The organism is uncultured Sulfitobacter sp. (genome assembly GCF_947497275.1).
Classification (GTDB): Bacteria; Pseudomonadota; Alphaproteobacteria; order Rhodobacterales; family Rhodobacteraceae; genus Sulfitobacter.
Genome location: NZ_CANMFS010000003.1, coordinates 57,411 through 284,510 on the forward strand (window position 1 = coordinate 57,411; position 227,100 = coordinate 284,510).

General features: G+C 60.9%; 217 protein-coding genes, 1 tRNA gene, 1 other RNA gene, 6 pseudogenes, 1 riboswitch and 1 other annotated feature (1 of these 227 cut by a window edge). Of the genes and pseudogenes, 102 read left to right on the forward strand and 123 right to left on the reverse strand.

The window, feature by feature from the left end; translation table 11 throughout:
• The 6 genes from Q1A06_RS07045 to Q1A06_RS07070 all read right to left on the reverse strand — a co-directional run.
• Positions 1-203: the 5' portion of an antifreeze protein gene (locus Q1A06_RS07045; protein ID WP_299560741.1), read on the reverse strand. Its footprint begins 112 nt before the window's first position; only the first 203 of its 315 coding nucleotides appear in the window; the start codon lies at positions 201-203; the stop codon falls past the left edge of the window.
• A 1-nt stretch (position 204) separates the two neighbouring features.
• A complete protein-coding gene (locus Q1A06_RS07050; protein ID WP_299560744.1) occupies positions 205-510 on the reverse strand; it encodes an urease subunit beta in 306 nt (101 codons plus the stop codon).
• 13 nt (positions 511-523) lie between these two features.
• Entirely contained in the window at positions 524-826 is a 303-nt protein-coding gene (locus Q1A06_RS07055) for an urease subunit gamma (protein WP_299560746.1), read from the reverse strand.
• A gap of 3 nt (positions 827-829) precedes the next feature.
• Complete coding sequence (locus Q1A06_RS07060) at positions 830-1,687, reverse strand: urease accessory protein UreD (RefSeq protein ID WP_299560748.1); 858 nt, start codon at positions 1,685-1,687, stop codon at positions 830-832.
• 93 nt (positions 1,688-1,780) lie between these two features.
• Positions 1,781-4,420: an AAA family ATPase gene (locus tag Q1A06_RS07065; RefSeq protein WP_299560750.1), complete on the reverse strand. Its 2,640-nt coding sequence runs from the start codon at positions 4,418-4,420 to the stop codon at positions 1,781-1,783.
• Positions 4,417-5,556 (reverse strand): DNA repair exonuclease, encoded by a 1,140-nt coding sequence (locus Q1A06_RS07070; protein WP_299560752.1) that lies wholly within the window; start codon positions 5,554-5,556, stop codon positions 4,417-4,419. Before Q1A06_RS07070 ends, Q1A06_RS07065 begins: the two co-directional genes overlap by 4 nt.
• Positions 5,557-5,727: 171 nt before the next feature.
• Here Q1A06_RS07070 and Q1A06_RS07075 point away from each other — a divergent pair, with 171 nt between their 5' ends.
• Positions 5,728-6,825, forward strand: coding sequence for an AI-2E family transporter (locus Q1A06_RS07075; RefSeq protein ID WP_299560755.1), 1,098 nt, complete (start codon positions 5,728-5,730; stop codon positions 6,823-6,825).
• 18 nt (positions 6,826-6,843) lie between these two features.
• Here Q1A06_RS07075 and Q1A06_RS07080 read toward each other — a convergent pair whose 3' ends face one another.
• The 3 genes from Q1A06_RS07080 to Q1A06_RS07090 form a co-directional block, all read right to left on the reverse strand.
• Positions 6,844-8,244, reverse strand: a complete 1,401-nt coding sequence (locus Q1A06_RS07080; RefSeq protein WP_299560758.1) for a TRAP transporter large permease — start codon at positions 8,242-8,244, stop codon at positions 6,844-6,846.
• A complete protein-coding gene (locus Q1A06_RS07085; RefSeq protein WP_299560761.1) occupies positions 8,244-8,873 on the reverse strand; it encodes a TRAP transporter small permease in 630 nt (209 codons plus the stop codon). Before Q1A06_RS07085 ends, Q1A06_RS07080 begins: the two co-directional genes overlap by 1 nt.
• A 104-nt stretch (positions 8,874-8,977) precedes the next feature.
• Entirely contained in the window at positions 8,978-9,994 is a 1,017-nt protein-coding gene (locus tag Q1A06_RS07090; RefSeq protein ID WP_299560764.1) for a C4-dicarboxylate TRAP transporter substrate-binding protein, read from the reverse strand.
• A 651-nt stretch (positions 9,995-10,645) separates the two neighbouring features.
• Here Q1A06_RS07090 and acs point away from each other — a divergent pair.
• Together acs and Q1A06_RS07100 are read left to right on the forward strand one after the other, a co-directional pair.
• Positions 10,646-12,598: an acetate--CoA ligase gene (acs, locus tag Q1A06_RS07095; RefSeq protein WP_299560767.1), complete on the forward strand. Its 1,953-nt coding sequence runs from the start codon at positions 10,646-10,648 to the stop codon at positions 12,596-12,598.
• 311 nt (positions 12,599-12,909) lie between these two features.
• On the forward strand, positions 12,910-13,440 hold the full coding sequence (locus Q1A06_RS07100; RefSeq protein WP_299560770.1) for a flavin reductase family protein: 531 nt from the start codon (positions 12,910-12,912) through the stop codon (positions 13,438-13,440).
• On the opposite strand, the gene Q1A06_RS07105 is transcribed toward Q1A06_RS07100, so the two are convergent.
• The 3 genes from Q1A06_RS07105 to hemN form a co-directional block, all read right to left on the reverse strand.
• On the reverse strand, positions 13,434-17,582 hold the full coding sequence (locus Q1A06_RS07105; protein WP_299560773.1) for a translocation/assembly module TamB domain-containing protein: 4,149 nt from the start codon (positions 17,580-17,582) through the stop codon (positions 13,434-13,436). The two genes, Q1A06_RS07100 and Q1A06_RS07105, sit on opposite strands and share 7 nt — an antisense overlap.
• Positions 17,582-19,387: an autotransporter assembly complex family protein gene (locus Q1A06_RS07110; RefSeq protein WP_299560776.1), complete on the reverse strand. Its 1,806-nt coding sequence runs from the start codon at positions 19,385-19,387 to the stop codon at positions 17,582-17,584. Before Q1A06_RS07110 ends, Q1A06_RS07105 begins: the two co-directional genes overlap by 1 nt.
• Positions 19,388-19,652: 265 nt before the next feature.
• Positions 19,653-21,008 (reverse strand): oxygen-independent coproporphyrinogen III oxidase, encoded by a 1,356-nt coding sequence (hemN, locus tag Q1A06_RS07115; RefSeq protein ID WP_299560779.1) that lies wholly within the window; start codon positions 21,006-21,008, stop codon positions 19,653-19,655.
• Positions 21,009-21,060: 52 nt separating this feature from the next.
• On the opposite strand from hemN, the gene fnrL reads away from it, so the two are divergent.
• The 11 genes and pseudogenes from fnrL to Q1A06_RS07170 form a co-directional block, all read left to right on the forward strand.
• Positions 21,061-21,792 (forward strand): transcriptional regulator FnrL, encoded by a 732-nt coding sequence (gene fnrL / locus Q1A06_RS07120; protein WP_299560782.1) that lies wholly within the window; start codon positions 21,061-21,063, stop codon positions 21,790-21,792.
• Between the two features lie 121 nt (positions 21,793-21,913).
• Positions 21,914-23,539 (forward strand): cytochrome-c oxidase, cbb3-type subunit I, encoded by a 1,626-nt coding sequence (gene ccoN / locus Q1A06_RS07125; RefSeq protein WP_299560785.1) that lies wholly within the window; start codon positions 21,914-21,916, stop codon positions 23,537-23,539.
• 10 nt (positions 23,540-23,549) lie between these two features.
• On the forward strand, positions 23,550-24,374 hold the full coding sequence (gene ccoO / locus Q1A06_RS07130) for a cytochrome-c oxidase, cbb3-type subunit II (RefSeq protein ID WP_299560788.1): 825 nt from the start codon (positions 23,550-23,552) through the stop codon (positions 24,372-24,374).
• 9 nt (positions 24,375-24,383) lie between these two features.
• Positions 24,384-24,629 (forward strand): cbb3-type cytochrome c oxidase subunit 3, encoded by a 246-nt coding sequence (locus Q1A06_RS07135; RefSeq protein WP_299560791.1) that lies wholly within the window; start codon positions 24,384-24,386, stop codon positions 24,627-24,629.
• Entirely contained in the window at positions 24,622-25,485 is an 864-nt protein-coding gene (gene ccoP / locus Q1A06_RS07140) for a cytochrome-c oxidase, cbb3-type subunit III (RefSeq protein WP_299560794.1), read from the forward strand. Before Q1A06_RS07135 ends, ccoP begins: the two co-directional genes overlap by 8 nt.
• A gap of 156 nt (positions 25,486-25,641) precedes the next feature.
• The gene (gene ccoG / locus Q1A06_RS07145; protein WP_299560797.1) at positions 25,642-27,186 is read left to right on the forward strand and encodes a cytochrome c oxidase accessory protein CcoG; all 1,545 of its coding nucleotides are present in this window, start codon (positions 25,642-25,644) and stop codon (positions 27,184-27,186) included.
• Entirely contained in the window at positions 27,183-27,638 is a 456-nt protein-coding gene (locus Q1A06_RS07150) for a FixH family protein (RefSeq protein WP_299560800.1), read from the forward strand. Before ccoG ends, Q1A06_RS07150 begins: the two co-directional genes overlap by 4 nt.
• Complete coding sequence (locus Q1A06_RS07155) at positions 27,635-29,752, forward strand: heavy metal translocating P-type ATPase (protein WP_299560803.1); 2,118 nt, start codon at positions 27,635-27,637, stop codon at positions 29,750-29,752. Before Q1A06_RS07150 ends, Q1A06_RS07155 begins: the two co-directional genes overlap by 4 nt.
• The gene (ccoS, locus tag Q1A06_RS07160; protein ID WP_299560806.1) at positions 29,749-29,898 is read left to right on the forward strand and encodes a cbb3-type cytochrome oxidase assembly protein CcoS; all 150 of its coding nucleotides are present in this window, start codon (positions 29,749-29,751) and stop codon (positions 29,896-29,898) included. The genes Q1A06_RS07155 and ccoS overlap by 4 nt, the downstream gene beginning before the upstream one ends.
• Positions 29,899-30,199: 301 nt before the next feature.
• Positions 30,200-30,394, forward strand: coding sequence for a hypothetical protein (locus tag Q1A06_RS07165; protein WP_299560809.1), 195 nt, complete (start codon positions 30,200-30,202; stop codon positions 30,392-30,394).
• A gap of 521 nt (positions 30,395-30,915) precedes the next feature.
• Positions 30,916-31,061, forward strand: a pseudogene (locus Q1A06_RS07170) (IS3 family transposase); the annotation flags it as partial.
• A gap of 16 nt (positions 31,062-31,077) precedes the next feature.
• Here the strand turns inward: Q1A06_RS07170 and Q1A06_RS07175 are convergent.
• Positions 31,078-31,163 (reverse strand) — tRNA-Leu (locus Q1A06_RS07175).
• A gap of 259 nt (positions 31,164-31,422) precedes the next feature.
• Here Q1A06_RS07175 and Q1A06_RS07180 point away from each other — a divergent pair.
• Together Q1A06_RS07180 and lipB are read left to right on the forward strand one after the other, a co-directional pair.
• Positions 31,423-32,100 (forward strand): DsbA family oxidoreductase, encoded by a 678-nt coding sequence (locus Q1A06_RS07180; RefSeq protein WP_299562019.1) that lies wholly within the window; start codon positions 31,423-31,425, stop codon positions 32,098-32,100.
• A 42-nt stretch (positions 32,101-32,142) separates the two neighbouring features.
• A complete protein-coding gene (lipB, locus tag Q1A06_RS07185; RefSeq protein ID WP_299560812.1) occupies positions 32,143-32,808 on the forward strand; it encodes a lipoyl(octanoyl) transferase LipB in 666 nt (221 codons plus the stop codon).
• A gap of 28 nt (positions 32,809-32,836) precedes the next feature.
• On the opposite strand, the gene Q1A06_RS07190 is transcribed toward lipB, so the two are convergent.
• Complete coding sequence (locus Q1A06_RS07190) at positions 32,837-33,265, reverse strand: response regulator (protein ID WP_299560815.1); 429 nt, start codon at positions 33,263-33,265, stop codon at positions 32,837-32,839.
• Positions 33,252-34,532 (reverse strand): PAS domain-containing sensor histidine kinase, encoded by a 1,281-nt coding sequence (locus Q1A06_RS07195; RefSeq protein WP_299560818.1) that lies wholly within the window; start codon positions 34,530-34,532, stop codon positions 33,252-33,254. The genes Q1A06_RS07190 and Q1A06_RS07195 overlap by 14 nt, the downstream gene beginning before the upstream one ends.
• A 300-nt stretch (positions 34,533-34,832) precedes the next feature.
• Between Q1A06_RS07195 and ctaD the strand changes: the two genes are divergently transcribed.
• Both ctaD and Q1A06_RS07205 read left to right on the forward strand, forming a co-directional pair.
• On the forward strand, positions 34,833-36,506 hold the full coding sequence (gene ctaD / locus Q1A06_RS07200) for a cytochrome c oxidase subunit I (protein WP_299560821.1): 1,674 nt from the start codon (positions 34,833-34,835) through the stop codon (positions 36,504-36,506).
• A gap of 324 nt (positions 36,507-36,830) precedes the next feature.
• Positions 36,831-37,313 carry a DUF2244 domain-containing protein gene (locus Q1A06_RS07205; RefSeq protein ID WP_299560824.1) on the forward strand — a complete coding sequence of 161 codons (483 nt, stop codon included), beginning with the start codon at positions 36,831-36,833 and terminating at the stop codon, positions 37,311-37,313.
• A gap of 8 nt (positions 37,314-37,321) precedes the next feature.
• Here Q1A06_RS07205 and Q1A06_RS07210 read toward each other — a convergent pair whose 3' ends face one another.
• Complete coding sequence (locus tag Q1A06_RS07210) at positions 37,322-37,783, reverse strand: GatB/YqeY domain-containing protein (protein WP_299560826.1); 462 nt, start codon at positions 37,781-37,783, stop codon at positions 37,322-37,324.
• A gap of 203 nt (positions 37,784-37,986) precedes the next feature.
• Here Q1A06_RS07210 and carA point away from each other — a divergent pair, with 203 nt between their 5' ends.
• Both carA and Q1A06_RS07220 read left to right on the forward strand, forming a co-directional pair.
• Positions 37,987-39,144, forward strand: a complete 1,158-nt coding sequence (gene carA / locus Q1A06_RS07215; RefSeq protein ID WP_299560829.1) for a glutamine-hydrolyzing carbamoyl-phosphate synthase small subunit — start codon at positions 37,987-37,989, stop codon at positions 39,142-39,144.
• A 122-nt stretch (positions 39,145-39,266) separates the two neighbouring features.
• A complete protein-coding gene (locus Q1A06_RS07220) occupies positions 39,267-41,144 on the forward strand; it encodes a glycosyltransferase family 2 protein (protein WP_299560832.1) in 1,878 nt (625 codons plus the stop codon).
• On the opposite strand, the gene Q1A06_RS07225 is transcribed toward Q1A06_RS07220, so the two are convergent.
• Positions 41,141-41,755: a GntR family transcriptional regulator gene (locus Q1A06_RS07225; RefSeq protein WP_299562022.1), complete on the reverse strand. Its 615-nt coding sequence runs from the start codon at positions 41,753-41,755 to the stop codon at positions 41,141-41,143. The genes Q1A06_RS07220 and Q1A06_RS07225 overlap by 4 nt on opposite strands.
• Positions 41,756-41,916: 161 nt before the next feature.
• Here Q1A06_RS07225 and Q1A06_RS07230 point away from each other — a divergent pair, with 161 nt between their 5' ends.
• Both Q1A06_RS07230 and Q1A06_RS07235 read left to right on the forward strand, forming a co-directional pair.
• Positions 41,917-42,567, forward strand: a complete 651-nt coding sequence (locus tag Q1A06_RS07230) for a pyrimidine 5'-nucleotidase (protein WP_299560835.1) — start codon at positions 41,917-41,919, stop codon at positions 42,565-42,567.
• Positions 42,568-42,577: 10 nt separating this feature from the next.
• Positions 42,578-43,774 (forward strand): UbiH/UbiF family hydroxylase, encoded by a 1,197-nt coding sequence (locus Q1A06_RS07235; RefSeq protein WP_299560838.1) that lies wholly within the window; start codon positions 42,578-42,580, stop codon positions 43,772-43,774.
• Here the strand turns inward: Q1A06_RS07235 and ispG are convergent.
• The 3 genes from ispG to hemA form a co-directional block, all read right to left on the reverse strand.
• Positions 43,771-44,892 (reverse strand): flavodoxin-dependent (E)-4-hydroxy-3-methylbut-2-enyl-diphosphate synthase, encoded by a 1,122-nt coding sequence (gene ispG, locus Q1A06_RS07240; protein ID WP_299560841.1) that lies wholly within the window; start codon positions 44,890-44,892, stop codon positions 43,771-43,773. The genes Q1A06_RS07235 and ispG overlap by 4 nt on opposite strands.
• Before the next feature lie 101 nt (positions 44,893-44,993).
• Positions 44,994-46,274: a helix-turn-helix domain-containing protein gene (locus tag Q1A06_RS07245; protein ID WP_299560844.1), complete on the reverse strand. Its 1,281-nt coding sequence runs from the start codon at positions 46,272-46,274 to the stop codon at positions 44,994-44,996.
• Positions 46,275-46,395: 121 nt separating this feature from the next.
• Positions 46,396-47,619, reverse strand: coding sequence for a 5-aminolevulinate synthase (hemA, locus tag Q1A06_RS07250; protein WP_299560847.1), 1,224 nt, complete (start codon positions 47,617-47,619; stop codon positions 46,396-46,398).
• A gap of 204 nt (positions 47,620-47,823) precedes the next feature.
• Here hemA and Q1A06_RS07255 point away from each other — a divergent pair, with 204 nt between their 5' ends.
• The gene (locus Q1A06_RS07255) at positions 47,824-49,200 is read left to right on the forward strand and encodes a M20/M25/M40 family metallo-hydrolase (protein WP_299560850.1); all 1,377 of its coding nucleotides are present in this window, start codon (positions 47,824-47,826) and stop codon (positions 49,198-49,200) included.
• Positions 49,201-49,265: 65 nt separating this feature from the next.
• Here Q1A06_RS07255 and Q1A06_RS07260 read toward each other — a convergent pair whose 3' ends face one another.
• The 3 genes from Q1A06_RS07260 to Q1A06_RS07270 form a co-directional block, all read right to left on the reverse strand.
• Positions 49,266-50,390: an aminotransferase class V-fold PLP-dependent enzyme gene (locus tag Q1A06_RS07260; protein ID WP_299560853.1), complete on the reverse strand. Its 1,125-nt coding sequence runs from the start codon at positions 50,388-50,390 to the stop codon at positions 49,266-49,268.
• Positions 50,391-50,646: 256 nt separating this feature from the next.
• On the reverse strand, positions 50,647-51,102 hold the full coding sequence (locus Q1A06_RS07265) for an Lrp/AsnC family transcriptional regulator (protein WP_299560856.1): 456 nt from the start codon (positions 51,100-51,102) through the stop codon (positions 50,647-50,649).
• Positions 51,099-51,554 carry an Lrp/AsnC family transcriptional regulator gene (locus Q1A06_RS07270; RefSeq protein ID WP_299560859.1) on the reverse strand — a complete coding sequence of 152 codons (456 nt, stop codon included), beginning with the start codon at positions 51,552-51,554 and terminating at the stop codon, positions 51,099-51,101. The genes Q1A06_RS07265 and Q1A06_RS07270 overlap by 4 nt, the downstream gene beginning before the upstream one ends.
• A gap of 134 nt (positions 51,555-51,688) precedes the next feature.
• Between Q1A06_RS07270 and ilvC the strand changes: the two genes are divergently transcribed.
• The 3 genes from ilvC (at position 51,689) to Q1A06_RS07285 (ending at position 53,971) form a co-directional block, all read left to right on the forward strand.
• The gene (gene ilvC, locus Q1A06_RS07275; RefSeq protein WP_299560862.1) at positions 51,689-52,711 is read left to right on the forward strand and encodes a ketol-acid reductoisomerase; all 1,023 of its coding nucleotides are present in this window, start codon (positions 51,689-51,691) and stop codon (positions 52,709-52,711) included.
• 82 nt (positions 52,712-52,793) lie between these two features.
• The gene (locus tag Q1A06_RS07280) at positions 52,794-53,057 is read left to right on the forward strand and encodes a hypothetical protein (RefSeq protein WP_299560865.1); all 264 of its coding nucleotides are present in this window, start codon (positions 52,794-52,796) and stop codon (positions 53,055-53,057) included.
• Positions 53,054-53,971: a DMT family transporter gene (locus tag Q1A06_RS07285; RefSeq protein WP_299560868.1), complete on the forward strand. Its 918-nt coding sequence runs from the start codon at positions 53,054-53,056 to the stop codon at positions 53,969-53,971. Before Q1A06_RS07280 ends, Q1A06_RS07285 begins: the two co-directional genes overlap by 4 nt.
• Here the strand turns inward: Q1A06_RS07285 and folP are convergent.
• The 8 genes from folP to Q1A06_RS07325 all read right to left on the reverse strand — a co-directional run bounded on the left by folP (position 53,961) and on the right by Q1A06_RS07325 (position 64,200).
• Positions 53,961-54,989 carry a dihydropteroate synthase gene (gene folP, locus Q1A06_RS07290; RefSeq protein WP_299560871.1) on the reverse strand — a complete coding sequence of 343 codons (1,029 nt, stop codon included), beginning with the start codon at positions 54,987-54,989 and terminating at the stop codon, positions 53,961-53,963. The genes Q1A06_RS07285 and folP overlap by 11 nt on opposite strands.
• Positions 54,990-54,991: 2 nt before the next feature.
• Positions 54,992-55,915 carry a dihydroneopterin aldolase gene (locus Q1A06_RS07295; protein WP_299560874.1) on the reverse strand — a complete coding sequence of 308 codons (924 nt, stop codon included), beginning with the start codon at positions 55,913-55,915 and terminating at the stop codon, positions 54,992-54,994.
• A gap of 102 nt (positions 55,916-56,017) precedes the next feature.
• On the reverse strand, positions 56,018-56,656 hold the full coding sequence (locus tag Q1A06_RS07300) for a cell wall hydrolase (RefSeq protein WP_299560877.1): 639 nt from the start codon (positions 56,654-56,656) through the stop codon (positions 56,018-56,020).
• Between the two features lie 131 nt (positions 56,657-56,787).
• Entirely contained in the window at positions 56,788-59,355 is a 2,568-nt protein-coding gene (locus tag Q1A06_RS07305) for a putative PEP-binding protein (RefSeq protein WP_299560880.1), read from the reverse strand.
• A gap of 51 nt (positions 59,356-59,406) precedes the next feature.
• Complete coding sequence (gene glyS / locus Q1A06_RS07310; protein WP_299560883.1) at positions 59,407-61,722, reverse strand: glycine--tRNA ligase subunit beta; 2,316 nt, start codon at positions 61,720-61,722, stop codon at positions 59,407-59,409.
• Positions 61,723-61,809: 87 nt separating this feature from the next.
• Positions 61,810-62,631, reverse strand: coding sequence for a DUF1206 domain-containing protein (locus tag Q1A06_RS07315; protein WP_299560886.1), 822 nt, complete (start codon positions 62,629-62,631; stop codon positions 61,810-61,812).
• A gap of 77 nt (positions 62,632-62,708) precedes the next feature.
• Positions 62,709-63,230 carry a DUF6446 family protein gene (locus Q1A06_RS07320; RefSeq protein ID WP_299560889.1) on the reverse strand — a complete coding sequence of 174 codons (522 nt, stop codon included), beginning with the start codon at positions 63,228-63,230 and terminating at the stop codon, positions 62,709-62,711.
• 40 nt (positions 63,231-63,270) lie between these two features.
• Positions 63,271-64,200, reverse strand: a complete 930-nt coding sequence (locus tag Q1A06_RS07325) for a glycine--tRNA ligase subunit alpha (protein ID WP_299560892.1) — start codon at positions 64,198-64,200, stop codon at positions 63,271-63,273.
• Positions 64,201-64,409: 209 nt separating this feature from the next.
• Between Q1A06_RS07325 and Q1A06_RS07330 the strand changes: the two genes are divergently transcribed.
• Positions 64,410-66,200: a serine protease gene (locus tag Q1A06_RS07330; protein WP_299560895.1), complete on the forward strand. Its 1,791-nt coding sequence runs from the start codon at positions 64,410-64,412 to the stop codon at positions 66,198-66,200.
• Between the two features lie 37 nt (positions 66,201-66,237).
• Here Q1A06_RS07330 and Q1A06_RS07335 read toward each other — a convergent pair whose 3' ends face one another.
• From Q1A06_RS07335 to metZ, 5 genes are all read right to left on the reverse strand, one after another.
• A complete protein-coding gene (locus Q1A06_RS07335; RefSeq protein WP_299560898.1) occupies positions 66,238-67,833 on the reverse strand; it encodes a thiamine pyrophosphate-binding protein in 1,596 nt (531 codons plus the stop codon).
• Complete coding sequence (locus Q1A06_RS07340; RefSeq protein WP_299560901.1) at positions 67,833-69,278, reverse strand: TrkH family potassium uptake protein; 1,446 nt, start codon at positions 69,276-69,278, stop codon at positions 67,833-67,835. Before Q1A06_RS07340 ends, Q1A06_RS07335 begins: the two co-directional genes overlap by 1 nt.
• A gap of 165 nt (positions 69,279-69,443) precedes the next feature.
• Entirely contained in the window at positions 69,444-69,725 is a 282-nt protein-coding gene (locus Q1A06_RS07345) for a hypothetical protein (RefSeq protein WP_299560904.1), read from the reverse strand.
• A gap of 224 nt (positions 69,726-69,949) precedes the next feature.
• Positions 69,950-71,044 (reverse strand): GTP cyclohydrolase FolE2, encoded by a 1,095-nt coding sequence (gene folE2, locus Q1A06_RS07350; protein WP_299560907.1) that lies wholly within the window; start codon positions 71,042-71,044, stop codon positions 69,950-69,952.
• 99 nt (positions 71,045-71,143) lie between these two features.
• Complete coding sequence (metZ, locus tag Q1A06_RS07355) at positions 71,144-72,328, reverse strand: O-succinylhomoserine sulfhydrylase (protein ID WP_299560910.1); 1,185 nt, start codon at positions 72,326-72,328, stop codon at positions 71,144-71,146.
• A 77-nt stretch (positions 72,329-72,405) separates the two neighbouring features.
• Positions 72,406-72,482: riboswitch (SAM riboswitch) on the reverse strand.
• A 101-nt stretch (positions 72,483-72,583) separates the two neighbouring features.
• Between metZ and Q1A06_RS07360 the strand changes: the two genes are divergently transcribed.
• A complete protein-coding gene (locus tag Q1A06_RS07360) occupies positions 72,584-73,279 on the forward strand; it encodes a glutathione S-transferase N-terminal domain-containing protein (protein ID WP_299560913.1) in 696 nt (231 codons plus the stop codon).
• A gap of 9 nt (positions 73,280-73,288) precedes the next feature.
• Here Q1A06_RS07360 and Q1A06_RS07365 read toward each other — a convergent pair whose 3' ends face one another.
• From Q1A06_RS07365 to ftsY, 3 genes are read right to left on the reverse strand one after another with little or no spacing between them, the layout of a single operon-like run.
• Positions 73,289-73,897, reverse strand: a complete 609-nt coding sequence (locus Q1A06_RS07365; protein ID WP_299560916.1) for an inner membrane-spanning protein YciB — start codon at positions 73,895-73,897, stop codon at positions 73,289-73,291.
• Positions 73,898-73,902: 5 nt separating this feature from the next.
• A complete protein-coding gene (locus tag Q1A06_RS07370) occupies positions 73,903-74,805 on the reverse strand; it encodes an EamA family transporter (protein ID WP_299560919.1) in 903 nt (300 codons plus the stop codon).
• A 22-nt stretch (positions 74,806-74,827) separates the two neighbouring features.
• A complete protein-coding gene (ftsY, locus tag Q1A06_RS07375; RefSeq protein ID WP_299560922.1) occupies positions 74,828-76,105 on the reverse strand; it encodes a signal recognition particle-docking protein FtsY in 1,278 nt (425 codons plus the stop codon).
• A gap of 110 nt (positions 76,106-76,215) precedes the next feature.
• On the opposite strand from ftsY, the gene Q1A06_RS07380 reads away from it, so the two are divergent.
• Together Q1A06_RS07380 and Q1A06_RS07385 are read left to right on the forward strand one after the other, a co-directional pair.
• Complete coding sequence (locus tag Q1A06_RS07380) at positions 76,216-77,106, forward strand: lytic transglycosylase domain-containing protein (protein ID WP_299560925.1); 891 nt, start codon at positions 76,216-76,218, stop codon at positions 77,104-77,106.
• Between the two features lie 60 nt (positions 77,107-77,166).
• Positions 77,167-77,754, forward strand: a complete 588-nt coding sequence (locus tag Q1A06_RS07385) for a rhodanese-like domain-containing protein (protein WP_299560928.1) — start codon at positions 77,167-77,169, stop codon at positions 77,752-77,754.
• Positions 77,755-77,797: 43 nt separating this feature from the next.
• Here the strand turns inward: Q1A06_RS07385 and Q1A06_RS07390 are convergent, their stop codons facing one another.
• A complete protein-coding gene (locus tag Q1A06_RS07390) occupies positions 77,798-79,486 on the reverse strand; it encodes an NAD(P)H-dependent oxidoreductase subunit E (protein ID WP_299560931.1) in 1,689 nt (562 codons plus the stop codon).
• Positions 79,487-79,667: 181 nt separating this feature from the next.
• On the opposite strand from Q1A06_RS07390, the gene Q1A06_RS07395 reads away from it, so the two are divergent.
• Positions 79,668-80,063 carry a hypothetical protein gene (locus tag Q1A06_RS07395; RefSeq protein ID WP_299560933.1) on the forward strand — a complete coding sequence of 132 codons (396 nt, stop codon included), beginning with the start codon at positions 79,668-79,670 and terminating at the stop codon, positions 80,061-80,063.
• Between the two features lie 34 nt (positions 80,064-80,097).
• Here Q1A06_RS07395 and xseA read toward each other — a convergent pair whose 3' ends face one another.
• Positions 80,098-81,645 (reverse strand): exodeoxyribonuclease VII large subunit, encoded by a 1,548-nt coding sequence (gene xseA / locus Q1A06_RS07400; RefSeq protein ID WP_299560936.1) that lies wholly within the window; start codon positions 81,643-81,645, stop codon positions 80,098-80,100.
• A 73-nt stretch (positions 81,646-81,718) separates the two neighbouring features.
• On the opposite strand from xseA, the gene purD reads away from it, so the two are divergent.
• Positions 81,719-82,984: a phosphoribosylamine--glycine ligase gene (purD, locus tag Q1A06_RS07405; protein ID WP_299560939.1), complete on the forward strand. Its 1,266-nt coding sequence runs from the start codon at positions 81,719-81,721 to the stop codon at positions 82,982-82,984.
• Between the two features lie 89 nt (positions 82,985-83,073).
• Here purD and Q1A06_RS07410 read toward each other — a convergent pair whose 3' ends face one another.
• Both Q1A06_RS07410 and Q1A06_RS07415 read right to left on the reverse strand, forming a co-directional pair.
• A complete protein-coding gene (locus tag Q1A06_RS07410; RefSeq protein ID WP_299560942.1) occupies positions 83,074-83,850 on the reverse strand; it encodes a VCBS repeat-containing protein in 777 nt (258 codons plus the stop codon).
• A complete protein-coding gene (locus tag Q1A06_RS07415; RefSeq protein WP_299560944.1) occupies positions 83,850-84,173 on the reverse strand; it encodes a 2Fe-2S iron-sulfur cluster-binding protein in 324 nt (107 codons plus the stop codon). The genes Q1A06_RS07410 and Q1A06_RS07415 overlap by 1 nt, the downstream gene beginning before the upstream one ends.
• A 154-nt stretch (positions 84,174-84,327) precedes the next feature.
• On the opposite strand from Q1A06_RS07415, the gene Q1A06_RS07420 reads away from it, so the two are divergent.
• Complete coding sequence (locus Q1A06_RS07420; protein WP_299560947.1) at positions 84,328-84,867, forward strand: peptidoglycan-binding domain-containing protein; 540 nt, start codon at positions 84,328-84,330, stop codon at positions 84,865-84,867.
• 59 nt (positions 84,868-84,926) lie between these two features.
• Here Q1A06_RS07420 and Q1A06_RS07425 read toward each other — a convergent pair whose 3' ends face one another.
• Entirely contained in the window at positions 84,927-86,411 is a 1,485-nt protein-coding gene (locus Q1A06_RS07425) for a DegQ family serine endoprotease (protein ID WP_299560950.1), read from the reverse strand.
• A 223-nt stretch (positions 86,412-86,634) separates the two neighbouring features.
• Between Q1A06_RS07425 and Q1A06_RS07430 the strand changes: the two genes are divergently transcribed.
• Positions 86,635-87,963 (forward strand): aspartate aminotransferase family protein, encoded by a 1,329-nt coding sequence (locus tag Q1A06_RS07430; RefSeq protein ID WP_299560953.1) that lies wholly within the window; start codon positions 86,635-86,637, stop codon positions 87,961-87,963.
• 114 nt (positions 87,964-88,077) lie between these two features.
• Here the strand turns inward: Q1A06_RS07430 and hflC are convergent, their stop codons facing one another.
• From hflC to rpiA, 4 genes are all read right to left on the reverse strand, one after another.
• Positions 88,078-88,977, reverse strand: a complete 900-nt coding sequence (gene hflC, locus Q1A06_RS07435; protein WP_299560956.1) for a protease modulator HflC — start codon at positions 88,975-88,977, stop codon at positions 88,078-88,080.
• Positions 88,974-90,197 (reverse strand): FtsH protease activity modulator HflK, encoded by a 1,224-nt coding sequence (gene hflK / locus Q1A06_RS07440; protein ID WP_299560959.1) that lies wholly within the window; start codon positions 90,195-90,197, stop codon positions 88,974-88,976. The genes hflC and hflK overlap by 4 nt, the downstream gene beginning before the upstream one ends.
• A 79-nt stretch (positions 90,198-90,276) precedes the next feature.
• On the reverse strand, positions 90,277-91,644 hold the full coding sequence (gorA, locus tag Q1A06_RS07445) for a glutathione-disulfide reductase (RefSeq protein ID WP_299560961.1): 1,368 nt from the start codon (positions 91,642-91,644) through the stop codon (positions 90,277-90,279).
• 14 nt (positions 91,645-91,658) lie between these two features.
• Entirely contained in the window at positions 91,659-92,447 is a 789-nt protein-coding gene (rpiA, locus tag Q1A06_RS07450; protein WP_299560964.1) for a ribose-5-phosphate isomerase RpiA, read from the reverse strand.
• Between the two features lie 188 nt (positions 92,448-92,635).
• On the opposite strand from rpiA, the gene Q1A06_RS07455 reads away from it, so the two are divergent.
• The 3 genes from Q1A06_RS07455 (at position 92,636) to Q1A06_RS07465 (ending at position 95,481) form a co-directional block, all read left to right on the forward strand.
• Positions 92,636-93,349: a glutathione S-transferase family protein gene (locus Q1A06_RS07455; RefSeq protein WP_299560967.1), complete on the forward strand. Its 714-nt coding sequence runs from the start codon at positions 92,636-92,638 to the stop codon at positions 93,347-93,349.
• The gene (locus tag Q1A06_RS07460; protein ID WP_299560969.1) at positions 93,349-94,722 is read left to right on the forward strand and encodes an L-serine ammonia-lyase; all 1,374 of its coding nucleotides are present in this window, start codon (positions 93,349-93,351) and stop codon (positions 94,720-94,722) included. The genes Q1A06_RS07455 and Q1A06_RS07460 overlap by 1 nt, the downstream gene beginning before the upstream one ends.
• An 84-nt stretch (positions 94,723-94,806) precedes the next feature.
• On the forward strand, positions 94,807-95,481 hold the full coding sequence (locus tag Q1A06_RS07465) for a type 1 glutamine amidotransferase domain-containing protein (protein WP_299560972.1): 675 nt from the start codon (positions 94,807-94,809) through the stop codon (positions 95,479-95,481).
• Positions 95,482-95,531: 50 nt separating this feature from the next.
• On the opposite strand, the gene Q1A06_RS07470 is transcribed toward Q1A06_RS07465, so the two are convergent.
• Entirely contained in the window at positions 95,532-96,563 is a 1,032-nt protein-coding gene (locus tag Q1A06_RS07470) for a thiamine diphosphokinase (RefSeq protein ID WP_366523505.1), read from the reverse strand.
• Between Q1A06_RS07470 and Q1A06_RS07475 the strand changes: the two genes are divergently transcribed.
• Positions 96,525-98,756: a hypothetical protein gene (locus Q1A06_RS07475; RefSeq protein WP_299560975.1), complete on the forward strand. Its 2,232-nt coding sequence runs from the start codon at positions 96,525-96,527 to the stop codon at positions 98,754-98,756. The two genes, Q1A06_RS07470 and Q1A06_RS07475, sit on opposite strands and share 39 nt — an antisense overlap.
• Before the next feature lie 74 nt (positions 98,757-98,830).
• Here the strand turns inward: Q1A06_RS07475 and Q1A06_RS07480 are convergent, their stop codons facing one another.
• From Q1A06_RS07480 to nthA, 6 genes and pseudogenes are all read right to left on the reverse strand, one after another.
• Positions 98,831-99,064 (reverse strand): DUF2842 domain-containing protein, encoded by a 234-nt coding sequence (locus tag Q1A06_RS07480; protein WP_299560978.1) that lies wholly within the window; start codon positions 99,062-99,064, stop codon positions 98,831-98,833.
• 70 nt (positions 99,065-99,134) lie between these two features.
• Positions 99,135-100,427, reverse strand: coding sequence for an adenylosuccinate synthase (locus Q1A06_RS07485; RefSeq protein ID WP_299560981.1), 1,293 nt, complete (start codon positions 100,425-100,427; stop codon positions 99,135-99,137).
• Between the two features lie 1,868 nt (positions 100,428-102,295).
• A pseudogene (locus Q1A06_RS07490) lies at positions 102,296-103,550 on the reverse strand (IS3 family transposase).
• Positions 103,551-103,777: 227 nt separating this feature from the next.
• Positions 103,778-104,107: a nitrile hydratase accessory protein gene (locus tag Q1A06_RS07495; protein WP_299560984.1), complete on the reverse strand. Its 330-nt coding sequence runs from the start codon at positions 104,105-104,107 to the stop codon at positions 103,778-103,780.
• Positions 104,104-104,778 (reverse strand): nitrile hydratase subunit beta, encoded by a 675-nt coding sequence (nthB, locus tag Q1A06_RS07500; RefSeq protein WP_299560987.1) that lies wholly within the window; start codon positions 104,776-104,778, stop codon positions 104,104-104,106. Before nthB ends, Q1A06_RS07495 begins: the two co-directional genes overlap by 4 nt.
• Complete coding sequence (gene nthA, locus Q1A06_RS07505) at positions 104,775-105,395, reverse strand: nitrile hydratase subunit alpha (RefSeq protein WP_299560990.1); 621 nt, start codon at positions 105,393-105,395, stop codon at positions 104,775-104,777. Before nthA ends, nthB begins: the two co-directional genes overlap by 4 nt.
• A gap of 147 nt (positions 105,396-105,542) precedes the next feature.
• Here nthA and secG point away from each other — a divergent pair, with 147 nt between their 5' ends.
• From secG to Q1A06_RS07580, 15 genes are all read left to right on the forward strand, one after another.
• Entirely contained in the window at positions 105,543-105,905 is a 363-nt protein-coding gene (secG, locus tag Q1A06_RS07510) for a preprotein translocase subunit SecG (RefSeq protein WP_299560994.1), read from the forward strand.
• 189 nt (positions 105,906-106,094) lie between these two features.
• Positions 106,095-107,741, forward strand: a complete 1,647-nt coding sequence (locus tag Q1A06_RS07515) for a CTP synthase (RefSeq protein ID WP_299560998.1) — start codon at positions 106,095-106,097, stop codon at positions 107,739-107,741.
• A 40-nt stretch (positions 107,742-107,781) separates the two neighbouring features.
• Complete coding sequence (gene rlmJ / locus Q1A06_RS07520; RefSeq protein WP_299561001.1) at positions 107,782-108,561, forward strand: 23S rRNA (adenine(2030)-N(6))-methyltransferase RlmJ; 780 nt, start codon at positions 107,782-107,784, stop codon at positions 108,559-108,561.
• A 37-nt stretch (positions 108,562-108,598) separates the two neighbouring features.
• A complete protein-coding gene (locus Q1A06_RS07525; RefSeq protein ID WP_299561004.1) occupies positions 108,599-108,895 on the forward strand; it encodes a DUF1330 domain-containing protein in 297 nt (98 codons plus the stop codon).
• Between the two features lie 19 nt (positions 108,896-108,914).
• Positions 108,915-109,565, forward strand: a complete 651-nt coding sequence (locus tag Q1A06_RS07530) for a hypothetical protein (protein WP_299561010.1) — start codon at positions 108,915-108,917, stop codon at positions 109,563-109,565.
• 9 nt (positions 109,566-109,574) lie between these two features.
• Positions 109,575-110,012: a TerB family tellurite resistance protein gene (locus Q1A06_RS07535; protein ID WP_299561013.1), complete on the forward strand. Its 438-nt coding sequence runs from the start codon at positions 109,575-109,577 to the stop codon at positions 110,010-110,012.
• A 29-nt stretch (positions 110,013-110,041) separates the two neighbouring features.
• Positions 110,042-110,476, forward strand: coding sequence for a TerB family tellurite resistance protein (locus tag Q1A06_RS07540; RefSeq protein WP_299561017.1), 435 nt, complete (start codon positions 110,042-110,044; stop codon positions 110,474-110,476).
• 107 nt (positions 110,477-110,583) lie between these two features.
• Positions 110,584-111,360, forward strand: coding sequence for an amino acid ABC transporter ATP-binding protein (locus tag Q1A06_RS07545; RefSeq protein ID WP_299561023.1), 777 nt, complete (start codon positions 110,584-110,586; stop codon positions 111,358-111,360).
• A 30-nt stretch (positions 111,361-111,390) separates the two neighbouring features.
• Positions 111,391-112,128, forward strand: coding sequence for a transporter substrate-binding domain-containing protein (locus tag Q1A06_RS07550; protein WP_299561028.1), 738 nt, complete (start codon positions 111,391-111,393; stop codon positions 112,126-112,128).
• A gap of 83 nt (positions 112,129-112,211) precedes the next feature.
• Positions 112,212-113,093 carry an ABC transporter permease subunit gene (locus tag Q1A06_RS07555; protein ID WP_299562028.1) on the forward strand — a complete coding sequence of 294 codons (882 nt, stop codon included), beginning with the start codon at positions 112,212-112,214 and terminating at the stop codon, positions 113,091-113,093.
• Complete coding sequence (locus Q1A06_RS07560) at positions 113,090-113,896, forward strand: ABC transporter permease subunit (RefSeq protein WP_299561033.1); 807 nt, start codon at positions 113,090-113,092, stop codon at positions 113,894-113,896. Before Q1A06_RS07555 ends, Q1A06_RS07560 begins: the two co-directional genes overlap by 4 nt.
• 98 nt (positions 113,897-113,994) lie before the next feature.
• Complete coding sequence (locus Q1A06_RS07565) at positions 113,995-115,329, forward strand: glutamine synthetase family protein (RefSeq protein ID WP_299561038.1); 1,335 nt, start codon at positions 113,995-113,997, stop codon at positions 115,327-115,329.
• A 4-nt stretch (positions 115,330-115,333) separates the two neighbouring features.
• Positions 115,334-116,017, forward strand: coding sequence for a type 1 glutamine amidotransferase (locus Q1A06_RS07570; RefSeq protein WP_299561043.1), 684 nt, complete (start codon positions 115,334-115,336; stop codon positions 116,015-116,017).
• The gene (locus Q1A06_RS07575) at positions 116,017-117,375 is read left to right on the forward strand and encodes a glutamine synthetase family protein (RefSeq protein ID WP_299561048.1); all 1,359 of its coding nucleotides are present in this window, start codon (positions 116,017-116,019) and stop codon (positions 117,373-117,375) included. Before Q1A06_RS07570 ends, Q1A06_RS07575 begins: the two co-directional genes overlap by 1 nt.
• A gap of 24 nt (positions 117,376-117,399) precedes the next feature.
• Positions 117,400-118,704 (forward strand): FAD-binding oxidoreductase, encoded by a 1,305-nt coding sequence (locus Q1A06_RS07580; RefSeq protein ID WP_299561052.1) that lies wholly within the window; start codon positions 117,400-117,402, stop codon positions 118,702-118,704.
• A gap of 70 nt (positions 118,705-118,774) precedes the next feature.
• Here the strand turns inward: Q1A06_RS07580 and phaR are convergent, their stop codons facing one another.
• From phaR to phaC, 3 genes are all read right to left on the reverse strand, one after another.
• On the reverse strand, positions 118,775-119,338 hold the full coding sequence (phaR, locus tag Q1A06_RS07585; RefSeq protein ID WP_299561057.1) for a polyhydroxyalkanoate synthesis repressor PhaR: 564 nt from the start codon (positions 119,336-119,338) through the stop codon (positions 118,775-118,777).
• A 131-nt stretch (positions 119,339-119,469) separates the two neighbouring features.
• The gene (locus tag Q1A06_RS07590; protein WP_299561060.1) at positions 119,470-119,916 is read right to left on the reverse strand and encodes a phasin family protein; all 447 of its coding nucleotides are present in this window, start codon (positions 119,914-119,916) and stop codon (positions 119,470-119,472) included.
• A gap of 174 nt (positions 119,917-120,090) precedes the next feature.
• Positions 120,091-121,896 carry a class I poly(R)-hydroxyalkanoic acid synthase gene (gene phaC / locus Q1A06_RS07595; protein ID WP_299561065.1) on the reverse strand — a complete coding sequence of 602 codons (1,806 nt, stop codon included), beginning with the start codon at positions 121,894-121,896 and terminating at the stop codon, positions 120,091-120,093.
• A gap of 117 nt (positions 121,897-122,013) precedes the next feature.
• Here phaC and phaZ point away from each other — a divergent pair, with 117 nt between their 5' ends.
• Together phaZ and Q1A06_RS07605 are read left to right on the forward strand one after the other, a co-directional pair.
• Positions 122,014-123,300 (forward strand): polyhydroxyalkanoate depolymerase, encoded by a 1,287-nt coding sequence (gene phaZ, locus Q1A06_RS07600; protein ID WP_299561068.1) that lies wholly within the window; start codon positions 122,014-122,016, stop codon positions 123,298-123,300.
• Positions 123,301-123,303: 3 nt separating this feature from the next.
• A complete protein-coding gene (locus Q1A06_RS07605) occupies positions 123,304-123,873 on the forward strand; it encodes a DUF6151 family protein (protein ID WP_299561071.1) in 570 nt (189 codons plus the stop codon).
• A 3-nt stretch (positions 123,874-123,876) separates the two neighbouring features.
• Here the strand turns inward: Q1A06_RS07605 and Q1A06_RS07610 are convergent, their stop codons facing one another.
• From Q1A06_RS07610 to Q1A06_RS07635, 6 genes are all read right to left on the reverse strand, one after another.
• Positions 123,877-124,587 carry an alpha/beta hydrolase gene (locus Q1A06_RS07610; protein WP_299561074.1) on the reverse strand — a complete coding sequence of 237 codons (711 nt, stop codon included), beginning with the start codon at positions 124,585-124,587 and terminating at the stop codon, positions 123,877-123,879.
• 82 nt (positions 124,588-124,669) lie between these two features.
• Positions 124,670-125,281 (reverse strand): hypothetical protein, encoded by a 612-nt coding sequence (locus tag Q1A06_RS07615; protein ID WP_299561077.1) that lies wholly within the window; start codon positions 125,279-125,281, stop codon positions 124,670-124,672.
• Positions 125,282-125,298: 17 nt separating this feature from the next.
• Positions 125,299-125,727: a VOC family protein gene (locus Q1A06_RS07620; RefSeq protein WP_299561080.1), complete on the reverse strand. Its 429-nt coding sequence runs from the start codon at positions 125,725-125,727 to the stop codon at positions 125,299-125,301.
• A gap of 2 nt (positions 125,728-125,729) precedes the next feature.
• On the reverse strand, positions 125,730-126,485 hold the full coding sequence (locus Q1A06_RS07625; protein ID WP_299561083.1) for an alpha/beta hydrolase: 756 nt from the start codon (positions 126,483-126,485) through the stop codon (positions 125,730-125,732).
• A gap of 6 nt (positions 126,486-126,491) precedes the next feature.
• Positions 126,492-126,722: a hypothetical protein gene (locus Q1A06_RS07630; protein WP_299561089.1), complete on the reverse strand. Its 231-nt coding sequence runs from the start codon at positions 126,720-126,722 to the stop codon at positions 126,492-126,494.
• 52 nt (positions 126,723-126,774) lie between these two features.
• On the reverse strand, positions 126,775-128,064 hold the full coding sequence (locus Q1A06_RS07635) for an MFS transporter (protein WP_299561095.1): 1,290 nt from the start codon (positions 128,062-128,064) through the stop codon (positions 126,775-126,777).
• 101 nt (positions 128,065-128,165) lie between these two features.
• Between Q1A06_RS07635 and Q1A06_RS07640 the strand changes: the two genes are divergently transcribed.
• From Q1A06_RS07640 to Q1A06_RS07665, 6 genes are all read left to right on the forward strand, one after another.
• Positions 128,166-129,341 carry an MFS transporter gene (locus Q1A06_RS07640; RefSeq protein WP_299561100.1) on the forward strand — a complete coding sequence of 392 codons (1,176 nt, stop codon included), beginning with the start codon at positions 128,166-128,168 and terminating at the stop codon, positions 129,339-129,341.
• 86 nt (positions 129,342-129,427) lie between these two features.
• A complete protein-coding gene (thrS, locus tag Q1A06_RS07645) occupies positions 129,428-131,374 on the forward strand; it encodes a threonine--tRNA ligase (protein ID WP_299561104.1) in 1,947 nt (648 codons plus the stop codon).
• A gap of 202 nt (positions 131,375-131,576) precedes the next feature.
• Positions 131,577-131,879, forward strand: a complete 303-nt coding sequence (locus Q1A06_RS07650; RefSeq protein WP_299561107.1) for a DUF2282 domain-containing protein — start codon at positions 131,577-131,579, stop codon at positions 131,877-131,879.
• A gap of 68 nt (positions 131,880-131,947) precedes the next feature.
• Entirely contained in the window at positions 131,948-132,808 is an 861-nt protein-coding gene (locus tag Q1A06_RS07655) for a DUF692 domain-containing protein (protein WP_299561110.1), read from the forward strand.
• Positions 132,808-133,563: a DNA-binding domain-containing protein gene (locus Q1A06_RS07660; RefSeq protein ID WP_299561113.1), complete on the forward strand. Its 756-nt coding sequence runs from the start codon at positions 132,808-132,810 to the stop codon at positions 133,561-133,563. The genes Q1A06_RS07655 and Q1A06_RS07660 overlap by 1 nt, the downstream gene beginning before the upstream one ends.
• Complete coding sequence (locus tag Q1A06_RS07665) at positions 133,560-134,108, forward strand: DoxX family protein (protein WP_299561119.1); 549 nt, start codon at positions 133,560-133,562, stop codon at positions 134,106-134,108. The genes Q1A06_RS07660 and Q1A06_RS07665 overlap by 4 nt, the downstream gene beginning before the upstream one ends.
• Here the strand turns inward: Q1A06_RS07665 and Q1A06_RS07670 are convergent.
• Complete coding sequence (locus tag Q1A06_RS07670) at positions 134,105-134,425, reverse strand: ArsC/Spx/MgsR family protein (RefSeq protein ID WP_299562031.1); 321 nt, start codon at positions 134,423-134,425, stop codon at positions 134,105-134,107. The two genes, Q1A06_RS07665 and Q1A06_RS07670, sit on opposite strands and share 4 nt — an antisense overlap.
• 178 nt (positions 134,426-134,603) lie before the next feature.
• Between Q1A06_RS07670 and Q1A06_RS07675 the strand changes: the two genes are divergently transcribed.
• Positions 134,604-134,810, forward strand: a complete 207-nt coding sequence (locus Q1A06_RS07675; RefSeq protein ID WP_299561123.1) for a cold-shock protein — start codon at positions 134,604-134,606, stop codon at positions 134,808-134,810.
• Positions 134,811-134,846: 36 nt separating this feature from the next.
• Here the strand turns inward: Q1A06_RS07675 and Q1A06_RS07680 are convergent, their stop codons facing one another.
• From Q1A06_RS07680 to thyX, 3 genes are all read right to left on the reverse strand, one after another.
• Positions 134,847-135,143, reverse strand: a complete 297-nt coding sequence (locus tag Q1A06_RS07680; RefSeq protein ID WP_299561128.1) for a hypothetical protein — start codon at positions 135,141-135,143, stop codon at positions 134,847-134,849.
• Between the two features lie 209 nt (positions 135,144-135,352).
• Complete coding sequence (locus tag Q1A06_RS21015; RefSeq protein WP_366523506.1) at positions 135,353-135,937, reverse strand: super-infection exclusion protein B; 585 nt, start codon at positions 135,935-135,937, stop codon at positions 135,353-135,355.
• 99 nt (positions 135,938-136,036) lie between these two features.
• Positions 136,037-136,966 (reverse strand): FAD-dependent thymidylate synthase, encoded by a 930-nt coding sequence (gene thyX, locus Q1A06_RS07685; RefSeq protein WP_299561131.1) that lies wholly within the window; start codon positions 136,964-136,966, stop codon positions 136,037-136,039.
• A gap of 205 nt (positions 136,967-137,171) precedes the next feature.
• Here thyX and Q1A06_RS07690 point away from each other — a divergent pair, with 205 nt between their 5' ends.
• From Q1A06_RS07690 to Q1A06_RS07715, 6 genes and pseudogenes are all read left to right on the forward strand, one after another.
• Complete coding sequence (locus Q1A06_RS07690; RefSeq protein ID WP_299561135.1) at positions 137,172-138,272, forward strand: hypothetical protein; 1,101 nt, start codon at positions 137,172-137,174, stop codon at positions 138,270-138,272.
• 50 nt (positions 138,273-138,322) lie between these two features.
• Positions 138,323-139,708: a surface lipoprotein assembly modifier gene (locus Q1A06_RS07695; RefSeq protein WP_299561138.1), complete on the forward strand. Its 1,386-nt coding sequence runs from the start codon at positions 138,323-138,325 to the stop codon at positions 139,706-139,708.
• Between the two features lie 72 nt (positions 139,709-139,780).
• On the forward strand, positions 139,781-140,215 hold the full coding sequence (locus tag Q1A06_RS07700; RefSeq protein WP_299561141.1) for a VOC family protein: 435 nt from the start codon (positions 139,781-139,783) through the stop codon (positions 140,213-140,215).
• 43 nt (positions 140,216-140,258) lie between these two features.
• Positions 140,259-140,936, forward strand: a complete 678-nt coding sequence (locus Q1A06_RS07705) for a DUF1194 domain-containing protein (protein ID WP_299562033.1) — start codon at positions 140,259-140,261, stop codon at positions 140,934-140,936.
• On the forward strand, positions 140,933-141,646 hold the full coding sequence (locus tag Q1A06_RS07710; RefSeq protein ID WP_299561144.1) for a DUF1194 domain-containing protein: 714 nt from the start codon (positions 140,933-140,935) through the stop codon (positions 141,644-141,646). Before Q1A06_RS07705 ends, Q1A06_RS07710 begins: the two co-directional genes overlap by 4 nt.
• Positions 141,647-141,943: 297 nt before the next feature.
• Positions 141,944-142,156 (forward strand): annotated as a pseudogene (locus Q1A06_RS07715) (IS1595 family transposase); the annotation flags it as partial.
• 40 nt (positions 142,157-142,196) lie between these two features.
• On the opposite strand, the pseudogene Q1A06_RS07720 reads toward Q1A06_RS07715, so the two are convergent.
• A pseudogene (locus Q1A06_RS07720) lies at positions 142,197-143,111 on the reverse strand (integrase core domain-containing protein).
• Positions 142,731-142,824: a sequence feature (AL1L pseudoknot), on the reverse strand. (Overlaps the previous pseudogene by 94 nt.)
• A gap of 57 nt (positions 143,112-143,168) precedes the next feature.
• On the opposite strand from Q1A06_RS07720, the pseudogene Q1A06_RS07725 reads away from it, so the two are divergent.
• Both Q1A06_RS07725 and Q1A06_RS07730 read left to right on the forward strand, forming a co-directional pair.
• Positions 143,169-143,516, forward strand: a pseudogene (locus Q1A06_RS07725) (transposase); the annotation flags it as partial.
• Positions 143,517-143,588: 72 nt separating this feature from the next.
• Positions 143,589-144,082, forward strand: a pseudogene (locus tag Q1A06_RS07730) (transposase); the annotation flags it as partial.
• Positions 144,083-144,524: 442 nt separating this feature from the next.
• On the opposite strand, the gene Q1A06_RS07735 reads toward Q1A06_RS07730, so the two are convergent.
• From Q1A06_RS07735 to Q1A06_RS07750, 4 genes are all read right to left on the reverse strand, one after another.
• Positions 144,525-145,214 carry a class II aldolase/adducin family protein gene (locus Q1A06_RS07735; protein ID WP_299561147.1) on the reverse strand — a complete coding sequence of 230 codons (690 nt, stop codon included), beginning with the start codon at positions 145,212-145,214 and terminating at the stop codon, positions 144,525-144,527.
• 107 nt (positions 145,215-145,321) lie between these two features.
• Positions 145,322-145,822 carry a winged helix DNA-binding protein gene (locus Q1A06_RS07740; RefSeq protein WP_299561150.1) on the reverse strand — a complete coding sequence of 167 codons (501 nt, stop codon included), beginning with the start codon at positions 145,820-145,822 and terminating at the stop codon, positions 145,322-145,324.
• A gap of 86 nt (positions 145,823-145,908) precedes the next feature.
• The gene (locus tag Q1A06_RS07745) at positions 145,909-146,199 is read right to left on the reverse strand and encodes a succinate dehydrogenase assembly factor 2 (RefSeq protein WP_299561153.1); all 291 of its coding nucleotides are present in this window, start codon (positions 146,197-146,199) and stop codon (positions 145,909-145,911) included.
• The gene (locus Q1A06_RS07750) at positions 146,192-146,599 is read right to left on the reverse strand and encodes a helix-turn-helix domain-containing protein (protein WP_299561156.1); all 408 of its coding nucleotides are present in this window, start codon (positions 146,597-146,599) and stop codon (positions 146,192-146,194) included. Before Q1A06_RS07750 ends, Q1A06_RS07745 begins: the two co-directional genes overlap by 8 nt.
• Before the next feature lie 94 nt (positions 146,600-146,693).
• Between Q1A06_RS07750 and Q1A06_RS07755 the strand changes: the two genes are divergently transcribed.
• Positions 146,694-147,896 (forward strand): pyridoxal phosphate-dependent aminotransferase, encoded by a 1,203-nt coding sequence (locus tag Q1A06_RS07755; protein WP_299561159.1) that lies wholly within the window; start codon positions 146,694-146,696, stop codon positions 147,894-147,896.
• Between the two features lie 130 nt (positions 147,897-148,026).
• Entirely contained in the window at positions 148,027-148,428 is a 402-nt protein-coding gene (locus Q1A06_RS07760) for a hypothetical protein (RefSeq protein WP_299561161.1), read from the forward strand.
• 21 nt (positions 148,429-148,449) lie between these two features.
• Here the strand turns inward: Q1A06_RS07760 and Q1A06_RS07765 are convergent, their stop codons facing one another.
• Positions 148,450-149,817 carry an MATE family efflux transporter gene (locus tag Q1A06_RS07765; RefSeq protein WP_299561164.1) on the reverse strand — a complete coding sequence of 456 codons (1,368 nt, stop codon included), beginning with the start codon at positions 149,815-149,817 and terminating at the stop codon, positions 148,450-148,452.
• A 408-nt stretch (positions 149,818-150,225) separates the two neighbouring features.
• On the opposite strand from Q1A06_RS07765, the gene Q1A06_RS07770 reads away from it, so the two are divergent.
• The 3 genes from Q1A06_RS07770 to Q1A06_RS07780 are packed head-to-tail and all read left to right on the forward strand — an operon-like array spanning position 150,226 to position 152,916.
• The gene (locus tag Q1A06_RS07770) at positions 150,226-150,870 is read left to right on the forward strand and encodes a hypothetical protein (RefSeq protein ID WP_299561165.1); all 645 of its coding nucleotides are present in this window, start codon (positions 150,226-150,228) and stop codon (positions 150,868-150,870) included.
• The gene (locus tag Q1A06_RS07775; RefSeq protein WP_299561167.1) at positions 150,867-152,021 is read left to right on the forward strand and encodes an alpha/beta fold hydrolase; all 1,155 of its coding nucleotides are present in this window, start codon (positions 150,867-150,869) and stop codon (positions 152,019-152,021) included. The genes Q1A06_RS07770 and Q1A06_RS07775 overlap by 4 nt, the downstream gene beginning before the upstream one ends.
• 22 nt (positions 152,022-152,043) lie before the next feature.
• Positions 152,044-152,916: an alpha/beta fold hydrolase gene (locus Q1A06_RS07780; RefSeq protein ID WP_299561169.1), complete on the forward strand. Its 873-nt coding sequence runs from the start codon at positions 152,044-152,046 to the stop codon at positions 152,914-152,916.
• A 9-nt stretch (positions 152,917-152,925) separates the two neighbouring features.
• Here Q1A06_RS07780 and Q1A06_RS07785 read toward each other — a convergent pair whose 3' ends face one another.
• Both Q1A06_RS07785 and Q1A06_RS07790 read right to left on the reverse strand, forming a co-directional pair.
• Positions 152,926-153,249 carry a dimethylsulfonioproprionate lyase family protein gene (locus Q1A06_RS07785; RefSeq protein WP_299561171.1) on the reverse strand — a complete coding sequence of 108 codons (324 nt, stop codon included), beginning with the start codon at positions 153,247-153,249 and terminating at the stop codon, positions 152,926-152,928.
• Positions 153,200-153,598, reverse strand: a complete 399-nt coding sequence (locus Q1A06_RS07790; protein WP_299561173.1) for a dimethylsulfonioproprionate lyase family protein — start codon at positions 153,596-153,598, stop codon at positions 153,200-153,202. The genes Q1A06_RS07785 and Q1A06_RS07790 overlap by 50 nt, the downstream gene beginning before the upstream one ends.
• 150 nt (positions 153,599-153,748) lie before the next feature.
• On the opposite strand from Q1A06_RS07790, the gene Q1A06_RS07795 reads away from it, so the two are divergent.
• Both Q1A06_RS07795 and Q1A06_RS07800 read left to right on the forward strand, forming a co-directional pair.
• A complete protein-coding gene (locus Q1A06_RS07795; protein ID WP_299561176.1) occupies positions 153,749-155,710 on the forward strand; it encodes a DNA topoisomerase IV subunit B in 1,962 nt (653 codons plus the stop codon).
• Positions 155,710-156,495 carry a HEPN domain-containing protein gene (locus Q1A06_RS07800; RefSeq protein ID WP_299561178.1) on the forward strand — a complete coding sequence of 262 codons (786 nt, stop codon included), beginning with the start codon at positions 155,710-155,712 and terminating at the stop codon, positions 156,493-156,495. Before Q1A06_RS07795 ends, Q1A06_RS07800 begins: the two co-directional genes overlap by 1 nt.
• Positions 156,496-156,555: 60 nt before the next feature.
• Here the strand turns inward: Q1A06_RS07800 and Q1A06_RS07805 are convergent, their stop codons facing one another.
• Positions 156,556-156,951, reverse strand: a complete 396-nt coding sequence (locus Q1A06_RS07805; RefSeq protein ID WP_299561181.1) for a c-type cytochrome — start codon at positions 156,949-156,951, stop codon at positions 156,556-156,558.
• Between the two features lie 184 nt (positions 156,952-157,135).
• On the opposite strand from Q1A06_RS07805, the gene Q1A06_RS07810 reads away from it, so the two are divergent.
• Positions 157,136-157,816, forward strand: coding sequence for a hypothetical protein (locus tag Q1A06_RS07810; protein ID WP_299561183.1), 681 nt, complete (start codon positions 157,136-157,138; stop codon positions 157,814-157,816).
• An 8-nt stretch (positions 157,817-157,824) separates the two neighbouring features.
• Positions 157,825-158,259 (forward strand): DMT family transporter, encoded by a 435-nt coding sequence (locus tag Q1A06_RS07815; RefSeq protein WP_299561185.1) that lies wholly within the window; start codon positions 157,825-157,827, stop codon positions 158,257-158,259.
• 406 nt (positions 158,260-158,665) lie between these two features.
• On the opposite strand, the gene Q1A06_RS07820 is transcribed toward Q1A06_RS07815, so the two are convergent.
• The 6 genes from Q1A06_RS07820 to pepT form a co-directional block, all read right to left on the reverse strand.
• Positions 158,666-159,355, reverse strand: a complete 690-nt coding sequence (locus tag Q1A06_RS07820; protein WP_299561188.1) for an ABC transporter ATP-binding protein — start codon at positions 159,353-159,355, stop codon at positions 158,666-158,668.
• On the reverse strand, positions 159,348-160,634 hold the full coding sequence (locus tag Q1A06_RS07825) for a lipoprotein-releasing ABC transporter permease subunit (RefSeq protein WP_299561191.1): 1,287 nt from the start codon (positions 160,632-160,634) through the stop codon (positions 159,348-159,350). Before Q1A06_RS07825 ends, Q1A06_RS07820 begins: the two co-directional genes overlap by 8 nt.
• 51 nt (positions 160,635-160,685) lie before the next feature.
• Positions 160,686-161,180, reverse strand: coding sequence for a DUF2937 family protein (locus Q1A06_RS07830; RefSeq protein WP_299561194.1), 495 nt, complete (start codon positions 161,178-161,180; stop codon positions 160,686-160,688).
• Between the two features lie 181 nt (positions 161,181-161,361).
• Positions 161,362-162,525 carry a PQQ-dependent sugar dehydrogenase gene (locus tag Q1A06_RS07835; protein WP_299561198.1) on the reverse strand — a complete coding sequence of 388 codons (1,164 nt, stop codon included), beginning with the start codon at positions 162,523-162,525 and terminating at the stop codon, positions 161,362-161,364.
• Between the two features lie 82 nt (positions 162,526-162,607).
• Positions 162,608-163,960 (reverse strand): proline--tRNA ligase, encoded by a 1,353-nt coding sequence (gene proS, locus Q1A06_RS07840; RefSeq protein ID WP_299561201.1) that lies wholly within the window; start codon positions 163,958-163,960, stop codon positions 162,608-162,610.
• 158 nt (positions 163,961-164,118) lie between these two features.
• On the reverse strand, positions 164,119-165,363 hold the full coding sequence (gene pepT, locus Q1A06_RS07845; RefSeq protein WP_299561204.1) for a peptidase T: 1,245 nt from the start codon (positions 165,361-165,363) through the stop codon (positions 164,119-164,121).
• Positions 165,364-165,906: 543 nt separating this feature from the next.
• On the opposite strand from pepT, the gene Q1A06_RS07850 reads away from it, so the two are divergent.
• The 6 genes from Q1A06_RS07850 to Q1A06_RS07875 all read left to right on the forward strand — a co-directional run bounded on the left by Q1A06_RS07850 (position 165,907) and on the right by Q1A06_RS07875 (position 172,738).
• A complete protein-coding gene (locus Q1A06_RS07850; protein WP_299561207.1) occupies positions 165,907-166,401 on the forward strand; it encodes a twin-arginine translocation pathway signal in 495 nt (164 codons plus the stop codon).
• Between the two features lie 9 nt (positions 166,402-166,410).
• The gene (locus Q1A06_RS07855; protein ID WP_299561209.1) at positions 166,411-167,016 is read left to right on the forward strand and encodes a ferric reductase-like transmembrane domain-containing protein; all 606 of its coding nucleotides are present in this window, start codon (positions 166,411-166,413) and stop codon (positions 167,014-167,016) included.
• Positions 167,017-167,065: 49 nt separating this feature from the next.
• Positions 167,066-168,151, forward strand: coding sequence for an AI-2E family transporter (locus tag Q1A06_RS07860; RefSeq protein ID WP_299561212.1), 1,086 nt, complete (start codon positions 167,066-167,068; stop codon positions 168,149-168,151).
• A complete protein-coding gene (locus tag Q1A06_RS07865) occupies positions 168,151-168,834 on the forward strand; it encodes a DnaA/Hda family protein (RefSeq protein WP_299561215.1) in 684 nt (227 codons plus the stop codon). The genes Q1A06_RS07860 and Q1A06_RS07865 overlap by 1 nt, the downstream gene beginning before the upstream one ends.
• Before the next feature lie 63 nt (positions 168,835-168,897).
• Positions 168,898-171,072 (forward strand): RNA degradosome polyphosphate kinase, encoded by a 2,175-nt coding sequence (locus Q1A06_RS07870; RefSeq protein ID WP_299561218.1) that lies wholly within the window; start codon positions 168,898-168,900, stop codon positions 171,070-171,072.
• 97 nt (positions 171,073-171,169) lie between these two features.
• Positions 171,170-172,738, forward strand: coding sequence for a Ppx/GppA family phosphatase (locus Q1A06_RS07875; protein ID WP_299561221.1), 1,569 nt, complete (start codon positions 171,170-171,172; stop codon positions 172,736-172,738).
• Here the strand turns inward: Q1A06_RS07875 and Q1A06_RS07880 are convergent.
• The 7 genes from Q1A06_RS07880 to Q1A06_RS07910 all read right to left on the reverse strand — a co-directional run bounded on the left by Q1A06_RS07880 (position 172,735) and on the right by Q1A06_RS07910 (position 179,096).
• On the reverse strand, positions 172,735-173,070 hold the full coding sequence (locus Q1A06_RS07880) for a hypothetical protein (RefSeq protein ID WP_366523507.1): 336 nt from the start codon (positions 173,068-173,070) through the stop codon (positions 172,735-172,737). The genes Q1A06_RS07875 and Q1A06_RS07880 overlap by 4 nt on opposite strands.
• A gap of 72 nt (positions 173,071-173,142) precedes the next feature.
• The gene (locus tag Q1A06_RS07885; protein ID WP_299561227.1) at positions 173,143-174,168 is read right to left on the reverse strand and encodes an endonuclease/exonuclease/phosphatase family protein; all 1,026 of its coding nucleotides are present in this window, start codon (positions 174,166-174,168) and stop codon (positions 173,143-173,145) included.
• Positions 174,168-174,848: a molecular chaperone DjiA gene (locus tag Q1A06_RS07890; protein WP_299561230.1), complete on the reverse strand. Its 681-nt coding sequence runs from the start codon at positions 174,846-174,848 to the stop codon at positions 174,168-174,170. Before Q1A06_RS07890 ends, Q1A06_RS07885 begins: the two co-directional genes overlap by 1 nt.
• Before the next feature lie 31 nt (positions 174,849-174,879).
• On the reverse strand, positions 174,880-175,362 hold the full coding sequence (locus Q1A06_RS07895; RefSeq protein ID WP_299561233.1) for a GNAT family N-acetyltransferase: 483 nt from the start codon (positions 175,360-175,362) through the stop codon (positions 174,880-174,882).
• On the reverse strand, positions 175,359-175,970 hold the full coding sequence (locus Q1A06_RS07900; RefSeq protein WP_299561236.1) for a VOC family protein: 612 nt from the start codon (positions 175,968-175,970) through the stop codon (positions 175,359-175,361). The genes Q1A06_RS07895 and Q1A06_RS07900 overlap by 4 nt, the downstream gene beginning before the upstream one ends.
• On the reverse strand, positions 175,967-178,111 hold the full coding sequence (scpA, locus tag Q1A06_RS07905; RefSeq protein WP_299561239.1) for a methylmalonyl-CoA mutase: 2,145 nt from the start codon (positions 178,109-178,111) through the stop codon (positions 175,967-175,969). The genes Q1A06_RS07900 and scpA overlap by 4 nt, the downstream gene beginning before the upstream one ends.
• Positions 178,068-179,096, reverse strand: a complete 1,029-nt coding sequence (locus Q1A06_RS07910) for a hypothetical protein (protein WP_299561242.1) — start codon at positions 179,094-179,096, stop codon at positions 178,068-178,070. Before Q1A06_RS07910 ends, scpA begins: the two co-directional genes overlap by 44 nt.
• Before the next feature lie 99 nt (positions 179,097-179,195).
• On the opposite strand from Q1A06_RS07910, the gene Q1A06_RS07915 reads away from it, so the two are divergent.
• Positions 179,196-179,648 carry a DUF4174 domain-containing protein gene (locus Q1A06_RS07915; RefSeq protein ID WP_299561245.1) on the forward strand — a complete coding sequence of 151 codons (453 nt, stop codon included), beginning with the start codon at positions 179,196-179,198 and terminating at the stop codon, positions 179,646-179,648.
• 203 nt (positions 179,649-179,851) lie between these two features.
• Here the strand turns inward: Q1A06_RS07915 and Q1A06_RS07920 are convergent, their stop codons facing one another.
• From Q1A06_RS07920 to Q1A06_RS07950, 7 genes are all read right to left on the reverse strand, one after another.
• Positions 179,852-181,897, reverse strand: a complete 2,046-nt coding sequence (locus Q1A06_RS07920; RefSeq protein WP_299561248.1) for an acetyl/propionyl/methylcrotonyl-CoA carboxylase subunit alpha — start codon at positions 181,895-181,897, stop codon at positions 179,852-179,854.
• 113 nt (positions 181,898-182,010) lie between these two features.
• Entirely contained in the window at positions 182,011-182,217 is a 207-nt protein-coding gene (locus tag Q1A06_RS07925; RefSeq protein WP_299561252.1) for a hypothetical protein, read from the reverse strand.
• Positions 182,218-182,518: 301 nt separating this feature from the next.
• The gene (locus Q1A06_RS07930) at positions 182,519-182,875 is read right to left on the reverse strand and encodes a hypothetical protein (RefSeq protein ID WP_299562036.1); all 357 of its coding nucleotides are present in this window, start codon (positions 182,873-182,875) and stop codon (positions 182,519-182,521) included.
• A 78-nt stretch (positions 182,876-182,953) separates the two neighbouring features.
• A complete protein-coding gene (locus tag Q1A06_RS07935; RefSeq protein WP_299561255.1) occupies positions 182,954-183,100 on the reverse strand; it encodes a hypothetical protein in 147 nt (48 codons plus the stop codon).
• A gap of 214 nt (positions 183,101-183,314) precedes the next feature.
• The gene (locus Q1A06_RS07940; protein ID WP_299561258.1) at positions 183,315-183,707 is read right to left on the reverse strand and encodes a DUF6497 family protein; all 393 of its coding nucleotides are present in this window, start codon (positions 183,705-183,707) and stop codon (positions 183,315-183,317) included.
• 316 nt (positions 183,708-184,023) lie between these two features.
• Complete coding sequence (locus Q1A06_RS07945; RefSeq protein ID WP_299561261.1) at positions 184,024-184,287, reverse strand: Rho termination factor; 264 nt, start codon at positions 184,285-184,287, stop codon at positions 184,024-184,026.
• 129 nt (positions 184,288-184,416) lie between these two features.
• A complete protein-coding gene (locus Q1A06_RS07950; RefSeq protein WP_299561263.1) occupies positions 184,417-185,949 on the reverse strand; it encodes an acyl-CoA carboxylase subunit beta in 1,533 nt (510 codons plus the stop codon).
• Between the two features lie 498 nt (positions 185,950-186,447).
• Here Q1A06_RS07950 and Q1A06_RS07955 point away from each other — a divergent pair, with 498 nt between their 5' ends.
• A complete protein-coding gene (locus tag Q1A06_RS07955; RefSeq protein ID WP_299561266.1) occupies positions 186,448-187,848 on the forward strand; it encodes a helix-turn-helix transcriptional regulator in 1,401 nt (466 codons plus the stop codon).
• Here the strand turns inward: Q1A06_RS07955 and Q1A06_RS07960 are convergent.
• From Q1A06_RS07960 to Q1A06_RS08000, 9 genes are all read right to left on the reverse strand, one after another.
• Positions 187,845-188,495, reverse strand: a complete 651-nt coding sequence (locus tag Q1A06_RS07960; protein WP_299561269.1) for a thermonuclease family protein — start codon at positions 188,493-188,495, stop codon at positions 187,845-187,847. The genes Q1A06_RS07955 and Q1A06_RS07960 overlap by 4 nt on opposite strands.
• Before the next feature lie 153 nt (positions 188,496-188,648).
• Positions 188,649-190,307 carry a choline dehydrogenase gene (gene betA, locus Q1A06_RS07965; RefSeq protein WP_299561272.1) on the reverse strand — a complete coding sequence of 553 codons (1,659 nt, stop codon included), beginning with the start codon at positions 190,305-190,307 and terminating at the stop codon, positions 188,649-188,651.
• Positions 190,307-190,558, reverse strand: coding sequence for a DUF6552 family protein (locus tag Q1A06_RS07970; protein ID WP_299561275.1), 252 nt, complete (start codon positions 190,556-190,558; stop codon positions 190,307-190,309). The genes betA and Q1A06_RS07970 overlap by 1 nt, the downstream gene beginning before the upstream one ends.
• Positions 190,558-192,009 carry a betaine-aldehyde dehydrogenase gene (gene betB / locus Q1A06_RS07975; RefSeq protein WP_299561278.1) on the reverse strand — a complete coding sequence of 484 codons (1,452 nt, stop codon included), beginning with the start codon at positions 192,007-192,009 and terminating at the stop codon, positions 190,558-190,560. The genes Q1A06_RS07970 and betB overlap by 1 nt, the downstream gene beginning before the upstream one ends.
• A gap of 66 nt (positions 192,010-192,075) precedes the next feature.
• Positions 192,076-193,257, reverse strand: coding sequence for a BCCT family transporter (locus tag Q1A06_RS07980; RefSeq protein ID WP_299561281.1), 1,182 nt, complete (start codon positions 193,255-193,257; stop codon positions 192,076-192,078).
• Positions 193,258-193,332: 75 nt separating this feature from the next.
• Positions 193,333-194,841, reverse strand: coding sequence for a choline-sulfatase (betC, locus tag Q1A06_RS07985; protein WP_299561284.1), 1,509 nt, complete (start codon positions 194,839-194,841; stop codon positions 193,333-193,335).
• Complete coding sequence (gene betI, locus Q1A06_RS07990; protein WP_299562039.1) at positions 194,838-195,413, reverse strand: transcriptional regulator BetI; 576 nt, start codon at positions 195,411-195,413, stop codon at positions 194,838-194,840. The genes betC and betI overlap by 4 nt, the downstream gene beginning before the upstream one ends.
• Before the next feature lie 70 nt (positions 195,414-195,483).
• Positions 195,484-196,386 carry a DMT family transporter gene (locus Q1A06_RS07995; protein ID WP_299561287.1) on the reverse strand — a complete coding sequence of 301 codons (903 nt, stop codon included), beginning with the start codon at positions 196,384-196,386 and terminating at the stop codon, positions 195,484-195,486.
• Positions 196,387-196,425: 39 nt separating this feature from the next.
• The gene (locus Q1A06_RS08000) at positions 196,426-197,025 is read right to left on the reverse strand and encodes a LysE/ArgO family amino acid transporter (protein WP_299561290.1); all 600 of its coding nucleotides are present in this window, start codon (positions 197,023-197,025) and stop codon (positions 196,426-196,428) included.
• A gap of 298 nt (positions 197,026-197,323) precedes the next feature.
• On the opposite strand from Q1A06_RS08000, the gene Q1A06_RS08005 reads away from it, so the two are divergent.
• Complete coding sequence (locus tag Q1A06_RS08005; RefSeq protein WP_299561293.1) at positions 197,324-197,635, forward strand: hypothetical protein; 312 nt, start codon at positions 197,324-197,326, stop codon at positions 197,633-197,635.
• A 212-nt stretch (positions 197,636-197,847) separates the two neighbouring features.
• Here Q1A06_RS08005 and Q1A06_RS08010 read toward each other — a convergent pair whose 3' ends face one another.
• On the reverse strand, positions 197,848-198,579 hold the full coding sequence (locus tag Q1A06_RS08010) for a phosphatase PAP2 family protein (protein ID WP_299561296.1): 732 nt from the start codon (positions 198,577-198,579) through the stop codon (positions 197,848-197,850).
• Positions 198,580-198,767: 188 nt separating this feature from the next.
• Positions 198,768-199,511 carry a YebC/PmpR family DNA-binding transcriptional regulator gene (locus tag Q1A06_RS08015; RefSeq protein WP_299561299.1) on the reverse strand — a complete coding sequence of 248 codons (744 nt, stop codon included), beginning with the start codon at positions 199,509-199,511 and terminating at the stop codon, positions 198,768-198,770.
• A gap of 121 nt (positions 199,512-199,632) precedes the next feature.
• Here Q1A06_RS08015 and Q1A06_RS08020 point away from each other — a divergent pair, with 121 nt between their 5' ends.
• Positions 199,633-201,405, forward strand: a complete 1,773-nt coding sequence (locus Q1A06_RS08020; RefSeq protein WP_299562042.1) for an SLC13 family permease — start codon at positions 199,633-199,635, stop codon at positions 201,403-201,405.
• Between the two features lie 4 nt (positions 201,406-201,409).
• Here the strand turns inward: Q1A06_RS08020 and Q1A06_RS08025 are convergent, their stop codons facing one another.
• The 4 genes from Q1A06_RS08025 to mgtE all read right to left on the reverse strand — a co-directional run bounded on the left by Q1A06_RS08025 (position 201,410) and on the right by mgtE (position 206,360).
• Positions 201,410-203,182: an SLC13 family permease gene (locus Q1A06_RS08025; RefSeq protein WP_299561302.1), complete on the reverse strand. Its 1,773-nt coding sequence runs from the start codon at positions 203,180-203,182 to the stop codon at positions 201,410-201,412.
• Between the two features lie 329 nt (positions 203,183-203,511).
• On the reverse strand, positions 203,512-204,324 hold the full coding sequence (locus Q1A06_RS08030; protein WP_299561305.1) for a TIGR00282 family metallophosphoesterase: 813 nt from the start codon (positions 204,322-204,324) through the stop codon (positions 203,512-203,514).
• Between the two features lie 72 nt (positions 204,325-204,396).
• Positions 204,397-204,963, reverse strand: a complete 567-nt coding sequence (locus Q1A06_RS08035; RefSeq protein ID WP_299561308.1) for a 5-formyltetrahydrofolate cyclo-ligase — start codon at positions 204,961-204,963, stop codon at positions 204,397-204,399.
• Entirely contained in the window at positions 204,960-206,360 is a 1,401-nt protein-coding gene (gene mgtE / locus Q1A06_RS08040) for a magnesium transporter (RefSeq protein ID WP_299562045.1), read from the reverse strand. The genes Q1A06_RS08035 and mgtE overlap by 4 nt, the downstream gene beginning before the upstream one ends.
• A 106-nt stretch (positions 206,361-206,466) precedes the next feature.
• Here mgtE and guaD point away from each other — a divergent pair, with 106 nt between their 5' ends.
• Entirely contained in the window at positions 206,467-207,762 is a 1,296-nt protein-coding gene (gene guaD / locus Q1A06_RS08045; protein WP_299561311.1) for a guanine deaminase, read from the forward strand.
• Between the two features lie 29 nt (positions 207,763-207,791).
• On the opposite strand, the gene Q1A06_RS08050 is transcribed toward guaD, so the two are convergent.
• From Q1A06_RS08050 to Q1A06_RS08065, 4 genes are read right to left on the reverse strand one after another with little or no spacing between them, the layout of a single operon-like run.
• Positions 207,792-208,280, reverse strand: coding sequence for a CAP domain-containing protein (locus tag Q1A06_RS08050; RefSeq protein ID WP_299561314.1), 489 nt, complete (start codon positions 208,278-208,280; stop codon positions 207,792-207,794).
• Entirely contained in the window at positions 208,277-209,623 is a 1,347-nt protein-coding gene (locus Q1A06_RS08055; protein ID WP_299561317.1) for an 8-oxoguanine deaminase, read from the reverse strand. The genes Q1A06_RS08050 and Q1A06_RS08055 overlap by 4 nt, the downstream gene beginning before the upstream one ends.
• Positions 209,620-210,435 carry an inositol monophosphatase family protein gene (locus Q1A06_RS08060; RefSeq protein ID WP_299561320.1) on the reverse strand — a complete coding sequence of 272 codons (816 nt, stop codon included), beginning with the start codon at positions 210,433-210,435 and terminating at the stop codon, positions 209,620-209,622. The genes Q1A06_RS08055 and Q1A06_RS08060 overlap by 4 nt, the downstream gene beginning before the upstream one ends.
• Before the next feature lie 60 nt (positions 210,436-210,495).
• Positions 210,496-210,870 carry a helix-turn-helix transcriptional regulator gene (locus tag Q1A06_RS08065; RefSeq protein ID WP_299561323.1) on the reverse strand — a complete coding sequence of 125 codons (375 nt, stop codon included), beginning with the start codon at positions 210,868-210,870 and terminating at the stop codon, positions 210,496-210,498.
• A 420-nt stretch (positions 210,871-211,290) separates the two neighbouring features.
• Here Q1A06_RS08065 and Q1A06_RS08070 point away from each other — a divergent pair, with 420 nt between their 5' ends.
• The gene (locus tag Q1A06_RS08070; protein ID WP_299561325.1) at positions 211,291-212,067 is read left to right on the forward strand and encodes a Bax inhibitor-1/YccA family protein; all 777 of its coding nucleotides are present in this window, start codon (positions 211,291-211,293) and stop codon (positions 212,065-212,067) included.
• A 163-nt stretch (positions 212,068-212,230) separates the two neighbouring features.
• Here the strand turns inward: Q1A06_RS08070 and rpmG are convergent, their stop codons facing one another.
• The 6 genes from rpmG to gatC form a co-directional block, all read right to left on the reverse strand.
• On the reverse strand, positions 212,231-212,398 hold the full coding sequence (gene rpmG, locus Q1A06_RS08075) for a 50S ribosomal protein L33 (protein ID WP_007119221.1): 168 nt from the start codon (positions 212,396-212,398) through the stop codon (positions 212,231-212,233).
• Positions 212,399-212,578: 180 nt separating this feature from the next.
• Positions 212,579-212,986, reverse strand: an RNA gene (gene rnpB, locus Q1A06_RS08080) — RNase P RNA component class A.
• Positions 212,987-213,077: 91 nt separating this feature from the next.
• Positions 213,078-213,764: an N-acetylmuramoyl-L-alanine amidase gene (locus tag Q1A06_RS08085; RefSeq protein ID WP_299561330.1), complete on the reverse strand. Its 687-nt coding sequence runs from the start codon at positions 213,762-213,764 to the stop codon at positions 213,078-213,080.
• Complete coding sequence (locus tag Q1A06_RS08090) at positions 213,718-214,479, reverse strand: hypothetical protein (RefSeq protein WP_366523508.1); 762 nt, start codon at positions 214,477-214,479, stop codon at positions 213,718-213,720. The genes Q1A06_RS08085 and Q1A06_RS08090 overlap by 47 nt, the downstream gene beginning before the upstream one ends.
• A gap of 37 nt (positions 214,480-214,516) precedes the next feature.
• A complete protein-coding gene (gatA, locus tag Q1A06_RS08095) occupies positions 214,517-216,004 on the reverse strand; it encodes an Asp-tRNA(Asn)/Glu-tRNA(Gln) amidotransferase subunit GatA (RefSeq protein ID WP_299561333.1) in 1,488 nt (495 codons plus the stop codon).
• Entirely contained in the window at positions 216,004-216,291 is a 288-nt protein-coding gene (gene gatC, locus Q1A06_RS08100; RefSeq protein ID WP_299561336.1) for an Asp-tRNA(Asn)/Glu-tRNA(Gln) amidotransferase subunit GatC, read from the reverse strand. Before gatC ends, gatA begins: the two co-directional genes overlap by 1 nt.
• A 168-nt stretch (positions 216,292-216,459) precedes the next feature.
• On the opposite strand from gatC, the gene Q1A06_RS08105 reads away from it, so the two are divergent.
• Both Q1A06_RS08105 and Q1A06_RS08110 read left to right on the forward strand, forming a co-directional pair.
• Positions 216,460-217,158 (forward strand): metal-dependent hydrolase, encoded by a 699-nt coding sequence (locus tag Q1A06_RS08105; protein WP_299561339.1) that lies wholly within the window; start codon positions 216,460-216,462, stop codon positions 217,156-217,158.
• 49 nt (positions 217,159-217,207) lie between these two features.
• Entirely contained in the window at positions 217,208-217,924 is a 717-nt protein-coding gene (locus Q1A06_RS08110) for an NAD(P)H-binding protein (RefSeq protein WP_299561342.1), read from the forward strand.
• Here the strand turns inward: Q1A06_RS08110 and Q1A06_RS08115 are convergent.
• Positions 217,921-218,376, reverse strand: coding sequence for a nucleoside deaminase (locus Q1A06_RS08115; RefSeq protein WP_299561345.1), 456 nt, complete (start codon positions 218,374-218,376; stop codon positions 217,921-217,923). The genes Q1A06_RS08110 and Q1A06_RS08115 overlap by 4 nt on opposite strands.
• 62 nt (positions 218,377-218,438) lie before the next feature.
• Between Q1A06_RS08115 and Q1A06_RS08120 the strand changes: the two genes are divergently transcribed.
• The 9 genes from Q1A06_RS08120 to dtd all read left to right on the forward strand — a co-directional run bounded on the left by Q1A06_RS08120 (position 218,439) and on the right by dtd (position 227,029).
• Entirely contained in the window at positions 218,439-219,434 is a 996-nt protein-coding gene (locus Q1A06_RS08120) for a pseudouridine synthase (protein WP_299561348.1), read from the forward strand.
• A 333-nt stretch (positions 219,435-219,767) separates the two neighbouring features.
• Positions 219,768-220,658, forward strand: coding sequence for a 5-bromo-4-chloroindolyl phosphate hydrolysis family protein (locus Q1A06_RS08125; RefSeq protein WP_299561351.1), 891 nt, complete (start codon positions 219,768-219,770; stop codon positions 220,656-220,658).
• Positions 220,659-220,701: 43 nt separating this feature from the next.
• Positions 220,702-221,898 carry a toxic anion resistance protein gene (locus tag Q1A06_RS08130; RefSeq protein WP_299561354.1) on the forward strand — a complete coding sequence of 399 codons (1,197 nt, stop codon included), beginning with the start codon at positions 220,702-220,704 and terminating at the stop codon, positions 221,896-221,898.
• A gap of 8 nt (positions 221,899-221,906) precedes the next feature.
• The gene (locus tag Q1A06_RS08135; RefSeq protein ID WP_299561357.1) at positions 221,907-222,863 is read left to right on the forward strand and encodes a DUF2927 domain-containing protein; all 957 of its coding nucleotides are present in this window, start codon (positions 221,907-221,909) and stop codon (positions 222,861-222,863) included.
• A gap of 86 nt (positions 222,864-222,949) precedes the next feature.
• Positions 222,950-224,062 carry an SPFH domain-containing protein gene (locus Q1A06_RS08140; protein ID WP_299561360.1) on the forward strand — a complete coding sequence of 371 codons (1,113 nt, stop codon included), beginning with the start codon at positions 222,950-222,952 and terminating at the stop codon, positions 224,060-224,062.
• Complete coding sequence (locus tag Q1A06_RS08145; protein WP_299561363.1) at positions 224,063-224,455, forward strand: Rid family hydrolase; 393 nt, start codon at positions 224,063-224,065, stop codon at positions 224,453-224,455.
• 343 nt (positions 224,456-224,798) lie between these two features.
• On the forward strand, positions 224,799-225,908 hold the full coding sequence (locus Q1A06_RS08150) for a TFIIB-type zinc finger domain-containing protein (protein ID WP_299561366.1): 1,110 nt from the start codon (positions 224,799-224,801) through the stop codon (positions 225,906-225,908).
• 3 nt (positions 225,909-225,911) lie between these two features.
• Entirely contained in the window at positions 225,912-226,589 is a 678-nt protein-coding gene (locus tag Q1A06_RS08155) for a nitroreductase (protein WP_299561369.1), read from the forward strand.
• Entirely contained in the window at positions 226,586-227,029 is a 444-nt protein-coding gene (dtd, locus tag Q1A06_RS08160) for a D-aminoacyl-tRNA deacylase (protein ID WP_299561372.1), read from the forward strand. Before Q1A06_RS08155 ends, dtd begins: the two co-directional genes overlap by 4 nt.
• Positions 227,030-227,100: the final 71 nt, after the last annotated feature.

Genomic DNA, 227,100 nt, shown 5'->3' on the forward strand with positions numbered 1-227,100 from the left:
ATCATCACCCGTGCCGCCTCCGCGCCCGCGCGGTTCATCGCCTGAGTTTTCTCTGAGACCATCCGGCTGTCTTCGGCGGGAGTGACAGACCAGATGCCGGCCATCCCCATCAGCCGCATGGAAATAACAGCCTGCGCTTCGGACATCATGTACGTCATTTCCAGCGCGTTCGACCAATACGAAAACGGATCGAATTTACCCATATCACAGATCTCCCATCACTTGGCCATTAAACCCGAAAACCCGGCGCGCGCCGCCGATCGGGATCAGTTGTATCTCGCGCCGCTGGCCCGGCTCGAACCGGACAGCGGTGCCCGCCGCGATGTCCAGCCTGTGCCCGTGCGCCGCGCTGCGGTCGAAGTCGAGCGCCGGATTGGTTTCGGCGAAATGATAATGGCTGCCCACCTGAATCGGCCTGTCGCCGGTATTGGCCACGATCATGGCAAGCGCCGCGCCATCCGCGTTCAGCGTCAGTGTGCCCTCTGCTGGCATGATTTCTCCGGGGATCATCTCGCGGTCCTTTCTATCGGATTGGATTGTGAACAGTGACCAGTTTGGTCCCGTCGGGAAAGGTCGCTTCGACCTGAACGTCATGGATCATTTCGGCTACTCCTTCCATGCATTGATCGCGGGTCACCACATGTCCCCCTGCCTCCATCATGTCGGCGACAGAGCGTCCGTCGCGCGCGCCTTCCACGACGGCGTCCGTGATCAACGCGATCGCCTCGGGATGGTTCAGCTTGACGCCACGTGCAAGCCGCTTGCGCGCGACTTCGGCGGCCATCGCGATAAGCAGCTTGTCCTTTTCACGGGGGGTAAGTTGCATGGATCAGAGTCTCCAGACTGTCGGTAATAGATTGCCGGACAAACGGTCCAGCACCGGGATGAGAAAGCGCCGCATCGCAAGACTGTCGGGCGCGAGGGCGCGCAGCACGAGAAGATCGCCGGCACGCAACGAAGCGCCCGCACTGTCGGGCAACATCGCGCGGATATGCGCAAGCTGCGTAGCGGCATCCAGCGCGGCATAGACTAGCGTCGATACGACGCCCGCGCCTTCTCCGGTCGCGGCGCGTGCCATCTGTGCCGTGGCATCGCCCGACAGACGCACGCCATCGAGGTATAGCGGAGCGCCATCACGGCTGATCCTGATCCGGTCTTCCAGATGCAGGGCGCGTACCTGCTCTCCCATAGCCGCGCGGCCCAGAACGAGCGTTTCCACCAGCAGCAGCGTGGCACCTGCGGCCAGCGCGATATCCAGCCGCCTTTCCAATCTTGCCTCGTCGAACAGGATCGTTTCCTGTGGCAACCAGAACAATTGTGCGTTCCTTTCGACGGTGATCCGGGTGTCGATCCGACCCGTCGTGCCATCGCTCGTGCGGTAGATCCGTTCAGCCGCCTGCGTCGTGACTGTCAGCGCGGTCTGCGGTGCGAGACGGGCGCGCACGCACAAAAGATCGCCCCCGGTGATGCCCCCCGACGTGTTGACCAGCACCGCCTCCGCTTGCGGGCGAAAAACGCGGGGGAACACGCATTTCAAACACCCCGACTGCCGCAGATTCGCGATTCGAGTCGCGCCATGCGACTGCCGCACGTCCAGATCGACCGCCCCGCGCGCGCGGGGTTGGCCGGACGAGACCGCCGGTTGCGAGGGTGTCAGCTGTTGAATGGCGGGGCTTTCGAAAGTCATCGGTTCTGATTTCACCACAGCGCACAGGGCGGCGGTAGCGTTTTCGCGCGCCTTGCGGATCTTCCGCTACGGCACGCTTAATTTACGGGCAGTTCAGGACATCGGCGTGATCTCGACCGTTGGCCGGGTTCCGCCCAGCCCGCTGAACGCCATCTGGCGGCAGGAGAAAACGATCACCTGCTGGTCCAGTGCCACACGGTGCAACGCGGTGAACATCTTGATGATGCGGTCATCGTCGGAATAGACAAGCGCATCGTCGAGCACGATCGGCATCGGCTTTCCCTGCTTGGCGAAGAGGCGCGCAAAGGCGAGGCGCGTGAGGATGGCGATCTGCTCCTGCGTGCCGCCGCTCAACACCTCCAGTTTCTCTTGAGTGCCGTCGCGCGCCAGACCGTCGGGCAACAGCGATGCAGGATCAAAGCTGAGTGCTGCATCTGCATGCAGGATGGCAAGCAAGGGGGCGAGTTCGTGCTGGACCGGTCCGAAATACGTCTCTTGCGCAGCCCCGCGTTTCGCCGTCAGTGTCTCGACCAGCAGTGCAAGGCTTTCGGCTTCATGGGCAAAACGGTCCGCGCGGTCCTGCGCGATCGCGTAACGCCCGGTCACTTCGGCCAATGCCTCTTCGACGCCGTCTTCGGCGCGCGCGCGGATGGTCGCATTCAGATCCGCCTGCTCGGCGGTAAGACGGGCAATATCGCGCTGCGCATTGTCGACGGCGCTGCGTGCACGCGCCAGACCAGCGGTGACCGTCGCCCTATCCGGCGCATCCTTTCCCAGGACTTCAACGGCATCGGTGGCTTGCGCCAAAGCGGCCTCCGCCACCGTCTCCGTCTGCGCGGCGCCGGCCTTGCGTGCGGGATAGGTCTGCGGATCGCCGTGAGCGTCTTTCGAGGTCTCGAACGTCGCGGTGGCGGCAGCCTGTTGCGCCTGTGCCCGCGCCAGAGCCGTCTGGGCGCCGGCGGCCTCCGCGACAGCTGCGTCGTAGGTGGCGCGCGCCTGTGCCTCCCGCGCTTCCGACGCTTCCAGATCCCGGATCAGCGTTTCGGGATCCGCACCGCTTTGTTCGGTTGGTACATGTGCTTGGATTACCGCTGCGGCCTCGGCCAGCGCGGTCTGGATTGCTCCGATGCCATCAGGTGCAAGCGTATGCAGCACCGATTTCAAAACCTTCACTTCGCCCTGCACCTCCTGTCTGCGCCGGGTCGCCGCGCGCGCGGATGACAGATCGGCAACACCGGCTTTTTCAAGCAGCCCGTTCAGTTCCGTCAGCGCCCCGTCCACCTTGTCGATATCTGCCGCGGCGGATCCGGGATCGAGGGTCATCCGGCCGATACCGGGCAGATCGAACATGTCGGGGGCCAGAATGGTATGTGTTTCGGCCTCCAGCGGCTGGCCATTGCGCAGGACACGGGTGCTGCCTTCATAGCTCAGTTGCATCCGTACACCGCCGGACACAGCTTCCGCTTGCAGTTTCCTGTACCGTTCGTGGGCGGCTTCGATCCGGTCCAGGGTCGCGAGATCCATCCGCAAGGCAGCAAGTGTTGCATCGGTCTGCTCCAGTTCAGCACGTTTGGCGAGCGCATCTTTCAACCGCTTGGCTAGGGCGTCGTGCTTTTCCTGTGCGTTGCGGCGCAGCGCGCCTTGCTGCGCCGCTTCGCGCGCGCGGCGATGGGTGGTTACGGCCAGTGTCGCCGCACGCAGCTCTGCTTCGGCAACTCGGACGCGTTGGGCGACGGTGTCCGCTTTTGTCCGGCAGCTTTCAAGATGCGCGCGCGTCTTTTCCAGCGTTTCACCTGCCTGCGTATAGGCGTCGGCCTGCTTCAACAGCCGTTCCAGTGCTTCGTGCGATCTGTCGTACTCCAGCTGCGCCAGACGTTGCTGCGCGCGCATTTCGCTCAATCGGTCAGCGTGCGCCGCCGCAGCGCGGTCTGCGCGCTCGGCTTCGTCCAGAGCGGTCTGACGGGCCTTGCGGGCCTCGGGCTGGTCCAGCGTGACGAGCATTCCCGCGACCTGCCGCCTCTTGGCCAACGACGCGGTCAGGGTGCTGCACGCGGCTTCGAGTTCGGCTTTGCGGGTCTGAAGTGCTTCGGCCTCCTGCACCGCGTCTTTCCACGGACCGTTCGTCTTTGGTTGTCCCGTTGCCGTGGCGAGCTGTGCGAGCGCTGCGCGCGCCGCCTCGATCACCCGGTCCATGCGGCGACCACCCGTCACCATGTCGATCTCACCCGCCACGGATGACAGAAGATCGCGCCGCGCGCCCAGCAGCTTCTCCTTCTCGGTCTTTTCGGCCCCGGTGCTACCCGAAGGTTCCAGCGCGGTGACACCCTGCCGGACCCACAGCAGACCCGCCGGCCCCTCCAATCCCTTGTCCATCAATGCCGCGATCCAACGTTCCGCCTCGTCGTCCTGGGCCACGAGTGTGCCGCCAGCATCGCGCACGGAGGCGCGTTTTTGCGCCAGAAACGATTTCTCCAGCGTGAAGCGACCAGCGGGCAATTCGACCTCGGCAGCGATACGGACCGGCCCCCCGGTTTGCGGCTGCAACGATTTCACCTCGCGCGTGGCCGCACCGTATTTCAGAAAGAACAAGGCATAAAGGGCATCGAAGAATGTCGATTTGCCAAACTCGTTTGCCTCGGACACCACCGATACGCCATCGCCGATGCCGCTCAGTGTCGCGGTCTGACCAGCGAACTTGCGCACGTTCGATAGGGTGAGGCTGCGCAGCTTCATGTCGCGTCCTCTACGGCGACAAACGAGAACAGATGCGAAAGCGCCGACAGCGCGATGCGCCTGTCATGGACCGACAGATCGGGATCTTGGGTGCGTGCCGTCAGCGTTTCGGCTGCTTGCCGCAACGCGCCCCCCGACGGGTCGATACCGTCAAGATCAGCATCCTGCTGCGCAAGCTGAACCTGCGTCAGATCGCTGGCAAAGCTCAGGAAATCGGGGGCGGTGCAGTCCAGCGACGCTTGCAGGCGGTGCCGTTCGCGCAGTCCGAGACGCCCGCGCCCGACCAGTTCGACCAGCGTATCGCGGCGCAGGGCCATGGCAGGCAGCACATCGCCAAGCAGCGCCTCGATGGCTTCGCCGGGGGTCAGGTCAAGCGTCACCCGCTGCCATGCAAGCGCGCCCACCGATACCGGGGTGACAAGGGGTGGCGCCCTGCGCGCCACGATCTCGACAAGCAGCGCCCGTCCGGTCTGCGGGTGCTTGAAGCTGTCCGGTTCGGGTGTGCCGCTGTACCAGGTGTTGGCGGTGACACGGATCTGGCCGTGCCAGTCGCCCAAACCCAGATAATCAAGATCCGCCTGCGCCGCACGATCCGGCGCGATGATCCCCGATGGCCCATCGGGTGCGGCGCTGCCCGCAGCAGCGAAATCATGAATGCCGCCGTGTCCCAACCCGATACGGACCAGCCCTTCGGGCGTCGGCTGATCCATGTCTGCGGTAAGGTCGCGACCGGGATTGCGGGCCGTGCACGGCGCGGCAAGGATCGCGGCCCCCGCGACGATAACCGGCACAGGCTCGAGCAAGAGGAGCACGTTGTCGGGTTTATCGCGCGCAACCGTCTGCCAAAGCTCGGTCACGGCAAGGCTATCGTGATTGCCGGGCATAATCATCCACTTCAGATCCGGTGCCTGTGCCATCGCATTGAGCGCCTGACGCGTCACGGTCGGCGCAGGGGTTTCCTGATCGAAGGTGTCACCGGCGAGCAGAATCGTCTCCGCCCCGCCCTCGCGCGCCGCCTGCGCCAGTCGCTGCAACGCGCCATGACGTGCCTGCCGCAAGCGCCCCCGCACATCCTCTGCGTGACGGCCGAAGGGTTTGCCCAGATGGAGGTCCGAGGCATGAAGGAAACGGAACATGAACACGCTCGCTCTGCGGATGTGGAAGAACGCAGTCTGCTGGTCGCATAACGGAGGGTCAAGCGGCGAATGCGCACCCGGTCGAAGATAAAAAGAATGCGACGATGAACCAATCAGCGCCCCGCGGCGTTATGTCCCAACGTCATTTCCTTCCTGGATCGGAGCTTACACTTGGAAGACATCAAATCGATCCGCCGCTCGCTGCAGCTACTTTGTGTCATCGCCTGTTTTGTAACCGCTTATTTCGCCAAGGACCTCATCCTGCCTGTTCTGCTCGGGGTGCTTCTGGCGCTCACGCTCAGCCCGGTCAGCCGGAGCCTCGGCCGCATGGGTATTCCAAGCGGCGTATCGGCAGTCATTCTCGTTGGACTGTCAGGTATTGTGGCCCTGCTGCTCCTGGGCGTCTCCGCAGGCACCGTTGCGATGTGGTCGGACGAGTTGCCAGGCATGGGCGCGGAAATACAGCGGAAGCTGAGCACGATGTCCGACACCGTCGAGACGATGCGCCGCGCGACAGAAGAAGTCGAGAAGATCGGCGAAGGCAACAACGCACCGCCGGAGGTGATCGTCAAGCAACCCGGCCTTCTCGACAGTGCGATGAGCAGTGGCATGCGGCTGGGCGGAACGTTGGCTGTGACCTTGGTGCTGGCCCTTTTTCTTCTGGCGTCGGGAAATCTGTTCTATGTCAAGCTTGTACAGTCGTTCCAGACGATCACCGGCAAAAAGCGCGCACTTTCGGCAGTATATGACGTAGAAAAGAGAGTGTCGCGGTATCTGCTGACAATCACTTTGATCAACGCGTGTCTGGGTTTGTGCGTCGGCGGTTTCTTATGGGCCCTCGGTCTGCCCGGCGCACATATCATTGGTGTGGCGGCGTTCTTGCTTAATTTCCTGCCCTATATCGGGGCCGTTGTCGGGGCGGTCATTGCCGGTGCCTATGCGCTGATCACGTTCGATGCGGTCGGTTTCGCATTGTTGGCACCCGCAGGTTACATGACACTGAGCGCGATTGAGGGACAGTTCATCACCCCCTGGCTCGTGGGCCGACGGCTGGAGCTCAACACCGTGGCCGTTTTCCTTACGGTGGTGTTCTGGGGTTGGCTCTGGGGCATCCCCGGCGCGCTGATCGCGGTTCCGTTTCTCGTGGTATTCAAGGTCGTGTGTGAAAACGTCGAAGCGTTGCAGATCTTTGGTCACTTCCTCGGCAGCTCTTCCGACGAAACCCAAACGAACGGTGAGAATGGCGGTGCGGAAAAGGGCGCGGCCTGATCACCGCGCCCCAATGGGTCAACTCGCCAGGGATGGCAGCCAAAGCACGATTGACGGGAACGCCACAAGAAGCGCTATTGTCACCGCGTCAGCGACAAAAAAGGGCGTGACGCCTTTGAAAACGTCCTGAACGCTCAGGTCGTCGCGCACACCGGCGACAACGAAGCAGTTCAAACCGATCGGTGGTGTGATCAGGCAAAATTCTGCCATCTTCACGACAAGGATACCGAACCAGATGGCACACATCTGTCCCGACATACCGAAGGCCGAATCCGCCGCTGCGACTGTTTCACCGCCGTTCAATGCCATGACTGCCGGGTACACCACCGGCAGGGTCAGCAGCAGCATACCGATGGCGTCCATGAACATGCCCAGCACCGCGTAAGCCAGAAGAATGCAGATCAGGATGATCATCGGCGATGTTTCGAGCGAAGTGATCCAGTCCGCGAAAGCCGCCGGCAATTCGGCAAAACCGAGAAACCGGACATAGATCAGCACACCCCAGATGATCGTGAAGATCATCACCGTCAGCTTGGCGGTCTCCAGCAATGCGTCCCTGAGCTGGCTCAGTCCCATGCCGCGCCACAGCGCCATCAGGAAGACGATGAACGCACCGATGGCACCGCCCTCCGTCGGGGTGCCCCACGCATCGCCGAACGGGTTGTAGACGAAGAAGATGATAATCACGACCACGGCGAGAATGGGCAATGCGGGGGGAAGGCTCGCGAACCGCTCCTTCCAGCTGAAACCGGTCACCGGCGGACCGACGTTTTTCCAGATCACCGCGATACCGATGATCAGACCGGCGTAGACAATGGCCGAGAACATGCCCGGAATGAACCCGGCGAGCAGCAGCATACCCACGTCCTGCTCCACGATAATCGCATAGATCACGAGGATCGCAGACGGCGGGATCAGGGAAGCGAGCGTGCCGCCAGCGGCCACGACGCCTGCGGCGAATTGCTTGTTATAGCCGACTTTCAACATTTCGGGGATTGCGATGCGGGCGAATACGGCCGCCGTGGCAACGGATGCCCCCGACACGGCGGCAAACCCGGCGGTGGCGAACACCGTCGCCACGGCAAGACCGCCTGGCACCCATGCGATCCAGCGTTTGGCCGCTTCGAACAGTGCCGTCGTCAGCTTTGCGTAGTAGGCGAGATAGCCAATCAGGATAAACACGGGGATCAGGCTCAGCACTTGTGCGCTGACCTTTGAATGGGGGGTCAGCCCTGCGATCTTGGTCGAGATTTCGACTGCTTTCCAGAACCGCGCGGGATCATAGTCGAACCCGTTCCAACGCAGCCAAATCAACCCGACATAGCCCGCCAGTCCGGCGGCAAAGGCCACCCGCATCCCCAGCACCACCATCACGAGCATGCCGCCGGAGACGTAGATACCGATTTCGATAGGTTCCATCAGTCAGCCCCTTCCAGTGCCTTGGCCTCGGCCATCGCCTGCTCGGCCACGCTCAGTGTGAGCGGCACGGCAACCGGGTTTTCAAGACCGAGCACCAGCGCGCGCGCATAGCCCCACGATTGCAGGATCAGACGCAGCACCAGCACTGCAAAGGCGATCGGCACCACCAGTTTCGATGGCCAGATCGGCAAATTGATGTCGATGGAGCTGTCGCGCGAACAATAAGGCCGCGCGCAATCGAACGAGCGGTCGAAATGGTCCCAGGCACCGGACGTCAGCGCCACGATAAGCACCAGCATCAGCAGAACCGAGATCAGTTCGAACAACCACAGGACCCGACCAGACAGCTTGCTGACCACCATGTCCATGCGGATATGAGTGCCGTCGCGCTGGACGTAGGAGATGCCCATGATCGCGATGATCGGCATCGCAGCTTCGATATAGTCGATGTATCCCATCAGGGGGCTGCCAAAGAACTTGCGTCCGATGACCGAGTAGGCCGCCAGAAACATCAGTGAAAAAATCGCAAGCCCGCTGAGCAGCGCACAAAAGCGCTCCACCGGGAGAAGTGCGCGGTCGAGCTTGCTCAGGATGCTGGAATCTTCCAGTACCGCTGCCGATCCTGCCATGACGGCTGTCCCCTCTTTTTATGTGTGTGAAAAGGTGCGTGGGCCTCCACGCACCTCTCTTTGGATCCGCGTCTGGCAGGGAGTGTCCCCCGCCGCACCCGGGATCAGCTGCCGCTTTTCGCGTCGGCGAGCGTCTTGACCATCAGGTCATACAACTCCTGACCCGGAATCCCTTGCGCTTCCATGTCCGCGATCCACTTTTTCTGGATCGGCTCACCTGCCGTCACGCGGAATTCCTCGATGACTTCGGGAGAGATCGTAACCTTCTCGACGCCCTTCTCTTCGAGCACGGTATCCCAGCGCTTTAGCAATTCGCCATAGTTTGCGAGATAATGATCGATCGCTTCATCGACGGACCCGTCGAGCGCTTCACGCTCGGAATCCGACAGGCTTTCGTAGGCGTCGAGGTTCACGACAATGGGGCAATTCACCGTGCCGGGGTTCAGGTTGGCGGTCCACCAGTCGGCCTCGTTGATGGTGCCGAACGAAAGGTGCGCGTGTTGCGCGAAGGCGACTGTATCGACGACTCCCGACTCCATCGCCTGGAACGCTTCGGAAGATGTCACGGAGGTTGGCACCGCGCCCACCGATTCGAACGCATTGCCGATGCCACCTGTGGCCCGTACCCGCATGCCCTCGAATTCAGCAAGCTCGTCACGCGGTTCGCCGGTGCCTACGATGTTGTACTGTGGCATGGGCGACGTCATCAGCAGCTTGGCATTCCACTGGGCCATTTCCTCGGCGGCAGCGGGGTGCGCATAGATCGCGCGAGATACCGCGACTTCCTGTTCGAGGTTCTCAACGCCCATGAACGGCAGTTCAAGAACGGTGATCACTCGGTTCTTGTCGGCGTGGTAGCCCGCACAGAATTGCGCCATCTCGAAGGCACCGATTGAAATACCATCGAGATTTTCGGTGTTCTTGGACAGACCACCGTAGCTGACGTTAATGGTGAATTCGCCGTCGGTTTTTTCCGACACCAATTCTGCGATTTTTTCGACATGCTCTGTAAAGGCGCGGCGTTTGCCCCAGACGGACGCATTCCATTCGGTCGCGGCGGCCTCGGTTACAAATGCAAGGCTCAGGGCGCAGACAGCTGCACCGCTCAGGTATTTGGACATTGATTTCTCCCGTTATGCGCGCCATCCTCCGGGCGCTTGCCGATAACGCTAACGCGCAGGTATCGGGGTGCCAAGCTTTTTTGCCCCGAACCGCTATACAAGAGGTCAACCTTGCGACGCTTGATCTCCATCATGCCGAATTGTATCCCGGTGTCCGCCACATTCACCACGTTGTAACGCAGGACGTTTTTGCGGTTATGGGTGGTCTGGGGGCGATCTCAGCGCGCTTTATCACGCCATTGGAATGTTCAATCAGCATGACGGAGGGTTTCAGCCTCGTGACGGCGTAATTTATCGCATGCCTGTGCCATCCGGCCTAATGCCGGGTGCAACGTCAAAGCGGGTCACGCACAGGTGCGCATCGTTGGCGCTCTTTGCGGCGGTGGCGGCGGGTCGCGCATCGCTGCACTGCGTACAGGCAAATGCGGGGCAGATGGTGGGATTCTGACCCACTCGACCCGCCCCGCAATAAGACCGGCGCGGTCATAATTTACAAATATCACAGGTTTGCGGGAAATATCTTTACAGAAGGCGGGGCCAGAACGGGCGTTGAATGTTCCCTTCCGTAGCGGAAATTCGTAAACTGCCGTGAATTCCGGTCAAGTCGCGCAATTTTAAGACGCTAGACCGCTCATGGAGGAGACCCACCCGATGTCAGACACCGCCAAAACCTATCCGCCCAGTGACGAGACGGTCGCACGCGCCCATGTGGACGCCGCCCGATATGACGCGATGTATGACGCGTCGATCAAGGATCCGGTGGCGTTCTGGAAAGAGCAAGGCGCACGCGTCGACTGGATGAAGCCGTTCAGCCAGGTCAAGGACGTCGATTTCACCTTGGGCAACGTCAACATCAACTGGTACGCCGACGGAGAATTGAACGTATCGGCCAATTGTATCGACCGGCACCTTGAGGCGCGCGGCGACCAGACAGCGATTATCTGGGAACCCGACAATCCCGATGAGGCCGCGCAGCACATCACATACAAGGATCTGCACGCCGGTACCTGCAAGATGGCAAACATCCTCAAGGATCTCGGTGTCGGCAAGGGCGACCGCGTCATTATCTATATGCCGATGATCCCCGAAGCGGCCTTTGCGATGCTGGCCTGTGCGCGGATCGGTGCGATTCATTCGATCGTTTTCGCGGGCTTCTCCCCCGATGCGTTGGCAGCGCGGGTTAACGGTTGTGATGCGAAGGTCGTAATCACCGCCGACCACGCGCCGCGCGGGGGGAGGGCGACACCTCTCAAGACGAACGCCGATCAGGCCCTTCTGCATTGCAGCGACAAGGTAAAATGCCTTGTGGTAAAGCGGACCGGCGGCCAGACCACATGGACCGAAGGCCGCGATTACGACTATAACGCGCTGGCAAAAGAGGCGTCGGGCGACTGCGCGCCCGAAGCGATGAATGCCGAAGATCCGTTGTTCATTCTCTATACTTCAGGCTCCACCGGACAACCCAAGGGCGTCGTTCACAGCACCGGCGGCTACCTCGTCTTCGCGGCGATGACCCATGAAATCACCTTTGATTATCACGAAGGCGATATCTACTGGTGCACGGCGGACGTCGGTTGGGTCACAGGCCACAGCTATATTGTCTACGGCCCACTTGCGAATGGGGCGACGACGCTGATGTTCGAAGGCGTGCCGACCTATCCCGACGCCTCGCGCTTCTGGCAGGTTTGCGAAAAACACAAGGTGACGCAGTTCTACACTGCGCCAACGGCGATCCGTGCCCTCATGGGTCAGGGCAATGATTTCGTAACGGGATGCGATTTGTCTTCGGTGCGTCTTTTGGGCACGGTCGGCGAGCCGATCAATCCCGAAGCGTGGAACTGGTATAACGACGTTGTCGGTGGCGGCCGCTGCCCGATCGTGGATACCTGGTGGCAGACGGAAACCGGCGGGCACCTGATGACCCCCCTGCCCGGCGCGCATGCGACCAAACCGGGATCGGCGATGAAGCCGTTCTTTGGCATCGAGCCTGTCGTGCTGGAACCAACCAGCGCCGAAGTGCTGGAGGGTAACCCCGTCGAAGGCGTGCTGTGCATTGCCGACAGCTGGCCCGGACAGATGCGCACCGTCTGGGGCGATCACGAGCGGTTCGAAAAAACCTATTTTTCCGATTATCCCGGCTATTACTTCACCGGCGACGGCTGCAAACGCGATGCGGACGGCGACTACTGGATCACGGGACGCGTGGACGATGTGATCAACGTATCGGGCCACCGCATGGGCACTGCCGAGGTCGAAAGCGCGCTGGTCGCGCATGCAAAGGTCGCCGAAGCGGCTGTGGTCGGATACCCGCACGAGATCAAGGGACAGGGCATCTATTGCTATGTCACGCTGATGAGCGGTGAGGAGCCGACCGAAGAGCTGCGCAAGGAGCTGCGCGACTGGGTGCGTACTGAAATCGGACCGATCGCCTCTCCCGATCTGATCCAGTGGTCACCCGGCCTGCCCAAGACGCGCTCTGGCAAGATCATGCGCCGTATTCTGCGCAAAATTGCGGAGAACGATTACGGCACACTCGGGGATACTTCGACACTTGCGGAACCTGCCGTCGTGGATGATCTGATCGACAACCGCATGAACCGCTGAAGCAGTCAAATTATGGCAACAAAGGGCGCTCCGTCTGGAGCGCCCTTTGTTGCTTGGCGACACCCTTTTCCGGTTTCGCGCGCACTCCGGCGCCATTCTATCTGCGCCATGCAGACCTATCGCTCAACCACGCAGAGGCGAATACTCCGCGATAGCGCCGCCGGGTAGGGGTTGCCCGCGCGTCGTCGGTCTCTCCTTTCGGATAGCCACTTTCTTTTTGCGCGTGCGCGCTATCTCACGTCACGCGCGTGGCGACCACGGCACAAGCCTCCGTTTATGGCCTGCGGCGCTCTGGACAAACACCGCGGTGCATGGCACCGCTCGGCCTCATGGAGACAGAATTGCCAAGCTTTATCCCAGACACCGACAACACGGACGACCTGCGCCGGGCGTTCGGCCAGTTCGGCACCGGTGTCACGCTTGTGACGACCCAGACTGCGGTCGGCCCGCTGGGCATGACGGCGAACTCGTTCTCGTCCGTTTCGCTTGATCCCGCGCTTGTGCTGTGGTCGGCGGCATGCAGTTCAAAGCGCCACGACATCTTCGCAGAAGCCACGCAGTTTTGCATCCACATCCTTGGATCCGACCAGATTGATATTGCCAACCATTTTGCCCTGCGCGGTGATGGATTTGATGAACATGATTGGGTCGCCGGACCAAACGGTGCTCCGACGATGCGCGGCTGCCTCGCGACATTCCACTGTGACACGCATGCCATTTATCCTGCCGGCGATCATTCGATCATCGTTGGAAAAGTCACCCAAGCCGCCGTGCACAGCACACAGCGGGATGGATTGATGTTCGACCGAGGTCGGTTTGGCCGGTTTCGCGCGGATCAATAGTCCTTTTCGAAGAAGACCCCCAAGCCCGAATTACCGTCCGACCCCAGCGTCGCCTTGCCTTTCAGGTTTGGTGTGATGTCAAGGTTCAGGGACACTTCTCCGGTGCCGTCAGAGGCGGCGGTCACGTCGGTGTAGATGTTCTCGCTGAGATATTTGCCGATCCGCAACGCCGTCTCGCCGCTGTCCGTGGTCGTCACGTCCAGATCGTCGAGACCGAACTGGTTGCGCAGGTTGCCCACCAGGCCGGTACCTCCGCGTCCTGCAAGCGTGGCAACGGCATTGGCCAGTTGCAGCGCCTGAAACGCCGAGATTTCCGAGATGTTGCGACCAAAGAGCAACTGCGCCAGCACTTCGTCCTGCGGCGCGGACGGTGTGCTTTCGAAAGTCACCTCAGGTGCATCGGCGGGACCGGAAACAATCACGCTGACCTCCCCGGTGGATGTAGAGGTGGTCGAGACGAACCGGATGTAGGGGACGAAATCCCCCTGGAATGTCGCGGAACCTTCGACAAGATTGAACCGCTTGCCGAGAATGTCTAGGCGTCCGCGCAAAAGCTCGAACCGGCCCGCCGAGATGATATCATTGGTCGTGCCGGTCAGGCGCAGGGTGCCACCCAATTCCGCATCCAGACCGCGGCCACGCACGAATATGCGACCCGGCGCATTGACCGTAACGTCGATGCCAAAGCCCGAACCGCTGGATCCACGCTCAACCGGGTCGGTACCGTCCTGCGCACCGATCAACCCCGCCTTGCGGCGCGTGGCGACTGCATCGCTTGGCGGACGAATATGTTGGATCGGAGGAATGTCACCGATGCTCGTCAGTCCGGTTGAGGGGACGTTGACCGTCGTTTCGCCGACGTTTACCTCACCGGTGATACGCGCCCCGCCCGTAAGCGGACCCACGACCTGAAGGGCCGCGTCGACCGTCGTGGTGTAGAGACGCGGATCCGTTAATTCGACCTGTTGCAAGCGGATGTCTATATCGGCGGGAAACGCACCGGTCAGACCGACCCCGCCCTGAATTGAAACCTGCCCGCCACCCGAAGCGTTGCCGGTGATATCCAGGGTCGCGCGGCTGTCGGCCAGACGCACGTTTGCTGCAATGCCCTCGATGCCGACACGCAGGTTCGGCGCGCTCAGCGTGGCGTTGGTCGTTTGGATCGTGCCGGTGACGGAGCCGAGGGACGCAGGCCCATTCACGCTCAGATCAAAGGACGCCTGCCCCTGCAGACTGCGCGGGGCGATGAACGGGCCCGCCAGCCCCAGTGGTGCATTGCCATTGACGTCGATGTCCAGATTGCCGTCATTGCCGACAAGACCGGCAACTGTGGCCTGTGTGCCGGATGGCCCGCGCGCAGTGGTATCCAGACGCCATCCCTGCTGTGTCTTGTTGGCGGATCCATCGACGTTCAACGGGCCGTTCAGGCCCGGCACGACGGCACCGAGGTTGGGCATGGCTACCGTGAAATCGACGGCGGCGTCCGGCCCGGTCACCACCCCGCGCGCGGAGGCGCGCGTGCTGTAGGGACCGGTGGCATTCGTGTCGACCGAAATGCCCTGCGGGGTTTGTTGAACCGTTCCCGTCGCGGCAAGCGGTCCGCTGACACCCGAAACCAGTGGCGCGACGTTCGGCACCGATACGTCAAAGGTCAACGACATATCCGGCCCGGTTGCCAGCCCTTCGACAAGCGCGCGTGCGCCGTACGGGCCGCTGGCCTCGGTAACGATGAAGAACCCTTTGTCGGTCTGGCGCAGCTGCCCCGTCGCGCGCAACGCGCCGTTGACCTGCGGCACAATGGGTTGCAAATTCGGCACCGACACGTCGAAATTCACGTCCAGTGCGGGGGTAAGCGCCCCCTGGACCGTGGCCGTCGCGTTGTAGGGTCCGCTGGCGTCGGTATCGATCTCGAAACCGCTTTCGGTCTGGCGCAACCGCCCGGAAAGATCCAGAGGCCCGGAAACCTGCGGTGTTACCACACTGAGTTCGGGAATATTCAGATCAAAACGCACGTCGACCTGTGGCGTCACGAGCCCGTTGATGTCCGCTGTGGCCTCGAACGGACCCAGGGCATCGGTTTGCAAGAGCCACCCCTGCGGGGTCTGGCGCAACGTGCCCTGCGCGTTCAACGATCCTTCGACCTGCTCTGCGAAAGGCTCCAGATCCGGCACCCGCGCGGAGAAGCTGATTTCGGCGTCCGGACCGGTGGCAAGGCCCTCCACCGATATCGTCGATGCGTAGGGGCCGTTCGCGTCGACATCAACGCGCCATCCTGCTGCATCCTGCACGGCACGGCCCGAAACGGTGACTTCTCCCTCATACTGCGGTACGATCTGCGAGATATCACGCAGGATCACGTCCGCCGTGACGCTGCTGTTCTCACTCATCAACTCAGCCGCACCGGTAAAGCGCAGGCTTGCATTGTTCAGCTCCAGGTCGCGCAGGAAGGTGCCATTGGTGTTGCGCACCGCCATCAGCGACAGATCCGTGCGGCCCTCGAGCAGCGTGTCGGCCTGTGCGATACCTGTCTTGATATCGGTCGCCGTACCGCTGGCCTGCAGATCGAACGCGCCGCTCAACGGTGTAGCCTTGCCTTTGAGCGCCAGAGACGCCTCTCCATCAAGCTCGCGCCCTGCCAGCGCGGAAAATCGGCCAAGATCGGATGCCGTCAGGGTTGCGTCAAGGTCGGTTTCCAGACCCGCGCCAACGCCGCTGATCGCGACTGAGCCGCGCAACCCGTATTCCGTCCCCGCAAGATCGAGATTGGAAATGCGAAAAGGCTGACCTTCCACGAAGTTGATTTCGGTACTTCCTTCGATGTTCTGCCCCACCGCTTCGGCAAGCGCCGGATCGCTCACCGCGAGGCCCTGAAGCGCAAAGTTCACCGTGCCGCGCAACTGGCCGATGCTACCTTGGGCACCGGTGATCGTTCCCGTCGAGCGCAAGGTCGCCTCCGCGATGTCCGCTTCGGTGGTCTTCAGACCGGCGATGTCGAACACGGCTTCGTAGGTGTCGCCCTGCGCCGCATCAAAATCGACATTCAGAACAACCCGATCAACGGTGGTTTCGCCACCTGCGCCGGGCACGAGGACCGGTGCACCGTCGGCACTGGCCACCGTTCCTTCGATGTCGATGAACGCCGGCCATTTTTCTTCGGACAACCGCAGACGCCCGGACAGATCGACCGCCGCCGCGCTGAGCGACAGGTCATTGACCTCCACCGCGCCGCCCGCTTCGATCAGCGCATCTGCCTTCAACGTAACGGATGGTCCGAAGAAATCACGATATTCCGGCAAGATCACGGCGGTGATGTCGCCACCGATATCGGCGACGATCCGGCGATCCGGGTCGTTCTCGTCGCCTTGGGTAATTAGCGTCACCTGCCCAGCCAGACGTTCATCTCCGTCGGTGTCGATCTCGATATCGGTGACAAGATTGTTCAGAGGACCGTCTGCGGCAATCGTCAGATCGATCGAAGGATTGCCGGGAATGTTGAGCAGGACAGAAGCGATACCCGCTTCCTCCTCGCTCAGGCTGATCATAGCGTCAAGCGTTTCGGCGTCCCGGTCCAGCGTTGCGGTGATATCAAAACTGCCGCGTTTCCCGTCAGTGCGGCTAGCCTCGAAATCAAGATCGAGGCCATCGTCGTTCAGCAATGCCCGAGCGGTCAACTGCAACTGAACCGCTTCGCCCGTCAAAGCCGCGCCAAGGTCGGCCTGCGCGATGTTGATCCGTTGGATGTCGATGGATACCGGCAGCTCGGGCAATTGAGGAAGGGTGAAGGGTTCGGCTTCGGGGTCGGGCAGCGCCGCCTCCTCGCTCTTGGGGAGTCGCGGAATGTCGATGCGGGCCGCGCTCAACTCTTCCACCTCAAGGCGGCCACGCAACAATGCGGACCGGTTCCAGTCGAGTACTACGTCCTCGAGTGTGAGCCAGATGCCCTCGGCATCGGCAATCGTCATTCGATCGAATGAGGCCTGCGACGAAAGCGCACCGCGAAATCCCTCCAGGTTCACGTCCCGCCCTGCTCCGCTGAGCAGTTCCTGGATCTTGCGGGTCAGAAAGCCCTTGTCGTCTTCCTGGGCGAAAGCGGGGGTGGAGATCAGCGCGAGCGCCAGAAGAAAGAACCGCAAGATACGCATTAGAATGACTGCCCGATACCGATATAAACTTGGAAATCCTCGCCCGTTTCCGGGCCCGATGTCGGCACCGCTACATCAAGGCGGATGGGGCCGATCCCGGTGTTGTAGCGCAGGCCCAGACCGGCCCCCGAATGCCACGTGCCGTCGCCGTTATAGAACTCTTCTTCGCCAACATATCCTGCGTCGGCAAAGGCCACCAGACCGATGCTGTCGGTAACGCCGACGCGCACCTCGGCCGAAAGCCCGACAAAGGACCGCCCGCCGATGGTTTCATCGCCAATCGGCACCCCGAGCGTCTGGTAAGGCTGGCCGCGCACGGTACCCCCGCCGCCAGAGTAGAACAGGTAGTCCGCCGGTGCCTCGTCGAGGCTGGGTCCGTAGACCGAGCCGAGCTGACCGCGCAGTGCGAATGTGACCGGCCGTTCGGTACCGAGTGTCTTGTAACCGCGCGCATCCACATAGGACCGCACACCGTTGTCCGCGCCCGAAATCGCCACGAACGGCGTCACGTCGGCATTGAGATAGTAACCATTGAGTGCATTCAGCCTGTTGTCACGGTAATCGAACTGGGCGCTGAGCGGCAGGGTCAGCAAGGTATAGCGGTTCTCGCCGAACACGTCCCGCGTCAAGCCGCGGCGGAAGCCGACCCCAAGGGTGTATGTCCGTTCCGTCGATGCGATCCGCTTGATACCGGCTTCGAGATCCAATTGGCGAGAGAAATAGGACACTTCGTTAAGTTCCTCGATCTCTGCGAGGGCATAGAAATCGGTGTCTTCGTTAAAGGTGGCGGGTCGTTCAAAGCGGACGGCAAGGCGATAATCGGTGCCTCCCGTATCGCCACCGATCCCGCTCACCTCGGCATCAAACCGCAGGCGTTCGGCACCGCCCAGCAAATTGCGATGCAACCAGTACGCGCTTACGGTTAAACCCTCCTGCGTCGACAATTCCGCACCGAAACCAAGACGCCGCTTCGGTGCATCCACGACCTGAGCTGTGATGGGCAGGGTGTCATTCGGTCCGATCACGTCCGCTTCGCTGAGCGAGACGGCGCTGAACGCGCCGGTGCGTCGCAAACGCTCCGTTGCCAGCCGAATTTCCTCCGGTGAAAAAACCTCCTCCACGGGCAGTCCCGCAATGTCGAGTATGCGCTGCCGGCGCACGTCGCTTTCGCCCTCGATAGAAAGGGTTCCGAACCTCAGACGCGGGCCGGGCGCCAATACCAGATCGGCGCGGATTTCCCGGTCAGGGTGGTCGGCGACCAGATCTTGCGCAGCCAAAGCGGCCTTGGCATGGCCCTGACCGCGCCAACCGTCCACACCCGCCGAAACCGTCGTCTTCAAAACGCCCAGACTGGCGGTTTCACCGACGGCAAACCCATCGGGAAGCTCGGTCCCCTGTGCGAGCGGGCCGATTTGCGCACGCCCAAACCGGAATTTCGGACCCTCTTCGACCGTGATGCGGACCGTGCCGATTGTGCCGGGGGGTTGCACGGGAGGTATATCCGCTGCCTCGCGTCCATCTACGCGAATGCTGATTGCGCCGCTGAAATAGCCGTTGTCGTAAAGCACGGCGAGCAGGCGTTTATAGTCGGCCTGTGCTGCCGCGAGAACTTCTGCCGTAGAGGGTGGATTGTCTTCAAGCAGGGTCTGTTCGATCAACAGAGAGCCGCCGCGCAGTTCGGATTCTAGATCTTCGTCCGACACTCCTGTCAAACTGACGTCTGCCGCATGAGCCGAAAACGCGGCAAAACAAACCAAAGCCGTCGCTGCAATCCACTGCTTCGACCCGAACTGCGCTATACGCATTATACCCATACCCTCAAATACCGCCACCGGGTCCGGTCCGCTTGCGCGCGCACTCTTCAAACCTGCGACTTCGACACCCAATTTTTGCGTAGTATCGACTAATTCCACAACTTCGCAAACCACATTCTGAGGTACCTAGTGTGAAACGTGCCTTTGGCACACCAAAATGCCACCGCGCGGAAAATTATTTCGCGCTGGTCCTGGCTGGTGGTCTGACATGCGCGTCCAGAGGCGCTGGATGGGCAAGCCGACCCGGGTACGGTTCTCAAATCGCAGAGGAGTGGCTTGACCCTGCCTGCGCGAAGCCGTCGATAAAGCTGGCCACGATGCGGACCAGCTGGCGAAACTCAGGCTGCATCTTCAGCCCGCCTCTGGAGATGAAAAAGACATCCGGGAACCGCGACATCAGCGAAACCGCCGTCCGTCTGATCAATGCTTCGCTTTTCGGGAATTTCTCGCGCAGCGCATCCTCGCGAAAGGCGAAACGACACATCAGATCCTCGATCATCATCGCGACGAGTTGATCGTGATCCGTCATTACATAGCCCCTGCGCCCCGCCAAGCCGGTTGTTTCGATCCGCCGTAGATAGGTGGATGTCGCCGGTTGGTTCTGGACGTAGCCGTGCGGGAACCGCGAAATCGACGACGCGCCCAGCCCAATGAGGGCAGCGCAGCGGTCGTCGGTATATCCCTGGAAATTCCGCCGCAGCCGCCCTTCACGTGCGGCGATGGCGAGCGGATCGTCTGGCATTGCAAAATGATCGATGCCGATCGCCTCGTAGCCGCGATCGCACAGCACGTCGCGCGTCATCTCGGCAAGGCCCAGCCGGGCCTCGTTGTCCGGCAGATCCTCGGTGCGGATCAGCATTTGACGTTTTGATATCCACGGCACATGGGCATAGCCGTAGATCGCCAGCCGGTCGGGGCGCAGATCGCCGACGTGCCGAAGCGTTTGCGCAAAGCTCTCGGTGGTTTGATGCGGCAACCCGTAGAGCAGATCAAAGTTCACGCCCCCGATCCCGGCGCCGCGCACGATGTCGACGACCCGCCGCGTCTGTTCAAGCGATTGCGCGCGCCCGATCGCAGCCTGAACCTTTTGGGTGAAGTCCTGCACGCCGATGCTGGCACGGTTCATGCCGAACGCAAGCAGCGTCTTCAGTACGCTGTCCGAAGCGTCCGTCGGGTCGATCTCGACGGAGAATTCAAGTGTCTCCGCTGGTTTGAAATTGGCAAAGAGGGTTTCGAGCAGGCGCTGCATCGTCCGCGCAGACAGGATCGTCGGAGTGCCGCCACCCAAATGCAGACGCCCCATCCTGATGCCTGCAGGCAGCGTGGCGCGGACGCTTGCAATTTCCTTGCGCAACACATCGACGTAATCATCCACGGGCCTGCGTGTCTTGGTGCCTTGCGTCCGGCAGGCACAGAACCAGCACAGCCGCCGGCAGAACGGAATATGGATGTAGATCGACACCACGGCGGCGCCCGGGACAGCGCGCAACCAGTTCAGTTGCTGCACCTGCCCCGCGTCCGGCGCGAAGTGGTTCGCGGGCGGATAACTGGTGTAGCGCGGCACCTGTGCGTCAAATAGGCCGTAATGGCGAAGTCGGTCGATCTTTTCCATGTTAGACGGTATGGTCGAATCAAACGCCCCCAACTTTGACCCAGATCAACGTATGCCAAATACCGCCCTTGCCCCCGTGGGTTGCCAGAATTGTCCGATCCGCCATCGCGCGGTCTGCTCACGGTGTGATGAACACGAGCTGTCGCGCCTGGATGCGATGAAGACCTATCGCAGCTACGCGGCGGGTGACACGATCCTGTGGCGCGGCGAGCCGTTGGAATTCGTGGCATCGGTCGTCAGCGGCGTTGCCGCCCTGTCGAAAACGCTCGAAGACGGACGCACTCAGATGGTCGGCCTTTTGCTGCCGTCGGATTTTATCGGGCGGCCCGGTCGGCGCCAGATCGAATTCGACGTGACGGCCACGTCGGAGGTGACCCTGTGCTGTTTTGAACGCCGCCCGTTCGAGCGGCTGGTCGAGGAAACCCCGAATGTGGCCCAGCGTTTGATGGAGCTAGCATTGGACGAATTGGACGCGGCACGCGACTGGATGCTGCTGTTGGGCCGCAAGACCGCGCGCGAGAAAATCGCCACATTCATCGAAATGCTGGCACGACGATCCAACCCGGACGGTACGGCTGATCCGTCCAGGTTGGCCCTGCCGATGACCCGCGACCAGATCGCCAACTACCTCGGTCTCACGCTGGAAACCGTCAGCCGCCAGTTCAGCGCGCTGAAGAAGGACGGCATCATCGATTTCACCGACCGCCGCAGTTTTACAGTCACCGATCTGGCCGCGCTACACGACGAGACCGGTGATGATGCGGATGGCGGTATCGTTCCGTAAAGTTTCACTCTTTTGCCTCTAGCTTGATCCAGATCAAAGAGGGGTCGAACGGAGGATGAATAGAAGACCCCCGGGGACTGCCGCGACATTTGCGGTAATTCGGAATTCGAGGGCTTTATTCATGGACTACGTCAAACTCATAATACTAGGGCTCGTCACCCTGCTTGCCGCGATCGCGAGCAGTTGGGCGCACGATCTGGCCTACCAGGTGCATGCGGTGCTCATCATGCTCATCGCAGGCGCCATGTTCATCTGGGTGCTGCGCAATACCGACGAGCCGGTGGTCGCGACGCCCGATCAGGGCATATACGTCGACGGAGTGATCCGCGCAGGCGTGATTGCTACGGCTTTCTGGGGGCTTGCTGGTTTTCTGGTGGGGACATTCATCGCCTTTCAGCTGGCCTTCCCCGAGCTGAATTTCGACTGGGGACAGCCGTTCACGAACTTTGGCCGTCTGCGCCCGCTGCACACCAGCGCTGTGATTTTCGCATTCGGCGGCAACGCCCTGATCGCGACATCGTTCTACGTGGTGCAGCGCACCAGCGGGGTGAAGCTCTGGGGGGGCAACACCGCCTGGTTCGTATTCTGGGGCTACCAGCTTTTCATCGTTCTGGCCGCGACGGGCTATTTGCTGGGTGCGACACAGTCCAAGGAATACGCAGAGCCCGAATGGTACGTCGACATCTGGCTGACGGTGATTTGGCTCGCTTATTTGGCGGTGTTCATGGGCACCATCATCCACCGGCGTGAAAAGCACATCTATGTGGCCAACTGGTTCTACCTCGCGTTCATCATCACGGTGGCGATGCTGCATGTGGTCAACAACCTGTCCATTCCGGTCAGCATCTGGGGTTCCAAGTCCGTGCAGGTGTTCTCCGGCGTACAGGATGCGATGACCCAGTGGTGGTACGGTCACAACGCGGTGGGCTTTTTCCTGACGGCGGGTTTCCTTGGCATGATGTACTATTTCGTGCCCAAGCAAGCGGGTCGCCCGATCTACAGCTACAAGTTGTCGATCATCCACTTCTGGGCACTGATCTTCCTGTACATCTGGGCGGGTCCGCACCACCTGCACTATACCGCCCTGCCCGACTGGGCCGCGACGCTTGGCATGGTGTTCTCGATCGTTTTGTGGATGCCCTCGTGGGGCGGCATGATCAACGGCCTGATGACGTTGCAAGGCGCTTGGGACAAGCTGCGCACCGACCCGATCCTGCGGATGTTCGTGCTGTCGCTTGGTTTCTACGGCATGTCCACTTTCGAGGGGCCGATGATGTCGATCCGCGCGGTGAACTCGCTGTCGCACTACACCGACTGGACCATCGGACATGTCCACTCCGGCGCGCTGGGATGGAACGGCATGATCACCTTCGCTTGCCTCTATTTCCTTACACCCAAACTTTGGGGTCGCAAGCAGATGCATTCCATGGCCGCGATCAACTGGCACTTCTGGCTCGCGACGCTTGGCATCGTTCTGTACGCCTCGTCGATGTGGGTGACAGGTATCATGGAAGGCCTGATGTGGCGTGAAGTGGATGATCAGGGCTTCCTCGTGAACTCGTTCGCCGACACCGTCAGCGCCAAGTTCCCGATGTATGTGGTGCGCGGTCTGGGTGGTGTGATGTTCCTGTCGGGGGCGATCATCATGTGCTGGAACATGTGGATGACCATCCGTGCCGGCAAACCCGCGACAGCGGCATTGCCTGAAACACAAGCTGCGGCGCCTGTGGCGACTCCTGCGGAATAAGGAAAGAGTAATGGCTGATAACGAAAAAATCACTCCGGCCGAGCAGGATCCAAAGGTTTCGACCCTGTCCGATTTTCCGGAGGAAATCCCCAACGAGCTGCCGCATCAGACCGGATTCCTGAACCGCCACGCGGTTCTGGAGAAAAGCCCGATGCTGTTGCTCACCGTCTCGCTGGTGGTGGTTGCCGTCGGCGGGATCGTAGAAATCGCGCCGCTGTTCTGGCTGGAAAACACCATCGAGAAAGTGGAGGGCGTGCGCCCCTACTCCCCACTGGAGCTGACTGGGCGCGATATCTATGTGCGCGAGGGCTGCTATGTCTGTCACAGCCAGATGATCCGACCCATGCGCGACGAAGTCGAGCGATACGGCCACTACTCGCTCGCGGCGGAATCGATGTACGATCACCCGTTCCAATGGGGATCGAAACGGACCGGCCCCGATCTGGCGCGTGTCGGCGGGCGGTATTCCGACGCGTGGCACGTCGATCACCTGCGCGATCCGCAATCGGTGGTGCCCGAAAGCATCATGCCGAAATACGCCTTCCTGTCTGACACCCGCATCGACGGCGAACATGTCGAGGACCTGTTGTCGACGCACCGTTTCGTCGGCGTGCCCTATTCCGACGCGCAGATCGAGGCGGCCTATGCCGACTTCAACGTGCAGGCCGACCCCGATGGCGACTACGATGGCCTGCTCGAACGCTATCCCGGCGCGGTCGTGTCGAATTTCGACAGCCGGCCGGAACTGACCGAGATGGACGCGCTGATCGCCTATCTTCAGGTTATGGGCACAATGGTCGACTTTTCGACCTTCACCCCCGATGCCAGCCGATAGGAGCGCGTGATGGACACCTATTCACTCCTGCGCGAGATCGCCGACAGCTGGGGCCTGCTCGCCATGTTCCTATTCTTTCTGGCCGTCGCCTTCTGGGCCTTTATGCCCAGCCAGAGCAACGCCCGCAAAGAAGCCAGCATGATCCCGTTCAAAGACTACGAAACCGACGCCAAGAAAAGCAGTTGCGCGGGGACCTGCGACGCTTGCAAAGGCAAGAACGCCGCACAGAAAAAGGAAGGGTTGAGCGATGAATAAGGGCCGCATCGACGAGGAAACCGGGGTCGAGACGACCGGCCACAGCTGGGACGGCATCGAAGAGCTGAACAACCCGCTGCCGCGCTGGTGGCTCTGGACGCTCTACGCCACAATCGTCTGGGCCATCGGTTATACGATCGCCTATCCCGCCTGGCCGATGATTTCGGGCGCCACAACCGGGCTTCTGGGCTTTTCCACCCGTGCTCAGGTGGCCGAACAGATCACCGAACACGAGGCGAAGAACGCACAACTTGTCACCGATCTGCTCAATGCCGATCTGGCCGCAATCTCGCCCACGGATGATCTGCACCGCTATGCGGTGGCACGCGGTGGTTCGGTTTTCGCCGCCCAGTGCAGCCAATGCCACGGCTCGGGCGCGGCGGGTGCCACGGGCTATCCGAACCTGCTCGATGACGACTGGCTTTGGGGCGGCGACGTGGAAAGCATCTCCTACACCGTCAACCACGGTATCCGGAACGAGACCGACGGCGACACGCGGTGGTCCGAAATGCCCGCCTACGGCGAGATCTTCACCAGTGCGGAAATCGATGCAGTGGTCGAGCATGTCGTCAGCCTGTCGTCCGACGACTACGACAGCGCGCTGGCAGAGGAAGGAAGCGTCCTGTTTGCGGACAACTGTGCCGCGTGCCACGGGGATGAGGGCCTCGGCGACCGCGACGTGGGCGCACCTAACATCGCCGATGCCGTCTGGCTATACGGAGGCGACCGCGACGCGCTGCATGAGACGGTCCATAACGCACGGTTCGGCGTGATGCCGGCGATGGGCCAGCGTCTTGCAGATGAAGACGTCCGGGCCGTGGCGCTCTACGTGCACGGACTGGGCGGCGGCGAATAGCCGCGGGCGGTGGCCTTGGCCATGGATACAGGCGGCGGCGTGCCTTCGGGCAGGCCGCCGCCACGCGTTCTTGACCCAGATCAAAGTACCGGCAGCCCCGACCAACTAGCCAGTGTGCAACTGAAAACCGACGACAGCGCTTAGGAATTTCTCCACATGTCAGAACCCGCTCTTTACGCTGCCCGCGAGCCGATCTTTCCACGCCGTGTAACCGGCGTGTTCCGGCGGCTCAAATGGTGGATACTCGGCGTCACGCTTACCATCTATTATCTGACGCCCTGGTTGCGCTGGGACCGTGGTCCTAACCTGCCCGATCAGGCCGTATTGGTGGACATGGCGAACCGGCGTTTCTACTTCTTCTGGATCGAGATTTGGCCACATGAATTCTATTTCGTCGCGGGTCTGCTGATCATGGCAGGGCTGGGCCTGTTCCTTTTTACCTCTGCGCTGGGGCGGGTCTGGTGCGGCTATACCTGTCCGCAAACGGTGTGGACCGATCTGTTCATCCTCGTCGAACGCTGGATCGAGGGGGACCGCAACGCGCGGGTGCGCCTGCACCGCGCGAAATGGGATTTCAAGAAATGGCGGCTGCGGATCACCAAATGGGTGGTCTGGCTTTTGATCGCGGTGGCAACGGGCGGTGCATGGGTGTTCTACTTCACCGACGCGCCAACGCTGCTCGTCGATCTGTTCCTGTTCCAGGCACATCCGGCGGCCTATATCACCATCGCCATTCTCACCGCGACCACCTTTGTTTTCGGCGGCTTCATGCGCGAACAGATCTGTATCTACATGTGTCCCTGGCCCCGAATCCAGGCCGCGATGATGGACCCCGATACGATCACCGTCGCCTACCGCGAATGGCGTGGAGAACCGCGCGGCAAGGGAAACGTCCGCAAACGTGACCGCGCCGCCGCCGAAAAGGCCGCCGCTCAGGCGCAGGCCGCGGGACCGGGTCAAGCGCGCTATGCCGCGACCCCCTACCCCAACAAAGCGCTACAGGTGGGCGGTGCGCCCAAACTGGCCGCAGCGGAACACGAACACGGCGACTGCATCGACTGCATGGCCTGCGTCAACGTCTGTCCGATGGGCATCGACATTCGCGACGGCCAGCAGATGGAGTGCATCACCTGCGCGCTGTGCATCGACGCCTGCGACGACGTGATGGCCAAGATCGGCAAGCCGCGCGGTCTGATTGATTATATGGCGCTGTCTGACGAAGCGGCGGAGCGCGCCGGCGGGGCGCCGAAATCGATCTGGCGACACATCCTGCGTCCGCGCACGATCCTTTATACCGCAATGTGGGGGCTGCTGGGGCTTGGTCTTGTCTATGCCCTGTTCATCCGCAGCGATATCGAGCTGACCGTGAGCCCCGAACGCAACCCGACATATGTCGTGCAATCGGATGGTGCCGTGCGCAATATCTACGACGTGCGCCTGCGCAACAAGTCCGGCGACGATCGCCTGTTCCACATCAGCCTGACAAGCGACGCGACCCTGCGCATCGACCTTGAGGGCAACGATGACGATCTGGCTGTGACGGTGCCTGCCGACACCACCATCCTGCAACGGGTCTATGTTACCGCCCGCCCGCAGGATCCTGCGGCAACCGAGCGCGAGACGCCTCTGCGGATCTGGGTCGAAGATCTGGAAACCGGTGCGCGCGCCAGCCGTGACACCACATTCAACGGGAGAAGATGATGAAAACCGAAATCACAGGATGGCATGTGCTTGCCGTGTTCGGACTGGCATTTGGCGTGATCATATCCGTAAACGTGATTCTCGCGGTCAACGCCGTGAAGACGTTTCCCGGCCTGGAGGTGAAGAACTCCTACGTCGCAAGCCAGACTTTCGACGACGAACGCGACGCGCAGGTCGCGCTGGGGTGGGATGTGTCCGCCTCGCTGGAGGGAAATGATCTGGCTCTGCGGATCGTTCAGGATGGTGCCCCCATCGCACCGATCATCGAAGAGGCCACGTTTGGCCGCGCCACCAATGTCCAGCAGGACCAGACGCCCGAGTTTCGGTTCGTCGACGGTGCATTGCGTGCCGAAGTCGAAGGCGGTTCGGGCAACTGGAACCTGCGCTTGCGCGCGCGCGCGCCCGATGGCACCCTGTTCCAGCAGCGCGTGATCGTGAGTACGCGGCCATGACAGCCGCCTGCCCCGCCTGCGTCGCCGTTGCCCCTTCGTCCGAACCTTCGGGCGCGGATGCCGCACAGTTTTCGCTTCCGACGATTCACTGCGCGGCCTGCATCGGAAAGATCGAACGGGAACTCGCCGGCGTGATCGGCGTACAGTCGGTGCGGGTCAATCTATCGCTCAAGAGGTTGGCGGTCACGGGCACAGTTGCGCCCGAGCGGGTCCTTTCCGCGCTCGAAAACCTCGGCTTCGAGGCCTATCCACTGGACGCCGCCGCATTGAGCCGGACGCGCGACGATCAGGGCCGCGCCCTTCTGACACGATTGGCCGTGGCGGGTTTCGCCATGATGAACGTGATGCTCCTGTCTGTCGCGGTCTGGTCGGGGGCGACGGATGCGACCCGCGACATGTTTCATCTGATCTCGGCACTCATCGCCCTTCCCGTGGTCGCCTATTCGGCGCAGCCCTTCTTTACCAACGCGTGGTCGGCGCTTCGGGTAAACCGGTTGAACATGGATGTTCCAATCTCCCTGGCGATCATTCTGGCGGCGGGCATGTCGCTTTACGAGACATTGCAAAGCGGCGCGCACGCCTATTTCGACGCCGCATTGTCATTGACGTTCTTCCTGCTGATTGGTCGGTACATGGATCACCGCACCCGCAGCGCCGCACGTTCCGCCGCCCGTGAACTTACCGCGCTCGAGGTGCACACGGCCGAGCGTTTGGTGGGCACGCGGACGCAGACTGTCGCCGTTTCCGATCTGGCGGTAGGCGATACAGTCGTCGTGCCCACAGGTGCCCGTGTTCCCGCGGACGGCACGCTTTTGTCGAGCGAAGCGTTGATGGACCGATCGTTGCTGACCGGTGAAAGTGCTGCCGTGCACCTCAAGGCCGGTGACAGCGTACAGGCCGGAGAGATCAACATCGCGGCGCCGATGCATCTGCGCGCCAGCGCCGTGGGGCAGGATACTTCGCTGCGGCGCATGACCGCCTTGGTGGAAACGGCGGAGAACGCCCGCAACAGCTATACCGCTTTGGCCGACAGGGCGGCGCGAATCTACGCGCCTGCGGTACACCTTCTTGCGCTCGTCGCCTTTGCGGGTTGGGCGGTCGCCACCGGCGACATACGGCACGCCCTCAATATTGCGATCGCGGTTCTGATCATCACCTGCCCCTGTGCCTTGGGGCTTGCGGTGCCTGCTGTATCTACGGCGGCCATCAGTCGCCTCTTCTCGGAAGGCTTCTTGGTGAAACACGGCACCGCACTGGAACGGTTGGCCGAAGTCACCCATATTGTCTTTGACAAGACCGGGACCCTGACCCGGCCCGCCATTCGAGTGCCCGACACGATGACGGACGCCGAAAAAGCGGTTGCGAAATCGCTTGCGCAGGTATCACATCACCCCCTTTCACGCGCTCTGACGGCCGCGCTGAGCTCCACCACGCCCGCGCAGGTGACGCAGATCCGCGAAGTTGCGGGACAGGGGATCGAAGGCACATGGCATGACCAGACCGCACGCCTTGGCCGCGGCCCCTGGCTTGACGCTGATTTCACCGGACTCGGTGTGCGGATCGGCAGCAACGCTCCGATACAGATCGAAACGCCCGAAACACTGCGCGAGGGCGCACGGGAGGCGATTGATGCGCTGGACCTGCCTTGCGAAGTGCTGACAGGAGATGCCCCTGCCCCCGCCGCGCGGCTGGCGGATCAACTGGGTATTCCCGTCACGGCAGAGGCGCGACCCGAAGACAAACTGCACCGCCTGGAAACACTGGCCGCGTCCGGCGAACGCGTGCTGATGATCGGTGATGGACTTAACGATACCGCCGCACTCGCCGCGGCACACGCCGCACTCGCGCCCGCGACCGCGCTGGAGGCATCCAGAAGCGCGGCGGATGTCGTCGTGCTTAAGGAAAGCTTTGCCGACTTGCCGCTGGTTCTGCGCGTGGCACGCGCCACCCGCACCCTGTCCCAGCAGAATTTCACAATCGCGGCAGTGTATAACCTGATCGCGGTGCCGATTGCTTTGGCCGGATACGCGACGCCGCTTGCCGCCGCGCTGGCCATGTCGGTATCATCGCTTACCGTCCTGGTGAACTCGCAACGAATGAGGCTGATAAAATGAATGTCCTTGTGATCCTTATTCCCGTATCGCTGATTTTGGGGGCTATCGGTCTGGTCGCGTTCCTGTGGACCGTGCGGTCGGATCAATACGACGATGATCAGGGAAACGCTGCACGCATCCTGTTGGACGACGATCAACAGGATTGATGAACCCAAAGCGCACGCAACGTCCCTAACGACCAGCCGCCCCCTGCTTTTGCCGGTCCCGATCAAATATCCGCATCACCCTGCATCAGGCAGGCAACCGCGCTATATTTGTTGTCTGGCGGTCAAACCCGATCGCGCCTTCGGCTATGTTCGCTTGCCATCTGTACGGGCGACCGATCAGATCTAGTGATAGAAGCAATGGTACGATCGGCGGGACGAACCAGTCATCGATCCCGCCAAGGACAGATAGGAGACGTGGCCGGATTTGCGGGAAGATGATGAATGGCATTGGATGTTTCTTATGCGCATGTATCACGATGCGGCGTATGGCGATTACCTCGCGCAGTCCTATTTGCTCTACGCCGCATATCATCTTGTCGAAGAACTCGGCGGGGACGGCCGGGCCTTTCGACGCCGCGTGCGCGAGGCACACGAAGCTGGATGGCCAAAGCCCCGTCACGGATGGCCTTTCCCGTTCGAGATCGAGATGCGTTAGATCATCGTCTTGTTGTGGACCCGGTGCGGTTTGATGTCGCCTCTTTGACAGAATTTACTGCACCAAAGGGTATGAATTATGGGACTGAAGCGGTCGGACGAATTTTGGCAAAGTGCGGTGCAAATTGCATAGATCACCAGGCTGACCACTGCCCGGCAATCGGTACGCAGTTCCGACGAGAGGCGCGCAAGCAAGTCGCTGGTGACCCGCGACACTGAACACACCGGTCGCAGAACAGCGAGACACGGGGTGTGGTATCGCAAGTCCATCTGAGCGTCACTTGAGAATGACCCGCCTCGGCGCGAGAACCGGCTCAGGGAGAAGCGGGAAATCTTGAAATAGAGACGTTTGGCAGATGATCCAGCGATTCATTTGCAGTCGATACTGCCAACGTAAACTTCGTCCGCCAAAGCTGTATAGTTCAGGTGTAGCCACTTACCGGTAGTGTGTTGAAAATGCGCGAGAGGGAATGACACTGATCTACGTTTTCAGTCGATCGCATGGGCCGGGTCAAGGATGCCAGTGCGCGCGGCTTGCGAGCCCTTCGCAGCCGTCCTGCCAGCCGCCGGCAGCGATCCGATTTGATGATCCGCTGCCATTCACGCCTCAAGGTATGTATGTAACACCAAGAATCGTCATAAACATCAAGGTGTTAGGCGGGTTATCTGCAAAAGAGTGTGAGATGGTGCGGTCGGAGAGACTCGAACTCTCACGGGTGTTACCCCACAGCGACCTCAACGCTGCGCGTCTACCATTCCGCCACGACCGCACGCCATGGATGGTGTTGACGCAATAGCGCGTGCTTCTTGGGACCTCAAGAGGCAATTTGCAGCAATACCGAATGATCGCAGGTATCGCGGGGCGTTGGATCCTTTGCGTATTTCAGAGATCAAGCTGTCATGGGCTGAAGCAAATCAGACGCGGCGGTGGTGCCGCGCAACGCCATCAATATTGTTTTTTGCTATCCGCTGTTGAAAAACAATCACCGGGACCTGATTCTAACACCATCACATGCGAGAGGAACTACCATGAGCGACAAAGGATCTTCTGCCCCATCGGTGCAAATCGATATTGTTTCCGATATCATGTGCCCATGGTGCATTATCGGATTCCGGCAACTTGAACAGGCGTTGAAGGCAACCGGCATTGGCGCATTCATCCGGTGGCATCCGTTCGAACTGAACCCCACGATGCCTTCGGAAGGACAGAACCTGCGCGAGCATATTGTCGAAAAATACGGTGCTACAGCCGAACAAAGCGCAGAAAACCGAGCCCAGTTGCGCAAGATCGGCGAGGATCTGGGCATAGACTTCAAGCTTGGCGATGACAGCCGCATCTTCAATACGTTTCAGGCGCACCAGCTTCTGGACTGGGCGCAGAAGTACGACAAGCAGCATCCACTGGAGCTCGCGCTTTTCGCAGCCCATTTCAGCGACGGTCGGGATGTTTCGCGCCAGGAGGTGCTTGTGGATGTGGCAGATTCCGTAGGACTGGATAGGGATTTGGCACAGGAGGTGCTGGAAAGTCGCAGCCATGCTGCCGATACCCGCGCGCGCCAGGAATACTGGACATCACGAGGTATCTCCGGCGTACCGGCAATGGTTTTTGACGGGAAATATCTGCTGACCGGCGCACAGGGCGCACAGAATTATGCGCAAATGCTGCAAAAAGTCGTCACAGATCAGCGTGCCGAGCAAAGCGCATGATGTCCGGCTTCACGCAGTGTCTTCGATCTTCGGGTCACTGCAATGATTGAATGGATCGTGTCGCCGGGGCTGACCGACTTTCGTAGCGCCGAGGCTTGGATGGAAGCGCGGGTAGATGCGATACTGTCCGGTGTGGCGCACGAATGTATCTGGCTGGTCGAACATCCGCCCCTCTATACTGCGGGCACCTCCGCACGCGAGGCGGATCTGAAGGATCCCGACTGGTTTCCGGTCTATCCGACGCGGCGGGGCGGACAGTACACCTATCACGGACCGGGCCAACGGGTCGTCTATGTCATGCTCGATGTCGGCGCGCGCGGGCGCGACGTTCGGCTGTTCGTTCAGAACCTCGAAGCATGGATCATCGCCGCACTCGACCGGTTTAACGTCGCGGCCGGCCTCCGCGATGGTCGGGTGGGCGTTTGGGTAGAGCGGCCCGAAAAGGCCCGAACGATTTCCAACCAGACCGCGGAAGACAAGATCGCGGCGATCGGTATCAGGCTGCGCAAATGGATCAGCTTTCACGGCATCGCCATTAATGTCGAGCCGGATCTGGACCATTTCAGCGGTATCGTCCCCTGCGGGATCTCCGCACACGGAGTGACCAGTCTTGTGGATCTTGGTCTGCCTGTAACGATGGGCGATCTCGATCTGGCGCTGCGCGAAACCTTCACTGAGGTTTTCGCGGAGAGTCCCCAACCGGTTTGAGAGCGCCGGACGATCACGGCACACAGGATCACGCTGCGTCCCGGTCCCGGCGGAGCCGCTGATACTCATCTATCAGTTCCATCAACCGCTCTATCCGCATCGGTTTTTCGCAAAAGCTGTGCACGTTGGGATCTGCATCCGCGCGCGCGTGGTCCGCCAGCAGCAGAGATGTAGACAGCATGACAATAATCAGCTGCCCGTTCGTCGCGATATCAAGCGCGCCATAGCGCTCCAGGAATTCGAAACCGCCCATGCGGGGCATGTTGATATCGAGAAAGATGAGTTCGGGCAAAGCCACTCCGGCGGCTAGATCGCGTTCGATGATTTCGAGCGCCTCCTGCCCATCGGTTGCAACCTCGATCGTACGCGCGCGGCCGGAACTTTTGATCACGCGGGTGTGCATCATGTTTGTCACAGCGTCGTCGTCGACGAGCAGAATACGGTCAAGCGGCTCCATCGGGGGCCTCCTCTTTTCGAAAAACAATTTTGAATTCGGCGCCCTGCCCTTTCGTGGACGACACCGTGATCTGGCCGCCGGCCCTCTTGATCCGGCGTTGGGCACAGTGCAGCGCCATTCCATCGCCGTGGGGTGCCTTGTGCGCCCGCTGGAACAGCCCGAAAACCTTGGGTAGATCGGCCGGAAGGGAAAGCCCCGTGCCATTATCCGCGACACTTAATGTCGGACCGTCAGGCTCCTCGCTGAATTTTAACACAATGCGCGCAGGACGCGCGGGATCGGCATAGCGAACCGCATTGTCGACCACCGCTTCCAGCACACTGTCAATCTCCACAGGACAGTAAGACACCCAACTGTCGTTCGGAATATCGACCTCCACCTTTGCACCGCTTTGCACCAAAGCAGGCCTGAGCGTGTGCAACGTTTTGCGTGCCACTACCGACAGGTCGGACGGGAGAAACTTCGGCTCGTCCGCGAGCCTGATCTGCGAGATCCGGACAAGCGCTGCGATCTTGTCGTTCAACTGCTGCGCGCAGGTACTGATCCAGGCAACCTCCTCGGCCTGCTCCTGGGTCATGGTATCGGTGGATTGTTCGAGCATGTGACCCAGCCGGCAAAGATTGTTGACCGGCACTTTGAGATCGTGGGTCGCGGTGTAGGTGATGTCTTCCAGTTCACTCAGCGCATTTTCCAGTTCTACCGTGCGTTCCCTGATGCGCATCTCAAGTTCCGTGTTCAAATCTGCAAACGCCTGCGTCCGCTGTGCGACTTGCGCCTCCAAGTCCGCATTCAGCTCCGCAAGTCGCAACACCGCTTCCTTCTTGACCGTCATGTCGCTTGCGCAGCCGATATGCCTGAGCACGCGGCCGTTTGCGGCACGGTCGAACACTGCGTCGACGGATCGCAACCAGATAACTTTATTCGTTTTCGTCAGGACACGGTAATCCACAGTACACTGCCGACCGTCCGCCAGATCCGCGATCTGCGCCAGATGCGTTTCGATCAGCGGTGCGTCGTCCGGATGGATCACATGCATCATCATCGCGCTGCCCATCGCGCGAATTTCTTCCGAGCTGTACCCCAGATGGACCCCTACCGAGCGGTTCGTATACACGTTCTCTCCCGTCTCGTGATCGAACACATAGACAAACCCCGGCATCAGGCCGATCACCTGCTCGATCGTCGGCGCGCGCAGCGCGTGCGGCGGCTGCGCATCTGCCTCCGCTCGGGCCGGCCCGGCGATGTGGAGGGGATCGGGCAGTGTCACGGGATCAACCTTATCATTCCAGAATTACCTGCCTATTTTTCCCAAACTGCCTTTCAATATTCTTAACCGATGGGGGCAGAGCTTCGGTAAGGTCCGTAAAAATTGTCATTCATGTCATCGGCAAGCAGAACGCCGCCGTCGGGGGCGATACGGCAGATGCGGCATCTTGAAAATAACTGCCCCTGCGACCATCGCGCCCATTGCCCTGCCTGACGCATGGTTTTACAAGGTTGCGAAGTGCGCTACTGCGTTTTGCCAACAGGCGCGGTGCGTTTAATGTATAGTTTTAGGAGGCACCGCATGGCAGACGCAGCCATTCACGGGCACGACCATGAAGACGAACGCGGGTTTTTCACGCGCTGGTTCATGTCCACCAACCACAAAGACATCGGGATTCTCTACCTGATCGTTTCCGCTTTCGTCGGTTTCATATCTGTGGCTTTCACCATCTACATGCGTCTGGAGCTCATGCATCCCGGCGTTCAGTACATGTGTATGGAAGGCGCGCGTTTCATCGCCGATTCCTCGGCGACCTGTACGCCGAACGGACACCTCTGGAACGTTCTGATCACCGGGCACGGCATCCTCATGATGTTCTTCGTCGTGATTCCGGCGCTGTTCGGTGGCTTCGGCAACTACTTCATGCCGTTGCAGATCGGCGCGCCCGACATGGCGTTCCCACGCATGAACAACCTGTCTTTCTGGCTGTATGTCGCCGGTACGTCGCTGGCTGTATGCTCCGTCCTGCTTCCGGGCGGCAACGGTCAGGCGGGTTCTGGCGTCGGTTGGGTTCTGTATCCGCCGCTGTCGGTGAAAGAAGGCGGCATGTCGATGGACTTCGCGATCTTCGCGGTCCACGTATCCGGCGCGTCGTCCATCCTTGGCGCGATCAACATGATTACGACGTTCCTGAACATGCGCGCGCCCGGCATGACACTGTTCAAGGTGCCACTGTTCTCATGGTCGATCTTCGTCACAAGCTGGCTGATCCTTCTGTCGTTGCCGGTTCTGGCCGGGGCAATCACGATGCTGCTGATGGATCGCAACTTCGGTTTCGCGTTCTTTGATCCGGCAGGCGGCGGTGATCCAGTCCTGTACCAGCACATCCTGTGGTTCTTCGGTCACCCCGAAGTGTACATCATCATTCTGCCCGGCTTCGGCATCATTTCCCACATCATTGCCACCTTCTCGCGCAAGCCGATCTTTGGCTACCTGCCGATGGTCTGGGCGTTAATCGCGATCGGTGTTCTGGGTTTCGTCGTCTGGGCGCACCACATGTACACCGTCGGGATGAGCCTTAACCAACAAGCCTACTTCATGCTGGCCACAATGGTGATTGCCGTTCCGACCGGCGTCAAAGTCTTCTCGTGGATCGCAACCATGTGGGGCGGTTCGGTCGAATTCAAGACACCGATGCTCTGGGCCTTCGGCTTCCTGTTCCTGTTCACCGTCGGTGGCGTGACAGGCATCGTTCTCAGCCAGGCTGCCGTGGACCGTTACTATCACGATACCTATTACGTCGTGGCACACTTCCACTATGTGATGAGCCTCGGTGCCGTGTTCACCATCTTTGCGGGGATCTATTTCTACCTGCCCAAGATGACGGGCCGGATGTATCCTGAATGGGCCGGTAAGCTGCATTTCTGGATGATGTTCATCGGTGCGAACCTGACCTTCTTCCCGCAACACTTCCTGGGCCGTCAGGGCATGCCGCGTCGCTACATCGATTATCCCGATGCCTTCGCGTACTGGAACCTGTGGTCCAGCTGGGGCGCCTTCCTGTCCTTCGCTTCGTTCGTGTTCTTCTTCGGAATCATAGCCTATACGCTGACACGCGGTAAGCGCGTCACCGAGAACAACCCTTGGAACGAATACGCGGACACGCTGGAGTGGACACTGCCCAGCCCGCCACCGGAGCACACCTTCGAGCAGTTGCCGAAGCGTGAAGACTGGGACAAGGTCCACAGCCACTAAATCTGGCTGAGGCACCGAAATCTGAGGGGCTCCAACGGCGGTTGGAGCCCCTTTTCAGTCTGCGCTGCATCGTTCATTTGCGGTATGTTGCGTGTTTTTAAAGACCTGCATCTTGGCGCGGACGGCAAGCTTGCTCGGTAGATCTGGACCATTCGGCAAAATCACAGACGGCTCGGCCAGGTTCGATATCGCTGCGTTGGTTCTCGCACCGGTTTTGAGGGGTGCGTTCCGCGTCGCACGTCCAGCGACCCGTTTGACCCACAATGGAGCCGATCTCACATATTGTCGCATTGATTCCATCGGGCGGAGCGCTAGAAACGTTGTATGCCGTATGAATGGACATCACCTCCGCACACAACCCCGCAAACAATGCGCCTGTGGCCGCATCAATCGTTGCCCGCGCGGGGCATGGCGGCGTTTGTTCTGTCCACGTTCACTTTGATTTCGATACCGGTGCTGCCGCTGCTGGGATCCCCGATCCTGTGGGGCATGCTTCCCTTCACGCTCGCCGCTGTCTGGGGCGTCTACTGGGCGCTGCAACGCAACCACAAGGCGCGGCTGATCGAAGAAGAGCTGGTTCTCGCGGACACCACTGCCTATTTGACACGTACCGATCCGAAGGGGGAGGTGCAGAAATGGGACTGTGACCGCTATTGGACACAGGTGACGAAATACGAAAACGAAGGGCCGGTCCCGCATTACGTAACGCTGCGGGGCAAGGGCCGTGAGGTCGAGATCGGATCGTTCCTGAGCGAGGAAGAGCGCATCGCACTCTATGACGACCTGCGCCGCGCGCTCCTGCGATAGATCAAGTTCTAGCTGGACAGACGATCTTTCAGCATCGGTCCCACGCGGCTAAAATCCATCTGCCCGGTATAGTTCGCCTTCAGCACGGCCATCGCTTTGCCCATATCGCGAATCGAGGTTGCACCGACTTCGCGCACAACCGCATCGACGGCTTCGCGCGCTTCCTCATCGCTCAACTGGCGCGGCAGGAACTCCTCGATCACGACAATTTCCGAACGCTCCGACTCCGCAAGATCAAGCCGACCGCCCTCTTCATAGGCACGCGCGGATTCGACGCGCTGTTTGGCCATCTTTCCAAGAATGGCAAGCACTTCGGCATCCCCCACCCCGTCCTCATTGCCTTCTGCGCGTGCGGCAATGTCCTTGTCCTTGATCGCGGCGTTGACCAAACGCAACGTCGACAACCGCGTCGTCGCCTTGTCTTTCATTGCCTGTTTCAGTGCTTCGTTGATACGGGTACGCAGTAGCATAAAACGCCTTTGGATCTGGTGAACTTCACATCAGTTAGAAGCCGGGACACTATCCAATAGACTCGGTACTTGCAATCCTCAGACCCTGAACGTAACACATTGAATTTGCTTGTCTTTCAATTTATAGGTCTCCTTGACCGCGCGTCCGGCTGCCGATAGGTTGCCGACGCTTGTCGCGCCCTCTTCCTCAAAGGACACCTGCCATGGCCTCTGCTGATTCCTCCCGCCCCACTGCCTGCCTTGCGCTCGCCGACGGGTCCCTGTTTTACGGTGCGGGCTTCGGTGCCACCGGACTGACGGTGGCCGAGTTGTGCTTTAACACAGCGATGACCGGCTATCAGGAGATTATGACCGATCCGTCCTACGCCGGACAGATCGTGACGTTTACTTTCCCGCACATCGGAAACACCGGTACCAATCCCGAAGATGACGAAACGGCAGAACCGGTCGCGGCGGGCATGGTCGTCAAATGGATGCCGACCGAGCCGAGCAACTGGCGGGCAGCGCAGCCCCTGTCCGATTGGCTGGCGTCGCGCGGACGCATCGCGATCGGAGGCATTGATACGCGCCGCCTGACCCGTGCGATCCGCCAGCAAGGCGCGCCACACGCCGCCCTCGCCCATAATCCCGACGGGATTTTCGACGTCGAAGAACTTGTAGCCACCGCACGGGCATTTGCCGGTCTGGAAGGGGTCGATCTGGCCAAAAACGTAACCTGTACACAGTCTTACCGCTGGAACGAGATGCGGTGGGCATGGCCGGACGGCTACGCTCCTCAGACCGCCCCAAGGCACAAGGTCGTCGCCATCGACTACGGTGCCAAACGCAATATCCTGCGCTGCCTCGCTTCGGCGGGTTGCGACGTGACGGTTCTGCCTGCCTCGGCGACTTTCGATGACGTGTTGGCGCACAGTCCCGACGGGGTCTTCCTGTCGAACGGACCGGGCGATCCGGCGGCAACCGGCAGCTACGCAGTGCCGATGATCCGCGATATCCTGGACAAGACCGAACTGCCTGTCTTCGGCATTTGCCTGGGACATCAGATGCTTGCGCTAGCGCTTGGCGGACAGACCGTCAAGATGAGCCACGGCCATCACGGCGCGAACCATCCGGTAAAGGATATGGACACGGGTAAGGTCGAAATTACCTCTATGAATCATGGATTTGCGGTCGACGGACAATCATTGCCCGCCGGTGTCGTGGAAACTCACCGATCATTGTTCGATGGATCCAACTGCGGTATCCGCATGGACGGGAGGCCGGTCTATTCCGTACAGCATCACCCCGAAGCAAGCCCCGGTCCGCAAGACAGTTACTATTTGTTCGAGCGGTTCGCCGAGGCAATGGCGGCGCGCGGCTGACCCCGCTCGGCGATTGTAACACGGTTCTGTTTCAAAGACTTACCCTCGTTGCCGCGTTAACCCGCTGTTAAGCACTTTCTGTGACACCTGTTGCTCGTGAAGCAATTTCAGGTGCCTACCCGATGAGTGATCTGTTCCTGCGCTTGTCGGATGCGGAGGTCGCACCGCCGCGCGATCCGCCTCTGGCATTGGGCCGGATACTGGTCAACGAAGGTGTGATTTCCCAGAACGATCTTGTCCATTCGCTGAATTTGCAGCGCCACATCGACGCGCCGTTGGGGGCCATTCTGGTCTCGGAAGGATTGGCAAGCCAGGACGACGTGCTGCGGATGCTCTCGCACCAGCACAATGTACCCATCGCAGATATGGACGCGGATCCGGCAGACCCCAGGTTAGGTGGGCGACTTCCTTCGCCGCTTTGCCTCAAATACAATGTCGTTCCGTGGAGCACGATGGGCGATACTCTGCTTGTCGCGACGAACCGGCCGGAGCAGTTCGACCAATTGCGCATCTGCTTGGGGCCGATGGGAAGACGGATGCTGCCGGTTCTCGTTGATGAGCAGCAAATTCGTCGCCAAATCAGTGCCCTCTACGGTGCGGAGCTGGCGCAGAAAGCAGCAGCGCGGGTTCCTGCCGTAGAAAGCTGCCGCGGGATGAAGGGAACGGCACGGTGGCGCAATTCCGTTGCGGGGATGCTTATTCTGACGTGCGTGCTTCTCCTGCTGCTCGTGCCCCTGTGGTCACTCACGGTCGCGATGATGCTGACGTTTATCACCCTGATCATGAGCACGGCGCTAAAACTTGCTGCGTGCATCGCTCAGGTCTGTGCGCCGCGCCAGTCACACCTGTCGACCGCGAGAACACAGGCTGACGCGTTCCCGCTGCCACAGGTCTCTGTTCTGGTGCCCCTGCTCAAAGAGCAGGAAATAGCCGGCAAGCTCATCCAGCGCCTGTCGAGGCTGACCTACCCGAAATCACTTCTGGAGGTCGTTCTTGTTCTTGAAGCGGATGACGAGGTAACGCGCGATACGATCGCACGGACCGAGATGCCGCCGTGGATCAACGTGATCGAAGTGCCGGGGGCAAACGGTCTCAAAACCAAACCGCGCGCGCTCAATTACGCGCTGGATTTCTGTCGCGGATCAATCATAGGCGTCTGGGATGCAGAGGATGCACCGGAGCCCGACCAGATCGAAAAGGTAGTTACTCGATTCAACGACGCACCCGCGAATGTCGCATGTTTGCAGGGGGTTCTGGACTATTACAACGCCCGGACAAACTGGATTTCGCGCTGCTTCACCATTGAGTACGCAACATGGTGGCGCGTCATTCTGCCCGGGGTCGCACGACTTGGTCTTGTGATCCCGCTTGGCGGGACCACCCTGTTCTTTCGCCGCAGCATTCTGGAAAAGCTGTCCGGCTGGGACGCGCACAACGTGACGGAGGATGCGGATCTGGGCATTCGGCTCGCGCGGCACGGCTATGTGACCGAACTCATTCCAACGGTGACATTCGAAGAAGCGAACTGTCGCGCCTGGCCTTGGGTCAAACAGCGGTCGCGGTGGCTCAAGGGGTTTCTGATCACCTGGATGGTGCATATGCGCTCTCCCGGCGCGCTGATGCGCGATCTTGGGTTCATACGGTTTCTTGGTGTCCAGACGTTGCTGCTGGCGACTTTCGTTCAATTCGCCTGTGCGCCGTTGTTGTGGTCATTCTGGATCGCGTTCGCAGGCTACCCACACCCCGTCGGTCTGGTCCTCGGCATGCCGGTCCTGCAGGCCATGGCCGTCGCATTTCTGGCCTCAGAGGTGATCAACCTGTCAATATCGGCCATCGCAGTATCCCACCGGTCCCATCGCCATTTGATGGGCTACGTCTTTACACTGCCGTTGTATTTCCCCATGGCGGCGATGTCTGCCTACAAAGCCTTGAAGGAGCTGGTGGCAGAGCCGTTCTACTGGGACAAGACCGAACACGGCATCGCGCCTGATGCCGACTAGGCCTCGGCCTCGCGCCGGGCCGCCTCCTGCTTCAGGCGCGTGGCGAAAGCGACCGAGATATGCGCACGCAAGGCGGCGTCTGCCGCGTCGCCATCGCGCGCCTCGATCGCCGATACGATCCTGTCGTGCTCCTGTTGGGCAATCTCTCCGCGCCCGACAACAGCCAGCGATGTCGTCGCCATCAACGCCATGGACCGATGGACCAGATCAAGCTGCTGGACCAGAAAGCGGTTGTGCGAAGCAAGATGGATCTGCTTGTGAAAGCGGCGGTTGGCCCGCGCCAGCGCCTGCGGATGCCCGACCAGCGCATTATCCGCATTGACCATATCGCGCAGCAGCCGAACCTCCTCTTCGGTCGCGTTGCGTGCTGCAAGGCGGGCGGCCAGCCCCTCCAATTCGCCGCGCACGACGTACAATTCCGCCACCTGGCTATGATCGAGTGACGCGACGATCAGACTGCGGCCGTCGCGAACCAGCAGGGATTGTGTCTCAAGCCGTTGCAACGCCTCGCGGATCGGTGTGCGCGAAACCCCCAACCGCTCGGCCAGCTCACTTTCCACCAGCCTGTCACCGGGGCGATAGATCCCTGTGTCGATCGCATCGAGAATCATTGAATAGGCATCGGTCGGCCCCGGACGCGCGGGAGTGGTGGCAGGGGGCAAGGCAATTCTCTTTCCTGAAGGGTACCAATATCCTAACCGGCGCGCACGCGCCTTGCAAAGGCTTCGTCGCCCCCTTGTGCCGGACCCATCTTGCCCCTAACACAAACGCCATGCCCCATGACGCCTTTTCCCATGTGACGGATTGGGTCTTTGACCTCGATCACACGCTTTATCCTCCGTCCGCGCGGTTGTTCGCGCTGATCGAGGTGCGGATGACGGCCTGGGTCATGGAGACGTTGGGTGTCGACCATGACGAGGCGGACCGACTGCGCCATCTGTACTGGCAGACCCATGGCACGACGCTGGCCGGACTGATGCGCGAACACGATGTGGACCCCGAGCCCTATCTGGTCGATGTCCATGACATACCGATGGACAGTCTGATCCCCGACCCCGATCTTGCCGCCCGCATTGCGTCCCTGCCGGGGCGGCGCATCATCTATACCAACGGCACCGCCCCCTACGCCGAGCGCGTCATACAAGCGCGGGGATTATCCGGGCTGTTCGACGCGATCTACGGTGTCGAGCATGCGGGATTTTTGCCCAAGCCCGACCACGCCGCGTTTCATACGGTGTTCACGCGCGACGGTCTGACCCCGCAAAGGGCCGCGATGTTCGAGGACGATCCGCGCAATCTGGCGGTGCCACACGCCCTTGGTATGCGGACTGTCCATGTCGCGCCCGAACGTGCGGACGCGCCGCATGTGCAATATCACACCGACGATCTATCTTCCTTTCTGGAGCGTCTGACACGCATATGAGGGGACCTTTATGACCGATAGCTGCGACATTTTGATTTCGGGCGGCGGAATTGCCGGGCTCACTGCCGCAGCCGCGTTCGGCAGCGCAGGATTTGAGGTGGTATGCGTTGACCCTGCCGCGATGAAGACGGACGCCGATTCCGACGGCGCCGACCTTCGCTCGACGGCGATGTTGCAACCCGCCCGCGCCGTTCTCGAACGCGGCGGACTGTGGGAGAGATTGGCCCCCCATGCCGCGCCTTTGAAAATCATGCGCATCATCGACGCGGGACGCGAAGACGCCACACCCCACGTCGTCCGGGAATTCGATGCGACCGAGATTTCCGAACAGCCATTCGGCTGGAATTTCCCCAATTGGCTGCTGGCCCGCGAACTGACCGCGCGCCTCAAAGCTCTCGACACGGTTGATTTTCGCCCCGGCGTGGCTACGACCCGGCTGTTCACCCGCACCGACAGCGCCAAGGTTTCGCTGAGCGACGGCAGTCGCATCACCGCAAAGCTGGTCATCGCCGCCGACGGGCGTGCATCGCCCATGCGGCAGGCCGCAGGCATCGGAGTGCACACCCGGCGATATGGCCAGAAGGCGGTGGTCTTTGCCGTGACGCATCCGATCCCGCACGAGAATGTATCGACCGAAGTGCACCGCTCCGGCGGCCCCTTCACGCTAGTCCCCCTGCCCGACCGCGACGGGCTGCCGTGCTCTGCTGTGGTATGGATGGACGATGGTCCCCGCGCCCAAGAGCGTATGGACTTGGACATTGCCGCATTCGAGGCGGAGGCCTCCGAGCGATCATGCCATCACTTCGGTCACCTCACCCTGGCCAGCAAGCGGCAAATCTGGCCCATCATCACACAACATGCGGACCGTCTGAGCGCGGAGCGGGTTGCGCTGATTGCGGAAGCCGCGCATGTCATACCGCCGATCGGTGCGCAGGGTCTTAATATGTCGCTCAACGATATCGCGACGCTGCTGGACCTTGCGGAGGCACGGCGCAACGGATTGGGGGATCAGCAGATGCTGGATGCCTATCACAAGGCGCGCTATGGCGATATTACCTTGCGGGTGAATGGCATTGATATTCTGAACCGGGTCAGCCAGGCCAACAGCGGTTTCGCGCGTGACGTCCGTGCTGCGGGGCTTAGCGCGCTCTATGCCGCACCGCCCCTGCGCAAGATGCTGATGCAGATGGGTTTGGGCGCGCGCTAGCTTTCCGCTGCTGCCTCTGCATCGAGGATCGCCGCGCGTTTTTCCACTTGTTCGACGATATGATCAACCATCTGATCATTGTTCAGTTTGTGGCTCTGAGCGCCCGCAAGATAGACCATCCCGGACCCCGCGCCGCCCCCGGTGAACCCAACGTCGGTCATCAGCGCCTCTCCGGGTCCGTTAACGACACAACCGATGATCGACAGGCTCATCGGTGTCTTGATATGTTCAAGCCGCTTTTCAAGTGTCTCGACGGTTTTGATCACGTCGAAACCCTGCCGCGCGCAGGACGGACAGGAGATGATGTTCACGCCGCGATGACGCAGGCCGAGCGATTTCAGGATCTCATAACCGACCTTGACCTCTTCGACCGGATCGGCAGACAGTGACACCCGGATCGTGTCGCCGATGCCCATCCACAACAGATTGCCCAGACCGATTGCGGATTTGATCGTGCCGCTGGTCAGCCCGCCCGCCTCGGTGATGCCGAGGTGGATCGGCGCATCCGTCTGTTCCGACAACTGCTGATAGGCTGCGGCGGCCATGAACACGTCGGACGCCTTGCAGCTGATCTTGAACTCGTGAAAATCATTGTCCTGCAAGATCTTGATGTGGTTCAATCCACTCTCGACCATCGCGTCGGGACATGGTTCGCCGTATTTCTCAAGCAGATCGCGTTCCAATGATCCGGCGTTGACCCCGATACGGATAGAACAGTTGTGGTCGCGCGCGGCGCGGATCACCTCTTTCACGCGCTTCTCATCGCCGATGTTGCCGGGATTGATCCGCAGACAGGCGGCGCCCGCCTCGGCTGCTTCGATGCCGCGTTTGTAGTGGAAATGGATGTCCGCCACCAAGGGGACAGGGCTTTCGCGGACGATCTCCTTGAGCGCGCGCGAACTTGCTTCGTCCGGTACCGACACCCGCACGATGTCCGCACCCGCCTCGGCGGCGGCCTGTATCTGTGCGATGGTTGCCTTCGCATCCGTGGTAAGGGTGTTCGTCATCGTTTGCACGGTGATCGGCGCATCGCCCCCCACAGGCACATTGCCCACCATGATCTGGCGGGACTTGCGCCGGTCGATATTGCGCCACGGACGGATATGATTGAGCGACATGTGACCCTCGTTGTACTGGTAGGTTCGACCCTACCTAGTCAACGGCCCACCACCCTGCAATGGAAAGCTGGAACTGCCGGCAAAATGCCGCGGCCCGATGTTTACTGGTCGGGTCCCGGCCGGGACGTATTCTCACGCAATTCGGCGACGAGTGTTTCCAGCGCGCTGTCCTGTCCGGGCAACGCGGGCTGGTACAGTTCGGCCAGCGCCTGCTGCTGCAAGGGCACATTCGATGTCACGCTGCCACGTCCGCCGACAGGCCCATAGTATTCGCCGTTCATCACGAAATACACAGCCCCGCTTTGACCGGTTCGCAACGTCGGCGCGTCTTCAAGCGCGGGAACATCGAATGTATCCCCTTTGTTCATGACCTTTTCGTAGATATTGGTACCGTCCGCAGCGGTGATCCGTACCCAGGTCTCGCCTGTCGCGACGACCTGAACCGCAGCTGCGGGACCTTCGACAACCTGTGGCACACGCACGCCAGCTGTCACGACCGGCGCCTCAAGCGCCTCCTGCAGCGCGGATTCGATCCCGGTGGGCGTATCCGAATTTGTCGCGGTCGCGGCCTGGGCCACGCGCGGCATGGTCGGCGCGTTGAAAATTCCACCGGCGCGCGGGTCGAGCGTGGCAATCGGCGCGTCGCGGGCAACAAGGACCGGTACATCCAGTGCCGCAGGGCGGTACAGCCGATCCAACGCTTCGACGCGCGGTGTGTCATCCAGAGTTGCCGGCGCTGCAACATCACTCGTCAAACCCTGGGCATCGGGCTCGGCTGCTTGCAACGGGTCCAGATCGGACAAAACCACTGGCGTCTGATCGACCGGTGAAACCTGCACCCGCTGGACTTCTTTCAGGACAGTCCAGCCACCGAACCCGATTGCGCCAATCAACGCGACGAGTACGAGCGTCGACCCGATCGCGCTCGGCTCGATCCGCGACAGAAAGCTGTCGCCACCGGGCGCGAAGGGCATCGCGGGGCGCGAGAAAATATCGGCGTCCGGCTGGCGTGACAAGCGATCTTCGCGGGATGGTTTTTTGACGACAGACGCTTCGGCGGACATGCCGTGCGCAACGGAAAAACCGCTCTCGGTGCAGAACGCCTTGAACGCTTTGTCGGGATCCATGTTGAGGTAGCGCGCATAGGACCGCACATATCCTGCAATGAAACCGGGGGTGTCGAATGCATCCGGATCGGCATTTTCGATCGCCGCGATGTACGATGCCTTGATCCGAAGCTCGCGTTGCACGTCGAGAAGGGATTTGCCGAGCGTTGCACGCTCTCCGCGCATCAGATCGCCAAGTCGGAGTTCAAAAGCATCAAAACCTGACGGCTCGACAATATCGTCTTCAACGCTCTTGGAGACCCAACGCCCAATCATACCGATGCCCCAGTTTACTTAGTGCCTGCCTACCCTTGGACGTACCATATAATGATTCGTCGTGGGTTCTTGTTAGAGACTTGGTAACACAACGCAAATGCATAAGCGAGAATTTGAGGTATTAACCGGCCTGCTCGGCACGATTTAGCGCACAATGCGCCCAGAGACCGTCCATTGCATGAACCAACGCATCCATTTCACGCGGTCCATGTACGGGCGACGGGGTAAAGCGCAACCGCTCCGTTCCACGCGGTACCGTGGGGAAGTTGATAGGCTGCACATAGATGCCGTGATCTTCAAGCAACATGTCGGAAAGCACTTTGGTGTGCACCGGGTTGCCGACCATCACCGGCACGATGTGGCTGCCGTAGTCGATGACCGGAAGGCCGAGACCCTTGAGTCGCAGCTTCAAGGCTGCCGCCTGCTCCTGGTGCTTCTGACGCAGTTCAGGCGCGCGCTTGAGAAACGCAACCGATGCCGCCGCACCGGCTGCGACGGCTGGCGGAAGCGATGTCGTAAAAATGAAACCCGGCGCATAGGACCGGATCGCATCGCACATTTTCGCGGAAGCGGCGATGTAGCCGCCCATGACGCCGTACGCCTTGGCCAGTGTGCCGTTGACGATGTCGAGACGGTGCAGCAGGCGGTCCCGCTCGGCCACTCCGCCGCCGCGCGGGCCATACATGCCGACCGCGTGCACTTCGTCGATATAGGTCAGCGCACCGAATTCATCGGCCAGATCGCAGATCGCTTCGATCGGACCGAAATCGCCGTCCATGGAATAGATCGATTCGAATGCGATCAGCTTGGGCGCATCCGGATCATCCGCAGCGAGCAGTTCGCGCAGGTGGGCCACGTCGTTGTGGCGGAATACCCGTTTTGACCCGCCGTTGCGGCGCACCCCTTCGATCATCGACGCGTGGTTGAGCGCGTCTGAGTAGATGATCAGACCGGGAAAGAGCTTGGGCAGCGTGCTGAGCGTCGCATCATTGGCGATATAGGCGGACGTGAACAGCAGCGCCGCTTCCTTACCGTGCAGATCGGCAAGCTCGGCCTCGAGGCGCTTGTGATAGACAGTGGTACCGGAAATGTTGCGCGTTCCGCCCGATCCCGCACCAGTGGCGTCGATTGCCTCGTGCATCGCCTCCAGCACCACCTTGTTCTGGCCCATGCCAAGATAGTCATTGCCGCACCAGACCGTGATGTCCTGTTCACTGCCGTCGGGTTTGGTCCAGACCGCATGCGGGAAGTTGCCGTTGCGGCGTTCGATATCGATGAAGGTGCGGTAACGGCCCTCGTCATGCAGCCGTGCGATCGCCTGATCGAGCTTTTCTGAATAGGTCATCCGCATCTCCGTCTGGCGAGGGACAAAAAACGGTGACGGCCCTCATATTCAATTTCTTAGAACTGATACCTTCTTAGCCCGCGCCGTTCAATCCCAGAAACTGGTGCGCATTGTCGCATCCGTCGGGACGGGACCGACCCGACTGGACACCGCGCCCGGGCCTGATAGGATTCTCCCAAATCCAGCAATCAGGAGCCCCACCCCATGTCGCTAGACGCCGTACTCGCCCGCATCGACGATGATCTGCCCGCCGCTACCGAACGGCTTTTGGATCTGCTGCGGATCAAGTCGATCTCGACCGATCCCGCGTTCAAGTCCGACTGTCAGGAGGCCGCCGACTGGCTGGTTAACGATCTGCAAAGCCTCGGCGTCGACGCGCAAAAGCGCCCGACGCCCGGTCATCCGATGGTCGTGGGGCACGCGGGGCCGGAAACCGGCAAACCGCACGTCCTTTTCTACGGTCACTACGACGTGCAGCCAGTCGATCCGTTGAACCTGTGGGACCGCGATCCGTTCGATCCGGCGGTCGAGGATACGGAAAAGGGCACCGTGATCCGAGGACGCGGGGCCGCCGACGACAAGGGGCAATTGATGACTTTTATGGAGGCGCTGCGGGCCTGGAAAGAGGTCGAGGGCGACTGGCCCTGCCGCATCACCTTCTTTTTTGAAGGTGAGGAGGAATCGGGATCACCCTCCCTGGTGCCGTTCATGCAAGAAAACGCGGACGAGCTTCGCGCCGATTTCGCGATGATCTGTGACACCGGCATGTTCGAAAGTCGCACGCCGTCCATTGTGACCATGCTGCGCGGCCTGCTGGGCGAGGAATTGACCATCACTGCGCCGACCAAGGACCTGCATTCGGGCATGTTCGGCGGAATTTCCATCAATCCGATTCGCGTGCTGTCACGCATTATCGCCGCGCTGCATGATGAAACAGGTCGCATTACGGTACCCGGTTTCTACGATGGCGTTCCAGAGCTACCCGACGAACTGAAAGCGCAATGGCAGGGGCTGGCCTTCGACCACGCATCATTCCTCGGCGAGGTCGGGCTGTCGCATCCTGCGGGCGAGCAGGACCGCACCCCGCTGGAGATGATCTGGTCGCGTCCCACCTGCGATGTCAACGGCATCTGGGGCGGCTATCAGGGCGACGGCTTCAAGACCGTGCTGCCCTCACAGGCGAGCGCCAAGATTTCTTTCCGGCTAGTCGGTGATCAGGATCCGCTGGCGATCCGCGAGAGTTTTCGCAAGATGGTCGAAGACATGCTGCCTGAGGATTGCAGCGTCGCATGGAAAGACCACGGGGCCAGCCGGGCCTCCGTCACGCCGACGGATGATCCTGCCTTTGCCGCCGCGTTGAAGGCGCTGACGGACGAATGGCAGGTGCCCGCCGCCTACATCGGCTGCGGCGGGTCCATACCGATCGCGGGGCATTTTTCTAAGATACTTGACACAACGCCTATGTTGATCGGCTTTGGCAAGGACGACGACCAGATCCATTCGCCCAACGAAAAATACGACATGGAGAGTTTTCACAAGGGCATCCGGTCGTGGGCGCGCATTCTCGACGCGCTGAGCTGACCGCAAAAAGCCCGCGCGGCAGAACCGGCGCGGGCCTTTTTCAAAAACGGCTGGGTTTAGTCAGGCTACAGAACCTGATCCACCACCTCTTTCAAACGCGCCAGCGTCGCATCGGTATCATAGAGCTTGTCGAGACCGAAAAGCCCCAGGCGGAAGGTAGAAAAACCGGCAGGCTCACCCACCTGCAAGGGAACACCGGCGGCGATCTGCATGCCCTTTTCCATAAACGCCTTGCCCGATTTGATGTCGGGATCCTCGGTATAACACACCACGACCCCCGGAGCGCCGAAACCGTCGGCGGCAACCGACACGACGCCCCTGTCCGCCATCATCGTGCGCACGCCGTCGCCCAGACGCCATTGCGCTTCTTTCAGGCGGTCAAAACCGTATTTTTTCGTCTCGTTCATGGTATCGCGGAAATCACGCAGCGCATCCGTGGGCATGGTCGCGTGATAGGCGTGGCCGCCATCGAGATAGGCCTTCATGATGCTGCGCCATTTGCCCAGGTCCAGTGCGAAGCTGTCGGACTGTGTTTCGGCAAGCCTGGCCTCGGCGCGCTCCGACAACATTACCAGACCGGCACTCGGCGAGGCACTCCACCCCTTCTGCGGCGCGGAGATCAGCACATCGACACCGAGTGCTTGCATGTTGACCCAGGCGCAGCCCGACGCGATGCAGTCGAGCACCAACAGCGCCCCGGCTTCATGGGCGGCCTGCGCCATCGCCTTGATGTAGGTGTCCGGCAGGATCACGCCGGCGGAGGTTTCAACGTGCGGCGCGAAAACCACGGCAGGCTTGTGCGCGCGGATCGCATCTTCGACGTCCTCGATCGGCGGCGGCGCATAAGGTGCGGGCGTGGCGTTGCCCTGCGGACGCGCCTTGATCACCGTGGCACTGCCGGTCAGCCCTCCCGTTTCGATGATCTGGCTCCAGCGGTAGGAAAACCACCCGTTCCGCACGACAACCACATCCTCGCCCCGCGCGAACTGCCGCGCCACTGCCTCCATCCCGTAGGACCCACCACCGGGCACGATCACCGCCGCGTCTGCATGATACACCTCACACAACATAGCGTGGATATCGCGCATCACCTTCTGAAAACTCTGGCTCATCGAGTTCAGCGACCGATCCGTGAAAACGACCGAAAATTCTTCGAGACCTGTCGGGTCCACCGTGTCCAGCAATGCCATGTCTGTCTCTCCGCTTGATATTCCACCCCTGATTAACGAGCGCGGCACGCGTTGGCAAAGACAAACACCCCGGTTACGTCAACCAGCCAACTGGGGCCGAATGGGCAACCGTGACGATTTGCCGACATTTATCCTGATACGATCTCAATGCAGCACAGAACTGTTCCTCGGGCGACCGTTGCCTCGAGGTCAACGCGGCGGACCGCTGCAGTCTCCCGGTCGCGTCACGAATTGCGCAGGTTCTCAGGCCAGCGGCCTAAAGCGGTCCGTTGAGCCGCTCTTCACTCAGCAGAATGTTGGCCTCAACCTCTCCAGCGCCCGGCAATGTCATGATCCGCCGCCGCAACACGCGTTCGAAATCGGGCAAATCGCGCGCGACGACCCGCAAGCGATAGTCATAGCGGCCCAGAACATGCTCGACAGTTTGTACTTCGGGAATAGCAGTTACCGCGCGCTCGAAATCTTCCAGCGACACGCGGCCCTTCGTGGCCAGCTTCACCCCCAGAAACACCGTTACCCCGAACCCCAGCTTCTCGGCATCGAGCCGCAAGCGGCGCCCTTTGATCACACCTGCATCCTCCAGCCGCCTGATCCGCCGCCACGTCGCCGGTTGGCTCAGGCCCAGCTGACGCCCGAGCGCCCCGGCACCCTGACCCGCATCCCGGACCAGACTGCGCAGCAACTGGCGGTCGATCTCGTCGAGCGTGATCACAAGGGTAACCCCTGCGCATCCTTGATACGTGCCACCTGCATCAGCGCCTCGATATCAGCAATGTGCGGCAGGGTCAGGATACGGCTGCGGTAAATTTCCTGATAGTGCGCCATGTCGCGGGCGATGATCGACAGGCGCATATCCACACGACCCAGCAACGTCTGCACCTCGATCACTTCGGGCACCTTCCGCGCCTCGATCATGAATGTGTCAAACGCATTGCCCTGTGTCTTGTCCAGCGTTACCCGCAACGACACTTCGACGGCGTAGCCCAACGCCACCCAATCGATCACCGCGCCGACCCCGCGCAAAATGCCCAGCTCCTGCATACGTGCAATGCGCCGCGTCGCCCGCCCAACGGTGATTCCGGCCCGCTGCGCCAATTCACCCTGGCTCAGGCTGGGCTCGGCTTGCCAGTAGCGCAGCAACCGGCGATCCGCGTCATCAAGCATGATTTATCCATATTTTTATAGTTTAGCGCATAACTCTATTTCTTTTGGCTGTAAATATCCCTGCGCAGGCGCTTCATTCAAGCGCGACTTTCGCTAGTGTGGCGCCAAGTCAACATTGAAAAGGACAGACCACCATGCGCGTGTATTATGACCGTGACTGCGACGTGAACCTCATCAAGGACAAGAAAGTGGCGATTCTAGGCTATGGCTCCCAGGGTCATGCCCATGCGCTAAACCTGCGCGACAGCGGCGCCAAGAACCTCGTCGTCGCCCTGCGCGAGGGCTCCGCGTCCAAGGCGAAGGCCGAAGGCGAAGGCCTGCAAGTGATGGAGATCGCCGAAGCCGCCGCGTGGGCCGACGTGATCATGTTCACCATGCCCGATGAGCTTCAAGCCGAGACATACAAAAAATACGTCCACGACAATATCCGCGAAGGCGCCGCCATCGCCTTTGCCCATGGCCTGAATGTCCACTTCGGCCTGATCGAGCCAAAAGACGGCATCGACGTCATCATGATGGCGCCCAAGGGCCCAGGCCACACCGTGCGCGGCGAATACACCAAGGGCGGAGGCGTGCCGTGCCTCGTGGCTGTCGACCGCGATGCATCGGGCAAGGCCTTGGAAATCGGCCTGTCCTATTGCTCCGCCATCGGCGGTGGCCGCTCCGGCATTATCGAGACGAACTTCCGCGAAGAGTGTGAAACCGATCTGTTCGGCGAACAGGCGGTCCTGTGCGGCGGTCTGGTGGAACTGATCCGCATGGGCTTCGAGACACTGGTCGAAGCAGGCTATGCCCCTGAAATGGCCTATTTCGAGTGTCTGCACGAGGTGAAGCTGATCGTGGATCTGATCTATGAAGGCGGCATTGCCAACATGAATTACTCGATCTCCAACACGGCCGAATACGGCGAGTATGTCTCCGGTCCACGGATCCTGCCCTATGATGAGACGAAAGCACGGATGAAGGCGGTTCTCGATGACATCCAGCGCGGCAAGTTCGTGCGTGACTTCATGCAGGAAAACGCCGTGGGGCAGCCTTTCTTCAAGGGCACCCGCCGGATGAACGACGAGCATCAGATCGAACAGGTTGGCGCAAAGCTGCGTGAGATGATGCCATGGATCTCCGCTGGCAAGATGGTCGATAAATCGAAGAACTAAAACGACTAAGGCCCGGCCATCCTGTCCGGGCCTTTCTTGTTCCGGACCGATAAAGGTGCGGGCTTCAAAGACCCGTCATTCCATGGATAATCTGCGCACCCTGTTCTTACGTATTGCGCTCATTCTTCTTCATCCCGCCCGTATAGCGAACACAAGGGCGATGAACATCGCCACAATCGGACAGGCCGTCTTCATATCGGTCAGTCAAGTTCAAATCCCTCCTATTTGTGAAAGTACGTTGGCGTGGGGCAAATACGACCCGCGTTCCTGCGCACGGTGTGGCGGGGTCCGCATCGGTCATATCGGCTTGCCGGGCGCGCGGCTTTGGGGCTATCTGAGCGCATGACAGACGCCCCCCACATCACAGCGACAAGCTGGCTGATCGTCGGCATCCTCGGCATCACCTGGGGCGGCACCTTCATGGTGACCGAAGTCGCGCTTACCGGAATCACACCCTTCTGGCTGGCGGCATCGCGCGTGGGGTTTGCCGCGCTTCTGATGACCGGAGTCTGGGCGGCCTCGGGCTTTCGGTTGTTCTCTGTGCCGCCTACGCGGAATGAAAAAGGTACGCTCCTGATCATCGGCGCGCTGAGTTCGGCGGTGCCTTTCTCGCTGCTTTGCTGGGGTCAGCAGTACGTCAGTTCCGGTTTCGCCGGGGTGTCGATGGCCTCGGTGGCGCTTGTCGTTCTGCCGATCGCCCATTTTACCATTCCCGGAGAGCGGATGACCTTGCGCAAGTCGGTCGGCTTTGCCACCGGGTTCGTCGGCGTCGTTGTTCTGATCGGCGGCCAGGCCTTCGAGACCACGGGAAGCACGCTGGAGCTGCCCGGGCGGCTGGCCTGCATCACGGCGGCAAGCTGCTATGCCATCGGATCGATCCTCCTGCGCCGTCTGCCCGCAGCAAACCCGATCGGGCTTTCGACAGTTCTGCTGCTGACCGGTGCCGCGCTGACGATCCCGGTGGCGTGGCTGATCGAAGGGCCGCCGCCCCTGCCCGCACCGGAGATTCTTGCAGTAATGGTGTTTCTCGGCCTCGTTCCGACGGCAGCAGCGAATTTCCTGCGGGTGCTGGTAGTGCGCAGCGCCGGTCCGGTGTTCATGTCACTGGTGAATTATCAGGTGCCGGTCTGGTCGGTTGTGCTCGGCGCGCTCATACTCGCAGAACCTTTGCCGCGCTCGTTGATCGTGGCGATGATTCTGATCCTGCTGGGTGTCGGAATGACCCAGTACGACGCCCTACGCCGCATCTTCAGTCGCTGAAGGTCGGCACGTCTTCATGCATCGCACGCCAAAGGGCGATGGCCTGACGGGTCTCGGCGACATCGTGGACGCGGACCATCTGGACGTTCTGCGCAAGGCCACCCAGAGCCACTGCAATGGATCCCGGCGCGCGCTTGCGCGCGTCCGGCGTCTGGCCGATGGTGCCGATGAACCGCTTGCGCGATGCCCCAAGCAGCAAGGGTATGCCAAGGCCGTGCAACAGACTCAACCGGGCCAGCAAAGCCAGATTGTGGTCTTGCGTCTTTGCAAACCCGATGCCGGGGTCGACGATGATTGAACCCCGGGGGACACCGGCGCTGATCAGCGCGGCAATCCGCGCCTCCAGAAAATCATACACGTCAAGCAGCACGTCGTCATAGCGTGGATCCTTGTGCATCACGGAAGGGTCGACGGGTCCGTGCATGATACAGACCGGTGCGCCCGCCGTTGCCGCGACTGTCGCCAAAGACGGATCGAAGGTGAATCCAGAAACATCGTTGATCAGATCCGCGCCCGCATCCAACGCCGCGCTCGCCACGTCGCTCTTGCGCGTATCGATGGAAATCGCACCGGTAAAGCCCTGCGCCCGTAGTCCGGTAATCACCGGCACGACACGGCGTATTTCTTCCGCTGGATCGACCAGTCGCGCGCCCGGACGCGTTGATTCGCCCCCGATATCGAGCACATCTGCCCCTGCATCCGCCATCGACAGACCTGCGGCAATCGCGTCGGCTGCCGCCGCGTGAAGCCCACCATCCGAAAAACTGTCGGGAGTTGTATTCACGATGCCCATGATCACAGGGCGGTCCCAGGTCATTCCCAAAATTGTCGGCCTTGGGGCGATCAACGGTGCAATCGCCGTTTCGGGTACCTCGCTTGCGGCGATGATCCCGGGCGGTTTCCCCCGCGCGATCACCTCGACATGCGTGAACCATCCACGGCCCCCTGCGACCGCATGTGCACCGACCGGGCGCGCGACATCGCACGAGACAACGGGGCGGAAATACTGACGCGGCATACTCAGATCTGTTCGCTCTGCACCGCGATCGCGCGCAACGGCACCGAGGCCTGTGCGGGCAGCGGTGCGCCGAAAACCAACATCTCTTCGGCATCGAATGTCGCGGCGAACCATGCCGCCAAGGCCACTGCGTCACGCGGCTGCGCCGAGGGGGTATCGACACTGTCGAGCACTATCTTGGAGGGCACCCAGACACACGTCTGGCCGTTCTTCATCGCCCAGTCCAATTCGGTCCGTGTTTCGACGACCACGCAGCGACTGTCACGGGCCGCAAGTACCCAGGCGTTCTGTTCGATCGCCAACAGGTCGATCCGGCGCTGCGCCATAGGGTGCGCGACCTGCGGCGCGGCCACGTCCGAGGGGCCCACACACAGGATCACCGGCCGCCCCATGCCCAGCAGTTGATCCAGCCACCCCATCAGATAAGGCGACGCAATCGCTTGGTTGCTCAGAAAGACGATTTCCGGATGCGGTGCGCCTTCGGACGCGATCTCGGCGGGGGGTGCCCCGTCGCGGGCCCGTACGATCTCGACCCCCAGCGCACCGGGGCCCCGATCAAGTTTTTCGATCCGCACGAAAACCCGCATCGCCTGCGGCTCGAACAGGATCCGCTCCGCAACCCGTTCCGCCAGTGTTTCAAGAAGCGCCAGACGTTCGACGCTTAATTCAGCATCAATGGCCTCCGTCACCTTGTCGTAGGAGAGAATCCTGTCCACATCGTCGTCTATCGGACCGCTCAGCGGCTGAACCTCCACGACAATGTTGAAACAGATCCGCTGGGTCACGCCGCGTTCGGCCTGAAACGCACCAATTTCCACCTCGACCGTGTGATCGCGCACGGAAATGCGGTCGAGCGCAGATTGGGACGCCGTCGCGGCGGCGCGTTCGGAGGGGTGGGCAAAGGCTAGACGCGTCTCGGACGACATGGGAACCACTCTCTCGGACGTTGAACGGATGGTGCCGCATGTACAGCCAAGAAGCGCGCGCGTCGAGAGCGACGAGCGCCCCCTGACTGCCCGTTTGCGCTGTCAGTTGCTCGCGGTACGGACGCTGCGGCGGTAGAACAGGTGGACGCCGATACGCGTCGTGTTCACGAACTTGCGTGACCAGCTGGGGCGCACGGCGGTCGTGTGGTAAAATGTTGCACCATCGGTAAGCTCAGGCGCCTTGCCGTCGATCACAGCGCGCGCGACTTTCGCAACGCGGGCGTACGCGGCAGGCTCAGCGATGACCTCGTTGTTGCCGTCGCAGGTGTAGGTGAACTGGCACTGATATTTTTTGCCCGTACCCTGATTGATCACGCCACAGTATGATCCGGGAAAACGCGCGGATTGCACCCGGTTGCGGATGACCTCGGCCACGGCAAACTGGCCTTTGACGGTTTCGCCGCGCGCTTCAAAGTACAAAGCTTCGGCAAGGCAACGGAATTGCTCTGAGCCCTTGGCAGAGGGCTGGCTGTCGAGCCATGCGCTTGTGAGGACGGCGGTTTGTGCTTCTGTCGGCGCCACCAAGATACTCAGCCGGTCGGACCCAACCTTGCCCAACCCACGTTGTTCAACCTTCGCCAGACTCTCGGCACCCGCATTCGCATAGCTGACCACGGGTACCGCACACAGGGCGATACCGGTCAGCGCCGCAGCAATTGTTTTCTTCCATCCAGACCGCATTGTCTTTTTCCCCAAGTTTTTCATTCTTCGGGGCGCATAGCCTAAAATTTGCTTTTGTGACAAGTTTGCCGGCATCCAATGCGCGACAGACCGCCGAGCAACACAAGATGTAGAATATATCTGGCCTATACCTACTGCATCTTGCTTGTTATGGCGAGTTGCGCAGCTGCGAGACGTGCAACCGGAACACGAAACGGGGAACAGGAAACATAGTCGAATCCTGCCGCGCGACAAAATGCAATCGATTCGGGGTTGCCTCCGTGTTCACCACAAACCGACAGCGTGATGCCGGGTTTTGCCGCGCGCCCCCGCTCCGCACCCAGTTGCAGCAGCTCTCCGACACCGTCGTGATCCAGCGTGTGAAACGGATCTTCGTCAAAAACTCCCTGCTTCACATAGTCCGACATGAACCGGCCCGCGTCATCGCGCGACAGACCGTAGGTCATCTGTGTCAGGTCGTTCGTTCCGAAACTCAGGAACGCACAATAGGGCGCGATTTCGCCCGCGCGCAGCGCCGCGCGCGGTGTTTCGACCATCACCCCAAGCCGGTAGTCGAAGTTCACGCCGCGTTCACGCCGCACCGCCGCCGCGACCGCATCAATGGAGTTCTTCACAAGTTCGACTTCGCGCCGGGCGGACACGAGCGGAATCATGATCTCGGGTACAACCGGTTCGCCGTCCTGCCCCGCCTCTACGATCGCTTCGAAAATGGCACGCGCCTGCATTTCGTAGATTTCAGGCACGGTAATCCCGAGGCGTACACCACGCAAACCCAACATCGGATTATATTCCCGCATCGCCTCGATCCGGCGCGTCACATCCGAGCGCGGCAACCCCAATGCCTCGGCCAACTCGCGCTGGCCGCTTGTATCGACGGGCAGAAATTCATGTAGTGGCGGATCGAACAGGCGGATGCACACGGGCTGACCCTGCATGATGCGAAACAATTGTTTGAAGTCGTCGCGCTGCATCGGCAAGAGGCGTTCAAGTACTGCGCGGCGTCCTTCGGAGGTGTCCGCGAAAATCATCTCGCGCATCACCGTCAGGCGACCGGGATCAAAGAACATGTGCTCGGTTCGGCACAGACCGATGCCGTGCGCGTCGAAATTGCGCGCGGTCTGCGCATCGGTCGGTGTATCCGCGTTGGCCCTAATCCCAATATCAGCGCTGTCCTCGGCCCATGCCATCAACAGCCGGAAATAGTCGTCGAGCGCGGCTTCGCGCATCGCGGCAGCTCCTGCCAGCACCTGACCCGTAGAGCCGTCGACCGTTACCAGATCGCCTGCACCGAAGACCCTACCATCGCGCGCGGTGATCGTATGGTCGCGCTGGTTGAACACCAGATTCGACGCGCCCACCACGCAGGGCAAGCCGATGCCGCGCCCGATCACTGCGGCATGGCTGGTGATGCCACCGCGTTCGGTCAGAACCGCCTGTGCGGCATGCATCCCGCGCACGTCCTCCGAGGACGTCTCCCGGCGCACCAGAATACAGGCCTCGCCACGCGCGGCACTTGCCTGCGCTTCGCCCGCGTCGAACACCAGCCGTCCGGTCGCGGCCCCGGGGCTTGCCGCAATGCCCTTGCCGATGACGTCCCGCTTGACCGACGGATCGATCTGTCGGTGCAGCAATTCGGTCAACAATCGAGGCTGTACCCGCATCAGGGCTTCTTCACGGCTGATGATGCCATCTTCCGCCAGCGTGACCGCAATCCGTACCGACGCGCGCGACGATCGCGACACCCGCACACCGTCGAGAATGTGAACAGCCCCGTTGTCGATGGCGAATTCGACATGCATTTCCTCGCGCAGACGGCTGCGCATCAGGCTTGCATAGTCCTTCAACTTCTCGAAGGCGTCCGGCAGCAGATCCTCAAGCGCCTTGCCACGCGGATCATGGGTAAGGTACAGCGCCTCCGCATCGCCTTCGACCGCATCGCGGCCCTGGCTTTGGCCCAGATAGCGTCCCGTGACCTGCGGCGCGCCCGTCTCGCTGTTGACCAGTTGCAAGACGCCCGATCCGCATTGGCCGGCACCGACGCCGAAAATCATTTGTTGCACTACAAGACCCAGACCCGCATCCGCCGGCGCGCCTTTTGCCTGCCGGAGCAGACGGGCGGATGTGCCATTCCATGCCCGCGCCATCGAACGCAGCACCGCCGCAAGCTGTGTACGGCGCGACTGTGGAAATTTCTCTTCGGTTTCGGAATAGTAAGCACGCAGCGTCTGGTCGAGCGCCGCGCGCCCGTCGCCATCCACGTCGTCGAACATGTCGGGGTCAAGCCGCGCAACATTGATCGCGTAGGACTGCACGAAACGGGTGTAGAGCGATGCCGCCGCCGCCTCGCCCATCGTCTCGCGCAGGGCCTTGAACCGCGCGTCGTTCATCCCGATGTTGAGCACGGCCCCCGGCCCGCCCCAATCGGGATCCTGGCTTGAGGGGCGCACGCACAGCAATGCGTCTTTCGGAAATGAATCGACCACGGAGTCCACGTCCGGCAATTCGCCATTGGCGATCTTGTGCACAGTGAAGAACGACAGGGCGACAGTGCGCGGCACGGGCAGATCCATCCGGACCAGACGCTGCAGGCACTTAGCGCGACCGCCATGGGTGGCGTTTTCAATAGGGGCGCTCGGTGTGATCAGTGTCGTGTTGGGATTATTCTGCACTGCGGCATCCTCTGTCTTCCCCCGCAACATAGGCCCAATGCTGCGCTGCGCCAAGGGGCACAAATTACCCCTTGCGTGCCTTCAACCTTCGACGCGGGTCAAATCCGCAACTCCGGTACACAGCTGCCGGATCCGGCTAAGCAGGTTGAGCCGGTTGCGTCGCACCGTTGCGTTGTCCGTGTTGATCTGGACCGCGTCGAAGAACGCATCGAGCGGACCGCGCAGCTCGGCCATCGCGGACATCGCGGTGGTAAAATCCTGCTGCGCCATCGCGGGGGTGATCGTCGCTTCGGCGGTATCGAGCGCCGCAAACAAAGCGCGCTCCTCCTCAGTGTCGGCAAATTTCACGTCCGCCCCGTAGGAGTATTCAACGCCATCCGCCTCCTCTGCCTGCGACAGGATGTTGCTGGCGCGTTTGAACGCCTGCAACAGATTCTCGCCATCGTCGGTTTTCAGCGTGTCACTCAACGCGCGGGCGCGTTTGACGAGCAGGGTCAGATCATCATTGCCATCCATCGCGATGCAGGCGTCGATGATGTCGTGGCGGATGCCTTGGTCTTTCAGGTAGACTTTCAGACGGTCGTGGAGGAAGGTGAGGAGGTCAGCGGACTTACGACTAATTGAGCTGTATGTGCGACTAACTATATACGTGTTGATTTTTTCCAACGCATCTTTAAGCCAATCTTCTAAACTCTCAAACTCATTTGGATCAGTACCGTTTTCAAAAATTTCAGATAGGTTCTCAAGCCGACCACCTTCAACAAATTCTTTCACTGCTTCCGAGACAGTCGAATACATGTCGACAGCCAATTTTATTTCCGCCTTGGCTCTATTAAGCTCAATAATCGAAAGTTGTTCGGTTATTGTTGACGCAGAAGTCTGAAAAGCAACTTCAGATAGATCTAGTCGAATGTCATTCTCAACCAAAATCCGAATAACTCCCAACGCCGCACGCCGCAGCGCAAAGGGGTCCTTGCTGCCCGTGGGCTTCTCTTCAATCGCCCAGAATCCGGTCAGCTTGTCGATCTTTTCGGCCAGCGCCACGGCGACGGAAACGGGTGCTGTCGGCACGTCGTCTGACGGACCCAGCGGCGCGTAATGCTCTTCGGCAGCAGCCGCCACGTCTTCGCTGTGGCCCGCTGCCTGCGCATAGTAGCGCCCCATCAACCCCTGAAGTTCGGGGAATTCATAGACCATCTCGGAGGACAGGTCCGCCTTGGCGATGCGCGCGGCTTCTTCGGCGGCATCCGGATCCGCGCCCACCAACGGCGCAATTTCGCGCGCCAGTACCGCGATGCGCTCGATCAGTTCGGCTTGAGTGCCGAGCTTGTTGTGGAAGGTCACGTTCCTGAGGTTTTCAACCCACGCGGCCATGCCCGCATCGGATTTCGCCACCCGCAGATCGTTGTCCCAGAAGAACTTGGCGTCCGCCAGACGCGCGCTCAGCACCTTCTCATTGCCTGCGAGAATCGTGGCACCGTCATCGGCAGTCGTGCGGTTGGCGACTGTGATGAACCGTTCGATGCGGCCCGTCTTGGGATTCCGCACGGAAAAGAATTTTTGATGCTCTTTCATCGAGGTTTGCAGCACTTCGGGCGGCAGATCGAGAAAATCGTCACCGATCCGTCCCATCAGCACCACCGGCCATTCGACCAACCCGGCGACCTCGGCCAACAGGCCTGCGTCTTCCACCACTTCCAGACCATTGGCAAAGGCGGTGTTCGTCGCATCGTGCCAAATAGTGTCGCGCCGCGCCGCCGGATCAAGCACGACATACGCGCGCGCGAGCTTGGCCGCGTAATCGTCGAAACCACTGACCGTGAACGCACCCGCCCCCAGAAAGCGGTGACCTTGCGTGGTGTTGCCCGCGACGATCCCGTCTAGCTCAAGCGGCACGATCTCAGCGCCATCCTCACGCGACAAGATGCACAGGATAGAATGGAGCGGCCGCACCCAGCGCAAAGTGCCGTTTCCCCAACGCATCGATTTGGGCCACGGAAAGTTGCGGATCGTCGCGTCCAGCACCTCAGACACGATGTCGGCGGCCGGACGGCCCTCGCGGGTGATTTTGGCGAAAAGGATCTTGCCCTTGGGCGTGTCGCGTTCTTCGAGTGCATCACGGCTGACGCCTGCCCCCCTAAGAAACCCTTCTATCGCCTTTTGCGGTGCGTCGGCTTTGGGCCCTTTTCGTTCCTCGACAGTGCGCGGACTAGCGTCGAGCAAACCTTCGACCGTAAGACACAACCGGCGCGGTGTCGTGAACGCGGCGGCCGAGGCGTAGGTGAGACCGGCCTCGACCAATCCGTTGGTCACAAGAGACTTGAGGTCATCCCCCGCGCGGCTTTGCATCCGAGCGGGGATTTCTTCGGAGAAAAGTTCGATCAGCAGGTCTGGCACAGTGCGTCCTCTTTGCGCCGCACGGTGCGGCCTTGGCTTGGACGCTTGGATAGCGGGGGTGCGGCGCAGGGTCCAGCCCCGAACACCTCAGGAGGTGGCGCGATCCGCCAAGGTCTTGATGCCTGCTCCGCTGATCTTCGGCACGACGCGGTATCCGGCCTCCACGAAGTTATAGAGTGCGAAGGCAAGCAAGCCTATTCCCGCACCGCCCAGCAGTATCCGGCCAAAGACCGCTCCACGCAGCGATTGAAGCGCCTGCCCCAGCCCGCCCGCCTGTGACGGGTCGCCAAAGAATGCCGCAGTCGCGATCGAAATACCGACCAGCACCAGCATCGCGCCGTACACGATCAAGCCGCCCTTGATTACCATCTCCAAGTCGCGCACGAGCCGCGCATTCGCCAGATGCTCCTTGTATTTCCCTGCGACGCCTTTGTAGGCATAGTATAAGCCTGCTCCGACCAGAATTAGAGCACCGATGCCGACCATCGTGCGACCCAGGGGCATCTGCATCACCTTCTGCGTCCAGTCCTGAGTAGAATCGCCGCCACCGCCGCCACCCTGAGCGAGGCCGATGACAGAAATCGCGATACCGCCATGCAACAAACCGGTCGTGATCTGCGCGGCCCGGGCAAACGCTCCTTTGGCCCCGTCACCATGATCTTCGACATCCATGATGCCCGCAACCACACGCCAGACCATGTAGCAGAACAGTCCCAGACCGATCCCCCAAAGCATCGGGACCCCATAGGGTTGTTTCCTGAGCGCCACCAAAGCGTCCTTGGTGCCTTCTGCCTGCCCTGAATTGAGTGCAGCCAGAAACGCAAGCGCACCCACTGCAATGTAAATTGCGCCGCGCGCGCCGTAGCCTGCGCGCATAACCCATTTCAGTCCTTCGTGTGATTTATCCAACGATCTGCCCCGTGTTGTTCTAGGACAAAGCACTACAGGACCCTATTGGTTCCAATCACCGGTGCGGATAGAGCCGTTCAGTTGCCCGGAACCGGCGGACATTCCTCGCCGGTGACAGTACCGTCATAAGCCTTGGCCCCGCAATCGTTGAGTTCGTGCCAAGCGTATCCACGTCCGTCGCTGGTAATGGCGACCACACGGTCGACACCGTAGGCTACATTCTTTTGCCCCATGAAAGTCAGCGCCGTTCCGGCCTTCAATTCGCCCGCAATGGCCTCGGCATCGAAACAGCCGAACCAACCCGGCGCATTGCGCGGAGACACGCCCTCGACCATCTCGAACGTCTCCGTCAGCAATGCGAGGCTGTAGGGGGTGTCGAAGCACGCGCGGTACCGGATGGGCGAGCTGTCGGCGTCAATGGCCTGGAAGTTCTCGAACGGGATCACTTCGGCGTCGCCCGACGCGATGCTTGTCAGAACGATGCCATCCGCCGGGGCGGATACCTCACTGTAGAACCCGTAGACCTGGAGGTAATACAGGGTGGCCCCCGCGATCAGTGAAGAGATCAAGATAACGATTCCTACGATTTTGCCGCTCATGCGTCAGGTCCAGTACAGTATAGAGTGGTGCGGCCCGGGATCAGGCTGCATCGTCGGTCCAGCCGCCCGCGCGGGTCTGGACGAAAGCGTCAGCGCACATTTTGGTCAGCGCCCGCACGCGTCCGATGTAGGCCTGCCTTTCGGTCACCGAGATAACGCCGCGCGCGTCCAGCAGATTGAAAATATGGCTTGCCTTGATCGCCTGATCATAGGCCGGATGCGCCATGACGATGCGTTTGCCGGATTTCGGATCGTGGTGTTCCTGCTCGATGATCGCCTTGCACTCTGCTTCGGCTTCCTCGAAGTGGCGCAGCAAAACGTCCGTATTGGCGATATCGAAATTCCAACGCGCGTATTCTTCCTCGGTCTGCTTGAAGACGTCGCCATAGCTTAACGGGATCGGCGCGTCGGGGTCGTTGAACGGCATGTCCATCACGTGATCGACGCCCAGAACATACATCGCAAGCCGCTCCAGCCCGTAGGTCAGCTCGCCCGACACTGGGTGACAGTCATGCCCGCCGACCTGCTGGAAATAGGTGAACTGGCTGACTTCCATGCCGTCGCACCACACTTCCCAGCCAAGACCCCAGGCGCCCAAAGTCGGGCTTTCCCAATCATCCTCGACAAAGCGGATGTCGTGCAGATCCATGTCGATGCCGATCGCCTCCAGCGAGCCGAGATAAAGCTCCTGCAGGTTCGCCGGCGACGGTTTGATCAGCACCTGATACTGGTAGTAGTGCTGCAACCGGTTCGGGTTCTCGCCGTAGCGGCCATCGGTCGGGCGGCGCGACGGCTGTACATACGCGGCAGCCCAGGGCTGTGTCCCCAACGACCGCAGCGTCGTTGCCGGGTGAAACGTGCCCGCGCCGACTTCCATGTCGTAGGGCTGCAAGATCGCGCAGCCGTGCCGCGCCCAATAGCTTTGCAGGCGCAGGATGATTTCCTGAAACGAGCGGGGAGTGTCAGCCATACCGGATACCTTTGTCTCACGCGGCGCAAGGCCGTTCGTCGCTCTTACTAGGGCGCGGCGCAGCGGGGGTCAATCGACGCGGGCGCGCGGGCGGCGCTGCGCGGTGGCAACGCTTATGAATTGTATGTGAAACCGGCACATCACTTATGGGAATCCCCCGCAAATCCTGCTTATCTGCGGCAAATTTACCTTTGAAAGTTCCAGACACGATGTTGCGACTGATTTTGGCCTCCCTCTTTTGCGCTGCGGTACTCTTCGGCACCCCACGTTCCGCGTCCGCGCAAGCCGTCGATGCGGACGAAGTCGTCTGGATCCAGATCGAAGCGCAGCAATCTCTGGCGCGTGCCACGGACCGGGCGCGGGCCTACGCAACCTTGCTGCAGGACGTCAACGGATTTGCCGTTGGCGGCGGATGGTATGCCATCGTCGTTGGCCCCTACCGGCGCGAAGATGCGGAACTGGTACTGCGGCAGTACCGCCGCGAAGGGCTGGTGCCCGGCGACAGCTTCGTTCAGCTTTCACAGCGTCTGGGCCGCCAGTTCTGGCCAGTTGGTGCGAATATCCTCGACAACGGTGCCATCGACGCGCCGCAAAGCGCCCTGCAGGAAGATCCGGCGCCGCAGGTGTCGGATGCAACACCGGCCCCGCAGCAGCCCGAACCTGAACCGGAGCCCGCCGACGAGACACCCGGGGAAGCCCAGCGTTCGGAACGCCTGCTGACCAGCGATGAGCGCAAGCAATTGCAGGTGATGCTGAAATGGGCCGGCTTCTATGACGCTGCAATCGACGGGGCATTCGGGCGCGGGACCCGCAACGCGATGGCGCAATGGCAGGTGTCCAACGGGTTTCAGCAGACCGGTATCCTGACCACGATGCAGCGCGCGCAAATCGCGCGACAGTACAACGCCGTGCTGGAAGGTCTGGGCCTGCGCTTGGTGCGTGACACCAAAGCCGGTATCGCGGTGCGGATCCCCATGAATATCGTCGATTTCGACCGCTACGAGCCGCCCTTTGCGCAATACAACGCCACCGGCGACCTTGGCGCGCGGGTTTTGCTGATCAGCCAACCGGGCGACCAGAACACACTGTTCGGTCTCTACGAGATTCTGCAAACTCTGGAAATCGTGCCGCTGAACGGCCCGCGGGAACGCAACAACTCCAGTTTCACATTGGTCGGCGAAAACGCCCGTACCGTCAGCTACACCGAAGCCAGCCTGCGAGACGGGCAGATCAAGGGTTTCACGCTGATCTGGCCTGCGAACGACGAAGAGCGCCGCCGCCGTGTCCTGACCGAAATGCGCGATAGCTTTACCGCCCTGCCCGGTGTCCTGAGCGCCTCGGCGGGCGCTTCGCCGGAACAGGCGATTGATCTGGTCGCGGGTTTGCAGGTGCGTACGCCCAAACTCACCCGGTCGGGGTTCTTCGTGACTGGCAATGGCGATGTCGTGACCACTTCGGAGGTGGTGCAGGGATGCGGGCGGATTACGCTGGACGGCGATACGGATGCGCGGATCGTGGCCGATGACCGGGCCCGCGGCGTCGCGTTGCTACAACCGGATGTGGCGCTCGCGCCGCTGGCGGTCGCCTCCTTCGCCGCGCAACCGCCGCGTCTGCAAAGCGAGGTTGCCCTTGCCGGGTACTCCTTCGGCGGCGCGCTCAGCGCACCGTCGATGACGTTCGGAACCATAGAGGACGTCAAGGGCCTTGAGGGTGAGGAGATGTTGGAACGGCTCGCGCTGCGCAGCCGTGCCGAGGATGCGGGCGGTCCGGTGCTTGCCGAAGACGGAACCGTGATCGGCATGCTCGCCCCGCAACCCCAAGGCGTGCCGCAACTGCCGCAAGACGTCAGCTTTGCGCTGGATGCGCAGACCGTACGGGACGTAACCACAGCGGCTGGCGTCAGGCTCCCGGCAGGCTCGGCCCCGTCCGACGCGCTGACCCCATTCCAGATTTCGCAGCGCGCCACCGGAATGACCGTTCTGGTCAGCTGCTGGGAATAATTCAGCCTGCGCGGTAACCCACCGGCCCGCGCAGGGCTCAGCCGGTCAGTTCTGGCGTCAGGTAAATCAACGTCGGGCCATCGGCTTCAAACGCCGCACGCACGGCGTCTTGCATGTGTACCAGCGTGCGCGGCGCGACAGAGGCCGCGCCGAACGCCTCAGCCAACTTCTCGAAATCGGGATTGCGCGCGATCACGGCGTTGGGCGCAATTTGCGCGCCCACCATGCTCGCCTCGATCGCCCCCAGCTTGCCGTTGTCCCACAAGATGATGGGCAGCGGCAGACCAAGTTCCACAGCAACACCAAGCTCCGCCATAGTGTAGTGGAACCCGTAATCACCGATGATCGCCAGCGTAGGCTTTCCCGCCCGCGCAACGGCACCGCCGATAGCGGCTGGCAGCGCATAGCCCAGTGTGCCAAAGCCGTAAGGATGGTGCCAGTGACCGGGGCGGTCCATATCCCATACTTCCTTGGCGGCATACGCAAACTGGGTCATGTCGGAATAAACCATCGTGTCATCGGGCAGGCAGTCGCGCAGCGCATCCGCGACCGGCAGGATACCGGGATAGTCAGCTTCCACCTCACTGCGCCACCGGGCGCGCGCGGCGCTGACGTCTGCGGCGTTCCAGTCGCTTTCTCCAGCGTCCAGGCCTGTCGCATTCGCAAGCGCACACAGGACTGTATCGGCATCCGCAAAGATCCGCACATCGGCATTCTGCGCATCGCTGAGTACCTCTGCGTCGAGGTCGACGCGCACCATCGGACAGCGGTGCCCCAGATGATCCCGCCACAGATCCACCTCGGCAAGCTCGGTGCCTATCGCTATGACAAGATCCGCCTTGGCGATCTCTGCCGCACTTGAAGGCCGCGCGAGATTGGATCCGAACAGCAGCGGATAAGACGGCGCGACAAGGCCACGGCCCGCATAGGTCGTAAAGGCTGCGGCACCGGTTTTCCGCAAGACTTCTCGAACGCTGTCCGCGCCACGCACCCCGCCGCCGAACACGAAAAGCGGTTTGCGGGCGCGACTCAACGCATCGACGATCCGGGCGGCCGCCTGCGTCTCATCGGTGCCTTGCGGGCTGCGGAGCAGTGGCGCTGGCGCTGGCGCTGCAGCTGCCTCAAGCTGTGCGATCGGCACCTGTATGGCTTTGGGGCGTTGTCGACCCGCTGTCCGGAACTCTTCGAACGCGCGGTCCACCAGGGCATAGGCCGCCTGTGCCGACACTGCGTCCTGTGACCATTCGCACACCGTTTCCGCTGCGCCGCGCTGGTCCTTCATCTGATGCAGTTGACCACGCCGTGCGGCAACCTCGTCGAGACAGCTCGACAGAACGAGCATCGGCACACTGTCGCTGTACGCCTGCCCCATCGGCGTCATGATGTTGCACAGCCCCGGTCCAGTGATAACATAGGCCACCCCCGGCTTGCCGCTCGCACGGGCATAGCCATCGGCCATGAACCCGGCGCCCTGCTCGTGACGGGCCAGCACATGGGTGATCCCCGCCTCCTCAATGCCCCGGTACATCTCCTGATTATGCACGCCGGGAATACCGAAGATTACATCGACGCCCCGCGCCTTGAGCATGTGCGAAATTTGCGCGCCCAGCGGGCGGGTTTGGCGGTCTGTCATCAGGCTCTCCAGAAATTGACGGTAAACAGGACATAGACGACCATAAGCTCCAATCGTCCGATCAGCATGGCGATGATCAGGATCCATTTCGCCGGATCGTTCAGGGTCGAGAAATTGCCCGCCGGTCCGATGATATCGCCCAACCCCGGCCCGATGTTGGCCAGCGCCGCCCCGGCCCCCGATACCGAAGTGACGAAATCAAGACCGGTGAAAGACAGCGCAACCGCGACGACGCCCAGTGTGACGACGAAAAACATGAAGAACGACATCACCGAGGCAAGCACCTCCTCGCCCACCGGACGGTTGTCGTAGCGCGGCGTGAAGATCCCGTGCGGCGAGCGGATGCGCCGCAGCTGCGACCGGATCGATGCGAAAAGAAGCTGATAGCGGAAAATCTTGATCGAGCAGGCCGTCGAGCCCGCGCAACCGCCGATGAGACCGATGAAAAAGAACAGCGCCACGGCAAAGCTGCCCCATTGCATATAATCGACCGACGCGTACCCGGTCCCTGAGATGATCGAGGTGACGTTGAACAACGCCTCGCGCAGGGCCTGTTCCACGCCGAAATGCACGTCTTCGTCCAGCAGGACCAGAAGCGCCAACACCAGCACCCCCACGGTCATCACGAACCCCCGCACCTGCGGGTCTCGATGCAGCGCCAGGGGATTGCCGTTGATCAGTTGGACGTAGCGCACGAAAGGCAGCGCGGAGAGGATCATGAAGACGGTGGCAACATATTCCAACGGCCCCGAAAACGTGGCGAAGGACGCGTCGTAGTTCGAGAAGCCCCCGGTAGAAATCGTCGTCATCGCGTGGGCGGTCGCGTCGAAGAGATTCATGCCGAAATAGATGTAGATCAGTGTGCAAGCCAGCGTGAAAATAACGTAAATACCCGAGATCTGGGTTGCGATCTGTCCTGCGCGGGGCAGAATCTTGCCGAATGTATCGAAGGACTCGGACTTGAAAATCTGCATCCCGCCGACCCGCAGTTCAGGCAGGAAAACCATCGCGACGACAATGATGCCGATGCCGCCAAGCCATTGCAGGATGGACCGCCAGATCAGCAGCCCCTTGGGCAATAGGTCCAGCCCGGAAAAAACGGTCGCTCCCGTGGTGGTCATCCCCGACGTCGCCTCGAACAGGGCATCGACGATGCGCGCGTCCGTCGCCCCGAGTACGAAAGGGATCGCTCCGAACGCCGGCAGCGCCACCCAGACAGTGGTGGTCAACAAGAAGGTCTGCTGAATTGTCAGGCCCTCGCGCACACCGCTGGCGCAGGCCAGCGCAATCGCCGCTCCGCCCAGAATGGTGATGAAAGCACTTTGCAGGAATACCGGCCATTGATCACGGCCCTCGGCGACATCCACCAGCAATGGCACCAGCATCGCCAACCCCAGCACGGCCACCAACAGGCCAATAACATATCCAACCGGGCGCAAATCCATCCGTGCAGCGTTGGCGCGGGCGCGCTGCGGTGTCAAGGCGCGCCATGCCGTATACGGACGCTCGGTTCTTGCGACAAAATAAAACGCCCCCCGCTGCGCTCAGGGTGAGCGCGGCGAAGGGCGTTTGCCATCGTGCGGTCCGCGCCGTTAGGCGCAACGCGCGCATCAGGCGTAGTAATAGTCCCTGAAGACGTGGTGCACGATGTCTGCACGCGCGATACCCATCGCCTTGAGTTCGTCATCTGTCTTGGCGTTCAGGGCCTGCACGCGTGCCACGCGCGCCGCGCCGCTGGACGCGTTCATCATTGCCGTGCCAGCGCGGGCCAACAGCTGGCCCAGTTGTGCAAGCGATGTGCGTGCGGACAGGAAAGGAGTGGTCGATGTCACTTGCCCACGTGCGGGCATGCGAGCTGAGAAGTATTCGGTTGCGGTCGACTGATAGGTCATCGGATATGCCTTAGAATTTGTCTTGGCGGGATTATCCCCGTGCACTCCAGATAGGTGATGCTGCACCGCAGCAGTACCACCAAAAACGCATAGCCGCCGCCCTGTAGGCGCAATTTACCCAAGGGCACGGGGCCGTCGACATTGCAGCAAAAAAGCCGCCACACCTTTCGGCATGGCGGAAGCTCGTTCGCACAAACCTGCGCAGCGCAACCTGTTCAGAAAGATCAGCCGACGTGGAACAGGGTGTTGAAAAGCTTGGGATCGAGGCTCGCTTGCGCAAAGGTCGCACCTTCGGTCAGAACACTCACCGCGTCATGACTGTGCAGGCTTTCCTGATGGCTTGCGATCACACGGAAATCGGATATGCGCGCATCTGTCTGGAGCTGCTCGCAAAACAACCGCGCGGCGTCTTCCACGAAGATCGGATTGGCCGCGTTCAGCTCGGCAAAGGCCTGTTCGTCCTCACGCTTGACCATCACCTGAGTTTCGGTCGGCACCGCGCGCCGGCACGCCTCGATCAGGTCCTCGAACCACAGGCATTGCGCGGTATCATCCATCAACACTGAAATCCGTGCGACCGAGCGTTGCGAATGGGGCGTCGCAAGCTGGTTGCGTGTGGCCCGCGCATGTTCGGACAACTCAAGCGAGCACGGGCAGGTGCTGGAATACACGTAATCGAGGTGAATAATCTTCTGGCGCACACCGTTTTGCTCTACCAGCTCGAGCGCCACGTCATAATACTGATAGCCTTCGAGACCGGAGCGCAGGCTCGAAATCTTCATCGGAAAGGAAAACCGCATCTGGATACGTGCGTCGAAACTCTCCAGATCGCTGATATAGTCATCAAGCGCGGCCTCGATCACCGCAAAGCTGAATGTGCTTTCGGCGTGCTTGTAGAAGCTGCGCATGATGCGGGACATGTTGATGCCCTTCTTGTCCGCATCAAGGCTGACGGTCCCCGTAACGGATGTCTCGAGCATCAGATCCCCGCCGTTGCGGGTCTGGAAACGGATCGGCAGGCGGAAATTGGAAATGCCGACATGCTGGATCTGCTGGTTCGCCCCCTTGATCAGGCTGGACGGGCCATTCTGCAGATCCGGTAGACTTTCCTTGTACTCCGCCTCTATGGCGAAATCGGCAGGGTAGTCCCGGTCGAATAACGGATAGGCTTTGCCGCCGCGCAACAGTTGTGCGACTGCAGGATCAAGGGTGGCCAATTCCGTTTCGGTCGCCGTAGCGGCCCACGTCCGCAATGTTTCAAGTGCCGCTTCGGCGGCTGTGCGGTCCGGTGTCGGCTTGATCGGTGTGGCGATGTTCATTGTCTAAGCTCCCCTCTTCGAGCAAACCTAATGTAGGGTTCCACCCGCAGATTACCAAATGAATATAACCGATACGCGGCGGGTAACGCCACGGATCACCTATTTTGCGGCATCAAGTGCTTGGCGGAAGTCCGCAATCAGATCCTCGACGTCTTCCAGACCGATGCTCACACGCACCAGACCGGGCGTGATGCCCAGCTGCTGTTTCTGCGCGTCCGGCAGGCGTTGGTGGGTGGTGGTCGCCGGATGGGTCAGAATGGTCTTGGCATCCCCCAGATTGTTGGAAATGAGCCCGATTTCAACCGCATTGAGAAACCTGAATGCGGCGTCCTTGCCCCCCGCCAGATCCAGCGCAATCACCGTGCCGCCCTTTTCCATCTGCCGCATGGTCAGATCATGCTGCGGATGCGCGGGCAGTCCGGGATAAATTGCGGCGTTCAGTGCAGGGTGCGGCTGCAACGCCTCTGCCACCGCCTGCGCCGTCGCCGCCTGTGCGCGCACGCGCAGGTTCATCGTTTCCAACCCCTTAAGCATGATCCAGGCCGTAAACGGCGACATCGACCCGCCGGTGTGCTTCATGTACGGCTCGACTGTGCCGCGAATAAAATCGCGCGTACCCATGATCACCCCGCCCAGCGCACGGCCCTGCCCGTCGATATGCTTGGTCGCGGAATAGATCACCACGTCCGCACCCTGCTCTACTGCCTTGGAAAATACCGGCGTGGCGAACACGTTATCAAGCACCACAAGCGCACCTTTGGCATGCGCCAGCGCGCTCACCGCGGCAATATCGACGACCTGCAATGTCGGATTGGAGACCGATTCGAAGAAAACGGCCGCTGTGTCGTCGCGGATCGCCGCCTCCCACTGTGACAGCTCGGTGCCGTCGACGAACGTCACCTCGACACCGTAACGGGTCAGGATCTCTTCGAGCACGTACAGACACGATCCGAACAGCGCGCGCGCCGATACGACGTGATCGCCCGCTTTCAGCATCGACATCAGCGCGCCCGACACCGCCGCCATCCCCGAAGCCGTGGCAAACGCGTCTTCTGCCCCTTCGAGCGCGGCAATGCGTTCCTCGAACATCGCAACGGTGGGGTTGCCGTAGCGGGCATAGATGAATTCATCGTCGCCTGACGCTACAAACCGCTGCTCAGCGTGTTCCGCGCTCTCATATACGAAGCCCTGAGTGAGATAGATCGCTTCGGACACCTCTCCGTATTGGCTGCGGCGGGTCCCTGCGTGGACGGCTTTGGTGCTGGGTTTCCAAGTATTGCTCATTGGTTCATTCCTTCGCGTGCCGATACGTTGCGGGCGGGGCGCGGCACAAAAAAACCCCTGTCGCGGTCAAGCGAAAGGGGGCTTTCATCCTGACCTTTTAGCGGAATGTTTAACGTGGCCCGCAATCCGGTAACAAATCGCCACAGGCTTTGGTTAGGGGAATGGCCCGCGCGCGTCAAGCAGGCGGCGCGCAGGTAGTGCTTGTCTCCGCGCGCAAAACCGCCATCATCGGATAAGAGTACAAAGGAACGCCCTATGAACCAACCGATTGACTTGTATTTCTGGCCTACGCCGAACGGCTGGAAAGTCTCAATCTGCCTCGAGGAGATGGCACTGCCCTACGAGACGCATCTGGTGGACATCGGCGCGGGGGAGCAGTTCGATCCGGCATTCCTCATGATATCGCCGAATAACAGGATGCCCGCGATTGTCGATCCCGACGGGCCGGATGGCGCGCCGCTGTCGATCTTCGAGAGCGGCGCGATCCTGCAATATCTCGCCCGCAAGACCGGGACATTCTGTGGCGAAACCGAGCGCGAGCGGATCGCGGTGGATCAATGGCTGATGTGGCAGATGGGCGGCCTTGGCCCGATGGCCGGTCAGGCGCATCATTTCCTGAAATATGCCCCCGCGATGGATCCGCCGAACGACCTGCCCTACGCCAAGGATCGCTACCGGGCGGAAGTCGCGCGTCTCTACGGTGTGCTGAACCGGCAGTTGGCACAACATGAATTCGTTGCGGGGAATTTTGTGTCCATCGCCGATTTCTCGATCTGGGGGTGGGCATCGTTGTGGGAAGGCCAGCAGCAGACGCTGGAGGACAAACCGCATCTTGCCCGCTGGCTCGACCAGATGGGCGCGCGGCCCGGTGTTCAGGCGGGACGCGCCCTGCATGCCGACAAGCGCGGCGATTTCAAGAAGGATGCCCAAGACACCCTTTTCAAGCGGTAGGCAGCGCGTTCAGTCGCCGCTTTTCTCTTCAATGACATAGGGTTGCAGATGGGTGAACTGCCAGAACAAGAACGCCATCAATGCAAGTGGGAAACCGAAGGTCTCGATCTTGACCCATGTTTCGGTCGAAAGCGTGCGCCAGACGATTTCATTGGCCAGCGCCAGCACGGCAAATGCCAGCGTCAGGCGCCGCGTCAGGATCATCCAACCTTCGTGCCGCATGGGCATCGCGTCGCTCATCACGAATTCGAGCCATGAGCGCCCCTTGAACAGCCCGACCGCGAGGATCGCCGACAACAGGCCGTAGACGATCGAGGTTTTCATCTTGAAGAACCGCTCATCGTTGAACCATGCGGTCAGACCGCCGAAGAAAATAACCATGAAGGCCGTGAACACCTGCATCCGGCTCAGCTTGCCCGTCAGGACCCAGAGGATCGCCATCGCCAGCAACAGGATCGGGACAAAAACCACCGCCGCGACGATGAAGCCGGTGTATTGCGTGCCGCCAATGGCAAAGCTTTCGTCCTTGATCCAAAGATACAGCACGAAGAAAGCCAATGTCGGTCCAAGCTCCAGCACCTGTTTCAGGATCGGATTGATTTCGCGTGATTGCGCCATGCGCCTTAGCCTCCGAATTCTACAATAACCGCGCCCGCGGCGATGAGCGTCATCAGCGCGATTCGCCTCGGGCCGACGGTTTCCTTGAGCACTAGCCAGCCGATAAGGGCAGCAAAAACGGTCGAGGTCTCTCGCAATACCGCTGCTTCGCCCACTTTATCAAGGCGTGTCGCCATCATGATCGCGCCAAAGCTCATGAAGGCGACGACACCGCCGATCGTGCCACGCATCACCAACGGTCCCAGCGCGGGCGGAGTCGGCATCGCGCGCCACCGCCGCGCCGCGAAGAACGGGAACAACGCCCCGTCGATCATGAAGAACCACGCAAGGAAGGTGAAGGGATTGGGCGTGGCGCGGATGCCGTAGGCATCATAGGTGGTATAAAGCGCCACGAACATACCCGTCAGCACCGCCAACCCCATTGCGGCGTTCAGGGTTTCGCGCTCCGCCGTGAGAAAGATCAGATTGTACACCGCCAGCCCGAAGATCCCTGCCATCAGCACGCCCACCCCCAACCATTGCGTCAGGGTGAACGTCTCGCCGAAGATCAGGTATGCACCGATCACCGTGAACAAGGGGCCAGTACCGCGTACGACCGGATAAACGACCGTATAGGCCCCCTTGGTATAGGCGGCGGCCTGAAGAAACTTGTACAGCATGTGGATGACCCATGCCCCCGCAAAGATCGGCCACATCTTCGGCTCCGGCCACGGGACCACGAACAACGCGAAAGGGGCCGCCATCAAACAGTAACATGCGTCGATCGCGCCCCGCGTGAGAAAGGGATCATGCCGCCCCTTCTGTAGCGCGCCGAAAACGGCGTGCAAGACCGCCGCCGACAATGCGAGGATCAGCGCCAGCCGGTGCCCGGCTTCGGTCCCCTCGATCTGAATCAGCCAATCCGTCACGCGACTGCTGGCTGTCTGGCTGTCATGCGCGCCCCGTCAGCGCGTCCGCAAACTCTTCGGGATCGAACGGTTGCAGATCGTCGATCTGCTCGCCCACACCGATGGCGTGGATCGGCAGGCCGAACTTGTCAGCGAGCGCAACCAACACGCCCCCCTTGGCGGTGCCGTCCAGCTTGGTCATGACAAGGCCCGACACATCCGAGATGTCTTGGAACACCTTGACCTGATTGAGCGCGTTCTGACCCGTTGTCGCATCCAGAACCAAGAGTGTGTTGTGCGGCGCATCCGGGTCTTTCTTGCGGATCACACGCACAATTTTTGCCAGTTCCTCCATCAGATCGCCACGGTTTTGCAGACGCCCGGCGGTGTCGATAAGCAATAGGTCGGCGCCATCCGCCTCTGCACGGCCCATCGCATCAAAGACAAGACTCGCCGGATCACTGCCCTGTGCCGCCGTCAGAACCGGCACGCCCGCGCGCTCTCCCCAGACCTGAAGCTGCTCGACGGCTGCAGCGCGAAACGTGTCGCCAGCCGCGATCACAACCTTCTTGCCGGCGGCACGGAACTGACTGGCCAGTTTACCAATGGTCGTCGTCTTGCCCGATCCATTGACGCCAACCACCAGAACCACCTGTGGCTTTCTGGGATACAGCGGCAGCGGCTTGGCGACCGGCTCCATGATCCGCGCGATTTCCTGTGCCATCAGCGTCTTGATCTCGGCCACCGACAGTTTTCGGCCCAACCGCCCCTCGGCCATGTTGGCCGTCACGCGCAGAGCGGTGTCCACACCCATATCGGCAGTAATCAACAGCTCTTCGAGCTGCTCCAGCATCGCATCGTTCAGCACCCGGCGCACGACAGCCGCCTCGCCCCCGCGACCGATCATGCGTCCGAGCAGACCCCGCTTCGGAAGTTCATCGACAGCATCGGGCACGTCGATCGGCGCCACCGGCGGAACCACCGTGCGAAGTGGTTCGGTTTTCTCGGACGGCGCGGACGGGGGCGCTTCGGGCGCGGGATCTGCAGGTCTGGGAACAGCCTCCGGTTCGGGCCGAGCATCAGGCGGTGGCGGAGGTGCCGCACGCGGCGGTGCGGGCGCTTCGTCGACCGGCGCCGGTTCGGAGCTTTCGCGCGGGGCGGCCTGCGGCAGTTCCTCAGCGGCCCGGCCGGGAGCTTCCATTATCTCGTCGACGGCGGCCCGGTCCTCTTCGCCGCCCTCGCTGACGATCGCTTCGAGGCCTTCGTCGATCCGCTCGGACGACTTGAACAGACGGTCTTTGAGTTTCTTGAAAAACGCCACGGGGCACTGTCTCCGATCACTGTCTGCCTCCGATCTAACCCCTTGCGGCAGCTATTGGAAGGGATGCGCCAAATATTGACTTCCCGCAGTCCGCAGGCCACCAAAGGCTGATGAGACTGAGCGTTGTCCTTTTCTTGATTGTCTGGACAGGTCCGGCGCTGGCCGAGCCACCCGAACGCCTGTGCAGCAGTGGCAAATGGGGTCACGCGCATTGCATCCGTGCCGCGCATTTCGTCTACGACACCTGCAATGCGATCGAGACTTTCGCGACCCGGCACGGCCTTAATGTCGGCTTTTTCGCGCGACTGATCTGGCAGGAAAGCCGGTTTGACCCGAACGCTCTATCGCACGCCAACGCACGCGGTATCGCCCAGTTCATCCCCTCGACCGCGCGGTTGCGCGGCCTCAAGGATCCCTACAACCCCGCCGATGCGCTGGAACATTCCGCGCAATACCTTGCCGAGATGGTGCGCCGCTACGGCAACGAAGGTATGGCCGCCATCGGGTACAACGGGGGCGAGCGGCGCGCAGAAGGGTTTCTGGAAGGCAAGGGGCTGGCCCCCGAAACGGTCAATTATGTCCCGATCATCACCGGGCTGGCCGCAGAGCAATGGCGGGACGCGCCGCCGAAAGACCATGACTTCCGCCTGTCCAAGAACAAGCCGTTTCAAGCAGCGTGCTCCGAGATGGCGCGCGACCGGCGCCTGACCCCTATCAAGCTGGTAAAACCACCGCCACCGCCGGTCAAACCCTGGGGTGTTCAACTGGGCTTCGGCATCTCCAAACAGGCCGCGCGCGACAAGATCAGCCGCCAGACCGCCGCATGTCGAGGGCTGGTCAACGGCGAAAAGCTGGACCTTATCTATGTGAAAAACCGCGTTTCGGGCAAGAAAGGCTATTTCTTTGCCCGGATCGGACGCAACAGCCGGCAAGCTGCGCAGAAACTTTGCCGCCAGATCAAGGCGCGCAGTTGCAAATGTCTGGTCGTTCAAAACAAGTGACGCGGGAGGGTGCTGACGGTACGGTGTGACGTGAGGGACATCGCGACAAAGAGGATACCTATGAAACACATTGCATTGATACTTGCCTTTACGCTTGCCGCAGGTGCGGCCAGTGCCCAGACGGAAGTCGGCATCACCAAGGACATGCCCATCGTCACCGTTCCCACCGTCAATGGCCCGGTCGAGATATCCCGGATCCAGGATACCCGGAACGAGGTCACAGGCGAATGGGCCCGTACCTCGCGCCCCTGCCCCGATTTCTGCATCCAGCCGATGACGCCCGCCGAAGGGGTCACGACCATCGGCGAACTCGAATTGATCGAAATGCTGCAGGACCCCGATGCGGTGGTGGTAGACAGCCGCACCGCCGACTGGTTCACCGGCGGCACGATACCGGGTGCGATCAACATCCCCTACACTTTCGTGCTGGATGAGTTGGGACAGCTCGGATGCGCGCCCGATTTCGACGGATGGGACTGCGAAGGCGCCAAGCGTGTGGCGCTTTTTTGCAACGGCATCTGGTGCGGCCAGTCGCCGACCGCGATCCGCAACATGCTCGAAGCCGGCTTTCCGGCGGACAAGATCCACTACTACCGCGGGGGCATGCAGGTCTGGCGTGTGCTGGGATTGACTGTCGCGGGCGGCTGATCGGGACTGCGGGCGACGCGTATGTCGCGTGCCCGCACCTTTCTCAGATCTCGTCGGGGAAGTGCTTCATCGTCAGGCGGATCGGATTTGGTGCCGCCTGCCCCAGACCGCAGATCGACGCGTCGGCCATCGCCTGCGACAGCTCTTCGAGCAGCCCCTGATCCCAGCGGTCCTGCTGCATCAGCTTGACCGCCTTTTCACAGCCCACCCGGCACGGCGTGCATTGACCACAGCTTTCGTCCTCGAAAAAGCGCAACATGTTGACCGCCGCATCGCGCGCGCTGTCACCTTCCGACAGGACCACAACGGCCGCCGAGCCGATGAAGCTGTCGTGCGGCTGCAGGGTGTCGAAATCCAGCGGGATATCAGACCTTGAGGCGGGCAACAGCCCCGATGAGGGGCCACCGGGCTGGTAGGCCTTGAACACATGGCCTTCCGCCATGCCGCCCGCAGCTTTGATAATATCGGTAATGGTCGACCCCGCCGGCAGCAAATATACGCCCGGAGCGGCAACGCGGCCCGACACGGAGTAGCTGCGCAAACCTGTGCGTCCGTTCTTTTCAACCGACGACAGGATCTCGGGGCCTTCGCGGCACACCCGCGCCACCCAGTGCAAGGTCTCGACGTTGTGCACCAGCGTCGGACGGCCAAAGACCCCTACCTGAGCGACATAAGGCGGGCGATGGCGCGGTATGCCACGCTTTCCCTCGATGCTTTCGATCATCGCGGATTCCTCGCCGCAGATATATGCACCCGCCCCCCGCCGCAGATCAATGTAGCCCGGCGATACCAGTCCCGTATCCTCCAGTGCTGCAATCTCGCGCGCGAGGATTTCGAGAACAGCCGGGTATTCGTCGCGCATATAGATGAACACGCGCTCGGCCTCCACGGCCCAGGCAGCGATCAGCATCCCCTCGAGAAACAGATGCGGCGTCGTCTCAAGGTGAAAGCGGTCTTTGAATGTGCCTGGCTCGCCCTCGTCGCCATTCACGGCCAGATACCGCGGCCCCTGTGCCGCACGTACGAAGCCCCACTTCTTGCCCGACGGAAACCCCGCCCCGCCAAGGCCGCGCAGACCCGAAGACTGCACCTTGTCCTGGACCGCCTCCCAGTCGCCGCTTGCGCGCAGGGATCTAAGCGTGGCGTATCCTCCGCCCTCTACATAGGCGTCGAATGTCTCGTAGTCCGGCACCGGAGCGTGGGTGTCGCGCGTCGCCACCGCTGCCTGCACCTTCTCCGGTGTCGCGAAATCGATCTGGGCGTGTCCCAACGCCACTACCGGCGCCTTGTCGCATCCCCCCATGCAGGGCGCGCGCAGCACACGCACCTCGGCGGGGTCCAGCCCCTCCAGCAGCGCGTTCTTGAGCGCCTGTGCACCCGCAAGTTCGCAGCTGAGCGATTCGCACACCCGGATCGTCAGGGCGGGGGGCGGCGTCTGCCCTTCCTTGACCACATCGAAATGCGCATAGAATGTCGCCACCTCATAGACCTCGGCCATGGAAATGCGCATCTCTTCGGCCAGTGCGCGCAGATGTGGCGCAGACAGATGGCCGTAGGCGTCCTGAATGAGGTGAAGATGTTCGATCAACAGATCGCGGTCGCGCGGTTCGTCTCCCAGAAGGCTGCGCACCTGCGACCAGGCGTCGTCGTGCAACTGGCGACCCTTTGTATGGGTCCGGCCCTTGCCCTTTCCGGACTTCCAGACGCCCTTCTTGTTCCCGTCCAACGCCATACCACCGATCCCTTCGAAATGTTTTTGCCTTCTATCAAAGGCGCGCCCGGCGCCCAAAGCGAAAAGCGACCCCTCGGACCCGATTTGCGCGCTCGGCGGGCGGGCGTGCCGCCTATCGGAAACTGCGCGGTCCGCCGCTTGTCCACTGGCAGCCCCCGGATCTTTCTGACATCATGAAACAATGAGAATATTCTATGCCATCCTGTTTGCGCTGATTGCCCTGCCCGCCGCTGCCGGGGGTTTGATGACCGCCGAGGAGTTCGATGCCTATACACGTGGCAAAACGCTTTTCTACGGGAATGGGTCCGAGCCCTACGGCGCGGAAATCTATTTGCCGGACAGGCGGGTACGCTGGTCCTTCCTCGACGGCCAATGCAAGGACGGCACATGGTACGAGGCAGAGGGCCTCATCTGCTTTACTTACGAAGACCGTCCCGATCCGCAATGCTGGAGCTTCGAGCGCGGACCGCGCGGATTGATCGCGCGGTTCGAGAACGACCCCGCCATAAGCCCGCTTTATGAGGCGAACGAGAGCACACAGGAAATGTTGTGTCTGGGCCCGCGCATCGGGGTGTGATCGGCTTTCGCGACTCGCTGCATATGTACGGCTTCTAGAACAGGGATCCCTGTTCGGGTGACTTGGATCCGGATTTGCGGGTGGCTCCCTTGCCGCCGACACTGAACCTTCCGTCAGCGAACTGGATCTCAAGGTCGGTTGCCGCGCGCGCCGCTGCGGTCGTGGTAATGACATTGCCGCCACTGCGTACCACCGCGAAGCCCCGCTCCAGCGTGGCCTCGTAGCCAAGCGTGATGCGCAGGCGCTCCGCAGCCTCGATCTGCTTGCGCCACCCCGCTGTCTGACGTGCGGCCGCTGCCGACAACTGCCGCGTGACGCGCGCGAGCCTTTCCGCCTGCCTGTCGCGTTCGCGCAGCAGTGTCGTTGGGCGCAGGCGCTGTGCCTCGGCGGCGCGCCGCTTTGCCGCGACCGCGCGCGCAAGTGCCGGTGCCAGCCGCCCTGACAGATCCTCCAATCGCCGCCGCTCCTGTACCAGCCGGGCGCGCAGCCCGGCAGGACGCAGCGCGCCGCTGCGGTCGGCCAGGCGCACCTTGCGCCGCTGCACCCCCGCGATCAGCGCGGGACCAAGCCGCTCGCCGGCCCGGTCGAGACGCTGGCGCGGACTGTCGAGCAAAGTATCGGCGCGCGGCAAGGCGCGGGCCATATCGCGCAGGCGCTGACCACGCGTGATCAATCCCTGGCTCAACGCGCGGCTCATCCTCGCGTGTTGTTGATCTAGGTAGGCCATCAATTCATGGCGCACCGGTACGGCCAGTTCCGCCGCCGCCGTCGGTGTCGGTGCGCGCTTGTCGGAGGCAAAATCGATCAGCGTCGTATCGGTTTCGTGCCCCACGGCGGAGATCAGCGGGATCTGCGATGCCGCCGCCGCACGCAAGACGACTTCTTCGTTAAAGCCCCACAGATCCTCGACGGATCCGCCACCGCGCGCCACGATGATCAGATCGGGACGCGGCAGCGCGCCGCCCGGTGTCATCGCGTTGAACCCGTCGATTGCGCGCGCCACTTCGGGTGCGCATTTCGCGCCCTGCACGGCAACGGGCCAGATCAGTACCTTGCGCGGAAACCGGTCGCGCAACCGATGCAGGATATCGCGGATCACCGCCCCCGAGGGCGAGGTGACGACGCCGATGATGTCGGGCAGATAGGGCAGTACCTGCTTGCGCTCAGGCGCGAACAACCCTTCGGCCGCAAGCGCCGTCTTGCGCTTTTCCAGGAGCGCCATGAGCGCGCCCATGCCCGCCGGTTTAATGTCTTCGATGATGATCTGGTACTTCGACTGGCCCGGAAACGTGGTGACACGCCCCGTCACGATCACCTCCATCCCCTCTTCGGGCATCGTATCTAGTCGCGCCGCGACCCCTTTCCAGATGATCCCCGCCATCACCGCTTTGTCGTCCTTGAGGTCTAGATACACATGGCCCGAACGCGGCAGGCTTACCCGACCCACTTCGGCGCGCAAACGGACGTGTCCGAATTCCCCCTCGATTACCCGCTTGATCGCGTTCGACAATTCGCCGACGGTAAATTCGGGGCTGTTGTCGCCATCCGGCCCCGCGTCGGCACCGTCTTCGAACATATCCATCGGTCTGCGTCCTTGTGATCTTTCCAGCGGGAGAATAGAACGCCCGGAACCTCAAGCCAAGGGAGTGCGCGGCATGAATATCCTGATTTTGGGCAGCGGCGGGCGCGAACACAGCCTTGCGTGGGCCGTCATGCAGAACCCCAAATGCGACAAGTTGATCGTGGCGCCCGGCAATGCAGGCATCGCCCAGATCGCCGACTGCGCGGATGTCGATATCAACGACGGCGGCGCGGTCGTGCAATTCGCCGAGGACAACAGCATAGAGTTCGTGATCGTCGGACCCGAGGCGCCATTGGCCAACGGTGTCGCGGACCGATTGCGGGACGCAGGGCTGCTGGTGTTCGGCCCCTCGCAGGCGGCGGCGGCTCTCGAAGCGTCGAAGGCCTTTACCAAGGAGATCTGCGACGCTTGTGGTGCGCCCACCGCCCGCTACGGCCACTTCACCGACAAGCAGGCCGCGAAAGACTATGTGCGCGCGCAAGGCACACCCATCGTGGTCAAGGCAGACGGGCTGGCGGCAGGCAAGGGCGTGATCATCGCCGAAACGGTGGCGCAGGCCGATGAAGCACTTGACGATATGTTCGGCGGCAGCTTCGGAGCGGCGGGAGCCGAGGTAGTGATCGAGGAATTCATGCGCGGCGAGGAAGCGTCGTTTTTCGTGCTGTGTGACGGGAAAGACGTGTTGCCCATCGGCACAGCGCAGGATCACAAGCGTGTGGGCGAAGGCGATACCGGCCCGAATACGGGCGGCATGGGGGCCTATTCCCCCGCCCCAGTGCTCACCGATGCCATCGCCGAGCGCGCACTGAACGAGATCATCCGCCCCACGATGGCCGAAATGGCACGGCGCGGGATGCCTTATCAGGGCGTGCTTTATGCCGGTCTGATGATCGAGAACGGCGCGCCGCGGCTTGTCGAATACAACGTGCGTTTCGGCGATCCCGAATGCCAGGTGCTGATGATGCGGCTCGGTGCCCAAGCCTTCGACCTGATGCACGCCGCCGCCGAAAGACGGCTCGATACCATGCGCGTCAACTGGGCGAACGACCATGCGTTGACGGTCGTGCTGGCCGCTGCGGGGTATCCCGGTGCCTACAAAAAGGGTAGTGTCATCCGGGGCTTGGACACGCTGCCCGAAGACAGCAGCAACATGGTGTTCCACGCAGGCACGGCCGCCCGGGACGGCGCGACCGTCGCCGCCGGCGGGCGTGTGCTGAACGTGACCGCCCGCGGCAAGACGCTGGCGGAGGCGCAGCAGCGCGCCTATGCGATGGTGGACCAGGTGGATTGGCCCGAGGGCTTCTGCCGCCGTGACATCGGCTGGCGGGCGCTGGATTAATAGGCCGCGGCGCGCCGGCGATTGTCTGCTGGGTGCTGCAAGGGCCCGACCGAATGGCACCGGCGAACAGGCTGGCCACATCGATCAGGTTATCTGCGGCAGCCCAGCGCGTGCGCAAAACTGCTTCGGTCCCGGTATGGACCGATATCGCTCATCGCAAGCGCCGATCCTTCAAACCGCACGCCCATCACGCGCCGCCAATCGGCGCTGGCGACGATCATCTCCGGCCCGGCTCCGCAGTCACGCAGGCCACCACCGATGTCCGTCTCTCCGATCCGATGGTTCGTCACGCCCGGAAGCTGGGCAATCTCGTAGAGCTGTCCGTTCGAAAACCGCCAGACCCGCAGTATCTTTGCCAGATGAGGCCGGTCGACATAGGCCAGCTCGGTCAGGCCATCCCCGTCCAGATCAGCAATTGCGACAGGTGCCAGCCAACGAAAGCGCTGCCCGATATACGGCGTCGCCCCGACAAGTCCGCCAGCGTCGTAAATCGCAAGGCGCGCACCCTGCGTCTGGTGGCTTTCGACCACGACAACTTCGCGGCGTCCGTTGCCATCGATGTCCACCAGACGCGGCGCGGTATCTTCAAACACCCGCTCGCGCGGCAACCGCAAAACGATGGGGGCAGCAGTGTCTTCTAACTGTAGAACGAGAGCGCCGTACGAGATGGCGTCTCCCAGAATACCGTGGGGATACCGCTCCGTCGGTTCGGCATAGGCCGCCGAAACAAGCGCAGGTTCTTGCGCGTTCTGCGCGGCGGCAGCAAAGGGCGCGCACCCGGCCAGAACCACGCACACGGGCCGCAGCGCGCGGCGGGCGCGCGCCTGCAACGGGGACTTCGACAGACGCCGCGCCCCGTAGCACATCAGATCTGTTTTTCCGGCATCTGGACCCGCAGACCGTCCAGCGCATCGGTGACCTTGATCTGGCAGGTCAGGCGCGACTTCTCGGGGTCAGGCTCGTAGGCGAAATCGAGCATATCTTCTTCCATATCATCTTTCGCCGGCAGCTTGTCGATCCATGCCGCGTCCACGTAGACATGGCAGGTGGAGCAGGCACACGCGCCGCCGCAATCGGCCTCGATGCCGGGAATGTTATTGTCGCGTGCGCCTTCCATGACCGTCAGACCGGTCGCGACGTCGACGACATGCTCGGTGCCGCTATGCTCAACATAGGTGATTTTTACCATGTCTGGTACCCTTTCAATACTTGGTTGGCTGCGTTTCTACGCAAGCCTTCCGCCACGCGCCAGCCCCTTTTGCAGATGCGGCATAGGGTTCTAGGCAGTGGTGATCAAACGCGCTAGTGTGCGCGCGAATAACAGACCCAAGAGGCATTGGGCCATGATACAGGCACGTCCCCTTCATCCGCTGCGCACGCCCGTGTTGCGCGTGCTCGCTTTGCTTGCGCTGGCAGCCTGTGCTGATGGACAGACCGTTTCGCAAGGCGGTGTTGTACAGGGCAACGGCCTTGCCCCCCCCGGCGCGCCGCGCGGGACCTGTTGGGGCAAGATCCCGACACCCGCCGTGGTCGAGACGGTAACGGAACAGGTGCTCGTGAGTCCGGCAAGGATGAACACCGACGGGACGGTTGCGACGTTGCCAGTCTACCGCTCAGAGCAGCGTCAAGAGATCGTCACACCCCGCACCGACAACTGGTTCGAGACGCCCTGCCCGCCCGATTTTACGGTCGAGTTCGTCTCATCGCTGCAACGCGCGCTGCAGGCACGTGGCCTGTATCAGGGGGCGGTTACCGGCAATATGGATGCGGAAACACGGGCAGCCGTGCTTGCCGTGCAAACCGCCGGAGGATTGCGCAGCGACGTGCTGTCGATCAAGACGGCGCGCGCCCTAGGCCTGGTCGCGGTGCCCCGCTCGCCGTAGAGACACGTGAAAATGGGCGCCCCAAGGGGACGCCCATTTTTGGAAACAAACCTGTCTGACTAGTCGTCTAGCGTAAGTGCCACAAATCGCGGATCTCCCGCACGCCGCACCAACAGCAAGAGAGATTTGCGTCCCGCTTCCTTCGCGGCATCGACCCTGTCATTCAGATCGGCGATGCTCGCGACAGCCTGCTGTCCGGCTTCGGTGATGATGTCCCCCGCACGCAACCCCTTCTCGAATGCTTCCGAACCGTCTTCGACCTGCGTCACCGCCAGGCCCTGCATCTGGGCGTCTGCCCCCAGTTCTTCGCGGATCTCGGCGGTCAGCGGGCTAACGGTAAGGCCGAGGAGCGAGGATGTTTCCGGCTCCCCTTCGGTGTCGGGAATGATCTCGTCCTCTGGCGTCTCGCCATTCGCATCCTCGCGGCGGCCCAGAACGACGTTGATCGTCTGGCTTTCTCCTTCGCGCAGGACCGTTACCCGCACGGTTGCACCCACGGGACTGTTGCCCACCTGCCGTACCAACGCACGGGTGTCCGCGACATCGACACCATCGAAGGACAAGATTACGTCCCCGGTCTCAAGACCGGCATCCTTTGCAGGCCCGTCGGGCACATCGGTGATGAGCGCGCCTGACGCATTCTCGAGCCCCATCGCATCAGCGACGTCTTGGGTGACATCCTGAATGCGGACGCCAAGCCAGCCGCGGCGCGTCTCGCCGAACTCCTTGAGCTGGTCAACCACACGCGTCACCACATTGGCGGCCATGGAAAATCCGATCCCGATGGAGCCGCCGTTGGGCGACAGGATCGCCGTGTTCACACCGATCACATCGCCATCCATGTTGAACAAGGGGCCGCCGGAGTTGCCGCGGTTGATCGCCGCATCGGTCTGAATGTAATCGTCATAGGTGCCGCTGAGCGCGCGATTGCGCGCCGACACGATGCCTGCCGAGACAGAGAACCCCTGACCCAGCGGATTGCCCATCGCAATGACCCAATCACCCACGCGCGCCGCATCGCTGTCACCGAAATTCACGAAATCAAGCGGCGTAGCGGCTTCTACCTTGAGCAGGGCGATGTCGGTGTTGGGATCCGTTCCGATCACCGTCGCCTTCAGTTCCTTGCCCGAAAAGAACTCGATGGTGATCTCATCCGCGCCCGCGATGACATGGTTGTTGGTGACGACGAAACCATCCTCGGAAATTACAAAACCCGATCCCAGAGCGGAAGATCGACGCGGCGAGGGAGCCTCGTCCTCTCCGCCCCGGTTCCGATCCTGAAATTCGCGGAAAAAATCCTCGAACGGCGAGCCTTCTGGCACGATGCCACGCGGCCCCGTGCGTCCTTCGACCATCGTCGATGTGGTGATGTTGACGACCGAAGGGCTGATCTGTTCCGCCAGCGGTGCAAGGCTTTCGGGTTTTGCCAGCGCCGACACGGCCTGCAGCGCCACCATGGCGAGCGCCAACAAGCCGACGAGTGCGGCGCGCAGGCCGGGGGTCAATGGGTTCTTTTGGGATTGGGCGACCGCTCTGGGCTGCATGTTGCGTCTCCTGATGGAATAGATGCCGCATCGGCATAGAAATTATTGGGCAGAGTGCATGGTGCTTGCACACAGTACAATATCAAAGATGGGTCGGGCACGGCCCAATTCAACAGCCTTCATATCCTCGTGAGCGTCCGTTGCCCGTCATCCGACATTTCTTTCACAACGCCTGCTTTCGCGTGCTAGAAAACCGCAAGCACCCACCCGAAGGAGTTTCCCGATGAGCCATGTTCTGCGCCGAAGCCTGACCGCCGTCCAACCGCAGATCGTCGGGGGCGAAGGCGCCTATCTGATCGACGACAGCGGCAAGCGGTATCTCGACGCCTGCGGCGGCGCGGCGGTCTCATCGCTTGGTCATGACAACGCAGCCGTGCGCAAGGCGATTTGCGATCAGGTCAACACGCTGGCTTTCGCGCACACCGGTCTGTTTACCAACCCGTGGGCAGAAGAGCTGTCGGATTATCTGGTCTCACATGCGCCGGACGGCACCGGCGAGGGACGCGTCATGTATCTGGGCAGCGGGTCGGAGGCGATGGAGGCGGCATTGAAGCTGGCCCGCCAGTATCACGTCGAGCGCGGCGAGACGGGTCGCGCCCATATCATTGCACGCGCCCCGTCGTACCATGGCAATACCCTCGGCGCGCTGGCCGTCAGCGGCCATGCAGGACGCCGCGCGCCCTTCGCACCCCTTCTTATCGAGACGCAGCACATCGATGCGACCTACAATTACCGCCTGCAGCAAGAAGATGAGAGCGACGAGGATTTCGGTCTGCGCATGGCCGATCAGCTTGAGGCCCGGATACAGAAGCTCGGTCCGGAAACCGTCGCAGCGTTCGTTGCCGAACCGGTGGTAGGCGCGTCGTTAGGTACACAGCCCGCGCCGAAAGGTTATTTCAAGCGGATCCGTGAAATCTGTGACCGGCATGGCGTGCTCTATATCGCTGACGAAGTGATGTGCGGCATGGGGCGCACCGGCACTCTTTTCGCGTTGGAACAAGAAGGAATCCATGCCGACATCACCACGATGGCCAAGGGGCTCGGCGCAGGTTATCAGCCGATCGCGGCCGTGATGGCCTCGCAAAAGGTCTGCGATGGCATTCTGGCAGGATCGGGAAAACTCTGGAACGGTCACACCTACATGAGCCATGCGGTCGCCACTGCCGGCGCCTTGGCTGTCATGCGCGAGATCGACGACCGCAATCTGCTGGAAGCCGTGCGCAAGCGTGGCGCGCAGCTGGAGGAACGGCTAAAAGACCGGCTGGGCCAACATGCCCACGTCGGAGACATCCGCGGGCGTGGCCTGTTCTGGACGGCGGAATTCGTCGAGAACCGCGACACCAAAGCACCCTACGACGTTGCACGCAACATCGCGGGAAAGGTACAGCAGGCGGCGATGGAGGACGGGATGATCTGCTACCCTACCCAGGGCTGCGCCGACGGGACGTCGGGCGATCATGTTCTGCTGGCACCGTGCTTTACCTCGACCGGGGCCGAGATCGATACAATCGTGGACAAGCTTGCGGACTCGCTCGACAAGGTGGTCGGCTGACGGCCAGCTGCGCATCATGCCAACCCCTTGCTGTCGCCGACGCCGGGCGCAGGCACATGAAAAGGGGCCGACACTTGCGTGCGGCCCCTGTCCTGTGATCACTCAGGTTCAAGATCAGTTGTTGTTAGCCCCGGAAGCCCGGCTGCCCTGATCCGAGCGCAGGTAATCGAAGAACTCGGAATCCGGCGAAAGCACCATTGTCGAGTTCCGTCCCTTCAATGACTCTTCGTACGCCGCAAGGGAGCGGTAGAACTCGAAGAATTCGGGGTCCTGTTCGTAGGCCTGTGCAAAGATCCGGTTCCGCTCGGCGTCCGCCTCACCCTCGATGATGCGGGCGTCGCGGTTCGCTTCGGAGAGAATTTCCTCATAGGTACGATCGGCAAGCGCCGTTACGCGCTGTGCGGCCTCGCGCCCACGGGCGCGCTCGTCCGTCGCCTCCCGATCCCGCTCCGCGATCATACGGCGCAGTGTGGCGTCGAAGTTCTGCTCCGGCAGGTTGGTCTGGCGCAGCCGCACATCCACGATCTTGAGCCCCAGGGCCGTTGCTCGCAGATCCGCACGTGTCCGGATCTGGTCCATCAGGGCCGACCGCTCGGGCGACAGGATCGTGTTCGATGTCACACCTTGCGAGCCCAGAACGGCGCGGATCTGGGATTCGAGGATACCTCCAAGATCGTTTGCGGCGCGGCTTTCACCGCCGGCACCGACAGCCTGACGGTATTGAACCACGTCGTCGATCCGGTACAGAACGAACGCATCGACACGCAGACGACGGTCATCGGCTGGCGTCACCTCGATCACCTCGGTTTCAAGCGACAGGATCCGATCCTCGAAACGAACGACCTCGTCGATCAGGGGCAGTTTGAACCCGATTCCGGGATCCGTCCGAACCTGTTTGATCTGGCCAAACCGCAGAACCAGCGCTTTTTCGCGTTCATCGACCACAAAAATCGACGACAGGAACGCCGCAACCAAGATGACGCCGATAGGTATCAGAAAGCTAACCTTGTTCATTCGTTCGACCCTCCGGTGCGCCGCAACTCGTTCAGTGGAAGATAGGGTACGACCCCCTGCCCGCCGCTTTCGCCTTGTTGATTTTCAAGGATGATTTTATCGACATCGCCAAAGACTTTTTCCATCGTTTCGAGGTAAAGGCGTTTGCGCGTCACTTCCGGCGCTGCCTTGTACTCGGCAAGGACCGCCACGAAACGACTTGCTTCACCGATGGCACCGTTGACTTCGCGCGCGCGGTAGCCTTCGGCCGCCTCAAGCAGCTTGGCGCTTTCACCGCGCGCCTCGGCGGTCTTTTGGTTGGCGTAGGCATCGGCCTGACGTTCCAGCCGGTCGCGTTCCTGCTCGGCGGCCTGAACATCGCGGAAGGCATCGACAACCGAGACTTCTTCGGAATTGCCCTGTGCATCGGTCACGGTAACGGTCTCCCTTGGTGGATCGACCTTGTTCACGTTGACACGCAGGATATTGATACCGGTCTCGCGGTTGTCCAGCGTGGTCTGGATCAGCCCCTTGACCGTTTCCTCGACAAGCGCGCGATCCCGGTTGAGGATCGGCGCCAGTTCGGACTGCGCGATCACTTCGCGCATGGCGGATTCGGAAATGGCACGCACGGACGCATCAGGGTCGCGCAGCGAGAATTTGAAATCCTGCGCGTCCTTGATGTTCCAGACCACCTGAAAATCAATGTCGACGATGTTTTCATCGGTGGTCAGCATGAGGCCTTCGTTGCCGTTGTCGCCCCGGCTGACGCCGAGCGTTTCGGTCCGGTTCGTCGTGACGTCGAACACCTCGGCAGTCACAAACGGCCACGGCGCAAAGTTCAAACCTTCGGTCCCGATGCCGGAAAATTCGCCCAGAAACAATTCAATGGATTGCTGTTCGGGCCGGACCGTGTAGGTGCTGGCGAACAGCCATGCCGCAACGGCGACAACTGCCGCGATGCCCACGGTGCCGCGTGTCAGCATCGGGCCGCCGCCGCCGCCGCCCTGTCCGCCGCCGGTTCCATTGGACCGGCCACCGCCGCCCATCAATACACGCAACTGCTCCTGGCCGCGCTTTACCAGCTCGTCAATTTCCGGGATCGGCGGTTTGTCACCGCCCCCCCGGTTGCCACCGCCATTGTTGCCACCGCGATTGCCCCCCTGCTTGTCGCCACCGCCCTGAGAGCCGCCGCCCGAATTTCCACCACCGCCCCACGGACCGCCTGTGTTTCCAGCCATAAGTTATTCCCCTTTTCAGCGCCCGTTGGTCTGGGCCACCTTATCCTTGTGTCATTAACTGTGCACTTCGCTGCCTAATTCAAGACGTGCGCACTGGTGTACGCATGGTCACCAGCTCTTCCGCCATGGTCGGATGCACAGCGCAGGTTTGATCGAACTGTTCCTTTGTCGCGCCCAGCTTGATCGCGATGCCCGCCATCTGGATCATCTCGCCCGCCTGCGGTGCGACGATATGACAACCCAGAACAGTACGCGTTTCCTTCGAGACCACCAGCTTCATCAGAACGCGGTCATCGCGGTCCGCAAACGCCGTTTGCATCGCCTTGAACGAGGTTGCGTAGATTTCAACAGGTTCTTGCGCCATCGCGTTTTCCTCGGTCATGCCGACGGATCCCATTTCAGGCTGTGTGAACACCGCAGAGGCAATAAGCGCGTGATCGACCGGTGTAGGCTCCCCGCCGAACACGGTCCGGACAAAGGCCATCCCCTCTCGGATCGCAACAGGGGTCAGGTTCACCCGGTTGGTGACGTCACCGATAGCATAGACGGACGGCACGGCGGTCTGGCTATAGTCATCGACCTTCACGGCGCCGCCGCGCGCCAGTTCTACGCCGATCTCCGCAAGCCCCATATTTTCGGTGTTCGGAGTGCGCCCCGTGGCAAAGAAAACCTGCTCGAACGTCTTTTCCTGACCATGCGAGGACTTGACCCATATACCGCCATCGCGTTCTTCCATCTCAAGCAGGTTTGCCCCGGAGTGCATGTCGATGCCACGCGCGCGCATCTCGTCGGCGACAAAACCGCGCGCCTCGTCATCGAACCCGTTCAGGATTTGCGCGCGCCGGAACCACAGCGACACGTCGACGCCGAGGCCGTGCAGAATACAGGCGAATTCGCACGCGATGTAGCCGCCGCCGATGATCAGCATGGATTTCGGCAGTTTCTTCAGATTGAAAATGTCGTCGGATACCAGAGCCTTTTCGGCATTCGGAATGTCGGGGCGCCATGGTCGCCCGCCTGTTGCCACCAGAATATGCTTGGCGGTCTTTTCCTCGCCGGTCGACAGCGTGACCGTATGCGCGTCCTTGAGGGTGGCGCGGGCGTCAAACCGGTCGACGCCGGACTTGTCGAGCATGGATTTGTAGACGCCTTCGAGCCGGTCCAGTTCGCCGTTCAGCTTTTCCGAGAACGCGGGCCAATCGAACGGGCCATCGTTGACCTCCCATCCGAAGGCGCGCGCATCCTCGAACATGTCACGGTAGCCGGATGCGAACACCATCAGCTTTTTCGGGACGCACCCCCGGATGACGCAGGTACCGCCATAGCGGTCCTCTTCGGCCAGACCCACTTTCGCGCCGTACTCACCGGCCGCGACACGTGCGGCACGCACCCCGCCGGAACCGCCCCCAATTACAAAAAGATCATAGTCAAATCCGGAATCGCTCATGTAGGGTCCTTCACTCAGTCGTTCAGATCGGAAAACAGATTATCACTTTCGACGAAATCGAGCCGTTCGGTCGCAACGGTGCCTTCGTTGATGTCGCGCACTTCGACCTTGCCGTCTCCAAAACCGATGACGACCGCATCGCAAATGTCGATGAACAGGCCGTTCTCGACGACGCCGGGCATTTGGTTGAGTACCAGCGCCAGCTGCCGCGGATTGCCGATGCGGCCGAGGTGCAGATCGAGGATGTGATTGCCCTCGTCCGTGACGAAGGGCCGGTCGCCGTTCATCCGCAGGGTCGATGAGCGGCCCAGCACATCCATCGAGATTAGCGTTTCTTCCACCAGCGCCTGCGTCGTTTGCCAGCCGAACGGGATCACTTCGACCGGCAGGGGGAACGCGCCCAGATGCTCGACTTCCTTGCCAATGTCGGCGATCACGACCATCTGGTCAGAGGCCGTCGCCACGATCTTTTCTTGCAACAACGCACCGCCGCCGCCCTTGATCAGATTGAGATCGCCGTCGAATTCGTCGGCGCCGTCAATCGTAAGATCGAGCCATTTTGCCTCGTCGAGGCTGATGACCTCGATGCCGACCTCGCGCGCAAGCTGCGCCGTGCGCGATGAGGTCGGTACGCCTTTGATCTTGAGGCCGTCGTCGCGCACCATCTCGCCCAGGCAGCGCACCAGCCAGGCAGCGGTCGAACCGGTGCCGAGACCGACGCGCATGCCGTCCTCCACAAATTCCGCCGCGCGCTTAGCGGCGACAAATTTCGCTTTGTCGATGGGCGACAGTTCTCCGGACATGGGGCAGCTCCGTTGTAATAACACGGTGCTTATAGGAAAGATGCGTCGCAGGTGCGAGCGGCAATTGTGCGTAGACCGCCGATACGCGGCAGAGGCAGTCGCGCGGTGCGCCCGCAGGGTCAGGTTTCTGCATCGTTGTGTCGTATTTCGATACCCGGACCGCCGGCCGACCGCGTAGACACGGGGGCATGACGTACATTCTCCATTACGCGCCAGATAACGCATCGCTGATCGTGCGGCTCGCGCTCGAAGAACTCGGCGTGCCCTACCGCACGAAGCTGGTCGACCGGAGCCGTGCCGAGCATCGCACCGCGGCCTTCCGCGCGCTCAACGGCGCGGGGTTGATCCCGGTGCTTGAGGTCCCCGGTGGCCCCTTGTCGGAAACGGCCGCGATCCTGTTGTGGTTGGCCGACCGGCACGGCGCGCTGGCGCCGCCCCCCCGGGATGCTGCGCGGGGCGCGTTTCTCAAATGGCTGTTCTTCGCCTCGAACACGCTGCACGCCCAGCTTCGCATGATTTTCTACCCGGCCTATTACGTCGGCGATAATCCAGCGGCACAATCGCAGCTAAGGCGCACTCTCACCCATCGTAGCATGTCTCATATGACGTTGCCCGATTCGCTTAACCTGCTGGACGCGCGGCAAGATGCGCACAGCGATGCGGACGCGCAGATGCCGGACGTGCTCGATTACTACATTGCCTGCCTGTTGCGTTGGTGTGCGCTTTATCCTGTTGGCGAAACTGACTGGTTCAACCTGAGCGAATATCCCCGCCTAGCGACCCTTACCGAAGATCTGGAGAAACGTCCCGCCACGAAGGCCGCTCAGGCCGCCGAGGGGCTTGGCGCGACGCCGTTTTCCAATCCGACACCTGCCAATCCACCGGAAGGGAGTGCCACCTGATGTTCCTGTCTGTCTTCGAGATGTTCAAGGTGGGCATCGGTCCATCCTCTTCGCATACGATGGGACCGATGGTGGCCGCTGCGCGTTTTCTCGACAGGATGCGCGCCTCTCCTTTTCATGTCGCAGGTCTGCGCGCGTCGTTGCACGGCTCGCTCGCATTTACCGGCGTAGGCCACGCGACCGACCGCGCGACGATCCTCGGTCTCGCGGGGTTCACGCCGGAAAGCTACGATGCGGATCGCGCCGAAACCGCGCTGCGCGATATTGCGCAAACGCACCTCATACGAGCAGACGGTCTGCCACCGCTGCGCTTCAATCCAAAAACCGATCTTGTGTTTGATTACGACACCGCCCTGCCCGGCCACGCCAACGGCATGATGCTGATGGCGACGGACGCGCAGGGCGACGTGACGCTGCGCGAGGTCTATTACTCCATCGGCGGCGGTTTCGTGATGACGCAGGCCGAGCTTGACGCTGGCAAGGACACCGACGAAGGCGCGCCGGTGCCGTTCCCCTTCAAAACCGCCGCCGAGATGCTCGAAATGGCGCAGATGTCGGGCAAGACCATCGCGCAGATGAAACGCGCCAACGAGGAATCGCGTGGCGGAGCAGACAGCTTGCGCAGCGGCTCGAAACGGCTTTGGCAGGTGATGAACGACTGCATCAACCGTGGTCTGGAAACCGAAGGCACCCTGCCCGGAGGTCTGAACGTGCAACGGCGGGCCAAAAAGATCCACGACGCACTGCTCGCGGAGCGCGGGCTGAACCAGCAGGCCCCGCATACGATCAACGACTGGATGAGCGTCTATGCAATGGCGGTGAACGAGGAAAATGCCGCCGGGGGACAGGTCGTCACCGCCCCCACCAATGGCGCGGCGGGGGTCATGCCCGCCACCCTGCGCTATTATCTCGATCATGTGCCCGGTGCCTCCGAGAACCGTATCGAGGATTTCCTGCTTACCGCCGCCGCGATCGGCGGGCTGGTAAAGTTCAACGCCTCGATCTCGGGGGCCGAAGCCGGATGTCAGGCCGAGGTCGGCTCTGCCGCCGCGATGTCTGCCGCAGGGCTTTGCGCCGTAATGGGTGGCACGCCTGAACAGGTCGAGAATGCCGCCGAAATCGCATTGGAGCATCATTTAGGGATGACCTGCGATCCGGTGCGCGGGCTGGTGCAGGTGCCGTGCATCGAACGCAACGGTCTGGGTGCGATCAAGGCCGTATCGGCGGCCTCGCTCGCGCTGCGTGGTGACGGCACACATCTAGTGCCGCTGGACGCTTGCATCGAAACAATGCGCCAGACCGGTGCCGATATGAGCGCGAAATACAAGGAAACGTCGCTTGGCGGTCTGGCGGTGAACGTCCCGAACTGCTGACGTTCCGTCAGACGGAACCTTCGGCAGGCCGCGTGGTTTTGTGGGCTAACGCAATCGAACGCAGAACTGAAACGGAGCGCCCGCATGAAAATACTGATGATTCTCACATCACACGACGAACTTGGTGACACCGGCGAGAAAACCGGTTTCTGGCTCGAAGAATTCGCCGCACCCTACTACGTTCTGAAAGACGCCGGAGCCGAGCTTACACTTGCCTCCCCCAAAGGCGGTAAACCACCCCTCGATCCCAAGAGCGACACCGACGACGCCCAGACGGACGCCACGCGCAGATTCAAGGGCGACGCGGATGCGCAGCAGGCGCTGGCACACACCGAGGTGCTTTCGCAGGTCGCCGTAGAAGGCTTTGACGCGGTCTTTTACCCCGGTGGACATGGCCCATTGTGGGATCTGGCCGAGGACAAGGACAGCATCCGTACAATCGAAACAACGCTGAAAGCCGGCAAGCCACTCGGTGCCGTCTGCCATGCACCCGCGATCTTCAAACACACCAAAGCCGCTGACGGATCACCGCTGGTGAAAAAGAGACATGTCACCGGTTTCTCGAATTCCGAAGAAGAGGCTGTTGGTCTGAAAGATGTCGTGCCTTTTCTCGTCGAGGACATGCTCAAAGAGCATGGCGGTCACTACAAAAAGGGCGAAGACTGGGCATCCTTCGTGCTTACGGATGGCAAGCTGGTTACCGGTCAGAATCCCGGATCGTCGGAAGAAGCAGCCAAGGCGTTGCTCGCCTTGCTCTGAGCGGGCTGTGTTGCTGAAAATAGGGGCGTCGGGTCATCCGACGCCCTTTTCTATCGGGCCGACGGCCACCGCGGCGCGCCCGATACAAGAACGTCTGCGACCTGCGCAAGATGCCGTCGCGGCAGGATCAGAAGCATACCCGCCGTTTCCATGGACAGGGTAACAGGGCCAAGCGCACGATTCGATGTGCCGACGAATGACGCCGGATCGAACACCAGACCGTCAATCGGCCATTCGAGTCCCAGGCTGCGGCCTCTGACAGGCTGCAGAGGAAACAGAGAAACAATATCACCCGCCGATGTTCCCAAAGTGATCCCGGGCGGAGACAGCAAGATAATTTCCTTGTCGGCCAATAGGATACAGGGGCGATCCGCGTGCACCAACAGGGTATGAAAAGCTGCAAGCTGGTGATCTATCCGCCCGCCACAAAAGCCCACGCCCAAAACCACCGGCGCGGACACATGACGAAGTGCCTTGTCGAAATCAATGGTTTGCTGTTCACTCACCCGGTGCTGGCGTTCAGTCGGGATACGGGCCAATGCTTCTGGGGGGGCGCTGTCCATATCTCCGATCACAGCTTCGGGCAGCAGGCCCGCCGCCTCCACCAGTTGCAGCCCGCCATCGACCGCCACCAGTTGCGGCGCGATGGTTAACGCCTCCGCAAGGTCTTGTGACGTAGCCTGCCCCCCACCGACGAGCGTAACTGGACCGGAACTATGAACAATGGGATTCGACATGGCGCCTCTTTGCTCTGTTTGGAAACAAACCACAATAACGCCACAAAATGAAACCACGGCTTGCACAGTTTTGGGCCGCTTTGGACTTGGCAGACGTGGTAAACAGTCGGTCACAAAGACGCAGAGGACGAGCATCCGATGATCAATAACAACAAGATTCTTACTGTCTCCTATGGCACCTTTTCGTGCACCCTTGAAGGTTTCGACGATTCTTTCGGGACGATGAAAGCAATTGCAGAGTATTTTCGGGACCTCGCTGCGGATGATCGGTATTTTGGTGCGGAACCACCGCAGCCGGATGCACAGATGCTCGCCCGCATCGCCCAGCGCGAAATCTCGCGTCATGTCGAGGCACGCGAGGACGACGGAAGAATCGTTTTATCGGCGCAGGAATTGGCCGGCACTGCCGTCGCCACGCGAAGCCGGAAAGCCGATGTCGAAGAAACAAGTATGGAGGCGTCGGCCGACATGGGCGGAAACGAAACGCCCGTCACCGCAGATGAAGCGCGGGAAATTCGAGAAGCCACGGCAGATACCGCCAAGGCAGACAGGGCAACCGAAACCGACGAGAACGCAGCCAGAATTGATGGAGATGAGACGGTCGATACCGCCCCTGCCGGCGTGACTACCGATGAAGATATCGACGAAGAAACGGTCGATGATCCTGTCATCATCGTCGATACCGCAGGTGCAGCGCAGGCTGTCGCGCCGCAAGAGCTGCATTCAGACGAAAATCATACCCACGAAGCGACGCAAAGCGCAGATGCAGACGAAGAGGCGGAACATGCGGACGCGGCGGCGGCCGATATCGTGCCGGCGCTGCCCGACGCGGACGTCGAAGCATTTTTCTCCGAGAGCACGACAGACAGCAGCATCGAATTGGATGAGGATGCCGAAGAGGCGCGCGCAATCAGCGCGGCCTCCAACAGTATTGCCGAAAAGCTCAAGCGGATCCGCGCGGTCGTATCACAGCAAAGCGTCGCGGCGGATACGCCCGACTATGTCGAAGACCAACACGCCGATACCGACACACCCGACATGGGCGCGCCGGATGCCGCACAGGCTGGCCCCAAGCCTGATCTCGACGGTGCAGCAGATGCGGTGGAGGTCGACGCGCCGGACTTGGCAGAGCGCCAGAACGACGTCGTTTCGGCGACCTTGCGCGATATCGAGGATGCGCTGGATGCCGACGATGCCGCAGAACCGCCAACCTCAAACAGGTCGGAAAGCGAAGATGACGAAGACCAGGCGGGCCGTGTGGAAGATACCGACAACGCCCAACCCGACGAAGACGGGGTGAACGCGGACAGCGATGAGAACATCCTTGCCAGCCTCGCAGGGTATGACGATGATCTGACAGATGCCGATGACGACCTGGATGAATTGCCTCAGGAAACTGCCGATACACAAGCCGGTCAGGATAGGCTGACGGACGCGGCCAGCGAAGAGTATGACGACAACCTTTTCTATGCCGAGCAGCCAGCCGGCGAAACGGAAGGCGCAGCCACCCCGCCCCCGGTCGAGGTGGCGAAACCCGCGCCGCGTACCCGCGTGCTGAAAGTAAAACGCGCCACATTGGAAGCCGCAATCAAGCGCGGTGAGCTTGAAGAATACTATGACGACGACGATGAGATTGATGCCGCCGAGTCAGCGGAGCAGTCGCACCGCGCGGCCCCGCTTGCCGAGCGATCTTCACTGAGCGACGCCGAAGAAGATGAACTGGCGCGCGAGCTGGCAGAACTCGAAGCGGAGATGAACGAGACACCGAAGCGTGACGCAGAAGCGGCACTGCCGCCCGCGCACGACCGGGTTTCGACCACGCCTGCCGGGCATTCCCAGTCCGTACACGCCGATATGTCGCCAAATGCGGATGAGGACTTTTCCCGTTTGATGGCAGAAACGGATCAGCAGATGGAAGAGCCTGAAAGTGCCACACGCCGGGACGCGTTCACCCATCTGCGCGCGGCTGTCGTCGCAAAGAAAGCGGACGAGGCCGTCGCCGGGAAACCGAGCGAGACAGAAGCCGATGAAGCCTATCGCGACGATCTTGCAAACGTGGTCAAACCGCGCCGACCCTCGACAACCGAGCGCGCCCGCACCACGGAACGCCCCGCAGAACAACGGCCAGCGCCCTTGCGCCTCGTTGCCGAGCAGCGCATCGATGTGCAGACCGCTGCCGCGGCAGGCCCCGTGCGTCCACGTCGCATTGCCAGCATCACCGGCGCCGACCGCCACGATTCAGTTGATGACGAAGGTGGTTTCGAAGACTTCGTCGACGAAGTTGGCGCGCACAAGCTTCCGGACCTGTTGGAAGCGGCAGCGGCCTACATCGCTTTCGTCGAAGGCCAACAGAACTTTTCGCGTCCGCAGTTGATGAACAAGGTGCGTCAGGTCGAAAAGGACAACTTCACCCGCGAGGACGGTCTGCGGTCCTTTGGCAAACTGCTGCGGGAAGGCAAGATCGAAAAACTCAAGGGTGGGCGTTTCCAAGTGTCCGAACAGATCGGTTTCAAACCCGATGCCCGGGCAGCAAGCTGAAAACAGTCTCTTTCAGCAAAAACGGCGGACCTTGGGGTCCGCCGTTTGCGTATTGATCAGTGGTTTTACCGGAATCAGCGGTTGGTCTCTTCACGCGCCTCGGGGTCGGCTTGTCCGACACCCTTGAAGATCGCCTTCAATGGCAGTGCCCATGCGACACCCAGCGCCAGATAGATCATTAATTCGACCCAGAAAGGCGGTCGGTCGAACAAAGCGATCACGGAAATCGCCGCTATGATATACAAGGGGACCCCTACGATCAGAACCAGCAGCGACACCCGTCGGCGGGCCTTGTAACTCAGTGCCATTGTGTTTCCTTCCGCGTTTTTCCCGTCAATTTCGATGTGGCCCCAACTGGCGCGATGTCAATTGCGATACTCAGTCCGCGAAAGGGTCGGTCACAAGGATCGTGTCCTCTCGCTCCGGCGAGGTCGACAACAGGGCGACAGGGCAGTCGATCAACTCCTCGACGCGACGCACGTATTTGATCGCCTCCGCCGGCAGATCCGCCCATGACCGCGCGCCTTCGGTCGACCCTGACCATCCCGGCATTTCTTCGTAGACAGGGGTGCACCGCGCCTGCTGGTCGGCGGCGGTCGGCAGATAGTCGAGCCGCTCGCCATCCAACTCGTAGGCGACGCAAATTTTCAGTGTGTCGAACCCGTCGAGCACGTCCAGTTTGGTGAGCGAAATGCCGTTCACACCGGATGTCGCACAGGTCTGACGAACCAGGACCGCGTCGAACCAGCCACAGCGGCGCTTGCGCCCGGTGACGGTGCCGAATTCGTGGCCCCGCTCGCCCAGCCGCTGCCCGTCGGCGTCGTGCAACTCTGCCGGAAATGGTCCTTCGCCGACGCGGGTTGTATAGGCTTTGACGATGCCGAGCACGAAATCGATCGATCCCGGACCGATGCCCGTTCCGGTGGCGGCCTGCCCGGCAATGACGTTCGAGGAAGTGACGAAGGGATAGGTGCCGAAATCGATATCCAGCAGCGCACCTTGTGCGCCTTCAAAGAGGATGCGCTTGCCCGCACGGCGCTTCTCGTTGAGGATTTTCCAAACGGGTGCGGCATACTCCAACACAACGGGCGCAATTGCACGCAGATCCGCCAGCAATTTGTCGCGGTCCACAGGCGCGAGCCCAAGACCGCGGCGTAGCGCGTCATGGTGCACAAGCGCGCGATCGACCCGCAATTCCAGTGTCGCGTCGTCCGCAAGGTCCGCCACGCGCACGGACCTACGTCCGACCTTGTCTTCATAGGCAGGCCCGATGCCCCGCCCCGTCGTCCCGATCTTCGCTACGGTCGTCTGCTCTTCGCGGGCGCGGTCCAATTCACCGTGAATCGGTAGGATCAGCGGCGTATTCTCCGCAATCATCAGCGTTTCCGGCGTGATGGTCACCCCTTGGTCGCGCAGCCCGGAAATCTCTTTCTCCAGATGCCAGGGGTCCAGCACCACACCGTTACCGATCACAGACAATTTCCCGCCGCGCACGATGCCTGATGGAAGCAGGCTTAACTTGAACACCTCACCGTCAATGACTAACGTATGGCCCGCGTTATGACCGCCCTGAAACCGCGCGATCACGTCGGCACGCTCGGACAGCCAGTCGACGATCTTGCCTTTTCCTTCGTCGCCCCATTGGGCGCCTACGACAACGACATTGGCCATGATATTCCTTCTCCGAACGGCGCAGGGCCGCGCCTCTATGACAAACCCGCGCCGGTATAGCGGGGCGCGGGCGCTGGGGAAACCGCAAACTGAGATGCAGGCAAATAATTCAGACAACTTAACCGTAAATTCCGGCGCAGTTCGATACGGAATTCTCGGCGGTATCACAGCACCTGAAGGCCGGTTTGAAGACGACGAACTGTACCCGGATGGCAATTTGCAAACATCCAAATTGGTGGGTCCTTACCTGCCCCCATGCGCGGTCGCCAATATAGCTCGGCCCCGTTCAGGCCTTGGTCACCTTTTAGCAGATAAACAAGTTCCACTAACGTCAAGCTAACAAGGCTACAACGACGTAGTGCCAGAGTTAACCGGTTTCCGGCGTCGCGAGGAGCATCAGGTTCTCATCGGATCGCCCTGATCCTTCGACCGACAGGGGTATGCGAAGCGTATTCGCGAGGGGGGGGGCGGTAAAGCACCGCGTTGCGTAACAGATATGAGGAAGTCTTATGCAGAGGATGTTTTCTGCCGACGGTTTGGTTCCCGATAAATAGCGCTAATCGCAGAAGGCGAAAAACTGTCTGTCGATAATCTCCATGGAGCGCGGATTCTCTTTGCTCTCGTTAGTCAGCTGATCGTACAGGCCTCGGCGCGACAGCCGCTACAATGCATACTACTAACGCCTGCTTGACCTGTGATCTCGGTTTGCCGTCTGTTGAAACGCGCTACCAGCAACCGATGCGGGACGTCGGCCGAAACACGCCCGCAGCGCGTTGGCAGATACTTGAATATAGACTCTGCCTTCAGCGCCATTCACATGTTGCGGCGCCGGCCCTTCGCACGTTTCCAACTCCGCTAGCGCTAACTTATAATGGTTAGCCTCAGGTGCAACCTTGGCCTTGAACACCTACTGTCATCGATGCGCCGTGTCGACTGGCGGGCGGCGAGACAAGTGGTTCTTTCGTTTCTTCTTGGCGGATAGCCCGTTTCATCATGCGATCCACTTAAACAACCGGTCTGAAATTCCGCGACCACCCCATGATACTGGTAGAGAGGCTATGACCAACGGCGCCGGTAGCGGGTAATGTATCGACCACAGCTTCCAGATATTCACGGCTGAAGCCATCGATCATATTCAATATACAGAAACGGCACCGATAGGCGCGGTTGTTATGCATAAGATAGATTGACCGCAGCTGGTTTGGTCCCTGCGGCGTAATCATCGGTTCTCTGATCGTGACAGCGCCCTTGCCTGCGCCTTTCTATTCCCCAAATCAGTATCTGGTGAAGGCTTGGACATGGAGGTTAACCGCGCGGATCAATTCCCGCTGATGCTCAGTCTCTCTTCTGATCATATTGCTTCGCATTTCTGGCTCAGGTCACCGTGCTTCTACGTGAACCGGACCTCAAGCGTTTCCCCCCGCATCTTCTCGCGCGTCACGACAACTATCATCCGTTCAGCAGGCATCTCGCGTTTTCAGCCGCAATCGCCTGCAGCTTCCTGACGTCCGAAACTTCAATGCTGCCTTGCTTCAACCGGCATGTGTAGAATGTCGCATTCGCGGACGCCGTACTTCTCGCACCAGTCCCGGCCGAGGGGCTTTCTCAAAACCCTAATAAACTGTTCGTCGCTGAATCGGCTCCTCGTTGTGGTCTGTCTCCTCGGTGTAAGAACAGGCCGGCTCGAAACCGGACTTCTCAGCTGAGCAAGTCTTGAAGCCGCACTCACAAAGTGTGAAAATCTCCGTCGGAAACATGCTGTCTGGTTCATTAGTCTGCAGGTCTGACGCTTTCCCCTGCGGTGATTGCGGCCACCCAGCGAAGGCTATTGAAACTCGCCGGGTTTATCGGAGACCTATCAAGCCATTTCACGCGATCATACCGAGCAGGTCGCGCCGTACATGGAAGTTCTCTTCTGCCTCGGCTGTTGGGGTATTTCCAATGAATCCGAGCACGCGGCGATTGTTGAACCAGTCGACCCTTCCGAGAGGGGCCATCTGCAAGTCTTGCGCGTTGCGTCGAGGGTCTTGCCGATAGACCGGTTCGGTTTTGTAGAGGCGGTTAATGGTTTCAGCGAAGGCATTGTCATACGAGACCCCAACACTCCCGACCGATGGTTCAATGCCGATTTCGGCCAAACGCTCTGTCTAGCGAATGGGCGAATATTGCCTGTCCGGCTGCGCGGCAGTATTTTGCAAAGGCAAGCCATGAGAGGGGCGGTCCGAATGGTAGATCAAGCCGGCTTTCTGCACTGGTCGTCGATCATGCAGGGCCGGCTCCAAGGCTTCGAGCACAAGGTCTGTCCTGGCGGACCGTTGAGACCCGCCATCCCACGACGCGATTAGCGAATATATCGATGGCGAAGGCCATATAGGCAAAGCCTGGCCAGGTGGACCCATAGATAAAGTCGCTGACCCAAAGCAGGTTCGTTTCAGAAGCCCGGAACACGCGGTTCACCTTGTTATGCAGCTAGGGTGCTGACGGATCAGGGATCGCTGATTTGACACCTTTCCGCGCACGGCACCCCGGGTACCGATCTGTTTTATGAGACGTTCTATCGTGCAGCGCGCCACTTCAAAGCCCTCAAGTTTCATCTGATGCCAAGCCTTACGGAACCCGTAGACTTGATAAGTCTCATCCCAGACCCGTGCGATTTCCGAACGCAGTTCTCTCCCGCTGATGACGCGCCGAGGCTCTGTAAAGGTCAACTTGGCGCGCCAGGTGGTGATTATATGTCCCCTATCGGCAGATTGCTTCGCAATCGCCTGCTGGGCAGTGAATGAACGCAATCATCATTTCAATGGGCGGTCGAGTTCCACCTGTGCAGAATGTGCCGACGTCTTGCGCTGGATCTCATTGGTCTGGCGCAGCTTCAGGTTCTCCCGTTCCAGCGCCTTGGTCCGGTCCCGTTCCTCGGTGGTCACGTCGTCGTGCAGAACACTGTTCTTCCCGACTTACTCGATACATTCGCGCAGAGTTTAAGGAATCCAGCCGATCTTGGATGCAATGGCCGCGATCGTGCCCGCCTGCGTCTCATAGGAACCTTGATACTTGAACACCATCCGAACCGCACCCGCATGGACCTCAGGCGAATAGCAATTTTGCCAGTTTGCTATTCGTCATGACCATCATTCTTACTCAACGTGATGATCTCCGGTACACTGTGGGCGATTCATGCTGCTGTCTGTACTCAGCGCACTCCGGCTCGACGACCCAAGTACGAAAGTCCGGTTCGGCTTCGTTGCACCAACTTCGCGCGGTGATCAACTGAAGCATCGTGTTGTGTATCTTATCGGGGCAACGGACATTGACGATGTACTGCGGGACGGTGGGCGGGGTGTCTTGAGCCCTCAGGGCTCAACAACGTCGTCCAGCGTCACGGGATCGCCGTGCGCGGTGGTGAGATAGGCCCGCTTCCAGGCGGCGCGCAGATCTTCGACTGCTGCCGTATCGGCCATGGCACGCTCATTCAAAAACGTCTCGAGCGCCTCTAGCCACGCCTTGAAATAATCGTCGCCCCCATCAAGCTCTCTCTCGAGGCCATGCCGCTTGAGCGTTGCCCCGAACCGTGCCGCCCAGTCCGTCCAGGTCACATGGCCCGCCTCATTGAGGTAAACGGTAAGCGCAAAGATCTGCGCGTGCCATGGCTCCGTGAATACAGGTTCGGGCGCGTCGGTCATGCCGCCACCAGATAACTTTGCCAAAGATCCAAAACGACCTCGTCATCGGGGTTTTCGGGATGACGCCAAAGCGCGCTTGCCGCAAAGGCCACCGCATACAGAGGCTCAGCTGCCTCGCCGCGACCGTGCGCGCTGCTGTCGGGCAGCACATGCGTCCCCTGATACCGCAGGATCTTGCCTTGCGCTCCCGCGGCATAGGTCGGAAGACGCGTGTGACCGCCAGAGACAAAAGTATTCTCGGCGAATTGCCGGGTGCGCACGGTCTCCCCGACGACGAACAGCGGTGCACTGTCGCAGGGCCGGTTCGCCGGGCTACCGCGCGCCAACATGTCGCCCACCGCGTCAGCCGTCAGTTTTCGCGTCGCCAGCTCGCTGAACTGCGCGGGCCCGATCCCCGAAAGCTCGGCGCGGCTGACCACCCCCTGCTCGACCAGTAGCGCAACAAGTCCACCGATCCACTTCTCGTAGTACCCGAACGCCGTGTAATCCTTCGGAGACAGACATTCACGCGCGTGGCGGGACATGTCTATATTCCATTTGCCAAGTGCACCTGCCGCAAGCGTCAGGGCCAGCGCACGTGCCTGCCAATCTTCATGAAAGACGGCATGTTCCGGACGCCCGTCCACAGGCCCATCGCCAAAGCGTCCGCCCATGTCGTGCACGCGGTTCATTCGGGCACCGTGACCACACCGGTGCCGATCATGCTGTCACGTGTGACCAGATCCATCAGTGCCTCTTCGCTCCATCCATCCGTGCCCTCAGGACGCAGCGGCAACACGAGATAACGCACTTCGGCAGTCGAATCCCAGACCCGCACCGCCGTTCCTTCGTTTAGTGTTACGCCGAAATCCGCCAGAACCGCGCGCGGCGCGCGCACTGCGCGGGCGCGGTACGCGTCCGATTTGTACCAGCCCGGCGGAATACCTAGCAGGGGCCACGGATAGCAACTGCACAGCGTACAGACGACCATGTTATGAACCTCCGGCGTATTCTCCACTACCACCAGATGCTCGCCCTGCCGCCCGTAGTATCCCAGATCCGCGACCAGCGGTGTCGCATCCGCGATCAGCGCCGCCCGAAATGCAGGGTCAGTCCATGCCCGTGCCACCACATGCGCCCCGTTGCGCGGACCGATCTTGTTCTCGTAGGTATCGATGATTGCATCCAGCGCCGCCGGATCGACCAGCCCCTTGCGCGTCAAGAGGGTTTCGAGCGCCTTGACCCGCAGTGCGGGTTCGGGCGGCAAAAGGGCGTGGGGGTGGTCGTGATCGGAATGGTCATGGGGCATGTCAGGCAGACTGCCCCGCAAAAATTCACGTGTCCAGAGGGCAAGTCCCGCCCACACGCGTGCTTCCTCCCTTGCCCCCATAGTCAAACTTGCCTAGACACCCCCAAAGCCAACCTGACCAGACACCAAAAGAGCAGCCCGCACCCCATGGAAAACGTCGTCCTCATCGTACACCTCATCCTAGCGCTCGGCCTGATCGGCGTGGTGCTCCTGCAACGTTCCGAAGGTGGCGGTCTGGGTATGGGTGGCGGCGGTGGCGCCAATTCCGGTCGCCCTCCGGCAACCGCGATGAGCAAGGTCACATGGGTTCTCGGCGCGGCTTTCGTCGTCACCTCGATCACCTTGACCATCGTATCGGCACAAAAATCCGCAGGCACCTCGGTACTGGACCGTTTGTCTGCAACGCCGCCGGCTCTGAACCAGAACGACGCACCGGCCCTGCCCGATGCGGACAATCTGCTGCCACCGGCACAGGGCGACAATGCACCGCTGGTCCCGACTGTCGACTAAACCGCCTATATCAACAGGTTGAGGCACACTGCCTGAACGCAACAGCATGTTGCGCGGGTGCCTTGCCCCGGGCGACCGAATCCTGTTATGATTAAGTCCCGTGATGGTGTGCTTTTCACACCGCTCAGGGCTGTCTTAAACAGGCCCGAAATACTTGAGCAGGCGCAGCCGCGCACGGGAGAATACACTATGGCACGCTATATTTTCATCACCGGCGGTGTGGTCTCCTCGCTCGGCAAGGGTCTTGCGTCGGCGGCGTTGGGTGCGCTCTTGCAGGCCCGCGGTTTCAGCGTACGTTTGCGCAAGCTCGACCCCTATCTTAACGTCGATCCCGGCACGATGAGCCCGTTCGAGCACGGTGAGGTCTTCGTCACCGACGACGGTGCGGAAACCGATCTTGATCTGGGGCATTATGAGCGGTTCACCGGCGTCCCTGCCCGCATGACCGACTCTGTCTCGTCGGGCCGCATCTATTCCACCGTCCTCGAAAAAGAGCGGCGCGGCGACTACCTTGGCAAGACGATCCAAGTGGTTCCGCATGTCACAAACGAGATCAAGGATTTTCTGCACATCGGCGAAGACGAGGTCGATTTCATGCTGTGCGAGATCGGCGGCACGGTCGGCGATATCGAAGGGCTGCCGTTCTTCGAGGCGATCCGCCAGTTTTCCCACGACAAACCACGCGGCCAATGCATTTTCATGCATCTGACGCTGCTGCCCTACCTTGCCGCGTCCGGCGAGTTGAAAACCAAGCCGACCCAACACTCCGTCAAGGAGTTGCAGAGCATCGGCATCGCCCCCGATATTCTTGTCTGCCGCTCAGAGCATCCGATACCGGAGAAGGAGCGCGAGAAAATCGCGTTGTTCTGTAACGTCCGCAAGGAATCAGTCGTCGCGGCCTATGACCTAAAGTCAATCTACGAGGCGCCGCTTGCCTATCACGCGCAGGGCCTTGACCAGGCGGTTCTGGACGCCTTCAATATCTCGCCCGCCCCGCGCCCCGACCTGTCGGTCTGGCACGACGTTTATGACCGCATCCACAACCCCGAAGGCGAAGTGCGGGTGGCGATCGTGGGCAAGTACACGCAGCTTGAGGATGCGTATAAATCCATTGCAGAGGCACTCACCCATGGCGGTATGGCCAACCGGGTCAAGGTGCGGATCGATTGGGTGGATGCCGAAGTCTTCGACACTTCCGAAGAGGTCGCGCAGCACCTCGAAGGGTTTCACGCCATTCTCGTGCCCGGCGGTTTTGGCGAACGCGGGACCGAAGGCAAGATAAAGGCCGCGCAATATGCGCGCGAGCACAAGGTGCCCTATCTGGGGATTTGCCTGGGCATGCAGATGGCGGTGATCGAGGCGGCGCGCAATGTGGCCGGGTTCAGCACTGCAGGGTCTGAGGAATTCGACCATGAGGCCGGGAAAAAGCGGTTCGAGCCGGTGGTGTATCACCTCAAGGAATGGATTCAAGGCAATCACAAGGTCGAGCGCAAGGTGGGTGACGACAAGGGCGGCACAATGCGATTGGGCGCATATGACGCCACGCTCCGCGAAGGATCGCGGGTGGCGGAAATCTATGGCGCGACCGCGATAGACGAGCGTCACCGCCACCGCTACGAGGTCGATCTCGCCTATCGGGACAAACTCGAAGAAGCAGGCTTGTGCTTTTCGGGGATGTCGCCGGACGGCAAGCTGCCGGAGATCGTGGAATGGTCGGACCATCCGTGGTTCATCGGTGTCCAGTTTCATCCCGAACTGAAATCCAAGCCGTTCCAGCCGCATCCGTTGTTCCGCGATTTCGTGCGCGCCGCAAAAGACGTGTCGCGGCTGGTATGAGGATACCGGACCACAGCATCGGCTGCCGGACGCCGAACCGGTGCTGAGCTACCAGCATATTTACCACGCCGGAAACATGGCCGACGTGCACAAGCACAGCCTGCTGGCGTGGACGCTCGACTATCTGACCCGCAAGGAAAAACCGCTTAGCTATATCGAGACCCACGCCGGACGCGCCCTGTATGACTTGGGCCGTGACGAGGCGTTAAAAACCGGCGAGGCGGCGGCGGGTATCATGCTGGCGCGCGACTGGTTCGGATCGGACCATCCCTATGCCCGCACGCTGGAGCGCACCAGAGCCGAGCACGGTTCACACGCCTATCCCGGCTCTCCGCTGATCGCGGCGCATCTATTGCGCGACACCGACCGCCTTCATCTGGCCGAACTACATCCCGCCGAACATGCGGCACTGGATCTGGCGATGTCACCCTACCCCGTTACCTGCCATCTGCGTGACGGGTTCGAGACCGCCTTTGCGCTGTGCCCGCCGACCCCGCGGCGCGGTCTGATGCTGATCGATCCCAGCTACGAGATCAAAACGGATTATGCCGACATCCCGCGCCATATCGCCAAACTGCACCGCGCGTGGAACGTAGGCATCATCATGCTGTGGTACCCTATTCTGACCTCGCGCGTGCATTTGCCGATGATCCAGCAGCTGATGGGCCGGCATCCGCAGGCGCTGCGCCACGAAGTGCGCTTCCCGCCGGCGCGGATCGGACACGGTATGGTAGGCTCCGGTCTGTTCATGTTAAACCCGCCCTACGGGCTGGCCGAAGAGGCGGCGTTGCGCGCCGCAGATTTCGCCACACTGGCCTGACCGGAAACGACAACACGACAAGGGAGCATGCACAGAGATGCCGAAAAAAGGATACTGGATCGGAAACCTCGACGTGCGCGACACAGCCGCTTATGAGAAGTACCGTGCAGCGAACGCCAAGCCGTTTGCGCAATACGGCGCGCGGTTTCTCGTGCGGGGCGGCACACAGCAAATCCGCGAAGGGGTCGCAAACCCCCGTACCGTCGTGATCGAATTCCCCAGCTACGCCGATGCCGTCGCCTGCTATCAAAGCCCCGGCTATCAGGCCGCCAAGGACATCCGCATGACAGTTTCCGACGGCACATTGATAATTGTCGAAGGATACGACAGCTAAACCGTGGTATGATGTCGTCATGAGGGTTCTGGCGATGCTCGTAATGTGTGTTCAGCCGATCGCGGCGCTGGCTTGCGGCGCGCGCGTTTGCATCGTGGATCCCGAAACACTGTCCCTCCCTCGACAGATCACATTCGACACTGCTCCCAGTGGTCAGGGACCCGGATATCTTTTCGACGACCTGCTTATCCTCGATGGCGCTGGTTTCGGAGAGCGGTTCGCGGGGCAAACTCTGAATGGCTCCGACACGCATGACGGGATTACAGGTGCGGCGCTCAGGCCGCTGACCCTGCTTGCAGGTGCCGCCGGGCAAAACCTTTCGGTGGTCGCGTTCATGGGGATCTCGGTTCTCAACGGCTACGGGCCACGCGGATATCCGCACCGTGATGGTCAGGGCGAAGGGGCCATCGCCATCCTGTTCGACGACGATCAATCGGAAATCTCCATCCATTTTCGCGGCGGCGAAAGCGGCAGCGCCGATGCGCTGTTTCTGGACCGCAGCGGAGGCGTTCTGGCACGGGTACCGATCACGCCGCTGGGTGAAACCGTCGTCGGATTTGCCCGCGCCGGTACGGTGCAGGACATCGCGGGCATAGTACTCACAAACACCGACCCTCAAGGGCTCGCCATAGATACAATTAGGTTTGGCAAATCGATCGGGTTGGGATAACCCTCCGCAATGCTTGAACGTCTTTTTCCGCGCCGCGCGCCCACGCCCAAACCGCTCCCACAGCCCAATGCGCAACTCGCGCTTGGCGCGCTGTTGGTTCGGGTGGCGCTGGCAAACAAAAACTATGTCGTGTCCGAAGTGGCCAAGATCGATCAGATCCTGGCCGCCACGTTCACGCTCAAGCCGCTCGATGCGGCGAAATTGCGCGCCCAATGCGAAGCGTTGGAACGTCACGCCCCCGGAACGCCGGAGTTCGCGCGCATCCTGCGCGAGGAGGTCAGCTATGAAGACCGTCAGGCGCTGGGGGAAGCCATGTGGGCCGTTGCAATGGCCGATGGAGGGCGCGATGACGACGAGGAAATACAACTTATGGCGATCGAAACGGCCCTGGGGCTGACCGCCAGCGATATGGCCGCCGCGCGCGAAAAAGCGATTACCCCTTTGTAATCGTCGCGCTACCGCCTAGATACATCCCCATGTTTGGTGAACTTCTTAAAAAGCTGACAGAATCAGCGCCCGCCCCGCTTCCCGACGCGGATGCCCGCCTTGCCCTGACAGCACTGTTGGTCCGTGCCGCCCGGTCGGACAATGATTACAGCGTATCGGAACGTGCGCGCATTCTGGCCATCGTCGCACGGCGCTATCGGCTGGATGCGGACGGCAGCGAAGCCTTGGTGCAGGATGCGGAAACGCTTGAATCCCAGGCGCCGGACACCGTGCGGTTCACCCGCTCCATCAAGGATGCCGTGCCCTACGAGGACCGGCTCGGCGTGATCGAGGCACTCTGGAAGGTCGTCTTGGCCGACGGCACCCGCGCCAGCGAGGAGGACGCCTTGCTGCGTCTTGTCGCCAATTTGCTAGGCGTATCCGATATGGACAATGCGCAGGCACGCCGGCGCGTTGAGGATTGAGTGCGGGTTGACCTAGGGTGATCTAACCGCGAGAATCGCGAAACTACATTGCATGCAGGGGTGTTTTCCCGTTTTATACCTCCTTGTAATTATGAGGCGTGTAGTTTGTGACAACCCCTGCCCCGGTCATCGAGATCCGCGACCTGCACAAGGCCTATGGCGCGCTGGAGGTTCTCAAGGGTGTGAGCATCGCGGCACCCAAAGGGCATGTGGTATCGCTGATCGGCTCGTCGGGGTCTGGCAAGTCGACCCTCCTGCGGTGCTGCAATCTGCTTGAAGACAGCCAGCAAGGCGATGTCCTTTTCAAGGGAGAGCCCGTCGCTTGGCGCGGCAGCGGTCACAACCGCCGACCGGCGGATGCCAAACAAGTGCTGCGGATCCGAACAAATCTCAGCATGGTGTTCCAGCAGTTCAACCTGTGGGCGCATATGACGATCTTGCAGAATGTCATGGAGGCCCCTGTAACGGTCTTGGGGCGCGAGCGCGCGGATGTGGAGAAAGCTGCACGTGGCTACCTCGACAAGGTGGGCATCGGCGATAAATCCGATGCGTATCCCGCGCAGCTTTCAGGTGGGCAACAGCAACGCGCCGCGATCGCGCGTGCCCTGTGCATGGAACCCGAGGCGCTTCTGTTCGACGAGCCGACCTCCGCGCTTGATCCCGAGCTGGAGCAGGAAGTCGTCAAGGTGATCAAGGATCTGGCCGCCGAAGGGCGCACGATGATGATCGTGACCCATGATATGAAACTGGCCGCGGATGTATCGGACACTGTCGTGTTCCTGCATCAGGGGCTGATCGAAGAGCAGGGTGCGCCTGACACGTTGTTTGCCGCACCCAAATCAGAGCGTCTGCGCGGGTTCCTTTCGGCAACCCACGCCGCATAAAACCATAATGGTAACGATGGAGACACCGACATGAAAAAAGTTCTTTTGGCAACGGCAACCCTTGCCCTGTCCGCAGGCATTGCTTTTGCAGACAGCCATGCGCAGACGATCCGCATGGGGACCGAGGGCGCCTACCCTCCCTATAACTTTCTCAACGATTCGGGCGAAGTGGACGGCTTCGAGCGTGAAGTGGGCGATGAGCTGTGCAAACGCGCCGAGTTGACCTGCGAGTGGGTCACAAACGATTGGGACAGCATTATTCCCAACCTCACGTCCGGAAACTACGACACGATCATCGCGGGTATGTCGATCACCGACGAGCGTGAAGAGGTCATCGACTTCACACAGAACTATTTCCCGCCCGCTTCTTCGGCCTATGCAGCAGCGTCTGATACCGCCGATCTGACCGGCGGCGTCATCGCGGCCCAGGCCAGCACCATTCAGGCCGGTCACGTTGCCGAAAGCGGCGCCACGCTGCTTGAATTCGCGACCTACGATGAAACCGTCGCCGCCGTACGCAACGGTGAGGCCGATGCGGTCTTTGCGGATAAAGACGCATTGGTACCGACTGTCGAGGAGTCGGGCGGCGAGCTGATGTTCGTCGGAGAAGACGTACAGCTTGGCGGCGGGATCGGTCTTGGCGTGCGCGAGAGCGACAGCGAGCTGAAGGCGAAGTTCGACGCGGCGATCACTTCCATGAAGGAAGACGGAACGCTGAACACCGCAATCAAGAAGTGGTTCGGCGATGACGCCGTAGTATTCGAATAAAGACACGCGACAGGGCGCGCCTTCAATGCGCGCCCTGACGGATTTCGGCACTCCTCGACCTATTAGCCACGTCAGGCACCCCAATTTTTAGTTATTGCACCGACCCCAGCCAAATCGAGGGCCTTGCGTGGCTCAGCTGCTACCTGACCACGGGCAAGCACATGGCGCTCTATTGGTCGGTGCTAACGGTACTGGGCCTGCTGGCAATCACCGGCCCTGCGGCGCTCGCGTTCGGATTCGGAGGCGCCTCCGCCGCGCGGTCGCGCATCGCGCCGCTGCGCTGGCTCGGCAAAACCTATATTGCTCTGGTCCGCGGTGTGCCGGATATCGTGTTTTTCCTGTTTTTCGTGATCGCTCTGGATCAGGGTATCGAATACCTGCGCCATAAACTTCTGTGTCCTGAATGGGACCAACCGATCCGCCAAGGCAATGATTTCATCGTCTGTCAGGCGGCCAAGATGCCGCTCGGGACTTCACCCCAATGGGTGCATGAAACCTATGGTTTCGCGCTTGCGGTCCTGACGTTTGCAATCGTGTTCGGCGCATTCGCCGCCAATGTCCTGTTCGGTGCCATGCGCGCCGTACCGCGTGCCCAACTGGAAACGGCCGAGGCGTACGGGATGACCCACCGCCAGATATTCCGCCGCGTGCTGGTCCCGCAGATGTGGGTTTACGCCCTGCCGGGCCTGGGGAATCTCTGGATGGTTCTGATCAAGGCGACACCGCTCCTGTTCCTGTTGGGAGTCGAGGATATCGTTTATTGGGCGCGTGAACTGGGCGGTTCGAAAACCCCGCGGTTCACCGACTACCCCCATCCTGACTGGCGCCTGTGGTATTTCCTCGCTCTATTGGTGTTCTATCTTATTTTCACACGCATTTCCGAAATGGTCATCGCACGACTGATGCACAAGCTGACCCTGGGCCAGGCAACAACCGGCGGCGAAGCGCAAAGGAAAGCGACGTGAGCTGCATCCGGACGATCCAGGATTATGCCCTGCGCTCGGTCGGCATCGGTGAACGGCTGCTGCCGCGCGAGGATTTCACCCTGTGCGAGCAGTTCACATTGATCGGTTCGGGGATGATCTGGAACATCTATTTCGGTACCGTCGCGCTGATCCTCGGATTTTTCTTTGCCACCGTCCTCGCCCTGGGCAAGGCAAGCCCCCGCGCGCTGCTGCGCAAGCCGTCGGAATGGTTCATCTTTATCTTTCGCGGATCGCCGCTGTTCATCCAGTTCTTTTTCGGCTACTTCGCATTCCTCAGCCTCAAATCCAGTTTTTCCTTCTTTGATCCGTTCACAGCCGCCTGGCTGGGCGCCGTCATCGTCCTGTTCTGCAATACCTCCGCCTACTCCGCGGAAATTTTCTACGGCGCGTTGCAATCCATTCCCAAAGGCGACGTTGAAGCGGCAGATGCCTATGGATTGAGCGGTTGGAGCCGGTTTCGCCGTGTCATCTGGCCCACCACGCTGCGTCTCGCGTGGCCGTCCTATACGAACGAAGCCATATTCCTGTTTCACGCAACGACACTGGTTTTCGTATCCAGTTTTCCAGCGTGGCAGCAACGCGGCGACGCGTTGTACTATGCCAGCTATTTCGCGGACAAGACGTTTAATCCCTTCATCCCCTACCCCATCCTCGCCGGTTACTTCATTCTGCTGACGCTTGTGGTGATCAGCCTGTTTGGTCTGGCCAATCGCCGCTTGAACCGACATCTGCCAGCGGAAGGCAGACAAAAAATGCGCTTGCGTCCCAATCTGCTCCGGTAGTACAGATAATTTGATCAAATAACCTCGTGGCGCTGGCCACAGGTCGAACACGCGCCTTTGCGCTTTCTTCTCGTGCCAGCCCACCTTTCAGGTGACCTATGCACAACTGGCTACGCAAGAACCCTTCTGTCCGCACAATTCGCGTTGCCGCTGCCGATCTGAATGGTGTGCCGCGCGGCAAAAGGATCCCGACACGTTTCGCCGACAAGGTGGTCAAGGACGGCACTCGCTTTCCGTTTTCCGTGTTGAACCTCGATATCTGGGGCGAAGACATCGACGACAGCCCGCTGGTTTTTGACAGCGGCGACCGCGACGGCGTTCTGAAACCGACCGAACGCGGCTTCATGCCGATGCCCTGGCTCGACGCGCCCACGGCGTTGCTGCCGATCTGGATGTTCCATGAGGATGGCCGCCCCTACGGCGGCGATCCGCGCCACGCGCTGCGCGCCGTGCTGGACCGTTTCAGGGCGCGTGGGCTGACGCCCGTTTGCGCGGTCGAGATGGAGTTTTTCCTGATCGACGATTCAGGGCGCAAACTACAGGTGCCGCCTTCTCCGCTGTCGGGCAAGCGCCGCAAGGGGGCCGAAACGCTCAGTATTCGGGCGCTCGACCAGTTCGACCAGTTCTTTACCGATCTCTACGACGCCTGCGAGGAAATGGACATTCCCGCCGACACCGCCATTTCAGAGGCCGGGTTGGGACAGTTCGAGATCAACATGATGCATTGCGACGATGCGCTGCGCGCCGCCGACGATGCGTGGCTGTTCAAGATGCTGGTGCGCGGGCTGGCCCGGCGCCATGGCTTCGCCGCCAGTTTTATGGCCAAGCCCTACAAGGACTATCCCGGATCGGGATTGCACACGCATTTCTCTGTGCTGGATGAGAACGGCAAGAATGTCTTTGACGACGGTGGCCCGGACGGGACGGATATCATGCGTCATGCGGTGGCAGGCTGTCTTGAGGCGATGCCGGGATCGGCGCTGTTGTTCGCTCCGCATGCCAACAGCTTTGACCGGATCGTTCCCGGCAGCCACGCCCCCACCGGGGTCAGTTGGGCCTACGAGAACCGTACCTCGGCGATCCGGATCCCGTCGGGCGATCACAAGGCACGGCGGATCGAGCACCGCGTGTCGGGCGGCGACGTGAACCCCTATCTGATGCTTGCCGCCGTTTTGGGTGCAGCGATCAACGGCATTGAGGACGGTCGCGAGCCGCCCGCTCCGATCACTGGCAACGCCTACGCCGCCGATTTGCCCCAGATTCCGCACACATGGGTCACGGCGATCGACGCGTTCGAAACCGATCCCGCGATCGCGCGGATCTTCGCTCCCGAATTGATCCGCAATCTGGTACTGACGAAGCGCCAGGAACTGCACTACATGGAAGAGCTCAACGCCGCCGAGCGGGTCGAGATCTATCTGGACACGGTGTGAATTTATGAAGATCGGCATACTGCAAACCGGCCATTCACCCGACGGCATGATCGAGACCCAAGGCGACTACGGCGAGATGTTTTGCCGCCTGTTGGGCGGACATGGGTTCGCGTTCGAGATTTTTTCGGTCGTCGATGGGTCCTTTCCCGCAGGGCCACAGGACGCCGACGGGTGGCTCATCACTGGCTCCAAACACGGCGTGTACGAAGATCATCCCTGGATTGCTCCGCTCGAAGACCTGATCCGCGACATTCGCGACAGCGGCAAGCCGATGATCGGCATCTGCTTTGGCCACCAGATCATTGCGCAAGCTCTCGGAGGCAAGGTCGAGAAGTTCGCCGGCGGCTGGTCGGTAGGGCGCACGGAATATACCTTCGATGGCATGCCGCTCGCGCTTAATGCGTGGCATCAGGACCAGGTCGTCGAATTGCCCGATACGGCGCGGGTCGTCGGGCACTCCGATTTCTGCGCCCATGCGATGCTTGCCTACGGCGATACCATCTGGACCGCGCAACCACATCCCGAATTTCCTGCCAGCTTTATCGACGGGTTGATCCGGACGCGCGGCAAAGGCGTGGTGCCGGACCGCCAACTCGAAGAAGCCACGGCGGGATTGGACCTTCCCGTCGACAACGACCGAACCGCAAATTACATGGCGCGGTTCTTCAGAAGCAAAGCGAGTACCTGATGCCCGATTGGACAGAAAACCTGCCGCCCGCAGCTAAAGAATTTCTTGACGGCCGCCGGCTGGACGAGGTCGAGTGCATCATTCCCGATCTTCCGGGGATCGCCCGCGGCAAGGCGGTGCCGGCGACCAAATTCGCGCGGCAGGAAAGCTTTCATCTACCCGACAGCATCTTTTACCAGACGATCACCGGCGCATGGGGCGAAGCGGCCGGAGAAGAAGGCTTCGTGGAGCGTGACATGGTGCTCAAGCCGGACATGACCACCGCCACCGCAGCGCCGTGGACCGCCGACTGGACGCTTCAGATCATCCACGACGCCTATGACCGAAACGACGAGCCGGTGCCTTTCTCGCCGCGTAATGTGCTTAAACGGGTGGTGCAGCTATACCGCGATGAGGGCTGGGAGCCTGTCGTCGCACCCGAAATGGAGTTCTTTCTGGTGGCGCGCAACATTGACCCTGCGCAGGATATCAAGCCGATGATGGGCCGCTCTGGCCGTCCGGCAGCGGCGCGACAGGCCTATTCGATGACCGCCGTGGATGAATTCGGACCGGTTATCGACGACATCTACGATTTCGCCGAAGCGCAGGGTTTCGAGATCGACGGGATCACACAGGAAGGTGGTGCGGGCCAGTTGGAGATCAACCTGCTGCACGGCGATCCGGTGCGGCTCGCGGACGAGGTGTTCTATTTCAAGCGCCTCATTCGCGAAGCTGCGTTGCGCCACGATTGTTATGCGACGTTCATGGCGAAACCGATCGCTGACGAGCCGGGGTCGGCGATGCACATTCATCACTCCGTTCTCGACAGCAAAACCGGCAAGAACATCTTTTCCGGACCGCAGGGCGGCGAGACGGACGCGTTCATGCACTTCATCGCCGGACTGCAAAGCCACATGCCTTCCGCGCTTGCCGTGATCGCGCCCTACGTCAATAGCTATCGCCGGTACGTCAAGGATCACGCCGCCCCGATCAATCTGGAATGGGGGCGCGACAACCGTACCACCGGCATCCGCGTGCCGCTGTCCAGCCCCGCCGCGCGGCGTGTGGAAAACAGGCTTGCCGGGATGGATTGCAACCCCTACCTCGGCATCGCGGCATCGCTGGCCTGCGGGTATCTGGGGCTCAAGGCGCGTGAAATGCCCAAGACCGAATTCAAAGGCGATGCCTATGACGGTGACGGCGACATTCCCCGCACGATGGGCGAGGCGCTGCGCATCTTCGACGATGCGACCGATCTGCACGACGTTCTGGGGCCGGAGTTCGCACGGGTATACTCCATCGTCAAGGACGCGGAATACGACGAGTTTCTCATGGTGATCTCGCCGTGGGAGCGCGAGCATCTGCTGATGAACGTCTGATCCGCATTTGCGAGGATCCAAAAGATGAACCTGCTTTATGCCAACGACCAACGCGGGGAATATCCGCCAAGCTGGTATGCTGCGACCGCGACGCCGCTCGCCTCCTATCCACCGTTGAAGGGAGCGCAGAGGACCGATGTCTGTGTGATCGGTGCGGGTTATACGGGCCTGTCGGCGGCTCTGCATCTGGCAGAAGCGGGTCGCAGTGTCATTCTGCTGGAGGCGCAGCGCGTAGGCTTTGGTGCGTCTGGACGCAATGGCGGGCAACTCGGATCAGGTCAACGGATGGAACAGGACGCGCTGGAACGGCTGGTCGGCGCGCCTGAAGCAGCCAAGCTGTGGGATCTGGCCGAGGATGCCAAGACGCTGGTCAAAGACCTTGCGGCCCGGTTCGATATCGACTGCCACTTGAAGCCGGGCGTCGCCTGGACGGCATCGACGGACGCGGATGTGCGTCACATGCACAGCTATGCTGCGCATCTGGAAAAAAACTATGGCTACGATCAGATCGAGACGCTGGACCACGCGGCCCTGCAGGCGGTCTGCCCCTCCCCCGACTATCGCGGCGGGATCCTCGACATGGGGGCGGCGCACCTGCATCCGCTCAATTTCGCGCTTGGGCTGGCACGCGCCGCCGCCGCCGCCGGTGTCCGTATTTTCGAGCGCAGCGCCGTGCACCACATCGAAGAAGGCGCCCCCGCAAGTGTGCGTACCGACGCCGGTCATGTGACGGCGGATCACGTCATTCTGGCGTGCAACGGCTATCTGGGCGGGCTCAACCGGCGGGTGGCGGCACGGGTCATGCCGATCAACAACTTCATTGCCGCGACAGAGCCCTTGGGCGATGGCGTCAAGGACGTGCTGCCGCGGGACGTGGCCGTCGCTGACAGCAGGTTCGTCGTCAACTACTTCCGCCTCAGCCACGACGGGCGGTTGTTGTTCGGGGGCGGTGAAAGCTACGGCTACCGCTTCCCCTCCGATATTTGCGCCAAGGTGCGCAAGCCGATGTCGGTAGTGTTCCCTCATCTCAAGGACGTCAGGATCGACTACGCCTGGGGCGGCACGTTGGGCATCACTATGAAACGCCTGCCCTTCCTGTCACGTCTGGCCCCGAATATCCTGTCTGCCTCGGGGTATTCCGGGCACGGTGTGGGGACGGCGACCCACGCGGGTCAGCTCATGGCGCGGGCGGTGCAGGGCGATGGCGACGGGTTCGACACAATGGCCGCCCTCCCCAGCCAGCCGTTTCCCGGCGGACCCGCGATGCGGTCGCCCCTGCTTGTCCTCGCGATGAGCTGGTACGCCCTGCGCGATCGCCTTGGGGTCTGAAGTTATCTACTGGTGGAGAAAAGCGGGCCTGTACCCGCTTCTTGAACCAAATTCCCGAACCCGCGACCGCTCATTTCAGCTTGGACAGCTTGTCCTGAAGCTCTGACAGCTGACGCTTGATTGCATCGAGATCCTCGTCTTTTTCCTTGGTCTCGGATTTGTTGCGCGGCTCCCCGGCCTCGGGTCCCGTTCCGCCCTTCCAGGTACCTGTCATCGCCTTGAGGAACACTTCCTGTTGCGCCTGCATCGCATCGAAACCCGGCATTTTGGCCAGTGGGTTCATCGTGTTGATGTTCTCGATCACCTTCGCCTGCCCGTCACGGAGCATGGCAAAGGACTGTTTAAGAAACTCCGGCACGACGCTTACGTTTCCGGTCATATAGCTGCGCACCAGATCGTTCAACACGTCCACCGGAAGCACGCTTTCACCGCGGCTTTCGTGTTCTGCGATGATCTGCAAGAGATATTGGCGCGTCAAATCATCACCGGACTTCAAATCAACAATCTGCACCTCGCGCCCGTCACGGATGAACCCGGCAATATCGTCGAGCGTGACGTAATCGCTCGTCTCCGTATTATAGAGCCGTCTGCTTGCGTATCTCTTGATCAGGAGACGTTTGCCGGTGTCTGTCATGTATTGTCCTCACGGATTTGCTCATGACAAGCCTAGCCCTCCGCTTTGCAAAAAGAAAGGGCGAGCTACTGCCAGCTCGCCCCTCCCGTGCGGTCCCGCCGACTGAACCGGCGATACGCAATGTTTCGAATTTACTTGGACGCCGCTTTCTTCGCAGCTGTCTGCACGTCGCTGGTCGCTTTGGTCATTGCGGTCTGCGCTTCCTCGGACATGTCCTTGCCCGCGGCCATCATCAGCTCGACCGTGTCAGACTGAACTTTCTTCGCAACTTCGGCGAACGCCGACATGTGCTCGGCAGCAGCTTCGGAATACGCTGTTGCGAAGTCGGACATCGCTTTTGCGTAGTCGGCTGGTTCGTTCTTGGCTTTCGCCATTTCGGACAGCTTCGCAACGGTGTCTTTGGTCCACTTGGAAGAGATCTCGGTGGATTTTTCGACAGCGTTCAGCGCCACGCCGGAAAGTTTCTCGTTCAGCGTTGCGGATGTTTTGAACGATGCTTCCATTGCGGATGTATCCACAGGGAACGCGCCCATCATGTCTTTGAGCATTGCTGTCATGTCAGGTGTCTTCGTAGCCATTTTATGTTCCTTTGTTTGCATCATGGGGTGCAACCGCACCGCTTTGAATTTCCTGCAACAAGCGGATCATCCACTCGCTGCCTCTGCAAACCATATACATGCTGCACTGCGGCATTTCAAGGTTTTTCTGCAATGCAGCATATAGGGCCGATATAGACACAAATCTCTTTCCAATCAGCCCCTTGCCTTTACGGCAACGTAGCCCCCGGGCGCATCGCTGATAATTTTTCTTCCATCGTCACCCGGTTTTCGGGCGGGAATCATCTTGCCTGACCGTTTTGCCAACCACTTTTCCCACCGCGGCCACCACGATCCTTCGGTGAATTCCGCGCCCTCGCGCCACGCTTCGTGGTCAAGTCCCAAATCATCGTTGGTATAATGGCCGTATTTACCCTTGCTCGGCGGATTGACTATTCCGGCGATGTGACCCGACTGTGTCATGATGAACGTCTTGTCTTTGCTGCCCATCTGCTGAACGCCGCGATAGCTGTCTTTCCAGGGGGCGATGTGATCGGTCTCGCAGGCAACGGCACACAGCGGCACGTCGACCTCATCGAGGACCAGATGATGCCCCAGCAGATCAAATCCGCCATCCGCCAGTTCGTTACGCTGGCACAGGCCACGCAGATATTCCATCGCCATCTTCGCGGGCAGGTTTGCACCGTCGCCGTTCCAGTACAGCAGGTCAAAGGCGGGCGGCGTATCGCCCAGCATATAGCTCTTGATTGCTGGGCCATAGACCAGATCATTGGAACGCAAGAACGAGAATGTCCGTGCCATGACGATGGACGGCAGGATACCCTTGTTCTCCGTCTCCGCTTCGATACCGTCTATGAAGTCTTCGGTGAGGAACGGCTGAAACTCCCCCTGATCGCTGAAATCGGTCAGTGCGGTAAAGAATGTCGCCGATTTGACCGTCTTGTCGCCTTGCTGTTTCATCAATGACAGCGTCAGCGCCAGCGTGGTGCCCGCGATGCAGTAGCCGATCGCATTCAGCTTCTTTTCACCGGTGATCTCTTTGACTTCGCGAAAGGCCGCGAGATAGCCGTCCTCGACATAATCACCCATGCCGACGTCGCGGTAGGTGCTGTCGGGGTTTATCCAGGACACCATGAACAGCGTATAGCCCTGATCGACAATCCATTTCACAAAGGAGTTCTGCTCCTTCAGGTCGAGAATATAATACTTGTTGATCCACGGCGGGAAAACGAGCAGCGGGGTCGCGTGCACCTCCTCGGTTGTCGGACTGTACTGGATCAGCTCGAACAAACGGTTGCGAAAGACCACCTTGCCGGGTGTGGTGGCGATGTTGCCGCCCAGCTCAAAGGCGCTTTCGTCGGCGAGGCGCACGATCATTTCGCCATTGTTCGCCTCCAGATCCGAAATCAGGTTTTCGAGCCCCTTGATAAGACTCTCCCCGTCCGTATCGACCGCCCTTTGCAAGGCGTCCGGGTTGGTCGCCAGAAAGTTTGTCGGGCTCATCATGTCGATGATCTGGCGTGAGAAGTACTGCAACCGCTGCTTTTCGCGGGGTTCCATGTCATCGACATCTTCGACCGCCTGCTCCAGCGCCTCGGCATTCAGCAGATACTGCTGCTTGAGAAAGTTAAAATAGGGATGCTTTTCCCACATCGGATTGGCGAAACGCCGGTCCGTCGGGGTGCGGTCGGCCGGTGCTTCGAGCTTGCCTGAGGCGAGCGCATGCTGCGCCTCGACAAAGTGGGTCACGGATTTGGTCCAGAACTCGAGTTGATGCTCGATCAACTTTGCCGGGTTGGTCATCGCCTCCTGCATGTACGATTGCGCGGCCTTCGCGAACAATTCTTGATTCGGAGCATCCAGTGCGGCTTGGTGCGTGCTGCGGTGCGTCAAAACGTGGGTAAGGCGCTGGCGCAACTCGTCGACTTTACTCAGATTCTGCGTCAATCGGGTTACAGACGCCGCACTGGGTTGACCATTTTCATCCATATCGGTTGTCATGTTAACTTATCCCCACTATGTTTGCAGTCGCAGCATTTTGTTTGCCCTCAGGAACAACAGACCGCGTCCGGCTGCGCCGTGGCCCCGTCCCAAGGGTTGATCCACAGGAGTTCTCCCATGCGTTATATGGCATCCTACGATATGATGGAAACCATTCGTAACACAAATCAGTGGCTTGGTGCCTCTGCACAGGCGATGGCGTCTTATCCGGCCCTGTCGATGCTGCCCAACCCCCTATTTCAGTGGATGAGCGCCTGGGGCGAAGTGACCGAGCGATCATTCAGCCGCATGGTGATGAAACCTGATTGGAACATCCCGCCGTTCGTCGGCGAGAGCGGTCAGGACCGGCTCGTGACCAGCGAGATCGAGCTTGCCAAACCGTTCGGTGATCTTCTGCATTTTCGGGTGCAGGGGCGTACCAGCAAAAAGCGCAAGGTTCTGCTGGTCGCACCGATGTCGGGACACTACGCGACTCTGCTGCGGTCGACGGTGATCAGCCTTCTGCCCGATTGTGATCTCTACATCACCGACTGGCACAACGCCCGCGACATCCCGGTGAGCGAAGGCAAGTTCGACATCGAGGATTATACCTTGTACCTTGTGGACTTCATGCGCCATCTCGGGCCGGACACGCATGTGATTGCCGTGTGTCAGCCTGCTCCGCTGACCCTGGCCGCGACGGCCTATCTGGCCGAGGAAGATCCTGATGCACAGCCGCGGTCGCTCACCCTGATCGGCGGCCCCATCGATCCAAGCGCGGTGCCTACGGACGTGACCGATTTCGGCCATTCCGTGACGATGGGTCAGCTTGAGAAAGGCATGATCCAGCGAGTCGGGTTCAAGTACAAGGGCGTCGGGCGCAAGGTCTATCCTGGCTTGCTGCAGCTTGCCTCGTTCATTTCGATGAACACCGAAACGCACAGCGACGCATTCATCCAGCAGATCTCGCGCGTGGCGAACGGCGAGGCGCACGAGCATGACAAGCACAACAAATTCTACGACGAATATCTCGCCGTGATGGACATGACGGCAGAGTTCTATCTGTCCACCGTTCACCGGATCTTCAAGGAAGGCGAGATCGCCAAGAACGAATTTACGGTCAACGGACGGCACGTCGACATCGGAAAAATCACGACCGTCGCTGTAAAAACCGTCGAAGGCACAAAAGACGACATCACCGCCCCCGGTCAATGTATCGCCGCACTTGCGCTGTGCACCGGGCTGCCCGACAGCAAGAAGGCGAGCCACGTCGAGGATGGTGCCGGACACTACGGCATCTTCGCCGGTGGCAGCTGGCGCAAGAATATCCGCCCGCTCGTTCTTGACTTTATCGATGCCAACGACGCGCCCGCTGCCAAGTCGGCAAAGCCGTCGAAACCGGCCAACAAGAACACCGCGGCGTAAATCATGACGGACGTGCCCTTTTCCTGCCCCTGCGGCGAGATAAAGGGCACATTGCACCACGCCGATGCGCCGCGCGGAAACCATGTGCGGTGCTATTGCAGCGCCTGTCGGGCGGCGCTTGTCTACACCACCGGCGTTGACCCCGAGGATCGCGGCGTGGTGCTGTTTCAGACAACCCCCGACAAGATCAGCTTCAGCCAAGGGCGCGAAAACCTCGCGGTCTTTTCGTTCAGCCCCAGGGGCCTGTTGCGCTGGCGGGCGAGCTGCTGTGGCGTGCCACTTTTCACCATGTTGCGCACCCCGCGTTTCGCATTGGTCGGAATGATGACCGATCTTCTGGAAGACACCTCCAGTATCGGCCCCGTCGCGATGGAGGCTTTCATTCCGCAGCCCGACGGCACCACGCGCCACAGCAATGGGATACGGCTTTACGGCGGTACGATATGGCGCGCTCTGGTGGCACGTGTCAGCGGCCGTTGGAAACAGACACCGTTCTTCAACATCGAGACAGACGCGCCCTCTGCGCCGGTCCACCTTGTCACCGAAGACGAACGCGCGACGCTCCCGTTCTAGGGATCATTGCAATACGAAAGGCTGTTTCAACCAAGCGCGCAAGGCGGCGGTCGTCTCGTCCGGTTGTTCCAGTGTCGGCAGATAACCGGCGTTCTCCAACACACATAAATGTGCGTAGGGGATGAGTTCCGCCATGAATTCGTGCCGCTTCACCGGATAGGTCGCATCATACGCGCCACATAGCACCAACGCCGGAACCTTGCACTTGCGCAGCGTGACTTGCTGATCCTTGGACCGCTGCAAGGCGCGCGACTGGCGAATGAACACCTCTGGCCCGAGGGCGCGCGCCATGTCCATCGCCAGATCAAGCACCTCCCCCCGGTAGGGACCGGGGGCCAGTGATGACGGTTTGATCTGCTCGCGCATGACTTCGTCCAGCCGCCCCGAGCGCGCTTTGACGATCTGCGGCTCTCGGTTTGCGGCGACAACCGGGGTTTCGGCCAGCGGACTTGTATTCATCAGCGCGATGCGCGCAACGCGGTCGGGCGCGCGGCGCATGATCTCCATCGCGACGATACCACCCAAAGACAGCCCCGCCAGCGCAAAGCGCTTGGGCAAGAGATCCAGCAACCCCGACGCGATTTCCTCGATCCGCTCGCCGCGCGTGACGGGCGCGACCATCACCGCCATTTCCGACGACAGTTCCGCGATCTGCGGCCCGAACAGCCGCGCATCGCTCATGGTGCCCGGTAGCAAAACCAGCGCCTCTGCCATCTGTCGATCCTTATTCATCTGTCATCGCACGATACTGCGCCCAGCAATGCCGTGGCAGACCCGCAGGCACAACCCCTGCCCATCACTCAGGATAGGAGATACCGCGAAACGGTGGAAAATCGCCGTAGCGGTCGGCGCGGGTTTCGCGCGTCTCCTCCGGCGCATTACCCGCGCGCAGGAGCATCCCGCGCGGCGCGATATAGCTTGAGATGGTGCGCAAGGGGTCGGGCCGCCACACCAGATTGAATGCCGCCAGCCTGGGGAAAAAACACATTTCGGAATAGGGCAGATGATCGTGCACCCACCATGCCAGATCGCGCCAGTCCCGCCCGGCGGCGTAGCGGTCGGCGAACCACGGGATCACCAGGGACGTGCCCGCAATCGGAGTGCCTGGACGGTCCCAGATGTGGCATTCGATCGGGTTGTCGCTGCGCGCACAGTTGAGATCGTGGAAATTACCGTAAGTGTTGAGCGCCTCCGAGCGGTAGCCCGAGCGGATGGCCACCCGGCCAAAGGTTTCTTCCAGCGGATCGAGCAGATCTTCGCACAGCCTGCGACCGTGCGCGATCGCCAGATCGGGGTCGTCCGGCACGTTCGGGACGCCGTGAAGCGCGCCGATCTCGCTCATCAGGAAATCGCGCATGTAGAAATGACGGGACAAACGTACACGGCCAATATTTTCGAGGCTGCGCATGCTGCGCGGCCTTCGCATCAGTCGAAGCCGTTCCAGCGAAACGCGCCATCGGCGCCAAGCGGGGCGTGCGGATTATGCGCCACTTCCCAGATAGTGCCTTCGGGATCAAAAAAATAACCGATGTAGCCCCCCCAGAATACGTCGGATGCGGGCCGCAGGATACGTCCACCCGCGGCTTCCGCCTTGTTAAGAACCGGCGTCACCTCAGCTCTTTCGCGTACGTTATACGACAAGGTGCTTGCCCCGCGTCCCAAGTCACTGACCGGCAGCCCGATGTCCTCGGCCAGTTTCTCCAACGGATACAGGCCCAAGGACTGTCCGATCAGATCGAATGCTATGACACCCTCCTGCGCCTCGACGCGGGTCCAGCCGAGCGCCTCGTAGAACGAAGCCGACCGCTCCATGTCGCGTACGCCGAGGGTGATCAGGCTGACGCGTTGTTCCATCCTCAGGCATCCCCCGCCGCAAGGACATCTTCAATCGCGCGCTCAATCAGCCCGAGGCACGGACCGTCCGAAAACCGATGATCGGCATCCTTGACCAGCAAAAGCTGCAGATCGGGACCGGTGGCATGCTCCAGCAGCGCCGTTGCAGTCTGTGTTCTGACGGCGGTATCCGCCGTGCCTTGCAGCATGCGGACCGGGAACGGCAGCTCAAGCGGGGTGCGCATCACCAGATGTTGCCGCCCGTCCTCGACCATCCGCCGGGTGACGACGTAGGGTTCCATGTAGTCCGACGGCAGCTCGACGTGGCCCTCCGCTTCGATCCGCGCTTTCTGGGCGTCCGTGAACCCGGCCCACCAGCCGTCTTCGGTGAAATCAGGTGCCGCCGCGATGGTGATGAGCCCTGCCAGCAATTCGGGCCGCGCGCGCGCAAGAAGCAACGCCTGCCAGCCTCCCATGGACGATCCCACCGGCAAAAGAGGCCCGCGCACAAGTGCAGTCACAGCCGCCAGCGTATCGAGATGCCAATCGCCGATGGATCCCTCTTCGAAGGTGCCGGAGGATTGCCCGTGCCCTGAATAGTCGAAGCGCAGGAACGCCCGTCCCTGTGCGCGCGCCCACTCTTCAAGGTGAACCGCCTTGGTCCCTTCCATGTCGGATTTCAGACCGCCCAGAAATACGATGCACGGACCTTCGCCCGGTGTCATATGGTAGGCCAGCGCGCGGCCCTGCGGCGTTTCGAGAAAGCGTGGTTCGCTCATGATGCCTCACCCGCCCACATAGGAAGAATCGTCTGGCCGGAAGAAGATCTTCTGGTTGTACAGACGTCCGAGCAGATCGTCGATGTCACGCATCGGATCGCCGTCGCCTCCCTGTGGCAACAGCGCCCGCGCGCCTTCACGGCCCAGCGACAGGTCACGTTTGACGACTTGCAGAGCCGATTCTATCAGGTCGATATCCTTCAGCGTCAGTTCGAAATTGCGATTGTATTTTGGCATCTGTTCGCCTTCCCTTGATTGTCGCTCAGAGTGGCGCAGCGGGCGAATGAACTCAAGCCTCGTCCGCTTCGGGCAGCCCGTAGGCAACAGCAACCGCCGCAACAGCCATCACCGCGAACAGCACCAGCACTACCTTGGGACCGAAAAGAGCGGCACCGCCCCCTGCAATGCCTGCGACCAGCAGCAGCACGCCGATTACGGTATTGGCGACCGCCGCATAGGCGGACCGCTGATCATCGGGCGAGACATCGACAAGATAGGTCGAGCGCCCCTGCCGCACGCCATGATAGGCGATCATCAGGACGAACAGTGCCAGAGGCATCGCCCATATCGTCTGCGCCAGGTCCGCGACGGCCAAGACAACCGCGAGCAATATCGCGGCGGCCCCGACCACCCCTGTCAGCATCAGCACCCGGCGGCTGGATTGGTCCGACAACCGCCCCCAGACATAGGAGCTGAGCAGCGAGGCCAGCGCGGACGCGAGGACCAGCGCGCCGAGTCCACCCAGCGCGCCCGCCTCTTCGCCGCCGCCGAGAATCACGAAATACGGCGGTGCAAGTGCCGTGGATACCAAAAGCCCGCGCACGATGATGAACCGCCACAGCACCGGATTGTCCTTCAGCACCGAAAAGGACGCCGCGATGCCGCCGTTTGCCTCGCTTGGTTGTTCATCGAGCGTCGAAAATACCAGCGCGCCGACCCCCCACAGGATTGCCGCAAGGCCGATGGCGAGGATCACCGCGCCGCGGTCCTGTGCCAGGCCCGAAATCAACAGCAGCGCGAAGAGAATGACGCCGATGGACGACACCGACCCGGCCAGCCCGGTGACTGATCCGCGCCGCGCCTGGCCTACGGTCTTGCCCAGAATGTCCTTGTACGACACTGAACAAATGGACCGGAACAGCGCCAGACCGCCCAAGCTGGCGCAGATCGCAAGTCCGGCGGTAGCCCCTTCCAGCGTCAGTGCCCAGAACACGATAAGCGCGGCACAGATCCCCTGCCCTGCCGAGCCGATGACCCAGGCCCATTTGCGCCGAGCCATGTTCTGCACCCATCCCGCAAGTGCGATCTGCGGCAACAACGCCCCTGCCTCGCGGATCGGCACCAACGCACCTGCATAGACCGCCGGGGCGCCCAAGGATGTGAGAAGCCAACTCAGGACCAGTTTCGGATCGATCAGCCCGTCGGCCACTTTCGTCATGCTCAGCGATGCGGCATGTCGCAGCCCATTCGCCGCCTCGGCGTTCTGCGCGGCGCCGTCAAGCGTATCGGCTGGCCCTTCAGCGCCAGAAATCGTTTCAAAGGCGTGCTGCGTCAGCGTTTGCGGATCTTTTGGGGCCATCGTGTACTTCCTGTCGTTCATTTCGTCCGCGTGCAAATAGTGCCGCGACGGCACAAGACCAACGTGTTGCCGCACCCTTCATTCCTGATAAGGACGGCGGCATGAACACTCAATCCCCAGACCGGCTGCTGATCCCGACCCTGTCAGCGTGCAACTTCGTGATCGGACTGGGTGCTTTCGTCATCATCGGTCTGCTGGAGCCTCTTGGCACCGATCTTGATCGCAGTCCCGCACAGGCCGGACAATTGATGACCGTATACGCGGTCGCCTACGCGGTGCTTTCGCCGCTGCTGGTGGCGGTCACGGGCCGCGTCGGGCGCAGACGGGTGATGGCGGCGGGCTTTGTGCTGTTCGCGCTGGCCGCCGCGCTTTCGGCGATGGCACCTGACTTCCGTGTGCTGAGCGCCGCGCGGGTGATTGCCGCTGCCGGGGCGGGCATCTTTACACCGTTGGCCGCCGCCGTTGCTGCCGCACTTTATCCGGAGGCACAGCGCGCCAAAGTGTTGGCTTCGGTGTTCTTTGGGCTGACGATCTCGCAGGTCGCAGGCGTACCGGCTGGCAGCTGGATCGCCTACACCTTCGGCTGGCGGTGGGCGTTGTGGCTGGTTCTTGCCTGCGCGCTCCCTTGTATCTGGCTCATCTGGACGCGCGTGCCGGCGGGGTTGCGGTTTCAACCGGTCACGCTTGCGGATCTGCGCGATACGGTGTCCGAAGGGCGGATGATGTTCGCCATTGCCTTTACCACCAGCTTTATCGGTGCGAACTATGTGCTTTTCACCTATGTCGCCCCCCTGCTGAGCGAAACGATGGGGTTTGGTCGGGATGGCATCACGGCGATCCTCGTCATTGCGGGGGTGGGTGCCGTGTTCGGCAACATCATGGGCGGCATCCTTGCAGACCGTGTGGGATGGCACCGCACATTGACGGGCTTGTGCGTGGCGCAGATGCTTCTGACGCCGGGGTTTTCGCTGATGCCGTTTGGCACTGCCGTTCTCGTGATGCTGGTGTTTGCGTGGTCGCTGGCCAGCTGGTCTTTCATGGCGGGCCAGCAGCTGCGGTTGATTTCGCTGGCCGGTCATCGCGCGCCGGTCGTGCTGGCGCTGAATGCTGCCGCGATCTATGTCGGCGCGGCGATCGGTTCGGGTCTAGGCGGGCTGGTGATCTCCGGCTTCGGCCTCAAGGCACTGGGCCTGGCGGCGGGGATGGTTACGGCTGTCGCACTGGTACACCTGACGGTTTCCGCGCGGCTGACGCCGATCAGGCCGCATATCTCTTGACGCTGCCGCGTTGCGGCGTCACATAACCTGAACATAAAACCCGCAACCGGGCGTCTCGTAGGCGCCAAACCGACGAGGAGGCCCGCATGGCCCAGATCGCACTTACCCTTCCCGATGGCAACGCACGACACTACGACGCAGGCATCACTGCGGGCGAGGTCGCCGCCGACATCTCGACCTCTCTCGGCAAGAAGGCCATCAGCGCCACCGTGAACGGCCAGCATTTCGATCTGGCGTGGCCCATAGAGACAAATGCGGACATCGCGATCCACACCATGTCGGACGAGGCGCAGGCCAATGAGCTGGTGCGGCACGATCTGGCGCACGTGATGGCGCGCGCCGTGCAGGAAATCTGGCCCGACACACGCGTCACCATCGGCCCCGTCATCAAGGACGGCTGGTACTACGATTTTGACCGCAAGGAGCCGTTCACGCCCGAGGATCTCGGCCTTATCGAAAAGAAGATGAAAGAGATCATCAACAAGCGCGATCCCGTGCGCACTGAGGTCTGGGACCGGGACCGTGCGATCAAGCATTATGAGGATCTGGACGAGCCCTACAAGGTCGAGTTGATCGAGGCGATCCCGGGAGACGAGCCGCTGCGCATGTACTGGCACGGCGACTGGCAGGATCTGTGCCGCGGTCCGCATCTGCAACACACCGGCCAGTTGCCCGGTGACGCGTTCAAACTGATGTCGATTGCCGGCGCGTACTGGCGCGGTGACAGCGACCGCGCGATGCTGCAACGGATCTACGGCGTCGCCTTTACCGGCAAGGAAAAGCTCAAGGCCCATCTCAATATGCTGGAGGAAGCCGCAAAGCGCGACCATCGCAAGCTTGGCCGCGAGATGGACCTGTTCCATATGCAGGAAGAAGCGCCCGGGCAGGTATTCTGGCATCCGAACGGCTGGATGATCTATACTCAGCTTCAGGATTACATGCGGCGCAAGCAGCGCAGCGGCGGCTATGTCGAGGTGAACACACCGCAGGTCGTGGACCGCAAGCTGTGGGAAGCCTCGGGTCACTGGGAGAAATATCAGGATCACATGTTCATCGTCGAAGTGGACGAGGAACACGCCCGCGAAAAGTCGGTCAATGCGCTCAAACCGATGAACTGCCCCTGCCATGTCCAGATCTTCAATCAGGGGCTCAAGTCCTACCGCGACCTGCCCCTGCGCATGGCCGAGTTCGGGTCGTGCAACCGGTACGAGCCTTCAGGAGCGCTGCACGGTATCATGCGCGTGCGGGGGTTCACACAAGACGATGGTCACATCTTTTGCCGCGAGGACCAGATCGAAGCGGAAACCGCCGAATTTATTGCCTTCCTCACCGCCGTTTATCGCGATCTCGGGTTTGAAAGCTTCAAGGTCAAGTTTTCCGACCGCCCCGAGATGCGGGCGGGGTCGGACGATGTCTGGGACAAGGCCGAAGCCGCCCTGTTGGCGGCGACCCGCGCCGCCGGCATCGAGCCGGAACTGAACCCCGGCGAAGGCGCGTTCTACGGTCCGAAGCTGGAATTCGTGCTGACCGACGCCATCGGGCGGGATTGGCAGTGCGGCACGCACCAGGTGGATTTCGTCCTGCCCGAACGGCTCGACAGCACCTACATCGGCACGGACGGGGCCAAGCATCGCCCGGTGATGCTGCACCGCGCGACGCTCGGCTCTTTCGAGCGTTTCATCGGTATCCTGATCGAGGAACACGCTGGCAAACTGCCCTTCTGGCTCGCCCCGCGTCAGGTTGTCGTCGCGTCCATCACCTCGGATGCGGATGATTATGTACGCGAGGTCGTCGCTGACTTGCAGGCCGCCGGTGTGCGTGCCGAGGCCGACACACGCAATGAAAAGATCAACTACAAGGTCCGCGAACATTCGGTCGGCAAAGTCCCCGTTATCCTCGCCGTGGGCAACCGCGAGGTTGAAGAACGCACCGTCTCCGTCCGCAGGCTGGGCGAAAGGCAATCGTCGGTACAACCGCTCAGTGACGTGATTGCGGCCTTCAAAACCGAAGCGACCCCACCGGACCTTCTGTAACAATTGCGATGACGGAGGGCAAATTGCCCTCCGTTTGTTACAGGACTTGCGACATTTTGCGCATTGACGGATTTAATTCACACGCGCAGGCCCTGATTTCTGACAGCAGCGTGACACACTGCGTCGTGAGTGGATTTTGCACTTTGGCGCTGCTTTACTTGGGATATTGTAAGTTCACAGAGCATCAAAAGGGAGAATTACGATGTCCACAACTTTGAAAACACTCGCCATCGCAAGCGCGGTCGCCACGTCGGTCGCCGGTATGACGACGACCGCGACCGCCGCTTCGAAAGAGAAGTGCTATGGCGTGTCGCTCGCCGGCCAGAACGATTGCGCCGCCGGGCCGGGAACCACCTGTGCCGGGACGTCTGTCACGGACTATCAAGGCAATGCCTGGACGCTGGTGGACGCTGGAACCTGCGAGGAAATCGATCTGCCCGAAATGGCCGACGGCTCCGACCGGTCAGGTTCGCTTGAACCGCTCGAGCGTGATTTGCCCGCGTAAACAGAATGCGCCGGATCTGCATATGACTGTATCCGGCGCACTTGAAGACTGGTCCGGAGGTCTTTGAAATGTATCACTCTTCTGCCCCGTCGACCCGACTGCCGAACGCTGCCGGCGTTGGATACAAGCCGCAACATTTCACTGACCTTACACGTGATCCAGGGGCCGTGGCCTGGGTCGAGATCCACGCTGAGAACTATATGGGTGACGGCGGGCGACCACATGCCCAGCTGCGCGCGCTCACAGAAATTTTCGCTCTTTCGGTGCATGGCGTCGGCCTTTCCATCGGGGGCGAGGCACCGCCGGACAAGGCGCACATGGCGCGACTGCGCAAGTTGATCGAGACCTACGCGCCGCAAAGTTTTTCTGAGCATCTGGCGTGGTCGACCCACGGGGCCGAATTCCTGAATGATCTGCTGCCCCTGCCCTACACTGACGCGACACTTGTCCGGGTGGCTGGTCATATCGACACCGTGCAGCAGTCCGTGGGGCGGCAAATGCTGCTGGAAAACCCGTCGAGCTATCTAGCATTCACCGAAAGCACCTTGTCCGAAACCGATTTTTTGGCCGAACTTGTGCACAGAACCGGCTGTGGATTACTGCTGGATGTCAACAACGTCTTCATTTCGTCCACAAACCTTGGGCTCGACCCGCGCACTTACATTGACAGCTTCCCACTTGACGCCGTTGGCGAGATCCATGTCGGCGGTCACGATGAGGACATGGACGAGCATGGTGCGCGACTGTTGATCGACAGCCACGGTGCCCAGGTCGTCGACCCCGTTTGGGCGCTGCTAGATCACACACTGGCGCGCAGTGGTCCGCGTCCTGTTCTCGTCGAGTGGGACACCGACGTGCCCGACTGGGAGGTCCTGCGCGACGAGGCCGACCGCGCCGCGGCCGCGCTGGCTTGCATTCGGACGCCGTGATGCCTGTCACCCAAGCACAGTTCCGCACCGCCCTGCTTAATGCCGATGCGCCGGTTCCTGCGGGGTTGGACGACGGGGGCGGCGCGCCTGCGGGTGCCCGATACGATGTCTACCGCAACAACGTCACCGCGTCGCTGGTCGATGCGATGAAACTGGCCTTCCCCACCGTGAGACTGCTGCTGGGCGCGCAGAACTTTGACCCGCTGATGCCGCACTTCGTCCGTGCGCACCCGCCCCGATCGCCTTTGATGATGTATTACGGCGTCGAGTTTCCAGCATTCCTCGAGAACTTCCAGCCGCTCGCTCACTTAGGTTATCTTGCGGATATCGCGCGGATCGATCTTGCGATGCGTACTTCTTATCATGCGGCCGATGCACGTCCGCTCGACCCGTCGATTTTTCAGCAGCCGCCCGAAACACTGGAAGACACCCGGCTTCGACTGGCACCGGCGACGCAAATCCTGAGGTCGCATTGGCCGATATTCGATCTTTGGCGTCGCGCGACCGATCCCACGGCACCAAAGCCCCGTACAGCAGCGCAGGCGGTATTAATTACCCGCCCCGCCTTCGACCCGGCCTTGCACCTGCTGCCCGAAGGGGCTGCGACCTTTTTACTTTCGGTGCGTGATCAACCACTTGGCGCATCCGTCGAGGCAGCACAGGTCGCAGCGCCCGGTTTCGATTTTGGGGCGACTCTGGCGCTTTTGCTAGAAAATCACGCTTTTGCACACTCGACAGAGGACTCTTCGAAATGACGTCTCTGATCTCGCGCTGCCTCACCCTGACCGCCACGTTAACACGGGCCGACTGGCTGCTGCCGACCCTTGCAAGGCTGCTTTTTGCGGCGGTTCTGTTGATGTATTTCTGGGTGTCAGGGCTGACTAAACTGGGCGACGGTCTGGCAGGCATCTTCACGCCCTCAACCGGCGCTTATGTTCAGATCTTCCCGCGCATGATGGAAGCAGTCGGCTATGACATCGAACAATTCGGCGTGCTGGCCCGACTGGTCGTGCTCGCTGGCACATGGGCGGAGTTCATCCTGCCCGCCCTGATCGTCGCGGGCCTTCTGACCCGTCTGGCGGCCTTCGGCATGATCGGATTCATCGTCGTGCAATCCTTGACCGATCTCTACGGCCACAATGGGTGGGATGATCCGAAGGTTCTGGGTGCGTGGTTCGATCGTTTTTCCGACGCCGCGATCCTGGACCAACGGGCGTTGTGGGTCTTTCTATTGATCGTTCTGGTGATCAAGGGGGCAGGACCGCTGTCAATTGATCGCGCGTTGACGCCGCGCGCCTAGAGGGCCGCGCGCACTTCTGCCTCGGTCGCATCGGTCCAGCCCAGAAACAGGCCCTCGCCCGCTGCGACAAGGGGGCGTTTCATCAACGCGGGATGCGCCGCGATGAGGTCAAGCGGGGGCGCAGTGCGCTCTTGCTCTGACAGTCCCCGCCAAGTAGTTGAGCGGGTATTGAGCATCGCATCACCGAAAAGCATGTGCGCCTGCGCAAGAACCCCCTGCGGCACCCCTTCGGCGCGCACATCGACCAACTGCGCCTCGGGCAGTGCCTTGACCGCCCTGCGACAGGAGTCGCAGTTTTTCAGCCCGTATATCTTTATCACGCAGGTTTCTCCTTCATTTTAGCCCCCAAAAGCCATTTGCAGCCGGAATTTTCAATGATTTCCTTGATTTTTTCCGAGATTGGGCAATCTTTTTAATGTGGGCTGTCCGGTCTTGTCGCCGGAAGCACATCCCGCGCGAGCGGGGGTTGAGACTATCAAAGGAGGCTCGGAAACGATGCCAACGGGAACGGTAAAGTGGTTTAACACAACAAAGGGGTATGGTTTCATCGCTCCTGACGGCGGGGGCAGCGATGTATTCGTGCACATCTCCGCGGTCGAACGGTCGGGGCTGACAGGCCTTGCAGATGATCAGAAAGTCAGCTTTGAGCTGAGCGAAGGGCGTGACGGACGGCAGATGGCGTCCGATCTGTCACTTTTATAAGGCCGCATTCCCCGGCGGTCAGCCGGGGATCATCACTTAATCAAAGGTGCAGCCTTTGGTCCCGACGGGACAATGCGCGCGGGTGCGGTGAACATACCGGCGTTTCACATGGTGCTTTTTCTTGGCAACGGGATGCGCCATCACCTGTTGATAGGTCGTGTGGACGTTCGGCGTCCCGCAGCAGATGACACCGCTGATCGTCACCGGTTGCAGACCCGCCGGACAGTAATTTTCCGACGAAGGATACGGATAGATCTTCATCTCCGCCACCGCCGTTTGCGGCAGCGCGGTCATCAGGCCGAGGAGAGCGAGGGTGGATAAACCTTTGATCATGCGCGTGGTCCTTTGATTGCGTCCCATGCGCCCAGTTTTGCGGATGGGGGCACGTCTGTCCAGTTATTTACAGTTTGAATTGCAGCGGTTGCGCCGCAGGAGTTTAATCAGAGCACCACGCCCGAACCGAGGGGCCGAAAGCAAAGCGCCCGCCCCGTGGGGGCGGTTCGGGCGCTGCCCAATCGGAGATTGGACACTGATGCAAAACACTAAACTCTAGTTACCGGATTTATTGATAGCTCCGCGCCGACCACGGACCTAAGAAATTCAAGCTGATCTCCTCGAGGCTTTTCATAGAACCGCTGCAAGTCTGCGAATGCCACACGTTCCTTTCCAAGGCTAGAGATAGTGTACGTATCTTGATCTGAATAGAAAATCGTATCGGCAAAGTAGATAAGGCCGTTGCGTCGCAGTTCCCTAACGAATGGATTGCTCGAAAACAGTCTTACGGCATCAGGTTCCTGCGTTCTAACGAAATCTAGGATTATTTCCGCTTCAAAAGAAAGCCTTACCCCTCTAACCTTCGATACTCTTTTTCTTTGGTCGTTCCAGCGCCCAAGTGCAGACCAAACGGCTAGTATCGCCCAGGTAGCACAAAGCCCGAAAATCACTAATAGACCGATCACAATCCAATGCCGGTGCTGTTCTACAAAAACAGAAATATTAAGTCGCTCGACTACATCAAACGGGTTGAAGATAAGAACGGAAAATACCACCAATAGTACGAAAAGAAGCTGTCGAGGATGGACGGTACTTTCAATCGATATCCATATTCGATTTATTAAGTCTGCCACAAAATGTTCCCATTTTCAGTTGCAACTAGAGCGCTTGGCCGCGCCTCGCAGCGCGCCCGTTTTGAACTTGAAACGCTCCACTGGAGCGTTTCATCCCCGCTACGCGGGGTCGTTCAAAACCCCCTCAAACTCCCGCCATTCTCCCTTACTCATCCCGCTGTTCTCCTGCGTGACCTCCTCGCCCTTCAGCATCCGCCGCACACAGTCCAAAGCCTTGCCGGACAGGGTCGCCCCGCCCAGACGGTAGTCCTCGAACGCGCCGTAGGCGGCCGGCACCCAGTCTGCGACGACCTTGCAGATGGCGTCGGCGTAGACGCGGATCTCAAATTGGGCGTGGCTGTCGGCGCGCAGGCGCAGGAAGTGGAAGAGGTTGTGCAGATCCACCTTCCAGTACCATTGGGTATAGATGTTGGCGGGCAGGTTCATGCGGGCCAGCTCGCGCGCGAGGCCGTCTTGCGGCTCCCCGTCCGGCCCCTCCTCACCGATCATCGCCTGATAGTTGTCATAGGCCCGCGCGCTGTCAGATTTGAGGATCTCCAGCACGCGCGCGGCCTCGGCGCCTTCCAGAACGCCGCCGCGCCCCTGGTTGTTCACCACGCTCTGCGCGTTGATGTGCTGTGGTTCGGGGATATAGAATTCACGGTCGAGGATCGAATAGCGGGCCGAGTATTCGTTGACGTTGGCGGTGCGGTGGCGGATCCACTGACGGGCGACGAAGACGGGCAATTTGACGTGCAGCTTGATCTCGCACATCTCGAAGGGGGTCGAATGCCAGTGCCGCATCAGGTAGCGGATCAGCCCCTCGTCGTTCTGCACCGACTTTGTGCCCCTGCCATAGCTGACGCGGGCCGCCTGACAGATCGCGGCATCGTCGCCCATGTAATCGATCACCCGGATAAAGCCGTGATCGAGTACCTCATGCGCGGTATAGAGATGCGCCTCCATCCCCGGTGCGACGGCGCGCAATGTGGGCTGTGCGTTGGCACGCAGGGCATCGATTTCGGCTTGTTGTTCTGGATCGAGCGGCATGGCGGTGTCCTTTGCGCGGCGGTGGTGTGGATTCGCCCCTGACTATATCTGGCGGACAGACGCTTCGGAACCGCGATATAGGGTATTGTTTTTTGACCATAGTTCGACGCTTTGTTTTGGCATGTCCGTACGCGGCGTTGACAAGAAGACCAGACAGACTTGAATGTGCCAAACAACGATAAATAAGCTTTTTGAGGGCAGAACATTGAAAATCAATCTTATCAGCTTGATGCTGATCTTGAGCCTTGCGGCATGCGGCGATGGAACGCCCTTTAGCGAAGAAGACACCGGCAACAGCGGCGATGGCACGAGCGGAGATGGCGACGCCTCCGGCGACGGGACCGATGTGGGCGGATCGGACGGAGAAGAGGGCATCGTAGGCACCGCCGTCCCTCCGGGCACGGTTTCCCCATCGCGCAGCGACAAGATCGTTCGGTACGAAGAGCGTGGCGAATCCGAGGACAACAGCAACGGTTTCGTGCGCAGCGTGCGCTACGAGGGCGAAACCGACACGTTTCTGGTCGACAACCTCGCTTTCGATTCCGCCAACGTCTATCAGCGCGGAACCGACGTGAGCAGCCTTGCCGGGCAGTATCAGGTCTATGAATCGACGACCCCGTTCCCGGATTCAGTCACCAACGACCCGATCGACCAGTTCGGCTATCGCGCGATCTATGGGGTGAGCAGGAACCTCGGTTCCGACGGCGAGCCAGAAACCCAGTTTGCCATCGTGCGATCCGGCAGCTTCCGCAACTACGGGTTCGGCGGCTTTTTGTACCAGCGTAACGGGTCCGTTGAATTGCCGCAAACCGGTCAGGCAACATTCACAGGCCAAACCGCCGGCATTCGCGACTTCGACGGCGCCGGTGGCGTCCAGTACACCAGCGGTCAGCTGAAAATCGATATCGACTTCGAAGACTTCAACGACGTGAGCGGTACGCGCGGTGACGGCGTAAAGGGTGTCTGGTCCGACCGGCGTGTATTCGATGCGCAGGGCAACGACATTACCCGCGACATCATCGACACGATCAATCCAAGCCTCAACGCGATCCCGACCGCGATTTTCACTATCCGACCGGGGAATCTAAAGGACAGCGGCGATCTCGTCGGCGAGCTCGACAGCCCCTATCTTGACGCTGACGGAGAGGCACAGGTGTACGAGGAAGGCAACTTCTACGCCGTGGTATCCGGCGATGAGCCAAGCGAGATCGCAGGCGTTTTGGTCGTCACCAACGACGTCGACTTCGAAAACGTCACGACGCGCGAAACCGCCGGGTTCATCGTGTATCGGGGCGCCGACAACTAAGTATGGCCTGCGCTCCTGAAACGCTTCTGCTCATGGCTGCTGGCGCAGCCATGTTTGCGTTCGTACAAACGGCAGATGCCCAAACACGCATATCCGCGCCGGAGATGGAAAAGGCGGCCAAGCTCAGCCTGGCCGTCGGTGCGGACGATCAGGCAATTGATCTGGCCGACGCGCTGTTGCTACGCAACAACAAGGACGTGACGGCGCACCTTATCCGCTCGCGGGCGCTTCGAAACATCGGGCACTTTGCCGATGCCCGATCAGCCGCGCGCGAGGGATGGCGTCACGCCGCCGACGACGAAGAGAGATACACTGCGGCACTCTTGATGGCGCAGGCCCTGTCGTCGGATGACAAACGCACGCGGGCGCAATTCTGGTTGCGCCGGGCGCGGCAGGCAGCCCCGTCCGAGGCGCATGCGGCACAGGCGGCCCGCGACTACCGCTATGTACAGCGGCGCAACCCGTGGCAGACCCACCTTTCCTTTACACTTGCGCCGAATTCAAACATTAACAACGGCTCGGCGCGCGATACATCGGCGTTGTTCTACCAGTTTTTCAATCCATTCAATCCCGACGGTGTCGAAGCAACCCTCGGCGCGGCATCGAAAGCCCTCTCCGGCCTCGAGATCGGCGGAGACGTCCAGTCCCGCTATCGCTTTCACCAGACGGAGCGTACCGCACATGATCTGCGTATGGGTCTGTCGTATCGCACCTACCAGCTCTCCAGCCAGTCTCGGGACGACCTCGATGCGCAGGACGCCGAACGCATCGCCGACGGCAGCGCGCCGCTGAACGTCTCGGGCGGTGATTTTGCCTACGGAACGCTGCGGCTGGGTTATGGATACAAGCAGCTGCGCAAAGATGGGCGCGGAGAATTCAGCCTGACCGCCGATCTGGGCCAATCCTTCTATGGCGGTTCACGCTACAACAGCTTTGTGCGCGCGGGCATTGGACAGACCTACTACACCGACCAGACCACGAAACTGCGCTTCGATCTCAACACCGATCTGCGACAGGCTCAGCGCGGTTCCGATACCCAGAACCTGTCTGTCTCAACAGGGCTCAGCCGCCAGCTCCCGAACGGCAACGGGCTTTATCTTGGCGGATCCGTGGCGGTGCTGCGCTCCGAGACGGCATCGCTCGAATACGACGAACTGCGTTTGCGCGGTGGATACGTCTTGGGCCGGCCCGTTTTCGGAACGTCGATTCAATTCGGCCTCGGCACCAGCTTGCGCGAGTACGACACATCGCCCCACGATGCCGCAGGACGGCGTGATCTTGAACTGTCGGCTGATATCACCGCCACATTCAAACAGATCGACTACTACGGCTTCAATCCGACGCTCAGCCTGAATGCATCGACCACCAACAGCAATATCGGTCTTTACGACGTGAACCGGGTCGGGCTGAGCATCGGTATCGCGTCGGCATTTTAACTCCGGAATGCTCGACACCGCAGCGCGCTGCGCTAGAGTTGGTTCAAACCAATTCGCCAAAGGAGGTTGTACATGCCGATCAAATATCTGCACACGATGGTGCGCGTCAAAGACCTGGATACATCTAAAGCATTCTACGAAATGCTCGGTCTGCACGAGCGGCGTCGGATGGAAAACGAGGACGGTCGTTTTACGCTCGTGTTCATGTGCCCCCCCGGTCAAGATGATGGTCATGCCGACGTCGAGCTGACCTACAACTGGGACGGTGATGATTCGCTGCCCGACGACAGCCGCAATTTCGGGCATCTGGCGTACACGGTCGAGAATATCTACGAGATGTGCCAGATGCTTATGGAAAATGGCGTCACGATCAACCGGCCACCCCGCGACGGGCATATGGCCTTTGTCCGATCCCCCGATAACATCTCGATCGAGCTTTTGCAGGCAGGGGATGCGCTGGACGCAAAAGAACCGTGGGCATCAATGGAAAACACCGGGCACTGGTGAGCCGCGCGTGCTTCGCACACTTCCCCTGGTCGCGGCGGGCGTGGTGGTTCAGACCACGCCCGCGGCAGCAATCGGGTGCAGGCTGGCACTTGTTCTCGCGGTTGACGTGTCAAGCTCGGTCGACGCCCGCGAAGACGCGTTGCAACGGGGCGGCATCGTGGCGGCCCTGACTGCACCGGAAGTGCAGGAGGCTTTCTTCGCATCCGACCTTCCGGTTGCACTGGCGATCTACGAATGGTCCGGGCGGCACAACCAAAAGCTGCTACAGGACTGGATCCTGATCGACAGCCGCGACGCCTTGCTGCGCACGGCCGAAGCAATCGCTGCCTCCAATCGCAGTCATAACGATTTCCCAACCGCCATGGGCTACGCGCTCGCTTACGGCGCCCAGCTTTTGCAACGTGCGCCCGCCTGCCTGAACAAGACGCTCGACATGGCAGGCGACGGGCAGAACAATGAGGGTTTCCCACCGGTCAATGCCTACCGCGAGTTCCCTTTTGATGATGTGACTGTGAACGGCCTGATCGTGAACGCTGCGGATTTCGAAGGCGAAATGGGGCTGATCGCGTTTTACAACTCGCAGGTGCTGCACGGCCCCGGTGCATTTGCGATCATCGCCGAAGGGTTCGAGGATTACGAGCGCGCGATGCGCCGCAAGCTCGAGCGCGAGTTGAGCCCACCGTCGATCGGCGCTCTGCCCACATCGCGCAACGCAGGATGATCCGCGCGCTTGCACTCGCTTTACTGGTGTGGACACCGCAACCTGTGACCGCGCAGGCCTGCCGACAGGCACTTGCGATCGGTCTGGATGTGTCGGGATCCGTTGATGCCCGTGAATACCGGCTCCAGATCGCCGGACTGGCACAGGCACTCGACAGCGCCGCCGTCCGCGGGGCCCTCCTCGCTCGGCCCGACCTGCCCGTCGCCCTTCTGGTCTATGAATGGAGCGGCCCGATGGACCAGCGGACTCTCCTGCCCTGGTCCCTGATCACCAATGCGTCCGCACTGGGTACGCTCATCGCAACTCTTGCCGCCGTCGAAAGACGAGACGATGCAACCCCCGGCACGGCGTTGGGCATGGCGATGACGCTGGGCGTGCAACATCTGGAAACGGGGCCTGACTGCTGGAAAAAGACGCTCGATATCTCGGGCGACGGCAAAAGCAATCTCGGACCCCGCCCACGTACCGTAAAGCCCGCGCTTGCAGCGAAAGGTATCACGATAAACGCCCTTGTCATAGGTGCCGACGATGTCCCAACCGGCGATGCCCGCCAATCGGATATCGGCGAACTTGCGGCATATTTCCTTGCGGAAGTCATCACAGGCCCGGACGCGTTCGTTGAAACGGCCCTCGGCTTCGATGCATACGCCGAAGCGATGGAGATCAAACTCCTGCGCGAACTGGACGGGCTAGTCCTGTCAAACCGCTGATCCACCCATTTCTTTTTGCCGTGTTCGAAAATCGGGTTGGCTGACCTTCATAATTTTACATTCGGCCAGTATCCCTCCGGAAACTATTGCGGAGATGCCTATGCAACACCCGATTTTCGCCGGTTCCTTGATCGGATTTCACAGCTGAGTCACGCGCAGATTGCAGTGGAAGGAACTGAATTTCAGGATGTTCACAGAAGATCCGAAGCGCTTGCTGAAATCGAAACACGGACAGATCGAGAACACAAGTGCCCGTTTTGCGACTGCGTAGCGCGCCAAAAATGGGGCACAACGAAATCGCGCAAGATGGACGTTGTTGCTCTGCTGGCCGCGATCTGCCTGACCGTGAACGCCTCTAGAGGTATGAGGATGATGCAGCTTTCTCGCGATATCGACTACCAGTACAAGACAGCCTTCGTGCTGGCTCACAAGCTGCCTGAAACCATTGCGCGTGCGGTCCGGACAGGCGAAGTTCTGGAAGGCGATGTCGAGATTGATGGTGCCTATTTTGAACCGCCCCGGGTTTACCGGAGATTTTCGGGTACAATGATTAGGCTACTTTTTCGACAGCGTTCAAGCTTGCATAGAAGGCCTCCTGTGCTTCTTGCGGCGTGACGTAGCCAAAGGAGCTGTGCAGGTGGGTATTGTTATACCAGTCGACCCATTTCAGGGTTTCCCACTCGATCTGGTCAACGGATTTCCCGGGGGCCAAGAACTTGATGACCTCGGTTTTGAAAAGGCCGATGGTGCTTTCGGCCAGAGCATTGTCATAGGACTCTCCGACGCTGCCGACTGATGTGTCGATGCCAGCCTCTGCGAGCCGCTCGGTGTATCGGATCGACAGGTATTGGCTGCCTCGATCGCTATGATGGATCAGTTTGTCAGCCTCAGACGGCGTTCTCTGGCAGATGGCTTGGTTCAGGGCATCCAAGACGAAACCGGTCGTCATCGAGGTCGAGACACGTCCCATTGACCGGCAGGCTCTTTTCCACAGGAAAAGATGCCGAGAGGGTGCCGACGATCTTGCCGGCGAAGACGTCGATGATGAAAGCCCCGTAGACCATCCCCTGCCAGCTTGAGACATAGGTGAACCCAGCACCATGGACACAACGGTGATCATCAATGAACGCAATCATTTGCGGAATGGGCGGTCGAGCTCCGCCGCAGCGAAATATGCGCTGGCCTTCTTCAGGATCTCGTTGGCTTGCCCGGGTTCACGGTTCTCACGTTCCAGCGCCTCGATCCGTGCCTCCTCCTCGCTCGTCGGTCCGGACAGCTCGCCTGCATCACGCGCGGCGCGCCGACACCAGTCCCGCAGGCCGAAAGACGAACAGCCCAGCTTCGAGGCAATTGCCCTGTAGGCAGCGCTGTCGCGGCTGTAATCAGAACGATGTCCGCAGAAAAGCCGAACGCCGCGCGCGCGGAACTCGGCCGTGTAGCTCGGAGTGTGTTTCTAGTTTGTCATGTGGCTCACCTCTTGAGAGTTTTACTCTCCCGGGGCGGTTCAATTTCTGGCAGTCGCGTTCGCCCTAACATTGAGAAGGCCAAGCGTGTTGATCACGGCCTCAAAAAGCATCAGAGAGGCACACACCGCGTTGTCGTGACTATGCGTGAGCGCCGCACACTGCCCTTCGAGGCAATAACCGAAGACGAAGACGCAGCGCTGGCAAACGAGAACGTATCCCGCATGACGACTGTTTCAGCGGACGAAGCGTCCCACTGGGATATTTTGCACGTGGGTTACAGTGTTCATCGCGTAAACCACTCCGAGAATTGTAACGGCCACGGCCAGCACCCCAACATGGTTCATAGCTTCTTTTCCCGTCTGCGCAATTTGAGCCAGCACCGCGGCGTATCGCCCAAGTACCTAGGTAACCCCTCCCTCAAATTGGTGGTGATCAAACGTAGAGTTTTCTCGGCAAGATATCTCAGGGGATTTACGATGAAGAACGGACGATTTAGCGATGCGCATATCATCGCTGTGTTGAAGCACGCGGAGGGCGGTGTGACGGTCTCAGAGCTATGCCGAGAGCATGGGATGAGCAGTGCCAGCTTTTACGAGTGGCGGGCGAAATTTGGCGGGATGCATTGCACGGCAGAGTATCGTGTAGCGATGTCCCGAGAGTGGACGCGTCGCTCATCGTAATGATGAAGGACAGGGCCGAGCAGAACCGCCGCCTCAAGAAGATGTATGCGGAGATGAGCATGCAGAATGAGGTGAGGTGCTCAAGGAAGCCCTAGGAAAAAAGCCTTGAGGCCGTCCTTTGCCCGTCAGTGCATTGCGCAGCAATGTCACGAGAGGGTCATCGACGAGGGATGGCCTTGAAGGTGGTGGCGATGCATGGGGTCAGTGTCGCGCTGGCGTGCCGCACGTTCCGGATCAGTGAGACCTGCTATCGCTACAGTCTAACGCTGAGCACCGAGAAGGAGGAGATCCCACATCTAAGCTGTACATGGTAAGGTCTTTGCTAACCGCAGATGGTAGACGTTTCTTGGTCGTTCCCAAATGAGAGTGACATGCTTGAGTAACAGACGTTACTTGGCTTTCCGTCTTGGTACCATTTTTTCGAAAATGTTGGAAAAAGCCACCAGCTCTTGCTTTTATCCCTTGGAAGAACATTCGTTTGATCTGTGAAAATATTGCAGATTTATTGAGGCAGGTTGCTTGGATTTTGGCTTCGGTCCATAAACATCAATTTTGGGCGGGTGCGAAGACTGGCCCACGTTGATCCTGAGGGATGACCTCTACCGGTCGTGGCCAGGATTTTGACGCGCGAGTTTGCGCATTAATCCCGGCCAAACCAGATTGTCTCCCATCCCGGGCATGAATGCACCCTGTGCTTGTCCTGCCACGGTGTCGGCCATGGTTTGCGGCTCTTCATGCAGCATGCCATGTCCCCCCCGCCTGCGCAAGGATCTGCGTCTTGCAAGCGTTCTCCAGAAAATACATCCGCAGGAATGCGATTGCATAGTTCGGCCCGACGGTCAGTGTTCCGTGGTTGCGCAACATCAGCAGATTCTTCTCACCGATATCCTTGACGATCCGTTCACGCTCATCCAGTTCCAGCGCAATCCCCTCATAGTCGTGATACGCAAGATCGTTCGACACGGTCATCGCAAACTGCGTATAACGTCGCAGGCCTTCGTTCTGGACCGAAACGGCAACGCCGTAGGGGGTGTGGACGTGAATGACGCAACCCGCATTCTCACGCGCGGCATGGATCGCGCTGTGGATGGTAAACCCCGCAGGATTGATGAAATACGGCGTCTCGGCACAAATCTTACCGTCGAGGTCGATCTTGACGAGGCAGGATGCTGTCATTTCATCGAACATGACGCCGTAAGGGTTAATCAGGAATCGCTCTTCCCCATTTTCATCTGGCAGGCGCGCGGAGATATGCGTGAAAACCAGATCGGTCCAGCCGTGCAGGGCACACAGACGGTAGGTCGCGGCAAGCTGACATCGGAGATCCCATTCCGCCTCCGGAACCTTGTCTTTCAGGCTGGCCAGACCGGCAGGATCGGGGATGTCAAATCCCCCGCTCCGCAATGCGCCTTGGGTTTTCATGGAGGCCTCCGGTTGCTGTTTCCTCCACTGTCGGGCCAACGCACCAACCTGTCAACGGTCCCACACGGACGGGCACCCGCGCCCGGTCTGGCGCGGATCCGTTCCGATCAATAGATGTATCTGATCTGATCGGTCCAATACCGCTCGACCCGGCGCAGCGATGCGGTGATCCCGATAACGCCCTCGGGGCCCAGAACGCCCTTGTCTTTCAAACCACCGGCGTGCCGCCCGAACAAGGTCGCTACGACGTCCCGGATATCGCGTCCCTTTTCTGTCAGGCGCACCCGAACGGACCGCCGGTCGATTTCGCAGCGCTGGTGGTGCATATAGCCCATATCGACCAGTTTCTTGAGATTGTAGCTGACGTTACTGCCCTGGTAGTAGCCGCGGCTCTTGAGCTCTCCGGCCGTGACCTCGTTGTCGCCGATGTTGAACAGCAACAGCGCCTGAACCGCATTGATCTCCAAAACCCCGACCCGTTCGAACTCATCCTTGATGACGTCCAGCAACAACCGATGCAGGCGCTCGACCAGAGACAGTGCCTCCAGATACCCGACCATGAACCCCTTCTCGCCGGCTGAGGGGCCGATGGGATCTTGAATGCTCATATTACTCTCCGACTCTTTATGACTGTGAGCCGGAAACTGAAGAAAAAAGCAGAATATTTCGTTAAACCGAGAGAGACTTTCTACCGCTACGCCTGCGCGATGTGACGCTGGATATCACCGATCATTTCGTCGTATTTCGGCTTGGGCGCGAACTGCCCTGTCACCCACTGGTACAGGTCATGGTCGTTCTCGTTGAGCAGATCATCGTAAAGCGCAAGGTCGGATTCTGCCATAACAGGTAGGCGATCCGTTGCGTAGGCCTGCAAGATCAGATCCATTTCCTTTATGCCGCGCCGCATGGACCGCATCGCGAGGCGCTTGAGCCGTGTTTCGCGCGGCTCGTGTGCAGGCGGTTTGGGTTGCGGCATTTCAAGCATCACCGGCCTCCTTGAGCATCTCACGCAAGCGTTTTTCCAACCGTCCCGCCTTCTTCGCACTATTGCTCAGATCTTCGCGCAATCCACGTACTTCCGCCAAGAGCGCACTGACGTCCGCCGGTGCGTGCACGGCATCCTCGGATCCGTCCAGCCCTTCACCCTCGCCGTTGATCAGCCACATCATCGAGACATTGAGCAGGCCCGCCAGCATCGACAGCCGGTTTGCGCGGGGCTCGGAAATATCGTCTTCCCAACCGCGCAAAGTGCTTTGACGCACGCCAAGCCGTTTCGCGAGTTGGGCCTGCTCCATCCCTGCGGCTTCGCGCGCAGCAGCAACGCGATCACCAAAGGTTGCGACCTCCGGGCTGTACCAGTCCGTGTCCTGTGTGAGATCCGACATAAAATGCTCTCCTTTCGGGTCGTGATGATACTTGATCGGGTGGGGGCGCCCACCTATGAGAGGGTGAGACATGATATAGAGCATTGGGGCAAAAATGGAACTGCTGTCAAAGACACTTGCACGGGTAAAGCCGTCACCCACCATCGCCGTGACCACCAAGGCGCAGGAGCTCAAGGCCGCAGGCCGCGATGTGATCGGGCTGGGCGCGGGCGAGCCGGATTTTGACACGCCTCAGAACATCAAGGATGCGGCCGTCGCTGCGATTGCGGCGGGCAAGACGAAATACACCGCCGTTGACGGTATCGTCGAGTTGAAGCAGGCAATCTGCGATAAGTTCAAGCGTGACAACGGTTTGGAATATGCGCCAAGCCAGGTCAGCGTGTCCTCGGGCGGCAAGCAAGTGCTCTATAATGCGCTGATGGCGACGATGAATCCCGGCGAGGAAGTCATCATTCCCGCACCTTACTGGGTCAGCTATCCCGATATGGTCCTGCTCGCAGGAGGCACGCCGGTCATCGTAGAGGCCTCTTTAGAGCAGAATTTCAAGATGACCGCGGAGCAGCTGGAAGCTGCGATCACGCCGAATACCAAATGGCTGATCTTCAACTCGCCCTCCAACCCCACCGGCGCGGGGTATGCACGCGACGAGTTGAAGGCGCTGACGGACGTGTTGCTGCGCCATCCCCACGTCTGGGTGATGACCGACGATATGTACGAGCATCTGGCCTACGACGGTTTCGAATTCTGCACCCCCGCGCAGGTCGAGCCACAGTTGTATGACCGCACGCTCACGGTCAATGGCGTCTCGAAAGCCTACGCCATGACTGGCTGGCGGATCGGTTATGCCGCAGGTCCGGAAAAGCTGATCAGCGCGATGCGCAAGGTGCAATCGCAATCCACCTCCAATCCCTGCACGATTTCGCAATGGGCGGCAGTCGAGGCATTGAACGGCACGCAGGACTATATCGCGCCCAACAACGAGATGTTCGTGCGGCGCCGCAACCTGGTCGTTGAGGCGCTGAACGGGATCGACGGTATCACCTGCCCGGTGCCCGAAGGCGCCTTCTATGTCTATCCTTCCATCAAGGGGCTGATCGGCAAGACGTCGAAGGGTGGCGCGCTGATCGACACGGACGAGGCATTCGCCACCGCCCTGCTTGAAGAGACCGGCGTTGCGGTGGTGTTCGGCGCGGCTTTCGGTCTCAGCCCTAACTTCCGCGTCAGCTATGCGACATCCGACGATAACCTGACGGAAGCCTGCAAACGGATCACCGATTTCTGCGCCACCTTGCAGTAAATTGCGGCGTCTTGCGACGGAACCGGCGGAAAGCTATACGTTTTCGCCAAATACTGCGCCGGTTCCGGCGCTGCGAAACAGGTCGGCCCGGACGGGGTCGGTGGATTGAGACGGTACAGGGGTTCGGGCAATGGCAAGCGATCTTCCGAAATATTATTTCCGGGTCCGCGAGAACGGGGCTTTTGTCTTTCGGCTGGACACCGAAAACCGCCAGCGACGGATCGAGATGGATCAGATCGCCGTTCTGAACATGCGCAACGGCGAGATCAAGCCGCACGGCGACCGCACTCTGTCGGAGGCGGATATTGCTGCGATCAAGGACTGGATGAGAGAGCGCGGACGCATCCTTTCGCACCGCGACATTGATGACATCCACCGCGCGGTCGACTATCTGAACCTGACCGCCCACTGGGTACAGTCCAAGGCCACCGACGCACAGCTTGATGCCGTTACCGACAATCTATTGCTGGCGATGCATGATCTGCGCAGCGCGCTGGTGCGGCGCAAGTCGGACCAGCTGACAAAGGGTTGACCGGTCCATCCCGGTGCAAGTTCATCCCGGCGCAAGCACACGTACGCGCGGCAAGACCGAGCGCCAGAACCGCAAGCTCAACAATATTGCCGCAAAGCCCAGACCCATTCCCATACCGGCCCAGACGCCAATGCCCTGCCATCCCAGCGTGAACCCCAAAAGGTACGAGCACGGTACACCAACCCCCCAATAGCTGACGGCGGCGTAGATCATCGGCATGCGGGTGTCCTGGACCCCGCGCAGCACGCCCAGCGCGATCGCCTGAAGCCCGTCGACCAGCTGGAACAGTCCAGCCATGAACAGGATGCCAACCCCAATTTGCAGGATCTGCGCCTTGGCCGTCTCTTCTTCGAGCACAAAGATACCGATGAGCACATCGGGAAACAGGACGAATACCGCCACCGTCACAGCGGAAAAGACCAGTGACATCACCGTCACCACCCAGGCTCCGCGCGCGAGATGCGACGGGTCGCGGCGGCCATAAGCATTCCCCGCGCGTACCGTGGCCGCATTGCTGAGCCCCAGATGCACCATGAATGTGATCGAGGTGAGCTGCACAGCGATCCCGTGTGCGGCGAGCGGTACGGTGCCGAGCCAGCCCATCATAACCGCCGACGCCGCGAACAACCCCACTTCGGAGAGCGACGTGATGGAGATCGGCCAGCCCAGCCGGAACACCTGCGCCAGCATGTCCCAATCCGCGCGCCAAAGACGGCGGAACAGATCATGTTGGGGTAGTACCAGCCGAACGTAGACGACCACCCCCAGCAACGAGACGATCTGCGTGCTCAGGGACGCAACCGCCGCACCGACGACGCCCAGTTCCGGCGCGCCCCAGTTGCCGAAGATCAGGGCATAGTTCACCAGCGCATTGGTCACCGCCGCCAGTACCGTGATCCACAGTACCACCTGCGTGCGCTCCAGCGCGGCCAGATAGCTTTTGAGCACCATCACGAAAAGCGCGGGCAGGATGCCCCAGCCTGCCACGGCGAGATAATCCGCAGCATCGCGCACCACCGCGTCCTGTTGTCCCATCAGCCGCAGGATCGGCGCAGCGTAGATCATCAATGGCAGCACCAGCAATGCAAAGCCAAGGCTAAGCCACAGCCCCATGCGCGTGGCGCGGCGGATCGAGACTTCGTCCGCCTCTGCGTGATAGGTCGCGACCATCGGCATCACCGCCCAGGCGAACCCTGATCCGAAAATGAACAGGACGAAGAAGTAGGTCGAGGCAAGCGTGACCGCCGCCAGCGCCTCGACACCGTACCAGCCCAGCATGACGGTATCGGTGACACCGATCGCCATCTGCGCGAGGTGCCCGCCAATCAGCGGCAGGCCCAGAACGGCGAGGGCCTTGGCGTGGGCCGGAAAGGACATGAATTTCTGCATGGCGCTACCCTTATGCCGATTGCAGCGCCGCAGGAAGCCGTGAAATTACACCGATTACAAACACTGGCCCGGCGCGCATCAATCCACATCTCACCGACCGGTCGCCCGGATATAGACGCCCAAGACCAGCGCCAGCCGCGAAATATCCTCAGCGCCGGATGTTAATGAGGCAAAACAACTGTGCCCGGTCAGCGCCTTCCGTCGGCAACAACCAGCCATCCAGACCCTGTCGCTGCACAGGCGATAAGGACGGGAGTGCCATTTGCGCCCTCCGGCGCGCAGTACAGGAGTGAGCGGAAACATAGCATGGCGCGATCTCCCCGTCCGGTGGGATTTGGTCTCGGTCTGCGCGAGGCCGCGCGCAATGCCGATTGTATAAACACTGCGGTCCGCCTAACATTTTTGTGTATGCCGGATCCAACGATCATCCTTGCGCTGATCCGAGCGCTTGTCGCGGTGATGCGCACACGCAGCCTCACTGGCGCGGCGCGGGCGCTTCCGCCAGATTTGCGCACCCTCTTCGACGCGGGGCCGCAAGTCACAGTCGCACCGGCTACGAGCGATTCTCCGATGGGTTTGCTCCACCGCGCGGTCGATATCGGTCAGCGCCTCGTGCCACCGTGCAAAAAGGTGCTCATGGCGCAAAAACTCCCAAATGTGCCCGCCGGCTGTTTCGCGACGGCGGAATTGCAGGTTCGGACGGGCATCGGTGGTTTCGGCACTGGCGCGCAGGTGCGCGAGGATTGCCGGTCGCGCATCCTGCCCGCACTTGCGACAAAGACTGTTCCTGTGTCCGCGCGCCGGGCGTTGCGCCATGAAGATCCGCTTGTGCAGATCGCCGGGAATAAGGCAGGGCAAAGGATCGGCATCTTTCGGGGCGCGCTGCCGCACCGTCTTGGACTGCAACCCGTTCCGTCATCCTTACGTCATGCCAAACTCACCTCTCTGGCAAAGCGCGCAGACCAGGCGCACTGCCCGTTCACGGAATTTCTCAAGCCAGGGCTGCTGCAATGGCTGTGCCCCCCCGCCTCCGCGATGGAGATGTTCGCATGACCCGCACACGCATCGACAGGATCGGCCCCTATGCCCCCGCGCTGGCCCTGCGCGGACCCTATCCCGTTGGCGTCCGCACCCACCAGATCATACTGCAGGACCAGCCGGACGTTCATGCGCCCGCCCCCGCCGGCGCGACACGTCCGCTTACGGTAGAGATCTGGTATCCGGCGGCGGCGGACACGGCGCCCGGCGGCACCTACGACACGCTATTGCGCGATGGCGTGCGGCGCGTGACGCTCGCCGGACAGGCCGTGCGCGATGCTGCACCAGCACACGACATTCACGCCCCGTTGATCATCATCAGCCACGGCTATCCCGGAAACCGCTATCTTCTGGTGCATCTCGCGGAGAGCCTCGCCGCGAAAGGCTATGTGGTGACCGCCCCCGATCACGCCGGCAGCACCTATGAAGCCCAGGACAGCTTTGGGCTGACCCTGCTGCACCGCCCGCTGGATCAGATCGGTGTGGTCGACGCGATGGCAAAGCTGGACGGCGATCTAGGCGATATGATCGACGCGGACCGGACCGGCATCATCGGCTATTCCATGGGCGGCTACGGCGCGCTGATCAGCGGCGGCGCGGGTCTCGCCCCCGCCGCACCCGATTTCGCGCGCGCACCGCCCGAGCGGCTGCTGGACCGCTACCTTGCCGGATCGGACAGCCTCGCATCGTCAATGGACCAGCGGATCAAGGCGATCCTGCCCATCGGGCCGTGGGGCGGCCTGTACGGCATGTGGGACGCGGCAGGGCTGGCGGGGCTGCGAGTGCCTGCGCTGATCATCGCCGGAACCGCGGACGACGTGTCGGGGTATGCCGCAATGCGCGAAATATTCGAAGGCATCACGGGCGTCGAACGCCACCTTCTGAGCATGATCAACGGGGGCCACAACGCCGCGGCCCCCTACCCCGCGCCGGAAGAAAGCTGGACGCAGTCCGACACGCTTGGCTGGCCGCCATATCTGCACCATGCCGATCCGGTTTGGGATTCCGTCGTAATGAACAACATCGCCCAGCATTTTGCCGCCGCGTTTTTCGGCGTGCATCTGCGCGGCGATACCCGCCTGCGCAGGTATCTGGACGGTACAAAAATGGAGGGGTTTTCGGACGGCACCGCGCAAGGACTGCGGCTGGAAAGCCTTGGCATATGATTTATCGGAGGAAAATACGCACATGACTTCACACTGGACAGAAACTGTCACACTGAACGGCGAGGCGTTCTTCGTCCGTCACTGGGGGGATCCAGCGGCGCCGAAGATCCTGATGCTGCACGGTTTTCCGGAATATTCCGGCGCGTGGTCAGACCTTGCCCCGCTGCTGGCTGACCGGTTCCATTGCGTCGCGCCCGACCAACGCGGCTATGGCCAAAGCTGGCGACCGGCAGAGATCGACCAGTACAAGACAGGCCGGTTGGTGTCGGATATGGTGGCGCTGATCGGAGACGCGCCTGTGATCGTCCTTGGCCACGACTGGGGCGCGTCGGTGGCCTACGCGCTTGCCATCGGGCGGCCCGATCTGGTGTCAAAACTGATCATCATGAACGGTGTCCATCCCGCCCCGTTCCAGCGCGAACTGGCCAAGGGCAGCGCGCAGACGGATGCCTCGCAATACATCCATTTCCTGCGGCGCGAAGGGTCCGAGGACATCCTTGCCGCCGATGATTTCGCCAAGCTGATGGGGCTGTTTTCATCCCACATGGACATGAGCTGGCTCAAGGGCGACACGCTGGCGGGGTACAAGGGCGCGTGGCGCGATGCCGCCGGGCTGCGCGGTATGATCAATTGGTACCGCGCGTCGCCGCTGAAACTCGGCGGTCCGGGCGAGGCGATCGACGACGCACCATCGTTCGATCCCGCACGGTTTCAGGTGGGCTGTCCGCATCTTCTGATCTGGGGTACTGCCGATACGGCCCTGTTGCCCTGCACGACCGAAGGTCTGCAAGACTACGCGCCCGATCTCACCCGCATCGAGATTGCGGATGTGGATCACTGGCTGCACCACCAGAAACCGCGCGAGGTGGCGGATGCGATTCTGAACTGGCTTTAGGTCCTGACGCTATTTGCGCGTGCGCGTGAACACCATCTTCTGATTGTGCAGAACATCCTTCTCGCCCAACCACGCATAGGCCAGCAAGGCAGGCTCCTGCTTGCCTACGGTGATGCGGTGCAGGTGATCGGGCGGATTGAATATCATCGAGCCGGGAACGTACACGCCCTGATGATTTTCCGACACTGCGCCCGACAGGCAGACGTAGCTTTCGGTGATGGCCTTGTGAGCATGAGCGGGATAGGTGCAGCCCGGTGCGAACAGCACGACGCCCAGTATGATCTCATCGCTGATCACCGGCCCCCTGCGCACCTGCAAGCTCGGCGTAGGCATAGCTTTGTTTCAGACCTTTAGGCACCTTGTCATAGCCGTATTGCCAGCTGAGGTAGGGTGCGACCGCATCCAGCGCGCGCACTGCTTGCGCCAGCGCCCCTTGCCGCCCTTCGTCGAGCGCGCGCCGCAGATGCGCCGTCACCGGCTTTTGGGCCTGCGGTTGCAGACGGACTTCGGCGTTTTGCTTGAGCAGCCGCGCGATCGCCTCACGGGCCCGGCGCTGATGAGTGGCGATCTTTTCGCTGCCACCCGCAGGCAAGTAGCGATAGAGCTCGTCGTACTCCTGCAACATATAACGCCAGTCCGGTACGTCGCGCAGGGTTTGCCGGGTATCCGGTGTCTGGGTCATGGGGGCATCCTCCGACAGCTCCTCCAGTGGCGTAGTTGCACCCGCGCGAAAAGAAAAGCCCCCGCCGCGCGCGTTATCCGCCCTTCCAACGCCCAATCCTCTCTGGCATAGTCGAACGCTTAGAAAAGCAACAAACAGCAGGCCCCCCAGATGTCCGATCTCCTCTCCGGTGCGCAGCCCAGCGGCAATGAATACGATGCCTCCTCGATCCAGGTTCTGGAGGATATGGAGCACGTCCGCCTGCGCCCCGGCATGTACATCGGCGGCAAGGACGACCGTGCCCTGCACCATATGGTGGCCGAGATCGTCGACAACTCGATGGATGAGGCTGTAGCGGGCCACGCCACCTGGATCGAGGTGGAGTTGCACGAAAACGGCCATGTCACTGTGCGCGACAACGGGCGCGGCATCCCGACGGATCCGCACCCCAAGGACCCCGCCAAATCCGCGCTGGAGATCATCTTTTGCACGCTGAATGCGGGCGGCAAGTTCTCCGGCGACAGCTACGAGACGTCCGGCGGCTTGCACGGGGTCGGATCGTCGGTCGTCAACGCGCTGTCGGACCATCTGCGGGTCGAGGTCGCGCGCAACCGCGAGCTTTATGCGATGGAGTTCTCGCGCGGCATCCCGCAGGCGCCACTGGCTAAAATCGGCGCGGCGCCCAATCGGCGCGGCACGTCCGTCACCTTCCACCCCGATCCGGAGATATTCGGCGCCCTCAAACTCCGCCCCGCGCGCCTGTTCGCGATGGCGCGCTCCAAGGCCTATCTGTTCTCGGGCGTCGAAATCCGCTGGAAAACCGCATTGACCGACGGCGACACACCGCCCGAGGCCACGTTCCACTTTCCCGGTGGTCTGTCGGATTACCTCAACGAGACACTGAGCAAGGCGTCGACCTACGCCGAAGCGCCGTTTGGCGGTTCTGTCGATTTCAAGGAAAAGTTCGGCCAGCCCGGCAAGGTGGAATGGGCGATCAACTGGACGCCTTCGCGCGACGGCTTCATCCAGTCCTATTGCAACACCATCCCCACCCCCGAAGGCGGCACGCACGAGGCCGGTTTCTGGTCCGCGATCCTCAAGGGCATCAAGGCCTATGGCGAGTTGGTCGGCAATAAGAAGGCCGGCACGATCACCCGCGAAGACCTGATTACCGGCGGCTGCGCGCTGGTATCCTGCTTTATCCGCGAGCCGGAATTTGTGGGCCAGACCAAGGACCGTCTTGCCACGGTGGACGCCCAGCGGATGGTGGAGAACGCCGTGCGCGACCACTTTGACAACTGGCTGGCGGCGGACACGAAATCCGCCGGTGCGATCCTTGATTTTCTGGTGCTGCGGGCCGAGGAACGCCTACGCCGTCGGCAGGAAAAGGAAACCGCGCGGAAAACAGCAACGAAAAAACTGCGCCTGCCGGGCAAGCTCACCGACTGCACCTCGAAGTCCCGCGAGGGTACGGAGTTGTTCATCGTCGAGGGCGACAGCGCGGGCGGTTCCGGCAAGGGCGCGCGCAACCGGGTCAATCAGGCGCTGCTGCCGCTGAAGGGAAAGATCCTCAACGTGCTGGGCGCCGCCTCCGGCAAGCTCAACACCAACGCCGAGATCAACGATCTGTGCGAGGCGCTCGGCGTGGGCATGGGCAGCAAATTCAACCTCGACGATCTGCGCTATGACAAGATCATCATCATGACGGATGCGGACGTGGACGGCGCGCATATCGCGGCGCTGCTGATGACGTTCTTCTTCACACAGATGCGCCCGATGATCGACAACGGCCACCTCTACCTCGCCTGCCCGCCGCTCTACCGCCTGACCCAGGGTGCGCGTCGCGTCTATGTGGCCGACGACGCCGAGAAGAACCGCCTGCTGGAGACGGGTCTGGGCGGCAAGGGCAAGATCGACGTGCAACGCTTCAAGGGTCTGGGCGAGATGGACGCGAAGGACCTTAAGGAAACCACAATGGACCCGGCAACCCGCAAACTCATCCGCGTGTCCGTGGACGAGGATATTCCGGGCGAGACAGGCGATTTGGTGGAGCGGTTGATGGGGAAGAAACCGGAGTTGCGGTTCCAGTACATTCAGGACAACGCGCGGTTTGTGGAGGAGTTGGATGTTTGATGGGCATCAATGAGACGGAGTTGAGCGAAAGAGGAAAGGACGCCTTTTTCAGTCTCGTTGTACAACGTTTTTTTGACAAAGCTGATGAAGACTATGTGACAGCTCGCTTTCTGTTCTTAAATCGTCTTTACTCACAATTTCCGTGGGTAGCATGTCAAGCGTTGGAGAAGTACTTAAAAGCAGCACTTCTTTTGCGTTATGAAATCGCAGAAAGAAAACACAACCTAAAATCAAATTTCTCTAAGCTTAACCAATGCTCTGGCGTCTCTTTTCCGAGAATGATCGAAGCGCCCTCTGGTTTCAACTTCTTGCTTGAGCAGCAAAACCCATGCGGAAAATCGAAACGCTGGAACTACCGAATGCAAACTAGCCAATTCATTTCTAAGCTTGAAAAGATGGGCTCACCGTCTTCGAGATACAACCAAACAAATATTAGTATTGAGCACTATGACATTCATCGATTTGACGCTGTATCAAAAATGGTTCGCGATACCGCGTTAGACGGTCCGCACGTTCGGTTGAATAGAAGTATTGAAAACCTGTATTCGCGGGAAGAGGCTTGCCAAAGTCTGCGCTTCGGTCGCCTAAAGCTTACTCGAGAAGTTAGCGAGATGATCTTTAAAGAAAACTATGCCTATTTTCCGCAGAGCGCTACCAGCATTGATCAGATACACTTTCTTTATAGAGACAACAATGCAGTTCAAAACACTTTTGGGGCGGAAGACGGTGATTATATCAGCGCTGAAAAGTTATTAGACAAATTATTGCGAAATTCTATGAATTGATCCAACGCGTGAAACCGCTAAAGAATCTACCCTAAACAAACCCAATCATCTAATGCGCTCCTACTCCTGCACCTCCCGCAAATACGCCACCAGATCCACAATCGCGCGGCTGGTCATCATGGGCTGGCCGGTTTCGACCTTCAGGACCGTCTCATCGCCCGCGAAGAACTCGCCGTAGACCGGCATGGGCGATCCGTGGCTGACCAACGGGTCGCTGCCGTCGATGCGCATCACCACGCGACGTGTGGGAAAGCCGTCGTGGCGCCGCGCAAGATCACGCAGGGACGGCGGTTGCAAAAGCAGCGCGGGCGCCGGCGGGCCGTTGCCGCGCCCCTCCAGACCGTGGCACACAGCGCAGTGTTGCGCGTAGAGAGCGGCACCCGCTTCGGGGTCCTGGGCGCGCACCGCGACCGGTAAAAGCAGCAGCGCCGTGACCGTTGCAAAGAGTGTTTTCATGGCAAAGTCCTCGTGACATCATCACACATTGGCCAAAAATCCGCACCGGTTGCTGATCTGTGTCAAGTTACGTGGACAAATACAGAGAATACCGCAGTCTCGGCGCATTTCTCACCGGCACCTGCACCGGAGCAACGACCGATTTGGGCTTGTATAGGACGCGCTGCAGCGCGTTAATGCGTCCATGCGCCTTGCCCTTTTTTTCCTGCTGCTCCTCGCTGCCTGCGGTCGCCCCCTGACGCCACAGGAGCGGTCGTTTGCGGCCGATATTCACGGAGATACGCTCGATTACGCCGAGGTCCGCTTGCACGATGGCGCACCCACCCGTGCGGTGACGTTCAGACGCAAGCCAAGGCCGCGCACGACCTGTCGGGAGTTGATCCTTCCACCTGAACCGCCCGAAGAAAAGATTATCACCACCAAGCCTGCCGCCGTGGCGCTGTTCAACACGGTGCTGTTCGACAAGGACTGGTACCTCGACGATTATCTGCCGGACTACCCGGACCGGATCGGTCTGGTCGCAGCGATGCTGCTAAGCCACGAGTTGACCCATGTCTGGCAATGGCAGAACCGACAACTCACCGGTTATTCGCCGCTGCGCGCGGCGTTCGAGCATAGCCCGGGGGGCGACCCGTATCTGTTTGATCTCACGGACAGAAAATTTCTCGATTTCGGGTTCGAGCAGCAAGGCTCCATCGTCGAGGAGATGGTCTGTTGCCGTGCGCTCAACCCGCAGGGAGGGCGTACCCAGCGTCTGCACGCGCTGGTTAGCCAAGTGATGCCGGTAGCGCCATTACCGCAAAGCCCCGCACATGACGTGAGCTTGCCGTGGGACGGTATCAATCTTGACAACATCTGCACATGAGAGGCCCAATGGCACATTACGCTCTGATCATGGTTCTGGCAGGGATCGGCATTCCGATCCTTGCGGCCCTCAATGCCCGACTTGGCGTACGCATCGGATCGCCAGCGGTGGCAGCGACCATCCTGTTCGTGATCGCGCTGACTGTTGCACTCGTCGTTGCGCTGGTGACCGCGCCACAGGGGTTCGCCCAGCTTGGCGGCGCGCCAAAGCACCTGTTTCTCGCCGGTGTGCTCGTCGCCTTCTATATTCTCAGCATCACGTTCATCGCGCCGCGTTTCGGGATCGGCAACGCAGTTTTTTTCGTGCTGTTGGGGCAGCTTGTCTCGGCGGCCCTCATCGACCAGTTCGGCCTGTTCGGCGCGCAGGTCTCGCCGCTGAGCCTGACGCGGGCGGCGGGGGTCGCCGTAATGGCGTTCGGCGTCTGGCTTACGCAACTGGCGTGACGTGCTGGCTTGGGTCAGGCGTCGGTTTCCTGCGCGCCGGATGCGCTTACTGCGTCCTCTGGCAGCGGCTTTGACACGCCTTCGAGCCGGATATCAAAGCCGTTGGACAATCGTACCAGCACTCCCTCGTCATCGTGCGTTTTCTATGAAGCTGGCGACATCGACCATCGCGACGGGATCAAACGGATCCTCGGCAATCTGATCTCCGTCTTCCGGCGCGTCTCAGGCGGAATCGTTCTTCATTCCGACGAAGCCGACCATCGACGGGCCGGGCGGATGCGAGAAGCATAATGATCAAAGAAGACATGTTCGGGGCCTGTGCAGGTATTGCTGCTCAGCCCTTGACCAGTTCGAAAATACGGCAGGGCTTGGAAGCACTTGTGCCGCTGCCGCGTCCCGTTTCGCGCTAGAGCGGGATCAGCTTGCCTTGCTCCAGCCGGACGCGCCGGTCCATGCGCGCGGCGAGGTCGAGGTTGTGGGTCGCAATCAGGGCAGAAAGCCCGGTGCCGCGCACCAGTTCCATCAAGGTCGCGAACACTTTTTCCGAGGTTTCGGGATCGAGGTTGCCGGTGGGCTCATCCGCAAGCAGCACCTGCGGGCTGTTGGCCAATGCGCGGCAAAAGGCGACGCGCTGCTGTTCTCCGCCCGACAGGGCCGCGGGACGGTGCTCTGCGCGCGGTGCGACGCCTACCTGCGCCAGTAACTGGTTCGCGCGCGCCTCCGCGTCCGGGCGCGGCACACCATTGGCCAACTGCGGCAGCACGATATTTTCAAGCGCGGAAAACTCCGGCAACAGGTGGTGGAACTGATAGATAAAACCCACGTCCGCGCGCCTCACCTGCGTGCGGGCCCGGTCACGCTGTCCGCTTAGATCATTGCCCGCGATCTCGACCCGTCCCGTATCGGGCGTATCGAGCAGCCCCGCGATATGCAGCAACGTAGATTTGCCGGCCCCCGAGGGCGCCACCAGCGCGACGATCTCGCCGCGCGCCAATTCCAGGTCGATGCCGCGCAGAACCGTGACCTCGTTCGGCTTTCCGTGATTATAGCCCTTGGTGATGTCGCCAAGGCGCAACACCGGTGTTGCATCACTCATATCGCAGCGCCTCGACAGGGTTCATCCGTGCCGCACGGCGCGCGGGAAAGATCGTGACGACGAAGGACAGTCCCAGTGACAAAGCGACCGCCGATCCCACATCCGCCAGCTCCAGCTTGGCCGGAAGAAAGTAAATCCCCCGGATCGACGGGTCCCACGCATCGCCACCCGCCATCCAGTTGACGAAACCGAACACCTGATCGACATAGAGCGCGAACAGACATCCCAAAATCACCCCCAGCGAGGTACCGATCAATCCGGTAAACGCGCCGCAAATGAAGAATATACGCAGGATCGACCCCTCGGTCAGACCCATCGTGCGCAGGATGCCGATATCACGGCCCTTGTTCTTGACCAGCATAATCAGCCCCGAAACGATGTTCATCGCGGCGATCAGCACCAGCACCGACAGGATCACGAACATCACGTTATCTTCGATATCAAGCGCATTCAGAAAGCCCGATGACGCCTCGCGCCATGTCCAGACCATTGCCGTCTCGCCCGCCGCCTCGAGAATATCGGCGCTGAGCCGGGACACGTTGTCTGGCTCCGCAACCATGACCTCCAGCTCGCTGACCGCGCCTTCGGAATTGAAAAACGACTGTGCCTCGGACAGAGGAAGATAGGCGCGGGTGCGGTCGATGTCGTATCGCCCGGCGGTAAAGATGTAGGTAATCTCGTATCCGTTCACCCGAGGACTGGTGCCAAAGGCTGTCTTGACCCCGTTGGGTGATATGATCCTGATGCGGTCCCCCACCTGAGCGCCCAAAGTGCGGGCCACCCCCGATCCGATGGCGATGCCTTCGGAAAACCGCCCGATATCGCCTTGTGCATTTTCGGGATCCGCGACGCGCGGAATGGTCAAGAGGTCGTCGGGCGCGATGCCGTAGATTTCCACGCCTGCATTGTCGCTGCCGAAAGACGCCATCACCTGTCCGCGCACGATCGGAGCCACCCGCGTGACGCCTTCGACATTCTCGATGGTCGCCCGCAATGTGTCGTAGTCGCGAATGGATCGGTCGATCGCGCCATTGGGCTGCATGCGCCCCATTTCGTATACGGTGACATGCGCATTGGCGCCCAGAATGGTATCAACGAACTCAGCGCGAAAACCCGCCCGCACGGCCAGCGTCGCAATGAGCGCGAACACCGCCAGCGTAATCCCGATAAGACTGATCCAGGTCATGACACTGACGCCACCTTCGGCACGGCGCGCCCGCAGGTAGCGCCACGCGATCATCCATTCGAACGGGGCAAAGGGAGCTGTTCTGTTGGCCATGACGGTCCTTGCAGGAAGTTTCGCGCAACCTGATCGTTCGCGCGCATAGGGTCAAGGGGCGGTAACGCGGCGTAGCGGCCACGCGACAAGGCGCACCAGTAGTCCGACACCCAATGTAGCCGTTACGAAACCGAAACAGGCAAAAATGAGCCCCGCAAAGTTGACAGGTACCGCCGGTTGATACGCCTGCCACGCGGCCCGCGCGATGCCAGAATCGGTAAAGCGAGCGGCATGGTAGGCCCGCATGAACGGACCGTGCCCCTGCAAGATGGCGAAATCCGTGCTCAGGCGTTCGTAGCGCGCGAACGTGCGCGCCATATCCGCGCCGCGCCGGGACAGAAACGCGGTGCCCGTCATCTGCGCCAATGCATCCTCACGGCTAAGGCTGGCAGCGGCGGCGGATGCATCGAAATCGGCGACAACCTCGCCCAGCGCATCGACCGCACCGCCGAGCCGCTGCATGTACTGTTGCGAATACTCGGGAAACTGGGACCCGGCAATTGCGCCCGCCAAACCGCCTGCGAGTGTTAGTGCGCGCAGAATCACCGGATCGGTCCCGACGTATCACTGTATTTGATCGCTACAGTGCACCGAAGGCCCGAACCGTGCCGACAATCGCTATCGCTCACAGCGTTCATATGGCTCCTCCTCTTGCACCCATCCTCTTGCTGCCTGCTTTTGCCGCGGCCCGCAAGATCGCACATACCCGCACCGGGCGAGGTTTTCTCTACTGCCGGGTCAGGCGAAGCAACCGACCATCCGAGTTGTCGAGCAGCAGGATCGCGCCGTCCCGGTCGATTTCAACATCGCGCGCACGGATTTCGCCGGGAAAAAACCGCTCCTCCGCGACCGCTCTGTCGCCTTTGAGGCGCAGCCGCACAAGCCCCCCGGGAGTAAGCGAGGATGCAATGATATCTCCCTGCCATCCGGGGAACATCTTGCCGTTGTAGAACGCAAAATCGCCCGGCGCGATGACCGGATCCCAATAATACCGCGGCTCGGTGAAATCCGACGCGCGCGCATCCCCCGATCCGACGGGCGAACCGCTGTAATTCACACCGTAGCTGACGACGGGCCAGCCATAGTTCGCGCCCTTCTCAAGTACATTCAATTCATCGCCGCCGCGCGGGCCGTGCTCCAGCGTCCAGAGTGCGCCGGTCGTTGGGTGTATATCCGCCCCCTGAACATTCCGGTGCCCCAGGGTCCAGACTTCATTGTCAAAGGGGTTTCCCGCAGCCGCCCCGCCCCTTGGCAACACCCGCACCACTTTGCCATAGGTCGTGCCCACATCCTGCGCAAGCTGGCGGTCTTGCTCGGTAAAATGTTCGCCTGTGGTGATGAATACATAGCCATCCTGCGGTACGACGCGGGAACCGAAATGCATCGCGTTGCGGGAGGGGGGCTGCTGTACGAAAATGTCGCTGACGTCGCTGAGCGTCGTTGCGTCCGGACTGAGCACCGCGCGCGCGGCCGCAGTGGATGATCTGCCGCCCCCCATCGGTTTGGCGTAGCTCAAATAGATCACGCGGCTGCGTGCAAAATCCGGCGCAAGCGCCACATCCAGAAGCCCACCCTGCCCCTCGGCCAGAACGTCTGGCACACCGGTGATCGGTTCGCTGACCGTGCCATCCCGCACCATTCGAAGCGCACCGGTGCGCTCGGTCACCAGGTAGCCGCCCTCCGGCAGCACCTCTACGCCCCATGGTGTCTCAAGCCCTTCGGCCAGAACATCCACCTTGAACTCGATACCGCTATCCTGCGCTGGCGCGCGGGTTTGGGTAGGCCACGCCGGCCTAAACTGCGGTGCGTTCTTGCGTCCCTGCTCTACCCCCTGCGCGGACGCGGCAACGCCCATGAAAATGAACGCGGCACTCAGAAATATCGGCTTCATAATCGCCTCCCGGTTGAAACTACGGGACACAGGATGGCACAAAACGCGCGCAGGTCCAGCCCGCGCGCGCCGCATGATTGCATCAGATACCGCGAACCGTCAGCCCCTTGTAGATCTGCGCGATCTTCTCGACGGCCTGTGCCGGCTCCATCTCCTCGCTCTCACCGGTACGGCGCGAGGTCAGCTCGACCATCCCGTTCTTGAGCCCGCGCGGACCCACTGTGATCCGCCATGGCAACCCGATCAGATCCATGGTGGCGAACTTGCCCCCCGCCCGCTCGTCCCGGTCGTCATACAACGGGTCAAGGCCTAGTGCCGTCAAACTGTCATAAAGCGCGTCGCACGCCGCATCGGCTTGGGTGTCCCCCTGCTTGAGGTTTATGATCCCGCAATGGAACGGCGTCACACCCTCGGGCCAGATGATGCCCCTGTCATCGTGGCTCGCCTCGATGATGGCCCCCAGAAGACGGCTCACGCCGATGCCATGGCTGCCCATATGGACCGGTGTCACTTTCCCGTCCGGCCCCTGCACAGTGGCGCCCATCGCCTCGGAGTACTTGGTCCCGAAATAGAAAATCTGTCCTACCTCAATGCCACGGGCAACGCGGCGGCGCTCTTCCGGCACTGCATCGAAAAGGGCTGCGTCGTGCGTCTCGTCCGTGCGCGCATATTTCGAAGTGAACTCCTCCATTATCGCCGCACAATCTTTGTGGCTGTTATAGTCGATCTCGCGGTCACCGAATCTCAAGTCGGTAACGGCGCTGTCATAGAACACTTCCGATTCGCCCGTCTCAGCGAGAACAAGGAACTCGTGCGTGTTATCCCCCCCCATCGCGCCACTGTCGGCCCGCATCGGGATCGCCTGAAGGCCCATCCGCTCGTAGGTCCGCAAGTAACTCACCAAATGGCGGTTATACGCGTGCAACGCATCCTCCTTCGTGAGATCGAAAGTGTAGCCGTCCTTCATGAAAAATTCCCGACCGCGCATCACACCGAACCTCGGGCGCATCTCGTCGCGGAATTTCCACTGGATGTGGTAAAGCGTCAGCGGCAGATCCTTGTAACTGCCCACATGGCTGCGGAAGATGTCGGTGACCATTTCTTCGTTGGTAGGGCCGTAAATCAGGTCGCGCCCTTGCCGATCCGTAATCCGCAACATCTCGTCGCCGAAGGCATCATAGCGGCCACTCTCACGCCACAAATCTGCCGATTGCAACGTCGGCATCAGCATCGGAATATGACCCGCACGTATCTGTTCCTCGTGCACGATATTCTCCAGCTTGCGCAGCACCCGGAAGCCCAGCGGCAACCATGAATAGATACCTGCCGCGTTCTGCTTGATCATACCCGCTCGCAGCATGTAGCGGTGGCTGACAATCTGCGCCTCTGAGGGGGTTTCCTTCAGTACAGGCAGGAAATAACGGCTCAAACGCATGCGCGCGCTCCTTTGTGTAGATTTCGTGTTTTGCTTAGGTCAAACCATACCCTGACACAATCGCCAACACGCGCCCTATTTCCTTTGGTTGAAAATATCCCGGGATGTTTGAAGGGCGGCGCCCTTCATCGTCTGCAGTGATTTGCGGCGCAGCCGCTCTATTCTACCGCGCCTGTCGCGCGCTGAGCCAAGCGCAGGGCAACTTCGCACGCCTTACCCATATCCTGAACCGATATCCATTCAAGTGGCCCGTGGATCTCCTGCATTCCCGTAAAGATATTGGGGCATGGCAGCCCCATTTCCGTCAGCCGCGATCCGTCGGTGCCACCCCGGATCGGGATGCTGACCGGCTCCAGACCAACATCGTTCACCGCCGCATGGGCCAAATGCACCGGTGTCATGTCCTCTTCCAGCCAATAGCGCATGTTGCGGTACTGCGGCGTGATTTCACAGGTGATCTGCGCGCGCGGCTCGGTAGCCGCGATGGTCTCGCACACACGGGTCAACAGCGCGCCCTTGTCGGCCAGCCCCGCGCGCTCGAAGTCGCGGACGATGAACCCGATCCGCACCCGCGCCGCACCCCCCGAAATGTCGGTAGCATGGATGAACCCCTGCGCCCCGCTCGTCGTCTCGGGCGTCAGTGTCACTTGCGGCAGCGTATCTATGACCTTGGCCGCAAGATGCATCGCATTGACCAGCTTGTCCTTGGCCAAGCCGGGATGTACCGACACACCTTCGATGGTCACGATGGCGCGGTCGGCGGAGAACGTCTCATGTTCTACTTCACCGGGTTTGGATCCGTCAAACGTATAGGCGAAATCGCAGCCCATGTCGGCGGGAAGGCGCGGGTCGACGCCGCGCCCGATTTCTTCATCCGGCGTGAAAGCAAGGCGGATCCTGCCGTGCTTGATCTCTTGATTTTGCAACAGATGACGCGCGGCAGTCATGATGATTGCCACACCCGCCTTATCGTCGCCACCTAGAAGCGTCATGCCCGACGCTGTAATGATGTCATGGCCGACGCAATCAGCGAGATGCGTTGAAATGTCGGGCCCCAGCCGCCGCCCGGGCGCATCGGCAAAACTGATGTCACCCCCGTTGTAGCGCGCGTGCAGCACCGGCTTCACGCCGCTCGCGTTGAATTGCGGTGCCGTGTCCACATGCGCACACCACCCCATCACCGGCCCTTCCGTAGTGCCGGGGATCGTGGCGAGCACCACACCGTATTCGGTCAGCGTCACGTCTTGCGCGCCCATGTCCTTGAGCTCCTGGACGAGCAAGCGGCTCAGATCCAGTTGGCAGGCCGTGCTCGGCTGGCTGTGGCTGGTCTCGTCGCTTTGCGTGTCGATCGCGGCGTAGCGCATCAGGCGCTCTTGTAGTTCGGCATCGTGGGGGGTGCGCATCAGGTTATCCTCGAAACAAATACCGGCGCTACTCTGTGCGTGCGGCGCGTGAAGTCAAGCGGTCAGCGGCGCAAGGCACTCGTCGGTCAATATTCATCATGCGGGATCGAAGTTCGCCGCGCAGCGATGCCCGCCAGCGGCGTGCAGCGCGCCTATACGCCGGGCGGCTCCGACCTGTGCCTGCGACACTTCGGGACGAGCATCCGCATCCGCATCCGCGTCATCTGCACAGTCGATACCCTTAATAAAACAACCGAAACCGATGTGCGCGGCGCGGTTGGACGACGGTACAATCAACTATGCGGTATTCATCGCGGGCCAGGGTGTTCTGATCCTGTCGACGACCGGGCGTCGCATGCATCCGCCCTGTCCTACGCTGGTGCGGCTGGGGATGCACATTCACCGACGCGAAATCGGGGCACCGAATATGCGCAGGTGTTTGCCAATTCAGTGCGTTCACGCAGCGGTGACTTGCCCGTACCGCTCGCCCCTCTACCATACAGACATACAATATCTGTCCGCGAAACGCTGAAGAGGAACACAATGTTGCAGACACCCTGTTACAACCGCCGCCGCTTTTTGACGATCGCCGGTCTTGGCGCGCTGTCCACCATACCTGCCGGACGGCTGTCGCAGGCGGCGGCGAACACCGCGATCGCTCCGACATCGACCATGCGCGGCGGCGCGAACAACTACCGGCCCAACGCACCGCTGGTAGACCGACTTGGCACCGGCTTTGACATGTCGGGCACAGTACGCCGTGCCGGTGATGGCGCACCGCTTGGCGGTCAACGCATTCAGATCTGGGCGGCAACGACGCTGGGCGGTGAACGCGAACCTGCCAACCACGGCAGCGTCTTGACGGATGCAAACGGCGCCTTCCGGCTGGAAATGCCGCAGATCGTTCCGAATTTCGGGCAGCCGCATGCCCATCTCGCGTATGACGATGGCGCGTACGAAACCGTGTTCTTGCGGCCAATTATGCCAAGCGCCTCCGACACCAGCCTCAGGGTCGATTTCGTGCTGGTCCCCGCCTGACGTCTGGCTGTGACACCCAAACAAGTCGCACACTGGAAAGCGCGGTCGCTCTGGGCCGTGCTGCTTGTTCTGATGGTTGTTCCCATGACCATCGCCGCGCAAAGCCCGCTTCTTGCCTATCGCGATGCACCCTACATCCTGTCGGGTATAGCCGGCATTGCGGCGCTTTGCCTGCTGCTTGTTCAACCCCTGCTGGCGGTCGGCCTGCCCGGCTGGCCCCGCGCGTCATCGGCGCGACGACTGCACAGGGCCATCGGCGCGATACTCCTTGTCGCCATTCTTGTGCATGTAGCGGGCCTCTACGTGACCAGCCCGCCCGACACCATCGACGCATTGACGCTCGCTTCTCCGACACCGTTTTCGATCTATGGCGTAACGGCGATGTGGGCATTGATCGCGGCCGCTGCCATCCTACCCGCGCGCAGGCGGTTCGGTGTACGGCGTTGGCGCAGGGTGCATCTTGCCTTGGCCCTGTGGGTCGCGGTCGGTACAGTGGCGCATGCGATGCTGATCGAAGGCACTATGGGCACGATTTCGAAAGCCGTCCTGTGCGTCGCTGTCTTGGCGTCGATGGCTACCGCAGTGATCAGGTGCCGGCGCGGGCAGAGGCCTTGAATAAAAACGGCACTTGGGCGATGAGGGGCACAGCATTCAGGAGATCCCCATGGCCCTGCCGATCCGCGATCAGTTGAAGTACTGGGGCTTTGTCGCCCTCGTGATTATTGTTGTGCTCTGGTTCATGGGCGATGTCCTGCTGCCGTTCGTCCTTGGCAGCGCGGTCGCCTATTTCCTCGATCCCATTGCCGACAGGCTTGAACGCCTCGGTCTTAGCCGTGCGCTTGCGACGGCGGTGATCACAGTCGTGATGTTGATGATTTTCGTCCTTGTTGCCCTGCTCGTGATCCCGACGCTGGTGGAGCAGACCGCCAGGCTGGTCGAGATCGCACCGGAGCTTGCCCGCAACCTCAGCGATTTCCTGACGCAGCGTTTTCCCTCCATTCTCGAGGAGGGATCGACCCTGCGCAGTTCGATCCAGTCGCTGGGCAGCATGGTGCAGGAACGCGGCGGGCAGCTCCTGGAAACTGCGCTTAGCTCGGCTGCAGGATTGATCAACATCATCATGTTGTTCGTGATCGTGCCGGTCGTCGCCGTCTACATGCTGCTCGATTGGGACCGGATGATCGCGAACCTTGACGCTCTCTTGCCGCGCGACCACGCGCCGATGATCCGCCGTCTGGCGGGGGATATCGACCGCACGCTTGCCTCGTTCATCCGAGGCATGGGAACGGTTTGCCTGATCCTCGGCACCTATTATGCGCTGGCGCTGATGCTTGTCGGTCTTCAATTCGGCCTGGTGGTCGGCTTCATCGCTGGTCTGGTGACATTCATTCCCTACCTCGGTGCATTGATCGGCGGCGCGCTGGCCATCGGGCTTGCGCTGTTCCAGTTCTGGGGCGACTGGCTTTCCATCGGACTTGTCGGGGGTATCTTCGTGATCGGACAGGTGGTGGAGGGAAATTTACTCACTCCCAAGCTGGTCGGCAATTCGGTCGGGCTGCATCCTGTTTGGCTTATCCTCGCGTTGTCGGTGTTCGGCACCTTGTTTGGTTTCGTCGGCATGCTGGTGGCGGTACCCATGGCCGCGGCCTTTGGCGTGATCGCCCGGTTTGCCGTGGACCAGTATCAGGAAAGCCTGCTGTACCGCGGAACGGACCCCACCAAACCCCTTCCGGCTCAAGACCAAGAGTGATGGCACAACAGCTCGGACTGGCCCTGCCCAGCCGCGTGGCGCGCGGTCGCGATGATTTTCTTGTCGCGCCGTCCAATGCGATGGCCGTCGCGATGATTGAGAACTGGCGCAACTGGCACGGCGCCAAACTTGTGCTCAGCGGCCCTGAAGGTGCGGGCAAGACCCATCTTGTCCACGTCTGGGCCGATGCGGCACAGGCACAAATCATCGCCGCGACGAATGTGCACACAGCGGATGTGCCCGATCTTGCACAAGGCAGTGTGGCGGTGGAGGATGTGGACCGGATCGCGGATGACACGGATGCACAGACCGCGCTGTTTCACCTGCACAACATGGTGCTGGCAGAAGGTCATTCATTGCTGCTGACCGGGACCGGACCGGTGACGCACTGGGGGCTGACACTGCCCGATCTGGCCAGCCGGATGCGTGGCACGCTCGAGGCCAGCATCGAAGCCCCCGATGACGCACTCCTGTCAGCTGTGCTGGCGAAATTGCTGGCGGACAGGCAACTCGTGCCGCGAACCGATGTGATCCCTTACCTGCTCAACCGGATGGATCGTTCCTTTGCCGCTGCCCGGCGCATCGTCGCAGCACTCGATGCAGAAAGCCTTGCGCGCAAACGGCCGATCACACGCGCGCTGGCGGGCGATGTGCTGGACAAAGACCGGCCAGACACGCCATAATCGGCACACTCGGAACGGCGGCCGGATCCATACGCCTGTTACATTCAAATGCGATAAGTCTTTATGTCCGAAGCTGATTTTCTCAAAGCGCCTTTCAATGCGCCCGTCGACCTTCCCGATCTGGACCTGACTGGTCCCGGTCGGTTCTTCAACCGCGAGCTGAGCTGGCTTGGATTTAACTGGCGCGTGCTGGAAGAGGCGGAGAACCCGCGTGTGCCGCTGCTCGAACGGCTGCGATTCCTGTCGATTTCCGCCGATAACCTTGATGAATTCTACACGGTGCGGGTGGCGGGCCTGCGCGAATTGGCACAGGCGGGAAATACCACGCCCGCCGCCGACGGTCTGACCCCCGCCGAGCAGCTTGTCCTGATAAACCAGAACGCCCGTTCGCTGATGATGTCACAGCAGCGCGTGCTGGTGGATCTGCTGAAAGAACTCGATGCGAACAATATCATGCTCGAAGGACCCGAGGATCTGAGCAAATCCGATCTCGAAGCCCTTGATGAGATTTTCCTCAGCCGGGTCTTCGCGGTCTTGTCGCCGCTGGCGATTGACCCCGCGCACCCGTTTCCGTTTATCCCGAACACCGGTTTCGTGCTTGCGGTCCAGCTTGAGCGGATGGACGACAAAAGGCCGCTTCAGGCGATGTTGCCGATTCCGGCGCAGATCGACCGCTTTGTTCCGTTGCCCGCGGCAGGCGGCTGCAAGCGGTTTCTGCCGCTGGAAGAATTGCTCGCGATCAAGGTGCCGGACCTGTTTCCGGGCTACAAGCTCAAGGCGCATTTCGAATTCCGCGTGCTGCGAGACAGCGATCTGGAAGTCGAGGACGAGGCCGAGGATCTGGTGCGCGAATTCGAGGTCGCGCTCAAGCGCCGTCGCCGTGGCGAGGTCGTACGGCTGACACTGGCGGCGGGTGCGCCCGCAAAGCTCAAAAGCCTCGTCATGCAGGAGTTGCGGGTGAAACCGCAGGATGTGATCGAAATCAACGGTATGATCGGCATCGACGATCTGTCGGAACTGGTGCTGGAGGATCGTCCAGACCTGTTGTGGCCGCAATTCACGCCCCGCGTGCCCGAGCGCGTGATGGATCACGAAGGCGACATGTTCGCGGCTATCCGGTCCAAGGACATGCTCCTGCACCACCCCTACGAGACGTTCGATATGGTCGTGCGGTTCCTGCAACAGGCCGCGCGCGATCCCGATGTCGTCGCGATCAAGCAAACGTTGTACCGCACATCGCGCGACAGCCCGATCGTCGAAGCCTTGTGCGAGGCCGCTGAAGACGGCAAGTCCGTCACCGCGCTGGTCGAGTTGAAGGCCCGGTTCGACGAGGCCGCCAACATCCGCCAGTCCCGCAGGCTGGAACGGGCGGGCGCGCATGTCGTCTATGGCTTTATCGACCTCAAGACGCACGCCAAGATCTCGACCGTGGTGCGGCGCGAGGGCAACAAGCTGGTGACTTATACCCACTACGGCACGGGCAATTATCATCCGATCACGGCGCGCATCTATACCGATTTGTCGCTGTTCACCTGCGATGAAAAGCTGGGGCGCGACGCGACCAAGGTGTTCAACTTTCTGTCCGGCTATGCACAGCCCGCCCATCTCGACAATCTCGCGATCTCGCCGACCACGCTGAAGCCGCGCCTGCTGTCGATGATCGCGGCAGAGGCAGAGCACGCGAAAAACGGCAAGCCCGCCGAGATCTGGGCGAAGATGAACAGCATCGTCGACAGCGAAGTCATCGACGCGCTCTATGCCGCGTCAAACGCAGGCGTCAAGATCAGCCTTGTGATACGCGGCATCTGCGGTCTGCGCCCCGGCATCAGGGGTCTGTCCGAGAACATTCGCGTGAAATCCATCGTCGGACGGTTTCTGGAACATTCGCGCATCGTGTGCTTTGGGAACGGCCACGGCCTACCACACAAGAAGGCGCGCGTGTTCATGTCGTCTGCCGACTGGATGGGCCGCAACCTCAACCGACGGGTCGAAACGCTTGTCGAGATCGAGAATGCGACGGTGCAGGCGCAGATCACCAGCCAGATCATGGCCGCAAATCTCGCCGATGTGGCGCAAAGCTGGATCATGGCGCCCGATGGCAGCTTTTCACGGCCCGAACCTGTCGAGGGGCAATTCGCCTTCAGCTGTCATAGGTTTTTCATGGAAAATCCGTCGCTGTCGGGGCGTGGATCGGCGGGCGCGTCGGATGTGCCCAAGCTGACCCATACCGAGGACTGACCCTGACGAAGTTTCGCGCCAAGGGCGGCTATCGCCCATTGACCTGCACACGGGCTTGCGCCAGTTTGCCCGCACCCGCAGCACCGCCGGAGCGCGTATGACAGAGCCTTCGACCCCCGCCCCCGCCGTTCCTGAAACCGGCGTTGCCGATCTGGGTCTTTTCGGCAAACCGCTGTTTGAAGATCCCGGCGCGCGCGCCTTGCGGCGGGTGGGGGTTGTGGATGTCGGCTCCAACTCGGTTCGCATGGTCGTTTTCGACGGCGCCGCGCGGTCCCCTGCGTATTTTTACAACGAAAAGATCATGTGTGCGCTTGGATCCGGAATGGCCGAAACCGGTCATCTTTCACCCGAAGGGCGCGTGCGCGCGCTCAGCGCGATGCGACGGTTCAAGAAGCTCGCCGATGGTATGGGGTTGTCGGAACTCACCGTGGTGGCCACCGCCGCCGTACGCGACGCCAGCGACGGCCGTGCGTTTTGCGACGAAGTCCGCACCCAGACCGGACTGCGCATCTGGGTCATCGACGGCGAGGAAGAAGCGCGGTTGTCGGCGCAGGGTGTGCTTTTGGGCTGGCCCGGTGCCTACGGTCTGGTCTGCGACATCGGCGGCTCTTCGATGGAGCTTGCCGAGATTTCCGGGGGGCGGGTCGGGCGGCGCGTCACCTCGAACCTTGGCCCGCTCAAGCTGCGCGATCTGAGCGGTGGCGCGAAAGCCCGCGAGGCGCACATCAAGGAGGTCATGAACAATCTCGCCGACAAAATGGGCAAACAGCGCGACCGGCTGTTTCTCGTGGGGGGGTCCTGGCGCGCGATTGCCCGGATCGACATGATCCGTCGCGGCTACCCGCTGCACGTTCTGCACGAATACCGCATGACCCGCGCATCGGTGCGCGAGACCATCGATTTCATCAAGAAATCAGACATGGAAAAGGTGCGCCTGCAAGCGGGCGTTTCTTCTGCACGTGCCGCATTGGTCCCCTACGCCATCGAGGTTCTGGGCCGTTTGGTCAAAACGTTCAAACCCAAGGATATCGCTATCTCAAGCTACGGTATCCGCGAGGGGATGCTGTACGAGCAGATGCCCCAACGCCTGCGCGATCGCGATCCGCTGATCGAAGCTTGCCGGTTCGCGGAGGCCAAGGATGCGCGCCTGCCGGGTTTCGGTCGCACGCTCTACAACTTCATCCTGCCGATCTACAAGACCGCGCCGCCCACCCGCAAACGTCTGATCAAGGCCGCGTGCCTGCTGCACGATGTCAGTTGGCGCGCGCACCCCGATTACCGGGCCGAAGTCTGTTTTGACAACGCGACGCGCGCCAATCTGGGGGGGCTCAAACACTCCGAGAGGATTTTCATGGGGCTTGCGTTGATGCACCGATACTCGAACAAACGCGAGAACTCCCGTTTCTCCGATCTGTTCGAAATGGTGGATGAACAAACCCGCGCGGAAGCTGAGATACTGGGCAAGGCAATGCGTTTCGCCGCGATGCTGTGGATCGACAAGGTCGCCGAGCTGAGCGAAATGCGTTGGTTTCCGAAGAAAAAGGAACTCCACCTGCGGCTGAGCGAAGAGATGAAGCCGCTTTATGGAGAAGTGGCCGAAGCACGTTTCAATTCGCTCGCCGCCTCACTGGGCGCGCAAGCGGTGGTCAAGACAGCGCGGCGCTAAAGATCGGTCTGTTCCGGCGGGTCCTGTGCGGGCAGGTCAGGCCCTTGCGGCGCATCCGGTTTGCGTCGGATGATAATATCGCCATTCGGCAACACTTCGGGCGCCTCATAGACGCTCCAGTCCTCCACCTCATCAAGCAGGCTTCGCAGCTTCGGACCCATTTCCGTAACGAAGCTTTCCAGTGCGGGCCCTGCCTCCTCTACCAGAGCGGCAAGATCATCTAGGGCCGGTGCCATTTCTCTGAGCAGCCCTTCAAAGAACATCTGCGCACCGCGCTCCATCAACGAAGGCGAATCTTCCGTCTCTTGCGCAACAAGGGGCGTTGTGGACAACAGGAGGGCGAGCGGTAGGGCAAGGAATCTTTTCATAAGCTTGATATAGGGCTGTTCTGGTGCATCGCCAAATCAGATGTCGATATCGAGCGTGACGGGGAAATGATCGGACGCTGTCACCAATGCGTCGCGCAAGGCCGGCTTGTGCCAGCAATCGGGATCGTCGAGCGGATGCCAGATCCGCCAGCGCCGCGCGCGGTCACGCAATTCGGTGCTGAGCATGATGTAGTCCAGCAAAGCCTGCAGATACCGCTCTTCGGGGCGAATCCAGAACCGCGCGGTCGTCGGCATCGCGCCCAGACGCTGGCCCAGCGCGCGCGCTGCATGCGGGTCATAAAGATCATGCGTAGCGTCCCCGCCCAGAATGATCTCTACCGACGACCGGCCGAACAGCTCTTCGAACACATCTAGACCCGGACCATCGTTCAGATCGCCCAGAAGCATCAGCGGCGTGCCTTCGGCAAGGTGGGTTTCGATGCGGGCCCGCAGCCAGATGGCTTGCGCCAGTTGCTTGCGGCGGTTGGAGATGGAGATCTGCATCGCGTGCGCCGCATCGCGGGCCCCGTGCGGTGCCTTGGACTTGAGATGCGCGCCGAGCATCCGAAATGCAAAACCGCTCTTCGTCTCTACCGCCAGTTCCAACGGCGGCTTCGAGAATACCACTAGATCTTCGGTGGCATCGATATCGAGGTCGATCCGAAGCGCCATATCGAACCGAGGCGCGCCCCGGGCGCCTTGCGCGCCGGTGATGGCGCCCTGTGGATCGTGACGCGCCTCAAGCACATCGGGATCGTACATCAGAGCGATCCCCTGCTTTGTATCGTTGGCAAAGCCCATCACGACCGCGCGGGCCCGCAGATCAAAGCGGGCCGCAAAGCCGGCAAGAGCTCTGATGTTGTTGGGCGCGCCCGCGGCATCGGGCGCTTCGATCACCATCACCGCATCGGCATCGAGCGCCTGAAACACCTGACCAAGCGCCGCTGTCTGCTGCGCGCGCGTCACATCGTGCCGGCCTGACCATCCACCATCGTCGAACAGTTTTCCTGCCTTGTCGAACAGGCTCGAAAACCATTCGACGTTGTATGTTGCGATGCGCATTACGCAGCTTTCCCCGACAGCGTTTCCCAGGCACGGTTGATGTCGATCATGCGCTTTTCCGCCAACTGGATGGCCTCTTCCGGCAGTCCGCGCGCGATCAGAGCGTCAGGATGGTTGGCGCGCACCAATTTGCGCCACGCATCTCTTGCTTCGTCCAAAGACGCTCCGGGAGGGATGCCCAGAACAGTGTGGGGCAGCGGCGATGTATTGGGGACGAACCGCGCGCGCAGCGCCTCGAACGCGCCATCAGGCAATTCGAAAATCGTTGCGACCTCTTCGAGAAACGCGTTCTCGTCTGGGTGATATACACCATCGGCCATGGCGATGTGAAACAATCCTTCAAGCAGATCGCACAGCATTTCGGAGTCGTCCTGAAACATCACCTTGATACGGCGGGCGTAATCGTCGAAACCGGCGACATCGGTACGGGCAAGGTTGAACACACGCGCCGCGCCTTGCGTATCCGCATCGGCGATCTGAAACACCTCGCGAAACGCAGTCACTTCATCGCGGGTTACACGCCCATCGGCTTTTGCCATCTTTGCTCCCAAGGCAACCACTGCAATCGTGAAAGCGACAGAGCGTTCGGGCGGGGTGCGCAGTCTGTCGAACACCTGCGACAGCCCCTCGCCTGAGGTGAGGGCCGACAAGGCTTCGGTGATGCGGGTCCAGATCGACATGCGGCCATCCTAGTCCGTCGTGCAAGTAAAGTCAGTCCGGATCGAGGCGGCGGGTCATCAAGACAAGGTCCAGCCACCGATCCTGTTTGTGCCCTACCTCGCGCAAGACGCCGGCGTTTGCAAATCCCAATCGGTCGTGAAACGAAATAGCGCGCGCGTTCTCGCCGCTGATTGCCGCAACAAGGGTATGGATCCCCTGTACGGAGGCCGCCGCGAACGCCGCCTTCATCAACGCCGCGCCGATCCCCTGTCCCGGAAGGGCCACCACAATGGTGTGTTCCGCCGTTCTTGCGTACCCCGGACCGGTCCGAAACGAGCCCCAAGTGACAAACCCGGCAAGCGCCGTATCGACCTGTGCGATCAAAAAGGCACCCGGTCTTTCGCCCAGAAGACTGCGCAGAACCGTATCAGTCTTCTGTTCGGTCGTGAATGTCGCCGTGGTGTCGCGGATCATCGCGTTCCAGAGATTTCCGACAGCGGCCCCATCGTTTTCCGTGGCGCCACGTATGATCACAGGGTCGCACTGCCTTGCGGTGTTGCGATATGTGCCCGCAACCGCGCGGCACCCTGCGCAATCACAACCCGGGCATCGGCCAGTAACGGCGCAAGGATCGCGCGCAATTCTGCCGCCCGCGGATGCGAAACCTCCAACCGCTCGAGTGTGCATCCCGCTTGCGCCAGACCTTCGGCGGGATGGCCACCGGATTGCCATTCGATCAGCGCGGGCGCGCAGTTGTCGAAGGGCAGGATACCATTTCGAGGGACCGCCATGCGCCAGCGCAGATCGCCGCGGTGCAAATCGACGGGGGCGCGGAAGCCATAGGGTAGGTCGGCAAGCGTGCGGTCAAGATCGTCACAGCGGCAAATCCAGTTGGTCAGACGTGCCTGCCCTGCGAAACGATCCAGATCGAACCACCGTGCCCGTTCGGGCGTGGGTGCATCCGGATTGATCGCAATCGCTTCGAGATAGAGGCCGTCCGCCAAGCCCAGCAGGGAATTATGGGTATGGAAAACGGCGTGCGCCCCGCCGTCCTGAACAGGAACGCCAAGCGTTTCCTCGACGTATCTCGTAGCGGCGGCAAGCGTTTCGCCCGCCACCGCCAGATGGTCGAGTGTGATCATCCGCGTGCCTCACGGACAAGCTTGAGAATGTCCTGCGCCGCATTGGGGATATTGGTGCCTGGCCCAAAGATCGCCTTTACCCCGGCATCATACAGAAATTTGTAGTCCTGCTGCGGGATCACACCGCCGCAGATCACCAGAACGTCTTCGGCGCCTGCGTCTTTGAGTGCTTTGATAAGCTGTGGGGCCAGCGTCTTGTGGCCCGCCGCCTGGGAGCTGATCCCGATGACGTGCACGTCGTTGTCCACGGCGTCCTGGGCCGCCTCAGCCGGCGTCTGGAACAGGGGTCCCACATCCACATCGAAACCGATATCAGCAAAGGCCGTTGCAATTACTTTCGCACCCCGGTCGTGACCGTCCTGTCCCATCTTGACCACCAGCATGCGCGGGCGGCGGCCTTCGGCCTCGGCAAATTCTTCGACGGATTTCTGGATCGCGGCAAAGCCCTCGTCGCCCTCGTAGGCTGCGCCGTACACGCCCGCCAAGGTCTTGACCTCGGCGCGGTGCCGTCCGAATTCCTTTTCCATCGCCATGCTGATCTCTCCTACGGTTGCGCGTGCACGCGCTGCTTCTACCGCCCCTTCCAACAGATTGCCGCCTTCCTTGGCGCGGCGCGTCAGCTCTTCCAGCGCAGCGGTGCAGGCCGCCTCGTCGCGGCTGGCCCGAATTTTTTCGAGACGCTTGATCTGGCTGTCGCGCACGGCCACATTATCGACGTCCAGAATGTCGATCTCGTCTTCCTTGTCACGGCGGTACTTGTTGACGCCGACAATGACATCCGTGCCGCGGTCGATGCCCGCTTGCCGCTGTGCCGCCGCTTCCTCGATGCGCAGTTTAGGCATGCCGGACGCGACCGCTTTGGTCATCCCACCCAGTTCCTCGACCTCCTCGATCAGCGCCCAAGCCGCATCCGCCAGATCGTGCGTCAGCTTTTCAACATAATACGATCCTGCGAGCGGATCGACCACGTTGGTCACTCCCGTCTCTTCCTGCAGGATCAATTGCGTGTTGCGTGCGATCCGGCTGGAGAAATCGGTGGGAAGTGCGATCGCCTCGTCGAGCGCGTTCGTGTGCAGCGACTGCGTACCGCCGAGCACCGCCGACATCGCCTCGTAGGCGGTGCGGATCACGTTATTGTAGGGATCCTGCTCCTGCAGGCTGACGCCGGACGTCTGGCAGTGGGTGCGCAGCATGCTCGATTTGGGATTTTGCGGCTTGAACTCATCCATTATGCGCGACCACAGCAAACGTGCGGCACGCAACTTCGCCGCTTCCATGAAGAAGTTCATGCCGATGCAGAAGAAAAAGCTCAGGCGCGGGGCGAATTTGTCCACGTCCATGCCCGCCGCAATCGCCGTACGCACGTATTCACGACCGTCCGCGAGCGTAAACGCCAGTTCCTGCACGAGGTTCGCGCCCGCTTCCTGCATGTGATAGCCGGAGATCGAGATCGAGTTGAACTTCGGCATCTCGTTCGCGGTGTACTCGATGATATCCGCGATGATCTTCATCGAAGGTTCCGGCGGATAGATGTAGGTGTTGCGGACCATGAATTCCTTGAGAATGTCGTTCTGGATGGTGCCCGAAAGCACGGCGCGGGAATGGCCCTGCTCTTCTCCCGCGACGATGAAACTGGCGAGGATCGGGATGACCGCACCATTCATCGTCATCGAGACGGAAACCTTGTCGAGCGGGATACCGTCGAACAGAATCTTCATGTCCTCGACGCTGTCGATGGCCACGCCGGCCTTGCCCACGTCGCCTTCAACCCTTGGATGATCACTGTCGTAGCCCCGGTGTGTCGCCAGATCGAAGGCGACCGATACACCTTGTTGCCCGGCGGCGAGCGCGCGACGGTAAAAACCGTTCGATTCCTCGGCGGTGGAGAAGCCCGCGTATTGTCGGATTGTCCAGGGCCGGCCCGCGTACATCGTGGCCTTCACGCCGCGGGTATAGGGCCCTTGCCCCGGGATCCCGCCAAGATGGTTCACATCGTCAAGATCCTCGGCGGTGTACAAAGGCTGTACATCGATGCCCTCGAGGGTGTTCCACGTCAGATCCTCGAGCGAACGGCCACGCAGTTCGCCTTCGGCCAGTTTACGCCATGCGTCCTTGTTGGCGGAGGTCGGTTTGTTGGTCATGGGAATGTCCTTTTGCTATGGCACCCGCGGGCAGGTTGACCCCTGCTTTTGCGCGGGTTTGATCCTCTGTCAGTGTTGCAAGCCCATCCGCACCGGCGGTGAGCCACATCATATCGTCTGCGTAGGCCTCGCGCAAAGCTGCGGCTTGCGCGGGCGTGAAGGGGTTCCAGCGGCCCGCGTCCGTCTGCAGATGCGCGGGCAACGCGGCCGCGTCGATCCCCTGATCAGCCAGCTTGGAACGCAGCGCTGGAACGTCGGGCGAGCGGTTGAGCCATGTCTTTGCGTGCGCGTGCGGCGCCCGGTCGCCTGTAGCCGCTGACAGTACCAGATCGGCCTGCCCCGCAAACTGCTCGAACGGCAACACCTTGATCTTTGCGCCGGGCAGCGCGCAGGCCAGATCGGTGATGACGTCGCGCCAGCAGCGCGGGCTGGCGGAAAGTGCCGCACAGCGCGCCGCATCCGGCAGCGCATGTCCGCGCCCGACGCCGTATGCCGCCACCGATGACCACCACAGGTCCTGCGCGCGGATCATCATCACCACGCGGCTCACTTGCCCATCGAAGGCCGCCGACAGCCGCGCCATCCGCTCTCCGATCGCAGGATAAAGGGTCTGCGATTGCAAACAGTCGCGGGGCGCGCCGATCATGTTTTCCTCGCTGACGATCAGGCGTTTGGCACCCGCCCGACGCACCTGTTCCGCGTGCATCCGCACCCGCCCCGCCGCCCGGCGCTGCAATTCGCGTCCGTTAATCATGCGCGGCTTGGCGAACAGGCCCGAGAACATTCCCTTGCGCAGCGTCTGCGGATCCCACACCACCGTATCATCCGCCAAAAGCGCCGCGCGGTTGCAGCGCAGGTAATGTTGGAAACTGGTCGAACTCGTCCGGTGGGACCCCACATGAAGGATAATGTCCATAAGCTTGCGCACGCCTTTCTGCGGATGGGCCATCGAAATTGGCCGGAAACGGGTAATCCGGCTCTTCATGCGACATAATCCCTTGCAACGGGCTTAATGGTAAAAATGGACAGAACGCCGTTCGCAATCATGTACGAAGCGATTATATTGCTTCCAAGAGGAGAGCATATGAAACCGTACCTGATAGCTGTTTTTATGGGGGCTTTCGCAGCTGTAGCATACGCGCAATCGAACCCGACGGGGGCATCCCTGCTCGAAACCCGGATCGCGTCCGAGACTGATTTAAGCGAATTTAAGTGGATAAAACGACCCGTCATCATCTTTGCGGACAGTGCCCATGATCCCGCCTTCGTTGAGCAGATGGAGTTTCTGCGTGCCGAAGCCGAACAGCTTGCCGTGCGCGACGTGGTGGTGATCGTCGATACCGACCCCGATGCGCGCAGTGCGATACGGCTGCGAATGCGACCGCGCGGCTTCATGCTGACGCTGATGGGAAAGGACGGCAATGTGAAACTGCGCAAGCCGTTTCCTTGGGATGTACGCGAAATCACTCGCAGCATCGACAAGATGTCCATACGCCAGCGTGAAATCCGCGACAACAAGCAAGAAACCGGCGGATAACCTCGTGGTAGAGCACGCCGCGCTTCGGGCGTACTCACCGCGTTGACAAGCGTCCCGCAGGGCCCATAGCGGCATCCCCTGCGGGCCGGCCTTCGGGGAGTGGATGGTGAAACGGTGCACCATCCTTTCCGTTCCGGGTCCCGATACGCGACCGGGTGCATGGCAGCTCGTGCCGTCATCTGGAGACGCGGTTTCGCCAAGACCTATTCGAACTCCATGATCACTTCGTCAACGGCAAGGCTGTCACCCGCGCTTGCGTTGATCTTGGAGACGATCCCTTTCTTCTCCGCCCGTAGGATATTCTCCATCTTCATCGCTTCGATCGTACACAACGGCTGGCCGTCCTGTATCTCGTCACCGACTTCGACGTTCAGCTTGACCACCAGTCCGGGCATCGGGCACAGCAACAGCTTCGACGTATCGGGCGGCAGTTTTTCGGGCATCTTGCGCGCCAGTTCCGCCTGAATCGGGGTGCGGACATGCACCTTGAGATCGGCGCCACGGGTGCGGATCCGGAAACCGCCGGAGATCTTGCCAACCTTAAGCACGAGCGGCGCATCGGACACCGTCATCGTCGCCAATTGGTCTCCCGGCGCCCAGTCGCCCGCGACGCGCAGCGTTTCCCCATCGTCAAAGGTCACGGACGCACCGGCAACATCCGCGTCGATCTTTACGTCGAAGCTTTTACCCTGCAGGGCGACGTTCCAGTCACTACCGACCTTGCGCTCGTGGTTGTCCATGCGCCCGGAGATGCGCGCGCGTCGGATTTCTCCCATGCGGTTCATCGCCGCGGTGGCCGCCGCGATCCGGCGCAACTCGCCCTCGCCCAGGGTCACGCCTTCGAACCCGTCGGGGTATTCCTCCGCAATGAACGCAGTCGTCATTTCGCCGGAAATGAATTTGGGATGATCCATCACGGCACTGAGAAATGGCAGGTTATGTCCGATGCCTTCGACTTCGAAACTGTCCAAGGCGACACGCATCCGCTCGATCGCCTCGTCACGTGTCGGAGCCCATGTGCACAGCTTTGCAATCATCGGATCGTAATACATCGAAATCTCGCCGCCCTCGTAGACGCCGGTATCGTTGCGCACCGCCGTCGTTCCGCTTGGCGCGTCATCCTGCCACTTGTCGTTCTCAAGCAGCGGTCCGGCGGCGATTTCGGCAGGCGGGCGATAGCGCGTCAGACGCCCGATCGAGGGCAGGAATCCGCGATAGGGGTCCTCGGCATAAAGCCGGTTCTCGATGGCCCAGCCTGTCAGCGTGATGTCATTCTGGCCGATGCTCAAAGGCTCGCCGTTGGCGACACGGATCATCTGCTCGACCAGATCGACGCCGGTGATCAGCTCCGTTACCGGATGCTCCACTTGCAGACGCGTGTTCATTTCGAGGAAATAGAAGTTTTTCTCGCCGTCGACGATGAATTCGACCGTCCCCGCCGAGGTATAGCCGACAGCCTGCGCAAGCGCGACCGCCTGCTCGCCCATCGCCTTGCGCGTGGCCTCGTCCAAAAAGGGCGACGGCGCTTCTTCGACGACCTTCTGATTGCGCCGCTGGATCGAGCATTCGCGCTCGCCCAGATAGATCCCGTTGCCATGCGCATCACAAAGAACCTGAATTTCGATATGGCGTGGCTGGGTCACGAATTTCTCAATGAAAATGCGGTCATCACCAAAGGAATTTGCAGCTTCGTTCTTGGACGACTGAAAGCCTTCGCGCGCCTCCTCGTCATTCCATGCAATGCGCATACCCTTGCCACCGCCGCCTGCCGACGCCTTGAGCATGACCGGATATCCGACGTCGTTCGAGATTTTCACCGCTTCATCCGCGTCGGCGATCAATCCCATATAACCGGGAACCGTGGACACGCCGGCTTCCTGCGCGATTTTCTTGGAGGTAATCTTGTCCCCCATTTTCTCGATGGCACCCACCGGTGGCCCGACGAACGCGACGCAGGCCGCCGAGAGCGCCTCGGCGAATTTTGAGTTTTCCGACAGAAAACCATAGCCGGGATGCACCGCTTCCGCGCCGGAAGATTTAACCGCCTCCATTACCTTGTCGATGACGATGTACGACTGATTGGCAGGCGGAGGACCGATATGAACAGCTTCGTCCGCCATCTGCACGTGCAGCGCCTGTTTGTCGGCGTCCGAATAGATTGCGACGGTCTGGATGCCCATCTTGCGCGCTGTCTTGATGACACGGCAGGCAATCTCGCCGCGGTTGGCGATCAGGATCTTATTGAACATTGGCAGGTCCCTTTTGAAGTGGTGTATTGTTAAAACGAAGAAAACCACGCAAGGCATGTTGGCCCGCGTGGTTTTCCAGTGATCGAAGGGCAGCTTTGCCGCCCGAAAAGATATCAGTCGCAGTCAGCGATGTCTGTTTGGCACGCAACAACGTTTGCGCCCGCTCCGATTGCCGCCCCTTGGCCGATGCTGCCGCCTGTGGCGGCCGCTGCACCAGCGCCGACGACACCGCCGCCCAGCGCCTGTTCGCCGATGCTGTCGCCGCAGGCTGCAAGCGTCGCGCAGGCCACTGTAACCAATGCAATTTTCTGAATAAACATTCCAATTTCCTTTCTTCCACGGGTTTCGTCGGCCCAACGCGGACAACGCTAAATCGTTCCCGCACCCCAAATGACTGAAGGTCGCGGCACAACGAAAAAACCACGGACAGCAAGCGATTGGGACATTGCTGCTGCCCGTGTAGGGAAGAGGTTTTGGTATGAGGCGAGCGACATGTGCGGCTGGAGACCGCATGTCTCGCACCAATGACATTGGCTTTGGCGGACACCACGGTATAGCCTGTGGTTGAAAACAGCGCGTTTTCGGCCAAGGCACGCCGAAATTCCTGAACCTTGCGCGACATCATGCCGATCCGTCCTCGAAAACGTCCGGGAACGACAGCCGTGCCGTGCGCGCGTCAATGACGAGCATCGCTTCGTAATCCGATGGATCAAACGGGTCGGTAGCGGGCAAGACTTCCCGTCCGAAAAGCCAAGACAGCCGACCGACGTCCAGATTGCCACGCTCGAACGGTTCCTCCCCGAAGTGTTCCCAGAGCGCTTTCATGAACGCTTCATCCGCGCGTTTGTCCGGCGCGCGCCGATCGGGTCGCCGTTCGCGCCGGGTAAGCTCAGTAGCGCCTTTAGGGTTGGCACGACGCAGAGTGAATTGGAAATCCGTTCCCGGCAAACGTCCGGGGAAACCGCGGTGCTTGAGCATGTACGCTAGTGCCATGGGATGCCCCCCACGGCGAGGGTCGAGGTCAGAGCGGGCGAAACCGCCCGCTCTGTCGATGCGTTATTTGTATTTGCCCGTGTACACCGGCTCTTGGGTGATGGGTTCGGGCTCAATAACCACAAATTCTTCGACCTGCTGCTCTTTTGCACAGGCGGCAACTGCGGCGATGAGGCCGAATGCTGCCAAAAGTTTGATGCTCTTCGACATCTGTATCTCCTGTTTGATGTTATACGGGACAAACGTATCTTTCCTGTCGTTTGTTCCGCGTTGAATGAAAGCGCCACCGAGGTACCGCCCGATCCCATACTAACGCAGCAATGATGCGGTGGATATGCGGCCAGATCAGCACAGCGGATCTGTGACGCTAAAGCCGCAAATCCACCCCGATCCCGACGATAGTCCCCAAGATATTGTGCGCACATCAGAAATCGTCCCAGATACAGACACCGTTTTCGGTGCGAAATGATTCAAAATACTGTGTGGCGTCCGGATCGGGCTGACCGAATTCGGTGATCCGGTCCATCATTGAAATGACGATCTTGTCCGCCGCCAACGCGTATTCGTCCATGTAAGGCAATACAAACGTATCGCACAGATGCAACATATCGTCGCCCGCAAGGTCGAACGGTATCTGTGTCTCGCCCCGTGCGATCTGCGGCGCAAGAAACCGGAAACGCAGCCATGTCTTATCTCCCTGCGCGTCGACCAACACCTCGTGCAACGAGATTTTCTGCCCCGATGGCACCTCTGTGCCGGAGGCGGGGCCTGACAGGACGAGAATGGCAATCAAGGAGAATCTGAGCAGAACCTTCACGGCGCATCCTCTTCCTGCAATGCGAACGTCGACGGGCACGTGAGCCTGATCAGTTGCAAATCATCGGAGCGCCCCGCCCAAAGGCCTGCGTTATGGGCGGGGCGCGATACGCATGGGCCACTGCGCAACACCTCGCCGTCCGGACACGCGTGTTCCGGAGCTGCGCGGATCACTTGCCACGCAATTGCAGCCCCGTTGCGTTGCCGACGGCACTCGAAACGCGGGCGAAGGCCATGCCTTTCGACTGCAGCGGTGTCCGCATGGCGCACCTCGTAGGCTGACTGCAACAATACGCCCATGGCGTCTCTGCGCAAAGTCAGCTGTCGCGCAGCGCCTCGATCAGCGCGGCCTTGTCCATGTCGGACCGGCCCTCGATTTCCAGTTCCTGCGCCCGGTCGTAAAGCTCGTCTTTCGTCCACTCCTCGTAGGGCGGCTGGCTGCCCCCCTTTGCCGAGGGCGACTGGTCGTCGTTCGCCTGTGCATTGGCGATCCGCGCGGCTTTTTGCTTCGATGCGCCGTCCTCGCGCAGCGCCTCGTAGGTTTCGTCGTCCTTGATGGATGATCCGTGGTCCTTGGTCATAGCATTCTCCTTTCGGAGAAAACTCTGGCCCGTGGCGGATGGTTCCGGCACCCGAAGGTGCCGCGATCCCATTGCCGCGAGCGCGGCGCATTACGCCGTATGTAAGTGTCGGACCGGTCATCTGATAACCTACAGCGGAATGTTGTCGTGCTTTTTCCAGGGCATGCTGGCCTTTTTGTTGCGCAGCGACGCAAAGGCGCGCGCCACTCTCTTGCGCGTCGAATGCGGCTGGATCACCTCGTCGATGAACCCGCGTTCGGCGGCAACAAAGGGGTTGGCAAAGCGTTCTTCATAGTCCGCTGCGTGCTTTGCAATCTTGTCTGGATCTTTCAGGTCGGCGCGGTGGATGATCTCGGTCGCGCCCTTGGCCCCCATCACGGCAATCTCCGCCGTCGGCCACGCATAATTAAAATCCGAGCGCAGATGTTTGGACGCCATCACGTCGTATGCCCCGCCGTATGCCTTGCGGGTGATAACTGTCACCATCGGCACTGTCGCTTGGCCGTAAGCAAACAACAGCTTTGCCCCGTGTTTGATCACACCGCCAAATTCCTGCCCCGTGCCTGGCAGGAATCCCGGGACGTCAACCAGGGTAAGGATCGGGATCTCGAATGCATCACAAAACCGCACGAACCGCGCCGCCTTGCGCGCGCTGTCGATGTCGAGACACCCGGCCAACACCATCGGCTGGTTTGCCACGACACCAACGGTGCGGCCTTCCAAGCGGATGAAACCGGTGATGATATTCTTGGCGAACTCTTCCTGTATCTCGTAGAAATCCCCCTCGTCCGCCAGCTTGAGGATAAGCTCTTTCATATCGTAGGGAGAGTTTGCGTTTTCCGGGATCAACGTGTCGAGCGACGCTTCTATCCGGTCGGGAGAATCAAAGAACGGGCGCACCGGCGGCTTCTCACGGTTGTTCGCCGGCAGGAAATCTACAAGACGGCGGACTTCGGCCATTGCCTCCACATCGTTGTCGAACGCGCCGTCCGCAACGGAGGATTTGCGCGTGTGCGTCACGGCACCGCCAAGCTCTTCGGCAGTGACCTGTTCGTTGGTGACGGTTTTCACCACGTCGGGGCCGGTCACGAACATGTACGAGCTGTCTTTGACCATGAAGATAAAATCGGTCATCGCGGGCGAATAGACGGCACCGCCGGCGCAGGGGCCCATGATGACGCTGATTTGCGGAATTACACCGGAAGCTTCGATATTACGCTGGAACACTTCGGCGTAGCCCGCGAGGCTGGCCACGCCTTCCTGAATACGCGCCCCACCCGAATCGTTGATGCCGATGACAGGCGCGCCGTTCTGGATCGCCATATCCTGGATCTTGCAGATCTTCTGGGCGTGGGTTTCCGAAAGCGAGCCGCCGAAAACGGTGAAATCTTGCGAAAACAGATAGACGAGACGCCCATTGATCGTACCCCATCCCGTGACCACGCCATCGCCTGCGGGCTTTTGCTGCTCCATCCCGAAGTCGGTGCAGCGGTGAGTAACGAACATGTCGAATTCCTCGAACGACCCCTCGTCGAGCAACAGGTCGATGCGTTCGCGGGCGGTCAGCTTGCCGCGCGCGTGTTGGGCCTCGATACGTTTCTGGCCACCGCCAAGGCGCGCTTCGGCGCGGCGGTCTTCGAGTTGTTGCAGGATGTCTTTCATGGCGGGGCTCCTCCCATCGAAGTGTTGCGCGCATGTGTAGCTGACCCGTGTTCCAACACAAAGGGGCAATCGGCAAATTTGCAAATTGTATTCAGAGCGATGCCTGCTAATCGCAAATGTGCAAATACTCTGGTCACGCGGTGCGAAAAGCACGTTAAAACCGCAGCCGTCCTAGCAGTCCTGTACATACGCAATCAGCACACGAGACCTGCATCGTTTTAGCCTTGGCGACCGAACCTCCCGGTCACGCGCATCGAGCCTCGTTCTGCCCAACGTTTTTACGGCTCACCGACCAAGATGACAAACATACTGTTGCCAACCCTGCCCGGCATGCCTGAACACCTCGGCCCGGATTACAGCGTCATACTCCCGCTCGTCAGGTACATCCAATCCACCTTGGTCAAGCTGTTCCGGACACCCCGCCTGTCCCGGACGCTCTTGCACCCCAAGCTTTGCAAAGCTACCTTGGGCTGCGTGCAAATATGCAAAGGGCGCGGGATGGCCATTCAGAAACTCTATGCAGGGGCAAAGCTGCGTGAAGTACGCACGCGGATCGGCTTGACGCAAAAGGACTTTGCAGCGCGGTTGGGTGTTTCGTTACCCTACCTGAACCAGATGGAAAACAACAACCGGCCCGTGTCGACGACGGTCGTGTTGGCGCTGGCGTCCGAATTCAGTCTGGATGTCACCGAATTGGGGGCCGGCGACAGCGAGCGTCTGGTCAGCGACATGCGCGAGGCCCTCGCCGATCCGGTGTTTGCCGGCAATATGCCCCCGGTTGCGGACCTGCGCCTTACCGCATCCAACGCCCCCGGCCTCGCGCGCGCCTTCATCGCGCTGCACCAGGGCTACCGCCAAGCGCACGAACGCCTCGCCTCGTTGGACGAGGCCCTGGGGCGCGAAGATTCGCGCGCTACTCCCAGCCCCTGGGAGGAGGTGCGCGATTTCTTTCACTATTGCGACAACTACATCGATCCGGTCGACCGCGCGGCCGAGCATTTTGCAGCACGCGCCGCCTCACCCGCCGACCTGCGCACGACAGCGATCGCGGACCTGAGAGAGGCGAAAATTCAGGTGACGTTCAGTGACATGGACGCGCTGCGTCTGCTGGATACCGCCACCGGGGTGCTGCATATTTCGACACGTCAGTCACCGGAAACACAGACGTTCCAGATCCTTTTGCAGGTCGCCCTTACCCGGCAGAACGGCCTGCTCGAAGCCTCACTGGATCTGGCCCGTTTCAACTCTACCGCTGCCCGCGACATTGCCAAGATCGGCTTGGCGAACTACTTCGCCGGTGCGGCATTACTGCCCTATGCCGTATTTCAGCGCGAGGCAGCCGCCTGTCGGCATGATCTTGAAATCCTGGCACAGCAATTCGGTGCTTCTCTCGAGCAGGTTGCCCATCGACTATCCACGCTGCAGCGACCCGGGGCAAAGGGTTTGCCGTTTTTCTTCGTGCGCGTTGATCAGGCGGGTACGATCACCAAAAGGCACTCCGCCACGCGGCTGCAATTCGCACGGTTTGGCGGGGCCTGTCCGCTTTGGAATGTGCACCGCGCGTTTGAGACGCCGGGCCGCTTTTTGCGACAGCTGGTCGAGACGCCAGACGGCGTACGCTATATCTCGATCGCCCGCGATATTTCGAAATCTGCGGGCCGGTTCGGTGCGCCGATGCGCCGTTTCGCGATAGGTCTCGGCTGTGAAATTCGTCATGCGTCGCAACTTGTGTATGCTGATGGATTGGATACGTCCCACGACAATGCGTTCGAACCGATCGGGATCTCCTGCCGGATCTGTGCCCGCAAGGACTGTCATCAACGCTCGGTGCCGCCGCTGGAACGCCACCTTGTCGTCGATCCACATCGGCGCGACATCCTGCCATACCGCGTCGACTAGCGCCGGGCGGCGCGCCAGCCTTCCGACTCGGCCGCTGCCGCAGAGCAGAACCAACGTTCGCCCTTGCGCGCCGAAATGCGGGTGCGGTCGTAGAATGTCTGTCCCGGCATGTGGTAGATGCGCGTCCCGTCCGCACTGATGTTCCCTTTGATCACACAGTTGCCATCCGGTGGTGTGGCTTCACGACGACCGCGCGCCCGGAACGCGGCAGGGTTCTGGACCTGCACCGCATGCAGGCCCCGACGGGCCGTCGACGCCCTGCCTTCGATGGCGACATAATCGACACCGTATTTGACATAGGCAAAAGCGAAACCTTCCCGCAAGAGCCATGCACCGATGTCGCGCCCCAAGGCACGGCACTGCGCGACGGTCCGCCCGTAGCGGTCTGTATCGAGAATATCGCACGCGGCAGTTTCTCCGTCGTAGCGGTCGGCGACCACCTTGCTGATCCAGCCGCCGCAGGCCCACTGCTTGCCGCGATCCGTCGTGCACAACTGGTCGGTCTCCGGCGCATCGATGGCGTGCAGGCGCACACGAGCCTGTCCGACATCAAGCGTATCCCCGTCGACAAAACGAATCGTGCCGACCAGATCGGGCGGTGGTGCGACGGCTAAGACGCTGTAAGCAATGGAGACAAGCACAAGCACGCAAACCGACAACAGCGCAAATCTGTGGCGCGGTTGTCGGATATTTGAATGAGCGTGCACCTGTACCACCGTTCACGGATGGCGCGTATGCTCCCGAGAATCCAGACTTGATCCACAGAAAGGTTAACAAATCGTTAATTAGTTAACCCCACTCTACCGCTGTTCTGTTTCCCATTCGGGATGTACCCATGGCGTATCGTTTGCAGCTGCCAAAGGCGTCTTTTCCAGCAGGTGATCCGCCATCTTTTCGCCAACCATGATCGAGGGCGCGTTGAGGTTGCCATTGGTGATCCGTGGAAAAACCGAACTGTCGGCCACCCGCAGCCCCGCTACGCCGATCACCCTGCCCTGCGGATCGACGACCGCGCCCGGATCGTCTGCACGGCCCATCCTGCATGTGCCGCAGGGATGATAGGCGCTCTCGGCGTGTTCGCGCACAAAATCGTCGATCTGCGCGTCGCTCTGGACATCCGCGCCGGGCTGAATCTCGTGTTTGACGTAATCCTTGAAAGCGTCCTGCGCAAATATCTCGCGCGTCAGCCGCACACACCGGCGCCATTCCTGCCAGTCCTCTTCATGCGACATGTAGTTAAAGTGAATTTTCGGATCATCGGCCGGATCGCCCGAGCGCAGCGAGACACGGCCCCGCGATTTCGATCGCATCGGCCCGACATGGGCCTGAAACCCGTGCCCCTCCGCCGCCGCCTGCCCATCGTAGCGCACCGCGATCGGCAAGAAATGATACTGGATGTCGGGATAGGGCACACCGGCTCTGGAGCGGATGAAGGCAGCGCTTTCGAATTGGTTCGACGCGCCCATGCCACGCTTGAAGAAGAGCCACTGCGCTCCGATAGCGGCCTTTGAGAAGAGATTCCAGTGTCTGTAAAGTGTGATCGGCTGGCTGGAAGCCATTTGCATGTAGACCTCCAGATGGTCCTGAAGATTGCCGCCGACGCCGGGACGGTCGGCCCGCACCTCGATCCCGTGTTCCTTGAGATGCGCGGCAGGTCCGATGCCCGACAGCATCAAGAGTTTTGGCGAATTGATCGACGAGGCGGCGAGGATGACCTCGCGACGCGCGCGGATCACTTCCGTTTTGCTCCCGCGTCTGACCTCCACGCCTACGGCGCGCCCCTCATCAAACACCACCCGCTGCGCCAGCGCCTGTGTGAGGGTCACGTTGTCGCGCATCAACGCGGGCCGCAGATAGGCGTTCGCAGCGGACCAGCGCCGCCCGTTATGGACAGTCTGCTCCATCGGGCCAAAGCCTTCCTGCTTGTGGCCGTTGTAGTCATCCGTCGTCTCATAGCCGGCCTGCTTGCCCGCTTCGACGAAAGCGCGGAAAAGCGGGTTCTGTCGCGGGCCACGGCTGACGTGCAGCGGACCATCACTGCCGCGCCAATAGCTTTCACCGCCGTGACCCCCGTCGTGCCAGTTCTCCATCCTGCGGAAGTACGGCAGCACGTCGGCATAGCTCCAACCCTCAGCACCACTGTCGCGCCAGTGGTCAAAATCCATCGCGTGGCCGCGCACGTATACCATCCCATTGATCGACGACGATCCACCGATCACCTTGCCGCGTGGACAGACCAGTTTGCGCCCGCCAAGGTGCGGTTCCGGTTCGGATTTGTAGCCCCAGTCGTAGCGCCGCATGTTCATCGGGTAACTCAGCGCCGCGGGCATCTGGATGAACGGACCCACGTCGCTGCCGCCGTGTTCGATGACCAGGACAGATTTGCCCGCCTCGCCGAGACGATACGCCATCGCGCATCCGGCGCTGCCCGCGCCCACGATTACAAAATCTGCTTCCATCAGTTCGCGCCCAGATAGCCGCCCAACAGCGAGATAAAGGCCCCGAGATGGACGACCATGATCGCACGATCCTTCCACATGACCCCTACCGCGAACCACAGTGCGATTCCGGCAAAGAAGGCAAAGACATTCCAGGGCTGCCAGCCGAGGCCGGTCAGACCGTAGCCGACCAATTGCACGGCCGTCGCCACCCATTTGAGGATATCGACATGGGACAGGCGCGGTTGCGGCTTGAGTGGCATATCAGTCATCAGAAAGGTGCCTCCAGATCGCCCATGCGTACGTAGACGGATTTGAGCTGGCTATAATGCTCGATCGCGGCTTTTGAATTTTCGCGGCCCACGCCGGATGCCTTCACGCCGCCAAAGGGTGCTTCGACAGGCGCGTCGTTGTAGGTATTGATATAACAGGTGCCCGCCTCGAACCCGGCGGCGATCCGGTGCGCACGCGTGAGATTATTGGTAAAGACACCGGCGGCCAACCCGAATTCGGTCGCATTGGCGCGGGCAAGCACCTCGGTCTCGTCCTCGAAATCCAGTACCGCCATGACGGGGCCAAAAATCTCTTCGCGGGCGATCACCATGTCGTCGGTCACGTCGGCAAAGACACAGGGCTGCATATAGAAACCAGGACGATCAATCGCCTTGCCGCCATAGGCCAGACGCGCGCCCTCCGCCTCGCCCTTGGCGATGTAATCAAGCGCGATCTTCATCTGATGCTCTGACACCATCGGGCCGAAATTAGTCGTGGGGTCCATCGGATCGCCGATTACGGCCGCGTCCAGCCGCGCGGCCAGGCGGTTGAGGAATTGTTCCTTGATGTCTTTATGAACGAACACGCGGGTGCCGTTTGAGCAGACCTGGCCGGAGCTGTAGAAATTGCCCAGGATCGCACCAGAGACTGCGTTTTCGATATTGGCGTCTTCGAACACGATCATCGGGGATTTGCCGCCCAACTCCATCGTCACATGCTTCATCCCTTCGGCGGCGGCGGCATAGACCTTGCGCCCCGTCGGCACCGATCCGGTGAGCGAAACCTTGTCCACGCGGGCATCGGTGACGAGCGCGGCCCCCACCTCGCCCATGCCCTGTACAACATTGTACAGGCCCGCCGGAAGCCCTGCCTCGTGCAGGATCTCGGCGACTTTCAGAGCACTCAGCGGCGTTGTCTCGGACGGCTTGAAGACCACTGCATTGCCGCACGCCAGGGCCGGCGCGCCTTTCCAGCAGGCGATCTGCGTCGGATAATTCCATGCGCCGATCCCCACGCACACGCCCAAAGGCTCGCGGCGGGTATAGACCCAATCCTCGCCAAGCTGGATATGCTCCCCGGTCAGGGTCGCTGCCATACCGCCGAAGTATTCCAGCGCATCGGCACCGCTCGTCGCGTCGGCGACGGAGGTTTCCTGATAGGGTTTGCCGGTGTCGTAGGTTTCCAGCACCGACAGATCGTGGTTGCGGTCGCGCATGATATCGGCGGCGCGGCGCAGGATGCGACCGCGCTCGGTCCCGCTCATCGCGGCCCATGCGCCTTGTGCCCGGCGCGCGGCGTCAAGGGCGCGGTCCACGATAGCGGGCGTTGCGGCGTACACGGTCGCGATCTTTTCGCCGGTGGCGGGATAGATCACGTCGATCGGCGTACCGCTGTCGTCCTCGACATAGGCGCCGTCGATAAAGTGACTGGCTTTGGGTTGGGTTTGCATAAAACCTCTTTATTCAGACTATGGCCCCGCCCACGATGCGGACGGGACCTTGGTTTCGGGGTTGGATCAGTTGAGCGGTGCCGCTTGGCCATCCAGTTTCTTAAGCGAGTGATTGCGCCCGAAGAACATGTAGGCCAGTGCCAGCAGGTAGATTCCGATAACGACGGTACCGACCCATTGGATCTGCAACCATTGGCTTTGGAACAGCAGCGTCAGGATGAACAGACCGATAGCATTGGCAAAGACGTACTGCACCGTTCCGAACCGCTCGGCCGTCAGGTTCAGGTTGTCGGTATAAAGGCGGATCAGGCTGTCGAAGCTGTTGATCACAAAGACGATGCCGACGATGGTCATGGCCCAGTTGGGCAAGCCCGCCGTACCGATCCCGTTCAGGTGGTAGTAGTAGAGAACCGTGAACCACAGTCCCAGCGGGATGGACGGGAAGATCAACAGCGACGCAAGGAGCTGCCATGTCTTCAGACCGCTGACGAAACGGCTGACGAACTGGCCGATCATGATCGACCATGCGAACCACCAGAACAGATAGAACTCGTGATACTCGGTCAACGGCACCACGAACTTGTGGATGTTGGCAAAATAGCCGCCGATCTCACTGCCCGTGGACGCAAGATCACCGACGGACATACCCGCGTTCCACCACATGTAGGCAATCAACATGCCGAACAATACCGTTGAGCTGACCGAAAGCACCCGCACAAATTTGATGTCGGTCGAACTGAACGCCGCGATCAGGATCACGAGGAAACAGATCAGGTAGAAGACCGGCAGGATCGTCTCACCGTCGCCCACTTCTGCGATGTAATAGGGCATGTAGATCAGGAACAGCGCGCCGGTGAAGGCGCAGGTTGTGATGATGACGATATTGTTAAGGATCTTCACCGCCGGAATCTCAAAGAACTTCGTGCGCGGCTCGATCGCGCAGAAATAGAACGTCGTGAGGAAGTAGAACGCCCAGATCAGAAAGCCCCAAAAGCCGAATTCAAGCGCCAGCGGGTTGGTGAAGCCATAGGCCGGTTCGGTTGCGACATCGGCATAGAGCGGATAATCGAACGCCAGCGGAAACATGATCAGGCCCACGTCGAGGCCGGAAGTGAACAGGATTGCGATGAACACGAAAAGAGACTGCGGCTGGGTGCCCGTCAGTTCGAGATTCCAGTACCGGATCGTCGCGTAGATCACGAGCGCGAAGGCAAGGATCACCCCGAAGGAAATGATAGGTGTTAACATTGTCTGGTCCCTGTTGTTTTTATTCGAGGTGCAGTTTCGTATCGTCCGCCCTGCACCTTTGGACGGTCGCGCGCATCACTCGTCGCGCGGAAAGCGTTTGTTATCTTCGAGTACGTTGAGATCCATATGGTTGCGCATGTAGGCCTCGGATGCATCGCGCAGCGGCTGGAAATCCCACGGATAATACCCGCCCTTGCGCAATGCCTCGTAGACGACCCAACGGCGGGCCTGGCTTTTGCGTACGTCGGCATCGAACGCTTCGAGATCCCAGCGCGCCTCGGATTTGGCACGCAGTTGCGCCAATGTGCCCGCCTGGGCGGACACCTGTGCCAAATTGTTCAACTCATGCGGATCGGCGTCCAGATCGAATAGTTGATCGGGGTCGAGCGCACAGCGGTTGAACTTCCATTTACCATAGCGCAGCGACACCAGCGGCGCATAGGACGCTTCGGCCGCGTATTCCATTGCCACCGGTTCGGTCCGCTCGACGCCCTGCCCCATCGGCACAAGGGTTTGACCGGAGGTCCACTCGCCGACCTCGTCCATGCTGACCCCCGCCAGATCGCACAGCGTCGGGCAGACGTCGATGTTGCTGACAGGCGTGGTGTGCAGGCCCGGTTCCATTTGAGGCGCGGCAATCATCATCGGCACGCGCGCGGACCCTTCGAGAAAGCTCATCTTGAACCACAGTCCCCGCTCCCCCAGCATGTCACCGTGGTCGGAGACGAATACGATGATCGCCTCCTGCCGGGTGTCTTCCAGCGTTTGCAGGATCTCACCGATCTTGTCGTCGAGATAGCTGATGTTGGCGAAATAGGCGCGGCGCGCGCGTTTGATGTTGTCCTCGGTGATGTCGAACTCGCGCCAGTTGTTGGCGTCGAAAATACGCTGCGAATGCGGGTCGTGGTCCTCGTAGTCCATCGCGGGTATTTCCGGCAGCAGATGCTCGCAGTCCGCGTAGAGATCCCAGTATTTTCTGCGCGCGACGTAGGGATCGTGCGGATGGGTGAAGCTGACCGTCAGACACCACGGACGCGGATCAAGCCCCCGCGAGAGATCATAAAGCTTGCGCGTCGCCTCATAAGTCACTGCGTCGTCGTACTCCATCTGGTTGGAGATCTCCGCCACGCCCGCACCCGTGACGCTGCCCATGTTGTGATACCACCAGTCGATCCGCTCTCCCGGTTTGCGGTAGTCCGGGGTCCAGCCGAAATCGGCGGGATAGATATCGGTGGTCAGGCGCTCTTCGAAACCGTGCAGCTGGTCGGGACCGACAAAATGCATCTTGCCCGACAGGCAGGTCTGGTAGCCCGCGCGCCTCAGGTGATGCGCGTAGGTGGGGATCGAAGAGGTGAACTCGGCCGCGTTGTCGTAAACGCCTGTGGCGCTTGGCAACTGGCCCGACATGAAAGCCGCCCGCCCCGGCGCGCACAGCGGCGAGGCCGTATAGGCATTGCGAAAACGGGTCGACCGTGCGGCGAGTTTTTTCAGATTGGGTGCATGCAACCAATCGGCAGGCCCGTCGGGAAACAGGGTGCCATTGAGCTGATCGACCATGAGAACGAGTATATTCGGGTGGCTCATGCCGCCTCCTTCAGGATCAGATCAAGCGTGTCGAGCGCGCTTTGCTTGGCCATCTCGGTCGAGCCGTCCTCGGACAGCGCCGCCCGAAGATAAAGGCCGTCGATGAGCGCCGCGAGCGTTTCCGCGTGCTGCGTCGGGCGCGCAGTGAGCGGACGCAGCGCGTGCACGAGATTTGACCGAAGGCGCCGGTGGTACACCGACAGCAACTGTCGCGTTTCCGGATTGGTGTTGGCCGAAGCATAAAGCGTCATCCACGCCGCCACGGTCGCGGGCTCGAAGAATGGATCGGCAAAGCTGGTGGTGATGATCGCGTCCGCACGGGCGCGCGGACCGTCCGTCTGAGCCAGCGCGCGCCGGATCTCCACGCCGTACTGGCCAAGAATATGGCGCATCGCGGCAAGAAATATCTGCGTCTTGCCGCCGAAGTAATGATGCGCCAGCGCGGAAGACATCCCCGCCGTTCTGGCAATCTGCCCCACCGTCACGTCAAGCGATTGCGCGCGCCCGATCTCGTGGATCGTCGCCTTGACCAGGGCCGCGCGGCGCAGGGGTTCCATTCCGACTTTCGGCATTAGAATCGACATATTTTCATCATGCCCGCGAACGTGACGGTTTTATATTGATCCGTCAATCAACAAAAAATCAGGTCTTTGTCGCATGAGACACCGGAGTTACCGTACGCTTCAGCATCGCCTCGCGCCAGGTGATGAAGGTGACCGATCCCAGAATGACGAAACCGCCCAGAACGACCCAGATATCAATCGGTTCCGAAAACCAAACAGCGCCCAGCGCGGTGGCCCAGATCAGCTGCAGGAACGTCACCGGCTGGGTGACTGTTACAGGCGCTGCGGCGAAGGCCAGCGTCATCGTATAGTGTCCGGCCGTCGCAAAGGCAGCGACGGCGAATAGAAACCCAAGCTCGCGCGGTGTGGGGGTGATCCAGTTCGCGACGGCGAACGGAAACAGGCCAATCGTCACAAAGACCGACAGCATCGCGACAATCACAAATGGCTTGACCTCATCCGTCAGTATTTTGGCGACAAGATAGCTGCCGGCAAACACGACCGCCGCGAAAACCATTCCCAGATGCCCGGTGCTGACTTCGCGAAAGCCGGGACGCAGGATAATCGCGGCACCGACCAACCCCAGCACAACTGCCACGATCCGGCGCAGCGCCAACCGTTCTCCGAGAAACAGCGCGGCGCCTACAGTGACGTAGATAGGTGCGAGGTAATTCAGTGCCGTGACATCCGCGATGGGAATCCGGACCATCGCGTAGAACCACATCATCACTCCAACCGAATGGCAAAGCCCGCGCAGCGAAAACAGCGCCCACTGCCGGCGGGTCAGATTTGCGTCCTGAATCGCCTTGAGCGATGGGAGCAGAAACAGCAGACCCATCGCATAGCGCAAGAAGGCAGCTTCGCCGGAAGGAATGCGCGGGCCCATCGTTTTCACCGGCGCCGTGACCATGAGAAAACACAGACCGGTGATGAACATCCAGAAGATACCGGTGAGCGGGCGTTGGGGAGGACGGGAATTCATGGAGGATGATGATCGCACCTTAAGAGCGGGTGCAAGCACTTAGTGGACAATAAGGCTCGCCGCAATCGCCCACATGATCAGCGCGATGATCCCATCGAGTATTCGCCAGCTGACCGGGCGCGCGAATACCGGCTGCAACAGCCGCGCCCCATACCCCAAGGCAAAGAAGAAAACGAAGCTTGCCGTCACCGCGCCAATCCCGAACAGAAGCCGGTCCGGGTATTGCGCCGAGATGGATCCGATCAGCACAAGTGTATCGAGATAGACATGCGGATTGAGCCACGTCAACGCGAGCAATGTCAGCAGCGTCTTGTGCAGGCTGCGCGCGGGCGCGCCCGCTGGGTCCATCACCGCACCGCCGCGCCACGCGCTCAGCGCATTCTGCGTGCCGTAGACCAGCAAAAACGCAGCACCGCCGTACCGCATCACCGTCTCCAGCCACGGCACCGCTTCCGCCAGTGTGCCGAAACCGGCGACACCTGCAGAGATCAGCAACGCATCCGAGGCGGCACAGGTCAGACAGACCCAGAAAACGTGTTCTCGGCGCACGCCCTGTCGCAATACGAACGCATTTTGCGCACCGATAGCAAGGATCAAGGAGAGGCTGAGCAGAAAACCGGGGATGAGGGACGTGGTCACGGCGCGCGGCTCCTGTTGTGCGGAAACCTGTCACCCTGCCTCGAGGGGGATCGCAAAGGCAGCGCGTGGTCGTCGGCAGTGGGCATCGCTATACCGTCCGGGTCGTCGAATTGAAAGCCTCGCCCGCGCCTCCGACGGAACGCAGGTGCCGGCGAAATGAGAAAATATTTCAGATATTTCCGGCGCATTCACGCTTTTGTCAGGTAAATTCAGCGGATCACATGAAACTGAACGACTGCCTCTTCCGTATCTACTTGTGAATGACTAATTGAGCATCTCGTCACCAAGGAAATTTTTCATGTTCGAAACGAAACAGAAGCTGGAAATCAGCCGCACCGAGATTGAGTTGATCGAGAAGGCTTTGCAGACGCAGTCCAAGATATTGCGTGTGGAGGCCGGCGCAGGCGGCGCCGAGGCGACCGACCGTCTTAACGAGATCAAGCGCGTGCTGGCCAAGATCACCGCGCAGCGTGGTGATCGTTCCCCCCGCCGCCAACGCAGCGGTGGCTTTGCGGGGTTGCTGCGGATGATGGGCAAGCCAGCCGAAACCAGCGGCCTCGCGTCCGAACGTGATTCCGCCCAGTCATTGCGATGCGGATCACACGGTTGATCTGAGGCAGGCTGGATAGCGGAGAATCAAACCTTCGAAGTGACGCGCGCGCCTTCGCACTGAAAAAGCCATGCAATCTGTGTTGTTGCCTGCGTTTCGGGGCGGGGGCGGTTCGGCAATTTCAACTTGGAACCTGACATTTGAACTGGTGCGCGAAAACCGGGTACGCAATCGGTCCGGTGGTGCGCTGATCCGGTCGCATACGCCTTTGGTCAGCTCGCTTTTTCATTCGCACCCATTTCGATATGTCCGCGCGCCGCCAGGTGGCGGGCGACAAATAGGCAAACCATTGCCCAGGCGCCCCCCGCAAGCCAGCCTGCCGCAACATCCGTCGGCCAGTGCACGCCCATGTAGACCCTGCTGATTCCTACGAAAAAGGTCAGCGTCACTGCGACGCTCAAAATATAGATTTTCAAAGCAAGGCGCGGCTGCAGTCGGGCCAGAAGAACTCCGAGCGTGAGATAGGCAACGGCAGCCATCATCGAATGGCCCGACGGAAAGCTGGCCGTGTGCACGATTGATCCATGCGGAACGAGTTCAGGTCGCGGCCGGTCAAAGAACTCCTTGGCGACGCCGCTGATCAAGATGCCGCCGCCAACGGTCGTCAGGATATAGAGCATCGTCGGCCACTGGTGTCTCAGCAAAAAGTAAACCGAAACGACGACAGTAGTCATCGTCAGAACTGCGGTCCCCCCCAACGCAGTGAAGTCGCGGCCCATTTCCTCCAGCCAATCGGGGCCGATGGGATCCGACAAATCGCCGGAGGTGCGCAGAAACAGAAGGATACTTTCATCCAGGGTCCGGGTGGATCCATCGACCACTTCATCAGTCAGCTCGGCAAGTGCCCAGACTGCACAGACGATAATACCCAGTATTGCCAGCGATGCCGTTTCGAAATTGCGGCGTATCCAACGAAGCAGTGGGATGATCTTTCTATATGGCATCCGAACAATCCTCTATGAGCATGGACCATTGGGAGGGCACATACCCGGCCGGGTCCCGATGGCAGCTGTATACACCCTGACCGGAAAGGAGTGGGATGCTGACCATTCTTTTCACCCGACCCTCAGATCCAAGAGGATTCTCGGCGTCGTAGCTTTGCGCTCCGGCATGTCGTGAAAATGCAGGGTCGCTATTCGAGCTGTTCCATAACCTCGTCGGAGGCTTCGAAATTGGCGGTAACCCGTTGTACGTCGTCATCATCCTCCAAAGCGTCGATCAGCTTCATCAACTTCTGCATGCTTTCCAGATCCATCTCGGTGGTCGTCGTGGGACGCCAGATCAGTTTTGTGCTGTCGGATTCACCAAGTTCGGCCTCGAGCGCGGACGAGACCTCGTTGAGGTCGGTATCCGCGCAATAGATCACATGCCCGTCCTCGGAGCTTTCAGCGTCTTCGGCACCCGCCTCGATCGCGGCCATCATCACCGTGTCGGCATCGCCCACGTCCGCGGGATAGGTCACTTCGCCCTTACGCTCGAACATGAAACCGACCGATCCTGTCTCGCCCAGGTTTCCGCCGTTCTTGGTAAAGGTTGAGCGCACGGTGGAGGCTGTGCGGTTGCGGTTATCGGTCATCGTCTCGACGATCACGGCGACGCCGTTGGGACCATAACCCTCATAGCGGATCTCTTCGTAATCCTCCGCGTCGCCTCCCGTCGCTTTCTTGATCGCGCGGTCGATGTTGTCTTTCGGCATCGACGCCTGCTTGGCCTCTTTGACGGCAAGACGCAGCCGCGGGTTCTTGTCGGGATCGGGATCGCCCATCTTGGCCGCGACGGTGATCTCCTTGGAGAACTTCGAAAACAGTTTCGAGCGCAGCTTGTCCTGGCGCCCTTTGCGGTGCTGGATGTTTGCCCATTTGGAATGGCCGGCCATGTCTGTTCTCCGTCGAAAAAGTTTCGCCCCGTCTATATGTCAGCGCGGGTGCCAAGGGCAATCCCCCCTTGCGCGCGTGTCCGCCTCCGCGCCACATGGGGGCACCCAACGCGAGGCCGTCATGACCCCTGACCAGATCATTCTTTTCTGCCTGTTCGGCGCTGTTTTCGGGCTGCTACTCTGGGGTCGCTTCCGATACGATCTGATTGCTTTTTCCGCGTTGATGGCCGGCGTGGTTCTGGGCGTGGTCGACAGCGAGAACGCATTCGATGGCTTCGGCCATCCCGCGACGCTGGTGGTAGCCCTCGTGCTTGTCGTATCGGCGGGGCTGGTGCATTCCGGCGCGGTGCTGCTGATCACGCGCACGATGGTCGACGCTTCGCGCGGTCTGGCTGCACACATAACGCTAATGGGGGTCGTCGGCGGCGTTTTGTCGGCGTTCATGAACAACGTCGCGGCGCTGGCGTTGTTGATGCCGGTGGACATTCAGACGGCGCGCAAGGCGGGTCGCGTGCCGGGGATGAGCCTGATGCCTCTCTCCTTCGCGACGATACTGGGTGGCATGGCCACGCTGATCGGGACACCGCCCAACATCATTATTGCGTCGATCCGCCAAGAAAGCCTAGGCGCGCCTTTCAGGATGTTCGATTTCGCCCCCGTCGGCGGCATTGCAGCGATTACCGGCATGGCCTTCGTCGCACTGATCGGCTGGCGGCTGATCCCGGTGCGGACCGATGGCGGGCTGCGCGCCGAAGATGTCTCGCATTATATCGCGGAACTTGTCGTACCCGAAGGAAACAAACTGATCACGACCCGTCTGTCGGAACTCGACGAGGCTGCGGACAAGGCGGACGTCGCCATCCTCGGGCTGATCCGCGACGGCAAGCGACGCTATGGCCATGCGCGCGAGGCAGAGTTGCGCGCGGGCGACGCGCTGGTGATCGAGGCCGCACCCGACGCGCTTGATGAATTTCGCTCGACGCTGGATCTTGCAGTGGCGGATGCAAACCGCGACGAACGGCTGCGCGCGGACGGTGAAGGGGTCGAGGTGATCGAAGTCATCGTAACCCCGGAATCGCGCCTGCACGGACGCACGGCCCAAGCCGTGGGTCTGGCCTGGCGCCAGCGGACCGTGCTGCTGGGTCTGTCGCGGCGCGGAACGCGGATCACATCGCATCTGCGCAAGACAACTCTGGAGACCGGCGATATTCTGCTGCTGCTGGTCCCGCGTGACACGGCGCAGCATGTAACGGACTGGCTTGGCGTACTGCCACTGGCGGATCGTGGCCTTGCAGTTACGGAAAACAGCAAGGTCTGGCTGGCGATCGGGCTTTTTGCCGGTGCAGTGGTCGCTGCCTCTTTCGGGTTGATCTATTTGCCCATCGCACTCGGCATCGTGGTCGTATCCTACGTTCTGGCGAGAATAGTTCCGCTGTCGGAGCTTTACACCCATATTGAATGGCCGGTCGTGGTTCTGCTGGGGTCGATGATCCCGCTTGGCGCCGCGCTTGAGACATCAGGCGGTACCGAATTGATCGCGAGGGCGCTGACGGGCCTGACGGACGGTTATCCCGCATGGGTCGTTCTGACCGTGCTAATGGTCGTGACGATGACGCTGTCGGACGTGCTTAATAACACGGCGACGACAATTGTTGCGGCCCCCGTCGCCATACAGATGGCGAACACCCTGGGCGTGTCGCCCGACCCGTTCCTAATGGCGGTCGCGGTGGCAGCATCGTCGGCATTTCTTACGCCAATCGGGCACAAGAACAACACTCTTATCCTCGGGCCCGGCGGTTACAGCTTCGGCGACTACTGGCGCATGGGTCTGCCGCTGGAAATCATTATCATCGCCGTGTCGATCCCCGCGATTCTGGTATTCTGGCCGCTTTAAGCCATTACCAGAAAAACGGGATTACAGCGCTCGCAATCACCGACATCGACAGGTTGAGCGGTACACCCACCTTCATGAAGTCGGTGAACTTGTACCCGCCCGGTCCGTAGACCAGTGTATTGGTCTGGTACCCGATGGGCGTAGCAAAGGCACAGGAAGCCGCGATCATCACCGCCACCACCAGCGCGCGCGGATCCATACCCAATGCGGCAGCGAGCGAAATCGCGATCGGTGTCATGATGACCGCCACCGCGTTGTTTGATACGATCTCGGTTAAAATCGTCGTCATCAGGAAAACACAGAAAATCACCATCCCCGGCGGCAATGTGCCCAGCGTGGGTGCCATGCCATCCACCAAAAGCTGGACGGCACCGGTGTGCTGCAACGCAGCCCCGACCGTGAGCATCGAAAAAATCAAGGCAAGAAGCTGCCCGTCTATGTAGGAAAATGCCTCGTCCGCGTCGATGCAGCCGGTCACCAGAACGACCGCGACCGCAATCACCGCCAGCATCAGGATCGGCGCGACATTGAGCGCGGCAAGCGCCACGATGGCAATCAGCGCGCCGATGGCGATGGGCGCGTGGCCGCGACGGTAAGCGCGCTGTGACGGCGTGCTGACGTCGACCAGATCCATGTCGGATGCAAGGCGCGAGATGTCCTCTGCAGCGCCTTCGAGCAGTAGCGTGTCGCCTACCCGCACCACCAGATCATCCAGCTGCCGCCCGATATTCTGGTTGCGGCGATGCACGGCCAGCGGATAGACGCCGTACCGCCGCCGCAGCCGCAGCGAGCCCAGCGAGCGGCCGATCATCTTGCAGCCCGGCGTGATCAGCACTTCGACGGTGGTCGTCTCCACTGCAGAAACCTGATCGACACGCTTGAGCTCCTTGTTGCTTTGCAGGCTCAACAATTCGGTCATCTGGGTGCGCAGCACGACGCGGTCTCCGACCTGCAACGTCACTCCCTTGAGCGCGCGACGCAGCGAGGTATCGCCGCGCACCACGTCAATAAGACGCACGCCGTCGCGTTTGAACAGGTTCACATCGAGCACGTCGCGCCCGATCAGGTTGCTTTCCAGCGGGATGACGGCCTCGGTAAAGAACTTCATTTTCGAGCGGTCGCTGAGCATACCCGCCATGCTGTCGCGTTCGGGTAGCAGGCGCTTGCCGATGGTCGCCATATAGATCAACCCCCACGCACAGACGACGAGCCCGATCGGCAGGATCTCGAAAATGCCGAACGGTTCAAGTCCCTGTGCGCGCGCCACGCCGTCCACCAGAAGGTTCGTCGAGGTGCCGATCAGGGTCAACGACCCGCCCATGATTGCGGCGTAGCTCAGCGGGATGAGCATCTTGGACGCTTTGGTGCCGAGCGTCTTGCTCAACTGCACCACGACGGGAATCATCACCACCACGACAGGTGTATTATTCATGACGGCACTCGCCCCCATAACGGACAGGACCACGCCGATCACTGCGGTCTTGGGATGCGTCCTGGCATGGCGTTCGGCAAGCCGCGTGAGAACATCGAGAGCGCCGGTGCGCACCAGCGCGCCCATCACGATGAACATCGCGGCGATGGTCCAGGGTGCCGAATTGGCCAACACCTCGCGCGCGTCGTCGTAAGGTACCAACCCAAGCGCCAGCATGAACGCAGCCCCCGTCAGCGCGACAACCTCGGTCGGAAGGTTTTCGCGCAGGAAAAGAACGAACATGACCGCCACAACCGTCAGCGCAAGAATGGCCTGCTCAAATGGCGAAAGTGATAACAGAAACATGGCGATGCCCTTACATTACGCGTCCGGCGGCAACCGCCCGACGGTCAAGTGTCGCCCATTGCCGCCGCCTCGGCAAGCGCGGCTTTCGGTCGGCGGTGTACCTGCTACATACCCGGAAACATCGCCGCGCGCGGAAGGCAGATCATGTCGGACGACGCCTCTTTCAGAACGACTTGAGCCCGTAGCCTGTGACCAAACGTAAGTCCGAAACGCCCGCATCCGCAGTTCCCATCAGCGGCTACCTCACGCCACAACCGGTAATATTGCCACCAGAAAGAGTGTCCGATGCGCTACGTGCCGTCGGCCTGGTGCCGCAACGCCGCTGGTTGTCACGGTACACTGCATTGCAATTTGCCACCGGTGCGCACCGGAACAATCCGCGTGGCGCGGCCCGTCCGATCATCCGTTTCGATATATGCGCCCGAGAGGGTCGCCTCGTCATTGGCGGGGGTAAATCGCTCTTTCGGCATGCCGGTGATGAAACGACGCATCGGCTCGGTTTTCTCCATGCCGATCACCGAATGATAGTCACCGCACATGCCTGCATCGGTCAGATAGCCGGTGCCACCCGGCAAAATCATCGCGTCGGAGGTCGGCACGTGGGTATGCGTGCCAACGACCAGTGACGCGCGCCCGTCGCACCAGTGCCCCATCGCCATCTTCTCGGACGTGGCCTCGCAATGCATGTCCACGATCACCGCATTAGCCATCCCGCCCAACGGATGCGTCTTGAATACCGCGTCCACCGCCGAGAAGGGATCGTCGTAGGGACGTTTCATGAACACCTGGCCAAGGGCCTGCGTCACGAGAACCTTTTTGCCGTTTCGCGCTGTGAACAGTTTCGCCCCCCGTCCCGGCGCGTTTTTCGAGAAGTTGAGCGGACGGATAATGCGCGGTTCCTGTTCGATAAACCCCAGCATGTCCTTTTGATCGAACGCGTGATCGCCCAGCGTAAGGCAATCCGCGCCCGCCTCCAGCAGAGCCTTGGCGTGGCTGCCCGACAGACCCATGCCCGACGTCGCATTTTCGCCGTTGACGACGATAAAGTCGAGCTTCCACTCGGTCCGCAGGCGGGCCAGATTTTCCGTGATCGCCCGACGCCCCGCGCGGCCCATCACGTCTCCGAGAAACAGTATTTTCATGCCCAAAGCGATAGGAGGCTGGCCGTCCGACAGCAAGTCAAATTCACGATCGAACGCGATTTGCGTTCCGGATCAGCGTGCGCGCCCTTTATCGATGATGCCCGCTTCTGTCACGATCAGATCCAGCGGCTGGTCGGTTTCCTCAAGCGGGATGTCGTCGGTTTCCTGTCCGGCGAAGGCGAAACCGATTGCCAGCGTCGCGCGTCGGGCGCGCAGCTGCGCCAGCGTGCGATCATAAAAGCCGCCGCCGTATCCAAGCCGCGCGCCCGTGCGGTCGAACGCCAGAAGCGGAACGATCAGGATTTCGGGCTCGAAGAACGCAGGCTGTGCGGGGATGGCCGCGCCGAACGGTCCCGCGACCATCGCCGTCTCCGGCGTCCAATGCGCAAATTTCAGCGGCTGCCCCCGCGCCTCAATCACCGGCACACCCACAGGACCGTAGGCGGCGGCCTCGACCATCGCGGGTCGCGGATCGATCTCGGTGCGGATCGGCATAAAACCCGAAACCGGCACGCCACGATATCCGGCAAGCACTTCGCTCAGGTACCCGGCTTGCGCGGCTGTTGCCGCCTCAAAAAGAGGCTTTCTGCGGGCAAAGGCCGCTTTGCGCGCGGCATCCTTGGCGGCAGAGATGCTCATAGCAGAACAGCAGCTGCCAGCCCCAAAAACGCGAAGAAACCGACCACATCCGTTACCGTCGTCACGAAGGCCCCCGACGCCAGTGCAGGATCGACGCCGATCCGTTCAAGCAGGATCGGGATGCCGGTACCGGCCAATCCAGCAACGACCATGTTGATGACCATCGCCGTTGCGATGACATAGCCCAGCGCCGGCGAGCCGAACCAGAACAGCCCGACGACCCCCATCACCACGGCGAATATCGCGCCGTTGATCAGCCCGACAAGGCATTCGCGCCGGATGACACGCCAGACATTCGAGCCGGTCAGATCTTTTGTGGCCAGTGCGCGCACCGCAACCGTGAGGCTTTGCGTGCCCGCATTGCCCCCCATCGACGCGACGATTGGCATCAGAACAGCGAGCGCCACGATCTGCGCCAGCGCCACCTCGAATTGCGCGATGACCAGCGACGCGCAAATGGCTGTGACGAGGTTTACGGCAAGCCACGGCAGGCGCTGTTTGGTCGTCTCGACCACGCGGTCCGACAGGGAGCCGTCACCGACACCGGCGAGACGCATGATGTCTTCTTCGTGCTCTTCATCGAGCACGGCCATCGCGTCGTCGATGGTAATGACGCCGATCAGGCGTCCATCGTCATCGACGACGGGCGCGGAAATCAGGTGGTACTGGTTGAAGGCATAGGCCACATCGCCTTCGTCACGGGTGGCCGGGATGACCTGAAACATCGGCTCGAGGATATTGCTGAGCCTGGTGTCGCGCTTGGAGCGCATCAGTTTGCCCAGCGTGACGTTGCCCACCGGGCGCACGCGCGGATCGACCAACACAATGTGGTAGAATTGCGCCGGCAGATCGTCTTCGGGCGTGGCGCGCAGATAGTCGATCGCCTGCCCCACCGTCCAATGTTCGGGGGCCATCACCACCTCGCGCTGCATCAGGCGACCGGCGGAATATTCCGGATAGGTCAGCGCCTGCTCGACCGCCAGACGGTCGACATCTTCGAGCGCGCCCAGAATGGTGGCCTGTTGCGCGTCCTCGAGATCTTCGATCAGGTCAACGACGTCGTCGCTGTCGAGCTCGCGCACAGCTTCCTGCAACACTTGCGGGGTGAGGATGGAAATAACCTCGTCTCGGATCGACTCGTCGAGTTCGGACAGGATCTCGCCGTCGAATTCGCGGTCGTAGAGACGGATCAGACGCGTGCGCTCGAACGAGGTTATCTGTTCGAGAAGATCGGCGATGTCGGCCGCGTGCAGCGGCTCCATCAATTCGATCAGCTTGTCGCGGTCGTCGATTTCCACCGCGTAGAGAATCGCCGCCACATCTCGCTTGCCCAGAACGTAGGCTTCCTGCTCTTCCTCGGGCTCGAGGATCTCCGTTTCCGATACCTGTTCCGACATGCGCGCACCCTCGATTGACGCTGCAACATAGGGCGGCGCCCGCGCAGTGACAATGGCGCGCAACCACACCATTGCACCCGCCCGCCAGCACGCTAAAAGCAAGGGTATGACCGCACAAATCCTTCTTCTCGGGCAGACCCTGACCTTTGACGGCGCACCGCTGGAGGCGCCTTGGCAGGACTGCGCGCACATCGACAGCGAAGGGGGCGTTCTGATCGAGGGCACGCGTATCGCAGCGGTGGGAAACGGTGCCGCGCTCAAGGCGGCGCACCCGCGCGCGCGCTGCGTTTCCTACGGCGATGATCTGATCGTGCCCGGTTTTATCGACGCGCACGCGCATTACCCGCAGACCGCAATGATCGCGAGCTGGGGCAAGCGGCTGATCGAATGGCTCAACACCTATACCTTTCCCGAAGAAACCCGGTTTGCCGATGCGCAGTATGCGGGCCGGATCGCCGATCGCTATCTCGATCTGACCCGCGCGCATGGTACGACGACGATCGCCTCCTTCGGCACGATCCATCCCCACAGCGCCGACGCGCTTTTTGCCGCCGCTGCCGCGCGCGGGCAAGCGGTGGTGACAGGAAAGACCTGCATGGACCGCAACGCACCGGACGATCTGCGTGATACAGCGCAATCGGCGTATGATGACAGCAAGGTGCTGATCGCGCACTGGCATGGCGAAGGGCGCGCGCGCTACGCGATCACACCCCGCTTTTCGCCCACCTCCACACCGGAGCAGCTTGCAGCACTTGGCGCACTTTGGTCGGAACACCCTGACTGCCTGATGCAAACACATCTGAGTGAACAACCGGACGAGGTCGCATGGGTGCGTGACCTCTATCCGCAGGCCCGCGACTATCTCGATACCTACGAAGCGCATGGCCTGTTGGGCTCTCGCGGGCTTTATGGCCATGCCATACATCTTGAGCCGCGCGAGATTGACCGGCTAGCAGAGGTGCGCGGCGCGCTGGTCCACTGCCCCACATCGAACGCCTTCATTGGATCCGGTCAATTCGATTTGCCGCGCATGGCAGCGCGCAACATTCCCATTGGCCTTGCCACCGACACCGGCGGCGGTTCGTCATTCTCGATGCTGCGCACCATGGCAGCGGCCTATGAAGCGGCGCAGCACCATGGCACCGCCCTGCATGCGTCACAGCTCTTGTGGCTAGCGACTGCGGGCTCCGCGCGGACACTCCATTTGCAAGACGAGATCGGGACGCTCGCACCGGGTTATTACGCCGACATCACCGTGATTGATCTGGCGTCTACCTCCGCCATCGCGCAGCGGGCGAACCGCTCAGGCAGCGTGTGGGAAGACATTTTTGCAACGATCATGATGGGCGATGATCGCGCGATCCGCGACACTTGGATTGCCGGGGCCGCGACAGCCACCTGAGTGCCGGCCTTTGCACAAGTGTATTCCGTTCAACAGCGGTTGCCTGCAAATACCTGTACCCAGACATCACCGGCCCACGCCATGCCGAACGCGCGCGCCTTCGGATTGACGATGTTGCGGTAGTGGCCCGGCGACGCGCCCCAGCCCGCGATCACCTTGCGGGCGGTGTTGTATCTGCTGCCTTCTGCGATGTTCTCGGACACGCTGCACCAGCGGTATCCGGAGGTGGTGATACGGTCCGCAACAGTTGTGCCGCCGCTGCCGGTATGCCCGAAGAAGCCGTTTGCAGCCATATCCCGCGCGTGCGCGCGGGCGGCGGCGTCGAGATTGGACGAACGGACGATCGGCTCCCGCCCGGCTTTGCGCCGTATCGCGTTGATCTGCTGCACGGGCCTCTGTGGGTTGCTGACCGGTGGCTGCTCGATCGCATACAGCCGGTCCTGCTCCGGCCCCCCGGTCTGCGCGCACCCTGCGACAGCGACGCAAAGCGCCGCACCAACAATTCGTCCGATACTCATAAACCTTCCTGTATCCTCGAAGCCAGCTCATTCTGCCGCGCAACCACCCGGGCCAGATCGATCGTCGTTACCTGTCCGTTCCGCACAACACCGCGCCCTTCGACAAACAGGTCGCGCACGGTTGTCGGCCCGGCCAGCAAGAGCGCAGCATGATCCCAACTGCCTGCCGCCACCACACCGCGCATGTCCCAGACCGCGATGTCCGCCCGCATACCTACTGCGATCCGTCCGCAATCCGGCCTTCCCAACACGTCCGCGCCGCCACGGGTCGCGATTTCCAGCGCCGTGCGCGCGCTCATCGCATCCGCGCCGCCAGCGACCCGCTGCAACAACATCGCCGTACGCGCTTCTGCAACGAGGTTGCCCGCATCATTGCTCGCCGATCCATCGACGCCGAGACCCACGCGCGCACCCGCGTCGCGCATCGCGCGCACGGGGGCGATGCCACTGCCGAGCCGGCAGTTGGAGCAGGGGCAATGCGCAATGCCGGTCTGCGTGCGCGCGAAAAGCGCGATCTCTGAGGCGTCGAGTTTAACGCAATGGGCATGCCATACATCCGGTCCGGTCCAACCGAGGCTTTCGGCATAGGCGCCGGGCCGACAACCGAAGGTTTCCAGGGAATAGGCGACGTCTTCGTCGTTTTCGGCCAGATGGGTATGCAGCATCACGCCCTTTTCGCGGCCCAGGATGGCCGCGTCGCGCATTAGATCGCGGCTGACGGAAAAGGGCGAGCACGGGGCGATCCCGACACGGCACAAGGATCCCTCGGCTGGATCGTGAAAAGCGTCGATTACGCGCGTGCAATCGTCTAGAATGTCGGCTTCGCTCTCGACAAGGCTATCAGGGGGCAGCCCGCCGTCGCTTTCGCCGATGCTCATCGCGCCGCGTGTCGGATGGAACCGCAACCCGATATCGGCGGCGGCGTGAATCGTATCTTCCAGCCGCGCGCCGTTGGGATAAAGATACATGTGATCCGAGCTGAGCGTGCAGCCCGACAGCGCGAGTTCCGCAAGCCCGACCTGCGCGGACACGTAGAAATGCTCGGGCGTGAATCTTGCCCAGATCGGATAGAGGGTCCGCAACCATCCGAACAGCAGCGCATCCTGCACGCCCGGCACGGCGCGTGTCATGCTTTGAAAAAGATGATGGTGCGTGTTCACCAGGCCGGGTGTCACCAGACAGCCCGTCGCCTGCACGATCTGCGCCCCCTCGGGTACCGTCAAATCGGAACCGATTGCGGCGACAACGCCGTCGCAGAGGAGAATGTCGCAATCGCGCAGTTCGCGCCGCGCATCGTCCATCGTGACAACAGTGGCGGCCGATTTCAGCAGTGTTACGGTCATGCGTAGGTCTTTATCGACTGCCCGAGCAGTGCGAGCGCCTCGGCGTGTATCTGGGGGTTTGCTGCGGCAAGCACGCGGCCACCTTCGTGAGCCGGTCCTCCCTGCCAATCAGTCACGATGCCCCCAGCCGCATGAATCAACGCCAACGGCCCCTGGATATCGTAGGCCTGCAATCCTGCTTCGATGACCAGATCAATCTGACCGGCGGCCAGAAGCGCGTAGGCGTAGCAATCCATCCCGTAGCGCGTAAGCATCGCGCCGGCCGAGACCGCCTCGAATGCCGCGCGCTCCTGTGGGCTGCCGACTTCCGGAAACGTGGTGAATACGATCGCCTCGGACAGAGGCCGCGCAGAGCGCGTTGCTATTGCGCGGCGCTGATCCGCACGGAACAGGAAGGCACCGTCCGGCGTGCCGATGAACCGCTCGGCGGTATAGGGCTGATCGACAACTCCAATGAAGGGCCCGCGTTGCCCGCCCACGGCAATCAGCACTCCCCATGTTGGTGTACCCGATACGAAGGCGCGTGTGCCGTCGATCGGGTCTAACACCCAGACCAGCCCGCTGCTGCCGTCGGTCCGGCCGAATTCCTCTCCAAACACCGCGTCATCGGGACGTTCGGCGGCCAGGATAGCCCGCATTGCCGTCTCCGCGGCCAGGTCGGCCTGCGTCACCGGATCATAGCCCTGCGCGAGCTTGTTGTCGGTGCTCAGATCGGCGCTTCGGAAAAACGGCAGGATAGCGGCAGCCGCCGCATCTGCCAGAAGATTCGCGACACGGGTCAAATCACGGATGAGTGCGGGATCATGCTTCATGTGACATGACCTGTCACCGCGCAGCATCCAAGGCAAGCGTTTCGCCACGCGTCGGCGGTTTCAGGCGACGTCACTCAGAACCCGCGCAAGCTCGAACAGACGCCGACGCTGGTTTTCTGGAATCGCATAGTAAGATCTGATGAGGTCCATAGCTTCTTTATCCCCGATCAGGTCATCGGGCAGATAATACCCGATATCGCCCGGTGCGTCGTCCTGACTGCGCAGACCTTCGAAGAAAAAGGCGACCGGCACGCCGAGCGCCTCCGCAATGTCCCACAACCTGGAGGCACTGACCCTGTTGGCACCGGTTTCGTATTTCTGGATCTGTTGGAACTTTATTCCGACAAGCTCGGCAAGTTTCTGTTGGGTCATGCCGATCAGCCAGCGGCGTTGACGGATTCGTTTGCCAACGTGGTTGTCCACAATGTGCGCCATATCTTCATCTTTCTCTTTGCTGGCCGCGTTGCGGCCAAATTCGGGCATTTAAAATAATGTCGCCCGCTTATCCAATAAGTTGCATACGTTTCGTTTCAATACCCCTATAGCATACTATTCTGACCTGTACCGACAACAGGTAAATCACAGTTTTTTTGCCAGGGCGGGCCGTGATCGACCGTGATGGACTGCCTACCCTCAATTCCTTTACCGTCCGTGACGATATGCATGGATGATCATGGTTTCGCTAAATTTTGCAGCTTCAAAGGATTTATCAGGGCCACTTGGCCATGCGCGAAGCAATAACGCGACTGCCGAGCCTAAACTGCCTCGGAAAGCCTTGAAAAGACGATGCCGAGTGCCGATATTGGCCGCAATACCGCGCAATTTCCGACGCGGTCCATCTTTAGGGAGTTTTACATGGCAGACGTGAATACAATCCGGACCCGTGCCGGAAGCCGCACAGCCGCGGTTGATGAGGGCCTGCGCGCGCACATGAACAAGGTCTACGGCACGATGTCCGTGGGCATGCTGATCACCTTCGCCGCCGCATGGGCAATTTCCGGTCTGGCGGTCACATCCGATCCCGCAGCGGCAACCGCTCAGTTGCGTGAAGGCCAATACCTGACGGATCTGGGCTACGCTCTTTACGGATCTCCGCTCAAGTGGGTCGTCATGTTTGCGCCGCTTGCGTTCATCTTCGGCTTCAGCGCCGGCATCAACCGGATATCTGCCGCGACAGCACAACTGGTGTTCTATGCGTTCGCGCTTGTGATGGGCCTGTCGCTCAGCTCGATCTTCCTTGTCTACACCGGTGTTTCGATCATCCAAGTGTTTCTGGTGACGTCGATCGCGTTCGCGGGTCTGTCCCTGTGGGGCTACACGACCAAGAAGGACATCTCGGCATGGGGCAGCTTCCTTATCATGGGGGTCATCGGCCTTATCGTTGCATCCATCGTCAGCATTTTCTTCCCAAATCCTGCGCTTACCTTCGCGATTTCGGCGATCGGCGTGCTGATCTTCGCGGGTCTGACCGCGTATGATACGCAAAGGATCAAGACCGAATACATCGCCCACGCCCAGCATGGGGACAGCGAATGGCTTGGCAAGGCTGCGATCATGGGGGCGTTGAACCTTTATCTGAACTTCATCAACATGTTCATGTTCCTGCTGCAACTGTTCGGAAACCGCGAGTAAACGCGGCACTCTACGCCGGAACGGGCAAGGCCGATCCCCTAGGGATCGGCCTATTTTTTTTGCGCAGCCGTCTGCAACAGATCACTAGACGGAGCCAGGTCCTCGAAACGCAAAAGACCGCGCGATTGCGCGGCCTTGCGGCTGTCAAAGCTGATGCAGGATCTTACTTGATCTTGCCTTCTTTGTACTCGACGTGCTTGCGCGCAACTGGGTCATACTTCTTGATGACCATCTTTTCGGTCATGGTACGCGCATTTTTCTTGGTTACGTAGAAGTGGCCTGTGCCCGCGGACGAGTTCAGACGGATCTTGATCGTGGTTGGCTTCGCCATGGTATCTTCTCCTGTGCCGCGCGGGGACTTTGCCGCGCGCGCGTAATCTCTGAGCTTCGGCTTCTACCCGCGCCACACTCCGAGTCAACCCCGTATCGCGTAAACTGCCAATGCGGGGGCGGAAAATTCGAATTTTCCGCGCCGGAATTTTCGAAAATTCCGGTCTTCGGTTTCGGATGTTTGCGCGGAAGGCCTATAAGCCGGATCCTGTCCGAAGGGTCGCCCCTTGTGGATGATCATTCCTCTGACCCTGCCGTTACCGTCAGGGCTACAGCTGCCAACCCGGACCTGCTGGAGCGAAAGAAGCTCCGCCGCCATGCCTTGCGACCTGACAGGCACGCGGTCCCTATTTGGCATTGCTCCCGGTGGGGCTTGCCTTGCCGCCGCTGTTACCAGCGGCGCGGTGGGCTCTTACTCCACCGTTTCACCCTTTCCTTCCACGAAGGAAGGTGGTTTCATTTCTGTGGCGCTGTCCGTCGGGTTGCCCCGCCCGGGTGTTACCCGGCACCGTCTCTTTCTGGAGTCCGGACTTTCCTCCCCGCAGCCTACGCAGAACGCAAACCGCGCAGCGATCATCCAGCCTTCCGCGCAAGCGCAGCGTTAGGCGGTGTGCCTATCCGCGGTCAATGGGTTTCGCAGCAGAGCGGCGCATTATTCGCAATTATTCGGGAAAAGAGCGCTAAAGCAGGAAATCGGCGCGCTGCAACGGGCCGCTACGCCAAGGCGCACGGCGCAGCCGTGTGGCTGCAAGTAGTGTCTCAAAGGGGACGTCAGCGGTAAACCCCGCCTTCTGAGCCGCGCGTATAAATCCAGCCGCCTCCAGATCGCCTTCGGCGAAATCCTGAGCCGGAGCAGCGAGACCGAGCCGTTCCAATCTGGTCCAGTCGAAGCGCGGACCGGGATCGAATTTGCGCGCCGGTGCCATATCGGAGTGACCGATGATCCCTTCGGGCGGCACGGACCAGCGCGACATGATGCCTGACAGCAAAGTCTCCAAGGCGCGCATCTGTGGATCGGGAAAGGGATGATCGCCGGCGTTGTCCAGTTCGATCCCGATCGAACGTGAGTTGATGTCGGTCATGTCCCGCCACTCGCCGGCGCCAGCATGCCAGGCGCGGTCCGCTTCTTCTACCATCTGGATGATGGTGCCGCCTGTGCAGATCAGATAGTGGGCGGAAACCTCGGCGGATGGATCGCACAGCCGCTCCAACGCGACCTGCTTGTTTCGCATTGCCGTGTAATGCACCACCACCAGCGAAGGCGTCAGCCCATCACGGCGCGGCCCGCAGTTGGGTGAGCCGTGCCACACAGGCACCGAACTATCCGTTGACGTTGCGATAGACCGACGGATCCCAAGTGCAGGCATAGCCGTCCCCATCCGGGTCCATACCCTTGGGGTCCTTCTCGGGCCCCCCTGCCGAAAGGAAAGCGATCTGCGCCTGATCCTGATGGCGGTACTGCCCGCAGTTCCGGTTGTACTTGCCCGCGGCGTTGAGACTGAACCGCTTGTAGAGCGTGGTCCCGACCGGGTGGTTTGTCGACAAGGCATAGGCCACGATGTTCGGACCGCTGCCTGTCCGTTCTGGAATCGCCTGAGGCTGGATTACCTGATACTGCGCCCGGTTTGCGGCGATCCGCGCGGCATCGCTTTCTATGCTGCGCTGGCCGGAAACAGCATCAAAGTTGTTCTCCTGGCTGATCCCCGTCGCACTGTTGATGACAGCGGGAGCGGGATTGGCCGGGCTGGCGTCAAGCGGTGCGACGCCCGAATTCGCGGCTGCGGCTTCGGCGCGCGCCGATGCGTCCTGCGCGCCCGTCTGCGCGAGAATCGCGCGTGTCTCGGCCGCTGTCGCCTCGGGCGAACCGGGCGCGGGCAACGGTTGCGCGCTCACACCGGGGGTGGTGGGCAGACCGGGCGTCGAAGACAGACCGCTGGCCAACGCCGCATCGCGGTCGAGACGTTGCGCATCGAACGTCTGGTCAAAACCCACACCGAAACGGCTGTCCTCTGGGACCGCAGGTTGACACGCCGCCAGCAAGCCCAGGGCGCAGGACCCCAGAACGAATCGTACAGTCATCATCACCAAGCCTGCTTGTTGTTTTTACATTTGGCGGGGTCTACCACCATTTATCCGCCTTGGCTACAAAGCCCGCAGCCCGTTCGAGCGCATAGGCGGAAGACAGCAAGTCGGACTCTTCCCACGGACGCCCGATCAGTTGCAGACCCAGCGGCAGACCTTGTTTGTCGATCCCTGTCGGCACAGCGATGCCGGGCAATCCGGCCAGATTGACGGTCACGGTGAAGACGTCGTTGAGATACATCTTGATCGGATCGGCGTCGGTCATTTCGCCCAGGCCGAAGGCGGCGGAGGGCGTGGCCGGTGTCAGAATACAGTCGATGCCCTCGGCGAAAACGGTGTCGAAATCCTGCTTGATCAGGGTCCGCACCCGGCGTGCGCGGTTGTAGTAGGCATCATAGAACCCTGCCGACAGGACGTAGGTGCCCACCATGACCCGGCGCTGCACTTCGGGGCCGAATCCTTCTGCGCGTGTCTTCTCGTACATCTCGGTGATGCCATCGCCCGCGTCCAGCTTGGCGCGGTGGCCATAGCGCACACCGTCATAACGCGCGAGGTTGGATGACGCCTCGGCGGGGGCGATCACATAGTAGGCGGGCAACGCGTATTTCGTGTGCGGCAGCGAGATGTCGACAATTTCAGCGCCTGCATCCTTCAGCATGGCAGTCCCGTCAGCCCACAGTTTCTCGATCTCTTCCGGCATGCCCTCCATCCGGTATTCGCGCGGAATGCCGATCTTCTTGCCGCGGATATCGCCCGTCAGCGCCGCTTCGAAATCAGGCACCGCGCGATCTGCCGACGTGCTGTCCTTTGGGTCGTATCCGGCCATCGCACCCAGCATGATCGCCGCGTCGCGCACGGATTTCGTCATCGGCCCGGCCTGATCGAGCGAGGAGGCAAAGGCGACGACCCCCCAGCGCGAGCAGCGCCCGTAGGTCGGTTTGATCCCGACTGTGCCGGTGAACGCGGCAGGCTGGCGGATTGAGCCACCCGTATCGGTGCCGGTCGCAGCGAGGCATAGATCAGCGGCCACAGCAGCGGCGGACCCGCCCGACGAGCCGCCGGGCGTCAACGCCGCATCGGAATTGCCGCGCCGCCACGGATTGACGGCATTGCCATACACGGACGTCTCGTTGGACGAGCCCATGGCGAATTCGTCCATGTTGAGTTTGCCCAGCATCACAGCACCCGCATCGGCAAGGTTCTGGCTGACCGTCGATTCGTACTCGGGCAAGAATCCTTCGAGGATTCGGCTGCCCGCCTGTGACGGGACACCCTTGGTGCAAAACAGATCCTTGATGCCGATGGGCAAGCCGCACATCGCGGGCGCATCACCATCTTTCAGGCGCGTATCGGCGGCGGCGGCACGGTCCAATGCAATATCGGGTGTGTGATGGACGAACGCATTGAGCGCCCCTGCCCCCTCGATCGCTTTCAGGCAGGCTTCGGTCAATTCCTTCGACGTCGTATCGCCCTTGCGCAGGGCATCGCGGGCGTCAGCAAGGCCAAGTTTGTTCAGATCAGACATTATTCGACCACCTTCGGAACGGCAAAGAAACCCTCGCGTGCGTCCGGCGCATTCCTCAGCACCGCTGCCTGCTGGTCGCCGTCCGTGACCACATCGGCGCGGCGTTGCAATCGCTGCGGCGTCACACTTGTCATCGGCTCCACGCCGTCGATATCCACTTCGCCCAGCTGCTCGATGAATCCAAGTATGGTGTTGAACTCCTGCGCCAGCGCCGGCAGGGCGTTAGGCTCTACTTTGATGCGGGCAAGTTTGGCCACGCGGGCGGCGGTGTTTTCGTCGATAGACATGCGCTTTCCTCATCTGCTTGTCCGTCCTCTACCGCTCCGCCGCCGTCCTCGCAAGTCGCACCCTTCCCGTTGTACCTGCCGGGCGCTGAAAAATCGGGATCAGCCCCTCGCCATGCTGCGAAATTCGATTAAGGTTGGCACAAGACGAAACAATCCGGGAGAGATACGATGAAGGTACTTTGGCTTGGCCACAGCGGGTTCCGCTTTGAAATCGAGGATCAGGTGGTGCTCGTGGATCCGTGGATCACCCAGAACCCCATGCTGGACGAGGCGCACTACAGCGCCGCAACCGAAGGTGCGACGCATATCCTGGTCACACACGGGCATTTCGACCACATCGCGGACGTGGTGCGGGTGTCCAAGGACACCGGTGCGCCGGTCTCGGGGATGGTCGAGCTGGCGCAGTATCTTCACGGTGAGGGCGCTGTGGAAGGTGTCGCATTCAATATGGGCGGTACGATCTCTATCGGTGACAAAGTCAGCGCGAGCATGGTCCCCGCGTCGCATTCTTCCACAGCGGATGTGGATGGGGAAAAGCCCTACATGGGCAGCGAAAGCGGTTTCATTCTGCGCGGTGAAGGTCACACCATCTATATTTCAGGCGATACCGGCCTGATGGCGGATATGGACTGGATCGGCGATTACCATAAGCCCGACATCGGAATCCTGTCCGCAGGCGGGCATTTTACGATGGATATGGACATGGCCGCCTATGCCGCGCGCCGGTATTTCGCATTCAAGACGCTGATTCCGTGTCACTACCGCACCTTCCCCGCCCTCGCGCAATCGGCGGAGGCATTGACCGCGGGCGTGCCGGACGGCACCCGTGTGATTGAACCCGAAGTGATGAAGGCCATCAACCTCTAGCCACGGAGGCGCTCGGCCCTATGTCACGCTTCAACAACGGAGTAGTGACATGACTGACACGCAAGAGCCGACGCCCCTTGAGCTCGTGATCTTCGGTGGCGCCGGCGGCACTGGCGCAGCCGCCGTGCAAACGGCGCTGGCGCGCGGTCACACGGTCCTTTCCGTCGATCTCGCCCTGCCTGACGACCCGCAGGACCATCCGCGTCTCAGCCACCGGGCGGCAAACGTGCTGAACGACGATCTGGCAGGGGCGGTACGCGGCGCGGATGCGGTTCTGTCCTGTCTCGGCGTCGGCAACGACCCCAAGACGCTGGTATCGCCACCGCCGCTTTATACGGACGGCACGATGGCGATTTGCGATGCGATGGAAAAAGAGGGTGTGAAACGGCTGCTGGTGTTGTCGGCCAGTTTCGTCGAAGAAAGGAATCGCGGGCCGATCTGGTTCAAGCTGCCTGCAATGGCCGCATTGCACAATGTGTTCGATCAGATGGCCGAGATGGAGGCGCTCTTGCAAAAGCGTGCGCGGCTTTCGTGGACCGCCGTGCGCCCCGGTTGGTTGATGGCGGGCGCGGCGACCGATGATTACACTGTGCAGGCCAATGTCATTCCCGAAGACATGATCCGCACGCGACGCGCCGATCTGGCGGATTTCATGGTCAAATTGGCCGAAGGTCACGAATGGGTGCGTCGCACTCCCGCGCTTGCGCGCAAGGAAGATCCAAGCGCCAGCAGCCCGCAGGCAGTAGCAAAAGAGATGTTGGGCTAACGGGCGCGCCTGTCCGCGAAGAACGCGCGCAGCAATGCCTCCGCCGGTTCTTCGGAGATCCCATCGAAAACCTGTGGCGCATGATGACATTGCGGATGCGCGAACACCCGCGCGCCCTGCGCCACACCGCCCGATTTCGGATCAGAAGCGCCGTAATAGAGCCGCGCGATGCGCGCCGCCGAAATCGCGCCCGCGCACATCGCGCAGGGCTCAAGCGTGACGTAGAGCGCGCACCCCACCAACCGCTCCGAACCCGTTGCGGCACAGGCCGACCGGATCGCCAGCATCTCGGCATGGGCGGTCGGATCATGATCCGCACGCGTCCGGTTGCCTGCCCGTCCCAGAACCGCCCCGGTGGGCGAGACGACAACAGCGCCCACCGGCACCTCACCGCGTTCCGCCGCCGCGCGGGCCTCGGCCAATGCCTGCGCCATGTAGGATCTGAATGTCATGCCCCTTGATGGCGCCAAATCCGTCTCTTTCGCAAGAGGGGGCGTTACGGTATGCAGCGTACATGACAGATACCCCAACGCCCAAGGGCGACCGCATCGCCAAGGTTCTATCCCGTGTCGGCATCGCAAGCCGCCGCGAAGCCGAGCGCATGATCGAAGCTGGCCGCGTCGCGGTCAACGGCACGCAGATCACCTCCCCCGCGCTCAACGTCACGGACGCGGACCGGATCGAGGTGGACGGCAGGCTGATCGGCCCCGCCGAACCCGCGCGCCTGTGGCTGTATCACAAACCCGCCGGGCTGGTGACGACCGACAGTGACGAAAAGGGCCGCGAGACGATCTTTGATGCGCTGCCCGATGACATGCCACGCGTGATGAGCATCGGCAGGCTCGACCTCAACTCCGAAGGACTGCTGCTGCTGACCAACGACGGCGCGATCAAAAGGCGGCTTGAACTGCCCTCGACCGGTTGGTTGCGGCGCTACCGCGTTCGGGTCAACGGGCGCCCCACCGAGGAAACGCTGGAGCCGCTGCGCAAGGGCATCGTAGCAGACGGGGAGCCGTTTCAGCCGATGGAGGTGGTTCTGGACCGGCAAAAAGGAGCGAACGCTTGGCTGACGGTGGGCCTGCGCGAAGGCAAGAACCGTGAAATCCGCCGCGCGATGGATGAAATCGGGCTGAGCGTGAACCGCCTGATCCGCGTCAGTTATGGTCCGTTCCAGCTGGGCGAGCTTGCACAGGGCGCTGTCGAGGAAATTCGTCGCAAGGTGCTGCGTGACCAGTTGGGGCTGGAAGCCGAAGACCTGCTTGGCCCCGCGCCCGCGCCGCCGACGGAAGTGCGCCGCGCGTTCAAACCGCGCAAGCCGCACAAGGGAGCGTTCGGTGGGCCGGGCCAGCCCGGATTACCCAAACCACGCATGGAAGAGGATGCCCCGCGTAAGCCCGGCGGCAAACCCTTCAAGGGCAAGCCCGGCACCCGCACTACCCGGCCCGATAGTGGCAAGGAAGCCGGCAAAGGCAAACCTCCGTTCAAAGGGTCCCGCAACCGCCGTCCCTGAGACCCTGACTGTAGTACACATCCGCCGGCGCAGTTTGTCGTGCGTGCGCCGCGCTTTGGTTTTACCACCTGGCCGTGAATCTGTTTTCGTAACACTGCATTAAGGCGCAATATCGCAAATTATTGTGCGATTGCGGCCATTGCCATGGCATCGCACGTGCGCGGGCACTGGAAAGACCCATTGAGGCTGCTTATGCTATAAATCTGAAAACGTGCCTTTCGCACCGAAGAATGAGGGGACCATGGCGCCAAGACCGTTTCGAAAGCTATCCTACGTCGCGCTGATCGTGCTCCTGTTCGGCGTCACTTCCGGCTGGATCGGAGGGCTCTGAGCATGGCTAAACGCTACGGCGGCACCTATAGCCCCGATTCGGCCGCGAACAGCACAGCGGACCCCGCCCGCCGACGTATCGAGATTGATCCGGCAGGGGGGCGCACCAACGGTCTGTTCATTCCCCCGATCGTCCTCCTCGCAACCAGTTTTGGCGGATCGACGAGCGCGCCCGCGTTTCTGGCCGCAGTGATTGGAGCGGGTGCGCTGACACTGGCCGCGTGGCTGCTGCGTGGCGGTTTACGGGCCGAGGCCGCATTCAACGCCCGCAAGGTCGCGCGCCGCCCCGCCCTGCCGCGCAAGATGCTGGCGAGTGCGCTGACCGGCATCGGCACCGCGCTCGCGGTAATGGCGCATCAGGGCGGTTTCGACGTTTTGTCGCCGCTGATCTACGGCATCGTGGGCGCAGGCCTGCACGTCTGCGCCTTCGGTATCGACCCGCTGCGGTCAAAAGGGATGGACGGTATCGACACGTTTCAGCAAGACCGCGTGGCCCGTGTGGTCGATGAGGCCGAAAAGCATCTGGGCACCATGCGCACGACGATCCAGCGCGCGAACGACCGTGAAGCCACGGCACGGCTGGACGCCTTTGTGGCCACGGCACGCGACCTGATCCGCACGGTCGAAGAAGACCCGCGCGACCTGACTGCGGCGCGCAAATACCTTGGCGTCTATTTGCAGGGTGCGCGGGACGCGACGGCGAAATTCGCCGATATCTACGCACGCACCCGTGACGCACAGGCCAAATCCGATTATCTGGCGCTACTGAACGATCTCGACCACAACTTTGCTGCCCGCAACCGCAAATCGCTTTTGGAGGACAGGGGCGATCTGACCATTGAAATCGACGTGCTGCGCGAGCGGCTCTCGCGCGAAGGCGTTCGGCTGGAGTAAGCCCGACACCCGGACGCCGACAAACTCCGAGGAACCAATATAGATGTCTGATACCGTACGCGACAAGGCCACACAGGAAATCGCACTGGTCGAGGAAGTGACCGCCGTGAATCTGCCCGAGCCGAGAGAGGCCAACGCGATCGTCCCTCTGGCGCAGGCGGATGCCCCCCAGAGCGCAGAGATCCGCGCCCGCATGGACGAGCTGGATATGGCCGACACTCAGTCGATCATCGCATTCGGCTCCGCAGCACAGGCGGAATTGCAGGAAATCAGCCAGGCGATGTTGCAGGACGTGCGAAACAAGGACGTCGGCCCCGCCGGCGACAGCCTGCGCGGAATCGTCAGCACCATTCGCGGATTTTCGGTGTCCGAGCTGGACGTGCGGCGCAAGCGCAGCTGGTGGGAAAAACTACTGGGCCGTGCCGCGCCCTTCGCCAAGTTCACCGCCAAGTTCGAGAAGGTTCAGGGCCAGATCGACCGGATTACCGACAATCTGCTGAGCCATGAGCATACCTTGCTCAAGGACATCAAATCGCTCGACATGCTTTACGAGAAAACACTGCAATTCTACGACGAGCTGGCGCTGTACATCGCAGCGGGCGAGGCCAAGCTGGCCGAATTGGACGCAACCGCGATCCCGCAGAAGGCCGCCGAAGTCGACAAAGCGGCACAAGACGATCAGGTCATGGTCGCACAGGAGCTGCGCGATCTGCGGGCCGCACGCGATGATCTGGAACGCCGGGTACACGATCTGAAACTCACCCGTCAGGTGACCATGCAATCGCTGCCCTCAATCCGGCTGGTGCAGGAAAACGACAAATCGCTGGTGACCAAGATCAACTCGACCCTCGTCAACACCGTCCCTCTGTGGGAAACGCAGCTGGCGCAGGCCGTGACCATCCAACGCTCCGTCGAGGCGGCGGGTGCCGTGCGCGAAGCGAATGATCTGACCAACGAACTTCTGACCTCAAACGCAAAGAACCTGCGCGACAGCAACAAGGTCATCCGCGAGGAAATGGAGCGCGGCGTGTTCGACATCGAAGCCGTCAAACAGGCGAACGCCGATCTGATCGGCACCATCGAGGAAAGCCTGCAAATTGCCGACGCTGGCAAAGCCAAACGTGCCGCCGCCGAGCAAGACCTGAAAGAGATGGAGGCCAGGCTGCGCGATACGCTTGCTTCGGCGAAGGCAACGAAATCCGGCCTTGGCGATACCGCCGGCGGCGCGGTTCCGAGCTGAGCCGCGCAATGCAGGGACGTATCATCTCAGCGGTTTCGGGTCTGGCATTCCTTGGTCTCGCGGCCTGTACCGAATTGGCCGGTCCGGTCGATCCGGTCCTCAAGCCGGTATCGCGCCCCGCCCCCGCGGCGCCTGCACCGCCCCCGAAGGTTGCCAAGCCGACATCCGAGAAGAGCGCACAGCTGCGCAGCTATCTCAATCAGGTGCAGACCGCACAGATGTCGCAAGGACTGCTGCGGCGCGACGGCGGCGGGTCGGATACGCCCTTCACCACTGCAATGCTCGCGCGGAATTTCGAGCAGATCGCGTTCTTCAACGAGTACGACAGCAGCTTTTCGGGTCGCGGCGGGGCCAGCCCCCTGCGTCGTTGGCAGCACGGCGTGCGGATGGAAGTGATCTTTGGCGAAAGCGTGCCGCCATCACAACGGGCGAGCGACCTCAAGGCGGTCAGCGACTATGCCGACCGACTTGCGCGCGTTACTGGCCATTCGATCACCTTGGGGGGCCGGCCCAATTTCATCGTCGTCATCGCCGGAGAGGACGACCGCACGGAGGCGCTGGCCACGGCTGCCGCGCGGGTGCCGGGCATCTCGGCGAGCAGCCTTGTACCGCTCAACAATCTGCGCCGCGACACCTATTGCGTGGTTGCAGCCTATGCCAGTGGCCTCGGTGCGAATACCTATACCGCCGCCCTGGCTGTGGTGCGTGCTGAAAACCCCGCGCTGTTGCGCCTGTCGTGCATCCATGAAGAGCTGGCACAGGGGCTGGGGCTGGCAAACGACAGCCCGACGGCCCGTCCGTCGATCTTCAATGACGATGATGAATTCGCTCTGCTCACCCGCCACGACGAGCTGTTGCTCAAGATGCTGTACGACCCCCGTCTGCGTCCGGGCATGAGAGCCGATGACGCGCGTGAGACCGTGCAGACCATCGCGCGGGAGCTGACCGACAGCGGCCCGGTTTGATCGCCAGCCGCAGACGACAAGACAACCAAACCGCGCGCAATTGACACTGAGCCGCCGCACCAAGACCAACCAGAAGGACAGATACCATGGGCATTTTCGATTTCCTCTCGGGTGAGTTCATCGACGTCATCCACTGGACCGATGACACCCGCGATACGCTGGTGTGGCGCTTCCAGCGCGAGGGCCATGAAATCAAATACGGCGCGAAACTCACCGTGCGCGAGGGACAAGCGGCGGTGTTCGTGCACGAAGGCCAGTTGGCCGATGTGTTCACGCCCGGTCTCTACATGCTCGAAACCAACAACATGCCGATCATGACGACGCTTCAGCATTGGGATCATGGCTTCAGAAGCCCGTTCAAATCCGAGATCTATTACGTCAACACGACACGGTTCAACGATCTGAAATGGGGCACCAAGAACCCGATCATTGTCCGCGACCCCGAGTTCGGCCCCGTTCGCCTGCGCGCCTTTGGCACCTACAGTGTGCGGGTCGTCGATCCGGCGGTGTTCCTGCGCGAGATCGTAGGCACAGATGGCGAATTCACCATGGACGAAATCTCGTACCAGATCCGCAACATTATCGTCCAGGAATTCTCCCGCACCATCGCACGCGCCCAGATCCCCGTTCTGGACATGGCTGCGAATACCCGCGAGCTGGGCAAGCTGGTGGGCAAGGAAATCGAGGCGCAGTTGGCCGAATACGGCATCGCCCTGCCCGAGCTCTATATCGAAAACATCTCGCTGCCGCCTGCGGTCGAAGATGTGCTCGACAAACGTTCTTCCATGGGCGTGATCGGCAATCTGAATGAGTACATGCAGTTTCAGGCCGCCGAGGCGCTTGGCCGTGATGGCCCCGGCGCTGCGGCGATCCAGGCGGGGATGGGGGCAGGCCTTGGCATGCAGATCGGCGCACAGGCGGCGGCTTCGGGTCCGTGGGGCGCGCGCCCGCAGACACAATCTGCCGCGCCGATGGCGCCGCCCCCGCCACCGGTCGAACACGTCTGGCACGTTGCCGTGAACGGCGATACCACCGGCCCCTTCTCCAAGGCGCGCATGGGCCGGATGGCCGTCGACGGGGACCTCACAAGGCAAAGCTATGTCTGGACGCCGGGACAGGACGGCTGGATGCGCGCAGAGGACGTGGCCGAACTCGCTCAGCTGTTCACCGTGATGCCACCGCCGCCACCGGGCGCTTGAATGCGCGAGGTCGTTTCCCCCGCTGCACTGGCCGAACTTGCCGCTGCGTCGGGTTTCTCGCCTGCAGTGCGCGCTGGTGATTTTCTGTTTCTCACCGGCGCGACGGGCGGCGACATCACCGGTGTCATGCCGGAAGGCGCCGGAAACCAGACCAGAAACGCCTTGATGAAAGCGCTCGCCGTGATTGACGCGGCGGGTGGCGCAGCGCAGTGCGTCGTCGAAATGACCAGCTATCACGGCGGTATGGATCATCATTTTGACACCGTCGATGCCGTGGTGCGTGAAGTGCTGGGTCTGCCGCTGCCCGCTTGGACCGCTGTCGAAGTGGCCGGATTGCGGCGCACCGGCGCCGTGATCGAACTGCGCATCGTTGCATATGTGCCGCAGGTCTGAAGCCACCGCCTGCCCGTTCCAAGACTTTCGTGCCGTAATACCCAATCCTTTTCCATCGTCGGATCATTTTCATGGCGTGCCACTAGTTGGTCGTGGTGCCGCTGGCCCGCTTCATCGTGGTACAGCCGCGCGATTGACGTAAGTTCGGAACCGGGCAATCCAGCTGCGCCAGCGGGTCCTTGACCCATGGCGGCATCCGCGCGTGAAGGACAATGCGCTGTACATTCTGCCTCTCGAGACATTTCGCCGGTATTTGTATCCTCTAGCATACTCCGCCCCCCTTGACCCCTGCGGTCACAACGCCAATGCTGCGCGCGATAAATCAGCTTTCAAAGGCGGCACCGTGCCAGATCCTTCTTCAGATACCATCGTACAGGAACACCGGTTTCCTTGCGACACATGCGGATCCGATCTGCGATACGATCCGCAAAGCGGCGATCTGAAGTGCGACCACTGCGGCAACGTGCAATCCATAGCCACAGTCTGGACGACGGCGCGGCAGATAGCCGAGCTTGACCTGCAGCGTGCCCTATCCAGAACCCTCGATGCCGCGGAAATGGAGGAAACCCGCGTCAGCGCCTGCCCCAACTGCGGCGCGCAGGTTGAGTTCGATCCTGATGCGCAAGCGGCGGAGTGCCCGTTCTGCGCGACGCCCGTCGTAATTGACACCGGCGTGCACCGCCACATCAAACCGCGCGCGGTTCTGCCCTTTGGCATCCAGGAAGAGGCCGCGAGCGACGCGATGACCGATTGGCTGGGTGCGCTGTGGTTCGCGCCCAATGGGTTGCAGGCCTATGCCCGTAAAGGCCGCAAGATGGAGGGGATATACGTCCCCTACTGGACCTACGACGCACAGAGCGACACCCGCTACACCGGCGAGCGTGGCACTGTCTACTATGAAACCCGGACGGTGATGCGCGATGGCAAACGGACGCAGGTCCGGGTAGCAAGGGTACGTTGGCGCAGCGTCTCGGGTCGTGTGTCGCGGTTCTTCGACGATGTGCTGGTTCTGGCGTCCCGATCGCTGCCGAAACGGTTCACGGACGCGTTGGAACCCTGGGATCTGGCCGCGTTGGAGCCATATGCGCCCGAGTATCTCGCCGGATTTCGCGCCGAGGGCTACACTGTGGCGCTCGATGAAGGGCTCACGGAGGCCCGCGCGCGGATGGAGGCGATGATCCGGCGCGACGTCAAGTTCGACATCGGCGGGGACCGCCAGCGGATCCATGCGATGGACGTGGACCTGTCTGCAATGACCTTCAAGCATGTCCTGCTGCCGGTATGGCTCGCGGCGTACAAATATCGCGGCAAAAGTTACCGCTTTGTCGTCAATGGCCGCACCGGGCGGGTGCAGGGCGAACGTCCCTACTCCGCGATCAAAATCGCATTTGCCGTACTGACGGGCCTGATCATCGCCGCGATTGTCGGCTACCTTTACGCAATGAATGGATAACGCATGACCCGCATCGATACCCTCAATGAAATCATGGACGACCGCTATTCGTGTCGCGCCTTCCGGCCCGATCCGGTGCCTGACGCTGTATTGGAGCGTATCGTAGCCACCGCGCGCCTTGTGCCATCATGGTGCAACGCGCAACCGTGGCAAGTCAGTCTGACGCGCGGTGCGGGCACGGAGCGATTGCGCACAAAACTGATGGAGACTGCCGCTGCAGGCACGCCACCCGCCCCCGACCTCGAGTGGCCGGCGTCCTATACCGGAGCCTACGCCGAACGGCGGCGCACCTGCGGCTTCCAGCTCTACGATGCCGCCGGGATCGAGAAATCGGACCGCAAGGCCCGCAGGGCGCAGATGTTGCGCAACTATGCATTCTTCGACGCGCCGCATGTCGCGATTGTCCATTCGCCCGGTGAACTCGGCGCATACGGCGCGATGGACACAGGAGGCTTCGTTACCGCCTTTACGCTTGCCGCGACGGCCCTCGGTGTCGCAACGATCCCGCAAGCAGCCATTGCAGGCTACGCGCCACTGCTGAAAGAACACCTTGCGATCGACGAGGATCGCTTGATCCTCTGCGCGATCTCACTCGGCTATGCAGACGAAACACATCCAGCCAACCGGTTTCGGACCGCCCGCGCGGACCCCGCCAACATCATCGCATGGCAAGACACATGAAAGCACTGCTGCAACGGGTCAGTGGCGCCTCCGTGACCGTCGCGGCACAGACCGTCGGACAGATCGGCGCCGGTCTTTTGATCTTTGTATGTACGATGCCCGAAGATACCCACGCCACCGCTGACGCACTTGCCCTGAAGGTATCGAAGCTGCGCCTGTTCAAGGACGACGCGGGCAAGATGAACCTGAGCCTGACACAGACCGGCGGAGCGGCATTGGTGGTAAGCCAGTTCACATTGGCCGCCGACACATCACGCGGCAACCGGCCCGGCTTCTCCGGTGCGGCCGGACCCGAGCACGCAAATGCCATCTACGCCCGTTTCGCAGACAGCCTCCGCAAACTGGATATCCCCGTGGAAACCGGACGCTTCGGTGCGGACATGGCCGTCGATCTGGTCAACGACGGCCCGGTGACACTTTGGCTCGATACCGAGGCCTGAGCCGCCGCGACCCGCACGCGCTCGCCTGCGGACTGCACCGCTCAGCCCAGAGCTGCCATGAAAAATGTAAT

What these genes read in the sequence shown, in the direction of transcription:
- Q1A06_RS07050 (WP_299560744.1), bottom strand. Translation starts at nt 510, where the DNA reads ATGATCCCCGGAGAAATCATGCCAGCAGAGGGCACACTGACGCTGAAC.
- Q1A06_RS07055 (WP_299560746.1), bottom strand. Translation starts at nt 826, where the DNA reads ATGCAACTTACCCCCCGTGAAAAGGACAAGCTGCTTATCGCGATGGCC.
- Q1A06_RS07060 (WP_299560748.1), bottom strand. Translation starts at nt 1,687, where the DNA reads ATGACTTTCGAAAGCCCCGCCATTCAACAGCTGACACCCTCGCAACCG.
- Q1A06_RS07065 (WP_299560750.1), bottom strand. Translation starts at nt 4,420, where the DNA reads ATGAAGCTGCGCAGCCTCACCCTATCGAACGTGCGCAAGTTCGCTGGT.
- Q1A06_RS07070 (WP_299560752.1), bottom strand. Translation starts at nt 5,556, where the DNA reads ATGTTCCGTTTCCTTCATGCCTCGGACCTCCATCTGGGCAAACCCTTC.
- Q1A06_RS07080 (WP_299560758.1), bottom strand. Translation starts at nt 8,244, where the DNA reads ATGGAACCTATCGAAATCGGTATCTACGTCTCCGGCGGCATGCTCGTG.
- Q1A06_RS07085 (WP_299560761.1), bottom strand. Translation starts at nt 8,873, where the DNA reads ATGGCAGGATCGGCAGCGGTACTGGAAGATTCCAGCATCCTGAGCAAG.
- Q1A06_RS07090 (WP_299560764.1), bottom strand. Translation starts at nt 9,994, where the DNA reads ATGTCCAAATACCTGAGCGGTGCAGCTGTCTGCGCCCTGAGCCTTGCA.
- acs (WP_299560767.1), top strand. Translation starts at nt 10,646, where the DNA reads ATGTCAGACACCGCCAAAACCTATCCGCCCAGTGACGAGACGGTCGCA.
- Q1A06_RS07100 (WP_299560770.1), top strand. Translation starts at nt 12,910, where the DNA reads ATGGCACCGCTCGGCCTCATGGAGACAGAATTGCCAAGCTTTATCCCA.
- Q1A06_RS07105 (WP_299560773.1), bottom strand. Translation starts at nt 17,582, where the DNA reads ATGCGTATCTTGCGGTTCTTTCTTCTGGCGCTCGCGCTGATCTCCACC.
- Q1A06_RS07110 (WP_299560776.1), bottom strand. Translation starts at nt 19,387, where the DNA reads ATGCGTATAGCGCAGTTCGGGTCGAAGCAGTGGATTGCAGCGACGGCT.
- hemN (WP_299560779.1), bottom strand. Translation starts at nt 21,008, where the DNA reads ATGGAAAAGATCGACCGACTTCGCCATTACGGCCTATTTGACGCACAG.
- fnrL (WP_299560782.1), top strand. Translation starts at nt 21,061, where the DNA reads ATGCCAAATACCGCCCTTGCCCCCGTGGGTTGCCAGAATTGTCCGATC.
- ccoN (WP_299560785.1), top strand. Translation starts at nt 21,914, where the DNA reads ATGGACTACGTCAAACTCATAATACTAGGGCTCGTCACCCTGCTTGCC.
- ccoO (WP_299560788.1), top strand. Translation starts at nt 23,550, where the DNA reads ATGGCTGATAACGAAAAAATCACTCCGGCCGAGCAGGATCCAAAGGTT.
- Q1A06_RS07135 (WP_299560791.1), top strand. Translation starts at nt 24,384, where the DNA reads ATGGACACCTATTCACTCCTGCGCGAGATCGCCGACAGCTGGGGCCTG.
- ccoP (WP_299560794.1), top strand. Translation starts at nt 24,622, where the DNA reads ATGAATAAGGGCCGCATCGACGAGGAAACCGGGGTCGAGACGACCGGC.
- ccoG (WP_299560797.1), top strand. Translation starts at nt 25,642, where the DNA reads ATGTCAGAACCCGCTCTTTACGCTGCCCGCGAGCCGATCTTTCCACGC.
- Q1A06_RS07150 (WP_299560800.1), top strand. Translation starts at nt 27,183, where the DNA reads ATGATGAAAACCGAAATCACAGGATGGCATGTGCTTGCCGTGTTCGGA.
- Q1A06_RS07155 (WP_299560803.1), top strand. Translation starts at nt 27,635, where the DNA reads ATGACAGCCGCCTGCCCCGCCTGCGTCGCCGTTGCCCCTTCGTCCGAA.
- ccoS (WP_299560806.1), top strand. Translation starts at nt 29,749, where the DNA reads ATGAATGTCCTTGTGATCCTTATTCCCGTATCGCTGATTTTGGGGGCT.
- Q1A06_RS07165 (WP_299560809.1), top strand. Translation starts at nt 30,200, where the DNA reads ATGCGCATGTATCACGATGCGGCGTATGGCGATTACCTCGCGCAGTCC.
- Q1A06_RS07180 (WP_299562019.1), top strand. Translation starts at nt 31,423, where the DNA reads ATGAGCGACAAAGGATCTTCTGCCCCATCGGTGCAAATCGATATTGTT.
- lipB (WP_299560812.1), top strand. Translation starts at nt 32,143, where the DNA reads ATGATTGAATGGATCGTGTCGCCGGGGCTGACCGACTTTCGTAGCGCC.
- Q1A06_RS07190 (WP_299560815.1), bottom strand. Translation starts at nt 33,265, where the DNA reads ATGGAGCCGCTTGACCGTATTCTGCTCGTCGACGACGACGCTGTGACA.
- ctaD (WP_299560821.1), top strand. Translation starts at nt 34,833, where the DNA reads ATGGCAGACGCAGCCATTCACGGGCACGACCATGAAGACGAACGCGGG.
- Q1A06_RS07205 (WP_299560824.1), top strand. Translation starts at nt 36,831, where the DNA reads ATGCCGTATGAATGGACATCACCTCCGCACACAACCCCGCAAACAATG.
- Q1A06_RS07210 (WP_299560826.1), bottom strand. Translation starts at nt 37,783, where the DNA reads ATGCTACTGCGTACCCGTATCAACGAAGCACTGAAACAGGCAATGAAA.
- carA (WP_299560829.1), top strand. Translation starts at nt 37,987, where the DNA reads ATGGCCTCTGCTGATTCCTCCCGCCCCACTGCCTGCCTTGCGCTCGCC.
- Q1A06_RS07220 (WP_299560832.1), top strand. Translation starts at nt 39,267, where the DNA reads ATGAGTGATCTGTTCCTGCGCTTGTCGGATGCGGAGGTCGCACCGCCG.
- Q1A06_RS07225 (WP_299562022.1), bottom strand. Translation starts at nt 41,755, where the DNA reads ATGATTCTCGATGCGATCGACACAGGGATCTATCGCCCCGGTGACAGG.
- Q1A06_RS07230 (WP_299560835.1), top strand. Translation starts at nt 41,917, where the DNA reads ATGCCCCATGACGCCTTTTCCCATGTGACGGATTGGGTCTTTGACCTC.
- Q1A06_RS07235 (WP_299560838.1), top strand. Translation starts at nt 42,578, where the DNA reads ATGACCGATAGCTGCGACATTTTGATTTCGGGCGGCGGAATTGCCGGG.
- ispG (WP_299560841.1), bottom strand. Translation starts at nt 44,892, where the DNA reads ATGTCGCTCAATCATATCCGTCCGTGGCGCAATATCGACCGGCGCAAG.
- Q1A06_RS07245 (WP_299560844.1), bottom strand. Translation starts at nt 46,274, where the DNA reads ATGATTGGGCGTTGGGTCTCCAAGAGCGTTGAAGACGATATTGTCGAG.
- hemA (WP_299560847.1), bottom strand. Translation starts at nt 47,619, where the DNA reads ATGACCTATTCAGAAAAGCTCGATCAGGCGATCGCACGGCTGCATGAC.
- Q1A06_RS07255 (WP_299560850.1), top strand. Translation starts at nt 47,824, where the DNA reads ATGTCGCTAGACGCCGTACTCGCCCGCATCGACGATGATCTGCCCGCC.
- Q1A06_RS07260 (WP_299560853.1), bottom strand. Translation starts at nt 50,390, where the DNA reads ATGGCATTGCTGGACACGGTGGACCCGACAGGTCTCGAAGAATTTTCG.
- Q1A06_RS07270 (WP_299560859.1), bottom strand. Translation starts at nt 51,554, where the DNA reads ATGCTTGATGACGCGGATCGCCGGTTGCTGCGCTACTGGCAAGCCGAG.
- ilvC (WP_299560862.1), top strand. Translation starts at nt 51,689, where the DNA reads ATGCGCGTGTATTATGACCGTGACTGCGACGTGAACCTCATCAAGGAC.
- Q1A06_RS07280 (WP_299560865.1), top strand. Translation starts at nt 52,794, where the DNA reads ATGGATAATCTGCGCACCCTGTTCTTACGTATTGCGCTCATTCTTCTT.
- Q1A06_RS07285 (WP_299560868.1), top strand. Translation starts at nt 53,054, where the DNA reads ATGACAGACGCCCCCCACATCACAGCGACAAGCTGGCTGATCGTCGGC.
- folP (WP_299560871.1), bottom strand. Translation starts at nt 54,989, where the DNA reads ATGCCGCGTCAGTATTTCCGCCCCGTTGTCTCGTGCGATGTCGCGCGC.
- Q1A06_RS07295 (WP_299560874.1), bottom strand. Translation starts at nt 55,915, where the DNA reads ATGTCGTCCGAGACGCGTCTAGCCTTTGCCCACCCCTCCGAACGCGCC.
- Q1A06_RS07300 (WP_299560877.1), bottom strand. Translation starts at nt 56,656, where the DNA reads ATGCGGTCTGGATGGAAGAAAACAATTGCTGCGGCGCTGACCGGTATC.
- Q1A06_RS07305 (WP_299560880.1), bottom strand. Translation starts at nt 59,355, where the DNA reads ATGTTGCGGGGGAAGACAGAGGATGCCGCAGTGCAGAATAATCCCAAC.
- Q1A06_RS07320 (WP_299560889.1), bottom strand. Translation starts at nt 63,230, where the DNA reads ATGAGCGGCAAAATCGTAGGAATCGTTATCTTGATCTCTTCACTGATC.
- Q1A06_RS07325 (WP_299560892.1), bottom strand. Translation starts at nt 64,200, where the DNA reads ATGGCTGACACTCCCCGCTCGTTTCAGGAAATCATCCTGCGCCTGCAA.
- Q1A06_RS07330 (WP_299560895.1), top strand. Translation starts at nt 64,410, where the DNA reads ATGTTGCGACTGATTTTGGCCTCCCTCTTTTGCGCTGCGGTACTCTTC.
- Q1A06_RS07335 (WP_299560898.1), bottom strand. Translation starts at nt 67,833, where the DNA reads ATGACAGACCGCCAAACCCGCCCGCTGGGCGCGCAAATTTCGCACATG.
- Q1A06_RS07340 (WP_299560901.1), bottom strand. Translation starts at nt 69,278, where the DNA reads ATGGATTTGCGCCCGGTTGGATATGTTATTGGCCTGTTGGTGGCCGTG.
- Q1A06_RS07345 (WP_299560904.1), bottom strand. Translation starts at nt 69,725, where the DNA reads ATGACCTATCAGTCGACCGCAACCGAATACTTCTCAGCTCGCATGCCC.
- folE2 (WP_299560907.1), bottom strand. Translation starts at nt 71,044, where the DNA reads ATGAACATCGCCACACCGATCAAGCCGACACCGGACCGCACAGCCGCC.
- metZ (WP_299560910.1), bottom strand. Translation starts at nt 72,328, where the DNA reads ATGAGCAATACTTGGAAACCCAGCACCAAAGCCGTCCACGCAGGGACC.
- Q1A06_RS07360 (WP_299560913.1), top strand. Translation starts at nt 72,584, where the DNA reads ATGAACCAACCGATTGACTTGTATTTCTGGCCTACGCCGAACGGCTGG.
- Q1A06_RS07365 (WP_299560916.1), bottom strand. Translation starts at nt 73,897, where the DNA reads ATGGCGCAATCACGCGAAATCAATCCGATCCTGAAACAGGTGCTGGAG.
- Q1A06_RS07380 (WP_299560925.1), top strand. Translation starts at nt 76,216, where the DNA reads ATGAGACTGAGCGTTGTCCTTTTCTTGATTGTCTGGACAGGTCCGGCG.
- Q1A06_RS07385 (WP_299560928.1), top strand. Translation starts at nt 77,167, where the DNA reads ATGAAACACATTGCATTGATACTTGCCTTTACGCTTGCCGCAGGTGCG.
- Q1A06_RS07390 (WP_299560931.1), bottom strand. Translation starts at nt 79,486, where the DNA reads ATGGCGTTGGACGGGAACAAGAAGGGCGTCTGGAAGTCCGGAAAGGGC.
- Q1A06_RS07395 (WP_299560933.1), top strand. Translation starts at nt 79,668, where the DNA reads ATGAGAATATTCTATGCCATCCTGTTTGCGCTGATTGCCCTGCCCGCC.
- xseA (WP_299560936.1), bottom strand. Translation starts at nt 81,645, where the DNA reads ATGGATATGTTCGAAGACGGTGCCGACGCGGGGCCGGATGGCGACAAC.
- purD (WP_299560939.1), top strand. Translation starts at nt 81,719, where the DNA reads ATGAATATCCTGATTTTGGGCAGCGGCGGGCGCGAACACAGCCTTGCG.
- Q1A06_RS07410 (WP_299560942.1), bottom strand. Translation starts at nt 83,850, where the DNA reads ATGTGCTACGGGGCGCGGCGTCTGTCGAAGTCCCCGTTGCAGGCGCGC.
- Q1A06_RS07415 (WP_299560944.1), bottom strand. Translation starts at nt 84,173, where the DNA reads ATGGTAAAAATCACCTATGTTGAGCATAGCGGCACCGAGCATGTCGTC.
- Q1A06_RS07420 (WP_299560947.1), top strand. Translation starts at nt 84,328, where the DNA reads ATGATACAGGCACGTCCCCTTCATCCGCTGCGCACGCCCGTGTTGCGC.
- Q1A06_RS07425 (WP_299560950.1), bottom strand. Translation starts at nt 86,411, where the DNA reads ATGCAGCCCAGAGCGGTCGCCCAATCCCAAAAGAACCCATTGACCCCC.
- Q1A06_RS07430 (WP_299560953.1), top strand. Translation starts at nt 86,635, where the DNA reads ATGAGCCATGTTCTGCGCCGAAGCCTGACCGCCGTCCAACCGCAGATC.
- hflC (WP_299560956.1), bottom strand. Translation starts at nt 88,977, where the DNA reads ATGAACAAGGTTAGCTTTCTGATACCTATCGGCGTCATCTTGGTTGCG.
- hflK (WP_299560959.1), bottom strand. Translation starts at nt 90,197, where the DNA reads ATGGCTGGAAACACAGGCGGTCCGTGGGGCGGTGGTGGAAATTCGGGC.
- gorA (WP_299560961.1), bottom strand. Translation starts at nt 91,644, where the DNA reads ATGAGCGATTCCGGATTTGACTATGATCTTTTTGTAATTGGGGGCGGT.
- rpiA (WP_299560964.1), bottom strand. Translation starts at nt 92,447, where the DNA reads ATGTCCGGAGAACTGTCGCCCATCGACAAAGCGAAATTTGTCGCCGCT.
- Q1A06_RS07455 (WP_299560967.1), top strand. Translation starts at nt 92,636, where the DNA reads ATGACGTACATTCTCCATTACGCGCCAGATAACGCATCGCTGATCGTG.
- Q1A06_RS07460 (WP_299560969.1), top strand. Translation starts at nt 93,349, where the DNA reads ATGTTCCTGTCTGTCTTCGAGATGTTCAAGGTGGGCATCGGTCCATCC.
- Q1A06_RS07465 (WP_299560972.1), top strand. Translation starts at nt 94,807, where the DNA reads ATGAAAATACTGATGATTCTCACATCACACGACGAACTTGGTGACACC.
- Q1A06_RS07475 (WP_299560975.1), top strand. Translation starts at nt 96,525, where the DNA reads ATGCTCGCCCGCATCGCCCAGCGCGAAATCTCGCGTCATGTCGAGGCA.
- Q1A06_RS07470 (WP_366523505.1), bottom strand. Translation starts at nt 96,563, where the DNA reads ATGACGCGAGATTTCGCGCTGGGCGATGCGGGCGAGCATCTGTGCATC.
- Q1A06_RS07480 (WP_299560978.1), bottom strand. Translation starts at nt 99,064, where the DNA reads ATGGCACTGAGTTACAAGGCCCGCCGACGGGTGTCGCTGCTGGTTCTG.
- Q1A06_RS07485 (WP_299560981.1), bottom strand. Translation starts at nt 100,427, where the DNA reads ATGGCCAATGTCGTTGTCGTAGGCGCCCAATGGGGCGACGAAGGAAAA.
- Q1A06_RS07495 (WP_299560984.1), bottom strand. Translation starts at nt 104,107, where the DNA reads ATGACCGACGCGCCCGAACCTGTATTCACGGAGCCATGGCACGCGCAG.
- nthB (WP_299560987.1), bottom strand. Translation starts at nt 104,778, where the DNA reads ATGAACCGCGTGCACGACATGGGCGGACGCTTTGGCGATGGGCCTGTG.
- nthA (WP_299560990.1), bottom strand. Translation starts at nt 105,395, where the DNA reads ATGCCCCATGACCATTCCGATCACGACCACCCCCACGCCCTTTTGCCG.
- secG (WP_299560994.1), top strand. Translation starts at nt 105,543, where the DNA reads ATGGAAAACGTCGTCCTCATCGTACACCTCATCCTAGCGCTCGGCCTG.
- Q1A06_RS07515 (WP_299560998.1), top strand. Translation starts at nt 106,095, where the DNA reads ATGGCACGCTATATTTTCATCACCGGCGGTGTGGTCTCCTCGCTCGGC.
- Q1A06_RS07525 (WP_299561004.1), top strand. Translation starts at nt 108,599, where the DNA reads ATGCCGAAAAAAGGATACTGGATCGGAAACCTCGACGTGCGCGACACA.
- Q1A06_RS07530 (WP_299561010.1), top strand. Translation starts at nt 108,915, where the DNA reads ATGAGGGTTCTGGCGATGCTCGTAATGTGTGTTCAGCCGATCGCGGCG.
- Q1A06_RS07535 (WP_299561013.1), top strand. Translation starts at nt 109,575, where the DNA reads ATGCTTGAACGTCTTTTTCCGCGCCGCGCGCCCACGCCCAAACCGCTC.
- Q1A06_RS07540 (WP_299561017.1), top strand. Translation starts at nt 110,042, where the DNA reads ATGTTTGGTGAACTTCTTAAAAAGCTGACAGAATCAGCGCCCGCCCCG.
- Q1A06_RS07550 (WP_299561028.1), top strand. Translation starts at nt 111,391, where the DNA reads ATGAAAAAAGTTCTTTTGGCAACGGCAACCCTTGCCCTGTCCGCAGGC.
- Q1A06_RS07565 (WP_299561038.1), top strand. Translation starts at nt 113,995, where the DNA reads ATGCACAACTGGCTACGCAAGAACCCTTCTGTCCGCACAATTCGCGTT.
- Q1A06_RS07570 (WP_299561043.1), top strand. Translation starts at nt 115,334, where the DNA reads ATGAAGATCGGCATACTGCAAACCGGCCATTCACCCGACGGCATGATC.
- Q1A06_RS07575 (WP_299561048.1), top strand. Translation starts at nt 116,017, where the DNA reads ATGCCCGATTGGACAGAAAACCTGCCGCCCGCAGCTAAAGAATTTCTT.
- Q1A06_RS07580 (WP_299561052.1), top strand. Translation starts at nt 117,400, where the DNA reads ATGAACCTGCTTTATGCCAACGACCAACGCGGGGAATATCCGCCAAGC.
- phaR (WP_299561057.1), bottom strand. Translation starts at nt 119,338, where the DNA reads ATGACAGACACCGGCAAACGTCTCCTGATCAAGAGATACGCAAGCAGA.
- Q1A06_RS07590 (WP_299561060.1), bottom strand. Translation starts at nt 119,916, where the DNA reads ATGGCTACGAAGACACCTGACATGACAGCAATGCTCAAAGACATGATG.
- phaC (WP_299561065.1), bottom strand. Translation starts at nt 121,896, where the DNA reads ATGACAACCGATATGGATGAAAATGGTCAACCCAGTGCGGCGTCTGTA.
- phaZ (WP_299561068.1), top strand. Translation starts at nt 122,014, where the DNA reads ATGCGTTATATGGCATCCTACGATATGATGGAAACCATTCGTAACACA.
- Q1A06_RS07605 (WP_299561071.1), top strand. Translation starts at nt 123,304, where the DNA reads ATGACGGACGTGCCCTTTTCCTGCCCCTGCGGCGAGATAAAGGGCACA.
- Q1A06_RS07610 (WP_299561074.1), bottom strand. Translation starts at nt 124,587, where the DNA reads ATGGCAGAGGCGCTGGTTTTGCTACCGGGCACCATGAGCGATGCGCGG.
- Q1A06_RS07615 (WP_299561077.1), bottom strand. Translation starts at nt 125,281, where the DNA reads ATGCGCAGCCTCGAAAATATTGGCCGTGTACGTTTGTCCCGTCATTTC.
- Q1A06_RS07620 (WP_299561080.1), bottom strand. Translation starts at nt 125,727, where the DNA reads ATGGAACAACGCGTCAGCCTGATCACCCTCGGCGTACGCGACATGGAG.
- Q1A06_RS07625 (WP_299561083.1), bottom strand. Translation starts at nt 126,485, where the DNA reads ATGAGCGAACCACGCTTTCTCGAAACGCCGCAGGGCCGCGCGCTGGCC.
- Q1A06_RS07630 (WP_299561089.1), bottom strand. Translation starts at nt 126,722, where the DNA reads ATGCCAAAATACAATCGCAATTTCGAACTGACGCTGAAGGATATCGAC.
- Q1A06_RS07635 (WP_299561095.1), bottom strand. Translation starts at nt 128,064, where the DNA reads ATGGCCCCAAAAGATCCGCAAACGCTGACGCAGCACGCCTTTGAAACG.
- Q1A06_RS07640 (WP_299561100.1), top strand. Translation starts at nt 128,166, where the DNA reads ATGAACACTCAATCCCCAGACCGGCTGCTGATCCCGACCCTGTCAGCG.
- thrS (WP_299561104.1), top strand. Translation starts at nt 129,428, where the DNA reads ATGGCCCAGATCGCACTTACCCTTCCCGATGGCAACGCACGACACTAC.
- Q1A06_RS07650 (WP_299561107.1), top strand. Translation starts at nt 131,577, where the DNA reads ATGTCCACAACTTTGAAAACACTCGCCATCGCAAGCGCGGTCGCCACG.
- Q1A06_RS07655 (WP_299561110.1), top strand. Translation starts at nt 131,948, where the DNA reads ATGTATCACTCTTCTGCCCCGTCGACCCGACTGCCGAACGCTGCCGGC.
- Q1A06_RS07660 (WP_299561113.1), top strand. Translation starts at nt 132,808, where the DNA reads ATGCCTGTCACCCAAGCACAGTTCCGCACCGCCCTGCTTAATGCCGAT.
- Q1A06_RS07665 (WP_299561119.1), top strand. Translation starts at nt 133,560, where the DNA reads ATGACGTCTCTGATCTCGCGCTGCCTCACCCTGACCGCCACGTTAACA.
- Q1A06_RS07675 (WP_299561123.1), top strand. Translation starts at nt 134,604, where the DNA reads ATGCCAACGGGAACGGTAAAGTGGTTTAACACAACAAAGGGGTATGGT.
- Q1A06_RS07680 (WP_299561128.1), bottom strand. Translation starts at nt 135,143, where the DNA reads ATGATCAAAGGTTTATCCACCCTCGCTCTCCTCGGCCTGATGACCGCG.
- thyX (WP_299561131.1), bottom strand. Translation starts at nt 136,966, where the DNA reads ATGCCGCTCGATCCAGAACAACAAGCCGAAATCGATGCCCTGCGTGCC.
- Q1A06_RS07695 (WP_299561138.1), top strand. Translation starts at nt 138,323, where the DNA reads ATGTTTGCGTTCGTACAAACGGCAGATGCCCAAACACGCATATCCGCG.
- Q1A06_RS07700 (WP_299561141.1), top strand. Translation starts at nt 139,781, where the DNA reads ATGCCGATCAAATATCTGCACACGATGGTGCGCGTCAAAGACCTGGAT.
- Q1A06_RS07710 (WP_299561144.1), top strand. Translation starts at nt 140,933, where the DNA reads ATGATCCGCGCGCTTGCACTCGCTTTACTGGTGTGGACACCGCAACCT.
- Q1A06_RS07735 (WP_299561147.1), bottom strand. Translation starts at nt 145,214, where the DNA reads ATGAAAACCCAAGGCGCATTGCGGAGCGGGGGATTTGACATCCCCGAT.
- Q1A06_RS07740 (WP_299561150.1), bottom strand. Translation starts at nt 145,822, where the DNA reads ATGAGCATTCAAGATCCCATCGGCCCCTCAGCCGGCGAGAAGGGGTTC.
- Q1A06_RS07745 (WP_299561153.1), bottom strand. Translation starts at nt 146,199, where the DNA reads ATGCTTGAAATGCCGCAACCCAAACCGCCTGCACACGAGCCGCGCGAA.
- Q1A06_RS07750 (WP_299561156.1), bottom strand. Translation starts at nt 146,599, where the DNA reads ATGTCGGATCTCACACAGGACACGGACTGGTACAGCCCGGAGGTCGCA.
- Q1A06_RS07755 (WP_299561159.1), top strand. Translation starts at nt 146,694, where the DNA reads ATGGAACTGCTGTCAAAGACACTTGCACGGGTAAAGCCGTCACCCACC.
- Q1A06_RS07760 (WP_299561161.1), top strand. Translation starts at nt 148,027, where the DNA reads ATGGCAAGCGATCTTCCGAAATATTATTTCCGGGTCCGCGAGAACGGG.
- Q1A06_RS07765 (WP_299561164.1), bottom strand. Translation starts at nt 149,817, where the DNA reads ATGCAGAAATTCATGTCCTTTCCGGCCCACGCCAAGGCCCTCGCCGTT.
- Q1A06_RS07770 (WP_299561165.1), top strand. Translation starts at nt 150,226, where the DNA reads ATGCCGGATCCAACGATCATCCTTGCGCTGATCCGAGCGCTTGTCGCG.
- Q1A06_RS07775 (WP_299561167.1), top strand. Translation starts at nt 150,867, where the DNA reads ATGACCCGCACACGCATCGACAGGATCGGCCCCTATGCCCCCGCGCTG.
- Q1A06_RS07780 (WP_299561169.1), top strand. Translation starts at nt 152,044, where the DNA reads ATGACTTCACACTGGACAGAAACTGTCACACTGAACGGCGAGGCGTTC.
- Q1A06_RS07785 (WP_299561171.1), bottom strand. Translation starts at nt 153,249, where the DNA reads ATGCCTACGCCGAGCTTGCAGGTGCGCAGGGGGCCGGTGATCAGCGAT.
- Q1A06_RS07790 (WP_299561173.1), bottom strand. Translation starts at nt 153,598, where the DNA reads ATGACCCAGACACCGGATACCCGGCAAACCCTGCGCGACGTACCGGAC.
- Q1A06_RS07795 (WP_299561176.1), top strand. Translation starts at nt 153,749, where the DNA reads ATGTCCGATCTCCTCTCCGGTGCGCAGCCCAGCGGCAATGAATACGAT.
- Q1A06_RS07800 (WP_299561178.1), top strand. Translation starts at nt 155,710, where the DNA reads ATGGGCATCAATGAGACGGAGTTGAGCGAAAGAGGAAAGGACGCCTTT.
- Q1A06_RS07805 (WP_299561181.1), bottom strand. Translation starts at nt 156,951, where the DNA reads ATGAAAACACTCTTTGCAACGGTCACGGCGCTGCTGCTTTTACCGGTC.
- Q1A06_RS07810 (WP_299561183.1), top strand. Translation starts at nt 157,136, where the DNA reads ATGCGCCTTGCCCTTTTTTTCCTGCTGCTCCTCGCTGCCTGCGGTCGC.
- Q1A06_RS07815 (WP_299561185.1), top strand. Translation starts at nt 157,825, where the DNA reads ATGGCACATTACGCTCTGATCATGGTTCTGGCAGGGATCGGCATTCCG.
- Q1A06_RS07820 (WP_299561188.1), bottom strand. Translation starts at nt 159,355, where the DNA reads ATGAGTGATGCAACACCGGTGTTGCGCCTTGGCGACATCACCAAGGGC.
- Q1A06_RS07825 (WP_299561191.1), bottom strand. Translation starts at nt 160,634, where the DNA reads ATGGCCAACAGAACAGCTCCCTTTGCCCCGTTCGAATGGATGATCGCG.
- Q1A06_RS07835 (WP_299561198.1), bottom strand. Translation starts at nt 162,525, where the DNA reads ATGAAGCCGATATTTCTGAGTGCCGCGTTCATTTTCATGGGCGTTGCC.
- proS (WP_299561201.1), bottom strand. Translation starts at nt 163,960, where the DNA reads ATGCGTTTGAGCCGTTATTTCCTGCCTGTACTGAAGGAAACCCCCTCA.
- pepT (WP_299561204.1), bottom strand. Translation starts at nt 165,363, where the DNA reads ATGCGCACCCCCCACGATGCCGAACTACAAGAGCGCCTGATGCGCTAC.
- Q1A06_RS07850 (WP_299561207.1), top strand. Translation starts at nt 165,907, where the DNA reads ATGTTGCAGACACCCTGTTACAACCGCCGCCGCTTTTTGACGATCGCC.
- Q1A06_RS07860 (WP_299561212.1), top strand. Translation starts at nt 167,066, where the DNA reads ATGGCCCTGCCGATCCGCGATCAGTTGAAGTACTGGGGCTTTGTCGCC.
- Q1A06_RS07865 (WP_299561215.1), top strand. Translation starts at nt 168,151, where the DNA reads ATGGCACAACAGCTCGGACTGGCCCTGCCCAGCCGCGTGGCGCGCGGT.
- Q1A06_RS07870 (WP_299561218.1), top strand. Translation starts at nt 168,898, where the DNA reads ATGTCCGAAGCTGATTTTCTCAAAGCGCCTTTCAATGCGCCCGTCGAC.
- Q1A06_RS07875 (WP_299561221.1), top strand. Translation starts at nt 171,170, where the DNA reads ATGACAGAGCCTTCGACCCCCGCCCCCGCCGTTCCTGAAACCGGCGTT.
- Q1A06_RS07885 (WP_299561227.1), bottom strand. Translation starts at nt 174,168, where the DNA reads ATGCGCATCGCAACATACAACGTCGAATGGTTTTCGAGCCTGTTCGAC.
- Q1A06_RS07890 (WP_299561230.1), bottom strand. Translation starts at nt 174,848, where the DNA reads ATGTCGATCTGGACCCGCATCACCGAAGCCTTGTCGGCCCTCACCTCA.
- Q1A06_RS07900 (WP_299561236.1), bottom strand. Translation starts at nt 175,970, where the DNA reads ATGATCACACTCGACCATCTGGCGGTGGCGGGCGAAACGCTTGCCGCC.
- scpA (WP_299561239.1), bottom strand. Translation starts at nt 178,111, where the DNA reads ATGACCAACAAACCGACCTCCGCCAACAAGGACGCATGGCGTAAACTG.
- Q1A06_RS07910 (WP_299561242.1), bottom strand. Translation starts at nt 179,096, where the DNA reads ATGAAGAGCCGGATTACCCGTTTCCGGCCAATTTCGATGGCCCATCCG.
- Q1A06_RS07915 (WP_299561245.1), top strand. Translation starts at nt 179,196, where the DNA reads ATGAAACCGTACCTGATAGCTGTTTTTATGGGGGCTTTCGCAGCTGTA.
- Q1A06_RS07920 (WP_299561248.1), bottom strand. Translation starts at nt 181,897, where the DNA reads ATGTTCAATAAGATCCTGATCGCCAACCGCGGCGAGATTGCCTGCCGT.
- Q1A06_RS07925 (WP_299561252.1), bottom strand. Translation starts at nt 182,217, where the DNA reads ATGTTTATTCAGAAAATTGCATTGGTTACAGTGGCCTGCGCGACGCTT.
- Q1A06_RS07930 (WP_299562036.1), bottom strand. Translation starts at nt 182,875, where the DNA reads ATGCTCAAGCACCGCGGTTTCCCCGGACGTTTGCCGGGAACGGATTTC.
- Q1A06_RS07935 (WP_299561255.1), bottom strand. Translation starts at nt 183,100, where the DNA reads ATGTCGAAGAGCATCAAACTTTTGGCAGCATTCGGCCTCATCGCCGCA.
- Q1A06_RS07945 (WP_299561261.1), bottom strand. Translation starts at nt 184,287, where the DNA reads ATGACCAAGGACCACGGATCATCCATCAAGGACGACGAAACCTACGAG.
- Q1A06_RS07950 (WP_299561263.1), bottom strand. Translation starts at nt 185,949, where the DNA reads ATGAAAGACATCCTGCAACAACTCGAAGACCGCCGCGCCGAAGCGCGC.
- Q1A06_RS07955 (WP_299561266.1), top strand. Translation starts at nt 186,448, where the DNA reads ATGGCCATTCAGAAACTCTATGCAGGGGCAAAGCTGCGTGAAGTACGC.
- betA (WP_299561272.1), bottom strand. Translation starts at nt 190,307, where the DNA reads ATGGAAGCAGATTTTGTAATCGTGGGCGCGGGCAGCGCCGGATGCGCG.
- Q1A06_RS07970 (WP_299561275.1), bottom strand. Translation starts at nt 190,558, where the DNA reads ATGACTGATATGCCACTCAAGCCGCAACCGCGCCTGTCCCATGTCGAT.
- betB (WP_299561278.1), bottom strand. Translation starts at nt 192,009, where the DNA reads ATGCAAACCCAACCCAAAGCCAGTCACTTTATCGACGGCGCCTATGTC.
- Q1A06_RS07980 (WP_299561281.1), bottom strand. Translation starts at nt 193,257, where the DNA reads ATGTTAACACCTATCATTTCCTTCGGGGTGATCCTTGCCTTCGCGCTC.
- betC (WP_299561284.1), bottom strand. Translation starts at nt 194,841, where the DNA reads ATGAGCCACCCGAATATACTCGTTCTCATGGTCGATCAGCTCAATGGC.
- betI (WP_299562039.1), bottom strand. Translation starts at nt 195,413, where the DNA reads ATGCCGAAAGTCGGAATGGAACCCCTGCGCCGCGCGGCCCTGGTCAAG.
- Q1A06_RS07995 (WP_299561287.1), bottom strand. Translation starts at nt 196,386, where the DNA reads ATGAATTCCCGTCCTCCCCAACGCCCGCTCACCGGTATCTTCTGGATG.
- Q1A06_RS08005 (WP_299561293.1), top strand. Translation starts at nt 197,324, where the DNA reads ATGTTCGAAACGAAACAGAAGCTGGAAATCAGCCGCACCGAGATTGAG.
- Q1A06_RS08010 (WP_299561296.1), bottom strand. Translation starts at nt 198,579, where the DNA reads ATGCCATATAGAAAGATCATCCCACTGCTTCGTTGGATACGCCGCAAT.
- Q1A06_RS08015 (WP_299561299.1), bottom strand. Translation starts at nt 199,511, where the DNA reads ATGGCCGGCCATTCCAAATGGGCAAACATCCAGCACCGCAAAGGGCGC.
- Q1A06_RS08020 (WP_299562042.1), top strand. Translation starts at nt 199,633, where the DNA reads ATGACCCCTGACCAGATCATTCTTTTCTGCCTGTTCGGCGCTGTTTTC.
- Q1A06_RS08025 (WP_299561302.1), bottom strand. Translation starts at nt 203,182, where the DNA reads ATGTTTCTGTTATCACTTTCGCCATTTGAGCAGGCCATTCTTGCGCTG.
- Q1A06_RS08030 (WP_299561305.1), bottom strand. Translation starts at nt 204,324, where the DNA reads ATGAAAATACTGTTTCTCGGAGACGTGATGGGCCGCGCGGGGCGTCGG.
- Q1A06_RS08035 (WP_299561308.1), bottom strand. Translation starts at nt 204,963, where the DNA reads ATGAGCATCTCTGCCGCCAAGGATGCCGCGCGCAAAGCGGCCTTTGCC.
- mgtE (WP_299562045.1), bottom strand. Translation starts at nt 206,360, where the DNA reads ATGTCGGAACAGGTATCGGAAACGGAGATCCTCGAGCCCGAGGAAGAG.
- guaD (WP_299561311.1), top strand. Translation starts at nt 206,467, where the DNA reads ATGACCGCACAAATCCTTCTTCTCGGGCAGACCCTGACCTTTGACGGC.
- Q1A06_RS08050 (WP_299561314.1), bottom strand. Translation starts at nt 208,280, where the DNA reads ATGAGTATCGGACGAATTGTTGGTGCGGCGCTTTGCGTCGCTGTCGCA.
- Q1A06_RS08055 (WP_299561317.1), bottom strand. Translation starts at nt 209,623, where the DNA reads ATGACCGTAACACTGCTGAAATCGGCCGCCACTGTTGTCACGATGGAC.
- Q1A06_RS08060 (WP_299561320.1), bottom strand. Translation starts at nt 210,435, where the DNA reads ATGAAGCATGATCCCGCACTCATCCGTGATTTGACCCGTGTCGCGAAT.
- Q1A06_RS08065 (WP_299561323.1), bottom strand. Translation starts at nt 210,870, where the DNA reads ATGGCGCACATTGTGGACAACCACGTTGGCAAACGAATCCGTCAACGC.
- Q1A06_RS08070 (WP_299561325.1), top strand. Translation starts at nt 211,291, where the DNA reads ATGGCAGACGTGAATACAATCCGGACCCGTGCCGGAAGCCGCACAGCC.
- rpmG (WP_007119221.1), bottom strand. Translation starts at nt 212,398, where the DNA reads ATGGCGAAGCCAACCACGATCAAGATCCGTCTGAACTCGTCCGCGGGC.
- Q1A06_RS08085 (WP_299561330.1), bottom strand. Translation starts at nt 213,764, where the DNA reads ATGCCTGCACTTGGGATCCGTCGGTCTATCGCAACGTCAACGGATAGT.
- Q1A06_RS08090 (WP_366523508.1), bottom strand. Translation starts at nt 214,479, where the DNA reads ATGATGACTGTACGATTCGTTCTGGGGTCCTGCGCCCTGGGCTTGCTG.
- gatA (WP_299561333.1), bottom strand. Translation starts at nt 216,004, where the DNA reads ATGTCTGATCTGAACAAACTTGGCCTTGCTGACGCCCGCGATGCCCTG.
- gatC (WP_299561336.1), bottom strand. Translation starts at nt 216,291, where the DNA reads ATGTCTATCGACGAAAACACCGCCGCCCGCGTGGCCAAACTTGCCCGC.
- Q1A06_RS08105 (WP_299561339.1), top strand. Translation starts at nt 216,460, where the DNA reads ATGAAGGTACTTTGGCTTGGCCACAGCGGGTTCCGCTTTGAAATCGAG.
- Q1A06_RS08110 (WP_299561342.1), top strand. Translation starts at nt 217,208, where the DNA reads ATGACTGACACGCAAGAGCCGACGCCCCTTGAGCTCGTGATCTTCGGT.
- Q1A06_RS08115 (WP_299561345.1), bottom strand. Translation starts at nt 218,376, where the DNA reads ATGACATTCAGATCCTACATGGCGCAGGCATTGGCCGAGGCCCGCGCG.
- Q1A06_RS08120 (WP_299561348.1), top strand. Translation starts at nt 218,439, where the DNA reads ATGACAGATACCCCAACGCCCAAGGGCGACCGCATCGCCAAGGTTCTA.
- Q1A06_RS08125 (WP_299561351.1), top strand. Translation starts at nt 219,768, where the DNA reads ATGGCTAAACGCTACGGCGGCACCTATAGCCCCGATTCGGCCGCGAAC.
- Q1A06_RS08130 (WP_299561354.1), top strand. Translation starts at nt 220,702, where the DNA reads ATGTCTGATACCGTACGCGACAAGGCCACACAGGAAATCGCACTGGTC.
- Q1A06_RS08135 (WP_299561357.1), top strand. Translation starts at nt 221,907, where the DNA reads ATGCAGGGACGTATCATCTCAGCGGTTTCGGGTCTGGCATTCCTTGGT.
- Q1A06_RS08140 (WP_299561360.1), top strand. Translation starts at nt 222,950, where the DNA reads ATGGGCATTTTCGATTTCCTCTCGGGTGAGTTCATCGACGTCATCCAC.
- Q1A06_RS08145 (WP_299561363.1), top strand. Translation starts at nt 224,063, where the DNA reads ATGCGCGAGGTCGTTTCCCCCGCTGCACTGGCCGAACTTGCCGCTGCG.
- Q1A06_RS08155 (WP_299561369.1), top strand. Translation starts at nt 225,912, where the DNA reads ATGACCCGCATCGATACCCTCAATGAAATCATGGACGACCGCTATTCG.
- dtd (WP_299561372.1), top strand. Translation starts at nt 226,586, where the DNA reads ATGAAAGCACTGCTGCAACGGGTCAGTGGCGCCTCCGTGACCGTCGCG.